This window comes from Actinomadura sp. K4S16 (genome assembly GCF_008327685.1).
Taxonomy (GTDB): Bacteria; Actinomycetota; Actinomycetes; order Streptosporangiales; family Streptosporangiaceae; genus Spirillospora.
This window is the reverse complement of record NZ_BDDE01000018.1, coordinates 222,723-421,311: the sequence shown is the minus strand read 5'-3', so window position 1 is coordinate 421,311 and position 198,589 is coordinate 222,723. Positions and strand designations below refer to the sequence as shown.

The window sequence follows — 198,589 nt, the reverse complement described above, 5'->3', positions numbered from 1 at the left end:
AACCAATCAGGGTCGTGTCCCGTCCGGGCGTAGTACAGCAGGCGCTGGAAGTGCCCACCCGTATTCCATGCCTCGTCCAGCACCTTCATGTGGTCGTCCTGAGGTCTGAGCCGACCAGCCTCCCAATTGGATACGGTGCCGCGCGCCGCCCGGACGATCAAACCCATCTGCGCAAGCGACAGTCCCCGCTGCGTGCGGTGAAACCACAGGTCGAAGGCCAACCAGCCCCAAAGCGACGAGTTCGGATCGATCGTCTCCCGAACGCTCACTCGCACTCCCGCTGTATCCACTGCATCCCGATGCACAGCACCCTAACTCTCGAATATCGATCCTGAGGGCACTTCACGAGAGACGGGAGAGTGGATATGAACGATCAAACACCCGTGGTACAGATTCCCAAATCAGGCGAAATCCGGATGACCATTCAGGGAGAGGAAGCATCGGTCAGGCTGGCCCGGGAACTCGCCCGATATGTGCTGATCAATTGGGGCTACGAGGGCTCTCTGATCGATGACTCGGCGGTCGTCATGAGCGAAATCGTCACGAATGCGGTCGAGGCAGCCGCGGGGCACGCGCTCAGGGTCCGGATCGCCGTCCACGAGGGCGCACCGCTTCTGGAGTGCTGGGACCCGTCGCCGGAACTTCCCCGCCACTGCGAAGCCGGCCTGGACGCCCTGAGCGGCCGAGGACTCGCGATCATCGCCGCCTACGCCAAGGACACCGGCGTCCGCCCGTCCGCCACCGGCCAGGGCAAGATCGTCTGGGCCCTCATGCCCGCCACCGCCTCCGTCCCGCTCGGTCCGTCCCAGCATCACCACCCGGCTTGACGGCGACCGCGGGAATTGAATCGCATCCAATGTGCATCATGCGACGCTAAATTGGCGATTCGGACACCACTTGGCACGTCTGGGTCGCGGTGAGAGCATTTGCTCTATCACCGGCTAGCGAAAGCGAGTGGCAGCATGAGCAGGCCCTGGGAAGCCGATCACGACGCGGGGTTCCAGCGAAGATTAGGGAAGACGGCGGCCGAGGTGGGTGACAGCCGCACGACGCAGGACTGTCCCGAAATCTGGGAGTTGGACAACGGCGACATCGCCGTCATCGGCCGGGATGCCACGGGTGCCTACCGCGACCGTCTGCCGCCGGGAGTGAGCATCGGTTCCGACGAGCGCCTTGTGGTCATCTCCGGTCGGCTGCTCTCGGCCGCCAAGCCGGACATCCGAGATGCTTGACCAGCTCGCCCGTTTCCGGGGGGAAGTGCTGGACCGCGCGGCCTACCACCGGGACTTCGCCCGCCAGACCGACGACCTGCGCGGCACCATCTGGAAACTCGAGCGGTCCCAGGTCTTCCGCGAGTTGGACGACCCCAGCTGGCAGGCGTTCAGTTCCGGAGACTGGCGGCGCTCCCTCGAACTGCTGGAGGAAGACCGCAAGGCCATCCGCACGGAGGCCGACGGCAACCGGCGCCAGGGGCTGGAGATCAAGCGTGTGCGCGTGGTCGAGCGCCCTCTGAGCCCGTACGTCCAATGGGAGCTCCATGCGCTCCGGATGCTGGCGGAGGAAGGCTTCGAACTGAGCGTCGTCCCCGCCGAGGACCTTTCCGACCTGGAGATCCAGGGCCAGCTACCGGAAGTGGTCGTCGTCGGCACGCGCGTCCTCTATGAAGTCCGATACCGGCCGGATTGGACACCGTGCGGCGCCCGCCGCATCAAGGCGCCGGACGTGATCCGCACCGCCGCGTCCGAGATCAGCCGCCTGCACCGCAAAGGCGAGCCCTTGCTTCGCTTCTTTGAACGGGAAGTGGCCCCGCTGCCCGCTCCGGCGGTCTGATCTATCGTTCGTAGATGCCGTCCGCTCGCCTGGGCCGGAGCAGGGTGAGAACGTTCTCCTGGCCGCCCTCGCGCTGATCGGCATCGCGGCCACCCTCATCTTCCAGGCGCACGACACGAAGATCGCCCGCGAGGAGGCCCGGCGCATCGCGATCGCGGAGCTGCTCAAGATGGCCATGGACGACCCGGCCCTCGATGAGGCATGGGGGCCTGTCCCGGCGGACGCGGACCGCAAGGCCAGGCGGCAGCTCATGTACGTCAACATGATCATCTCGGAGTGGCAGATGTCCTTTGAGACGAAGGCCCTTCCCGAGACGCGGCTGCGCGCCATTTCGCATGAGATGTTCTCCGGCCGTCCTGGGCGGGCCTTCTGGGAAGAGGCGCGCCAGGTCCGCTTGAACACGGCCGGGAGCAAGCGAGCGCGCCGTCCGGTGCTGGGGGAAGGCCGGTTCAGGATGAACTTCGGTACTTGATGATCGAGCGGCTGACCGGGACGCGCTGCAGGAACGTCTCACGGTGGGCCGGTGGCAGTGTCGCCGCCTTTCGGAGCAGGATTCGGTGGGCCTCGTCCAGTGCGGCGTCGGCGGCCGGGTCGCCGACTGCGCGGAGGACCTCGTAGTGGACGAGGTGGATCTCCTCGGTGCGCAGTGCGGGCATGGTGCCGGCCTCTCGCAGGCGGGTCGCCGCGCGGTCGCCGGCTGACCTCGCCGCGAGCCGGTCGCCGAGGGCCAGCTCCGTACGGGCGAGCATGGCCTCGGCGTAGATCTCGCTTCGCTGGAAGCCGGTGCGCGCGCACTCGCGGATCGTCTCGGCGAAGAGGAGCTTGGCGCGTTCGGGATCGTGGCCGGGATGCCCGGGCGTCGCCGCGACCTCACCGAGGTAGTTGCGCAGCAGGGGAAGGACCGCCGGGTTGCCTCCCACCAATGCCCTCTTGAAAGCTTCGTCGACGTTGGCCGCGGCGGCGTCGACGCGTCCCCATTCCAGATACAGCTTTCCCAGCAGGCCGAGGTTGTAGGCGTGATGCGTGCTCAGGCCCGCGTCCGTTGAAAGGACGTCGAGCGCCTCGTTGAGGACTCGTTCGGCCGCCTCGAACCGTCCGGTGGCGGTGAGCAGCTGCCCAAGGTAGTTCGAGATCGTGGCGAAATGGTCGACGGCGTTGGCGGCGCGCAGTTCGGCCAGAGAGCGGACCAGATGGCCCTCGGCCGCGCCGAAGTCCCCCGCGTCGAACTCGGCGACGCCGACGAGGCCCGCGAGCCTGGCCCGGAGCACGCGGAACAACGGGAGGTCGTCCGCCCGCACGGGCCGGTCGACCACCCCCTGCGCCTCGCGCAGGATCCGCATTCCGGCGTCGAGGTCCCTGCCGATCATGTGATGGCCGAGGTTCGACAGGGCGTACAGCATGGCCAGGGGGTCGCCCGATGTGCGGGCCTGGTCGGCGGCCGAGGAGAGGACGCCGACCGCCTCGGTGAGGCTCTCGGTGGCGATGAGGTGGGTACCGAGCAGGCAGTCGGCCAGGGCGCGGAGCGCCGGTTCGCCGGCGGCCCCGCGGGCGCGCTCGATCAGACCGCGGACCCGTTCGCCCGGTGCCGGCTGCCACCAGAGCTCTCCCGCGGTGAGCTGGAGATGGATGAGCCTGGTCGTGAGGCCGTCATCGGCCGCGTCCAGCTTCAGCGCCTCCTCGCAGCGATCCGACGCGGCATGGTAGTCGCCCGCCTCATAGGCCTTCAACGCCTGCCGGAACAGTTCCTCACGGCTCATCGGTGGCTCCTTCGCTGAGGGAGCGGATCCGCTCCGCTTCGGCCGTCAGCCACTCGCCCGGGACCAGGTCGGTGTTCCCGGTCGAGAGATCGGCGCAACGCAGCAGGCCGGGGACGGGATCCCGGCCGGCCGCGCTCGCGGCTGCGGCGGAGGCCAGCGCCTCCGCCGCCAGTGCGTCCTGGCCTCCGCAGCGCAGGAACGCCTGGTGGGAGAGGCGCGCGGCGTCGGCCGCGGCCTCGAGGTCGCCGGTCGTCCAGTGCGCCCACGCGAGGTTGAACAGGGCCAGCCCCTCGACGCGGGGAGTCTCCACCTCCTCCCCTTCACGGCGCGCCGTCCGGAAGCTGGCCATCGCCTCCTCGACCTGTCCGAGGCCCAGGTGCCCGAGGCCCTGGACGTTCGTGGCATATCCGAGCGCCTCGGGCACCCCTGCCTCGGCGTAGGCGTCGAGCGACTGGCCCACCGCGGACAGCACGTCGTCCCACCGCTTCACCACGATGCAGGCCAGGCTCTTCGCGTCCGCGGCGCGTGCCCTGGTCATGGGGTCGCCGGTGGCGACGGCGAGGTCGTGCAGGCGTTCCGCGACCGCCAGGGCGTTCGGACCGTCGCCCATGTACGAGTAGGTCAGGCTGAGGCACATCAGGGAGTGGCTCTCGAGGTACTGGTCACCTAACGTCCGCGCGAGCCGGGCCGCCTCGTCCAGCTCACGGGCGGCGGCCTCCAGCTGCCGCTGCGAACGATGCAGGTCACCGAGCGTGAACAGCGCCCTGGCGAGCTGGCGCCGTTCGCCGAGCTCCGCCGCCAGGTCACGTGCCTCGGTCATCAGTTCGAGCGCCTCGTCGGCCGGGCCGCCCACATGCCGCGCCAGCCCGAGGCCCACCAGGTTCGCCAGCCGCGCCGGAGCGCTGGTGGTCCTGCCCAGCAGCGCCAGGTGCATGCCGACGACGGAGCGGGTCGAGCCGTGCCAGACCATGAACTCCTCGATCTCGCCGACGACGAAGGCCGCGTTGTCGAAGTCGCCGGCCCGCACCCTGTGCTCGAACTCCTGGCGGTACTCGGTGAGGTCGGTGACGGACCGCCACGGCGCGGGCCTGCGCTGCCGCGCGTACCAGCTCGCGACCCGGCGTTCCAGGCTCTGCCGGCTCCACGGGCCGCCGTCCCGCAACTGCCCGTACGCGAGGTCGGCGTCGAGAGGCAGCAACCGGAAGCGCCTGCTCGCCCTGTCCACCATCGCCATGTGCAGCTGCACCAGCCGGGCCAGCGCGCGCTGGGCGTCGTCCCTGGGGAAGAAGGGCTCGATGACGAAGGACACCGCCTCGCGGGGGACGGGCTCACCGAAGACCGCGAGCACGTCGAGCGCACGGCGTTCCTCGTCGGTGAGCAGGTCGAGGCTCTTCTGCGCGAGCGAGTCCACGATCTCGCTCTTCGACGGCAGATCGGCCAGCACCTCGAGCAGCGAAGGGATGTTGAGGACGTCCTTCATGATGGTGCTGACGACGAGTTCGAGCGCCCGGGGCACGCCGTGGACCCGCCGCACCGCCCACTCCAGGGTCTCCCGGTCGGCGTTCCGCACTCCGGCCTCGCCCGTCGGATCGAGTTCCAGCAGCAACTGGACGCTGTCGTCGACCGGCAGCCCCTCCACCAGGTGGACATTGCGATGGAACGGCCGCAGCGCCGGGTCGAACAGCACCGGGACCTGGCTGGTCACCAGGAACTGCGGCGCCTCGCGCATCCGGAACGCGATGTCGAACACCGCCTCGAGATCGGACGGGGCGGGATGTCCCTCGGGACTGAGCTGGTCCTCGAGATTGTCCAGGACGAGCAGGTAGCGAGCCCCCCGTAACGCCGCGAACAGCCTGGCCAGCTTCTCGCGGTCGGAGCGCTGCCCCGCCCAGAGCGCCTCCAGTTCGGGACGGTCCCGCGCGGCCACCAGGTCGACGCAGGCGAAGAAGACCCGCTCCAAGGTGATCGTGCCGAAGTCGCGGGTGCTCAGGTTGGCGATCCCCTGGTAAGGGGATCCCGGCGGAGCGCTGAGGGCGTCGACGACCTTGGCGCCGAGGGCGCTCTTCCCGACACCGCGCCGGCCGTGCAGGGTCACCAGGCGCACCTCGGGCCGGGAGAGCAATTCGAGGATCTCGGAAAACGGTTCGGACCGGTCCTTGAAATTGCCCAGTCCAGAGCTGATAGGCGCCCCGACCACCTGGCAGCGAGGGGCCGCGTCCGTGGACATTTTCGATGAAGATCCTTTCTATGGAAGCCTATTATAGAGCGATAGATACTCGCACGGACAGCCCCGAAGGGGCGGCCTATGTCAGGAAATGCAGAGGGCAGCAGGCGCTACGAGCGGTGGTTCCAGGGGCTTCGGGACAGAAGTGCCCTGCTGCTCATCGGTGTGACGATCCTGGGAACGCTGCTGGTCGCCGTCGGCTGGGTCGTCGAGGGCGCGGACTACGTGCCCGAGCTTCTGCTGCAGGCCGGCTCGGCCCTGATGATGCTGGTACCGCTCGCGTTCCTCGGCCTCGTGCTGGAGGGCCGGATGCGGCATACGGAACGCCGCGTCGAGGAGACGGTCGCGCAGATCAACGCGCTGAGCGTGGCGACCCGCGAGCAGCTCGCCGACCACCACCGTCTCCGGTCGGACCTGTTCGCCGGCGCGGAGGCGAACCCGACACAGCAGGTGATCCGGGTTCTTCTCGAAGATGCCGCCGCCATCAACGCGATCGCGCAGGAAGGGGTCCGGGTGCGGGTCCAGGGGACGTCGTTGCGGGCCCGCTTCCGCAACGCGCCTGACCGTTCTGTACAAATACGCCTGGAACGGGGGGACGGCTCCGTCCTCGACACCGTTTCCTGGCCCGCGCAGCAGCCCGCCGAGGCCTTCGCCGCGGAGCTGCGGACCGCGCTGCACACCGTCCAGCCGTCCTTTCCCGCCCAGGGCTTCGACCCTTCGGAACTGCTCACGCGCCTGATCCGCGTCATCCACCTCGCCGTGGACGCCCGGACGGGAGACAGCGTTTCGATCTCGGCTCGGTGATCGAAATTCCCCGGGAGCAGTGGGCGGTGAGCACCGACGGCTTGTACAGCCTGAGCCGCCCGTACCACATCCCCATCGCCCGGATCAGCGGCGCCGAGGACTGGAGAAGCCATATGCGCGGCCTCGGCTGGGTCGACGAAGGAGACTTCGACGAGGCCTACGCTCTGGCGCGCAAGCTGCTGACCGCCCCCCGTTAGCGCTCAGCCGTTTTACCCGGTGGCGTGAAGGGGGGATATTTCTTGAACGATCCCGCACGGTGACGTTGGCATGGGGGCGCGTGACCAGGGCAGATCGAGCGGCGTCGGACGACCGATTCTGGGGCGTCTGATTAGTCCATTTTTCTTGATCTGATGGGATACCTGGATTTATGTCGCGAATAGTTGGGGCGGTCGTGGCCGCTTTGGGGCTGCTTGTCGCTGTGTTGGCCGGGCTCGCGCAGTCGGCGCCGAGTCCGGTCGCGCAACCCGCGCCGCCCGGTGCGGGGAAGAACGGCGAGGCGTGGGCGTGGACGCAGTTGGTGAACGGGACGAGCCACACGACCGAGGTCCGGTTCGCCACCACCGAGAAGCCCGCCGGGCACTGTCCGACCCTGCAGTACTCGCTCGGGGGCCAGGTGCAGACGGCGGTCCTGCGGAAGGTCAGCGATCCCTACGTCACCGGTGGCGGGCTCCAGCAGTTCCCGACGACCTTCTGCCTGGCGCCGGTCCCCGACGGGGCGAGGAACGCGCTGATCGAGCCGACCACGACCAACGCGGCCACCGTGTATCCGGGGAACCTCCAGCTCCCGCTGCCCGAGTGGCCCGTGAACGGGCGCCCCCGCAGGGTCGCGGTCATCGGGGACGCCGGGTGCGAGGTCACCTCGCCGACGGTCGGCGCTCCGCAGAACCAGGACTGCCAGAAGGACTGGCCGCTGGAGCCGCTCTCCGCGCACGCGGCCGCACAGTCCCGGCCGGACCTCGTCGTCCACGTCGGCGACTACGTGTACCGGGAGGCACCGGAAGGGGCGAACGACGCCACCCCGGGTTGCGACACCCAGGGGCAGGCGGCCGACTGGGCCTGCCTCGTCAAGGACTTCCTCCGGCCGTCCCAGGCCCTGCTCGCCGAGGCGCCCTTCATCTTCGCGCGGGGCAACCACGAGGTCTGCACTCCGCCGAAGGTGGGACGGGGCGCCGAGTGGTTCCGCTATTTCGCGACGGTGCCCCGCAAGAACAACGAATGCTTCACGGTGCCGCAGACCCAGGTCGAGCCGATGCAGATCAATGCGGGAACGCTGCATTTCATCCTGTTCGACTCCAGTTCTGCGAGCGAGAGCAGCCAGCCGAACAAGACGCAGGCCGCCCAGTACGCGAAATGGTTCGACGAGGTGAACGCCCTCGCCGCCAACCATCCGACGCACGACTACTTCCTCATCACCCACAAGCCGCTGTGGACGGTCACGCGGGCCTCGTCCCAGGCAGTGACCTGGAAGAATCCGACCCTCGCGGAAGCGGTCAAGCAGACGGCCATGGGGTCCCTGGCCGCCAACATCGACCTCGTGCTGTCCGGGCACGTGCACAGCTACCAGATGCTCGACTTCCTCAACAGCCCGCGTCCTCCGCAGGTGACCGTGGGCTCGTCGGGGGCGACGCTCGACACTCCACCGGACGACACCAAGGTGGTGGGCAAGACCGTCGACGGCGAGACCGTCCAGCACTCGGTCTCCCGGGGCGTCCACGGCTACGCGCTCCTGCGCGACACGGCCGGCCAGTGGAACCTCACCTTCCACGGGGTCTCCGGGCAGGCGTGGCCGCTGGACTGCCTGCTGAGCACCGGCTCCACCAAGGAGTTCACCTGCAAGTGACCTTTCATAAACCCGGAATCCACGTCAGAGGGTGGAGTTAACCCCACTACCTGGGATGGGTTTTACCTCCCATGATCGGGTAGCTGAACCCAGTGTCTCCGTGAATGTCAGACGCAAGGGTTGTCATTGGGCGGGACGACCGGGGCTGGGAGGGCACGATGGTGAGCGGTGCGGCTGTGAGCGGGACGGCAGGGAGCCGGGTACGGCCGCTGCTCACCGAGGTGGGGCTGCTGGCGGTCCTGTTCGCCTTCTACAAGTGGGGGCGGACGCTGATCGAGCAGGGTCCGGGCCAGGCGATGTCGAACGCGCACCTGCTGTGGCGGTTCGAGCGGGAATGGCTGCCGAGCGAGGTCGGATTCCAGCATTGGGCGCTCGGGTGGGACCATGCGGCGTTCCTCGCCAATGTCTATTACGTGAGCGTCCATTTCCCGGGGACGACGCTGCTGCTGGTCTGGCTCTATGTGCGGCACAGGCCGTCCTACGCGCGGGTCCGCAACGAACTGGTGGCGCTGACGGCGGCCGGCCTCGTGGTGCACACGCTGTTCCCGCTGGCGCCGCCCCGGCTGGCGGGGATCGGGGCCGTCGACACGATGCTGGCCGTGGGGCCGTCGGCCTACCCGGCGGCGGCCGACGGGATCGCCAACCAGTACGCGGCCATGCCGTCCCTGCACATCGGCTGGGCGATCCTGGTGGCCGTGGCGGTGCTGCGGGTGTCGCGGAGCCGGTGGCGGTGGGTGGTGGCGCTGCACGCGCCGCTGACGGTCCTCGTGGTGGTCGTGACGGCCAACCACTACTGGACGGACGGGATCGTCGCCGCGCTGCTGCTGGCAGGCGCCATGGCGCTGGTTTCACTGGCGGGGCGGATGCGGCAAGCTGTGGGCCATGTTGCCGACGCACACGAGCTCCGAGGTCCCGGACGTCCCGGTGGCGGTCCTGCCGATCGGGAGCCACGAGCAGCACGGCCCGTTCCTGCCGCTCGCGACGGACACGGTGATCGCGTGCACGATCGCGGCGGAGATCGCGAAGGCGCACCCGGTGCGGCTGCTCCCGCCGGTGACGATCTCGTGCTCGCATGAGCACGCCGACTGGCCCGGGACGGTGAGCATCTCGGCGGCGACCCTGTACGCGGTGGTCAGGGACGTCGCCGAGTCGCTGCGGCGGGCCGGGGTGCCCAAGCTCGTGCTGGTCAACGCGCACGGGGGCAACTACGTGCTCGGCAACGTCGTCCAGGAGGCGCACGGCGACATGGCGCTGTTCCCAACGCTCGAGCACTGGGAGGCGGCGGAGAAGGCGGCGGGCGCCGAGACGCCCGCCCTCAGCGACATGCACGCCGGGGAGCTGGAGACCTCCATCCTGCTGCACGCCCATCCGGAGCTGGTGCGGGACGGCTACCAGAGCGCCGACCACCTGGCCGACGACCGGCGGCACCTCCTGACGACGGGGATGGCGGCCTATACGAAGTCCGGCGTCGTGGGGCGGCCGTCACTGGCCAGCGCCGACAAGGGCCGGGACACGCTGCGGAGCTTCGTCGCGGCGTTCGGGGAGGTCCTCGCGGTGCTTCAGCAGCAGCGCGGCCGCGCCGGGCAGCGACGCGATGAAGGTCAGCACGCCGTACACGACGGAGACGGTCAGGCCCTGCGCTGAGCCGAGCCCGGCCGCGCCGAACGCCAGGGCGAGCACGGCCTCGCGCGGCCCCCAGCCGCCGACGTTCACCGGCAGCACCATCACCAGGAGCGCCAGCAGGAGCAGCGGCAGGAGGGTGCGCAGCGGGGCCGTCGCGCCGACGAGGCGGGCGGCGACGACGAACAGGGCCAGGTGCCCGGCCAGGGCCGCGGCCGACAGGCCGGCGATCGCGGGCCAGGCGCGCAGGGCCGCGCGCACGTCGGTGAGGGCCGGCGCCAGCGCGCGCCGCCGCCACCGGGCGAGGACCAGCACCACCACGAGGACGCCGCCCGCCGGGACGAGCGCGGGCGCCATCGCCGACACCAGCGCGGGATGGGCGAGCAGTGCGGCGACGCCCGCGGCGACCGCGACGGCCTGGCCGGCGACGCGTTCGAGGAACACGGCCCGCACCCCGCGCGCCACGTCGCCCGACCGGTGCCCGTGGCTCACCGCGCGGTGGACGTCCCCGAGCACGCCCGCCGGAAGGACCGCGTTGAGGAACTGGGCCCGGTAGTAGTCCGTGACGGCCCCGCCCAAGGGCAGGTGGAGCCCGAGCCGCCGCGCGACCAGCCGCCAGCGGGCCGCGCTGAGCACCGTGGTCAGCAGGCCCAGGGCGAGCGCGGTGGCCACGGCCCCTGCGTCGACGGCGTGGAGCGCGTCCACGAACGCGTCCGTGCTGTGCCACCACAGGAGCGCGGTGAGGATGCCCAGCCCGACGAGCAGGCGCAGCCAGGGCCAGATCTTCGTCACGATGCGCTCCCGGGGAGGACGAGGAGGTCGACGTGGTGGACCTCGGCGGTGAGGCGCCCGGCGGCGCACTGGGCCAGGCGGCGGCCGAGGTAATCCTCGGTGAAGGGGGCCAGGTTCGGGTCCTGCTCGACGGCGGCGGCGACCCAGCCGCGCAGCCACTCGGCGGTCAGCGCGGCCTGGCCGGGGCCGAGCCGCCACGGGCTCGGACGCGCCTGGACGGACGCGCCGCGCCGGCCGAACGCCCGGGTCGCGGCGGCGACGGCGTCCGGGCCGAGGTGCCCGCCGCGCCGCTGGTGGGCGTCGAAGGCGGCGGCGAACTCGGCGTCGAGCGGCTCGGACGGGGAGAGCCGGACGCGGCCGACGACCGACAGGGTGAGCAGCACCGGGCAGGCGGCCGCGGCGGCGATCGCCTCGACCTCGGCGGCGGTGAGCACGTCCAGCAGCGCGGACGCGGTGACGAGCGACGCGCCCACCAGGTCCGACGCGCGGAGATCGCCGATGCCGCCCACGCGCGTCTCGACCGTCGCGGGCGTCCCGTCGGCGGTGGTGTAGGAGCTCGCGCGGGCCCGTTCGAGCAGGCGCGGGTCGGCGTCGTGCAGGATCCAGTGCTGCGGGCCGCGCAGCCGCCCCGACAGCCAGCGCCCCTGCGAGCCGGTGCCGCAGCCGAGGTCCCAGATGACCAGTGGCCCGTCCGGCGGGAGCGCGGCCCGGAGCGGATCGAGCAGCTCCGTGGCGCGCGCCGCGGCGTCCGCGTCCTCGCGCAGCTCCAGCCAGGTGGGATCGAATCCCGTCACGGCGTCCTCCCTTGCCTGGCCGTCCTCCAGCCGGCCTCCGGCGTCGGCGTCAATCCCGGTCATTCGCGCCTCCTTGCGGGGACGCCCCCACGCGCCCTGGAAAGGACTGGTCTCTTCGAAGCCGCGACAGGACGGCGGCCATGCGGCGGGCGGTGTCGTCCCAGCCGGGCAGCGCGCCGCGACGCAGCCGGGCGGAGGCGCGCAGCCGCTCGCGCAGCTCCGGTTCTACGAGCCAGCGCCTCAGGGCCGCGCCGAGCGCGGCCGGGTCGTCGGGCGGGACGAGGATGCCGGGGACGGCACCGGACGGATCCCAGCCCAGCGTGTCGGGCACCCCGTCCACCGAGGTCGCGATCACCGGGACGCCGCGTGCCAGCGCCTCGGTCACGACCATCCCGTACGTCTCCGCGCGGGACGCCAGGACGAGCAGGTCGGCGCCGGCGTAGGCGTCCTCCAGCCGCTTGCCGGTCAGCGGCCCCGCCAGCTCGACGCGCCCGTCGAGGCGGTGCCCGGCGATCGCCCGGCGGAGCCGCGCGACATGGCCGGCGTCGCGCCCCAGCGGCCCTACGCACTCGCAGTGCCAGGACAGGTGCGCGACGGTGGCGAGCGCCTCGACGAGGACGTCGTGCCCCTTGCGCGGGGTCACCGACGCCACGCACAGCAGGCGCGCCGCCCCGTCGGTGCCGGACGCGAGGGGCGCGGGGTCGGTGCCCGGGGCGACGGCGTGGACGCGGGACGGCTCCAGGCCGTGGTGGGCGATCAGGTGGTCCCTGGCCCACGGGCTGGTCGCGATGACGGCCCCGGCCGCCTCCAGGACCTTGCGTTCGCCCGCGTTCAGGTCGGCCTGTCCGGGTTCGTCCGCCAGCGGGAGGTGGACGAGGACGGCGAGCCGCAGCCGCCCGGCCTCCGGAACGACGACCTCCGGGACGCCGCACGCCACCAGGCCGTCCATCAGGACGACGGAGCCGTCCGGCAGCGCGGCCAGCGCGCGGCCCAGCTCGGCCCGGGCCGCCTCGCCGGGGCGCGGCCACGACCCGTGCACCGCCACTTCCCGGACGGGACGTCCCGACGCCGCGAGCTCCTCGCAGAGCCGCCGGTCGTAGCGGTTCCCCCCGCTCGGGACGCTCGCGTCGTCGACGTCGCCCGGGAGGACCGCGCACACCTCGCGGGACGTCACAGCTCACGCTCGTAGCTGGCCCAGGCGACGTGCGACTCGTGCAGCGTCACCGTGAGGCCCGACAGGCCGGCGGCGTTCGCGCCGAGCGCCCCGGCGCGCACCCGGTCCGCGAGCCGGTCGGCGATGACCTTGGCGAGGAACTCCGTCGAGGTGTTGACCCCGGCGAACTCCGGCTCCTCGTCCAGGTTGCGGTAGTTCAGCCCGCCCAGGACCTCGCCCAGCTCGCTGGTGGCGAGCCCGATGTCGACGACGATGCCGTCCGGGTCGAGGTCGGCCCGGCGGAACGTCGCGTCGACCACGTAGGTGGCGCCGTGCAGCCGCTGCGCGGGCCCGAAGACCTCGCCGCTGAAGCTGTGCGCGATCATGACGTGGTCGCGGACGGTGATGGCGAACAACGAACGTCCTCCTCGGTAGAAGATCCGGCTCGGTGGTCGATCCGGTCGAACGATCCGGCGCCGGGCGATCCGGTGCTGGGTGATCCGGCTCTGGGTGATCCGGCTCTGGGTGATCCGGCTCTGGGTGATCCGGCTCTGGGTGATCCGGCTCTGGGTGATCCGGCTCTGGGTGATCCGGCTCTGGGTGATCCGGCTCAGTAGGCGATCCGGTGGCACAGGGCGGGCAGCTCGCCGCCGGCGAGGCGCGGCATCAGCCGCGGCAGCTCGCCGAACGGGCTCTCCCCGGTGATCAGCTCGCCGAAGGCGGGGTCGGCGAGCAGCCGCAGCGCCAGCGCGATCCGGTCGGCGAAGCCGCGGCTCGCCCGGCGGGACGGCGGGACGGCGCCGACCTGGCTGCCCCGGATCGTCAGCCGCCGCGAGTGGAAGAACTCCCCCAGCGGGACGCGGACCGGCCGGTCGCCGTACCAGCTCAGCTCGACGACCTCCCCTTCGGGCGCGAGCAGCTCCAGCGACCGGGCGAGCCCGGCCTCGGTCGCGCTCGCGTGGACGACCAGGTCGCAGCCGCCCTCGGCCTGGTCGGGATGGGCGAACCCGACGCCGAGCGCCCGCGCGACGTCCGCGCGGGACGGGTCGGTGTCGACCAGCTGGACGCGGCACCCCGGGAACCCCGCGAGGACGCCGGCGACCGAGCAGCCGACCATCCCGGCGCCGACGACGGCGATGCGGTCGCCGACGAGCGGAGCCGCGTCCCACAGCGCGTTCACGGCGGTCTCGACCGTCCCGGCGAGGATCGCCCGCTCCGGCGGCACCCCGTCCGGGACGGCGGTGACCGCGCTCGCCGGGACGACGTAGCGGGTCTGGTGCGGGTAGAGGCAGAACACCGTGCGCCCGGCCAGCTCGGCGGGGCCGTGCTCGACCACGCCGACATTGAGGTACCCGTACTTGACCGGCCCGGGGAACGTCCCGTCCTGGAACGGCGCCCGCATGATCGCGTGCTGGTTCGGCGGGACGCCGCCGCGGAACACGATCGCCTCGGTGCCGCGGCTCACCCCCGAGAACAGCGTCCGGACGACCACCTCCCCCGGTCCCGGCTCCGGCAGGACGACATCGCGGATCTCCCCCTCACCGGGCGACCGGATCCAGAAGGCGCGCGCGTCGCGCTCCATCCGTGCTCCTCCCCCGCGTCCCAGCCGCCTCCTGCGTCTCCACCGTCGCCGAAGCCTCCATAGTCTCCTGCGCCTCCATAGCCTCCAGCGCCTCGCCACGGGCCGCGTGCCGCCGCTTCGCCAGCCACACCACGTCCCGTCCGAACGACCACACCAGCAGCGCCAGCGCCGCCGCCGCGAGCGCGCCCGGATGCGGGACGGCACCCGACGCCGCGACGACCAGCGCCACGCCCTGCACGACGGCGACGGCCTTGCGCGCGACGCTCGGCGGCAGGTCCGCGCGCAGCCACGGCGCCGCCCAGGCCGCCGCGCCGAACGCGTACCGCATCCCCCCGATCGCCAGCACCCACGCCCCCGCCGACGACGCGACCTCGACGCTCAGCACCAGCACCAGGACGGCGTCGGTCTCCATGTCGAACCGCGCCCCGAGCCGGGACACCGTCCCGGTGCGCCGGGCGACCTGCCCGTCCACGCCGTCCAGGACGAGGGCCGCCGACGCGACCGCGACGAGCGGCCAGGCGCGGGCGCCACCCGTGAGATGCCCCGCCACCAGCGCCGCGACACCCCCGGTGAGCACGACGCGCGCCAGCGTCACATGGTCGGCCGGACCCAGCGCCCGCCGCCGGCGGAACGCGGCGGTCAGCACCGCCCACGAGGCCAGCGCGTACCCGATGCCCACGGCCAGGCCCGCGTGGCCGGGGCGGAGCAGCGCCAGCAGTCCGAGCTGCGCGACGACGGCCGCGGCCAGTTCCGGGCCCCGGGTCAGCCGCGGCCGGCGCGGCGCCGGGAGCCTCACCAGGGCCGGGCGCGTGAGCGTCATCGGCCGCGTCATCGGCGGACCTCGCTCACCGTCGCCTCGCCGAGCGCCTCGCCGAGCGGCCCCGCGGAGCCGTCGAGCTGCGGGAGGTCGTGGCCGAGCCGGTCGCGCTTGGCGGTGAGGTAGCGGACGTTGTCGTCGCTGACCGGGACCAGCAGCGGCACGCGCGCCGCGACGGCGATGCCGTAGGACTCCAGCGCGCTGACCTTGACCGGGTTGTTCGACATCAGCCGCACCGACCGGACGCCGAGGTGCCGCAGGATCCGGGCGGCCGCGCCGTAGTCGCGCACGTCCACCGGCAGCCCGATGGCGGTGGCGGAGTCGACGGTGTCGAGGCCCTGGTCGTCCTGCAGGATGTGGGTCCGGACCTTGGCCACCAGCCCGATCCCGCGCCCCTCGTGGCCGCGCAGGTAGACCAGCACGCCGGCGCCCTCCCGGGCGATGGCGTCCAGGGCGGCGCCGAGCTGGTCCCCGCACTCGCAGCGCGTCGCGGCGAAGATGTCGCCCGTCATGCACTCGGAGTGCATCCGGACGAGCACGTCCTCGCGGTCCCGCACCTCCCCCCGCACCAGCGCCATGTGCTCGTGCCCGTCGACCGGGTCCCGGAACGCGACGGCGCGGAAGACGCCCCGCCGGGTCCTGAGGTCCGCCTCCGCGATGTCCTTCTGGTCGATGCCCGCGTCCATCGCTCCCCTTCCCTGGCTACACAACCACCCCTAATACGTGGCGAACGTACGAGGTGGTTGTGTCCCAAAACGGTCCGTACAACCGATGGCACGCAGGGGAGGCGCCCCAGGGTTCAGCCCAGGCGGGTCCGGACCACCAACTCGTGGAGGGCGCGGCGGTTCGCGGGCGCGTCGGGGAGGGCGCTGCGGTCGCGTTCGCCCTCCAGCCGGACGGTGAGCGCGGCGACGTCCTCCCGCAGGCGGTCGATGCCGGGCGCGTCCGCGGGCAGGGCGCCGTGCTCGGCCGCGCGCTTCGCCTCGATCAGGTCGGGCAGGTAGGACGGCCCTTCGCCGGCGAGGCGCGTCAGGTCGGCCTCGACCTCGCCGGTCCGCATCAGGTGGACGCCGGTCAGCAGCACCCGGAACGTGTAGAGAAGCGGTTTGAGCTCCCGTGACCGTTCGAACAGCGTCCATTGGGAGCGCGCGAAACCCAGGTAGTGGTGGGCGTGGTTGGACGTGACCAGACCGGGGACGAGGGCTTTCAATTCGTCGTGCACGGGCGAGGTGGCCACGACGAGCGGCGACATGACCTGCTCCAGGACGTAGCCGTTGCGGCGGAGGAGCAGTGTGCAGAACTTCGCCAGGTCGTGGGTGACCGCGTCGGCCTCCACCCCGGCGTGGTCCCACATCAGCGTGACCGTCTCCTCCCCCGTCTCCAGGCCGACGATCTCCTCGAGCGGCAGCAGGTGGACGCCGCGCAGGTCGACGTCGGAGTCCCGGGACGGGAAGCCGTACAGGTGCGCGCCGCTGACGGTGAGGAACGCGCGGGGGTAGGGGTGGTCGGCGGCGAAGCGGTCGACCATGCCTTCGGGGAGGTTCACCAGGTCACGCTCCTGCGTCGGACGGAGAACAGCAGGTCCTCGACCGCGGCGCGGTCGGGTTCGGGCGGCAGCGGGCTGCGGTCCAGGGCCGCGTCCATCGAGCCGGCGACGGAGGCGCGCCACGCGCCGATCTCGTCCCAGCCGACCTCGCCGCGGCGGACGGCGAGGAGCCGGTCGCGCAGGTCGCCGACCTCGACCCGGGGCTCGCCGTGCCGGACCAGGTGCGCGCCGCTCTCCAGCAGCCGCAGCATGTGCATGACGTGCTTCCAGCGCGGCGCGCCGCCGTTGCGCAAGTCGCCTTCCAGCTTGCGGAACTGGGCCTCGGCGTAGCGGAGGAACGTGCGGTGCGCGTGCCGCGACAGGAACGCCGACCGCACGGCCAGCAGCTCCTCCCCGACCGGCGTGGCGCGCTCGACCAGCGGCGACCACAGGCACTCCAGGACGGTCGGGTTCGCGTCCAGCGCCAGCTCGCAGAAGCGCTCCAGCTCCCAGGAGAACTGCTCGGGCAGCGGGCCGTCCAGATGCGTGGGCGGCTTGGTGAAACGCCAGTACAGGGGGGCCGGGGCCGCGTAGACGCCGCGCCGGTCGACGTCGCTGTCCGCGGTGGCCAGCCCGTAGGCCCGCGACCCGGTCACGACCGACAGGATCGTGTGGTCGCGAACGAGGTCGAGCGCGCCGGAGGGGTCGGTTGTCGTCACGCGGGCAGCCTGGCGCAGGAGCCTCCGCATGTCGACCGGATTGTCCCGCTTGTGCAAGCCGGTTACAGATCGGCCACGGACTTGCAGAAAGTTTCTGCAAGAGCTTTACGGGACTGAAACACGTTGCTAACGTCCCGGTCCAGCCACCCCCATCTCTTGACCTGCGGGACGGCGGCCCGGTGAGGGACGTCCCGCGAAGGAGGACACCATGCGGCGCACCCCCCTGATCGGCGGCACCGTCGTCTGCGCCGCCCTCGCGCTCTCGCTCTCCGCCTGCGGCGGCGATGACGACGGCGGCTCGAAGGGCGGCGCGGGCGCGGCGAGCCTGCAGGGCCGCGGTCCGATCACCTTCGTGACCGGCAAGGACCGCTCGGGCTACCTGCAGAAGCAGATCGACGGCTGGAACGCCGAGCACCCGAAGGAGCAGGTCCGCATCATCGAGCTGCCGGACGAGCCGAACGACCAGCGGCAGCAGATGATCCAGAACGCCACGACCAAGTCCGACGCCTACTCGGTGCTGAACCTCGACGTCGTGTGGACGGCCGAGTTCGCCGCCAACCGCTGGCTGGCCCAGCTGCCCAAGGACCAGGTCGACCTGTCCAAGATGCTGCCCGCGACCATCGCCACGGGGCAGTACCGCGACAAGCTGTACGCCGTGCCCTCCACCTCCGACGCCGGGATGCTCTACTTCCGCAAGGACCTGCTGGAGAAGGCCGGCATCACCGACCCGCCGAAGACCTACACCGAGATGTGGGACGACTGCGCCAAGGTCAAGAAGCTGGCCGAGGCGAAGGACGCCGACTGCTTCTTCACCGAGGTCAACAAGACCGAGAGCATGACGATCAGCGCGGTCGAGGCGATCGAGAGCGCCGGCGGCTCGATCATCGGCCCCGACGGCAAGCCCTCGCTGAGCACCCCGCAGGCCAAGCAGGGCGTCGAGTTCCTCGTCGGCGCCAAGAAGGACCACATGCCGAAGGAGGCCGTCACCCTCGACACCGAGGGCGGCCGCCGCTACTTCCAGTCCGGGAAGCTGGTCTTCCAGCGGCAGTGGCCGTACCAGTACGGGCTGGCGAACTCCAAGGACGGCTCGTCCAAGGTGGCGGGCAAGTTCGCGGTCGCGCCGCTGCCCGGCCCGAACGGCCCCGGCGTCGCCAACCTCGGCGGCCACAACCTCGCGATCTCCGCGTTCGCCAAGAACAAGGCGACCTCGCTCGACTTCATCCGCTACCTGACCGGTGAGCAGGCCCAGCGCGCCAACCTCCTCGCCACCTCCCAGGCGCCCACGGTCGCGGCGCTGTACGACGACCCGGAGATGGTGAAGAAGTTCCCGTACCTGCCCGTACTCAAGCAGGCCATCGCGAACGCCAAGCCGCGCCCGGTCGCGGTCAAGTACGGCGACGTGACCGCCGCGATCCAGGGCGAGATGTACGACGCGGTGACCGGGAAGAAGCCCGTCGACCAGGCCCTGACCGACCTGCAGTCCAAGCTCCAGCCGCTGACCGCGCAGTGAGCGGGATGACCACCACCGAGAGCGCGCCCGCCGCCGGCACCGCCGCGGCGGGCGCGCCCCGCGGCCGCGGGAAGGGCGACGTCCAGGGGACGCGGCGGCTCGCGGCGCTGCTGCTGTCGCCCACCCTGCTCGTGCTCGCGCTCGTCATCGGCTACCCGGTCCTCGCCGGGTTCCGCGAGTCGCTGTACGCGCGGGGCGAGGGGCTGGACGCCGACGGGTTCGTCGTCGAGGGCGACCGGTTCGTCGGGCTCGACAACTACACCGCGATCTTCCAGGGCGACCGCGCCGACGCGTTCTGGAACGCCTTCTCCAACACCACGTTCTTCACCCTCACCACGGTCGTGCTGGAGACGGTGATCGGCGTCGCGATGGCGCTGATCATGCAGCAGGCGTTCCGCGGGCGGGCGCTGGTGCGCGCGAGCATCCTCGTCCCGTGGGCGATCCCGACCGCGATCTCCGGCCTGCTGTGGCGCTGGATCTTCCAGGCCGACGGCGCCGCGAACGCGGTGCTGCGCCAGGAGATCCTGTGGACCGCCGACGGCTTCCCCGCCAAGATGGCCGTCGTCATCGCCGAGGTGTGGAAGACCTCCCCGTTCATCGGGCTGCTCGTCCTCGCCGGCCTCCAGATGATCCCCCGGGACGTCTACGAGGCGGCCAGGGTGGACGGCGCCGGCCCGGTCCAGCAGTTCTTCCGCATCACCCTGCCGCTGGTCAAGCCCGCGCTGCTGGTCGCCGTGCTGTTCCGGATGCTGGACGTGCTGCGGATGTTCGACCTGCCCGCCGTGCTGATCGGCGTGAACCAGAAGTCCGTGGAGACGCTGACGATGATCGCCTGGTTCGAGGCGTCCAACCTGCGGTACGGGTCGGCGGCGGCGTACGCGACCGTCCTGTTCCTGTACATCGCGCTGATCGCGTACCTGTTCGTGAAGCTGCTCGGCGCCGACATCATCGGCGAGGCCCGCCAGAAGACCGGCCACCGGAAGACCGGGCGCGCACGCGCCGTGCGGTCCGCGCGCGGCGGAAGGAGGGCGGCGGCATGACCGGCTCGCCGATGAAGCGCACGCTGTCCTACCTCGGGTTCGCCGCTGTGGCGGCGTACTGCCTGGCGCCGTTCTACTGGATGGTGGTCTCGGCGTTCCGCCGCCCTCAGGACCAGTTCGACAACTCGGTCGTCCCGGCGCGGTGGTCGTCGGAGAACTTCTCCGCGGTGTTCTCCGGCGACAACGGCTTCGGCCGCGCCCTGCTGAACAGCGTCATCGTGGCGGGCACCACCACCGTGCTCACCCTGCTGATCGGCACGTTCACCGCGTACGCGCTGGCCCGGCTGGACTTCCGGTTCAAGAACGCGGTGCTCGGGCTGATCGTCGCGACCACGATGTTCCCGGGAATCTCGCAGCTGGTCCCGCTGCTGAAGCTCTTCACCGACATCAAGTGGATCAACACCTACCAGGCGATGGTGCTGCCCAGCCTCGGGTTCGCGCTGCCGCTGTCGGTGTGGCTGCTCACGGCCTTCTTCCGGCAGCTGCCGTTCGAGCTGGAGCAGGCGGCGATGGTGGACGGCTGCACCCGCGGCCAGGCGTTCCGCAAGATCATCGTCCCGCTGGCGGCGCCCGGGGTGTTCACCACGGCGATCCTCACCTTCATCGCCGCGTGGAACGAGTTCCTCATCGCACTGTCCATGGTCAACAAGAAGGAGATGCAGACCGCCACGGTCGCGATCTCCAAGTTCACCGGCGTCTCCGGGTTCGACCAGCCGTTCGGCACCCAGATGGCGGCCGGGGTGATCGTGACCGTCCCGCTCATCGCCGTGGTGCTGGTCTTCCAGCGCCGGATCGTCGCCGGGCTCACCGCCGGCGGCGTCAAGTAGCTCCCGACAGCTCCCCGACCAGAAGGATGTTCATGACCCAGGACACCCTGCTCGTCCCCGCCTCCGGCGACCGCGGCGGAGGCACCCGCTGGTGGCGCGACGCCGTCATCTACCAGGTGTACGTGCGCAGCTTCGCCGACTCCGACGGGGACGGCGTCGGCGACCTGCCGGGCGTCCGGTCCCGGCTGCCGTACCTGGCCGGCCTCGGCGTCGACGCGCTGTGGCTGACCCCGTTCTACGTCTCCCCGATGGCCGACTTCGGCTACGACGTGGCGGACTACCGCGACGTCGACCCGCTGTTCGGCACGCTCGCCGACGCCCGCGACCTGATCGCGGACGCGCACGCGCACGGGCTGCGGATCATCGTGGACGTGGTGCCGAACCACACCTCCGACCGGCACGCCTGGTTCCAGGCGGCGCTCGCCGCGGCCCCCGGCTCGGTCGAGCGCGCCCGCTACGTCTTCCGCGACGGGCGGGGCCCCGGCGGCGCCGAACCCCCGAACGACTGGGAGTCGGTGTTCGGCGGCCCCGCCTGGACGCGGGTCCCCGACGGCCAGTGGTACCTGCACCTGTTCGCGCCCGAGCAGCCCGACCTGGACTGGGAGAACCCCGAGGTCCACGCCGAGTTCGCCGACATCCTGCGGTTCTGGCTCGACCTCGGGGTGGACGGCTTCCGGGTGGACGTCGCGCACGGCATGGCCAAGGCGCCGGGCCTGCCCGACGTGGGCCACCCGAACCAGGTGGAGATGCTCGGCACGGCCGTCCTGCCGTACTTCGACCAGGACCCCGTCCACGCCATCCACCGCGAGTGGCGCCGCCTGCTCGACTCCTACGACGGGGAGCGGATCGCCGTCGCCGAGGCGTGGGCGCCCACGCCGCAGCGGCTCGCCGACTACACGCGCCCCGACGAACTGCACCAGGCGTTCAACTTCCACTACCTGACCGCGCCGTGGGAGGCGGACGGGATGCGGGCGGTGATCGACGAGTCGCTGCGCACCGCCGGGGCGGTCGGCGCGCCCGCGACCTGGGTACTGTCCAACCACGACGTGAAACGGCACGTCACCCGGTACGGCGACGGCGAGACCGGCCTGCGGCGCGCCCGCGCGGCCGCGCTGCTGACGCTCGCGCTGCCCGGCTCGTCCTACGTCTACCAGGGCGAGGAACTGGGCCTGCCGGAGGTGCTGGACCTGCCCGAGGAGTTCCAGCAGGACCCGCAGCGGCTGCGCGGCGAGGGCGCCGGCCGCGACGGCTGCCGCGTCCCGCTGCCCTGGGAGGGCGAGGAGCCGCCGTTCGGGTTCGGCGCGGGGGCCGCGCCATGGCTCCCGATCCCCACCGAATGGCGGGACCTGACCGTCGCGGCGCAGGACGGCGACCCCGGCTCCATGCTGGCGCTCTACCGTGAGGCGCTGCGCATCCGCCGCGAGCACCCGGCGCTCGGTGACGGCGATTTGTACTGGATCGCGAGCCCACCCGGCACACTGGTCTTCGTGCGTGAGGCCGGGGGCGGGAACGGGCGGCTCGCATGCGCGATCAACATGGGCGACACCACGGCCCGCGTCAGTGTGCGGGGCACCCCGCTCCTCGCGAGCGGACCGGTCCACACGGACCGCACCGCGAGCGGCGGAGACGTCGACCTGCCCCCGGACACCGCGCTGTGGTGGGACGCCGAGGAGGGATAACTTGAAACCCATGACGACGCGCCTGGCGGACATCGCGGCACATGCCGGGGTGAGCGAGGCGACGGTGAGCCGCGTGCTCAACGGCAAGCCGGGCGTGTCCCCGACCACGCGCCAGGCGGTGCTGACCGCCCTGGACGTGCTCGGCTACGAGCGCCCGGCCCGGCTGCGCCAGCAGCGGGCCGGGCTGATCGGGCTGATCATTCCCGAGCTGACCAACCCGATCTTCCCGGCGTTCGCGGAGGTGATCGAGAGCGCCCTGGCCCGGCACGGGTACATGGCGGTGCTGTGCTCGCAGGCGCCGGGCGGCGTCGCCGAGGACGACTACATCGAAATGCTGCTTGAGCGCGGCGTCGCCGGGATCATCTTCGTCAACGGCCTGCACGCCAACGCCAACTCCGACCGCGCCCGGTACGCGCGGCTGATCGAACAGGCCCTCCCGATCGTCCTGGTCAACGGCTACCGGCCCGACATCGACGCGCCGTTTATCTCCAACGACGACGTGGCGTCGATGGAGGCCGTCGTCGCGCATCTGGCCGCAATGGGCCACCGCCGGATCGGCCTCGCGATCGGACAGGACGTCTACGTGCCGACGCGGCGCAAGACCGAGGGGTTCCGGCGCGGGATGGCCGCGCACACCGGGCTCACCGCGGACGAGGTGGACGAGCTGATCGTCAACACCATGTACACGGTCGAGGGCGGGCAGGCGGCCGCCGCGAAACTGCTCGACGCGGGCTGCACGGCGATCTGCGGCGGCAACGACATCATGGCGCTCGGGGCGATCCGGGCCGCCCGGGCGCGCGGCCTCCAGGTCCCCGAGGACGTGTCGGTGACCGGCATGGACGACTCGCTCCTCACCGCCTACCTCGACCCCCCGCTGACCACGGTCCGGCAGTCGGTGCGGGAGATGTCGATGGCCGCGGTGAGCACCGTCCTGGACGAGATCCGCGGCGCCCGCGCGCCCCGCACCGAGCTGCTCTACCGGCCGGAACTGGTCGTCCGGCGGTCCACGGCGCCGGCCCCGGCGGCGGCCCGGCTGTCCCCCGTCAAGGAGGGCTGACCGGGCCCTGACGGGGTGTCGGACCAGGCCTGACCAGGGTGCCGCGGGAGACAGCTTCTTGTAACGGTTGTGTTTCGACACATTGACAGTGAGCCGCGTCACGGTCTTTCATCCGTGGGAGCGCTCCCACACCGATGCACCACGACAACCTGAGAGGGGTCCGCCATGAGGGCCATCATGCGGCGCGGACTGAGTACGGCGATGGCGGCGGTACTCGTCGGCGGCCTCGCCGTCGCGTGCGGCGACGGCGACGACGACAAGGGAGGCTCCGACAGCGGGCCCGTCGAGCTCACCGTCGACGTCTTCGGCGAGCCGGGTTACGACGCGCTCTACAAGCAGTACGAGCAGTCCCACCCGAACGTGAAGATCAAGCAGCGCAAGGTCTCCACGCTGGACGAGTACAAGCCGCGCATCCAGCAGTGGATGGCGACCGGCAGCGGCGCCGGCGACGTCGTCATGCTGGAGGAGGGCATCCTGCCGCTGTACATGCAGCAGAAGGCCAAGTTCCTCAACCTGTTCGACTACGGCGGCAAGGACCTGGAGAAGAACTTCCTGCCGTGGAAGTGGCAGATGGGCCTCAGCCCGGACGGCAAGCAGCTCGTCGGCCTCGGCACCGACGTCGGCCCCCTCGCCATGTGCTACCGCAAGGACCTGTTCAAGAAGGCGGACCTGCCCACCGACCGCGCCGAGGTCGGCAAGCTCTGGCCGACGTGGGACGCGTTCCTGTCCACGGGCCAGAAGTTCCAGCAGAAGGTGCCCGGCACCAAGTGGCTCGACGGCCCCACCGCCGTGTTCCGCGCCACCGTCCTGCAGAACGCCGGCGCCGGACCGGGCTACAGCTTCTTCGACAAGAGCAACAACCTCGTCTTCGACAGCAACCCGGCGGTCAAGCAGGCGTTCGACACGGCGCTGAAGTTCGAGCAGAGCAAGCTCACCTCCGACATGTCGATCTTCACCCCGCCGTGGCAGACCGCCCTCAAGCGGGACACCTTCGCGACCCTGCCGTGCCCGTCCTGGATGCTCGGCGGCATCGAGGAGTTCGCCGGCGACTCGGGCAAGGGCAAGTGGGACGTGGCGACCACGCCCGGCGGCGCCGGCTACTGGGGCGGCTCGTGGCTCGCGGTGCCCAAGCAGACCAAGCACGCCAAGGCGGCCGCCGAACTCGCCAAGTTCCTGACCTCCCCCGAGGGCCAGGTCGGCGCGTACAAGGCCTCGAACGTCTTCCCGTCCTCGCCGCAGGCCGCGCAGGACCCGGCGGTCGCGGGCGCCAAGAGCGCCTACTTCAACGACGCCCCCGTCGGGCAGATCTTCGGCCAGCTGGTGGCCGGGGTGAAGCCGGTCTACCTCGGGCCGAAGCACGAGGACGTGCGGGCCGCGGTGGAGAACGTCCTGGTCTCCGTGGGCCAGGGCCGGCAGAAGCCCGATGAGGCCTGGACGAAGTCCGTCGACGAGGCGAAGAAGGCCGCCCGCTAGCCGGCGGTCCCCCGACCACGGCGGCGGCGCCGGCCGACACCTCCCCGCCGGCGCCGCCGCCGTTCCCACTTCCCGCTTCGTCCCGTCCTCGGAAAGGAGGCGCACGACGTGACCACCGATCTGCGCCCCAACCGGAACGGCCCGCCGTCCGCCTCGCCCGCGGCGGCGCCGCCCGGGCCGCGCAGCGCCTGGCGCGCGCGGCTCACCCGGCTCGACGTGAAGGGCGCACCCTACGCCTTCATCTCGCCGTTCTACCTCGTCTTCCTGGTCTTCGGCGCCTTCCCGCTCGTCTACACGCTCTGGGTCTCCCTGCACGACTGGGAGCTGGCGTCCGGGACGCGCAAGTTCGTCGGGCTCGACAACTACGACTACCTGCTGGGCGACGCCGACTTCTGGCACGCCACGGTCAACACCCTCGGGATCTTCGTCCTGTCGACCGTCCCGCAGCTGCTGCTCGCGCTGCTCATCGCCAACACCCTGAACCGGCGGATGCGGCTGCCGACGCTGTTCCGGATCGGGATGGTCGCCCCGCTGGTCACCTCGACCGCCGCCGTCGCGATCGTGTTCACCCAGATGTTCGACCGGGACTGGGGCATGGTCAACTGGGCGATCGGGCTGATCGGCATCGACCCGATCAGCTGGCAGAGCAGCCGCGGCTGGTCCTGGGCCGCCATCGCGATGATGGTGGACTGGCGCTGGACCGGCTACAACGCGCTCATCTACCTCGCCGCCATGCAGGCGATCCCGAAGGACCTCTACGAGGCCGCCGCGATCGACGGCGCGTCCCGGATCCGGCAGTTCTGGCAGATCACGGTCCCGATGCTGCGCCCCACGATCATCTTCACGGTGATCATCTCGACGATCGGCGGGCTGCAGCTGTTCACCGAGCCCGTCCTGTTCAGCGTCGGCACCCCCAACAAGATGGACGGCGGCGCGGGCCACCAGTTCCAGACGATCACGATGTACATGTACGACAACGCTTTCGGCCATGACCGGTACGGCTACGGCGCGACCGTCGCCTGGGCGCTGTTCGTGATGATCATCGTGTTCTCCCTGATCAACTTCCTGGCCGTGCGGCGCACGGGAGGCTCCAAGTGACCACGCTCCTCGCCGGCCCCGACGGCCGGCCCCAGGGCGGCAGGCGCGCCGCCGCCCACCCCGGCCGCTATCGCGGCCTGTGGAACGCCAGCCCGCTGACCTACCTCACGCTGATCGTGGCACTGGCGCTGTCGATCTTCCCGATCTACTGGATGATCATCGTGGCGACCCGCACGAACAGCGTGGTCGCCGACGTCCCGCCGCCGCTGCTGCCCGGCGCCCACGGCGGCGACAACGTCGGCCGGCTGTTCGACAACCCCGAGGCCTACTTCGCCAAGGGCCTGCTGAACTCGGCGATCGCCTCCGCCGCGGTGACGGTCTCCACGGTCTTCTTCGCCTCGCTGGCCGGGTTCGCGTTCGCCAAACTGCGCTTCCGCGGCAAGAACGGACTGCTGCTCACCATCATCGCGACGATGATGATCCCGGTGCAGATGGGCATCATCCCGCTTTACATGATCATGGTGAAGCTGGGCTGGCAGAACCACCTGCAGGCGGTCATCGTCCCGTTCCTGGTCACCGGGTTCGGGGTGTTCATGATGCGGCAGTACGCCGACCAGGCCGTGCCGGACGAGCTGATCGAGGCGGCCCGCGTCGACGGGTGCACCACGTTCGGCATCTACTGGCGGGTCGTGCTCCCCGCGCTGCGCCCCGCCGCGGGCGTCCTCGGGCTGTTCACGTTCATGCAGACCTGGAACGAGTTCATGTGGCCGCTCGCGGTGCTGAGCCCGGACAACCCGACGGTGCAGCTGTCCATCAACAACCTGGCGAACGCCTACTTCAAGGACTACACGCTCATGTTCGCCGGCACCAGCGTGGCGATCCTGCCGCTGCTCGTCGTGTTCATCATTTTCGGCCGCCAGATCATCGGCGGGATCATGGAAGGTGCTGTGAAGGCGTGACCTCCCTCAAGGACGACACCAGCGCGGCTCCCGCCGCACCTTTCCCGACCGGGTTCCGCTGGGGGGCCGCCACCGCGGCCTACCAGATCGAGGGCGCCGCGGGCGAGGGCGGGCGCGGACCGTCCATCTGGGACACCTTCTCCCGCACGCCGGGCAAGACCCTGGGCGGCGACACCGGCGACGTCGCGGTGGACCACTACCACCGGTTCCCCGAGGACGTGGCGCTCATGGCCGACCTCGGCCTCACCGCGTACCGGTTCTCGATCTCCTGGCCGCGCGTGCAGCCCACCGGGGCCGGGGACTTCAACCCCGAGGGCCTCGACTTCTACCGGCGGCTGGTCGACGCGCTGCTGGAGGCGGGCATCGAGCCGTGGCCGACGCTCTACCACTGGGACCTCCCGCAGCCGCTGGAGGACAAGGGCGGCTGGCCCGAGCGGGACACCGCCCACCGGTTCGCCGAGTACGCCGACCACGTGCACGCGGCGCTCGGCGACCGCGTCACGAACTGGATGACGGTCAACGAGCCGTGGTGCGCGGCTTTCCTCGGCTACGCGTCGGGCGACCACGCGCCCGGGCGCATCGACCCCTCGGCGTCCCTGCTGGCCGCGCACCATCTGATGCTCGGCCACGGCCTGGCCGTGGACGCGATGCGCGCCCGCCGCCCGGACAACCGCTTCGGCGCCGCCGTCAACCTCTACGCGGTCTCCCCCGCCACCGAGGACCCCGCCGACCTGGACGCGGCGCGCCGCATCGACGGGCTGCAGAACCGGCTGTTCCTCGACCCGCTGCTGCTCGGCCGCTACCCCGACGACGTCCTCGCCGACACCTCGGTCTACGGGTTCACCCCGCCGGACGCGGACCTCGCGGTCATCAACCGGCCGATCGACCAGCTCGGCATCAACTACTACTCGCGGCACACCGTCGCGGGCACGCCCGGCGAGGCGGCGCAGACGGCGTCGTCGCCGTTCGCGACGAACTCCCCGTGGCCGGGCAGCGCCCACGTCCGGTTCGTCTCGGCCGGACGCCCGGTCACCGGGATGGGCTGGGAGATCGACGAGAGCGGGCTGCACGAGGTGCTGACCCGGCTGCACCGCGAGTACCCGGCCGTCCCGCTGTACATCACCGAGAACGGCGCCGGCTACGACGAGGTTCCGGACGGCGATGGCACGGTCCAAGACGCCGGCCGCATCGCCTATCTCGACGCCCACCTCCGGGCGTGCCACGACGCCATTTCCGAGGGCGTCCCGCTGCGGGGCTATTTCACATGGTCGCTGCTGGATAATTTCGAATGGGCTTGGGGCTACTCCAAGCGTTTCGGGCTGGTCCACGTCGATTACGCCACGCAGCGCCGGGTGCCCAAGGACAGCGCACGGTGGTACGCCGGAGTGATCCGGCGGGGCGGGCTGCCCGAGCGGGGCTGACTCGGGGGCGACGGTACGGACGGAGGGGGCCACATGACGGGCAGGAGCACGCGCCCGACCCTTGAGGAGGTCGCGGCGCGGGCCGGTGTGGGCCGCGGCACGGTGTCCCGGGTGGTCAACGGCTCGCCGCGGGTCAGCCCGCAGGCCCGCGAGGCGGTGCTGAAGGCGATCGACGAGCTCGGGTACGTGCCGAACCGCGCGGCCCGCACGCTCGTCACCCGCCGCACCGACACCGTGGCGCTGGTGGTCGCCGAGTCGGACCAGCGGCTGTTCGGCGAGCCGTACTTCGCCGGGATCATCCGCGGGATCAGCAACGGCCTCGGCGACACCGGCCTGCAGCTCCTGCTCGCCCTCGCCCGCTCCCCCGACGAGTACGGACGGCTGGAGGAGTACCTCACCACCCAGCACGTGGACGGGGTGCTCCTCACCTCCCTGCACGCCGAGGACCCGCTGCCCGCCAAGCTGGAGGCCAACGGCGTGCCGACCGTCCTCGGCGGCCGCCCGCCGGGCCTGCACCCGGTCAGCTACGTCGACGTCGACAACCGCAGCGGCGCCCGCGAGGCCGTCGGCCACCTCATCGCGGGCGGCCGGCGGCGCATCGCGACCATCGCCGGCCCGCAGGACATGGGGGTCGGCATCGACCGGCTGGCCGGGTACCGGGAGGCGCTCGCCGAGGCGGGGCTGCCCGAGTACGTCGAGTACGGCGACTTCGGCGAGGCCAGCGGCATCACCGCGGCGGAGCGGCTGCTGGCCGCCGAGCCGGCCCTGGACGCGGTGTTCGCCGCCGACGACCCGATGGCGCTCGGCGCGCTGCGCGTCCTGCACCGCAGCGGGCGCCGCATCCCCGAGGACGTGGCGGTGATCGGCTTCGACGACTCGGCCGCCGCGCCGCTGGCCGACCCGCCGCTCAGCAGCGTCCACCAGTCGCCGGAGGAGATGGGCCGGGAGATGTCCCGGCTGCTGATCTCGCGGATCCGCGGCGAGACCGTCGCGGAACCGGTGGTCATCCTGCGCCCCCACCTGGTCCTGCGCGACTCCGCGTGAGGGGCGGGCCGCGCTCCGCTTCGCTGGGCGCCCCGGCCGGGCCGGTCAGCGCCATCCCGGTGCAGGACGTGGCGCCGGGCGTCCCGGTGGACGGCCCGGTCGCCGCCCTCGAGGCGACGATGCGCGAGCTGCACACGCGCGCCTGCGCCTGAGGGCGGCGACTCCCGGGCTCACCGCCGGGTCAGCGCCTCCAGCCGCTCGACGGCCTCGCGCCAGTCGGACGGCAGCAGGCACCGGGTCGCCCGGTGCCCGCGGTAGGTGAGCGTGTAGGTGAAGTGGTCGGCCACCTGGCAGCCGTCCGACGAGGACCAGGTGGTGACGACGCGGCCCAGCGCGTTCCGCAGGCCGCTCATCTCCGCCGCGCCGAGCACGACCTTCTCGTCATTGACGAGGGCCGTTCCCGACATGTCGACGGTCACTTTCCGGTGAATTCCGGCGAATCCCCCGGAACGCTCGTAAGTGACCAGCACATCCGGCCCGGTGAAAGCGAACATGAACGCCTCCTTTACAGCGCGGGCCGCCGGACAGCACCCCGCTCCCCATTCCGGCGGCCCGCAGACCATGGGTTACTAGCCGAAAAGGATTCCGCCGGTGGCGCGCGCGGCGGCGCACCGGTTCGGATACGTCCGGGTGAAGTACCGCGGAACGCCGTGCCAGACGCCGTTCGCGATCACCGTGACGGGCGCGTACTCCAGCGTGCACGGCTCCCGCCGCGCGGGGACGCGTCCGACGTCGCCGCCGGCGGCCTCGAGCTGGTCGCAGGCATGGGACGCGGCGCCGAGCGTCCCGCCGTCGGGGTCGCACCACAGGGTGCGGGTGACGGCGGGGCCGTCCTGCGGCACGACCGTGAGCAGGTAGGCGCCGGCCGGTCCGTCCGCCCGCGCCGGCACCGCCGGGACGAGCATCGCCACTCCGGCCAGGACGGCCGCCCACCGGAAACGGGCACGCGACATGTGCATGTCTTCCTCCCTGGATCGCCCGCCGCGATCTGCGGCATTGGCCGGCAGGGCATCGAATTGTGGTGAATGCCCCGCCGCATCCAGACATTAGGTGCCACAAACTCCACCAAACAAGGCCATTCTCCGTCCCAACCTGGCCACCCGTTCATTCTTAAATCAAGTCTGCCCGAATGTGCAATGCCGATTGGCAGTGAATTGCCCGCGGTTTGTGATATTCACGGCCGTCCCGCGCCCGCGCCCCGTCACCAGGGGTAGGTGCCGCCGTTCTCGTTGAGGAAGACCCCCGTCGCCTCCTCCATGAGCTGCCTGGCGATGTGGGCTCCGCCCTCGTCCGCGCTCAGGACGCCCGTGTGGCCGTTGAGGTCGGTGGCGCAGAAGCCGGGCGACAGCGCGTTGACCCTGATACCGGAGTCCCGTAGGGCGGTGGCGTAGATGAGCGTGACGGCGTTGAGCGCCGCCTTGGACGAGTTGTAGCCCAGCATCGTCGCGTACTGCGCGAACCTCTCGTCCGGATCGCTCAGGAACGCGAAGGTCCCGAGCCCGCTGGAGACGTTCCCGATGTAGCCGGACGGCGACCTGCGCAGCAGCGGAAGCATGGCGTTGGTCACGGCGACGACGCCGAACACGTTGGTCTCGTAGACCGCGCGCAGGGCGTCGACCGACATCTCGGAGGGCGGGCGCGCCCCGCCCTGGGGGATGGCCGCATTGTTCACCAGGACGTCGAGGCACCCGTAGTCGGCGTCGACCAGCTCGGCGGCGGCCGTGATCGTCGCCTGGTCGGTCACGTCCAGCCTGACGAACCGGACGTCGAGCCCCTGCTCGGCCAGTCCCGCGGCGGCGGCCGTCCCGCGGCCCGGGTCCCGCGCGCCGAGCAGCACCGTGTGCCCGGCCCGCGCCATCGCGCCCGCGGTCGCGAGACCGATGCCCTTGTTGGCGCCCGTGATGAGGACGATCAGCTTCGTTGTCATGGGACGGGACTCTGGCCGCCCGGCCGCGCCGGCGGGAGAGCACTGCCGAGGCTGGTACCGGCGGTCCCATGGTGGCGGCGCGGCCGGGCGGCCACACTGGAGCCATGCAGCACGGGGACCGGGCGGAGCTGGCCGCCTTCCTGCGTCGGTGGCGGGCGCGGGTGCAGCCGTCCGAGGTCGGCCTGGAGCGCGGGCGCCGCCGCACGCCCGGCCTCCGCCGGCAGGAGGTCGCGAACCTCGCCGGGATGTCGGTGGACTACTACGTCCGGCTCGAACAGGGCCGGGGGCCGCGGCCGTCGCGGCAGATGCTCGCCGCGCTCGGGCGGGCCCTGCGGCTGACCGACGACGAGCGGTCCCACCTCCACTACCTGGCCGGCGAAGTGCCCGCGCCGCCCGCCGCGCCGGTGCGCGAGGTGCGGCCGGGCCTCCTGCACCTGCTGGAGCGGCTCGTCGACACTCCCGCGCTCGTCTGCGACGCCAAGTACGACGTCCTGGCCTGGAACCCCATGGCAGCCGCCCTGTTCGGGGACTTCTCCGCCGTTCCCGAGGACGAGCGCAACGTCGTCTGGCGCTTCTTCGCAAGGCCGCAGGGCCGGGACCGCCTCGATCCCGGCGACGCCCGCCGGTTCGCCCGCGAGGCCGTGGCCGACCTGCGCGCGGTGGCCGCCCGGTACCCGCGCGACCCCGGCGTGCGCTCCCTGGTCGAGCGGCTGCTGGCCGCCAGCCCGGAGTTCCGGACGCTGTGGGCCGAGGGCGACGTCCGGCTCCGGCGCTCGACGCGCAAGCTCATCCGGCACCCGGTCGCGGGCCTGCTCGACCTCCAGTGCGAGGCCCTGCACGATCCGGCCCGCGACCAGTGGACCGTCTTCTACACCGCGGCCCCCGGCTCCCCCACCTCCGACGCCCTCCAGGCGCTGAGGGGCGCGAACCTGTGAGATCGCGCCCCTCGCGCCGGGACGAGGTCAGCGGGTCAGCGGATCAGCGGGTCAGGGAGAAGGTGCTCAGGCGGGTCTCGCCCTTGAAGACCAGGTACACGTCGTGGTTTCCGCGCGCTCCGGTCAGGGGTGCGGTGATCTCCTTGTAGGTGTAGTCGCCGCCCGTGGACGGGACGGTGAGGGTCCCGGCGCGGGGGCCGTCCGGGCGGTCCAGGCGGACCTCGATCGTGGTCGCGGACGTGCCCGCCACTCGCGCGGTGATCCTGCCGGCGGACGAGCCGAGGTCGGCGTCCGCGAACCGCAGCCAGGAGCCGGCGGCGCCCGCCACCGCGTCACCGGACGCCTTCGTCTCGTCGACCAGCCGGATCGCGTTGTGGTCGTCGAAGTCGGCGGCGCGGGTGGGCCTGGCGAGGTCGCGGGCGGGGATCGCCTCGCCGCGCACCTCGAGGGCCGCGCGGCGCCGGATGTCGGTGGAGGAGGAGCCGATGAGCAGGTCGTGCTTCGACTTCTCCACCGTCCACTTGTCGCGCGTGACGTCCCAGACGGCGAGGTCCGACGCCTTCAGCCGGAGTGTCGCGTTCACCGTCCTGCCTGGAGCCACGTGGACCTTGGCGAAGGCGCGCAGGCTCTTCACCGGCTGCTTCACCCGGGACCTCTGCTGGTGCGTGTAGAGCTGGACGACCTCGTCGCCGGCCCTCTTGCCGGTGTTGGTCACCGGCACCGTCACGGTCACCGTGCCGTCGCGTGCGATGGAGCGGCTGCTGAGGCGCGGCTCGCCGTACCGGAACGACGTGTAGGAGAGGCCGTAGCCGAACGGGTAGAGCGGCTTGCCCTTGAAGTACTGGTACGTGCGGTCCGACTTGATGATGTCGTAGTCGAGGATGTCGGGCAGGTCGCGGTCGGAGCGGTACCAGGTCTGCGGCAGCTTGCCCGAGGGGCTCTCGTCGCCGAACAGGACGGACGCCAGGGCGTTCCCCGTCTCGGCTCCGGCGTGGCTCGTCCACAGGATCGCCGGGACGTTGGCCTGCTCCCAGTCGAGCGTCGTCGGGTAGCTGTTCTCCACCACGACGACCGTGTTCGGGTTCGCCTTGCGGACGGCCCTGATGAGATCCGACTGCCCCTCGGCGAGCGCCATCGTGGTGCGGTCGTGGTCCTCGCGGCCGTTGATGAACGGCATGCTGCCGACCACGACGACCGCGGCGCCGGCGCCGGTCACGGCCTTGACCGCCGAGTCCACGCCGCTGCTGACGACGTCCTTGGCGAAGCGGGACGCCTCGGCCTTCGCGGTGAGGACGAGCGTGCCGTCGTCCTGCGCCTTCATGTAGGTCTTCGCCGGGTCGGCCCAGTCGTAGGCCTTCTCGTACCCGGCGTAGCGGAGCAGGTAGTCGCCGCCGTCCTGCTTCTCCAGCTTGAACATCTGCTGGACGAACCAGCCGTTCGGCTGGTCCTGGTCGTTGGCGAAGGTGTCGCCCCAGTTGTGGCGGCCGACCGTCTTGCCGTTGGCGGCGCTGCGCAGGGTCACGACGCCCTGGCCCCAGTCGAACACGTCGAACTGCGCCGTGGCGTCGGAGGACGAGGCGGGCCCGGTCTTCAGGACCGCGCCGGAGCCCGTCCCGCCGGCGATGTACTTGCCCGTCTTCACGTCCTTGAGGGCGATGCGGTCGACGCCCTCGCTGGAGGCCACCACACCGGCGCGCTTCCTGATGCCCTCCAGCGGCGTGACCCTGTACGGCAGCGCGCCCGAGTACCAGTCGGTGTAGAGCGTGTCCGACAGCGGTCCCACGACCGCGACCTTCTGCGACGAGAGCGGCAGGGCCTTGCCCTGGTTCTTCAGCAGGACCATCTGCTCGGCCGCGGCGGTGCGGGCCAGGGCGCGGTGCGCGGGGCTGTCCACCGCGTCCTTGGCGATCTTGCCGTAGGGGCCGCCGCCCGGGTCGAACTCGCCGAGCCGCACGCGGACGCTCAGGATGTGCTCCGCCGCCCGGTCGATGTCGGACTCGGCGAGCAGCCCCCGCGACAGCGCCGTCTTGACCGCGTTCACGGTGATGGACGAGTTGGTGTCGTCGGTGGTGAAGCTGTCCACGCCCGCCTTGAGGATCGCCGCGTCGCCGGTGGGCAGGTCGGGGTGGTACTTCTGGGAGCCGACGAGGTTGTTCGGGGCGCCCGCGTCGGTGACGTTGAACAGCGTCCGGTCCGACCAGGAGCGGACGAGCCCGCCGGCGTCGGGGCTGACCGTGGCGGGACGGCCGTTGACGAGGTTGTAGGACGTCATGATCCCGGTCGCCGCGTCGCGGGTCAGCGGGATCTTGAACGGGACCTCGTCGTACTCCTTCAGCACCCGGGGCCGCAGGCTGGAGGACGTCTGGTCGCGGCGGACCTCGTTGTTGTTGGCCATGTAGTGCTTGAGGACCGGCGCGGCCTTGAGGTGCTCGGGGTCGTCGCCCTGCATGCCCTGGCCGTACGCGGTGGCGAGAAGGCCGGTGAGCAGCGGGTCCTCGGAGTAGCCCTCCTCGTTGCGGCCCCAGCGCGGGTCTCGGAGCAGGTTCACGACCGGAGCCCACAGCTGGAGGCCCCACACGTCGGGGTTCTCGCTGTTGTAGCCGCGGGCCTCGTCGCCGACGGCCGAGCCGATCCGCTTCAGCAGGGCCGGGTCCCAGGTCGCGCCGAGCCCGACCGACTGCGGGAACACGGTGCCCTTCGCGGTCACGACGGCGCCGTTGTTGTGGACGTCGGTCGACCACGCGACCCCGTGCAGCGCCTCGGTGCCCGTCTTGAACCGGTTGATCCCGAGCCGCGGGATCGCGGGCTGGTACTGGTGCAGCAGGGAGATCTTCTCGTCGAGCGTGAGCCGTCCGACCAGGTCGTCCACCCGGGCCTGGACGGGCAGCCGCGGGTCGCGGAACGGGTAGGCCTCGCGGGCGGCGGCGGGCGCCGTCCACGCGAGGGGGGCCGCCAGCGCGACGGCCGCGACGAGGGGCAGCGACCGGCTGCGCCGGCCGGGGGAACGGGGATTGCGATGGGCTCTGTGCACCGGTTCTCCTTCTGGAAACATCCCCCGAGCGAATGTGTCGAAGCGCTTCGATAACGGCCCGGGAAGGGCCCCTTCCTCCTTCGTCGGTGCGGCGGCGCCCGCTCGGTCAGCGGGGCGCGGGCGCGCTGCTGGCGCGCCTGGTCAGGGTGGGCGGGAGCAGGGTCGCGGCGGGCACGGGCGCGCCGTCGAGCTTGGACATCAGCAGTTCCACGGCGCGGCCGCCGACCTCCTCGGCGGGGATCGCGACCGACGACAGCGGCGGCTCGGCGTGCTCGGCGATCTCGTCCGGGCACAGCGCGACGACGGACACGTCCTCGGGGACGCGCCGCCCGGCCGCCCGCAGCGCCCGCACGACCGGGCCGACGACCGGCTCGTTGTGGACGAGGACGCCGGTGAGGCCGGGGCGCTCGGCGAGCAGCCGGGCGACGAGTTCGCGGGCCGCGTCGGCGGTCGACTCGCACGGGTAAACGTCCCCGGTCAGCCCGTGCTCGCGGACCGCGGCGGCGAACCCGTCGGCGACCCGCTGGGCGTAGCCGGTCTGCCGCGCGTACACCTCGGGCGGCGAGCCGATCAGCGCGATCTCGCGGTGGCCGAGCCCGGCGAGGTGCTCGACGCAGACCGCGCCGGCCGCGTGGAAGTCGAGGTCGATGCAGGTGAGGTCGTCCGCGTCGGCGGGGAAGCCGATGAGCACGCTCGGCCGGTCCAGGGAGCGCAGCAGCGGCAGCCGCGGGTCCTCCATCTGGACGTCCATGACGATCAGCGCGTCGACCAGGGCGCTGTCGGCGACGCGGCGCAGGCCGTCCTCACCCTCCTCCTGGGTGAGCAGCAGGACGTCGTGGTCGTGGCGGCGCGCGGCGGTGACGACGGAGACCGCGAACTGCATGACGACGGGCACCGCGATGCCCGAGCGCAGCGGGATCATCAGCGCCAGCACGTTGGAGCGGCTGCTGGCGAGCGCGCGAGCGCCCGCGTGCGGCCGGTAGCCGAGCTCGCGGATGCTCTCCCGGACGCGCCGCCGGGTCTCCTCGGAGATCGAGCGCTTCCCGCTCAGCACGTAGGAGACCGTGCTCGGCGACACTCCCGCGTGCCGCGCCACGTCAGTGATCTTGACCACGGACCGTCCCGTCGTCCTCGTAGCGGTTCAGAGTGCGAATGATGGTAACCCCGCCCGAACCGGTCGGAGCGCGGACGCGCGCGGGCCGGTCGGCCCCGATCACCGCGAGCGCAGTCCCGGCGACCGCGGCGCCCGCGAGGGCCGTGCCGCGCACGCCGGTCACCGGCAGCAGGACGCCGCCGAACAGGGCTCCGCCGGCGATGCCGACGTTGAAGGCGGCCGACGTCCAGGCCGACGCGACGTCGGTGTCGCCCGGCGCCGACTCCATCACCCGGGCCTGGAAGGCGGTCGCGGCGCACGGCAGCCCGATCCCCAGCAGGACGAGCATGAGGACCGCGGGCACCGCCGCCGCGCCGAAGGCGAAGAGGCCGAGCAGGGCGGCCGCCAGCACCGCGGCGGACCCGGCGAGCAGGGCGCGCGGGCCACGGTCCACCACGATGCCGGCGACGACCACTCCCGCTATGTCGGCGGCGCCGTTCGCCAGCAGGAGCGGGCTGATGGCCGAGTCCGGGAAGCCGCTGACGCGGGTCAGGAACTCGGTGATGTAGGTGAAGGCGGTGAAGACGCCGCCGACCAGCAGCATGATCGTGACGACCAGGAGCCGGAAGCGCCGCGCGTCCGGCGCGGACGCGGGGACGGGGTCGCGGCCGCCCGCCTCGCCCCGGGGCAGCAGGGCGGCGAGCGCGGCGAAGGACACCAGGCAGATGACGCCGAGCGCGGCGAAGGAGGCGCGCCATCCGGCGGCCCGCCCGAGCCAGGCGCCGGCGGGGACGCCGAGCACGATGGCCAGGGACCCGCCCCCGAACACGTAGGCGGCGGCCCTGCCCCGCGCCTCGGGCGGCAGCAGCCCTGCCGCGGCGACCACGGCGACCGGCCAGAACACCGCCTGCGCGAGCGCGGTCACCAGGCGCGCGGCGAACAGGGACCCGTAGCCGGGGGCGGCCGCCGACGCGAACGTCATGACCAGGAAGACCGCCATGACGCCGGTGAGCAGCGGGCGGCGCCCCACCCGGACCGTCAGCCGGACGAGCGGGACCGACACGACCGCGACCACCATCCCGTAGCCGGTGACGAGCAGCCCCACGGTGGAGGCGGAGACGTCCAGGTCGTCCGCCATGAGCGGGAGCAGCCCGATCGGCAGGTTCTCGGTCGTGCCGAAGGCGAACGCGCCCAGGGCCAGCGCCGCCACGGCCGCGCCCGCGCGTCCGGGGTTCACCGCGCGTCCGGCGCTCACGACGGGCCGCGGGCGATGGCGTCGCGGTACCAGGAGGCGCTGTCCTTCCAGGTGCGGTCGCCGGTGGCGTAGTCGACGTGGACGAGGCCGAAGCGCTTGGAGTAGCCGTAGGCCCATTCGAAGTTGTCCAGCAGCGACCAGGCGAAGTAGCCCCGGACGTCGGCTCCCGCCTGGCACGCCCTCTCGACGGCGGCGATGTGGTCGCGCAGGTAGGCGATGCGGCGGTGGTCGCGCACGCGGCCGTCGACGTCCATCACGTCGTCGAACGCGGCGCCGTTCTCGGTGACCATCAGCGGGGTGTCCGGGTACTCGCGGTGCAGCCGCAGCAGGAGCTCTTCCATCCCGGTCGCGTCGATCGGCCACCCCATCGCGGTGTGGGGGCCGGGCTGCTCGGCGAACTCCACGGCGTCGCAGCCGACGAACGGGCTGGCCGCGCCCTGGCGGTGGCCGTCCGCGTGCGCGCGCGGGGTGGTGCCGTCCCAGTCCCGGACGAGGGTGGGCGCGTAGTAGTTGACGCCCAGGACGTCGAGCGGCGCGGCGATGATGTCCTCGTCCCCGTCGCGCAGAAAGCCCCAGTCGGTGAGGGGCGCGGTGTCCTCCAGCAGGTCGGCGGGGTAGCCGTTGCCCAGCATGGGGTCGAGGAACACGCGGTTGGAGACGGCGTCCGCCCGCCGGACCGCCTCCGCGTCGCCGCGCAGGTGGTGCAGGTTGAGCGTGACCGAGTGCCGCGCGTGCGGCGACACCACACCGCGCAGCGCCCGGACCGCCAGGCCGTGCGCGAGGTTCAGGTGGTGCGCGGCGGTGAGCGCGGCCACCGGGTCGGTGCGTCCGGGTGCGTGCACGCCGGACGCGTAGCCGAGGAACGCCGAGCACCACGGCTCGTTCAGCGTCGTCCAGGTCTGGACACGGTCGCCGAGGACGCGCCCGACGCGCTCGGCGTAGTCGGCGAAGCGGCGGGGCGTGTCGCGGTCCGGCCAGCCGCCCGCGTCCTCCAGGGACTGCGGCAGGTCCCAGTGGTAGAGGGTCGCGACCGGGGCGATGCCGTGCTCCAGCAGCGCGTCGACCAGGCGGGAGTAGAAGTCCATGCCCTTGGGGTTGGGCGTCCCGTCCGGCAGGACCCGCGACCAGGAGATCGAGAACCGGTACGCGCCGATGCCGAGTTCGGCCATCGTCGCGATGTCCTCCTCCCACCGGTGGTAGTGGTCCGTGGCGATGTCGCCGGTGTCGCCGTTCAGGACCTTGCCGGGAGTGTGGCTGAACGTGTCCCAGATGGACGGCGCGCGGCCGTCCTCCTGGGCCGCGCCCTCGATCTGGTAGGCGGCGGTGGCCGTGCCCCACAGGAACCCTTCCGGGAACCCCATCAGCTCTCCTCTTCCAGGGTGGCGACCAGTTCGCCACCGGCGGCCTTGATGAGAACACCGTGCGGATGGTGTTCGGGCTCACCGCCCTCGACCCCGGCCACACGTGCGTTGACGAGGAGGACGTTCCAGGTTCCGTCGCCTGTCACGCGCACCTTTCCACCGTTTCTCACCGTCGTGAACGTGGTGTCGCCGACCCGGGTGACGACCGTGGCCCCCTCGGCGGGCTCGTACACGCGCAACGTGACGCCGTCCGCGTGGTCGTAGTCGGGACGGTCGTCCACCGCGCCCTCCGGCAGGACGGCGCCCGGACGGACCAGCAGCGGCACGCTGGCGAACCCGTGCCGCTCGCGGACCCAGCGGCCGCCCTCGACGCGCTCACCGGTGAGGTAGTGCGTCCACACGCCTTCCGGCACGTAGTAGGCGACCTCTCCGCCGGACGAGAACACCGGCGCGACGAGCAGGTCGTCGCCCAGCATGTACTGGCGCTCCAGATGCGTGCAGGCGGGGTCGTCCGGGAAGTCGACGACCATCGCGCGCATCATCGGCAGCCCCTCCCCGTACGCCTGGCGCGCGGCGCCGGCCAGGTAGGGCATGAGCCGCATCTTCAGGCGGGTGAAGTGCCGCAGGACGTCCACGGACTCCTCGTCGAACAGCCACGGCACCCGGTAGGAGTGGCTGCCGTGCAGGCGGCTGTGCGAGGACAGCAGCCCGAACGCGATCCACCTCTTGAACAGCGCCGGATCGGGCGTCCCCTCGAAGCCGCCGATGTCGTGGCTCCAGTAGCCGAACCCCGACATGCCCAGGGAGAGGCCGCCGCGCAGGCTCTCCCCCATCGCCTCGAAGGTCGACTCGGCGTCCCCGCCCCAGTGCACGGGGAAGCGCTGGCCGCCGGTCGTGGCGGACCGGGCGAAGACCACCGCCTCCCCCTCGCCGCGCTTCTTGCGCAGCAGGTCGAAGACGGTCTGGTTGTAGAGGTAGGTGTAGTAGTTGTGCGCCCGCTCCGGGTCGGAGCCGTCGTGGTAGACGACGTCGGTGGGGATGCGCTCGCCGAAGTCGGTCTTGAAGCAGTCCACGCCCATGTCGAGCAGCGCTTCCAGCTTCCCCGCGTACCATTCCCGCGCCTCGGGGTTGGTGAAGTCGACCACGGCCAGGCCGGGCTGCCACTTGTCCCACTGCCACACGTCCCCGTCCGGACGCGTCAGCAGGTGGCCGCGCGAGCGCCCCTCCTCGAACAGCGGCGAGCGCTGCCCGATGTAGGGGTTGATCCAGACGCAGACCCGCAGGCCGCGGTCGCGCAGCCGGCGCAGCATGCCCTCCGGGTCGGGGAACACCCGCGGGTCCCATTCGAAGTCGCACCACTGGAACTCGCGCATCCAGAAGCAGTCGAAATGGAAGACGCTGAGGGGCAGGTCCCGCGACGCCATCCCCTCGATGAAGGAGGTGACGGTCTCCTCGTCGTAGGACGTCGTGAACGAGGTGGACAGCCACAGCCCGAACGACCAGTCGGGCAGCCGCGCGGGCCGTCCGGTGAGCGCCGTGTACTTGCGGAGGATCTCCTTCGGCGACGGCCCGTAGATGACGAAGTACCGCATCGACTGGCCCTCGACGCTGAACTGCGTCCTCGCGACGGCCTCCGACGCAACCTCGAACGAGACCCGCCCGGGATGGTCGACGAAGACGCCGTACCCCGCGTTGGTCAGGTAGAACGGCACGTTCTTGTACGCCTGCTCGCTGGCCGTCCCGCCGTCGGCGTTCCACACCTCCACGGCCTGGCCGTTCTTCACCAGCGGCCCGAACCGCTCACCGAGCCCGTAGACGAAGTGGTCCACGCCGAGGTCGAGCTGCTCCCGCACGTAGTGCCGGCCGCCGTCGGTGTCGATGATCGCCTGCGCCTTGGGCGCGCTGCCGGTCAGGCGGCGCCCGTCCGCGAGGAAGTCGACGCTCCACCGCTCGCCGCGCCCGACCCGGACCGACAGGGCGCCCGAGGTCAGCACCGCCGCCTCGCCGTCCACGGACACCTCCCCGGCCGGGTCGGCGGCCAGCTCGAAGTCGGGTCCGCGGCGCCGCTCCCCCGCGAAGTGGGTGAGGGTCACGCCGATGACGTCCGGCATCGGCGACTCGCACGTCACCGTCACCACCGGGCCCTTGAGCAGGTCGCCCCGGTGCCGGATCCGCTGCACCGGCGCGTGGACCGTGAACGTCCCGGGCCCGGTGTCCACGTCGAGGACCTCCACCGGATGCGACGCCCGCACACCCTCGCGCAGCATCCAGTAGCCGTCGCTGAACTTCATTACTTGATAGCCCCCGCCGTCAGTCCGCGCGCAAGGGTGCGCTGGAAGATGAGGAAGAACACGACGGTCGGGAGGAGGCCGAGGAGCGACGCGGCGCTGGACATGGTGGCGTCCATGAGGCGCTGCCCCTGCAGCACGCCGAGCGCGACCGAGACCGTCTGGTTCTCGTTGGAGATGAGGAAGACCATGGGGATCAGGAACTCGTTCCAGGTCCACACGAAGAAGAAGACGAGCAGCACCGACATGGTCGGCCGGACGACCGGGACGACGACGCGCCACAGCACCTGCCACCGGCCGGCGCCGTCGATCCGCGCCGCCTCCAGCAGCGGGCGCGGGAACGCCGACATCACCGACGACAGCAGGTAGGTGCCGAACGCGCTCTGGATGACCGTGAACACGATGATCACGCTGATCCTGGTGTCGTACAGGCCGATCTGCTTCGACATGTAGTAGAGCGGGTAGACGAGCGCCTCCTGCGGCAGCGTGTTCGCCAGGAGCAGCAGGACGAGCACCCACATCCGCCCCTTGATCCGCCCGATGCCGAGCGCGTAGGCGTTGAGCACCGACAGCAGCACGGCGAGGATCGCGACGGAACCGCTGATGACCACGCTGTTCAGCAGGACGTGCCCGAAGCCGACGCGCTCCCAGAACTGCTGGAGGCCGTCCAGCGAGATGCCGTCCGGCGGCGACAGCGGCCCCGCCGAGGAGTACTCCTCGGGCGTCTTCAGCGCGTTGAAGACCACCACGACGAACGGGATCAGCATCACGCCGGCCAGCGCGAGCAGCGCCACCAGCACCGCGTAGGCGGACGGCCCGCGGCGGCGGGCGCGCCGGGGCGCGCCCCTTCCGCCGCGCGGGGGCGCGCCGGCCTTGCGCGTCAGCGTCGCGGTCATCGTTCCTCCCCGAGCTCACGTCCCTGCATGCGCAGGAAGACGACGGTCAGCGCGACGATCAGCAGCGTCAGCACCGTCGAGATCGCCGAGCCGTAGCCGACGTCGGACTTCTCGAAGAAGTTGACCCAGGAGTAGTAGGACGGCACGTTCGTCGCCCCGCCCGGGCCGCCCTTGGTGAGCACGAAGATCTGCGGGAACGCCTTCAGCGCGGCGATCGTCGTCCACAGCAGCACGACGAAGATCTCCGGCCGGATCTGCGGGACCGTGATGTGCCAGAACCGGCGGCCCCACGAGGCGCCGTCGATTTCGGCCGCCTCGTACAGCGACGGGTCCACCCGCTGCAGCCCCGACATGAAGATCACGAGCGGGAAGCCGATCTGCATCCACACCATGACGCCGACGACGCTCCACAGCGCGGTGGCCGGGTCGCCGAGCCAGTCGTGCGCGAGGGAGCCGAGGCCGGCGGCGTCCAGCAGCGCGTTGACCGCGCCGTTCTCCGGAGCCAGCAGCCAGCTCCACACCACGCCCGCGATGACGACCGGCAGCACCTGCGGCAGGTAGAGGCAGGCGCGCAGGACGCTCGCGGTGCGCGGCCCGAAGTGCCGGTCGACCAGGTCGGTCAGGGCCGAGGCCAGCACCAGCCCGATCATCGTCGGGACGATCGCCATCCCGACGATGATCAGGACGTTGTGCCGGAACGAGGCCCAGAACTCCCCGTCCTCCACGAGCTCGCGGTAGTTGCCGAGCCCGATCCACTTCGGGGTCCCGACGCCCGTCCACTCGGTGAAGCTCGTCCCGATGTTCATCAGGAACGGCACGCCGATGACGGCGGTGAAGAGGAGCAGGCCGGGGAGCAGGTAGGGCAGGTACCCCCACTGCTCCCGCGACCGGCCGCGGCCCGGCGTCGTCACTTCGGCAGGCCGCCGTCGTAGGTCTTCTGGATGCCGCTCAGCACCTCGCCCGGCGCGGTGCCGTTCATCAGCTTCTGCGTCTGCGCCACCCAGGCGTCGTAGAAGCCGGCGACCGGCCAGTCCGGGTAGTAGGCGAGCCCGTCCGACGCCGACAGCCGGTCGAAGTCGGCGATGAGCTTCTTGGCCTTGGCGTCGGTGATCGCGGACGGGTCCGCCGCGACCGGGACGCCGCCCCCGTTGCCGAGGGTGTTCTGCGCCTGCTTCTTCATCGTGATGTCGATGAAGTCGTAGGCGAGCTGCTTGTTCTTCGACCCCTTGGGGACGACCCACAGGTTCCCGCCCGAGCCGAGCGTCATCTTGGCGCCGGGCCAGACGGCGGTCTCCCAGTCGAACTTCGCCTCGGCGGCGACCCGGCCGAACCACCAGCTCCCCGAGAACATCATCGGGAACTTGCCGCTCATGAACGCGACGCCGGCGTCCTCGGCCTTGAGGCTGACGGAGTTCTTGGCGACGTAGCCCTTCTTCACCCAGTCGGCGAAGGTGGTGGCCCCGTAGGTCCAGGCGGCGTCGTTGAAGTTCGCCTTGCCGGTGTAGCGCTGGAAGGCGTCCACCCAGGCGCGGTCGGCCTTGTCGAGGGCGAGCTGGTAGACGAACTGGTGCGCCATGTACTCGGCGCCCGCGTTGGTCAGCGGCGTGACGCCCTTCGCGACGAACTTGTCCATCGCGGCGGTCAGCTCGGCGAACGTCGTCGGGATCTCGACGCCGTTCTTCTTGAACAGGTCCTTGTTGTAGTAGACCTGCACGTACTCCGCATAGTCAGGAACGCCGTACCATTTGTCACCGCCCATGGTGCCCTTGGCGTCGTACTTGGCGGTGACCTGGACGTTCGGCTTGATCAGCTTGTCCCAGCCGCGCTTGGTGACCTCGGGGGTGAGATCGGTGAGCAGGCCCTGCTTGGACAGCAGCCCGGCGGTCGCGTTGCCCTTGTTGTACTCCATGACGTCGGGCGCGTCCTTGGAGTTGAGCACCATGGGCGCGGTCTTCTGGATCTGCTCGAAGCCCTTCTCCTCGAACTTCACCTTCACGCCGGGGTGGGTGGCCTCGAACTCCTTGACGGCCTCGGCCCACGACTTGCCCATGGCGCTGTCGGGGGCCTCGTAGTGCCAGAGCTTCAGCTCCTTGCCGCCCGAGCCGCCGCCGCCGTCGCCGTCGCCGCACGCCGTGAGCGACAGCGCCGCCGCGGCAAGGGCGGCGATCAGCGCCGCGCTCCTGCCTGCCTTGATCATGGGTCTTCCTCCGGGTGGGCCGAGCGCCTGTCGAAGCGCTTCGATTGCCGGGATGTTAAGCCCTGGGTGAGCCGCGACACAATAGGTCGAGCCACATCAATTCGCCTCAAAACCCGCTGACCTGCGGCGATCGATTGGGAGCGCTCCCAGAAGCGGTCAGCCGCGGCACTCCGCGCCGTTCAGGGTGAACCGCGACGGCGCGCCGTTCGCGCCGTCCCGGCTCCCGAGGAACCCGAACTCGGCCGTCCCGTGCGGCGGGATCGACCGGTTCCACTCCGCCGCCGTCACCGTCACCGACGCCCCGTCCTGCACCCGGCTCCCGTTCCACAGCTGGGTGATCGTCTGCCCGTCCGGAAAGGCGAAGGCCAGCGTCCAGCCGTCGATCGCGCCGTCCCCGGCATTGGTGATCCGGACGGTCGCCTGGAAGCCCCGCGGCCACGTCCCGTCGACCCGGTACGCCACCGAGCACGCGGTCGCGGCGGCCGGCGACCTGCCCGCCGACGGGGGCGGCGCCGCCGGTTTCGCATCGGACGAGTCGGACGAGTCGGGCGCGAGGGCCGCCAGGAGCGCGGCCACCGCGCACAGCGCCCCGGCCGCGACCCCGGCGATGAGCAGCGGCCGCCGTCCGGGCCCGTGCCCGGAGGGGGCGGGATCGTCCAGGACGCGGGTCGGGTTCCCCGGCCCTTCCGCAGGCGGAGGGCCTTCACCGGCGGACGCGTCGGCGCCGCCGGGCACGTGGAGTTGGATGCCGGCGGCGCCCGCCAGCACGCGGGCCGCTTCGACGGCGGTGGGCCGAGCGCCGGGGTCCGGGGACAGGCAGTCGCGGCAGAGTGCCGCGACCTCGCCGGGAGTGCCCTTCCGGAACGCCGAGGCGGGTGTGGGCGGCGCGCCGGTCAGGCACTCGTGCAGGACGACGCCCAGCGAGTAGACGTCGGCCGCCGGGGTCGGGGACGCGCCGGTCACCAGTTCGGGCGCCATGTAGGCGGGCGTGCCCATCACCGGTCCGCCCGCCGTGCCGGTGAACGCGATGCCGAAGTCGAGGACCTTCACCTCGACCGGGGTGAGGAACACGTTCCCGGGCTTGATGTCGCGGTGCACGATGCCTGCGTCGTGGGCGGCGGCCAGGGCGTCGGCGACCCGCGCGCAGATCCCGGCCGCCTCGCGCCACGGCAGCGGGCCGCGCGACAGGCGCACGGCCAGGCTCTCGCCGTCCAGCAGTTCCATGACCACGTACGGGATCGGGCGGCTCTCGCGCCGCGAGGTGCCCTCCGGGCCGGCGCGGTGCTCGCCGTAGTCGTACACGCCGGTGATGCCCGGGTGGGTGAGGGCGGCGGCGGCCTGCGCCTCCTGGCGGAGCCGCCGCGAGAACTCCTCGGGCCCGCCGTCCTTGGGGACCTTGACCGCGACGGCCCGGTCGAGGACGGTGTCGACCGCGCGCCAGACGGTCGCCATGCCGCCGGCGCCGAGGGGCCGCTCGATGAGGTAGCGCCCGCCGAGGCGTTCGCCCGCGGCGATGATCTCGGGCATGGACGAAGCCTAGACCGGACTCAGGGCACGAGGTACCGGGTGTCGCGGACGTCCGTGATCGCCATGTGGCCGGGCGCGTGCCCGATGGCGAGCTTCGGCCGGGAGGCCATCACCGCCGCCTGCGGGGTCACTCCGCAGGCCCAGAAAACGGGTATCTCGTCGACCCGGATCTCCACCGGGTCGCCGAAGTCCGGCGCGGAGAGGTCCTCGATGCCGAGCTCGACGGGGTCGCCGACGTGCACGGGCGCGCCGTGGACCGACGGGTACCGGGCCGTCACCCGCACGGCGTCGGCCACCTGCGCGGCCGGGACGGGGCGCATGGAGACGACGAGCGGGCCGCCGAACTCGCCCGCGCGGCGGCACATCCGGTTCGTCCGGTACATCGGGACGTTGCGGTTCTGCTCGATGTGCCGGACGGGGACGCCGGCCTCGCGGAGCGCTTCCTCGAACGTGAAGCTGCACCCGATGAGGAACGAGACGAGGTCGTCGCGCCAGTAGGGGGTCGCGTCGGTCACCTCGGCGACCGGCTCGCCGTGCTCGTAGACGACGTAGCCGGGCAGGTCGGTGCGCAGGTCACCGGCGAACAGCGCGGCCGAGGTCGCGCCGGGCTCGGTCACGTCCAGGACGGGGCACGGCTTGGGGTTGCGCTGCGCGAACAGGAGCAGGTCGTAGGCGTACTCGCACGGCACGGCGATGAGGTTCGCCTGCGTCCAGCCCGCGCACCAGCCGGACGTGGGGACGCGCAGGCCGGCCCGGAACAGGGCCCTCGCCTGGTCCGGCGTGAGCGCGCCCGGGTCGAGGGGTGCGGTCATGATCTCTCCTCCCGGAGGTTCGGTGCGGGATGCGGCCGGAACCGGAGACGCTGGCCGGGCCGGGCCTGGGCGGCGCGTCCGATGTCGGCGGAGGCGACCACCGCGATAACGGGGTAGCCGCCGGTGAGCGGGTGGTCGGCGAGGAACAGCACCGGCCGCCCGGACGGCGGGACCTGCAGCGCCCCGGTGACCGTCCCCTCGCTGGGCAGCTCGCCGCGCCCGGCGTGCTCCAGTCCGGGGCCGTCCAGGCGCATGCCTACCCGGTCGATCTCGCTGGTCACCGTGTAGGCGGAGGAGAAGAGGGCCTTCAGCGCGCCCGGGGCGAACCAGTCGTGGCGGGGGCCGGGCATCGCGCGCAGCTGGATGTCGCCGCCGTGCGGCGGGCGGACGGGCGCGGCGTCCAGCAGCGGCGGGGCGGCGGGCGGCGGGCCTACGGGGAGGAGGTCGCCGGGCTTGAGCGGGGCGGGGCCGAGGCCGGAGAGCGTGTCGGTGGAGCGCGACCCGAGGACGGGCGGGACGGCGACGCCGCCGCGCACGGCCAGGTAGCTGCGCAGGCCCGCGGGCGGGGCGCCCATCCGGAGCTCGGCGCCGTCCGGCACGTGCACGACCGAGTAGGGGGCCTCGGCCCGGCCGTCCACCAGCAGCGGGGCGGGCGCGCCGGTCACCGCGGCGAACACGCCGCCCCGGCAGCGCACGTGCAGGCCGCCGAAGGTGACCTCGATCGCGGCCTCCCTCTCGGCGTTGCCGAGCAGCCGGTTGGCGAGCCGGAGCGAGCCCGGGTCCGCGGCGCCCGACACCCCCACGCCGAGCGCCGCGTGACCCGAGCGGCCGAGGTCCTGGACCGTGGCCAGGAACCCTGTGCGGAGAACGTCCAACCGCCGCTTCATGGTTCCCGCCGGACGAAGCGGACCCGGGTTCCCGGGCGGAGCAGGGCGGGCGGGTCGCGTTCGAGGTCCCATAGGACGGCCTCCGTGCGTCCGATGAGCCGCCAGCCGCCCGGGGACTCGACCGGGTAGACGCCGCTGAACCGCCCGGCGAGGCCGACCGCGCCCGCCGGGACGCGGACGCGGGGCGTCGCGCGGCGCGGGACGTCCAGTCGCGGGTCGCCGCCCTCCAGGTAGCCGAATCCGGGCGCGAACCCGGTGAACGCGACCCGCCACGGGGTCCCGGTGTGCGCGGCGACGACCTCGTCCGGGGCGAGCCCGGTGAGGCGGGCGACCTCGCGGAGGTCGTCGCCGTCGTAGACGACGGGGATCTCGACGTCCCCGGCGGCGCCGCCCGCCGCACCCGGCCGGGTGGCGCGCACCGCGGCGGCGACCGCGGCCGGGTCGGCGGAGGGGGCGAGCAGCAGGGTCAGGGTGCGGGCCGCCGGGACGAGGTCGGCGACGCCGGGCGGCGGGGCCGCCGCGAGCGCGGTGTACAGGCCGAGCATCGCCGGGAGGTCCGGCAGTTCGACCAGCAGCGCCGCGTCGCCGCTCGGGAGGATCCGCACCCCGCCCTCACTTCCACAGGTCGTCGAGCCCGGACAGGCTGTTCCAGCCGAGGTAGAGCGACAGGACCCAGGCCGCCACGCCGATGGCGAGGAGCCAGACCGGGTACCGGTGGCCGCCGAGCAGGTCGCGGCGGCGGGCGGCCGCCCAGAGCAGCACGGCGAGCCCGAACGGCAGGATCAGCCCGTTCAGCGCGCCCGCGAAGACGAGCAGCTTCGCGGGGGTGGTGCCGACCGCGAGGTAGATGGCGGCGGAGACGAGGATGAACGCGACGACCAGCCGGTTGCGGTGCCGCTCGACGAAGGAGGAGAACGACACCAGGAACGACACCGAGGTGTAGGACGCCCCGATGACCGAGGTGATCGCGGCCGACCACATGATCAGGCCGAAGACGCGCAGCCCGGCCTGGCCCGCCGCGTGCTCGAAGGCCGAGGCGGGGGCGTTCTCCTTGGCGAGGGTCACCCCGCCCGCGACGACGCCGAGGACCGCGAGGAACAGCAGCACGCGCATCAGGGCGGTGACGAGGATGCCGGTGACCGCGCTGCGGTTGATCTCCCGGACGTGCTCCGGCCCGGTCAGCCCGGACTCGATCATGCGGTGCGCGCCCGCGTAGGTGATGTAGCCGCCGACCGTCCCGCCGATCAGCGTGGTGATGACCAGGAAGTCGACGGTCTCCGGCGCGATGCTCTGCCGGAGCGCGTCACCGAGGGGCGGTTCGGACACCACCGCCACGTACAGGGTCAACAGGATCATCACGCCGCCGAGCACGACGACGATCCGGTCCATGGCGACGCCGGCCCGCCGGACCAGGAAGATCGCGATCGCGGCCAGCGCGGAGACCGCGCCGCCGATCTTGACGTCCAGGCCGAGCAGCGCGTTCAGGCCGAGCGCGGTACCGGCGACGTTGCCGATGTTGAAGATCAGGCCGCCGAACACGTCGAGCGCGGCGAGGCCGTACCCGGCGCCGGGCAGGACGCGGTTGCCGAGTTCCTGGGCGCGCATGCCGGAGACGCCGACGACGCGCCACACGTTCAGCTGGATCGCGATGTCCACCAGCACGGACACGAGGATCGCGAAAGCGAACGCGGCGCCGAGCTTGGCGGTGAACACGGTGGTCTGGGTGATGAAGCCGGGTCCGATGGCGCTGGTGGCCATCAGGAACATGGCGCCGGTGAGGGCGGCGCGGCGGGAGCGGGAGGTGGGGGCCGTGGTCGTGTCGAGGGTCGCTGGGTCCGTCATGGCGGGGGCCCTTCCGGGGGGTTCGACTTTCCGCAAGCGTAGGGATTGTTCAACAATCCATCAAGAGACCTGTTGATGCATTCTGCGGTCGCCGGGGATAGGCTGGCCTCCCCGGATCTTCGTGCGCGGCGTCCCGCGCCTGCCCCCGGAAGGTGGTCGATGCCCGTGCCGGCGCAGGGCTCGTGGCTGTCCGACATCGCGGCCGCCCGGCACGAACTGTCCCGGAGCAGCACCGCCGCGCGGATCGCCGACCTGCTGCGCGAGCAGATCACCGACGGGCGGCTCGCCCCCGGGGAGCGGCTGCGCGAGGAGGAGCTGGGCGAGGCCCTGAAGGTGTCGCGCAACACCGTGCGCGAGGCGTTCCGGCTGCTCGCCATGGAGCGCCTGCTCGTCCACGAGTTCAACCGCGGCGTGTTCGTGCGCCGGGTCACCGCCGACGGCCTCGCCGACCTCTACCGGGTGCGGCGGATCCTGGAGTGCGAGGGCGTGCGGTGCGCGCGGGAGGCCCCGGCCGGGACGCTCGGCCGCGTGGAGGCGGCCGTCCTGGACGGCGAGAGCGCCGCCGCCGCCGGTCGATGGCCGGACGTCGGCACCGCCGACATCCGCTTCCACCAGGCCATCGCCGCGCTGGTGGGCAGTCCGCGGGTGGACGAGATGATCCAGCACCTGCTGGCCGAGATGCGGCTGGTCTTCCACGAGATGGGCTCGCCGCGCGAGTTCCACGAGCCCTACCTCACCCGCAACCGGCGGATCCACGACCTGATGGCGCGGGGCGAGCTCGCGGTGGCCGAGCGGGAGCTGCGCTCCTACCTCGACGACGCGGAGGCCCAGCTCACCGCGGCCTACCGCGAGAAGGCCCGCTCCGAGGCCCACTGAGAGGCCCGTCGGACGGCCCGTCGGACGGCCCGGCAGAAGGCCTCGCCGGAAGGCGCGGTTACGGGGCGTAGTTCATGACGTGGTCGTGCAGGAGCTGCGGCGCGGCCGGGTCGGCGCGGCGGAACGCCTCGATCAGCTCGGCGTGCTCGGCCGACTTGGAGTAGATCTCCGTGTGGTGCAGCCGCAGGGACAGGGTCGTCCACAGCTCGATGCCGAGGCTCTCCCACACCGAGACGAGCAGCCGGTTCCCGGCCGTCTCGACGATCTCGCGGTGGAAGGCGATGCTGAGCCGCATCTGCTCGTGCAGGTCGCCCTCCCGCGCGGCCTCGCCGAGCCGGCGGTTGTGCTCCTCCAGCGCCTCCAGGCAGCCGGACAGCCGGGGCAGGGCCAGCTCCACGGCCGTCCGCTCCAGCCCGGCGCGGACGGGGAAGATCTCGGCCAGGTCCTGCTCGGTGAAGTCGCGGACCCGGGCGCCCCGGTTCGGCAGCGTCTCGATCAGCCGCTGCGCCTCCAGCTGGCGGAGCGCCTCCCGGACCGGCCCCTGGCTCACGCCCAGCTCGGCGGCGATGCGGCGCTCGACGACGCGCTCGCCCGGTTCCCACCGCCCGGAGCTGATGCCCTCCACGATGAACTCGCGGATCTGGTCGGCGAGCCCGGTGCGGAGCAGCAGCTGGTCGGAGGTCTTCACAGAACTGGATGGTAGCGCCACGGCCGGTAAGTGCCTCTTGACAGGGGGGCGGGTTCCAGCGGGTAGAATATTATCGATCATAGATCAATGATGATCGGGAGCGTTGTGGCGATCCTACGGCGCTGCCCCGGACAGAGGAAGGTCGCCGATGGCTGAGACCGTTCAGTCGGCCGACAGGGCCGCCCCGGCGCGGAGCCGCCGGGCGCGCGCCGCCAAGGCCCCCCGGCCGAGGACCGGCGCGACGCCGGCGGCTCCCCCGGCGGCCGACGCCGCCACGCTCGTCGGCTACTACCGGCAGATGCTGCTGGTCAGGCGGTTCGAGGAGCGGGCCGCCCGCGCCTACACCGAGGCCAAGATCGGCGGCTACTGCCACCTGAACCTCGGCGAGGAGGCGACGGTCGTCGGGCTGATGGCCGCGCTGCGCCCCACCGACTACCTGTTCACCAACTACCGCGAGCACGGCTACGCACTCGCCAAGGGCATCGGCGCGGACCGCGTCATGGCCGAGCTGTACGGGCGCTCAACGGGCGTGTCCAAGGGCTGGGGCGGGTCGATGCACCTGTTCGACGCCGAGGCCCGGCTGCTCGGCGGGTACGGGATCGTCGGCGGGCAGGTGCCCCTCGCGGCCGGCGCGGCGCTCGCCGTCTCCTACAAGGGCGGCGACGAGGTCGTGATGTGCCACATGGGCGACGGGACGACCGCGATCGGCGCGTTCCACGAGTCGCTGAACATCGCCGCCCTCTGGGACCTCCCGGTCGTCTTCGTCGTGATCAACAACGGGCTCGGCATGGGCACCACCGTGGAGAACTCGGCGGCCGAGCCGGAGCTGTACCGGCGCGGCGCCGCGTACCGGATGGAGAGCCTGCGGGTGGACGGCACCGACGTGCTCGCGGTGCGGGACGCCGCGCGCGCCGCCGTCGAGCGCGCCCGCGCCGAGAGCAAGCCCTACCTGCTGGAGACCGTCAGCCCCCGGCTGAAGGGCCACTCGGTCGTCGACCCGGCCCGCTACCGGTCCAAGGAGGAGAAGGAGGCCCTGAAGGCCGCCGACCCCCTCGCCCGGATGGCGCTGGAGCTGGAGGAGGCCGGGGTCCTGTCCGCCGACGAGCGCGACCGGCTCGACGCCGAGGTGAAGGCCGAGGTCGACGCCGCCGCCGCGTTCGCCGACGAGAGCCCGGCGCCCGAGGTGTCCACGCTGTTCGACTACACCTACGCCACCCCCGTCCCGGGCGAGCTGCGCCGGCTCCCCGCCGACCCCGTATTCGGCTCCTGAGAGGCACCCCATGGCAACCGTGACCTACCGCCAGGCCCTCCGGGACACGCTCCGCGCCGAGATGCTCCGCGACGAGAACGTCTTCCTGATGGGCGAGGAGATCGGGCTCTTCGAGGGCTCCTACAAGATCACCGAGGGGCTGCTGAAGGAGTTCGGGCCGCGCCGCGTCCGCGACACCCCGATCGCCGAGGAGGGCTTCGTCGGCGCCGCGATCGGCGCCGCGATGCTCGGCCTGCGCCCGGTCGTGGAGATCATGACGATCAACTTCTCGCTGCTGGCGCTGGACCAGATCGTCAACCACGCCGCGAAGATCTACGGCATGTTCGGCGGGCAGGCCAGCGTGCCGATGGTGATCCGCACGCCGGGCGGCGGCGGGCAGCAGCTCGGCGCCACCCACTCGCAGAACGTCGAGCTGTTCTACTCGTTCATCCCCGGACTGAAGGTCGTCGCGCCGAGCACGCCCGCCGAGGCGTCGGCGATGCTGAAGGCCGCGATCCGCGACGACGACCCGGTGCTGTTCCTGGAGAACCTCGCCCTCTACAACACCAAGGGCGAGCTGCCCGCCGCGGTCGAGGACATCGAGCCCGCCGAGATCGGGCGCGCCGCCGTGACCCGTCCGGGCACCGACATCACGATCATCGGCTACTCCCGGATGGCCCGCGTCGCCTCCGAGGTCGCCGAGACCCTCGCCGCCGAGGGCGTCTCCGCCGAGGTGGTCGACCTGCGCAGCCTGCGCCCGCTCGACCGGCAGACGGTCGTGGACTCCGTCCGCAAGACCGGCTGCGCCGTCGTGGCCGAGGACGACTGGCTCACCTACGGCATCGGCGCCGAGATCGCCGCGACGATCCAGGAGGGCGCGTTCGACTGGCTCGACGCCCCCGTCCGGCGCGTCGCGATGGCCGAGGTGCCCCTCCCCTACGCCAAGTCCCTGGAGACGGCGGCGCTGCCGTCCGCCGAGTCCCTGCTCACCGCCGTCCGCGCCACGCTCCGCGCGACCGGCCGCACCGCGCCGGGGGCGGACGCCACGTCCCCGCGACCCGCTCTGGAGCCCGTGCGATGACCGAGATCCTCATGCCCCGCCTCTCCGACACGATGGAGGAGGGCGTCATCAGCTCCTGGCAGAAGCAGCCGGGAGACGAGGTCGCGGTCGGCGACGTCATCGTCGACATCGAGACCGACAAGGCGGTCATGGAGTACGAGGCCTACGAGGCCGGCGTGCTGGAGAAGATCCTGGTCGCCGAGGGCGAGACCGCCGCGATCGGCGCCCCGATCGCGGTGATCGCCCCGGCCGGCGGCGCCCGCCCCGAGCCCGCGGCGGAACCCGCCGCCGAGCCGGAGCCGGCTCCTGCCGAGGCGAAGCAGGCTCCCGCCGCCGAGGCGGCGCCCGCGCCCGCCCCGGAGGAAGCGCCCGAGCCGGCGCCGGTCGCCACGGCCGCCCCGGCGCGCGCCGTCGGACGCCCGTCCGGCTCCCGCCCGCCGTCGTCGCCGCTGGCGCGCCGGCTGGCCCGCGACCACGGCATCGACCTGGCGACGCTGACCGGCTCCGGCCCCGGTGGCCGCATCGTCCGCGCCGACATCGAGGCCGCCGTCCGCGCCGGCGCCCCGGCCGCGTCCGCCCCGGCCGCCGCCGCTCCGGCTCCCGCCCCGGCGGCCCCCGCCGTCCAGGACCGGGCCGACGACCCGGACGTGGAGGCCGTCCCGCTGAACCGCTTCCGCAAGGTGGCGGCCCGGCGGCTCACCGAGAGCAAGCGCGAGGCGCCGCATTTCTACCTGAACCGCGAGGTGGACGCCGAGGCCCTGCTGGCGTTCCGCGCGACCCTCAACGAGGCGCTCGCCCCGGCGAAGGTCAGCGTGAACGACCTGGTGGTGAAGGCGGTGGCGACCGCGCTGCGCGAGCACCCGGCGGTGAACGTCTCCTACACCGAGGAGAACCTGCTCTTCCACAAGCGGGTGCACGTCGGCGTCGCGGTGGCGGTCGAGGACGGCCTCGTCGTCCCGATCGTCCGGGACGCCGACCGCAAGAGCGTCTCGGAGATCGGCAGGGAGACCCGCGAGCTCGCCGGGAAGGCCCGCGACGGAAAGCTGTCCGCCCGGGAGATGAGCGGCGGCACGTTCAGCGTCAGCAACCTCGGCATGTTCGGGGTGGACTCGTTCTCCGCGGTGATCAACCCGCCGGAGGCCGCCATCCTCGCCGTGGGCGCCGTCCGCGACGAGCCCGCCGTCCGCGACGGGCAGGTCGTCCCCGGCAAGCGCATGGCGGTCACCCTCTCGGTCGACCACCGCGCCACCGACGGCGCGACGGCCGCGAGGTTCCTGGCCCGCCTCGCCGAACTGCTCCAGAACCCGCTGCTCATCGTCGCGTAGCCGAGTCGCGTAGCCGAGCACGCATCGTGGAGGCCCCCCGCCGAGGACGGCGAGGGGCCTTCCGCGTCAGAGCATGACGCGGTGGTTCAGCGGTGGCCGTATCCGGCCAGAGGGCGGGACGGACCAATCAGATCCGGCGCGGGGTGCGAAGTAACCGCGGGCATGGCGAAGAGACCGGTCGATCCGGCGTCGCGGCAACGCAGCCCAGCGCCACGGAAAGGCGCCGCCGCGGCGGGCACCCGGAGACCGGCGAGGGTTCCACGATGCCGACACTCCATCCAGCCGGGGGAACGTCCAGGGCACGGGTCGTCGCGATGGTCGCCGCCGGGGGCCTGCTGTGCGCGGGCGGGTTCGCCGGGCTCGCGCCGAAGCGGGGCACCGCGTCCAGCCACCGCGAGGCGCCGCTCATCTCGGGGCAGCCGCAGTACGACAACACCGACGTCTACGCGTTCGTCAGTCCGGACAAGCCGGACACCACCACCCTGATCGCGAACTTCATCCCGTTCCAGGACCCGGCGGGCGGGCCGAACTTCTACAAGTTTGCGCGGGACGCCCGGTACGACCTGAACGTCGACAACGACGGCGACTCGCTGCCCGACCTGACCTACCGGTTCCGCTTCCACGACCGGCTGAAGAACGCGAACACCTTCCTCTACAACACCGGGCCGGTGACGAGCCTGGACGACCCCGACCTCAACTTCACGCAGACCTACGACCTGACGCTGGTCCGCCGGACCGGCGGCCGGGTGCGCAGCGTGCACACGCTCGCCGAGAACGCGCCCGTCGCGCCGTCCAACGTCGGGAAGGCGTCCATGCCCGACTACGCGAAGCTGCGCGGCCAGGCCGTCAAGCCGCTCGGGGACGGGACGACCTCCTTCGCCGGGCAGGCCGACGACTCGTTCTTCCTCGACCTGCGCGTCTTCGACCTGCTGTACGGCGCGAACCTGAAGGAGGTCGGGAACGACACGCTGAGCGGCTACAACGTCAACACGGTCGCGCTGCAGATCCCGACGCGCCACCTCGTGAAGGGGAAGGACCCGGTGATCGGGGTGAACTCGACCGTGTCGCGGCTCTCCGCGTCCGGCGGGTACGCGCAGGTGTCGCGGCTCGGGAGCCCGCTGGTGAACGAGGTGGTCATCCCGCGCGGCAGGAAGGACGCCTTCAACGCGTCCACCCCCTGGCAGGACGCGCAGTTCGCCGGGTTCGTCACCGATCCCGAGCTGCCGAAGCTCATCGAGAAGATCTACAAGATCCCGGCGCCGCCCGGGCCGCGCAACGACCTCGTCCAGGCGTTCCTCACCGGCGTGCCGGGGCTGAACCAGCCGGCGCACGTGCGCCCGGCCGAGCTGCTGCGGCTGAACACCTCGGTCAGACCGGCCGCGAAGCCGGACCGCCTCGGCGTGCTCGGCGGCGACAAGGCGGGCTTCCCCAACGGGCGGCGGCTCACCGACGACGTGATCGACATCTCGCTCCAGGCCGTCGAGGGCGAGCTGCTCGGCAAGAAGAACGACCTCGGCGATGCGGTCAACGCCAACGACGCCGCCTTCGAGAAGAGCTTCCCGTACGTGGCGCAGCCGCACTCGGGGTCGGACGTGCGCGGCGCGCGCAAGCCCGGGACGAAGGCCGCGGGCTCGGCGCGGAAGGGCGAAGGCGGCCCCGTGAACTTCCTCAACGCGGGCGCCACCGAGAGCACCTCGGACGACGGGAGCGGAGTGGGCCCGCTGCTGCCCGCGGCGGCCGCCGGTGCCGGCGCGTTCGTGCTGACCGGCGGGCTGCTGTGGCTGCGGCGACGGCGCCCCGCCGCGGGACGGCACGAGAGCTGATGCGTCCCGTCCTCACCGGGGCCTCGGCGGCGGGGCTCGTCGCGGCGCTCACCCTCGGATCGGCGGTCGCGTTCGGCCGCCCGTCCGGGGAGGGTGCCGCGGCCGCCCCGGCCGGGGCCCCCGCCTCGGGCATCGCCGGCCTGCAGAAGCGGCTGCGCGAGCAACCGCGCGACGCCGCGGGCTGGGCCTCCCTCGGCCTCGCGTACGTGGAGCAGGCCCGGGTGACCGCCGACCCGACGTACTACCCGAAGGCCGAGGAGGTGCTGCGCCGCTCCCTCCGGGAGGCCCCCGAGAACGACGGCGCGCTGGCGGGGCTCGGCGCGCTCGCCGCGGCGCGCCACGACTTCCACGGTGCCCTGGGGTATGCGGACCGGGCGCTCAAGGCGAACGCCTACGGGCAGCGGGCCGCCGCAGTCCGGGTGGACGCGCTGGTGGAGCTCGGCCGCTACGGCGACGCCCTGGCCGCCGCCCGGCGAGCCGACGCCCTCCGCCCGGGCATCCCGATCTTCACGCGGCTCGCGTACGTGCGGGAGCTGCGCGGGGAGGTCGCGGAGGCGCGCCGGGTGCTGGGGCTCGCGCGGGCCTCCGCCGCCGACCGCGGCGACCTGGCCTACATCGCGGTGCAGCTCGGCGAGCTGGCCTGGAACGACGGCGACCTCGACCGCGCGCGCCGCGAGTACGCCGAGGCGCTGCGCCTCTCCCCCGGCCACCTGCCCGCGATGGACGGCGACGCTCGCGTCAGGGCCGCGCGGGGCGACACGGCCGGAGCGCTCGCCGAACGGGCCGAGATCGTCCGGCGGCTCCCGCTGCCGCAGTACCTCACCGAGTACGGGGAGCTGCTGGAGTCCGCCGGACGCCGCGACGAAGCGGAGCGGCAGTACGCGGTCGCGACGGCGTGGGCGCGGATCGCCAGGGCCAACGGCGTCGACGCCGACCTGGAGACCGCGCTGTCCGAGAGCGACCACGGCGACGCCGGGGACGCGCTGCGGGCGGCGCGGGCCGAGTACCGGCGGCGCTGCCCCGGCCCGAAGGTGCGGCAGTGCAGCGTGCACGCGGCGGACGCGCTGGCCTGGGCGCTGCACGTCAACGGGCGGGACGGCGAAGCCCTCCGCTACGCCCGCCAGGCGACGGCCACCGGGTACCGCCGCGCGTCGTTCCGGTTCCATCTCGGCGTCATCGAGAAGGCCGCCGGCGAGCGCGCCGCCGCGCGGCGCGACCTGGCCGAGGCGCTGCGCCGCAACCCGCGCTTCTCACCGCTGTGGGCGCCGCGTGCCAGGGCCACCCTGGACGACCTGGAGGGGGCGTCGTGATCGTTCTCGCGCTCGCCGCCGGGATGCTCGCCGCGCATCCCCTCGGCAACTTCACCGTCAACCATTACGACGGCCTCGTCGCGGCGCCGCACGAGCTGCGGATCGACCACGTCGAGGACCTGGCCGAGATCCCCGCCGCGCAGGCGATGCCGGAGGTCGACGCCGACCGCGACGGGCGCCCGTCGAGCCGCGAGCTGGCCGCCTGGGCGGGCGGGGCCTGCGCGCGGGCGGCCTCGTCCCTGCGCGTCACCGTGGACGGGCGCGCCGCCACCGCTGCGGTCGCGTCGGCCGCCGCGTCGGCGCCGCGCGGGCAGGCGGGGCTGCCGACGCTGCGGCTCGAATGCCGGATCACCGCGCCCGCCGGGCCCGGGAGAATCGTCTTCCGCGCGGGCGGGGGCGACGGGCGGGTCGGCTGGCGGGAGGTCACCGCGCGGGGCGACCGGATGACGCTCGCCGCGTCCGACGTGCCGGAGTCCTCGCGCAGCAGGCGGCTCGCCGCCTACCCGGCGGACATGCTCGCCTCCCCGCTGGACCGGCGGTCGGCGGTCCTCGACGTGCGCGCGGGCGGGCCGCCGCTCGCGGCCCCCGCCTCCGGCGGCGGTCCCGGGCGGCTGCTGCCGCGCGGCGCCGACGGGCTCACCCAGCGGTTCACGTCGCTGGTCGCACGGCACGACCTGACCCCCGGTTTCGCCGCCCTGGCGTTCCTGCTCGCGCTGCTGCTCGGCGCCCTGCACGCGCTCGCACCCGGCCACGGCAAGACGATCATGGCGGCGCACGCGATCGGGGACGGGCGGCGCCGGACGCGGGACGTCCTCGCGCTGGGCCTGACGGTCACGCTCACCCACACCGCCGGCGTGCTGGCCCTCGGCCTGCTCGTGACGACCGGGACGCTGCTGGCGCCCGAGGCGCTGTTCCCGTGGCTGGGGGCGGCAGGCGGCGTCCTCGTGACGGCGGCGGGGGCGCTGCTTCTGCGGCGCGCCCTGCGCAACCGCCACCACACCCACGGACACGGGCACGGGCACGGGCACGGGCATGACCACGGGCACGGGCAGGCGAGTTCCCGGCGCGGCGGGGTCGTGCTCATGGGGCTGGCGGGCGGCATGGTGCCGAGCCCGTCGGCGGTGGTGGTGCTGGTCGGCGGCGCGGCGATCGGGCGGGCCTGGTTCGGGGTCGTCCTCGTGCTGGCCTACGGGCTCGGACTCGCCGCCGCGCTCATGGCGGTCGGTCTCCTCGTCACCGGGTCCGCGCGCGCCCTGGCGCGGCGCATTCCGGCCATGCGGCCGCGGTTTCCCGGCGCGATGATGCCGATAGGGACGTCCGCGACGGTCGTGGTCCTCGGGCTCGGGCTCACGCTGCGGAGCCTGGTGCCGTGACCTCCGACCCGGAACGGCCGCGGATGCGTAGTGCCGGGTGGACGGCCTACGGAGGGGAGCGCGGCATGCCGGCAGAGACGAGACCGCCGGACGGGGGCACGGTGTCCGGGCATGACGCGGACATGCTGCTCACCCGGACGGCGCGCGGCGACGAGCGCGCCTTCGAGGTGCTGTACGACGCGGTCGCGGCGCCCGTGCACGGGCTGGTGCGGCGGGTGGTCCGCGATCCGGCGATGGCCGAGGAGGTGACGCAGGAGGTGATGATCGAGGTGTGGCGGTCCGCCGCCCGGTACGACCCGGCCCGCGGCGGCGCGATGGCGTGGATCCTGACGATCGCGCACCGCCGGGCCGTGGACCGCGTGCGGCGCGAGCAGGCCGCGGGCGAGCGCGAGGCGAGGACCGTCCACCCCGGGCCGGGCGGCGCGCACGACCCGGTGGGCGAGCGGGTCGAGGCGCGGCTGGAGCACGAGCGGGTGCGGCGCTGCCTGGGGGCGCTCACGCACCTGCAGCGCGAGTCGGTGACGCTCGCCTACTACGGCGGGCACTCCTATCGTGAGGTGGCCGCGCTGGTGGGCGCGCCGCCGAACACCGTGCGGACCCGGATGCGCGACGGCATCATCCGGCTGCGCGACTGCCTGGGGGTGGAACGGTGACGGACGACCTGCACGCCCTCGCCGGCGCGTACGCGCTGGACGCGATCGACGACGCCGAGGAGCGGCGCTCGTTCGAGGAGCACCTCGCCGGATGCGAGACGTGCGCGACCGAGCTGCGCGAGTTCCGGGCGACGGCGGCCCGGCTGGGCATGGCGGTCGCCGAGGCCCCGCCGCCGCGGCTGCGCGCCCGGGTGCTGGCGGACGTCCGGAACGTCCGGCAGCTGCCGCCCGCCTCCCCCCGCCGGACCGCGGGCGTGCGGCCCCTGCGGCCGCGCCGGTGGCGGCGCGCCGCCGTGGCAGGGCTGGCCGCGGCCGCGTGCCTGGTGACGGCCGCCTCCGTCGGGGTGGCGGTCCACGAACGGCAGCGCGTGGAGCGGACGGAGTCCGCCTACCGGGACGTGGCGTCCGTCCTGTCGGCGCCGGACGCGCGGGCGGCGACGGGCCGGGCCGCGGGCGGCGGGACGGTGACGATCGTCGCGTCCGCGTCGCGGGGCGGGGTGGTCGTGGCGTCGTCCGGTTTGCGGGCGCTGCCGTCCTCGAAGGCGTACCAGCTGTGGCTGATCGGCGCGGAAGGCCCGCGCTCGGCGGGCCTGCTGCCCGGCGACCCCGGGCGCCCGGTCGTCGCCGGGACGTGGACTCCGCGGGACAGGCTCGGCGTGACCGTCGAGCCGGCCGGCGGGTCCGCACGGCCGACGACCACGCCGATCGTCCTGCTGGGCATCACCTGATTCCCCCTTGTCGTCTGTCTGACGATATGTGATCATTGCGGGCATGTCGGTGAACGTCCCGCTCGGTCCGCTGCTCGACCCCGCCTTCCACCTCGGGTCGGTCCCCACGACGTGGGCCGAGCTGCTCGGCTTCGCGACCGGCGCGGTCAACGTGTGGCTCGTCGTCCGGCAGAACATCCTCAACTGGCCGATCGGCATCGCCAACGTGATCCTGCTCGGCCTGGTGTTCCTGGACGGCGGCCTCTACGCCGACGCCGGGCTCCAGGTCGTCTACGTCGCGCTCCAGCTCTACGGCTGGTGGGTGTGGCTGTACGGCGGGGACGGCCGCGACCGGCTCCCGGTGCGGCGCACGCGGGGCGCGGAGTGGGCGGCCCTGATCGCCGCGGGCGCCGCGGGCACCGCGTTCCTGACCTGGGCCCTCGCCACCTGGACGGACTCCACCGTGCCGTTCTGGGACGCCCTCACCACCGCGCTCTCCCTCATGGCGACCTACGGGCAGTCGCGCAAGCTGCTGGAGTCGTGGTGGCTGTGGATCACCGCCGACCTCGTCTACATCCCGCTGTACTTCTACAAGGACCTGAAGCTCACCGGCGTCCTCTACATCGTCTTCCTGGCGCTGTGCGTGTCCGGGCTGCTGGCCTGGCGCCGCGACCTGCGCGGGCGGCCCCTCGCCCCGGCGGCCGCCGCGTGACGCACGAGCACGGCCTCGTCATCGGCAAGTTCTACCCGCCGCACGCCGGGCACCACCAACTGATCGACACTGCCGCCGCGGCCTGCGCGCGGGTGAGCGTGGTCGTCGCGGCGTCCACCGTGGAGAGCATCCCGCTGGCGCTGCGGACGGCGTGGCTGCGCGAGGCGCACCGGCAGCCGCACGTGGAGATCGTCCCGGTGGTGGACGACGCGGAGATCGACTACGAGTCCGACGAGGCCTGGTCGGCGCACGTGGCGGCGTTCCGGGCGGGCCTGGCGATGCGGTCGGGGCTCGGCGCGTCCGTCCCCCCGGTGGACGCGGTGTTCAGCTCGGAGGCGTACGGGCCGGAACTGGCGGAGCGCTTCTCGGCCGTCCACGTCCCGGTCGACCCGCCGCGCGAGCGCTTCCCGGTGAGCGGCACCGCCGTGCGGGCCGACCCCGCCGGGAACTGGGAGTTCCTGTCGCCGCCCGTCCGCGCGCACCTGGCGCGCAGGGTCGTGGTGGTGGGCGCCGAGTCGACCGGCACGACGACGCTGGCCCGCGCGCTCGCCGCCCACTACGCCGGGCGGGGCGGGGTCTGGGAGGCGACCCGGTGGGTGCCGGAGTACGGCCGGACCTTCACCGAGGAGAAGCTCGCCGCCGCGCGCCGGCGGGCGGGCGACCCGTCCCTGTGGCTGGACGACCTGGTGTGGGAGTCGGCCGAGTTCACCGAGATCGCCGAGCGCCACGCGGCCATGGAGGACGCGGCGGCCCGGTCGGGCTCGCCGCTGCTGGTCTGCGACACCGACGCGTTCGCGACCGCCCTCTGGCACGAGCGCTACCTCGGCGCCCCGGCCCCCGAGGTAGAGGCCGTCCACGCGCGGACCCCGCACCACCTGTGGATCCTGACCGATCCGGAGGGCGTCCCCTTCGAGCAGGACGGCTGGCGCGACGGCGAGCTGATCAGGTCGTGGATGTCGGGCCGCTTCCGGGAGGAACTGGAGAAGCGGGGCCTTCCCCACATCACCGTGACGGGCCCCCACGAACGGCGCCTGGCCGCCGCCGTCGAGGCGACCGACGCCCTGCTCGCCGACGGCTGGCGGTTCAGCGCCCCGCTGACCCCCTAGGCCCTCGCCGTGGGCTCACCCGAGCCAGATCATGTTCGTGACGCGGAACTCCTTGATGTCGGCGAGGACGAGGTAGTCGAAGAACATCGAGGTGCCGTCGACCACCATCCTGAATTCCAGACGGGCGTCGTCCAACGGCCTTCCGGGGGGACTTCCTCCGGTCTCGGCGGCCAGGCCGCCCGCCACCGCGAAGTCGCAGAAGAACCGGATCACCGAGTCCTTCAGCGCGGGGGGCATGGCCTCGATGACGTCGGAGGCCCCTTTCTCGCAGTAGACCGTCCAGCCTCGGCGGCCGGCGGTCACCTCCCCGGGTCTTCGTCCACCAGGAACCGGCTCTTGAGCTCGTCCAGCGAGACGAGGTCGCTCCGGTCCGCCCTGCGCGCCCTGGCGCGGCGTTCCGCGCGGTCGGGGATCTGGGCCAGGTGGGCCTCGGCCCACCAGTCGTCCATGACGCGCTGGTAGTCGTCCTCCTCCGTGGCGGCCATGACCTCCTTGAGGAACCTGGCGCGCTTCTCCTCCGTCAGCCAGTCGGCGATGCCCCTGATCGTCCGCGGGACCCGGTGGACCTGCCCCGGGAGGAACGGCTCTACCGGTTGTGCGCTCATGTCGCTCCCGTCCGTCCGGCGCGGTCCCCTGTCACCCGCGCAACCGAGACCCTACCGAGCCCCACCGACAGGACAGGGGCTCATTTGACGGCGCGCGGCGTGTCGGTCGGGTCGAGGCGGAACAGGTCCTCGTCGATCCGGTCGAGGGCGAGCCGGACGGCGCCGAGGCCCACCGACTCGTCCCCGAGCTCGGAACCCTCGATGCGGACGGGGCTCAGGCACAGCGGGGCGACCCGGCTCCGCAGCGCCGCGACCAGCGGGGCACCGGCCCCGGCCAGCGGCCCGCCGACCACGATCGTCTCCGGGTCGAGGGCGAGGGCCATCGCCGCGACGCCGCGCGCCATCCGGTCGGCGAGCCGCTCCACGCGCTCCCCCGCCTCGGCGGACCCGCGCCCGGCCGCCTCCAGGACGCGCTCCGCCTCCTCGAAGACGGCGCCGCGGCCGGCGTCCGGGACCAGGGAGGCGGCGGTGTCGCGCAGGCCCAGCTCGTCCAGGATGCCGATCTCGCCCGCGGCGCCCCAGCGCCCCCGGTGCAGCCGGCCGCCGATGATCGCTCCCATGCCGGTGTGCAGGGCGGCGTAGACGCAGACGACGTCGTCGGCGTCGCGAGCGGCGCCGCGCCACCGCTCGGCCATCGCGGCGAGGTTGGCGTCGTTCTCGACGAGGACGGGGCAGGAGAACGAGCGGCCCAGCTCCCGTGCCAGGTGGACGCCCTGCCACCCGGGCACGACCGTGCAGGACGTGACCGTCCCGTCCGGGGCGACGACGCCGGGGGTGCCGACGGCGACCGCCCGCAGCGAGCGCCGGTCGACGCCCGCCTCCGCGAGGCACGCCTTGACCGCGGCGCGCACCGCCGCGATCCGCTCGCCCGGCGGGGCGCCGCCGTCCAGGCGGGCGCGGTGCCCCCCGCCCACGACCTCGCCGGCGAGGTCGGCGACGAGCAGCCGCACCCGGTGCGCGTCGATGTCGATGCCGAGGGCGTGGCCCGCCTCCGCCCGGAAGCGGTAGCGGCGGGCGGGGCGGCCGAGGCCGCTGCCCGGACGCGGCGCGTCCTCGGCGGCCAGGCCGCGGTCGATCAGCTCGCCCAGCACGCCCTCGGTGGTGGGCCGGGACAGCCCGACGCGCCGGGCCAGCTCCGACAGCGTGGCCTCGCCGCCGTCGCGCAGCGCCCGCAGGGTCGCGGCCGAGTTGAGCCGGCGGAGCACCGAGGGGTCGCCACCGTGGAGAGAGTGTTGCGGCACGGGCACCCCTTGACAGCGATCGGCGGACGGACGACATTATTGCCAATCCACTTATGAAAGATACTTGCATAAGTACGGCGACCAGGCCGGGAGGGCGCGCGATGCAGGAGACGGTGCCGGCGATCGCCGTGGCGGGGGCCGGGCTGCGCGGCCGCGCCTACGCCGCGCGGATCCGGGCGACCGGGGCCGGCCGGATCGTCGCGGTCGCCGAGCCCGACCCGGTGCGGCGCGCCCGGTTCGCGGCCGAGCACGGCCTCCCGCCGAAGCGTGCGTTCCCCGGCTGGCGCGAGATGGCCGCGGCGGGCCGCCTCGCCGACGGCGTCATCATCGCGACGCAGGACGCCGAGCACGCCGAGCCCGCGATCCGCTTCGCCGGCCTCGGCTGCCACATCCTGCTGGAGAAGCCGATGGCGACGTCCGAGGCGGACGCGCTGCGGATCGTGGACGCCGTCGAGCGCGCCGGGGTGATGCTCGCCGTCTGCCACGTCCTGCGCTACACCGCCTACACGCGCGCCCTCAGGGCGCTGATCGCGGACGGCCGGATCGGCGCGCCGGTCGGCGTCCAGCATCTCGAACCGGTCGGCTGGTGGCACCACGCCCATTCCTACGTGCGCGGCAACTGGCGGCGCTCGGACGAGTCCGGGCCGATGCTGATGACGAAGTCCTGCCACGACGTCGACTGGCTGATCCATGTGATGGGCGAGGTCCCCGCGCGGGTGTCCTCGTTCGGGCGGCTGTCGCACTTCCGCCCGGAGAACCGGCCGCCCGGCGCCGGCGCGCGCTGCGTCGACTGCGCCGTCGAGGCGCGCTGCCCGTACTCGGCGCCCCGGCTCTACCTGTCGTGCCTCGGCGATCCCGCCCGCGAGGCATGGCCGCTCGGCGCGGTCACCGACGAGCGCACGGAGGCGGGCGTCCTGCGGGCGCTGCGCGAAGGCCCCTACGGCCGCTGCGTCTACGCCTGCGACAACGACGTGGTCGACCACCAGGTCGTGAACATGGAGTTCCCCTCGGGCGCGACCTGCGTGTTCACCATGACCGCGTTCTCCCCTGCCGCCCCGCGCCAGACGCGCGTCTTCGGGACGTCCGGCTGCCTGGAGGGCGACGGCGTCCGCATCACGGTCCGCGACTTCGTCACCGGCGGCACCGAGATCGTCGACCCCGGCGCCGCCCCTGGCGGCGGAGCGTTCGACGGCCGCCACGACCACGCCGACGACGCGCTGGCCGACGCCTTCACCGCCGCGCTCGCCGGCGGCGACCCCGCCCCGCTCAGCTCCGGCCCCCGCGAGAGCCTCGCCTCACACCGCGTCGTGTGGGCCGCCGAACGCGCGCGGCTGAACGGCACGGTCGTCGAAGCGGCCCCGCAGTCACCCGCGCGAAAGGCACGGTGAGTCCATGACCATCAGACCTCTGTGGTGCGCCGCGGCGGCGTTGTCCTTGGCCCTCGCGGCCGCTGCCTGTGGCGGCTCGTCCGGCGAGCCGTCGGCCGCGGGCAACGACGGGCGGGGTCCCATCACCGTCGCCACCGGCAAGGACCTCACCCAGACCGTGCAGCGGCTCGTCGCCGAGTGGAACGACGGCCACTCCAAGGAGAAGGTGCGGCTCGTCGAGCTGCCCGAGGACGGCGACCAGGCGCGGCAGCAGCTCGTCCAGAACATGCAGATCAAGTCGGACGCCTACGACGTCGTCCGGCTGGACGCGGTGTGGACTGCGGAGTTCGCCGCGCGCCGCTGGATCCTGCCGCTGCCCGGCGGGCTGGTCGACGCCTCGTCCTTCGTCCCGGCGGCCCTGGAGACCGGCAAGTACCGCGGGAGGCTGTACGCGGCGCCGTGGCTGACCGGAACCGGCGTCCTCTACTACCGCGAGGACCTCCTCGCCAAGGCCGGCGTGAAGGCCCCGCCGAAGACGTGGGCCGAGCTGCGCGACGACTGCGCGAAGGTCCGCGGGACGGCCGAGGGCAAGGGGGCCGACTGCTACGCGGGCCAGTACGGCAAGTACGAGGGGCTCACGGTCAACTACTCCGAGGCCGTCCAGTCCGCGGGCGGCGAGGTCTTCGACTCCTCGGGCAGGCCGCAGGTGAACACCCCGCAGGCCAAGGCCGGACTCCGGTTCCTCGTGGACGGCTTCAAGAACGGCACCATCCCGCAAAAGGCCATCACCTTCAAGGAGGAGGAAGGCCGCCGCGCCTTCCAGGAGGGCCGCCTCGTCTTCCACCGCAACTGGGCCTATGTGTACGCGCTCGCCTCCGAGAAGGACGGTTCGAAGGTGGCCGGGAAGTTCGGCGTCGCGCCGATCCCCGGCGAGGGCGGGCCGGGCTCCGGCACGCTCGGCGGCAACAACCTGGCCGTGTCGGCGTTCTCCAAGCACCAGGCGACCGCCCGCGACTTCGTCGCCCACATCGTCAGCCCGGCGGTCCAGAAGGAGTACGGCCGCGCCCAGTCGTTCCCGCTGTCCCTCGCCGCCCTCTACACCGATCCCGAGATGCTCAGGCGGTATCCGTACCTGCCGGCGCTGAGGCAGGGCATGGACAAGGCGAGGCCGCGCCCGGTCGTCGTCCGGTACAACGAGGTCAGCGCCGCCGTCCAGGAGCAGGTCACCGCGGCGCTCACCGGGAGGAAACCGGTGGACCAGGCTGCCGAGGACCTCCAGAAGGCACTGACGGCACTGGCCGACTAGCGGCGCGGTAGGCGCTCGGGGTCATGCCGAGCCTGCGGACGAAGTGCTGGCGCAGGGAGTCGGCGCTGCCGAGGCCGCTGCGGTGGGCGACCTGGTCCATCGGGAGCGCGGTGCTCTCCAGCAGCTCCCGGGCCCGGTCGATCCGCTGGTGCAGCAGCCATTGCAGCGGGCTGTGCCCGGTTTCCGCGTGGAACCGGCGCGTGAGCGTGCGGGTGCTGACGCGCGCGTGCCGCGCCAGGTCGGTGAGGGTGAGCGGCTCGCCCATGCGCCGCACGGCCCAGGCGCGGGTCTCCGCGAGCGACACGTCCGGTCCGGCGGGCAGCGGGTCGTCGAGGCGCTGGACCTGGTCGGCGGGACGCGGGGGCGCCGCGACCGTCAGGCGCGCCGCCGCGGCCGCCGCCGCGGCGCCGTGGTCCTCGCGGACCAGGTGCAGGCACAGCTCGATCCCGGCGGCGGCCCCGGCCGAGGTCAGCACCGCTCCGTCCGTGACGTACAGGACGTCGGGGACGACCTCCGCGGCGGGGAAGCGGCGGGCCAGGTCGCCGGTGAGGCCCCAGTGCGTCGTGGCGCGGCGGCCGTCCAGCAGGCCCGCCTCGCCGAGCACGAAGGCGCCCGTGCAGATGGCCGCGACGCGCTTCCCCGTGCCCGCCGCGGCGCGCAAGGCGTCCAGGACGGGCCGCTCGATGCCGGTACGGCCCCCGCTGCCCACGACGATGACGCTGTCCGCGCTCTCCACGGCGTCCAGCCCGTGCGGGGCGACGACGTCCAGGCCGCCGACGGCCTCCAGCGGACGCCCCGGCTCGGCGGCGCAGAGCCGCAGCTCGTAGGCGGGGCCGCCGCCCGCCTCGGCGGCGCCCAGCACCATCTGCGGGATCGTGACGTCGAAGCTCATCACCGGCGGGACGACGACGACCGCGACCGTGTGCATCTGGCCAGAACCTCCGGACGGTTGGCGATCAGGCCCCTGCCGTCCGGGCGCGGCGGACCGCAGAGTGGTTCGCGCAACGGCCGGATGCCCGGCCACTACCTCACTGGAGTGAATTATGCCGTTTCATGTCGTCGTCGGCCGGGGAGCCACCGCCACCGCGACCGCGCTCCTGCTCGCCGGCGCGGGCGACCGCGTCCGGATGGCGTCCCGCAGCGGAGCGGGTCCGGAGCACCCGCTCATCGAGCCGATCGCGCTGGACGCCACCGACACCGGCGCGCTCAGCCGGCTCGCCGAGGGCGCCGAGACCGTGTTCAACGCGGCGGCGCCCGCCTACCACACGTGGCCGGACCTGCTGCCCCCGCTGTTCGGCTCGATCCTGACCGCCGCCGAGCGGTCCGGCGCGGGGTACGTCATGCTGGGCAACCTCTACGGGTACGGACCGGCGGACGGCCCGGTCACCGAGGACCACCCGCTGGAGGCGACCGGCCCCAAGGGGCGGGTGCGCGCAGAGATGTGGCTGCGGGCCAAGGAGGCGCACGACGCCGGAAGGGTGCGGGCCGCTGAGGTGCGCGCCGGCCAGTTCCTCGGCGCCGGCGCCTACTCCGTCTTCACGCTCATGGTGCAGCCGAAGGTGCTCGCCGGACGCCCGGCGCTCGTCCCGGCGGAACTCGACGTCCCGCACGCCTACTCGGCGATCGGCGACACCGCCCGCGCACTCGTCGCCGTCGCCCGCGACGGGCGCGGATGGGGCCGGCCGTGGCACGCCCCGACGATCACCGCGTCGGTGCGCGAGGTCGCCGAGCGCCTCGCCGCGCTCGCCGGCGTCCCCGAACCGCGCCTGGACACCATGACGGACCGCGAACTGACCCTGCTGAGCCTCACCGATCCGTTCTGGGACGAGATGTGGGAGACGCAGCACATGTCGCACCGGCCGTTCACCGTCGACTCCTCACCGATGGAGGAGACGTTCGGGGTCGCCGCGTCGCCGCTGGACGACGTCCTCAAGGAGGCGCTCAGCCATATGTGAGGCCGTACCCGAAGGGGAACAGGGGCTTCTTGCCGTCGCCCCTGTTGATGGGCTGCTGGGAGGCGTCGCGCATCCACGTCACCGGCAGCTTGCCGGTGGGGGCGGTGGCGCCGTACAGGACGTCGGCGACGCCGGCCCCCTCGGTGCCGGGCAGCCACGCCTCGACGAGCGCGTCCCACCCGGGCAGTTCCGAGGCGATGTCCAGCGGGCGCCCCGACACCAGCACCACGACCACCGGGACGCCGGACGCGCGCAGCCGGCCGATCGTCCTCAGGTCGGCGTCGTCGAGGCCCATGCCGTCGCTGAGGTCGCCCTGGTACTCGGCGTACGGCTTCTCCCCGACGACCGCGACCGCCGCGTCGTAGGACCGGTCGATGCCCGTCCCGTCGACGCTGTAGGCGACGGTCGCGGACGGGCCGGCCGCCTCGCGGAGGCCCTGCAGGATCGTCGTCCCCTTCGTGGTCGGGCCCGGCGCTCCCTGCCAGGTGATCGTCCAGCCGCCGGACTGCATGCCGATGTCGTCGGCGCTGCGGCCCGCGACGAAGACCCTGCCGCCCGCGGCCAGCGGCAGGACGCCGCGCGCGTTCTTCAGCAGCACCTGCGACTCGGCGACCGCGCGCCTGGCGAGCGCGCGGTGCTCGGCGCTCCCGACCGTCCGCAGATACGCGCGGTCGGCCATCGGCCGCTCGAACAGGCCCAGCCGGAACTTCTCGGCCAGGATGCGGCGGTTCGCGTCGTCGACCCGGGACAGGGGGACGGCGCCGTCCCGCACCGCGTCCCGCAGGTAGTCGATGAACCTGCGCCACTCGGTCGGCACCATGACCATGTCGATCCCGGCGTTCACCGCGGCCGCGACCTCGGCCCTGGTGAACCCCTCCTCGCCGTCGATCCGGTCGACCCCGTTGTAGTCGGACACGACGAACCCCGTGAAACCGAGCTCCCGCTTGAGGACGTCGGTGATCAGGTACCTGTTCTGGTGCATCTTCAGCCCGTTCCACGAGCTGTAGGAGACCATCACCGAGCCGACGCCGCGCTTCACGGCCTCGCGGAACGGGGGCAGGTGGACCGCCCGCAGCTCCGCCTCCGGGATCCGGGTGTCGCCGCGGTCGTGGCCGCCCTCGGTGCCCCCGTCCCCGAGGTAGTGCTTCGCCGTGGCCAGGACGGACGCGGGCCCGCCCAGCCGCTCGCCCTGCAGGCCCTCGATGATCGTGGTCATGGCGGCGGGCAGTTCGGGCACCTCGCCGAACGACTCGTACGTCCGGCCCCAGCGGTCGTCGCGGGCCACGCACAGGCAGGGCGCGAAGTTCCAGTCCACGCCCGTCCCGGTCATCTCCGCCGCGGTCGCCGCCCCGATCCTTCGGACGAGGGCCGGGTCACGCGTCGCGCCGAGCCCGATGTCGTGCGGGAAGATCGTCGCGCCCACCACGTTGCCGTGGCCGTGCACCGCGTCCGCCCCGTAGATCATCGGGATGCGCAGCGGCGTGGCCAGCGCGCCCCGCTGGAAGCCGTCGTACATGTCCGCCCAGCTCTCCGGTGTGTTCGGGCTGGGAGCCGACCCGCCGCTGGACAGCACCGACCCGATCCGGTAGCGGGTTACGTCCTCCGGAGTCACGTACCGGCGCTCCGGCTGGGTCATCTGGCCGAGCTTGTCGGCGAGGCTCATCCGGCCGAGCAGGTCGGTGACGCGGTCCTCGACCGGCAGCCGGGGGTCGAGGTAGGGGACGGGGCCCGGGGCCGCCCGGACGGGGCCGCCGTGGACGGCGAGGGCCAGCGCGGCGAGCACGCCGAGGACGAGGCCGCGGGACCGGAGCCGCAGGGAGGAAAAGCGCATGCGGAAGGTTTTTCCAGGGCCGATCAAAATCAGCGCAACCGGATACCAGCGCCTGAGCAATATTTGCCGGTCACTTCCGACCGATATGAATAGGGCGATCGGTCGGGATCGAACCGACACCTCCAGGACCACAACCTGGCGTGCAGACCACTACACCACGAACGCCGTATCTCCGGCAGGAATCGAACCTGCGACCTCCGGGTCCGCAACCCGGCGCGCTCTCCACTGCGCCACGGAGACCTGTTCCTTGCGTGCTGAGCGCAGGAATCGAACCTGCCTGCCGCGGCTTATGAGACCGCTGGACGCACCAGCGTCCCTGCTCAGCGCGGAGGGTGCGAGATTCGAACTCGCGCAGGGGCGACCCTGACGACGGCTTAGCAAGCCGCTGCCTTCCCGCTCGGCCAACCCTCCGGAAACGAAAAAGGCCGCCCGTGGTCTTCGGGCGGTCGGCGTCGGGACGTGCGGTTCACGTCCGTCGGCGGCTCCCGAGACCGGAATGGCTGCCGTGCATTCGATGACGTCGCATCGCGGCTCTCCCTTCCGATCCCGTCCGTCGTTCTCCCCTACGACGTCCATGGTGCCGGGGCGGTTCCGCCCCGGCAACCTATTTATCTCCTCATTCCTCGAAATCGGTGCCGCGGGAGAGAGGCTCCCAATCGGTGAACTCCTTGCGCGCCCCGGTCAGGGCGGCGTCGACGGCGTCGGCGGCGTCGTTGCCCAGCGGCAGCCGCAGCGGCGTGTCGTCGGCGTCCAGCGCCTTCAGGATCGCGGCGGCGGCCTTGGCCGGGTCCCCCGGCTGCTTCCCGTCGCTGCCCGGCAGGTTCGCCCGGACCGGTCCGACGGTGCCGTCGTACTCCGGCATCGCGGCCGTCTGGTGCAGGCCGCCGCCGGCGAACGACGTCCGGAACGCGCCCGGCTCGACCACCAGCACCTTGATCCCGAACGGCGCGACCTCCTGGGCCAGCGCCTCCGACATCCCCTCCAGCGCGAACTTGGTCGCCGAGTAGGCACCCACGCCGGGGAAGGAGAACCGGCCGCCCATGCTCGACATCTGCACGACGGCGCCGCTCCCCTGCCGGCGCATGTGCGGCAGCACCGCCCGGACGAGGGCCGCCGGGCCGAAGAAGTGCAGGTCCATCAGCTCGCGCAGCTCGCGGTCGGTGGTCTCCTCCACGGCGCCGACGACGCCTCGCCCGGCGTTGTTGACCAGCACGTCGACGCGGCCGTGCCACAGCACCGCGTCCGCGACCACGTCCGCGATCCGCGCCTGGTCGGTGACGTCCAACTCGACCGCGTTGACCCGGCCCGGGTGGCGCGCGACCAGATCGTCCAGCGCCTCCGGGCGGCGCGCCGCCGCGACCACCGTGTCCCCGGCCGCCAGCGCCGCCTCCGCGATCGCCCGCCCGAAGCCCGAGTTCGCCCCGGTGATCAGCCAGACCCGTCCGCGTCCCGCCGTGTTCGGTTCAGTGGTGTTCGGTTCAGTGGTGTTCGGTTCAGTGGTGTTCGGTTCAGTGGTGTTCGCCATGCCCGCAGTTATCGCAGCGCGACCACCGCCGCGTCCAAGACAGAGATCCGCCGACCCGATAAAGAGCGTTTATGATCCCAGCATGGAGCTGCGCCAGCTGCGCTACCTCGCCGCGATCGCGGACGCGGGCAACCTCGGCCGGGCCGCCGAGGCCCTGTACGTCAGCCAGCCCGCGCTCTCCTACGCGCTGCGGAAGCTGGAGGCCGAGCTCGGCGTCCGGCTGTTCGACCGGCACGCGGGCGGCGTGACCCCCACCGCCGCCGGCCGCGACGTGATCGCCGAGGCGCGCCGCACGGTCCGGCAGGCCGACCGGGTCGCCGCCGCCGCGGAGCGGCACCGGCGCGGGCAGACCGGCGTCCTGCGCGTCGGGTTCGAGGCCAGCGGCGCCGGCGAGCTGACGACCCGGGCCCGCGCCGAGTTCGCCTGCGCCCATCCCGGCGTCCGCGTCGAGCCCAAGCGCTTCGACTGGGGCGGCGAGGCCGCCGCGCTCCGCGCCGGGCAGGTGGACGTGGCGTTCGTGTGGCTGCCCGCCGACCTCTCGGGCCTGCACTCGGAGACCGTCCACACCGAGCACCGCGTCGTGGGCCTCCCGGCCGGCCATCGGCTCGCCGCCGCCGACGGCGTCTCGATCATGGACGTCAAGGACGAGCCCCTCATGTGGACCGAGCGCGCCCCCCGCGAATGGGTGGACTGGTGGGCGGTCAACCCGCGGCCGGACGGGTCCGCGCCGCGCTGGGGCCCCACCAACGACAACGTCGAGGAGATGCTCGAACAGGTCGCCGAGGGCACGGCCATCTGCTTCGCGCCGTCCAGCATGGCGCTGTACTACGCGCGCCCGGGGCTGGTCTGGGTGCCGCTCACGGACGTGGAGCCGCTGCGCGTCGCGCTCGCCTGGGCGGACGGGGGCCCGCTCGTGGAGGCGTTCGCCGCGATCGTCCGCGACCTCGCGGGAGCGGCCGTCAGACGAACGTCCGGGGCGCCTCCACGGCCGCGCTGAGCGCCCGGAGCGCGTGGTAGACGCGGACCTTGACCACGTCGACCGGCACTCCCAGCGAGGCGGCGGCCTCGTTGACCGAGCGGTCCCGGAAGACCGTCTCGGTGAGGATCTCGCGGTGCGCGGGCGGCAGCGCCTGGAAGGCCCGGGCGACCACCGCGGGGCGCATCCGCTCCCCCGGCGTACCGGGGGCGAACGAACCGGTGTCTTTGCCCATTCGCAGTGCCACACCACGAACCTCGCACCGTTCCCCCGCCCCGCCGCCCTCCTTATGGCGCCTTTAAGGAAGCACTGAGGAGGACTTATCCGGCCCCCGTAGGGCACGGCCTCAGGCGGACGTCCAGGGCGCTGTTCACCTGCGGAAACCGATAATGGAGGGCGGCGGCGCCGTCCGGCACGGGCGATCGGCGCCCGCCCGGCCCGACCGTGGGGCGACCGAGGACGCGGGCCCGAGCAAGTGAAGTACCGATTTCGGTTATGCCTTGACAAGGGCGATGAGCGTCAAATCTACTATGGGAGCGCTCCCAAATTCGGCGACGGGCGGCGAATGTACGGCTATGGGAGCGCTCCCACGCCGTTGACCTGTGGTTCGGCCTGACCGGCCGAGGACGACGAAAGGTCTGCGAAGCAGCCATGACGGTACGAGACGAAACCTCGCCTTCGGAGGCGGCCGGCGACCCGGCGGGGACGGGCGCGGCGGGCGCAGCCGACGCGGTCGGCGCGGGCCGCTGGGCCCCGCGTGTCTGGTGGATCGCGCTCGCCGCGGGCGTCGCGGGCGCCGCGTTCGTCTGGCTCGCGCTGCCGCACGGGCGCGACATAGAGTCGCCGTGGGAACTGGTGGCCAAACTGGTCGTCTTCGGCTGCCTGTGCTGCGCGATCGCGCTGTTCCCCTGGGCCCCGCGGCTCCCGCACTGGGTGCTGTACGCGCCATTCGTGTTCTTCACCGGATACGTCGTCCCGCGCATCAGCGGCTTCTACTACACCGATGCCCAGCGGGTCCACGGCGACAGTTTCTACACGCACGTCTACCTGCTTCTCTATCCCGGAATCGTGCTCACCGCGGGCGCCGCCTACCGGATCGGCGGAGGCTCTCCCGGACGCACCCTGAAAGTGCTCGTGACCGGCATCGTCATCGTCTTCTCGGGCTTTCTCGACCTCATGTGGTACGTCGTCAACCCGGTCGGGATCCCGGACCGGATCGACGCCCCGCACATCAACGTGATCACCGGCGGGCCGATCTCGTTCGGCGCGACGGTCCTGTTCGCGCTCGCCCACGTGCCGATCCTCGTCGGCGTCAACCTGCTGCCCCTGGACCGGTGGATCGGGTACCGGACCGGGGCGGCCCCAGCCCCCGCCGCGCGCGGGACGGAACCGTAGTCCAGTGCAGGGAGAGGACATCGTGCCCAGGGCCACCCCCGTGTCCGGCTCCGCGCCCGGCGCCGTCGCGATCTCCGTCGCGGCGCCGGCCTACAACGAGGCGGAGAACATCGCCGCCGTGGTCGCCGAATGGCGGGCCTACCTGGAGGGGAACCCGCGCATCGCCGACTGGGAGATCGTGGTGTGCGACGACGGGAGCACCGATGCGACCGGCGCCGTCCTGGCCGCGCTCCAGGAGGAGTGCCCGCGGCTCGCCGTCACCCGGTTCGACCGCAACCGCGGGGCGGGCGCCGCCATCGCCGCCGCGATCGCCCGCACCCGGCTGGAATGGGTCGTCCTCCTCGACTCCGACGGCCAGTTCCCCATCGCCAACCTCGACCGCTTCCTCGATCCCGTCCTGGCCGGAAAGGCCAGGGCGTTCTCGGGCGCCAGGATCCGCAAGGCCGACAGCCTGCCCCACCGGTGGGGCTCGGCGGCCAGCGGCGCCGTCAGCAACCGGCTGCACCGGACCCGGTACCGGGACTTCAACTCGGTGTTCAAGGTGGTCCACGGCCCGCTGTTCCGGTCCCTGCGGCTGGAGTCGGGCGGGATGAACTGCTCGACCGAGATCACCGCCCGGGTCGCCGAACTCGGCCACACCTGGGTGGAGATCCCGATCGAGCACCGGGAGCGCGCCGCCGGCGCCCGCGGTTGGCGGTTCTGGGGCGGGGCGCGCGATCGGGCGCTGCTGGTCGGCTATCTCGGCTACCGCCACTGGCTGCAGCGCCGCGGTGTCCTGCGCGCCGAGGCCGGGGACGGACGCGACCCGGCGGTCGGCACCGCCGGGCGGGCGTGCGAGAGCGCGGTCCGGGCGGGAGAAGCGCGGTGACCAAGCGGCGCCCGGGCCCGACGCGGGTCGCCATGTTCAGCGGCGGGCGCGGTGGCGCGGGCATCGCGCGGCGGCTCCTGCGGACCCCCGGCGTCCGGCTGACCCTGCTCGTCAACGGGTACGACAACGGCCTGTCCACGGGCGCGCTGCGGCGCTTCCTGCCGGGGATGCTCGGCCCGTCCGACTTCCGCAAGAACCTGCTGCCGCACCTCGACCCGGCGGACCCGGCCCAGGCGGCGCTCTTCGCCGTCCTCGAGCACCGGCTCCCCGCCGGGACGGCGCCGCGCGACCTCGGCGACCTCGCCGGCGCGCTCGCGGCACCGGAGACCTCCCCGCCGGGGTTCGCCGCGCTGCCGCGGCGCGCCCGCGCGGCGATCACCCGGGACCTGACCGCCTTCCTGCGGCGCCTGGAGGAGGACCCGGACGGGCTCGACCTCGCCGGCTGCGCGCTCGGCAACCTCGTGTTCGCCGGCGCCTACCTGCGGGCGGGCGAGGACTTCAACGCGGCGGTCCGGTCCTGCGCGCGGACGTTCGCGACCCCGGCCCGCCTCCTGAACGTGACGGACGGCGGGGACGCCCACCTCGTCGCGCTGAAGGAGAACGGGCGGCTGCTCGCCGACGAGGCCGACATCGTGGCGCCGCAGGACGCGGCCCGCATCACCGACCTGTTCCTGCTCCGCCGCCCGCTCGGGCCGGCGCAGCGGGACGAGCTCGAGACGCTGCCCGTCCAGCGGATCCGCTGGGTCCTCGCCCGCCGGCGGGCGGCGGTGTCGGCCAACCGGGCGGCGCTGGCCGCGCTGGCGGACGCCGACCTCATCGTCTACGGCCCGGGTACCCCGCACTCGTCGCTGCTGCCGAGCTACCTGACGCCCGGCGTGGCCGAGGCGATCGCCGCGAACCGCGCGGCCGCCAAGGCGTTCGTGGTCAACATCCGCGAGGACCACGACGTCCAGGGCATGAGCGCCCCGGCGCACGTCGACCTCGCCCTGTCCTACCTCGGCGACCCGGGCAACGAGCGGCGGACGGTCACCCACGCCGTCTGCCACCGGCCCAGGACCGGACGGCCGGACGTCCCGGCGATGCCCGGTGACATCGCCGAGGCCGGCCTGCGGACGAACACGCAGTGGATCATCGCCGACCTGGCGGACCCCGGACGGCCGGGGGCGCGCGACGGCGCGCGGACCGCCGACCTGCTCACCGGGCTCGCGGCGGGCGCGGCGTCCGACCCGGCGCTGGAGCCGGCCGGATGAGGGCCGTGCCGGCGCCCGCCGGGGCGCTCGCCGGGCGGCGGGTCTGGCTCTGCGACCTCGACGGGACCCTGGTGGACTCCGGCCCGGCCCACGAGGCCGCGTTCCGGGCCGCGCTCGCCGAGGTCGCCCCCGCGCTGGCCGGCGGCTTCCGGTACGGCGACCACGCGGGCGCGGCGACCGAGGACGTCGCGGCGGCCCTGGGCCTGGCGTCCGGCGACGCCGAGCGGTTCGTCCGGCGCAAGCGGCGGATCTACCGCGCCGGCGTGGCGGCGGGCCGGGTGGCCGTGTTCCCCGGCGCCCACCGGTTGCTCGGACGGCTCTCCGAGCGGGGGCGCGCGGTGTACCTCGTGACCGGCGGGAGCAGGGGGTCGGTGGAGCGCGTCCTCGCGGCCGCCTCGCTGCGCCGGTACTTCACGGACGTCCTGACCGGTGACGACGTCCCCTGCGGGAAGCCCGACCCCGCCTTCTACCTGGCGGCCTGCCACCGGTGGGGCGTCGACGCCGCCGACGCGGTCGCCGTGGAGGACTCCGCCCACGGGGTCGCCTCGGCGGTCGGAGCGGGGCTGCCGACGCTCCAGGTGCACGCGGCCGAACCCGCACCGGGCGCGATACCGGTGCGCGGCCTGGAGGACGTTCTCGCCCTCCTCGACCGGAAAGGCGATGGCGATGACCGACGTGCCGGCGACTGACACGGCGAAGAGCGGCGCGACGATGCCCGGCGCGACCGTGCCGACCGCGCCCGGGGCGGGCCGGGTCTGCGCGGTGATCCCCGCGGCCGGCCGGGGGACGCGGCTCGGCCTCGGGGTCCCGAAGATCCTGCTGGAGCTCGGCGGCGGGGTCACCGTGTGGCACCTGCTCCACCGGCGGCTCCGGCCGGTGGCCGGGCACGTCCACGTCGTCGTCTCACCGGAGGGCGAGGCGCCGTTCCGGTGGGCCGCGGCCGAGGAGATCGCGCGCGGGACGGTGTCGGTGAGCATCCAGGAGACGCCGGCCGGCATGGGCGACGCGGTCTTCGGCGCCGCCCCGCACTGGGACGGCCACGACACGCTCCTCGTCGTCTGGGGCGACCAGGCGGGACTGTCCACGCGGACCGCGCGGCGGGTCGTGCGGGCGCACCGCCCGGGCGGGCTCACGATCCCCCTGGTGGCGATGCCGGACCCGTACGTCGAGTACGAGCTGGCGGGCGGCCGGCTCCTCCGGATACGGCAGTCCCGCGAGGGCGACGAGTGCCGGCCCGGCGGGCTCGGCGACGTCGGCGTGTTCTGCCTGGGCACCGCGGGGCTCGTGGACGCCTGGAACCGCTACCTCGCCGACGCCGCACGCGGCGACGTCACCGGCGAGGTGAACTTCCTGCCGTTCCTCACCCACCTGTCCCGGGAGGAGGGCCGGGAGGTCACGGTCGTCCCGGTCGCCGACGCCGACGAGGCGCGCGGCATCAACACCAGGGACGACCTGGAGTTCGCCCGGCGGGCGTACCAGCGGTGCGCGGACTGATCCCCCGGACCGGTGCGCGGCGCGGGCTCGCCGCCCACCGCCGGACCGCCGTGCCCACGCTGCTGAGCACCGCGGCCAGCGGCATCTCGGCGGCGACCACGCTGGTCGTCGCCCGGGGCACGGGCGCCGCGCAGTTCGGCCGGTTCACCGTGGTCCTGTCGATCGCGCTGATCGTCACGGTCGGGATGCTGATGAGCCTGCACTACGTGATGCTGCAGGAACTGCCGCGCCGCGACCCGGCCGGGCATCCGGCCCTGACGACGACCGCGCTGCTGTCCACGCTGGCGCTCGGGGGCGGCGTCGCGGTCGGCGGCGCCGCGGCGTCGCCCGTGCTCGCCCCGGCGCTCGGGGTCGACCCGCGGGCGCTGTGCCTCGGGCTGGCCCTGGCGCTCGCGATGACGCTGAATCAGCTGACCGAGAGCTTCCTGCGCGGCAGGCGCAGGTACGGGTTCGTGGCCGGGCTCAAGCTCGCCGTCGCCGTCGCCTACCTGTCCGGCTCCGCGTTCTCGCTGCTCGTCCTCGGGATCCGGGACGCCGAGTACTACCTCCTCGCGCTGACCGGCAGCTACGCCGCGTTCAGCGTCGCCGCGCTGACCGGCGTCGAGATCGTCCCGCGCGCCTGGTCGCGGGCGGCGGCGCGCGCGCAGTACCGGCACGGGGCCTACGTCACCGCCATCGCGGCGCTGACCGGCCTCCTGTTCGGGCTCGACGTCATCTTCCTCAACCGCTGGGCCGGGCAGGCCGACGTCGGCGTCTACTCCGTCTACAACGGCTTCCCCAAACGCCTGCTCGGTGTCGTCTTCACCGACGGGATCGGCCTCGCGCTGCTGCCCGCCCTTGCGGTCGCGGACAAGCCCGCCGTCATGCGGCGGATCGCGCGGCTGGCGCCGCTCGTCGCGGCCGGCACGGGACTCGTGTCCTTCGCGGCGAGCACGGTGTTCTTCTTCCTGCTCCGCGCCCAGTACCCGTACTCGCTCACCCTCATGGGGCTCTCCTCGGCGGGCATCGGCGCGCACGCCGTCTTCAACCTCTACTCCGTCGCCCTGTCCATGGACGGCGTGCGCGGCGCCCGGCTCCTCATCGCGTGCCTGGCAGCCGGCACCCCCGTCGCTCTCGCCTGCCAGGCCGCCTGCATCGCCTGGTGGGGGCTCTACGGGGGGCTCGCCGGGTTCGCGGTGAGCAACCTCGTCCTCGTCGCCGCCGTGGCCGCCGCCGCGGGCCGCGCGTACCGGCGGCCGAGCGCGGCGGACCGTCCCCTGCCCGTTCTGGAGACCGGACATTGAACCGTGAAGCGGCGCCGGACCGGCGCCTGAAGATCGCCTACGTGGTCAACCAGTACCCGCCGAACGTGACGACGGGCCTCGGCCGGTACGTCGAGCTGATCACCCCGCACCTGGCGCGCGGGCACCGGCTCGCGGTGTTCACCCTCAACGCAGGGCGGCAGCCCGTCCACGAGCGGCACGGCTCCGTCACCGTGCACCGGCCCCTGGGGCGGATCCTCGGCGCGGTGAGCAGGCGGCGCCGGCTCAACCGCACCCGCAGGCTGGACTTCCTGCTGATCACGGCGAACGTGGTGGTGAGCAACTGGCGGTACTTCCTCCGGCTGCGCCGGGCCGCCGAGCGTCCCGACCTGGTCGCGGTGCACGATTCGACCAACTTCCTGTGCGGCCTGCTCTGCCACCACGTCCTGCGGCTGCCGGTCGTGTTCCACGTCCACACCACCGAGTACGGCGTGGCGCCCCGCCGCAGCATCGCCGACCCGCTGAACGCGTTCGCGGCGCTCGAGCGCCACCTGGGCCGGATCGCCCGCCGCGTCGTCGTGCCGACCCCGGAGGTCCGCGACCAGCTCGCCGCGGCCGGCTGGGACCCGGCGAGGATCGACGTCGTGCGGCTCGGCGGGACGTTCGAGCCGCTCGTCGCCGGGCTCGACCGGGAGCGGCTGCGCCGCCGGGCCGGCGACCTGCGCGCGCGGCTCGGGATCCCGGCGGACGCGCCCGTCCTGCTGTTCGTCGGACGCCTCGAACGGCAGAAGGGCGTCCACGAGCTGCTCGAAGCGGTGCCGCGGATGACCGAGGCCGTGCCCGGCCTGCGCCTCGTCCTGCTGGGAGAGGGGGACGAGGCCGCGGCGCGGGCCGCCGGGAACCGGGTCCTGACGCGCGGGTTCGTCTCCGGCCCGGCGCTGACGGAGTACTACGCGATGGCCGACGCCTGCGTCTTCCCGTCGCTCTTCGAGCCGTTCGGCCTGGTCGCCACCGAGTCCATGGCGCTCGGCAGGCCGACGATCCTCGGCGCGGGCTTCTCCCGGATCTTCGCCGGCGACCCGGCGCGCCCGGCGGTGCGGTTCGTCGGCGGCACCGGCCCCGCCGACATCGCCGACGCCGTGATCGACGTCATGACCGACCCCGAGGCGCGCCGCGCGCTCGGCGAGCGCGGGGAGCGGTTCGTCCGGGAGGAGCTGAGCTGGACCCGCGCGGCCCGCGAGACGCTCGCGCTCTACGAGGAGTCGGTGTGGCCTCCGTCTGCGTGATCGTGCCGTGCTACAACGCGGCCAAGACGCTGCGCCTGTGCCTGGAGGCCGTCCTGGCGCAGACCCGCCGCCCCGACGAGATCGTGGTCGTCGACGACGCCGGCTCCGACGGCTCCGCCGGGATCGCGGCCTCGCTGGGCTGCCGCGTCGTGCGGCTGCCGGAGAACCGCGGCGTCTCGGCGGCCAGGAACGCGGGCGCCGCGGCGACCACCGCCGACGTGCTGTTCTTCCTCGACTCGGATGTGGCGCTGCGCCCCGACGCGCTGGCCAACGCCCTGGCCGTCCTCGACGCGGACCCCGGGTGCGGCTGCGTCCAGGGCGTCTACGAGACCGAGCCGCTCATCGACGACGGCCCGGCCGAGTGGTACCGCGTCCTGCACGCCGCGTTCTGGCGCCGCCGCCACCTCGGCGAGGTCACCGGCCTCGTGTTCGCGCTGGCGGCCATCCGCCGCGACGTGTTCCAGGCCGCCGGCGGGTTCGACGAGGCGCTCCGCGACTGCGAGGACGTCGAGTACGCGAGCCGGCTGCACGGGCGCTGCCGCGTCGTGCTCACCGACGCCGTCCAGGGCCGGCACGACGACGGGAGCCGGCTGGCGGGGATCCTCGCCGAGCAGTGGCGCCGGGCCGTCCCGCTCGTCCCGCTGCTGCTCGCCGCGGCCCGGCGGGGCGGCGGGCAGCCCGAGCACGCCAACCGCCCGGCCGGCATCCTCGCCGTGGCGCTGGCGCCGGTGCCGCTGCCGCTCGCCGTCCTGCATCCGGCGTTCCTCGCGCTGAGCGCGGCGTGCGTTCTGGCCTTCACCGTCTCCGACCCGCCGCTCGTCCGGTTCGTCCACCGGCACCGGGGGACCGCGTTCACCGCCTACTTCCTGCTGGTGCACCTGGCCGTGCACGCGGTCCTCGTCTCGGGGATGGCGTTCGGCGCGCTGCGCCTGCTGCGCCGTCCCGCGCGCGCCGGCTGAGCCACCGGCACGCCCGCACCGGCGGTCGGGGTCACAGGGTGGGGCGGAGGGGTTCGCCGGAGGCGAGGAGGGCGAGGGCGGCGGCGCCGTAGAGGCCGGCGTCGCGGTCCAGGGCGGTGGAGGAGACGCGCAGGTCGCGCAGGTGCGGCATGCCGGCCCGGACGCCGATCGCGGTGCGCAGCGGGTCGAGGAGCAGGTCGCCCGCGGCCGCCACGCCGCCGCCGATGACGACGTCGCGGATGTCGAGGACGGAGGCGGTGTTGAGGATCGCGGTGGCGAGGGCGCCGGCGGCGCGGTGGAAGGCCGCGAGCGGGATCGGGGCGCCGGCGCGGGCGGCGGCGGCCAGGGCCCGGGCGTCGGGGCGGCCCGTCGCGGGGGCGAGCGTCCAGCCCTGGGCGAGGGCCCAGCGGACCATGCTGGGGCCGCCGGCGATCGTCTCCAGGCAGCCGCGGGCGCCGCAGACGCAGGGCTCGCCGTCGAGGTCGACGATGACGTGGCCGATGTGGCCCGCGTTGCCGGTGCGTCCCGTCCAGGGGCGGCCGTCGATGACGAGGCCACCGCCGACGCCCGTCGACACGACCATGCCGAGCAGGGAGTCGCACTCGTGCCCGCCGCGCCACCACTCGCCGAGCGCCATGCACTGGGCGTCGCCTGCGAGGGTGACCGGGACGCCGGGGACGAGGCGCCGCACGGCCGCGACGAGCGGGTAGCCGCGCCAGCGGGGGATGTTGATCGGGCTGACCGTGCCGGCCTCGGTGTCGATCGGGCCCGCCGAGCCGATGCCGACGCCGGTCAGCCCCGGGCCGGCGAAGTCGGCGACGAGGCCGCGGAGGGTGGCGGTGGGCGCCTGGCCGACGGGGTGCTCGGCGCGGTCGAGGAGCTTCCCGGCGGCGTCGACGCGGGCCACGGCGAACTTGGTGCCGCCGATGTCGAGGGCGAGGACGGTCATGACCCGATCCCCGGGAGCGCGCGGTAGAGCGTGCCGTGTCCGGTGAGGCGGGTGGCGGGGGCGCCGGCGGGGATGAAGGCGGCCTGGCCGCGGGTGAGGACCAGGGCCGGGTCGGCGGTGAGGCGGGCCTCGCCTTCCAGGCAGAGGAGCGTCTGCGGAAGTCCGGCGGGCAGGGCTTCGGGGGTTTCCGTGAGGTCGTGGCGGACGAGGGTGAACTCCTCGGCGGCCGTCCGGTACCGGCGGTCGGCCGTGGGCTCGACGCGGTGGGGCTTGGACGGCGCGAACTCGACCACGCGCATCAGTTCGGGGACGTCGATGTGCTTGCCGGTGAGTCCGCAGCGCACCACGTTGTCCGAGTTCGCCATGACCTCGATCGCGAGGCCGCCGAGGTAGGAGTGGGGCACTCCGGCGCCCAGGAAGAGGGCCTCGCCGGGCTTGAGCCGGACGTGGTCGAGCAGGAGCGCGGCGAGGACCCCGGGATCGCCGGGGTGGGCGCGGGCGATGTCGGCGTAGACGCCGGTCAGGGCCGGTTCGACCGCGTCCTGGACGGCCCGGGAGCGCTCGTCGAGCATCTGGGTGAGGACGGTCCGGAGCGCCTCGGCGGGCGGCGCGGTGCGGAGCGTTCCGATCCACGGGTCCAGTTCGGGGACCTTCAGGTCTTCGAGCAGGTCGGCGGTCTCGGCGGGGTCGCGGAAGCCGCAGAGGCCGTGGAACTCGGTGAGGGCGCAGACCATCTCGGGCTTGTGGAAGGGGTCCTTGTAGGTGCGGGTGGGGTCGTCGGCGGGGATGCCCTGCGCCTCCTCCTGGGCGAACCCTGCCTCGGCCTGCGCCGCGGTCGGGTGCACCTGGAGCGACAGCGGCCGCTCGACGGCCAGCACCTTGAGCAGGTACGGCAGCGTGGGGCCGAACCGGTCCACGCACGCGGTGCCCAGCATCCCGACCGGGTCGCGGTCGATGAGGGCGCCGAGGGGCGTCCCGTCCACACGGGACGGGGCGGCGGGATGCGCGCCCGCCCACAACTCGGCCTGCGGGCGCCCGGTCGGCTCGACGCCGAGCAGTTCGGGCAGCGCGGTCCGCGACCCCCAGTCGTAGGGACGGATCGCGGTGGTCAGCGGCAATGGCACCAACCTGCGCGATCTCCTTGCTCGGGGCACCGTGACCGGACGACGGCGCGCGTGAGGGACAGCGTACAAGCGCCGGGGGGCAAGGCGAACGCGGCTCGGTCGGCCGCGCCGCCGTTTTCGAGTGAACCTGGAGGGTCCTCTCAGCGAACTCATAAGCGGGCCCGGTGTGCGATCGGGCGAGCCTTTAGGATGAGCCCCAGGGGGTGGTGGACGTGGGTAAGCACAACAAACCGGCGACGCGGTCGTGCCCCGGCTGCAACGGGACCGGCACCAGTACCGCCACCCATGAGCGGTGCAACGTGTGCCGGGGCACCGGCCGCATCTGACGCCGGGTCACCGCCGCCGGGTCACCGCCGCCGGGTCACCGCCGCCGGGTCACCGCCGCCGGGTCACCGCCGTCCGACCTCCGGCTCGACCGGCGCCGGCGCTGACACCGCCTCGGGCGCGCGGCGCCGGGCCTGGCCCAGCGCGACGGCTACCGCCCCGGCGCAGGACGCCCAGGCCAGGACGGCGTACCCGCCCGCCGACAGGACGGCCGTCGACAGCAGGCTCGCGGCCGCTGCGACCATCCAGACGGCCGCGTCGACGGCGCCCTCGACGTGCGGGCGCTCCGGCTCCGGCAGGTCGCGGGCGAGGCGGGCGCTGCCGCCGACGAAGCAGAGGTTCCACCCGTAGCCGAGCAGGAAGAGCGCCGCGACGCGCCCCTGGGATCCGGACGCGACCGCCGCGAGCGCCGTGGACAGGGCCAGGGTGGCCAGGCCCGCGAGGATCACGGGCCGCGCGCCGAACCGGTCGGCCATCCGCCCCGTCACCGGTGAAAGGGCGAACATGCCGAGCGTGTGCGCGGCCAGCGTCATGCCGACCGCGCCGAGGCCGTCGCCGTGCATGTGCATGTCCAGCGGCGCGGCCGTCATGACGGCGACCATCACGACCTGCGCGGTGACCATCACCGCGAGCGCGGAGCGGGCGGCCGGGGTCCGGGCCAGCCTGCGCAGCGGCGGCGGCGAGCCCTGCGCTCCCGCCCGGCCGCCCGGCCCGCCGGTCGCCGCCGCGGCGGCGAGCGCGCAGGTCAGGACGGCCAGCAGGAACGGGCCGGTGAACGGGGGAAGGCCGGCGCCCGCGGCCGCCGCGCCGGTCGGGTCGAGCAGCAGCGGCCCGCCGACCGCCCCGGCCGCCGCGCACCACACCACGAGCCCGATGGCGAAGCCGCGCCGTCCCGCCGGGTGCAGGTCGGCCGCCGCGTACCGGGAGAGCTGGGCCCCCGCGTTGCCGAGGCCGAGCAGCAGCATCCCGAGGCACAGCCCCACGACGTCGCCGTTCGCGACCGCCAGGGCGGCCAGGCAGGCGCCCGCCGCCGCCGCGGCGTAGCCGAGCACGAAGGCGCGCCGCCGGCTCGCCCGCACGAGCCGGGTGAGCGCCAGGGCGCCGATGCCCGTCCCGACGATGCCGATCGTGTTCGGCACGCCTCCCCACGCGGCGCCGAGCCGGTCGGCGGCGACCAGCGTCGCGGTGGCGCTCGCCGCGGCCATGGCCGCGTTCATCAGTGCGGTGCCCGAGCAGAGGGCCGCCATCGGGCGGGATCGCTTCTCCATGCTTTAACGCTAGAAATGCTCATGCCCGGATGGAATGGATGATCACTGGCATTCGACCCATCCTGCTTATAGTTTGCAAAGCAGATCCGGGAAGGGACTTTCAAGATGGATCAGACCGACTGGAGCATCCTCGCCGAGCTGCAGCGGGACGGCCGCCTGTCGTTCAACCGGCTGGCGTCCCTGGTGAACCTGTCGCCCCCCGCGGTCGCCGAGCGGGTGCGGCGCCTCGAGGAGTCCGGGGTGATCACCGGCTACCAGGCGCGCGTCGACCCGGCCAGGGTCGGCCAGCCGCTGACGGCCTTCGTGCAGATGCGCTGCGCCCACGGCCGCTGCCTGCTCAAGACGTCCGCCGCCGAGGACCTGCCCGAGGTCACCGAGGTCCACAAGCTGAGCGGCAGCTGGTGCTCGATGCTGAAGGTGCGCGTCGCGTCGATGCAGCACATGGAGGGGCTCCTGGAGCGCCTCGGCGAGCACGGCGAGATGAACTCGCACATCGTCCTGTCGACCGCCTACGAGGGCCGCGCGGTGGAACCCCCCGCCCCCGAGACCCGGGCGGTCACGCGCTCGGAGGGCTGGACCCGCTGACCCCGGCGGACCCGATCGCCCGCCCGTGTTCACCTCTCTTCGCGGCGCGCACGGGGCCGAAGATGATTCAATCGGGCGTTATGTGGCACTCGTCACTGCGCTCTTCGCCCTGGCGGCAGTGGTATCAGCGGGGCGTCCCCTGGAAGCTCGACATCCCGGACGTCCCCGTCACACGCCTGCTCGACGATGCCGCGGACCGGTACCCGCGCAGGCCCGCGCTGATCTTCTTCGGGCTGCGGATCTCCTACCGCGAACTGCGCGAGGCGGCGGACCGCTTCGCCGACGGGCTGCACCGGCTGGGCGTGCAGCCCGGCGACCGGGTCGCGCTGATCCTGCCGAACTGCCCGCAGCTGGTCATCGCGTTCTACGGCGTGCTGCGCAGGGGGGCCGTCGCGGTCCAGCACAACCCCCTCTACACCGAGGAGGAGATGCTCCGGCAGCTCGCCGACTGCGGCGCGCGCGTCGCGGTCGTGCTGGATCGTTCCTACAAGACGGTGAAGGCCGTGCGGTCCCGGCTGGGGCTGGAGCACGTCGTCGTGACGTCTCTGGTCGACTTCCTTCCGGTCGCGAAGCGGATCGCCCTGCGGCTCCCGCTCGTCCAGGCGCAGCGGCGGCGCGCGGCCATCTCCGCGGACGTGCCGCACGACCCCGGCCTCGTCCCGTTCAAGGAGTTGCAGAGGCCGCCCGCGCGCCGCGTCCGGCAACTGCCCCTGGAGCCGTCGCGGCACCTGGCCGCCATCCAGTACACCGGCGGGACGGAGGGACGCCCCAAGGGCGCGATGCTGACGCACCGGAACCTCGTCGCCAACGCCTGCCAGCAGCACGCGTGGGACCTCGACGGGCGCCCCGGCGAGGACGTGACGCTGGCGGTGCTGCCGCTGTTCCACTCGTTCGGGCTGATGAGCTGCCTCGTCGCGCCCGTGATGACGGCCGGGGCCGTGGTGCTGCTCCCCCGCTACGACGGCGACCGCGTGCTCCGGGCGATCCGCAAGTACCGGCCGACCATCTTCCCCGGGGTGCCGACCCTGTACGCGCAGGTGCTCGACAGCCCGGGGTTCCGGCCCGACGACCTGCGCTCGCTGCGCATCTTCATCTCCGGCGCGATGGGGCTGACGCAGAACACCATCGACCGGCTCGAAAAGGTCGGGGCGAGGGGGCTCATCAACTGCTACGGGCTCACCGAGGCGTCCCCGGCCGTCACCGGCAACCCGCTGGGGGGCGGGGCGCGCAACCTCACGGTCGGGCTGCCGCTGCCCATGACCGACGTCGTCATCGTCGACCAGGACGAGCCGACCAAAGTCCTGCCGCCGGGCGGGACGGGCGAGGTCGTCGTGCGCGGCCCGCAGGTGTTCGCGGGCTACTGGAACGCCCCCCTCGCCACGGCGCAGACCCTGTCGAAGGGCTGGCTCCGCACGGGTGACATCGGGGTGATGGACGAGAAGGGTTTCATCACCATCGTGGACCGCCAGCGGGACATGATCAAGGTGAGCGGCTTCACCGTGTCCCCGTCCGAGGTGGAGAAGGTGCTGCGCCGCCATCCCGCCGTGCACGACTGCGCCGTGGTCGGCGTCCCGGACGCGCGGCGCGGCGAGCGCATCATCGCCCACGTGGTCGAACACCCCGCCTACCCCTTCTCCGAGGACGAGCTGCGCCGGCATTGCGAGCGCTTCCTGTCGCACTACAAGGTGCCCTCCGAGTTCCTCCCCCGGACGGAGCTGCCCCGGAACATGCTGGGCAAAGTCGTCCGGCAGCGGCTGCGGGACGAGTTCGCCGCCTCGGCCGCGGAGCGGATGGGCCCCGCGCGGAGTGGTTGACTGGTCGGGTGCACACCGGGACCGTCCAGTCGGAGCTCTTCACACGGCTCGTTCAGATCGGCCGCCGCCAAGGCGCGGAGGACGGGGAGCCGGAGACCCTCTACGACCGGCACGGTGTCCTCGTGGTGCGCGTCGGTGACGTGGTCGTGAAGGCGCACCAGGCCGACCGGGACCACGGGGACGCGTTCCTCGACCGGGTCCGCTTGGCGGGCGTGCTCCCTGATCTGATCCTCGGGCCCTTGGGGCCCCCGCTGAGCGTGGACGGCCGCACGGTCACGCTCGCCATGTTCGGTGAGCCCGTGGACCCGTCCAGGGAACTCCCCTGGGAGGAAGGCGCTCGGCTCTTGGCGGGCCTCCACTCGGCGCCCGTCCCTGCCGACGCGCCGGCGTGGGGACGTCCGACGCGGGTGGCCCGCCTGGTCTCCCGTCTGGAGGACGGCCCCGCCGAGGACGCGGTGCGCCGGGCGTTCGCCACCCTGCCCGCCTGGATACGCGGCGAGGAGGACGAGCCCCCGGGCCGCGGCCGGCGCCTCATCCACGGCGACTGGCATCTGGGGCAGATGGTCCGCGCGCCGGGCGGGCGATGGCGGCTCATCGACATCGAGGACCTCGGCATGGGCGACCCCGCATGGGACCTCGCGCGTCCTGCGGCGCTCTATTCCGGCGGGGTCCTCTCCCCGGACGAATGGGAGCGCTTCCTGGGCGCGTACAGGGAGGCGGGCGGCCCGGCCGTCCCCCCGCAGGGCGACCCTTGGGCGGCCCTGGACGTTCCCGCCCGAAGTCTTGCGATCCAGATCGCCGCCACGTGCGTCATATCCGCGGGGAGGGAAGATCGGGCACTCGACGGTGCGGAGCAGGCGATGGTCGACGCCTGCGTGAGAATATCCGCGGCGGGGGACGCGGCATGACGTGGCGCGGAACCTGCCCTACATTTAGCCTCTACCTGGGGATCCATACCGGAAGGACGACAAGGCGATGCACTGCCCTAAGTGTCGTGGCGTGATGCGGACCTACACCCGCAGCGGCGTCCACATCGAGCAATGTGACAGCTGCCGGGGCATCTTCCTCGACTACGGCGAGCTGGAGGCCCTGGCCCAGATGGAGTCGCAGTACCGCGCGGCGCCTCCGCCCGCCTCGGCGCCCGGGTGGGGAGCGCCCGCGCCGGCGGTCCACCACCATCACCACGGCGGGCACCACCGTCCGCACCACGGCGGCGTGTTCCACATGCTCTTCTCCACCTGACCGGGCGGCCGCGGCCCGCCCCGGGTGAGGCGGGCCGTGGCTTGCGCACGACCGGTCAGAGGCGCGGGTCCACCGGCTCGGACTCCAGCGCCAGGACGGCGAAGACCGCCTGGTGGACGCGCCACAGCGGCTCCCCGCCCGCGAGCCGGTCGAGGGCCTCGGCGCCGAGCGCGTGCTCCCGCATCGCCAGGGACCGCTTGCGCCCGAGCGACCGGCGGCGCAGCCGGTCGAGGTGCCTCGGCTCGCGGTAGTCGGGCCCGTAGATGATGCGCAGGTACTCCGGGCCGCGGCACTTGATCCCGGGCTGGACCTTGACGCCCTCGGGGAGCGGCCCCAGCGGCTTGACGACCATGCCCTCGCCGCCCGCCGCGGTGAGCTTCTCCCACCACTCGGTGGCCGCGGCCTCCGACTCCGGCGACCCGAGGTCGACGGTCATCGCACCCGTCCGCTGGACGAGCCCGCTCGCGTCGCTCTCCGCGAGCCGCCCGGCCACGGCCATGTGCCACTCGTGGTCGCGCAGGCCCGCCCAGGCGCGGCCTTCCCCGGCGAGGACCTGGAAGGGCGCGAACCGCAGACCGGTCAGCCCGTCCACCGTCCAGCAGTAGCGCGCGTACGCGTCGCGGAACCGGAACGCGTTCGCGGCCCGCCGGTCGATGTGCTCGCGCAGGTCGCCGACGTCGAGGCCGCGCCCGTCCGCCCGTGCCAGCACCTCGGCCGCCACCGGCAGCGCGGCGCGGGCCGCCGCGCCGGTCGCCGCGTACTGCGTGCGGATGAGGTCCATCGCCTTCGCCGACCAGGGCAGCAGCTCGCCGTCGAGGACGAGCCATCCGGTCTCCAGCTCGTCCCACAGCCCCGCGGCGCCGATGGCGGCGCGGAGCCGGTCGAGCACCTCGCCGGTTCGGGACGGGTCGCGGAAGAAGGAGCGCCCGGTGCGGGTGTAGACGGCGCCGGTCGTCCCGTCGTCCACGCCGAAGCGCTCCGCGGCCACCGAGGCGTCGCGGCACACGACCGCCACGGCGCGCGAGCCCATGTGCTTCTCCTCGCACACGGCGCGCAGGACGCCCTTCTCCCGGTACGCGGCGAGGGCCTCGGCCGGGTGCTCCAGGTAGCCCGGCAGGGACGACGTCTCGGCGGGGGCCATGGTGGGCGGCAGATAGACGAGCCAGCGCGGGTCGACCGCGAACCGGCTCATCACCTCCAGCGCGGCCAGCGCGTTCTCCTCCCGGACGGAGACGCGGCCCATCAGGCGGGTCTCGACGCCCTGGTTCCCGAGGACGTCCCCGATGTTGAGGACGTCGTTCTCCCGGTGACCGCCCGCGCTGCCCGCGGCCGGCGCCTCCAGCGGACGCGTCGGCTCGTACCAGACCTGCCGCGCCGGAACCGACACCAGCTCGCGCTCCGGATACCGCAGCGCCGTCAGCTTCCCGCCGAACACAGCGCCGGTGTCCAGGCAGATGGTGTTGTTCACCCATTCCGCCTCCGGGACGGGCGTGTGCCCGTACACGACCATCGCCTTGCCCCTGTAGTCGCGCGCCCACGGGTAGCGCACGGGCAGCCCGTACTCGTCGGTCTCCCCGGTCGTGTCGCCGTAGAGCGCGAACGAGCGGACCCGTCCGGACGCGCGGCCGTGGTAGTCCTCCTTGAGCCCGGCGTGGGCCACGACGAGGCGGCCCTCGTCCAGGACGTAGTGGGCGATGAGGCCGTCCATGAACCGCAGCGCGTCGTCGCGGAAGCCCTCGTCCTCGGCGGCGAGCTGCTCCAGCGACTCGGCGAGCCCGTGCGCGGTGCGCACCTTGCGCCCGCGCAGCGCGCGGACGAGCTTCGCCTCGTGGTTGCCCGAGACGCAGAGGGCGTCGCCGGCGGCCACCATGCCCATCACCAGGCGCAGCACGCCCGGCGTGTCGGGCCCGCGGTCGACCAGGTCGCCGACGAAGACGGCGGACCGTCCGCCGGGGTGGTTCGCCCCCACCGCGCGGCCCTGCGCGTCCCTCAGGATCTCGTAGCCGAGGCCGGCGAGGAGGTCCTCCAGCTCCGCGCGGCAGCCGTGCACGTCGCCGATGACGTCGAACGGGCCGGTCAGCTCGCGCCTGTCGTTCCACGCCTTCTCGTACCGGATCGTCGCGGCGTCGATCTCCTCCGGGCCGGTCAGGACGTGGACGCGGCGGAACTCGCGGCCCAGCGACCGCATGCCGCGCCTCAGCTCGCGCCGCTGGCGCGGGATGACGTGCGGGGCGAGGTCGCGGTCCGGGCGCCCGGCGTTGCGCTCGGCGGCGAGGCTCTCGGGGACGTCCAGCACGATCGCGACCGACAGGACGTCGTGCTCCTTGGCCAGCCGCAGCAGCGACTCGCGCGCCTTGCTCTGCACGTTGGTCGCGTCCACCACGGTCAGCAGGCCGCGCCGCAGCCGCTTGCCCACGATGTAGTGCAGCAGGTCGAACGCGTCGCCGGTGGCCGACTGGTCGTTCTCGTCGTCCGACACGACCCCGCGGCAGAAGTCCGAGGACACCACCTGGGTCGGCTTGAAGTGCTTGCGCGCGAAGTGGGACTTGCCCGACCCGGACACGCCGACGAGCACGACGAGCCCCATCTCGGGAACCTTGATCTCGGTCAACGGGTGAACACTCCCATCTGCGTCGGGGCGCCGACCTCGGGGTCGTCGTCGCCGACGGGCACGTGGCGGACGCGGTAGCCGTGCTCGGCGGCGACCCGGTCCGCCCAGGCGCGGAACTCGGCCCGCGTCCATTCGAAGCGGTGGTCGGGGTGGCGCATCGCCCCGGGCGCCAGCCCCTCGTAGCGGACGTTGTGCTCGGCGTTCGGGGTCGTCACGACCACCACGCGGGGCGCGGCGTGGCCGAACACGACCCGCTCGACGGCGGTGAGGCGCGGCGGGTCGACGTGCTCGATTACCTCCATCAGCACGGCCGCCTCGTAGCCGCGGAACCGTTCGTCCGCGTAGGTCAGCGCGCCCTGGAAGACCTCCCGGACGCGGGCGCTCTCGCTGTGCGGCTGCTTGTCCAGGCGCAGGCGCCGCGAGGCGTGGCCGAGCGCGCGGTACGAGACGTCCGATCCGGAGAGCTCGCTGAAGAACTCGTCCTTGGCCAGCCGGGCCAGCAGCTTCCCGGACCCGCAGCCGAGGTCGATGACCCGGCGGGCGTTCTCATCGCGCAGCGCCTGCTCCACCGACCGGAGGCGCAGTTCCGAGAGCGAGAGGGGCGCGTCCTCCGGCGCCGCCTCTCCCTGGCCCTCCTCGGCGGGGGCCTCCTCCTCGACCTCGATCGGGTCGAGTTCCTCGTCGGGCGCGTCCTCGGCGTCGGCGAGACGCCCGAGCGCGCTCCGCACGAGGGCGCGCCGGTTCGCCAGGTACCGGCGGGTGATGGCGCCGCGGTCGGGATGCGCGGCCAGCCAGCCCTCCCCCGCCCGGATGAGCTTGTCGACCTCGTCGGGCGCCATCCAGTAGTGCTTGGCGTCGTCCAGGACGGGGAGCAGCACGTACAGCTGGTTGAGGGCGTCGGCGAGGCGCAGCGTCCCGGTCAGCGTGAGCGTCACGTAGCGGGAGTCGCCCCAGTCGGGGAAGTCCGGGTCGAGCGGGACCGGCACGGCCGACACGTCCCAGCCGAGCGGGGCGAAGAACCGCTCGGCCTGGCCGGGGCCGCCCCGGCACGGCAGGGCCGGAAGGACGATCTCCAGCGGGATCGGCGTCTCCGCCAGTTCGGGGCGCAGGTCGCAGCGGCCGCGCATGGCGGTGCGGAAGACGTTCGCCATGGCCGACGCCAGGAGGGACGACGCCGCGTACGGGCGGTCGTTCACGTACTGGCCGAGTGAGAAGTCGGGCGTGCCTCTGCCGCGCGTGCGCACGAGCTCGACCGGGTCGACGTCCAGCAGCAGGGCCGCCGTGCAGTGCTGCTCCTCCGCGTCGGGGTAGAAGACGTGCGCCCTGCCGTAGGACTGCTCGAAGCGCTGCACCCGGCCCGGATGCTTGTGCAGGAGGAAGCCCAGGTCGGTCGCCTGGCTCATGGTCGTGGTGATCGTCAGAAGCACGCCCCAAGTGTGGCTGAAAGCACCGAACACCCCCATTGGTTTTCCGGCGGCGCGGGCTCAGGGCACCGAAGGGCCCTTCACGAACCGGCCCTTGGCGTCGTAGGGCCAGCCGTTGATCCGGCAGCCCTTCAGCCCGAAGATCTGCTGCTGCATGACGGGCGCGAGACGGTCGCGTCCCGCGCACGTCATGTGGCCGAACCCGAGCCGGTGACCGACCTCGTGGTTGATGGTCAGCGCGTGGTAGTGCTCCGGCCGGCCGCGGTAGTAGGTGGTGAGCAGCAGCCAGCGCTTCAGGTTGACGACGACCTGCTTGCCCGCGCTGCAGTTCACCTTGCCCTCGGTCGTCATGCCGTAGGCGCCGCAGATCTTGTCGACGGTGCCGGGCGAGGCCAGCTTCACCACGAAGTCGTACGGGCCAGAGCTGACGCGCTGGAAAGCCCACCGTCCGCCGGCGGTCCATCCCTTGGGGTCCGCCAGAATGGCGTCCACGCTTCGCGCGAAGGCCGCAGGGTCCTGTCGTAGACCGCCCTCTACTTCGACCATGTAGCGCATGAGCTTGCCGTGCCCGTGGACCCTGCCGCTTGAAGTGGGACGGGTGAACCTCCCGGTCCCGTTGGCGGGGATATACGGGGGGCGCTTGGGCTTGATGATGGGCGGGGAGGACGGCTCCGTCTCGACCCTGGCCTGGCTTCCCTGCCCCCGCGCCTCCCCTTCGCCGCTCCTGGGGGACGTCGCACCGGACACTCCGGAGCTCGGCCGCAGGTACCAGGCGAGCGCCCCGCCGGCCCCGATCACCAGCACGAGCGCCACGGCCGCCGCGACCAGCCCGTACACTCGGCCCCGGCGCGCCCGCTCGAACTCCGCATCCAGGTCGGGCATCCCCCTGCCGGATCTGCCGGTACGCGCTGTGGTCCGCTGCATCGTCGGCCCAGCATGCCAGAAATGATCTTTAAAGGGTTTGCGCCCGGATTCGCCCGGCCAGCAGAATCCGGAGGGACATGAGCAGACACCCCCGCCGGACGACCGCGCAGGAGACCGTGGCCATCCTCGGACGCGGCGACTACACGGCGCCGTCCGGCCGCACCGTCCCGATCGCCGACCGCCTCGCCGAGGCCGTCCGGCGCACCGTCCTCTACCGGCCCGGCGAGCTCGACACGCTGCTGGAGAACCTCCCTCCGGCCGGCTCGGGCGCGCGGACGCGGATCGAGGTCACCGGCGAGACGACGCTCGCCGCCGCGCGGCGCCTGTGCGCCCCGGGGACGACGCCGTTCGCGCTCAACTTCGCCTCCGCGAAGAACCCGGGCGGCGGGTTCCTGAACGGGGCGCACGCCCAGGAGGAAGGGCTGGCGCGCTCGTCGGGCCTGTACGAGTCGCTGCGCTCGGCCAGGGAGTACTACGACTTCCACCGCGCGCAGGGAGACCTCCTCTACAGCGACCACATGATCTACTCGCCGGACGTGCCGGTGTTCCGGGACGACTCCGGGCGGCTGCTGGAGGAGCCGTACGGCGTGGCGTTCCTGACCTCGCCCGCTCCGAACCGCGGCGCGATCCGCGACGCCGCCAAGGCCGAGCAGGTCCCGGCGGTGCTGCGGCTGCGCGCTCGCAAGGTCCTCGCCGTGGCGCTGGCCAACGGGCACTCCCGGCTCGTCCTCGGCGCGTGGGGCTGCGGCGTGTTCCGCAACGACCCGGCCGAGGTCGCCGAGGTGTTCGCCGAGGCGCTGCGTCCGGACGGGGCGTTCGCCGACCGGTTCGAGCACGTCGTCTTCGCCGTGTGGGACACCGCCGCGGGCGCCCCGAGGCACACGGCCTTCCAGCGCGTCTTCGCCTGACCGTCCTGCTCGCCTAACCGCCCTTCCCGGGGCGGGACGGCTCCTCGATGTAGGAGGCGATCCCCCGGATGAGCAGGTCGAGGCCGAACTCGAAGCGCTCGTCGCCGCCCTCCGAGGTGAGCTCCTCCCCCATCTCGGAGATCGTGGGGTAGCGGTCCTTGGGCAGGGCGGCGAAGTACTCCCGGATCTGCTCGATGTACGCGTGGAAGTGCGCCCACGGGTCCTCCGCCCCCGCGGGGGCCTTGGCGTGGTAGATCGTGTCCTCGATGGCGTCGGCGTCGAGGAACATGCCGAGGGTGTCCACGGCGATGGCGGCGATCCTCTTCGGGACTCCCCCGGCGCGCATGAGAGCGAGCTGCGCTTCGGCGATGTCCAGCAGGTGGGGGCCGGTGGGGATGAGGCCCATCGACACCATCGCGATGTCGCGGTGCGAGGTGTAGACGCGGCGGACCTCGGACGCCAGCTCCTTCAGCTGCTCCTGCCAGCGCGCCGGGTCCGGGACGGGGAGCCGGACCTCGGCCGCCACCCGGTCGAGCATCAGCTCGCGCAGCTCCTCCTTGCCCGAGACGTGCGCGTAGAGGGACGCCGGTCCGGTGCCGAGCTCCTGGGCGACCCGGCGCATGGTCACCGCCTCCAGCCCCTCGGCGTCCAGGACGCGGATCGCCGTGTCGACGATGAGCTCCTGCGTGAGCGGCTGCCTGGCGGGCGCGGGCCTGCGCGGCCGGCGTCCGGGCGGCGTCGGCATGTCCGGGCGTGCGGCTCGGCCGGATCCAGCCACGTCGGGACCTCCCAATCTCGCGATACATCTTGACTATCGCGAATCGCGATATATCTTCTCTATTGCAGAGAGGATTCCTCGAACACGAACATCGTACTTGACACGAACAGCGTTCGCCCATAGAACGTTGTTCGCAGACAACGAACACTGTTCCCCCCGGAGTTCACGATGACCGACACGATCACCTCCCCCTCCCGGGGCACCGCGGACGCCGGCTACCGCTGGCGCTGGGCGGCCCTGTTCGTGATCCTCGCGGGCGAGGTCATGGACATGCTGGACGCCTTGATCACCAACATCGCGGCCCCCACGATCCGCGCCGAGCTCGGCGGGTCGGCCGCCACCATCCAGTGGCTCGCCGCCGGCTACACCCTCGCCATGGCCGTCGGGCTCATCACCGGCGGGCGCCTCGGCGACCTCTACGGCCGCAAGCGGATGTTCCTCGTCGGCGCGGCCGGCTTCACGGTCGGCTCACTGCTGTGCGGCGTCGCCGTCTCGCCCGGGATGCTGATCGCCGCCCGCGGCATGCAGGGCCTGTTCGGCGCGCTGATGCTGCCGCAGGGCATCGGGATGATCAAGCAGATGTTCTCGGAGAAGGAGATGGGCGCGGCGTTCGCCATGTTCGGGCCGGTGATGGGGCTGTCGTCGGTCGGCGGCCCGGTGCTGGCCGGCTGGCTGGTCGACGCCGACCTGTTCGGCACCGGCTGGCGGATGATCTTCCTGATCAACCTGCCGCTGGGCGCCGCCGCCGTGCTGGCCGGGCTGAGGTTCCTGCCCGCCGGGCGCGCCGAGCACGCGTCCCGCCTCGACCTCGCCGGCGCGGCCCTCGCCTCCCTCGGCGCCGGCCTGCTGGTCTACCCGCTCGTCCAGGGCCGCGAGCACGACTGGCCCGCCTGGACGTTCGCCATGATGGCCGCCTCCCTGGTCGTCTGGGGAGTGTTCGCCTGGTACGAGGTCCGCAAGCAGCGCTCGGGCGGCGACCCGCTGATCGTGCCGAGCCTGTTCCGCAAGCGCGGCTTCACCGGCGGCCTCGTCGTCGGCCTCGTGTTCTTCTCCGGCGTCGCCGGCCTCGGCCTGGTGCTGTCGCTGTTCTTCCAGCTGGGGCTCGGCTACTCCCCGCTGAAGGCCGGGCTCGCGCAGATCCCCTGGTCGGTCGGCATCGTCATCGGGTTCGGCGTCATGCAGGCCGTGCAGCGGCTCGGCCGCAAGCTGATCCACGCGGGCGCCGTCATCATGGCCGCCGGGATCGCCGGGCTCTACTTCACGCTCCAGTACGCCGGGACCGACGTCACCCCCTGGCAGCTCGTCCCTTCCCTGACCGTCACCGGGCTCGGCATGGGCCTGCTGATGGGGCCGTTCTTCGACACCGTGCTGGCGGGCGTCGAGCCGGAGGAGACCGGCTCGGCGGGCGGCACGCTCACCGCCGTCCAGCAACTCGGAGCCGCGCTCGGCGCCGCCGTCCTCGGCACGGTCTTCTTCGGGCTGCTCGGCGGGCACGTGGCATCGGCCGCGGACGACGGCGCCGCCGCCCTGCGCCGCGACCTCGCCGCCGCGTCCGTTCCGGCCGCGCAGCAGGAGCGCGTCGTGGACGGCCTGCGCGACTGCGGCCACGACCGGGCGACGGCCAAGGACGCCGCCGCGGTGCCCGCGTCCTGCCACCGGCTCGAAGAGGACGTGAAGGCCGCCGTCGCCGCCGCACCGCAGTCGGCGCCCGCCGTCCAGAAGGCGGTCGCCGAGGCCGGCGGCCACGCGGCCAGGACCGGGTTCGGCGACGCCATGAAGATCACGCTGTGGGTCGAGGTCGGGCTGCTCGCCCTGACGTTCCTGGTGACGTTCCTGCTCCCGATGCACGCGCGGCCGGAGGAGGAGGCCGCCGCCTGACGTGACCGAGCGGGCCCGCGCCGGGAATTCCCCAGCGCGGGCCCTTTCCGTCAGGTACCGCGTGCCGTCAGACCTTGCTCTGGACCTCCGAGGCCAGCAGCTCCAGGTGCTCCAGGTCGTGCATGTCGAGGACCTGCAGGTAGACGCACTCCGCGCCCAGCTCGCCGAACTTCCCGATCTTGTCGACCAGCTCCTGCGGGGTGCCGGCGAGGCCGTTCTCGCGCAGCTCGGGCACCTCGCGCCCGATGGCCTCGGCGCGGCGACGCACCTCCGCCTCGTCCCGTCCACAGCACACGACCTGCGCGGCCGAGTAGACGATCGGCTTGGTCCGGCCCGCCTCGGCGCACGCCGCGCGGACGCGGTCGAACGCGCCGCCGGTGTCCTCGACCCCGTGGAACGGCACGTTGTACTCGTCGGCGTAGGCGGCGGCGAGGCGCGGCGTCCGCTTCGCCCCGAACCCGCCGATGATGATCGGCGGACCGCCGGGGCGCACGGGCTTGGGCAGCGCGGGCGACCCGGTCAGGGTGTAGTGCTCGCCGCTGAAGGAGAAGGTCTCGCCGGCCGGCGTCCCCCACAGGCCGGCGAGGATCTGCAACTGCTCCTCAAGCCGCTCGAACCGCTCCCCCAGGCTCGGGAACGGGATGCCGTACGCGGTGTGCTCCTCCTCGAACCACCCCGTCCCGAGGCCGAGGTCGACCCGTCCGCCGCTCATCTGGTCGACCTGCGCGACCGAGATCGCCAGCGGCCCCGGGTACCGGAACGTCCCGGCCGTCACCAGCGTGCCGAGCCTGATCCGGCTGGTCTCCCGGGCTATCGCGCCCAGGGTGATCCACGAGTCGGTCGGGCCCGGCTCACCGCTCACGTCGCCCATCTTGACGAAGTGGTCCGAGCGGAAGAACGCGTCGAAGCCGAGGTCCTCGGCGGCCTTGGCCACGGCCAGCTGCGTCTCGTAGGTCGCCCCCTGCTGGGGCTCGGTGAAGATTCGAAGTCGCATGCCCCCATCCTCGTACGGATCCGGCCGGGGTCGTGCCGCGGGCGGCGCTCACGGACGGTCAACCTCCGCAAACCCCTGCGCCCTATGAGCAAAGGCTGTTAAATCGCCAGGAACCCGACAACCCCCGACACATGGAGCTGACATGGCTGTCTTCGGCGTCGACTACGCGTGGGGCCGCCCCGGCGCGTCCGCGCTGAAACGCGCCGGGGCGAAGTTCGCGTGCCGCTACCTGTCGCACGACACCACCGGCAAGAACCTGACCCGCAAGGAGGCCGACGAGCTGTCCGCCGCGGGCATCTGGCTGGTGGTCGTCTGGGAGTCGACGGCCAAGCGGCCGCTCGCCGGGCGGTCGGCGGGCGCGACCGACGCCCGCGACGCCGCCGCCCAGGCCAAGGCGCTCGGCATGCCGGACGACCGTCCCATCTACTTCGCCGCCGACTGGGACGCCGCCTCCGGCCAGCAGGACGAGATCAACGCCTACCTGGACGGCGCGGCGAGCGTCCTCGGCCGTGACCGGGTCGGCCTCTACGGCGGCTACGGCCCCGTCAAGCGCGCCTTCGACGCCAAGAAGATCACCTTCGGGTGGCAGACCTACGCGTGGTCGGGCGGCAGGTGGGACGCACGCGCCCAGCTCCAGCAGTACTCCAACGACCACACGATCAACGGCGTCGGCGTCGACTACGACCGCGCCGTCAAGAGCGACTACGGGCAGTGGCGCGTCGACGTCTCGCCCGAGGGAGAGGACGACATGCCCGACTACGTGTCCGTCGGCACCGGTGGCGACCACCAGGAGCTGCCTCCCGGCAAGTGGACCGAGGTCACCTGGAGCAAGGAGTACTCCGACAAGGAGCACCAGCACAACGACCCGGGCGGCCCCAGCCTGCTGACCGGGTCCGCCCGCTACAGCCTGTCGGTGAGCGCGGCCCTGAGCGGCGTCCCCGCGGGCACGCTGATCCAGGCCAGGGTGGTCGAGGTGGCGGACGGCGACGCCTCCGACTACCAGATCGGCCCCGTCCAGGACTACATCTCCGTCGGCGACGTCACCAACCTCGTCTACGGCCTCGCCGCCGACACCGTCGAGGCGGGCAAGCGCGTCCGCTTCCAGCTGCTCCACCAGGGCGCCGCCGCTGCGACGATCTCCAAGGCCAGCGCCAAGGTCTTCTTCTGGCGGTGACTCAGAAGTCGTCGTTGATGTAGGGCGCCAAAGGAACGGCCAGGGCGGCCGCCAGCCGGGCGGCCGCACCGGCCGTGTGCTCGGCTACGGCCCCGATCCGGGCCAGGGTGACCGGACTCTGGCCGCCCAGATAGACGGCCGCGAGGTCGGCCGCGCTGAAACTCAGGTCCGGGGCCTCGGAGGTCGGCTCGCAAACAGGCGCCGCGCCGGTCTTGAGCAGCCAGCGCCCCGCGTTCGCCGGAATCCTCGAATCCTCCACCTCCAGGACGAAGGCGTCCTCGGTGGCCCAGGAACGGGCGTGCAGAGCGGCCGGCACGTCGATCAGCCGCAGCCAGAGGGCGCCGAACTCCTTCTTGACGGTGACCCGGTCGGGGTCGGCGACCATGTGCGGGAGCAGGTCGTCCACCGGACGGCCCAGCGCCTCGACGCGGGACGTCAGGTCGATCGACGCCAGGAACCCCCAGAGCGCGGCCTCCACCTGAGGCGTGTCGGCGACGAGGTCGACCACCCTGACCGTCCCCTCGCGGACCCGGTAGACCGCGTAACCCGCCGGGTGGACGACGATGCGCGGCGCGGTGTACCCGGGCGAGTCCCGGTCGACCGGCCGCAGGATGGCCCGCGCCCACCAGTCGGGATCGCGCACGAGCCCTCCCGGCCGAAGCGAGCGCCGGTGGATGGGATCGAGCACCTCAGGCGCGGACGCGGCATCGACGAGCCGCAGCGGCCGGTCGTCCGGGGTCGTCCGGAACTCCAGCGGACGCGACGTGTCCACCTCCAGGTCGATCGCCCACGTGGCCTGCCCGAACCCGTACCGGCCGTAGATGGCGCCTTGCGACGCCCAGAGCGCCGCCACCGGACGCCCCGCCGCGATGGCGTCGGCGTCCATCCGGTCCATCATGGACGTCAGGATGCCGCGGCGCCGGTGCGTGGGCAGCACCCCGACGAACGTGATCGCCGAGCAGTCGAGCACCGCTCCCGGTACCGCGAGCCCCATCGGCATGGCCGCCAACTGCCCGACCCTAGTGTCGCCGTCATAGGCGCCGATCCGCTCGGCCCGGGTGAGCGGCCACCCGTTCCGATCGCTGTCACCCTCGTCGATGGAGATGTGAAACACCATCCCCGCGAAGTCGACCATGTCGCGAGCATCGGCCTCGGGCACGTCCCTGATCTCGGTCACCCTTCCACGCTAAGCCGCCCCGCAACCGATTTTCCGAGGTCAGCTCCCTGCACACGACCGGGCCGTGAGCAGACCGGTGATGGCGACGGCCGCGCCGACGGTGTCGACGCGCATCGGACCGCCCCACCGTGATCATCGTCGGGCCTCCGGCTTTAGCCCGTGCCCCATGCCGGCGGTGACCCCGTCGGCCGCCTCCAGGAGAGCGCGTAGGCCCGCGCAGGATCCCGCGCCCAACATCACCTGCTCCGCGCCGTCCCGGACTGCCTGGCAGGGGGCGAACGAGCCGACCAGCTTGATCGTCCAGTTCGGGAACTCCTCGCTCAACTCCGCGAGCCGGTCGACTATGTCGTCCGTCGCGCCCCTGAGCTCGGCTGCATGGCTCACTGCTCGCTCCAGATCAGCTCGGCCCACATGGTCTGCCCATCGCTGTCGGCGTCGTGCCCGATCTTGTCGGCGTGGGCGTAGACGATGAACAGGCCGCGGCCGTGGTCATCCTCGTCCGCCGGGATGCCCGGGAGAGGCTGCCAGCGCGTGCCGTCACCGGAGTCTTGGACGGCGATCCGGGCGCGGCCGGGCGCGACCGTCACGGTGACGGTGACCTCGCCGCCGTCGCCGCTCGGGGTGTGGCGCAGCGAGTTGGCGACTAGTTCGGCGGTGACGAGTTCGGCGTCGTGTTGGCGCGGGGAGCCGCTGAGCATCCCGCGCACGAAGGCCCGGGCGGCCGGCACCATGGACGTACAGCCGGGGTAGGTCTGGCTCCACTCCATGGATACCTCCTACGGATTGTGATCACTTGAACACAAGTTCAACCTGTGCGCACAGCTTGCAAGCGGTGCGCACAGGTTGTCAAGCTGTGTCCGAGCATTCACATCCGGCAATCGGAGGCGTCGTGACACAGCCCGCCTACCAGCGCATAGCCGACGATCTACGGCAGCAGATCATCGACGGTCGGCTCGCGCCGGGCGAGCGGGTCCTGTCGCGGGCCCAGATCCGTGAGCGGTACGAGGTGTCCGACCAGGTCGCGATCGGCGCGGTCCGGCTGCTGATCTCAGAGGGCTTCCTCGAAGCGCGCTCCGGCTCGGGGACGTACGTGCGACGCAGGCCGGAACTGAAGCGCCTCGCCCGTTCCTGGTACGGCGCATCGGGCCGGGATACCTCGCCTTTCCGCACGGAGATGGCCAAGCAAGGCCGCGAAGGCACGTGGCGCGTCTCGTCCGAGACAGACTCCGCGAGTCAGGCCGTCGCCGAGCGGCTGGCCATCCAGGCAGGCAACGCAGTCATGACGAGCCGGTACACCTTCCTGGCCGACGGGCGACCCGTGATGCTGTCGACGAGCTGGGAACCGCTCGCCCTCACCGGTGACACGCCGATCATGTTCCCGGAGGAAGGTCCGCACGCCGGCGCTGGAGTGGTCGCGCGGATGCGGACGATCGGGCAGCACATCGAGTCGGTGCAAGAGATCGTGACGGCGCGCCCGGTGCTGCAGTCGGAGGCCGAGCTGCTCGACGAGCCGCTCGGGTCGGTGGTGCTGGTGATCCGGCGGACCTACCGCACGGCGGAGCGGCCGGTGGAGACGGCCGACATCATCGTCCCCACAGACCGCTACGAGGCGGAGTACGTCCTGCCAGTGGAATGATGACCGCCCGCCGACCAGGGGCCGACGGGCGGTGGGCGACGGCGATCAGACCCGGCCGGGCCGTGATCGTGCGCGCCTCATGCGCAGTGATCTTGAAATATCGAAGGTCGCGCTGGCACGCCCCGCACGTAACCCCGAAGAATCAGCGCAGGCCAGCGCCATCGTCAGCCCTTGACCAGGGTGGCGAGGCACTCTACGTGGTGGGTCATGGGGAAGGCGTCGAAGGCTCGGAAGGACTCCAGGGTCCAGCCGCGGTCGCTGAAGTAGGCGAGGTCGCGGGCCAGGGTGGCGGGGTCGCAGGAGACGTAGGCGATCTTGCGGTCGGCGAGGCGGGTGATGTGCTCGACGACCTCGCGGCCCGCGCCGGTGCGGGGCGGGTCGAGGACGACCACGTCGGCGCGGCGGACCTTCGCGCCGCCCTGGTGGCCGGCGCCGCGCTTGTTCTGCGTGCGGGAGCCCGAGGACGCGCGGCCGAACTCCAGGTCGGCGACGACCTCCTCCACGGGGCCGCGCTCGATCGAGACGTTCGGCAGGTCGCGCAGGTTGAAGCGGGCGTCGCGGACGGCCTGGCCGTCGGACTCGATGCCCACGACGAGGCCGTCGTCGCCGACGCGCTCGGCCAGGACGCCGGCGAAGAGGCCGACGCCGCAGTACAGGTCGAGGGCGATGTCGCCGGGCTTGGGTTCGAGGGCGTCGAGCACGGCGTCGGCGAGCAGCTGGGCGGCGCCCGGGTGCACCTGCCAGAAGCCGCTGCCGCTGACCTGGTAGAGCCGTCCGGAGACCTCCTCGCGGACGTACGGGAGGCCGGCGCCCGGTTCGGGCTTGCCGCGCACGAGGCGGACCGGGACGTCCAGGCGCGGGACGCGGATCTTGCGGCGGTCGCGGCCGCGCAGCACGACCAGGCGGTCGCCCGTGGTCGCCGAGACCACGCCCTCGACGCCGGACGCGCCCGGCCAGCGCTTGCGCTCGATGCCCATCAGCTCCACGCCGGGGTGGGCGATCAGGCACTCGTCCACGGGCTCGATGTCGTGCGAGCGGTGCTTGCGCAGGCCGACGACGCCGGAGGAGACGGAGAACTGGACGCGGGTGCGCCAGCCGAGCCCCGGCGGGGGCGTCACCTCGCCGTCGACCGGGTACGGGACCTCCTCGACGACGACCGTGCGGGTGATCCCGGCGAGCCGTTCGAGCTGCTCCTGCACGACCGCGGCCTTGAGCGCCCGCTGGGCGGGCAGGGAGGCGTGCTGCCAGTCGCAGCCGCCGCACCGGCCGGGGCCGGCGAACGGGCAGGGCGGCTGCACCCGGTCCGGAGAGGCCTCGATGATCTCCACTGCGTCGGCGCGGAGGAAGTTCTTCGTGCGGTCGGTGACGCGGGCCCTCACCCGTTCGCCGGGCAGGGCGTGCCGGACGAAGACCACGCGCCCCTCGTGCCGGGCGACGCAGAAACCGCCGTTGGCGACGTTGCCGACCTCCAGTTCGAGGACGTCGGGTTCGAGTTCAGTCACGGTCCGAAACACTACCGGCACCGGGGCGTGCCCCGGTCCGCGGCGGGCGCCGCGACGAGCCGGGCCCCGGCGGCTCCTTGCGTCCCTTGAGGCGGTCGGAGGACTGGAGCTGCCACGCGACGCTCGTCACCATCACGCCGGGCTGGAACAGCAGCCGGCCCTTCAGCCGCAGCGCGCTCTGGTTGTGCAGGAGCTGCTCCCACCAGTGGCCGACGACGTACTCGGGGATGAACACGGTGACGACGTCGCGGGGGCTCTTGCGCCGGATGCCCTTGACGTAGGACAGCACCGGGCGGGTGATCTCCCGGTACGGCGAGTCGAGGATCTTCAGCGGGACGGGGATGTCGAGGGCGTCCCACTCCTCCTGGAGGCGCTGCGACTCCGCGGCGTCCACGGCCACGGTCACCGCCTCCAGCGTGGAGGGGCGGGTGGCGCGGGCGTAGGCCAGCGCCCGCAGCGTCGGCTTGTGGATCTTGGAGACGAGCACGATGCCGTGGTTGCGGGCGGGCAGCGCGACGTCCTCGCCGGAGGGCACCAGCTCGGCGGCGACCCGGTCGTAGTGCCGCCTGATCGCCTTCATCAGCAGGAACAGCAGCGGCATCGCGATGCAGACGATGTAGGCGCCGAGCGCGAACTTGGTGATCAGCACGACGACCAGGACGATGCCGGTGAGGGTGGCGCCGAAGGCGTTGATCCCGCGGGAGGTGCGCATCCGGCGGCGCTGCGCCGGGTCCGGCTCGGTGGCCAGCAGCCGGTTCCAGTGCCGGACCATGCCGACCTGGCTGACGGTGAACGACACGAAGACGCCGACGGTGTAGAGCGGGATCAGCCGGCTCACGGACGCGTCGTATGCGTAGATCAGCAGCCCGGCCATGGTGGCCAGGATGATGATGCCGTTGCTGTAGGCGAGCCGGTCGCCGCGGGTGTGCAGCTGGCGCGGCAGGTAGCGGTTGCGCGCGAGCACTGAGCCGAGCACCGGGAACCCGTTGAACGCGGTGTTGGCGGCGAGGAACAGGATCAGCGCGGTCATCGCGGTGACCAGCGCGAATCCGGGGGTGAAGTTGCTGAACACGGTGTGCGCCACCTGGGCGATCACCGGGTCGGCGTCGGTGACCGGCTTGCCGGTGGACGGGTCGATCAGGTGGCTGCCCTGGTCGGGCTCGGCGAACTTGGCGTCGGTGATGTAGGCGAACGCGGTCACGCCGCCGAACAGCGTCATCGCGACGAGCCCGAGCATCAGCAGGGTCGTGGCGGCGTTCTCGCCCTTGGGCTTGCGGAACGCGGGCACGCCGTTGCTGATCGCCTCGACCCCGGTCAGCGCGGCGCAGCCGGAGGAGAAGGCCCGCAGCAGCAGGAACACGAGGGCGAACCCGGCGAGGCCCATCTCGTCGCCGCGGACCTCGTAGTGCGCCGTCTCCGCCTCCAGGTGGGTGCCGGAGAGCAGCCGGACGATCCCCCACGCCAGCATGCTGAAGATCGCGAACATGAACAGGTACGTCGGGATCGCGAAGGCGACCCCGGCCTCCTTGAGGCCGCGCAGGTTCCCGAGGGTGAGCAGCACGACGATGGCGATCGCGACCAGGACCTCGTGCGGCTGCATGAACTTCAGCAGCGCGCCGAGGTTCTCCACCCCGGACGACACCGACACCGCCACGGTCAGGACGTAGTCGACCAGCAGCGCGCTGGCCACGAGAACGCCCCAGTTGTCGCCGAGGTTGGTGGTGGCGACCTCGAAGTCGCCGCCGCCGCTCTGGTAGGCCCGGACGTTCTGCCGGTAGGAGGCGACCACGGTCAGCAGGATGACCACGACGGCCGCGGCGAGCCACGGGGTGTAGTGGTACATCACCAGGCCTCCCGCGCCGAGCGCGAGGAGGATCTCCTGCGGGGCGTAGGCGACCGACGAGAGCGCGTCGCTCGCGAAGACGGGCAGCGCGATCCGCTTCTTCAGCAGCTGCTCGTGCTGCTGGGCGCTGCTCAGCGCGCGGCCGAGGAGGAGCCGCTTCGCGAGGTCCGGAACCTTTGACACGCAACGAGACTCTAGCCGCTGCGGACCGGAGCGGATCCCCGGGCCGCCGCCTGCTCCGGCGGACGCCGGGGCGGGCGGCGTCGCCGCCCCCGCGGAATGCTGGTTGGGTAGTACTCGCCTGGGCGGATGTGTAGGTTTGCAGCCCGGCAGGGATCATTCACAGGAAACGGTCCTCGGGTGCGGCACGGTGTCGGCGGCGAATGCCGTGCACGGCGCGGGGGGTACAGGGGGAGCGTCCTCCTGGACGGAAGAGGGAACGGCCGTGCATATCGTGATCATGGGATGCGGGCGGGTCGGCTCGACGCTCGCCCACATCCTGGAGGACAAGGGTCACTCGGTGGCCATCATCGACCAGAGCCCGGAGGCGTTCCGCCGGCTGCGCAGCGGGTTCCGGGGCCGCCGCATCACGGGGTTCGGGTTCGACCGCGAGGTGATCGCCGAGGCGGGCATCGAGCGCGCGTCGGCGTTCGTGGCCGTCAGCAGCGGCGACAACTCCAACATCATCTCCGCGCGGGTGGCGCGCGAGACGTTCGGCGTCGACAACGTCGTGGCCCGGATCTACGACCCGCGCCGGGCGGAGGTCTACCAGCGCCTCGGCATCCCCACGGTCGCGACCGTCCGGTGGACGGCCGACCAGATCCTGCGCCGCCTGCTCCCCGAGGGCGCCGAGCCGCTGTGGCGCGACCCGACCGGCGCGGTCGTCCTCGCCGAGCTGGACTCCGGCCACCTGTGGGTGGGCGAGAAGGTCGGCGCGCTGGAGGAGCACGCGCGGACCCGCGTGGCGTTCCTGTCCCGCATGGGCGAGGCGCTCGTCCCCGAGCGGGACACGGTGATCCAGGACGGCGACATCGTGCACATCATGGCCGAGGCCGACGATCTGGAGCGGGTCAACGCCGCCGTCGCGGCGCGAGACGGAGAGGACGCCTGATGCGGGTCGCGATCGCGGGGGCCGGCGCGGTGGGCCGGTCCATCGCCCAGGAGCTGCTGGAGAACGGCCACGAGGTGCTCCTGATCGACAAGAGCCCGAAGGCCATCAAGGTGGAGATGGTGCCGCGCGCCGAGTGGCTGCTCGCCGACGCGTGCGAGATCTCCGCGCTTGACGACGCGGCGCTGGAGCGCTGCCAGGTCGTGGTCGCCTCGTCCGGCGACGACAAGGTCAACCTGGTCGTGTCGCTGCTGGCCAAGACCGAGTACGGGGTCCCCCGGGTGGTCGCGCGGATCAACCACCCGAACAACGAGTGGCTGTTCAACGAGTCGTGGGGCGTGGACGTCGCGGTCTCCACCCCGCGGCTGCTGTCGGCGCTGGTCGAGGAGGCCGTCAGCGTCGGCGACCTCGTCCGGCTGATGACGTTCCGCCAGGGCGAGGCCAACCTGGTGGAGCTGACGCTGCCCGACGACGCCCCGCTCGGCGGCGCGCGGGTCGGCTCCGTGGACTGGCCGCGCGACACCGCCCTGGTGGCGATCCTGCGGGAGGGCCGGGTGCTGGTCCCCTCGTCCGACGACACCCTGGAGCCGGGCGACGAGCTGATGTTCGTGGCCAGCCAGGACGTCGAAGACGAACTCGCCGAACTCCTCGGCGGCAGGTAGGGCTAGGCGGGCTCTTCGCTCTCGGCCGGAGCGCCGCCCCGGATGGGGGTGCGGCCGCGGGTGAGGAGCCAGACCATGGCGGCCAGGGCGGCGACCTGGAGCGGCCAGCCCATCGCGATCTTGGCGGTGCCGAGCAGGCCGCTCTGGTCGCCGTCGGCGAGGTAGATCGGGTACTGGACGGCGACGCGCACGGCGCAGGGCAGGACGAGCAGCCAGGTGAGCCGGGAGCACAGCCTGACGATGCCGGGGTCGGACCGCCAGGCGGTCGGGTCGCCGGTGACCGATCCGATGATGAAGCCGACGATCGGCCAGCGCACCGCGATCGAGAAGATCATCGCGGCGCCGTAGCCCGCGTTGAGCAGGATGCCGGGCAGGAAGGCGTTCTCGGCCTTGCCCGAGCGCAGCGCGAAGAACGCGGCGATCGCGATGCCGAACAGGCTGTTCAGGACGAACTGCGGGCTGGAGCGCTGCGCGAGCCGGACCAGCAGCAGCAGCACCGCGGCGCCGACCCCGGCGCCGACGGCGAGCTTGACATCCTTCGCGGCCATGTAGGTGCCGGTGAAGGCGATCGTCGGCACCGCCGCCTCGACCATGCCGCGCACGCCGCCGAGCGCCTTGTTGAGCTGGGCCCGGACGGCCGCCTCGACGGTGTCGTGGGCGGCGGCCTCCCGCGCGGTGCCCGTTTCCACTTCGCTCACGTCGCTCTCCCGGCGGCTCGCCGCGGCCTCACGCGCCGCCGCGCAGCTCGTATCGCGGATTGAACATGACCTTGCGCCCGTCCTGCTCGCTCACCAGGCCCTCGGCGCGCAGCCGGCGCCCCGGGTCGATCCCGGCGATCTTGCGGCGACCGAGCCAGACCAGGTTGATCACATCGGTGCCGTCGTAGAGCTCGGCCTCCAGGGCGGGGGCGCCGCCCCGGGGACGGAGCGTCACCGTACGCAGCGTACCCGCTACGCAGTGCCGCTTGCGCGTGCCGCACTCCGTGATCGGCGTCGCGCCCTCGTCGCCGGTGGTCTTCTGCAGCTCCTCGGCCTCGAGCTCGGCCTTGCTGGACGCCATGCGCCGCAGGAAGCGCCGCAGCCCGCCCTTGCCGCGCTCCCGCTCGCGGGGCTCCGCCCCCGGCGGCGTGCTGGCCGAAACCTCGTCCATACCTCGAAGCGTATGGCATCCCCGGACGAAGCGGACCCCTTGCCCCGCCGCCGGATCGAAGCCGGTTCAGCTGTGGAATGAAGCATTCCGTTCTGCTATTATCGGAACAGAGCATTCCGCTCCAAGTGGAAGGACGGATCATGACCGCCACCCTCGAAACCCCGGCCGCCGGAACCGGGACCCGCCCCGGCGACGGCGCCGCGCAGGCCCCGCGCCGCTGGCTCGGCCTCTCGGCGATCCTGGCCGCCACCCTGCTGAACCTGCTCGACTCCACCGTGGTGAACGTGGCCGCGCCCGCGATCCGCGCGGACCTCGGCGGGTCGTACTCCGCGCTGCAGTGGACGGCCGCCGGCTACACGCTCGCCCTCGCGGTGGCGCTGCTGACCGGCGGCCGGCTCGGCGACATGTTCGGGCGGCGGCCCGTCCTGCTCGCGGGGGCGGCCGGGTTCATGGCGATGTCGGTGGCGTGCGCGTTCGCCTGGTCGCCGGAGAGCCTGATCGCCGCCCGGGTCGCGCAGGGGCTGTGCGCCGCGGTGATGGTCCCGCAGGGCTTCGGGCTGATCCGGGACCTGTTCGGCCGGGACACCGGGAAGGCGTTCGCGCTGTTCGGGCCGGTGATCGGGCTGGCCACCATCCTCGGGCCGGTGGTCGCGGGGCTGCTGATCGACGCCGACCTCTTCGGCACCGGCTGGCGCGCGATCTTCCTGGTGAACGTGCCGGTCGGCGCCTACGCGCTGGCCGTGGGCGCCCGGGCGCTGCCCGCCCCGGCGGCCGCGGACCGGTCGGGCGGCCTGGACGGCGCCGGGATGCTGCTCGGCGGCCTCGGCATGAGCATGCTGGTATACCCGCTCGTCCAAGGCCGCGAGCTCGGCTGGCCCGCCTGGTCGCTCGCGCTGCTCGCCGGCTCGGTCCCCGTCCTCGCCCTGTTCGCCCTGCACCAGCTGCGCCGCGCCCGCCGGGGCCGGACGCCGCTGGTCCGGCTGAGCGTGTTCGGCAACCGGGCCTACGCCTCCGGGGTCCTGTTCGTCATCGTCTTCTTCGGCGCGATCGCCGGGTTCTCGCTCGCCACCGGCCTCTTCCTCCAGCTCGGCCTCGGCTACACGCCGCTGGCCGCGAGCCTGGCCATGTCGTCCTGGGCGGTCGGGGCGTTCGCCGGGTCGGCGTTCAGCGGCATGACCATGGCCAGGCTCGGCCGCAGGATCCTGCACCTCGGCCTGGCGCTGATGGCCGCGGGCCTGACCGCCCTGTACGCCGTGTTCGAGGCGGTCGGGACGGACGTCGGCGGCTGGCACCTGGCCGCGCCGCTGCTGCTGTTCGGCGCCGGCATGGGCATGATCTTCGTCCCGCTGTTCGACGTCATCGTCGCGGGCATCGCCGACCACGAGGTGGGCTCCGGCTCGGCCGCGCTGGAGTCGGTCCAGCAGCTCGGCGCGTCCCTCGGCATCGCGGTCCTCGGCACGGTCTTCTTCGGGGCGATCGGCGCCCCGGTGGCCGGGCGCTTCCTGGCGCCGGCCGCGCTGGAGGCCGCGGAGCAGGTCACCGCCCTGACCGCCGGGCTCACCGCCGCCGCGTTCCTGATCGCCTTCCTGCTTCCCCGAGGCGCCCGCGCGCACTGATCCCGCCCGCCCCTGGCCCGCCGTCCCCGAGGAACGGCGGGCCAGGGCGTTCGCACCTCCGCTGAGGCCCGCTCGGGGTGCTCAGGCGGTCGCGAAGCGGAAGGCGGAGATCGCGATGACCGCCGCCGCCACCGCCCAGTAGGCGCCGGAGGCGAAGGCGACGGCCCGGACCCGGCGGGGCTCGGGCAGGGCGGTGAAGGTGAGCAGCCAGGCCAGCAGCGGCAGGACGAGGATCGCGTGCATGGTCACGAAGTGCGCCGGCTTCAGCGCGGCGACGACGTGGTAGGCGGCCTGCTGGTCGCCGGACCGCACCGTCGTGACGCCGCGGGCGATCATCGCCGCGCCGGAGGCCAGGGCGAGCACCAGCGCGGCGAAGCCGGAGCGGACGGCCAGCCGCATGCTCGGCGCGACCTCCTCGTTCCGGCGGAAGGACGCGACCGCGAGCGCGACCAGCGTGACCACGAGGACGCCGCCGCCCGCCGCGAGCATCCGGGTGACGACCGTGTCGAACGCCGTCTCCTCGTTGAAGTGGGACGGCACCTTGCGCCACGCCTGGAGGGTGATGAGGGCTACCTCCACGACGCAGTCGGCCGCGAACACGCCGAGGATCGCGGTCCGCGCGCGGTCGCCGAGCCGGACGGACGCGCTGACCCACGCGATCGTCAGCAGCGTCAGGCCGAACGAGAGCCCGAAGGTCACGGGCTTGCGCCACGACACCGGCCCCGTCCACGGACCGCCGTCCACCGCGAACACGGCCAGGTGCAGCAGGCCGGAGGCCATCAGCGCGGCGCCGATCGCGTAGGCGGCCCGCTCGACGCGCCGGCCGTCCGTCCAGAACGCTCCCAGGGCCTGGACGGCGGCCGCCACCGGGAACCCGCCGCGCGAAGCCTCCACCGGTCCCGCCATGGTCCGCTCCTTCAGAAATGAGTGAGTGCTCACCCAGTATGGACGAGCACCCACGGCGGGACAAGGGAGGCGGTCAGCGCAGGGCCGCCTCCACGGCCGGGACGGCGATCGCGCGTCGCGTCGCGGCCCAGCTCGTCACGCCGGTCAGCACCGCGGCGAGGGCGACCACCGCGAGGAACGTCCCGACGTTCCCGGGCGGGACGGCGGAGTCGCGGCGGGCGAGGCCGAACGCCACGATCGTGAAGGCCGAGGCGACCGTCCCGCAGACCACGCCGGTGACCGTCAGCACCGCCGACTCCAGCGCGGCCGCGGTGAGCACCTGGCGCGGGGTCGCGCCCGCGAGCCGGGTCTGGCCGAACTCGCGGCGCCGGTGCGCGGTCGCCGCGATCAGCGTGTTGACCAGCATGATCGCCGTGAACAGCACCACCATGCCGATGACGACGAAGTTGAGCGTCTCGATGCCCTTCTGGTCGAGCGTCTTGGAGAGGCCGGCCGCGTCCATCGCCTCGTTCTCGATGGCCTGGGCGTAGAGCGTGCCGACCGCCGTCCCGACGAACAGGATGATCGGCGTGACCGCGGAGGCAAGGGCGCCCGCCCGGCGGCGCATCGTGGCCGCCGCGAGGTCCCCGGCCGCGCCGCCGAGCGCCCGCATCGGCCCGGCCGCCAGCGCCGTCGCACCGCGCATGATCGCCGGCGCCAGCAGGGCCAGCCCGATCCCGGCGAAGATGTCGGCCTGCCCGGAGGTCGCCATGGCGTCGCTGCCCTTGCCGTCCATCACCGTGAGCGTGGTGACCACCTCGCCGACGGCGACCAGCAGGAACAGCACCGCGAACACGATCCGCTTCCGGCTGAGCCGCGCGTCCCCGATGGCGGCGGCCGTCATCGACTCGGTCACCCGGACGCGCGTGGCGCGGCGCGCGGTGATCAGCGCGGCGGCGACCGCGGACACGAGCGTCACGCCGATCCCGAGTGACAGGGCGACGGCGCCGAAGCGGTAGCCGATGTCCGCGGGAACCTGGTCGGTGCCGTGCAGCAGCCCGAGCAGGGCACGGCCGGCCGGGTAGGCGGGCACGACCGCGAGCAGCGCCGCCGCCACGGCCAGGCCCGCCGCCTCGCCGACGATCATCCGGGCGAGCTGCGCCGGGGTCGCGCCGACGCTCTTGAGCAGTGCGATCTCCGACGCCCGCTGCCGCACCGACAGGGTCAGCGTCGAGGTCACCGCGAACACCACCAGCAGCAGCCCCCAGCCGCCGACGACGGACGCCATCGTCACCAGCGTCTCCCGGGCCTCGCCCGTCGCCCCGCTCGCCTCGGCCGTGTCGAGCATCGAGGCGAACGCCATGATCATTGTCGCGCCGAGGAACATCGCGAGGAAACTCGCCGTGAAGGCGCTCGCGCGGCGGCGCAGGGAGCGCAGAGCCAACTCGACCATGGTCACGCCTCCGCCATCGTGCGCTGGCGCTCGACCTCGTCGGCCAGGCGCGTCATCCGCTCCGCCACGGTCTCCGCGGTCGGCGCGGCCTGGTACCCCACGATCCGCCCGTCCGCCAGGTACAGCACGGAGTCGGCGAAGGACGCGGCGACCGGGTCGTGGGTCACCATCACCACCGTCTGCCCGAACGCCCGCACCGACTCGCGCAGCAGGCCCAGCACGTCGCGGGCGCTCCGGGTGTCGAGCGCGCCGGTCGGCTCGTCGGCGAACAGCACCCGCGGCTCGGTGACCAGCGCCCTTGCGATCGCCACCCGCTGCTGCTGCCCGCCGGACAGCTCCGCGGGCAGGTGGCCGAGCCGGTCGCCGAGGCCCACCCGGTCCAGGACGGCCCGCGCCCGGTCCCTGTCCACCTTGCGGCCGGCGAGCTTCAGGGGGAGCACCGTGTTCTGCAGGACCGACAGCGTGGGCAGCAGGTTGAACTGCTGGAAGACGAAGCCGATCCGCTCCCGCCGGAACCTCGTCAGCGCCGCCTCCCCGTCGCCCGTCAACTCCGCGCCGTCGACGAAGACGCGGCCCTCGGTGGGACGGTCCAGACCGGCCGCGCACTGCAGGAGGGTGCTCTTGCCGGACCCGGACGGGCCCATGACCGCGGTGAACGACCCGGTCGGCAGCGACAGCGACACCCCGTCCAGCGCCACCACCCGGTTGCCCTCGGCGCCGTACACCCTGCGCACGTTCTCCAGCCGGAGCGCCTCCCCCGGCGCCTGGCGCGCCGGCTCCGCTCCCCTGCGTCCGAACATCGTCCTCACCTCCGCCCGGCGCCCCGGGCGGGCGCCTCCGGAACACGAAGCTACGGACGCGCGGGGCCGCCGGGGATGGGTCCAGCACGCCGATGGGGGTAGGCAAAACCCCACCATTGCCGGGCCCGGTTCCGCCCGCGGGGCGCCGGGCGGGTTAGAGTCGCCCGTGGTGCGCCGGGAAGTCTGGTCGGCAGGTCCCGTCATCCGCATGCCGTCCAGGGGGTTGTGTGCAGGCCACCGCCGCGATCGTCATCTTCGTCTGCGCGTACGTGCTGATCGCGTCGGAGCGGGTGCCCCGGACGGCGGTGGCGCTGGGCGGCGCGGGCCTGATGCTCCTGCTGCACGTCACCGACGCCGAGGCCGCGTTCTTCTCCCCCGAGTCCGGGATCGACTGGAACGTCATTTTCCTGCTGCTCGGCATGATGGTCATCGTCTCGGTGCTGCGCCGGACGGGCCTGTTCGAGTACGTGGCGATCTGGGCGGCCAAGCGTGCGCGGGGGCGCCCCTACCGGCTCATGGTGATGCTGATCGTGCTCACCGCGGTGGCGTCCGCGCTGCTGGACAACGTCACCACCGTCCTGCTGATCGCGCCCGTCACCTTCCTCGTCTGCGAGCGGCTCGCGCTGCGCCCCGAGCCGTACCTGATCGCCGAGGTCATGGCGTCCAACATCGGCGGCACCGCGACGCTGGTCGGCGATCCGCCCAACATCATCATCGCCAGCCGGGGCGGCCTGTCGTTCAACGACTTCCTGGTCAACCTGGCGCCGCTGGTGGTCGTGCTGCTGATCGTGTTCTGCCTGCTGGCCCGGTGGCTGTTCCGCTCGGCGTTCCGCTACGACCCGGACCTCGCCGCCGAGGTCATGGAGCTGGAGGAGCGGGAGGCCATCACCGACCGCCGGCTCCTCGCGCAGGGGCTCGCCGTCCTCGCCGTCGTCATCGCTGCGTTCGTGCTGCACCCCGTCCTGCACTACGAGCCGTCCGTGGTCGCGCTGCTCGGCGCCGGGCTGCTCGTCGCCGCGACCAGGGTGACCACCGAGGAGGCCCTCAGCGAGGTCGAGTGGCCCACACTGGTGTTCTTCGCCGGCCTCTTCGTGATGGTCGGCGGGCTGGTCGAGACCGGGGTCATCGGAGAGGTCTCCAGGGCCGCGGCGGACGCCACCGACGGCCGCCTCGGCGTCGCCGCGATGCTGCTGCTGTGGGCGTCCGCCGGGCTGTCGGCGATCGTGGACAACATCCCCTACGTCGCGACGATGAGCCCGATCGTCTCCGACCTCGTCCAGCAGCACCCCGGCGCCCAGGGGCACGTGCTGTGGTGGGCCCTCGCCCTCGGCGCCGACCTCGGCGGCAACGCCACCGCCATCGGGGCCAGCGCCAACGTGGTCGTGCTCGGCATCGCCGCCCGCAACGGCACGCCCATCAGCTTCTGGTACTTCACCCGCTACGGCATCATCGTCACCCTCGTGACGATCGCCCTGTCGACCCCCTACCTCTGGCTCCGCTATCTGTGATCGCCGGCTGCCCGCGAACGCCGGCCCGATCCGGGAGGATGGGGGGATGGACGAGGTGCCTGAGGACTGGGAACGCGCGCTCGCGATCGTGGCGCACCCCGACGACCTGGAGTACGGGACGTCGGCGGCGATCGCCAGGTGGACGGGCCAGGGCAAGAGCGTGACGGAGGTGCTGGCCACCCGCGGGGAGGCCGGGATCGACTCGATGGACCCCGACGAGGTGCGGCGGATCCGCAGCGCCGAGCAGGTCGAGGCGGCGCGGATCGTCGGCGTGGACACCGTCGAGTTCCTCGACCTGCCGGACGGCATGCTGGAGTACGGCCTGCCGCTGCGGCGGATGCTCGCCGCGGCGATCCGGCGGCACCGGCCCGAGGTGGTGCTGTCGCTGAACTTCCGCGAGACGTTCCCCGGCGGCGGCTTCAACATGGCCGACCACCGGGTGCTCGGACTCGCGGTCGCGGACGCGATCCGGGACGCGGCGAACCGGTGGGTGTTCCGCGACCTCGGGCTCGAACCGTGGCAGGGCGTCCGGTTCGCGCTGTTCGGCGGGTCGCCGGAGCCCACCCACTACGTGGACGTCACCGGGCACCTGCGGGCCGGCATCGACTCGCTGCTCGCGCACCGCGTGTACTTCGCGGGCCTCGGCGACGGGTTCGACGCCGAGGCGTTCCTCACCGGCATGGCCGAGGAGGGCGGGAAGGCCGCGGGCGTCGAGCACGCGATGGCCTTCGAGATGATCGGGAGCTAGCGGCGGGCGTTGGGCCGCTTGCCCTTGTTGTGCTTGCTCCGCTTGCGGGCCCGGCGCTTGCGCGTCTTCTTCGACATGTCCCGATTGACCGCCCGCAGGCCGGTCCGAGGCAAGCGATCGGCCGGGCGCCGGCGGCACGAACCCGCCCGGCCGCACGTCCGAAAAGGCGTGCGGCCGGGCGGGTCAGGTGCTCGTCCGGTCAGCGGACCTCGGTGATCTCGGGGCCGCGCTCGAACGGGTCGAAGGTCTCCACGGCCTCTTCCTCGCCGTCCTCGCCGGCCTCGCTGAACTCCTTGGGGATCTGCAGCTCCAGGAGCTCGCGGGGCGGCATCGGGGCGTCGCCGCGGTGCACGACCACGCCGCTCAGCACGTCCTCCAGGACCTGCCACTGCTCCTCGTCCTCGATCGCGGCGCCCTGCACCACGGCCTGGAGGAACCAGCGGGGGCCGTCGACGCCGAGGAAGCGGATGATCTGCGGCGCCCAGCCCTGCTCGACGAACTCCGCCGGGATCTGCTCGCGGACCTCCTGCGGCATCTCGGCGAGGACCTCCTCGGTCAGCGCCGCGGGGACCATCGCCAGCAGTTCGGGGCCGAACGGGCCCTCGCCCTCCTGGGTCTGGCCCTGCGCCTCCTCCTGGATGTCCTTGGCGGTCTCACGGCGCACGTCCTCCCAGATGCCGCTGCGCTTCGGCGCGGCGAACACCTGGAGCTGCATGGCGCTCTCCTCGTACTGCACCAGCACGGCGACGGGCCGCCCGTCGAGCGGGTTGCCCTCCTCGTCGACCTGGGTCGCCTCGAAGTTCACCTGGAAGCCCAGCCCCGGCGCGATCGGCACCTGGAGGGATCCGAAGTCCAGCCGCTGCATCTCGGGGAAGGAGTCCTCGGAATCCCACGGGCCGCCCGCGGACTCCGCCTTGGCCGACCCCGCCTCGGCGGGAGCGTCCTCGGCGTTCTCCGCCTGCTCCTCGGTCACCTCGGGACCCTCCGCGGGCTCCTCGGCCTGCCGGCGACGTCCAAAAGCCACGACTCACACTCCTTCTCGACTGTGCTCATTGTCCCCGGATCGCGGGGCCGGGCCGAATCCGCCGGTGGAGCCGAACCCGCCGGTTCCGCGCGCCGATCCGGGAAGCTCGGTGACCTCGTGGAACACCGCGTGCTCGACCCGCTGGACGACCATCTGCGCAATGCGGTCTCCGCGCCGCAGCCTCACCGTGGCGCGGGGGTCGGTGTTCAGCAGGGTCACCTTGATCTCACCCCGATAGCCGGCGTCGACCGTACCGGGTGCGTTGACGATGGTCACCCCCAACCTAGCGCCCAATCCGGAGCGGGGGTGAATGAAAGCGGCGTAGCCGTCCGGCAGCGCGATCGCCATCCCGGTGGGGACGACGGCGCGCTCGCCCGGCGCCAGTTCCACGTCGGCGGCCGCGACCAGATCGGCGCCCGCGTCGCCCGCGTGGGCGTACCGCGGCAGGGGCAGCTCCGGATCCAGCCGCCGGACCAGCACATCGACCTTGCTCACGGGCTCCACCTCACGCGTACCTGCCGGAGAACCACACGACCCTACCCAGGCGGCGGGCGGCGGCCGCGGCCGAAACGCCGCCGCCGCGCGAGTCCGGCAGTTGACCCTACCCGTTCCCGGCCATGACCACTTCCGGAAGGTTTGGCCCCGAAGTGAAGTATCACGCGTAGCGTCACCATTGTTACCCGCGGTGGCTCTTGGGGACGCGTTTCCCCAGGAAGGGGACGACATGGGCACACGCGAGCGGGCCGTCACCCACCGGTCCCTGGACGGCGTGCGGGTCCGGCTCACGGGCGACCACGATCTGCGGCGGCCGTGCACGTCGGTGGCCCGGATCGCCGGCGGCGGACGGCTCCACGAGATCTCCAGCGGCACCCGCGAGGACGCGCTGGCCTGGGCGTCCGACATCGGGGTCGACCGCTTCGAGCAGGAGTTCCGCATCCAGGGCGGGCGGCTGCGGGTCGGCCGGACGGCGACCCGCGACGCCGAGACGGGGCTGAGCGACCCCGTCCTCGCGGCCGTGTGGGAGGGCCGCCGCCACGCCGTGTTCACGCACCTCTACCACGGGCGCCCGGCGGACGCGGTGGCGTTCTTCGACACGGTGCGCCTGACCGAGCACGAGGACGGGATCACCGCCGTGCCGCGCGGCCGGGCACGCCGGCCCGAGCCCGCCGAGATGGTCAAGGAGGTGCCGGGGATCGGCCTGCTGGAGATCACCGCGCTGACCTCGGTGACGCGCAAGCGGCTGCCGCCCTGGCGCGGCGCCTCGGTCGCGGGCGGCGAGCTGTTCCGGGACGCCGTGGAGGGGCAGGGCCCCTACTTCCTGCTCGCGCTGCGGTCGCTGCTGGTGACCGTCCTGCCCGAGGAGGACCGGGTGCGGGACGTCCCCCGGCGGCTCGCGGGTCTGGCGGTCGAGGCGATCCGGTGACCGGGCTGCTCGCCGGGATCGCGGCGGTCGCGGTCCCGCTCGTCCTGCTGGCGTCGCTGGCCGGGCAGGTCAGGCGCCCGGCGGCGCTGGCCGCCGCGGTGCGGGCGCACCGGGTGCTCCCCGCCGCCCTCGCCGGGGCGGTCGCGGCGGCCGTGATCGCGGCGGAGGCGCTGATCGGCGCCGCGGGAGCGGCGGCGCTCCTGCTCCGGCTGGACGGGACGGCGCGCGCGGCCGGCGGGGCGGCGGCCGCCCTGCTGGCCCTGTACGCGGTCTACGGAGCGCACGTGGCCCGCACCCGGCGCGGCGTCCCCTGCGGATGCGGGGGCGCCGGCACGCCCATGACCGGGTGGGTCGCGGGACGGGCCGCCGCGCTCTGCGCGCTCGCCCTCCCCCTCGCCCTGCACGGGCCGCCCGCCGGGCCCACCGCGTACGAGTGGTCGATCGAGGTCGCGGCGGGCCTGGCGTTCGCCGTCCTCCTCTGGACGCTCCCGCACGCCATGACCGTTGAGAGCCCGGCCGTGGAGAGCACGGCCGCGGAGAGGAGGACGGCCGGATGAGCTTCCAGAACAGCGCGCTCCTGCTGTCGTGGGTGGCGATCCTGCTGCTCGCCCTGGTGGTCGCCGGCCTCGTCCGGCAGGTCCACGCGCTCAGCCCGGGGGCGTCCCGGCCCGCCGCGCTCGGCCCCGCCGCGGGCGCGCCCGCGCCCGCCTTCGACCGGCTCGGGCCCGGCCTGCTGCTCTTCCTGGACCGCGACTGCGGCGTCTGCGCCGATGTCCTCGCCGCCGTCCCGTCCGACCGGCCGCTGCACGCGATCTTCGCCGGTGCGCCGTCCGAGGACGCGTCCCGTCCGGGCGTGACCGTCCTCGCCGGCGAGCAGGACGGCCTGTTCGCCGACTACCGCGTCCCCGCCACCCCGTTCGCCGTGCTGGTCGGCGCGGACGGGCGCGTGCGGGCCGCCGAGCCCGTCGGTTCCCCCGAAGCCCTCCGCGCACTCACCCTGGAGGCCGCACGATGATCGAACTCGAAGACGTCCCGCCGCTGCGCGGCCCGCGCCCGGAAGGGGCGCAGCGCGTCCGGCGGCGCCCGGCGCCCGCGGACGAGCCGCGGTTCCGCCCGGTGCGCCGCAGCGTCCTCACCGGGCTCGCCGCGGCGGGCGCCACCGCCGGGCTGAAGGCCCTCGGCGTGTTCCCGCCCGCGCGGGAGGCGCTCGCTTCGGGTTTCCAGCTGGTCGGCTACTACGACATCTACCCGCGCTGCCCCTCCTACGCGGCCAACCACAACTGCTCTCCGGGCTGCGGGCCCAGCCTGGTGTGCAGCGTGTGCTGCCGGACGAGCGGGAAGTACAAGGGCTTCCACAAGTCGGGCGTGTCGGATCCGGGGCGCTACAAGCTGCGCCCCAACCAGTGCTACGGCGGCGGCTACGACGGCTGGCTCTGGGCCTACGCCAAGAGCTGCGGAAGCTGCAAGAAGGGCGTCACCTGGCGCTGCCACGACGGCTGGAAGAAGTCCAAGAAGGGCAACTGGTACAAGACCATCTGCCGCAAGGCGATGGCGTGCAAGAACTGACCGCGGGGCGGCTGCGGCGAGGCGCGTCCGACCCGCTCCTTCCCGTGGCCGCCCTCGCGCTCCTGGCCGTGTCGGCCGCCGCCCTGGACGCCGCCGTCCTGTGCTGGGCGTCGATCGGCGCGCTCGCCGGGTTCTCCCTGTCGGGGAGCGTTTGAACGCGCAACAGCGAATCCGTGCTGTTCTCGCCAGGTTGGCGGGCCCCCGTACGGCAGGGCGAGGTCCTGGCCGTCTTCATCCTCGGGCTCCTGCTCGGAGGCACGCTCACCGCGGCGGCGGTCTGGCTGCTGTCAGGTCTTTCCGCCCCGCTCCCGGCACCGGCCCGCACCGCCGCGATCCTGGCCCTCGCCGGGCTGGGGGCCGCGCGCGAGGCCGGGCTGGTCAGCGTCCCCCTTCCGCAGAACGCCCGCCAGATCCCCCAGGAGGTCCTGCAAGCGCACCTCCGCCGGGGCGCGCTCCAGTTCGGCTTCGAGCTCGGCACGGGCGTGCGCACCTACGTCCCCGCCACGGCCCCCTACGTCCTGGCCCTGGGCCTGCTCCTCGTACACGAGGACCCGCTCACCACCGTCGTGGCCGGCACATTCTTCGGCGCCGGGCGCGCCCTGAGCGCCCTGCTGACCTACCTGGCCCGCGACGAGCACCGGGACGCCGCGCTGGCCGTCCGGATGCCGGCCGTGAAGACCGCGACGGCGATCGCCTCCCTGGCCGCCCTCGCCCTGCTGCTCCTGTGATCGAGGCCGCCCATGTCGATCAAGTCCCCTCCCCCGTGGGAGACTGGGCCCACCTCGCCGTCACTGGAGAGCCGTCGCCCACCGGGAAGGCACCGTTCGTGCTCTGGTCGCTGCTGATCGCCCTGCTGCTGCGGGGGTTCGCCGTGGCCGAGTGGGCGGGGACGGCGCCCGGGCAGTCGGTCCTGGCCACGCTGGGCGCGCTGACCGTGGCGGGGCTTCTGGTGCTCGCGGCTGTACGGGTCCGCGCGGCCCGGCAGGGGCACGGCGCGGCGCGGGCGCGGGTGCGGACGACCCTGCGCGAGAGGACGCTGCGGACCGCCTTCCTGCCGCAGCGCGATCCGGACGCGGCGGGACGGCCCCGTCCGCGCGCGCCCGGAACGGGGATCGCGGCCGCCTGAGCGCGGCCGGAACGCCATCGATCCCTCTTCCGGAAGGTTCTCCCATGTTCGACGTTCCCGTTTCGATCGCCGCCGCCCTCGTGGGCGGGCTGGCGGACGCCCTGGACCCGGTGGCCGGCGGCCTGGCCACCGCGCTGGCGATCGTGCTGTTCACCGCCGGGGTGCGGCTGGCGCTAGTCCCGCTGGCGGTCTCGGCCGCCAGGGGCGAGCGGGCGCGGGCCCGGCTCATGCCGAAGGTCCAGGCCCTGCAGAAGAAGCACGCGAAGAACCCGCAGCGGCTCCAGCGGGAGACGGCCGCGCTGTACGAGGCGGAGGGCGCCACGCCGGTGGCCGGGTGCCTGCCGATGGTCGCGCAGGTCCCGTTCTTCATGGTCATGTACCGGCTGTTCGTGTCGGCGACGGTCGCCGGGCACCAGAACGCGCTGCTCGCGCACACGCTGCTCGCGGCGCCGCTCGGGCAGAACTGGATCGGCGTCCTCGGCGGGGGCCTGCTCTCGCCGCCCTCGCTCGTCTTCCTCGGGCTGTTCGCGCTGCTCGCGGTCGTGGCCGCGGTCACGTCGCGGCGGGTGACCGCCGAGGGACCGGTCGGCGCCCTCGCGCGGGCGATGCCGTTCGGGACGATCGCCGTGGCGGCGTTCGTGCCCCTCGCGGCGGGGTTGTACCTGCTCACGTCCGGGGCGTGGACGGCCGCCGAGCGCGCCGTCCTGCACCGCCGGGCCGAGGCGGCGGTCTGATCGCCCTTGACGGATGTCCGGATGGCTGGGTTCGATGGCAACCGAACGGCGTTCTGACTTTCGAGGGCGGTGTGCGGTGACGACGACGGCGCGGGCGGGCACCCAGGGCGGCCCGCCGGAGGACGACCTGTCGGACCTGGCCTTCTGGTCGCTGCCGCCGGAGCGGCGGCTGGCGGCGTTCGCGCGGCTGCGCGAGCGCGAGCATCCGGCGTTCTTCCCGGAGCTCAAGCTGCCGTTCATCCGGACCGGGCCCGGCTACTACGCGCTCACCCGGCACGCGGACGTGGTGGAGGCCAGCCGGACGCCGGACGTCTTCAGCAGCGAGCCGTGCTCGAACAGCATCGCCGACCTGCCCCGGTACATGGCCCGCTACTTCGGCTCGATGATCAACATGGACGACCCGCGGCACGCCAAGATCCGCCGGATCGTGTCGCGGGCGTTCACCCCGCGCGTCCTGTCCAAGCTGGAGACCGACCTCCAGGCGACCGCGACGCGGATCGTGGACGACCTGGAGCGCAAGGGGTCGGCCGACTTCGTCACCGACGTCGCGGCGCGGCTGCCCGTGCAGGTCATCTGCGACATGATGGGCATCCCCGAGCATCTGCGCCCGATGGTGTACGACCGGACGAACATCATCCTCGGGCTCGGCGACCCCGAGTACACCGGCGGCAAGGACGTGATCCGGGAGGGCATCACCCGGATCGGCGTCCTGTACGGGCTGCTGATGGCGATGTCGGCGGGCTACGAGCTGAACCACCTGGCGATGAAGCTCGCCCGCAGGCGCCGCCGGCACCCCGGCGACGACCTCGTGTCGAGGCTGGTCTCGGCCAACGTGGACGGGGAGTCGCTGACCGACCAGGAGATCGGCTCGTTCTTCATCCTGCTCGTCGTGGCCGGCAACGAGACGACCCGCAACGCGATGACGCACGGGCTGAAGCTGTTCACCGACAACCCCGAGCAGCGGGCCCTGCTGATGGAGGACTTCGACGCCCGCATCCCCGGCGCGGTCGAGGAGATCGTCCGGATGGCGACGCCGGTCATCCAGTTCCGGCGGACCGTGACCCGCGACCACGAGATGAACGGCCACCGCTACCGGGCGGGCGACAAGGTCCTGCTGTTCTACAACTCCGCGAACCGCGACGCGGAGGTGTTCACGGACCCGGACGTCTTCGACATCACCCGCTCCCCCAACCCGCACGTCGGGTTCGGCGGCCCCGGCCCGCACTTCTGCCTGGGCGCGAACCTGGCCCGGCAGGAGATCACGGTGATGTTCCGGGAGCTGTTCACCCGCGTCCCGGACATCCGGGCGAGCGGCGACCCGCAGATGCTCTACTCCAACTTCATCAACGGCATCAAGCACCTGCCCTGCACGCTGTGAGCGGCGGCCCCGCGCTCCCAGGGCGCGCCGGGGCTCAGGACGCCGGGCGTCCGGCGGCCCGCGCCGCCGGCGACACCGCGAGGTAGTCCAGCGCCCGCTGCGTCGAGCACACGCGGGACGGATGGTAGTCGCGCCGCAGGTACGCGCGGCCGGCGGAGATCATGAACCGGTTGCTGGGGAACAGCCCGCGCCGCACCGCCCGCCGGTAGTCGCGGATCCGCGGGCGGACGCCCTTCAGCGCCGGGTCGGCCCGGCACAGGAACACCGCTCCGGCGTACACCATCAGGGGCAGCGCGAGGACGCCGAGGAAGAACGCGATGAACCGCATCCAGTACCGCCCGGCCACGTGCTGGTAGACGTCGAACGCGACGGACCGGTGCTCGACCTCCTCGGCGCCGTGCCAGCGCAGGAGGTCCATCATCGTGGGGTCGGCGCCTGCCTCGTCCAGTTCGCGGGCGTCCAGGATCCACTGGCCGAGGACCGCCGTGTAGTGCTCGATGCCGGCGATGACGCCGATCCGGACGAACAACCAGCGCTTGCGGGGCAGGAACGGGATCCAGCACCGGTCACCGAGGATCCGCCGGAACACCCACTCGATCCGGGCGGTGAGCGGGCGCGGGTCGAGGCCCTGCTCCAGCATCTGCCGGTCCAGGACGCCCTGGTGGGAGTAGGCGTGCACGGCCTCCTGGCCCATGAAGCCCTTGACCTCGCGGTAGAGGCGCTCGTCGTCCTGGACGAGCGGCAGCGCCTCCTTGTAGACGTGCACGAACCACCGCTCACCGGCGGGCAGCAGCAGATGCAGGACGTTGATGAAGTGGGTGGCGACGGGCTCGCCCGGGATCCAGTGCAGCGGCGTGTCCGCCCAGTCGAACCTCACCCGCCGCGGGGCGATGACGGGGTGCCGCTCGTCGATCTCGCTCATCCCGTCTCCCTCTCCCGCCGCGCCGGGCCGCACCGGGCCGCGCCGCGTGCCCGGCGCGCACCCCAATTAGACTAGTAATCTAATATGTGGACGCGCCGGATCCGCGTCAAGGCCCGGCCGGGGTGATCTACGTCGCGGGAGCGAGCACGACGTCGACGGTGAGCGCGGCGGGTGCGGACTCCAGCGTCAGCTCGGCGATCCGCCCGGCCGCGGCCAGGTCGGGCCGCGCGATGTGCGTCACCTCCGCGCCCCGGACGACCGCGCGGGACACGTCGGCGCGCATCGACGCCCTGGCCTCGGACTTGGCCTTGCGGACCTGCCGGAGCGCCTCGCCGGTGGCCGCGAGGACGGCGGGGTCGCCGCCCGGCGGCAGCTCGGCGGCGGACGGCCACTCGGCCGTGTGCACCGATCCGTGCCGCCACCACGACCAGACCTCCTCGGTCACGAACGGCAGCACGGGTGCGAACAGGCGCAGCAGGACCGACAGCGCCGAGCGCAGCGCGGCCCGCGCCGACAGCGCCTCGGGGCCGTCCCCGTAGGCGCGGGCCTTGACCAGTTCCAGGTAGTCGTCGCAGAACTCCCAGAAGAACCGCTCCGTGCGCTCCAGAGCGCGCGCCCAGTCGTAGCCCTCGAACGCCTCGGTCGCCTCGTGGACGACCCCGGCCAGCGCCGCCAGCATCGCCTTGTCCAGCGGCTCGGTGACCGCCGCGGCCGGGCCCGCCTCGCCGAGCCCGAGCACGAACTTCGAGGCGTTGAGGATCTTGATGGCGAGGCGGCGGCCCACCTTGATCTGGCCGGTGTCGAACGCGGTGTCGGTGCCGGGGCGCCCGCTCGCCGCCCAGTAGCGGACGGCGTCGGAGCCGTACTCGCGCAGCAGGTCGATCGGCGTGACGACGTTGCCCTTGGACTTCGACATCTTCTTGCGGTCGGGGTCGAGGATCCACCCGGACAGGGTGGTGCCCTTCCACGGCAGCGTGCCCTGCTCCAGGTGCGCGCGGACGACCGTGCAGAACAACCACGTCCGGATGATGTCGTGCCCCTGCGGCCGCAGGTCGAAGGGGAAGACGCGGCCGAACAGGTCGGTGTCGCGCTCCCAGCCGCCCGCGATCTGCGGGGTCAGCGAGGAGGTCGCCCAGGTGTCCATGATGTCGGGGTCGCCGGTGAAGCCGCCCGGCCTGCCGCGCTGCTCCTCGGTGAATCCGGGCGGGACGTCGGACGAGGGGTCGACCGGCAGCGCGTCCTCGGCCGGCACGATCGGGTCGGCGTACACCGGCTCGCCGGCGTCGTCCAGCCGGTACCAGACGGGGATCGGCACGCCGAAGAACCGCTGCCGCGAGATCAGCCAGTCGCCGTTCAGCCCCTCGACCCAGTTCTCGTAGCGGGCCCGCATGTAGCCGGGGTGCCACTCCAGCTCCCGGCCGCGGGCGAGCATCTCCGCGCGGACGCCCTCGTCGCGGCCGCCGTTGCGGATGTACCACTGCCGGGTCGTGACGATCTCGAGCGGCCTGCTGCCCTTCTCGTAGAACTTCACCGGCCGGCTGATCTTGCGGGGCTCGCCGTCCAGGTCGCCGGACTCGCGCAGCAGCTCGACGACGCGCTCCTTGGCCGAGAAGACCGTCTTGCCCGCCAGCTCCGCGTACGGCTCCGCGGCGACGCCCTCCGGCGGGTCGGCGGCGAGCCGCCCGTCCCAGCCGATGATCGCGCGGGTCGGCAGGTCCAGCTCGCGCCACCAGGTGACGTCCGTGACGTCGCCGAACGTGCAGATCATCGCGATCCCGGAGCCCTTGTCCGGCTCGGCCAGCCGGTGCGCGACGACCGGGACCTCCACGCCGAACAGCGGCGTGCGCACGGTCGTCCCGAACAGCTCCTGGTACCGCTCGTCGTCGGGGTGCGCGACCAGCGCGACGCAGGCGGGCAGCAGCTCGGGCCGCGTCGTCTCGATGTAGACCGGGCGCTCGTCGCCGTGGAACCGGATCCGGTAGAACGCGCCGGGGTGCTCGCGGTCCTCCAGCTCGGCCTGCGCCACGGCGGTGCGGAAGGTGACGTCCCACAGCGTCGGCGCCTCGGAGAGGTACGCCTCGCCGCGCGCCAGGTTGCGCAGGAACGCGCGCTGGGACGCCGTCCGGGCGGCGCGCCCGATGGTCGTGTAGAGCAGGCTCCAGTCGACCGAGAGGCCGACGCGGCGCCACACCTCCTCGAACGCCTTCTCGTCGACCTCGGTGAGGCGCTCGCAAAGCTCGATGAAATTGCGCCGCGAGACCGGCTGCTGGCGCTTGGCGTCGGGCTTGGCCGGAGGCTCGAAGTCCGGATCGTAGGGAAGGGACGGTTCGCACCGGACGCCGAAGTGGTTCTGCACGCGGCGCTCGGTCGGCAGGCCGTTATCGTCCCAGCCCATCGGGTAGAAGACCGCCCGACCGCGCATGCGGTGGTACCGGGCGATGGTGTCGGTTTGGGTGTAGGAGAAGACGTGGCCGACGTGGAGGGAGCCGCTCACGGTGGGCGGCGGGGTGTCGATCGAGTACACCTCGCCGCGCGGCCTGGTGCGGTCGAAGCGGTAGACGCCGCCCTCCTCCCAGGCGCGTACCCATGTGTCCTCCAGGCCGTCCAGGGAGGGCTTCGGAGGGACGTTCGGAGTACGCGGCTGCTCTGTCATGAGGCCAATCGTATTGACATCGGCCCGGATCGCATGCCGATTACCGGCGCCGACGCGGCGATCACCTGCACCGCCCGGGGCAGGCGGTTCCGGTAGCGTCGGAGACGACAGGACGAGAGAGGACCAACATGGCGGACAAGGGCGACATCGGCTGGCGGGTGATGGCCGGGGCGGCCGCATTCGCGGGCGGCTTCGTCGCGAAGAAAGTGATCACGCTGGCCTGGAAGAAGAGCACCGGCAAGGAGCCGCCGACCAATCCCGAGTCCCCCGATGTGGCGCTGTCCGAGGCGATCGGGTGGGCCGTGGTGATGGGGGTCGGCATGGAGGTCGCGCGGCTGCTCGCCACCCGCGCCGCCGCCCACCAGTATGCCAAGAGCACCGGCCAGAGCCCGTCCCATCTCAAGGCCGAGGTCTGAGACCCCCGGACGGGGGCCCGGCCCCCGTCCGGCGGGTGAACGCGCCGTGGCCGGTCCCTTCGTCGATGGAAGGGACCGGCCACGGCGCGTTCTCGTCCGGTCGGGTCTTCGCGAACGGGCTCGCCGGGTGCGGCGAGCCGCTCCCTCGATGCCCGGTCGTGCCGCCTAGGGGGAGGGCGGCGCACAGGGGGTTTCAGACGGCTTACCAGGGGTTCGGGCTGGGTGCTAGGGGTTCAGGCGGGGCTGGTCGCCGGAGAGCGGGGGCAGGCTGCCGGCGATCTCCCTGAGGTCGCCCCGGACCTTCAGGGCCAGCGCCCTGGTCGCGGAGCGGTTGAGCGCGGCCCCGGCCGCGGCGCCGGTGAGGAGGGGGCCCATGGTGGACAGGCTCCGGCCGAAGACGCGGAGCATGCGCTTGCGCAGCGCGCTCTTGGCGGCCGTGCCGAGAGCGCTGGTCAGGGAACCGCTCTCCAGGGGGTTGACGCCGCGCTGCCGCGCCCAGGACGTCACGAACGCCGCGCCGCGCGCGGTCCCGCTGCCCTGGACGCTGACGCCGTAGACCTCGTGCAGCTCGGCGATCATCTTCACCTCGATGGCCGCGACGACGAGCGTCTCGGCGGCGAGCTGGGCCGGCGCCGTCAGCAGCAGCGGCGGGGCTGCGAACTCCACGGCCGCCAGCGCGCCGCCGGCGGCGCCCACGGCGGTGGTGGCGTTGCCGGCCGCCTTGACGATCCGGTCGGCGAGCTCCTCCCCCATCACCCCGTGGTGGTGGGCCTGGAGGGTCTCCAGATCGCGGATCGGGATGTGCGGGGCCGCCGCCACGAGCAGGTCGGCCAGCCACCTGCCGCGCGCGACGCCCGCGGCGCCCACTCTGCGGGCGCTCTGGCCGAGCAGTCCGGCCAGTCGCCCGAGCAGGCGGCCGCGGGTCTCGCGGTCCATGTCCTCGTCGGAGGTGAGCCTGCCGATCAGCTCACCCAGCTCCGTGGAGCCGTCGCCGCGCACCGGCTCCACCTCGCCGCGACGCGGTTCGTCCTCTCCCGTCACCCGTCCTCTCCCGTCACGCGGCCACTCCCGGTCACCTGGCGGCGACCGCCGGTCAGGCGGCGCATTCGCGGCAGACCGGCTGACCGTTCTTCTCGGTGGCCAGCTGGCTGCGGTGGTGCACCAGGAAGCAGCGCGTGCAGGTGAACTCGTCGGCCTGCCGGGGGACCACCCGGAAGGTGAGCTCCTCGTTCGACAGGTCGGCGCCCGGCAGCTCGGCGACCTCGCCGGCGTCCAGGTCCTCGTCGATGATGCTGGCGGCCTTGTCGGCGCGCCGGGCCTGGAGCTCCTGGAGGCTGTCCTCGCTCAGGTCGTCGTCTGTCTTACGTGGGCTGTCGTAGTCGGTCGCCATCTTCTATCTCCATCCCCCTCAGTGCTTTATGCGCCCCGTCGCGCGGATCTAACGCACGGGGGGCCGTTCTTGTGCCCGATCCGGGCGGGAAATTCTGTCACGTTTGGTGACCTGCGACACACGAGGCGCGACCGTTCCCACGAGTGACTCCCGTCACCCGGCTCATTCCTCGCACTGTGTCTTCGGTCACACACCCGCCGGATGCCACGGCCCCGTAGGGGGCCGGAGCACCTGCCGGGGATCCCGCGGCGGCGGGGATCATATCGGTCCCGGGAGGGTTGTGCGCACCGACCGGCCGGGCGCGGCGGGACGGCCCGATCCGGCTGCCGGAACACCGAACCGGACGCATCAGTGAAACGTCTGAACTAACGCGATATCGTGCCCGCCTGAGGTTGGGGGCGGGCCCCCTGCGGGGGTCAGCCCGGCGATCGCCGGCAGGGGACCCCCGCAAGCGGGTCCGGCGCACAATGTCGCAGACATCACTGCGGGTCAATGGAGGGTCAGATGCCGGATGCCGCTCCGCTGGAGCCGGGCGATCCTAGGGCACTCGGACGGTACGAGGTCATTGGACGACTGGGCGCCGGGGGCCAGGGCGCCGTCTTCCTGGGCAAGGCGCCCAACGGGGAGTACGTCGCCGTCAAGCTGCTGCACGCGCAGATGGCGAACGATCCCGCCGCGCGTGCCCGGTTCACCCGCGAGGTGGCGGCGGCGCAGAAGGTCGAGCCCTTCTGCACGGCGCGGGTCCTGGAGGCCGACGTCCAGGGCGACCAGCCCTACGTCGTCAGCGAGTTCATCGACGGGCCGTCCCTGCACGACGTGGTCGCGCACGACGGCCCGCGGAGCGCGGCGGAGCTGGAGCGGCTCGCGATCGGCACGGTGACCGCGCTCGCGGCCATCCACGAGGCCGGGATCGTGCACCGCGACTTCAAGCCGAACAACGTCATGCTGGCCGCGGACGGCCCGCGCGTCGTCGACTTCGGCATCGCGCGGACGGTCAACTCGCAGGAGAGCGCCGTCACCGCGACGGGCATGGTGGTGGGCACGCCGGGCTACCTCGCGCCCGAGCAGCTCACCGGCGCGCCCCTGACACCGGCGGTCGACATCTTCGCCTGGGGCGCGACCATGGTGTTCGCCGCCACCGGGCAGTCGCCGTTCGAGGCCGAGACGCTGCCGGTCATCATCAACCGGATCCTCAACGAGGAGCCCGACCTGTCGGCGCTTCCCCCGGGCCCGGTGCGCGACCTGGTCGGGCGCTGCCTGTCCAAGGACGCCGGCCTGCGCCCCCCGGCGGCGCAGCTGCTGCTGAACCTGCTCGGCCACGTCGGCGCCGCGCCCGCGAACCAGGGCGCCGGGCAGGAGGACCTGCTCAACCAGGGCACCCGGATCGCCTCGCAGCTTCCGCCGCCGCCCCCGGTGCCGCCGGCGCCGCGGCCCCAGCCGCGGCAGCAGCCGATCACCCCGCCGCCGATGCCGCTGCACCAGGGCGGGATGGGCGGGATGGGCGGCCCGGCCACGCCGCCGCCGCAGCCGATCACGCCGCCGCCGATGGCGATGTACCAGGGCGGGGCGATGCCGCCGCAGACGCCGCCGCCGATGCAGATGCCGCCCGGCCCGCCGGGGCCGCAGTACGGGCCGCCGCCGAAGCAGTCCAGCTCCGCGGGGCCGATCATCGCGATCGGCTGCGGCGCGCTCGCGCTGATCGTGATCCTGGTGGTCGTGGTCCTCGCCATCATCGGCGCCAACAGCGACGACGACCCGCCGACGCCGACCTACTCGCCGCCGAACACCTACACGCCGAGCGAGACGCCGACCACGAGCACCACGGGCGGGCTGCTCGGGAACTTCACCGGCGACGGCAACCAGCCGAACGCCGGGTCGGGCCACACCCGGTTCAACGTCAAGTTCTCCCTGCTCTACTCCAGCGGCGTCGCGACGTACAGCTACCCGTCCGGCGCGCAGGACAACTGCTACACCCGGCTCTCGCTGCTGTCCGGCGACGAGAACAGCTCGAAGATCGAGTACCGGGAGACGCCGATGGCGGGGATGGACCCGAAGGAGTGCGCGTCCGGATACGTCACGTTCATCCCGTCCTCGAGCACCACGATGCGGTGGGAGTGGCGCCAGCTCCAGTCCGAGACGACCGCGACCGCGTACGGGACCGTGTCCAAGTCATGACCGGGACCTCCAGGGCGATGTCCGAGATCTCCAAGGCATGACCGGGGTCGCCCCCCTCCGCGAGGGCGACCCCTCCCGGCTCGGCGCGTACCGGCTGACCGGCCTCCTCGGCGAGGGCGGGCAGGGCGCCGTCTACCTCGGGGAGGACGAACCGGGCCACCGGGTCGCCGTGAAGCTGCTGCACGCGCGCTTCAGCGGCGACCCGAAGGCCCGCTCGCGGTTCGCGGCCGAGGTCGCGGTCGCCAAGCGGGTGTCCGCGTTCTGCACGGCCCGCGTCCTGGACTCCGACGTCGAGGGCGACCGCCCCTACATCGTCAGCGAGTACATCGACGGGCCGGCGCTGTCGCGGGTGCTGGCGCAGGACGGCCCGCGGCGCGGCGCCGACCTGGACCGGCTGGCGATCGGGACGATGACGGCGCTCGCCGCGATCCACCAGGCGGGGGTCGTGCACCGCGACTTCAAGCCCGCCAACGTGCTGCTCGCGCCGGACGGCCCGCGGGTGATCGACTTCGGCATCGCGCGGGCGCTGGACGCCACCGGGACCATGTCGAGCACCGCGGTCGGCACACCCGCCTACATGGCGCCGGAGCAGATCTCCGGGGCGCGGGTCGGACCGGCCGCCGACGTGTTCGCGTGGGGCGCCACGATGGTCTATGCGGCGAGCGGGCGGCCGGCGTTCGGGCAGGACTCGATCCCCGCGGTGATGCACCGCATCCTGAACATGGCGCCCGACCTCGGCGAGCTTCCCGACCCGCTCCGCGGAATCGTGGCCGACTGCCTCAGCAAGGACCCGGCGCTGCGCCCCGCCTCCCAGCAGGTCCTGGCGCACCTGCTGGCGCTGGCCGGAAGCCTGCCCCAGCCCGTCGGTCCGCGCGGCGGCGAGGACGCCGTGATGCTAACCCAGGGCGCCCGGACGGCTGCCGCCGAGTCCGCACGGCTGCGGACGCAGACGCCGCCGCCGGTCCCGACGCCTTTCCAGGCCGGGCCTTCCATGCCGCAGACGCCGCCGCCCATGCCCGGCCCGACGTGGCCCTCCCCCACTCCACCGCTCAACGGGAACACGCCCCCGACGTGGGCGTCCGTCTCCGCGCCAGGGGTCGACTTCACCAAGCCGTCCGGTACCCGCAGGAAGCCCGGCATCGGCGTCCTCGCCGGCGTCGGCGGCGCCGCGCTGGCCGTGCTGACGCTCGCCGCCGCCGTGGCATGGGTCCAGTTCCGCGGAAACGACCGCCCCAGCGCGGAGGACGACGGCGGACGGATCGGCGGGACGCTGCCGGTCATGATGGCGTCGCCGGGCACCGCGAACGGCGAGATCGACCCGTCCCACGCCGTCGCCGGCACCGAGCGGTTCCTCACCAAGCAGCTGTTCACGGGCCTCACCGAGGTCGGCGCCGACGGCGTCGCGCGCAACCGGCTCGCCACGGCGGTCAGGCCGGACGCGCAGTGCCGGACGTGGAGCATCACGATCAAGGGCGGGACGACCTTCAGCGACGGCGAACCGGTCGACGCGGAGGCGTTCGCGCGCGGCTGGGCGCGCAGCGCGGCGGAGAAGACCGGCGCCGGGTCCTACCTGATGAACGACATCGAGGGGTACGCCTCGGTGGCGAGCGCCGGGAGCGGGGAGCTGCCCGGCGTCAAGGCGATCTCGGCGACATCGCTGGTGGTCACGCTCACCACCCCCAACTGCGACTTCGCGGCCCGGCTGTCCGAACCGGCGTTCATGCCCGCTCCGCGGACGGCGGGCAGGCCCGACGACGCGGCGTTCAACACCCGTCCGATCGGCAACGGCCCGTTCAAGGTGCAGGACTACAGCAAGGACGCGTCGGTCTCCCTCGTCCGCAACGACAGATGGGCGTTCGGCAGGACCAGGCTGGACGGCGTGACCGTGACGCTGAACGGCGACACGACCAAGAACCAGGTCTCCTACGCGGCCGGGCGGGCCGACTGGTACGCGGTCGGCACCGAGGAGATGGCATCGGTGCCGAGGACGGGTCTGGCCTCCAGTCCCCTGCCGTTCACCCGGATGCTCGTCCCGATCACCGCCCGGGGTCCGATGGCGTCGAAGGACGCGCGGCAGGCCGTCTCCTACGCCCTCGACCGGAGCAAGCTCAGCACGGCGCTCGGCGGCTTCTCCAAGCCCGCGCACGGCATCGTCCCGGTGTCCGTCCCCGGATTCGGCAAGCGGGGCGTCTGCCCGTCCTGCGACGGGATGGACCCTGAGAAGGCGAAGCTGCTGGCCATCCGGGCAGGGCTGCGGCCCGGGACGACCATCCGGCTCTACCACCGCGAGTCGCCCGTCGACCAGCGGCTCGCCGCGGTCGTGGGGGCACAGCTCGAGTCGCTGCTCGGCCTGCGGGTCGAGGAGAAGCGCTACCCGGTCGCCCAGTTCACGAAGTACCGCGACGACGTCATGGCCAAGGACGCGTCGGGGCTGGCCTTCCTGCCCTACGGCCCCGACTACCCGGGCGCCTACACGATGCTGTGGCCGCTCCTGGGCGGCGCCCAGAGCACCGACACGGGGTTCTACAACCTGGGCAAATGGAGTAACGCCTCCTTTAACAGGACGATCTCCCAAGCGCTCACGACCGCGGCGCCGGCCGAGCGCACGGCCCTGTTCCGGCAGGCCGAGAAGACGGCGCTGGACGACATGGCCCTCATCCCGCTCCTGAACGACGCCCGGGTCGCCGTGGTCCGGCCCGGCAAGTACCTCAAGCTGGGGATGGACTACGACGGCGACCCGACCGTGGCGGCCGCCGCGCTGAAGTAGCCGCGGCCGCCGCGCTCAGGTGGCCGCGCTCACGCGGCGGGCGGGAGCCGGACGGTGACGATCAGCCCGCCGCCCGGCCGCGGCACCGCGTAGACGGCGCCGCGGTGCGCCAGCACCACCGAGCGGACGATCGACAGGCCGAGCCCCGCGCCCTTGGAGGACTCGACGCGGTCGGCGTTCAGCCGCCGGAACGGCTCGAACAGCCGCTCCACCTCGTAGGCGGGCACGACGGGCCCGGTGTTCTCGACCTGGACGGTGGCGTAGCCCTCCAGCATGCCGGTCCGGATCCACAGCTCGCCGCCGGACTCGACGTTGTGCTTGATCGCGTTCTCGACGAGGTTGGACACCAGGTGCTCCAGCAGCACCGGGTCGCCGAGCGCCGTCCCGGACGTCAGCTCGGGGTGGACGGCCACGTCGTTGTCGTGGTCGCGGCGCGCCGACTGCTCCAGCACCGCCGCCGCCACCTCCGCCAGGTCGACCGGCGTGCGGGCGGTCAGCTCCCGCTCGCTGCGGGCGAGCAGCAGCAGCCCCTCGATGAGCCGCTCGTGCCGGGCGTTGGTCGCCAGCAGCGTCCGGCCGACGGCGCGCAGGTCGTCGGAGGCCTCCGGGTCGCCGAGCGCCACCTCCAGCAGCGTCCGGTTGATCGCGAGCGGGGTGCGCAGCTCGTGCGAGGCGTTCGCGACGAACCGGCGCTGGGTGTCGAACGCCTGCCCGAGCCGCTCCAGCATCGCGTCGAACGTGTCGGCCAGCTCCTTGATCTCGTCGTCCGGGCCCTCCAGCGCTATCCGCTCGTGCAGCGTGCTCTCCGACAGCCGGCGCGCGGTGGTGGTGACCCGCTGCAGGGGGCTGAGGGCGCGGTCGGCGACGAACCAGCCGAGCACCAGGGTGATGACGCCCACCCCGCCGAGCGCGAGCAGCGACCGCCCGACGAGCTGCCGCATCGTCTGCTCGACGAACTGGCGCTGCAGCTCGGCCGACTCCTCGGCGGAGATGCCGAGCCCGATCACCTTGACGTTGCCGAGGATGTTGGCCATCAGCACCGACATCACGAACAGCAGCAGCGCGCCCGCCATGAAGAACAGCAGCCCGTAGAGCAGAGTGAGGCGCAGCCGCACGCTCATCCGGCCGGGCAGCACGGGCACCTGGCCGAACGGCCCGGCGCCCTCGCCGCGCCACATGCCCTTCGCGGCCGGGTACGGCTGGGGGACCTGCTGCGGGCCCGGGCGCCTCCACCGGCCGCCGCGCCGGGCCCCCGCGTCACCGGCCTCGCCGGCCACGGCCGTCACGGACGCCGGCTGCGCGGCCCGCGCGCCGTCCCCCGCGGGCGGGTTCGGGCGGGCTCCGTCGTCCTGCGGCCCGCCCGGACGGTTCTGGGGTGCGGTCTCCTCGGTCACAGCCGGTATCCCACTCCCGGCACGGTCTCGATCACCGGGGGGTCGCCGAGCTTCTTTCGCAGCGTCATCATCGTGACCCGGACCACGTTGGTGAACGGGTCGATGTGCTCGTCCCACGCCTTCTCCAGCAGGTGCTCGGAGCTGACGACGGCGCCGTCGGCGCTCAGCAGCACCTCCAGCACCGCGAACTCCTTGCGGGTGAGCTCCACGGGGCGGCCGTCGCGCGAGACCTCGCGGCGGGCCGGGTCGAGGGTGATCCCGGCGCGCTCCAGCACGGGCGGCAGCGGCGCGGCGGCGCGCCGGCCGAGGGCCCGCACCCGGGCGATCAGCTCGGCGAACGCGAACGGCTTGGCCAGGTAGTCGTCGGCGCCGATGGACAGCCCCTCGACCCGGTCGTCCAGCTCCCCCGCCGCCGTCAGCATGATGATCCGCGCCGGGTAGCGCTGCGCCACGAGCTGCTTGCAGACGTCGTCGCCGTGCACCTTGGGCAGGTCGCGGTCCAGCACGATCACGTCGTACTCGTTGACCCCCGCGCGCTCCAGCGCGCCCGCCCCGTCGTAGGCCACGTCCACGGCCAGCGTCTGCCGACGCAGGCCGGTGGCGATCGCGTCGGCGAGCACGCGCTCGTCCTCGACGACTAGAACACGCAAGGGTCCCCCTTCTGGTCGGGGCACGGCCGGCCCCATGCTTCGAGGATGCACGCGCTTCGCGCATGCTCGCTCCACCGCGTCGAGCCGTTCACCGTGCCCGCTTCAGATATGCCATGGAAGCCGTAAGACGCCCGTAAGCAGGTGTTCCTCTTCTGGTACGCCAGATCGTGATCTCACCGACGCAAGAATCCGCGAAAATTGCACCGGCGGACAGGTTTGACTCAAGCCTAGGCCTGGGTAGGCATGGGCACGATCCGGGAGGAGGCCCATGGGCGAGTTGTCACGCATGATCCAGCAGCGGCTCGACGACGCGTACGCGTCGCTGCGGAGCGCCCACGCGGATGGTGACACCTACCTGGCGGACATTCGCCAGGAGGAGATCGACGACCTGCGCCGGATCGCAGCGAACAACGACATCGGCGTCGAACCGCCCCGCTGCGACTGACCCGCCGTCGCAAGGCGCTGTCCGTGACGGGGAGCCCGGGGCCCGGCCCCGCGCTCCCCGTTTCGGTGCCCACTCCTCCTCGCCGGTCCCGGCCCTCGGCGGGCGCCGTCCCGCGTCAGTCCCTGGTCGGGTCGAGGGGGGCCAGCAGGTCGTGCAGCGCCTCGAAGGTGCCCGGTCCGGCGGCGATGGTCAGCTCGGGGCCCGGGGCCGCGCCGTGCAGGCCCTCGACGCGCCCGCCCGCCTCCCGGACGATCAGCCCGCCGGCCGCGATGTCCCAGGCCTGGACGCCGCGCTCGTAGTAGGCGTCCGCCCGCCCTGCGGCGAGGGAGCACAGGTCCACGCAGCACGACCCGCCCCGGCGGATGTCGCGGATGCTCGGCAGCACCCCGGTGAGGACCTCCGCCTGCCGCGCCCGCCGGCCCGCGTCGTAGCCGAACCCGGTGGACACGAGCGCCCTGCCGAGCGGCACGTCCGCGTTGACGCGGAGCTCGCGCGCGCCCGACCTGGTGTGCTGCAGGGCGCCGCCGCCGCGCACCGCCGTGTAGGTCTCGCCGCGGCGCGGGATCTCCACCACCCCGGCGACGGCCTCGCCGTCGACCTCGGCGGCGATGCTCACCGCCCAGTCGGGCAGGTCGTAGAGGTAGTTCACGGTCCCGTCGATCGGGTCGACCACCCAGCGCACGCCGCTCGCGCCGTCCTGGGTGCCGCCCTCCTCGCCGAGGAAGCCGTCGCCGGGCCGCACCGCCCTGATCCGCTCGATGATCAGCCGTTCGGCGGCCCGGTCCATCTGGGTGACGACGTCGGTGGGCGACGACTTGGTCTGGACGACGTCCGGGCCGCCGGCGGGGCGCTTGTCGACCAGCATCCGGCCCGCCTCGCGGGCGGTCGCCGCGGCGAGCTCCAGCAGCTCGTCGGCCAGGCTCATGAGACCTCTTCGAGAAGGTGGCGGGGAAGGGAGGCGAAGCGCGGGTCGCTTCCGGGCGTGGCGGCGCGCACGAACGCGAGCCCGAGCTCGGAGGCCCGTTCCGCGGCCTCGACGTCGAGGTCGTACTTGACCTCCATGTGATCGGAGACGAACCCGATCGGCACCACCGCGACGGCGCGGACACCCTGCCCGTGGAGGTCGTCCAGGTGGTCGGTGATCTGCGGGTCCAGCCACGGCTGGCTCGGAGGCCCGCTGCGGCTCTGGTACACGAGATCCCAGGGCGCGCCGGGGGCCGCCCGCTCCGCGACCGTCTGCGCGGCCGTGTGCAGCTCGGCGGTGTAGAGCTCCTGGTTGGGCTGGGACAGGGGCACGCTGTGGGCGGTGAAGACCAGCCGCGCGCCTTCGGGCAGGCGGCTCAGCGCGTCCTTGGCCGCGTCCACGAACGGGTCGATGAAACCGGGCCGGTCCGCGTAGACGGGGAGCTTGTCGATCTCAGGGGCGCCCGGGACCTCCTCGCGGGCGCGCGCGATGTCGGCGAGGTACTGGTCGTTCGTCGAGTAGCCGCTGTAGGCGGACGTGACGAACGCGGCCGCGCGCCGGATCCCGTCCTCCTTCATCTGCCGGACGGTGTCGGCGAGGTAGGGATTCCAGTTCCGGTTGCCCCAGTACACCGGCAGGTCCACGCCGTGGGCGGCGAAGTCCGCCTCGATCGCGGCCTTGAGGTCGCGGCACTGCTGGTTGATCGGGCTGACCCCGCCGAACAGGAAGTAGTGCTCCCCCACCTCCTCGAGGCGCTCCTTGGGGATGTTGCGGCCCCTGGTGACGTTCTCCAGGAACGGGACGACCTCTTCGGGCCCCTCCGGCCCTCCGAAGGACAGCAGTAGCAATGCGTCGTACGACGTCATGCGTCCATCCAATCAGCCCCGGCCGCGATCACCCGCCAGGGGTGGTCACTCGTAGCGCGCCGAGTAGGCGTTCGCCAGATTGAGGACCTTCTGGACGTACCAGTCGGCGTGGTTGTACTGCCAGACGGCCCGGTAGAGCTGCTTCCCGCCGCGGCCCGCCCCGTTGGCGCACAGGTACTTGGCCGCTCCGGGGATGGCGTCGTAGGGGTTCGTGATGTCGGCCTTGCCGTCGCCGTCGCCGTCCACCCCGTACGCCTTCCAGGTGGAGGGCAGGAACTGCATCGGGCCGAGCGCGCCCGCGCTGGAGCGGCCGGCGTTGCGCCCGTGGTCGCTCTCGACCTGGCCGATCGCGGCGAGGACCGTCCAGGACAGGCCGGGGCAGCTCTTGGCCGCCTGCTTGTAGAGGTCCAGGTAGCTGCCGGGCCGGCCGCCGTCGGCGGGCGCCTGGTACTTGGTGTCGTGCAGGTTCAGGACGCTCGTGCCCGGGCCGAGGATCTTGGTCACGGCCTGGACGACCTTGCCGGGGCTCACCCCCGGCGCGTTGACGAGGACCGCCACGTTCGGGACGAGCCCCATCTCCTCGCCGGACTTCCTGCTGACGAGCATGTCGATGCCGGGCAGGCCGAGCGGCCCGGAGCCGCCCATGGTCAGCCTCGGCATCGTCCGCGCCACCACCGGGTACTGGTAGCCGCGGTTGAGCTGCAACTGCTGGGCGGCGGCGGGCGACACGACGAACTGGTTCCCGGCCAGGGCCGCCCACAGGTCGGTCTTCTTCGCCGTACCGGGCGGCGTCCAGGAGCGGAACGCCGAGGGGTCCACGGCGAACGCGTTCACCTGGCGGCCCTGGAGCTGGACGGCGCCGCCCGCGACCGCCGCCACGTCCCTGACCTTGCCGAGCTTCGCGATCCGGGCGATCTTGGCGGCGGGGATCGAGCCGGTGCCGACGGCGAGCACGTCCGGCGGCACGACGCGGCGCAGGGGCGCGACCTGGCCGCCGGTGGCCACGTTGACCGGGTCGCCCGGCCGCACGCTCGGCGGCGCCGCCTCCTGCGGGTCGGTCTTGCCGGGCTTCTCCGTCTTCGTGGTCAGCGCCGCGTAGACGCCGCCGGAGGTGCTGGCGACGGCCAGGACCGCGATGCCGCCGATGAGGAACGGCAGCGCCCTGCCGCCCCGCCGCTGCGGCGCGTTCCTCCCCCGCGGATCCCGCTTCTTCTTCTCGGGCCGCGGCCTCGGCGGGCGGGCGGCGGGCGCCTCACCGCCGGGCGCGCCGGTGCGCGGAGCTGAAGGAGGAGCCACAACATTTCCCCACGAGTGTCGCTACGGACGGTTGACCTGCTGTGGTTACCGGATCGTACGGTATCGCCGACTCTGTGCCCCCGATCGGGCTTCCGAAAAATGTGAACTTTCCTCACGATCGATTCGTGAGTAGAGTCACCGCATGTCCCCAGCGACCAACCAGAAGTGGCAGAACTGGGCGGGAAACCAGCAGGCCGCGCCGCACCGCGTCGCCACGCCGGGCAGCGCCGACGAGGTGGCCGCCGCCGTCCGCTCGGCCGCCGACGACGGCCTCACCATCCGCATGACCGGCACCGGGCACTCCTTCACCGGAGCGGCCGTCGCCGAGGGCGTCCTGCTCCGCCCCACCGCGCTCACCGCGGTCCGCTCCGTCGACACCGCGACGGGCCTCGTCACCGTCGAGGCGGGCCTGCCGCTGCACGCGCTCAACCGCGTCCTGGAGGAGCACGGTCTCGCGCTGGCCAACATGGGCGACATCCAGGAGCAGACCGTCGCGGGCGCGCTGCAGACCGCCACGCACGGCACCGGGCGCGACGCCGCCGGGCTCGCCTCCCAGGTCGCGGCCCTGGAACTCGTCCTGGCCGACGGCACGCTGGTCACCTGCTCGCGCGAGGAGCGTCCCGACCTGTTCGCCGCGGCCCTCGCCGGGCTCGGCGCGCTCGGCGTCGTCACCGCCATCACCTGGCGGACCGTCCCGGCGTTCCTGCTGCGGGCGCAGGAGGCGCCGATGAAGTGGGACGAGGTGCTCGCGCGCGTGGACGAGTTCGACGCCGCCAACGAGCACTTCGAGTTCTACTGGTTCCCGCACACCGAGGGCTGCCTGACCAAGCGCAACAACCGCGTCGAGGGCCCCGCGCAGCCGCTGTCCAAGTTCAAGCACTGGATGGACGACCAGTTCCTGTCGAACACGGTCTTCGGAGCCGTCAACAGGGTGACGCACCGAGCGCCCGCCACGGCGCCGTTCGTGAACGGCATCTCCGCCAAGGCGCTCGGGGCCCGCACCTACAGCGACACCTCGTACAAGGTCTTCACCAGCCCCCGGACGGTCCGCTTCAAGGAGCAGGAGTACGCGATCCCGCGCGAGGAGCTCGTGCCCGCGCTGCGCGAACTGCGCTCCCTGTTCGCCAAGCGGGACTGGCGGATCAGCTTCCCCATCGAGGTCCGGCTGCTTCCCTCCGAGGACGCCTGGCTGTCGATGGCGCACGGGCGCAGGAGCGCGTTCATCGCCGTGCACGTCTACCACCGCGACCCGCACGAGGACTACTTCCGCGGCGTCGAGGACCTCCTGACCGGGTTCGACGGCCGCCCGCACTGGGGCAAGCTCCACACCCGCGACGCCGCCTACCTGGAGAAGGCGTATCCCAGGTTCGGTGACTTCCGCGCCCTGCGCGACGAGCTGGACCCCGACCGCCGCTTCGCCAACCCCTACACGAGCCAGGTCTTCGGCGACTAGCCGCCGGGGGTGGTGCGGGTCTGCGGGTCGGCACCGCCTTGGCCGCCGTCCTGCGGGGCCTGAGTGGTCGTCGGCGCCTGCGGGGTCGTCGGCGCCGTCGGCGGGGCGGTCGTGGGCGCCTGGGTCGGCTGCTCGCTGGGTGCCGACGTCCCGGGAGACGGGGAGCTCGGTCCGCCGGAGGGCGTCCCGTCCGTCGGCGTGCCGCTCGGCGAGTTGCCGGGCTTCTCCGTGGTGCCGCCGGAGGGCGCCTGCGACGGCGTTTCGGCCGGCTGCCTGCTCCCCCCGCCGTCGAAGACCTTGGTGACGGTCAGGCCCTTGCCGCTCGCGCCGCCGACGGGCTTGCCGGTGCCCGCCTCGTAGATCGTGATCCCGCCGAGGACCACCGCGAACACCGCCGCCGAGGAGACCACCAGCGTCACCCAGTGCGCCTTGGCCCACTCGACCGTGCTCTGCCACGCCGAGCGGCGGACGACCTGGCGCACCGCGTCCTCGCCGGCCTCCTCCGCGAGCGAGGCGGCCACCGTCTGCACCGGGTCCAGGCGCGTGGCGCTCGGATCTCCGCCGGGATCGAGCCGCGTGGCGTTCGGGTCGCCGCCGAGGGCCACCGGGTCGAGCCGCGTCGCGTTCGGGTCGCCGGACCACACCGCGGTGCGGGTCGGGTCGGAGCTCCTCGCCTCGTCCGCGGCCCCCTCGGCCGCGTCCCGGCGCCGGACCGCCGACTGCAGGTGCGTCAGCTCCTTGATCTGCGCCCGGCCCTGGTCGAGGTAGTGCTTGCCCACGGCCGACCCCGCCGTGGAGATGACGCTCATCAGCGCCGCACCGATGATCGTCCCGTACACGCCCAGGTAGGACGCCCCCAGCGCGGCGACCGCCGTCGCCGCCGCACTCGCGATCAGCTGCGTCGTGCTCACATCCGGCAGCTTGCGCGGCATCGCCTGACTCACCCCTTTCCTGTTGTTCCCTCTCGCCACGGACACCCCGAAGAGAAACCGATCGGGAGCACGCGGGTGTTCCTGCCCACGACGTGACGCTCGCAACGTCGGATCCGCGGGGCGTTCGCGAGCCCGTCAGGAACGGTGTGGAAAAGGATGGACAAGAATCGCGCAGAGCGCCCCCTCGCCGGTCGCGGCACCGGCAAGCTTGGGCAGGTGCCCTCTTCGACCTCGTGAAGAGGGCTTCGAGAGCGGCGATGTTCGGACATGCCGGGTACGGTGCTGGCAGCAGGTGTGTCCGAAAGAGAGACTCGGGAACCCGGGGGAAGGGCACGCATGCGCCCTCGGTGGGCATCGGACGGCCGACCGGTGAGAGCACGGTCGCGCGGTCCGGCGTCCTCCGTGCCGTCAGGACAGGGCAGGAAGGACACGCATGCAGGAGCTGCGCCTCGTCGCGGTCAGCGAGGACGGTACGTACCTCGTCCTGGCCACCGCGGGCCGAGGCACCCGGTTCACCCTGCCCGTCGACGACCGGCTCCGCGCCGCGGTCCGTGGGCACTTCTCCCGCCTCGGCCAGTTCGAGATCGAAGTGGAGAGTCCCTTGCGCCCCAAGGAGATCCAGGCCCGCATCCGGTCCGGGGAGACCGCGGAGGAGATCGCCGAGTCGGCGGGCATCCCGGTCGAACGCGTCCGCTGGTTCGAGGGCCCGGTCCTGCAGGAACGCGAATACATGGCCCAGCAGGCGCAGCGCGTCGCCGTCCGCCGTCCCGGCGAGTCGACCCCGGGCCCGCCGCTCGGCGAGACCGTCGAGGAGCGCCTCGGCCGCGGCGGCGTCGACCTGGAAGAGGTCGAGTGGGACTCCTGGAAGTGCGAGGACAACACCTGGCGCGTCCGGCTGTCCTTCTTCGAGGGCGGCCGCCCGCACGCCGCCGAGTGGACGTTCGACCCGCGCCGCCGGCACGTCTCCCCGCTTGACGAGGTCGCCGCCCGGCTCACCTCCGTCGAGTGGGACGACGACGCGCTTTCCGACACCGTCACCCCGCTCGTCCCGCGCCGTCCCGCGATGAAGGTCGTCTCCAGCGACCGCGACACCGCGCCCTACGACCGCGGCATCGCCCCCGGCGGCCGCGAGTTCACCGCCCGGGGCCTGCCCGCCGAGCCGGAGCAGCCCGGCGCCCCCGAGCCGCTGCGCGCCGCGGAGCCCCGCGCGTACATCGTCGAGCGCGGTCGCATGGTCGATCCCCGGCCCGCTTTCCGCGAGGCGTCCGAGACGCCCTCGCTGCGCGAGGCCACGCTGCCCGGCCGGCCCGCGCACGGCCGTGAGGCGTCCCGTCCCGGCCCGCCGGCCGAGGACGCGGGTCAGGCCGCACCCTCCGCCGAGACGCCCGCCGACGAGGCCGTCACGCCCGCCCAGAGCGAGGAGCCGCGCGCCGCCGGGGCCGGGACGGCGGAGCCCGCCGAGGCCCCCGCGTCCGCCGAGGGGCACGACGAGAGCGCGGACGCCCTGGCGCACGAGACCGCCGAGCCCGGCGAGACCGCCGAGACGGTCGCCGAGAGCACCGCCGACGAGGCCGCCGCCGAAGAGGCGCGGCCTGCCGAGGACGTCCAGCAGCGGGAAGACGAGGCCGCCGCCTCCGAGGAGAGCGAAGCGCTCGACGCGGAGGGCCCCGGAGAGGCTCGGGAAGAGGAGCACGCTTCCGCGGAACCGGCGGAGACGGATCTCCCGGAGCAGGCGCCCGAGGCACGCGACGACCACGAGGCCGACGAAGCGCACAAGGCAGACGACACGCCCGAGGCCGACGAAGCACCGGAGGCCGCGGCGTCCGCCGCGCCTGCCGAGCCGGTCGAGGCCGCGCCGGAGCCGCCTGCCCCGGCCGGGCCCGCCGGGGCCCCGCAGGCGCCGCCCGCCGCCCGGCCCCGGGTCGAGGCCGACGCGCCGCGCGCCCCCGAGGAGGAGCGGGAGGCCGCGCCGGTCCGCAAGGCCGCGCCGGTCCGCAAGCCCGCGCCGCCCCGCGAGCCCGCCGCCGAGAGCAAGCCCGCCGCGCCGCAGCGGCAGCCCGCGCGGCCGCCCGCCAAGAAGAAGCCGGCGGGCCGGCCCGCCATGCCCGCCGCTCAGGACAAGCCGGCCACCGGCTCGCCCGCCGCCGCGGCGGCGGCCGGGGAGTCCCCCGCCGCGCAGCGTCCGGCCCGGCGGCGCAAGGCGAAGGGCAAGCGCGCCTCCGTCCCGTCCTGGGACGAGATCATGTTCGGTGCCCGCCGGCCCGAATAGGCTCGGCGTCGGCACCTGGCGTCCCGTCCAGGAACGGGGTCAGCCACTCGGGCGTGATGGCGGCGGCGAGGGCCACGGCGTCGTCCTCGGACATGTCGGTCGCCGAGCAGCCCCCGTCGCCCGCGCCCACGGCGGCGAAGAGGGTGGCGAGGCCCAGCCTGCGCTGGAAGAGCGTCTGGCGCATCCGCCAGCCGATGACGGCCGAGTGCTCGACGACGACCTGGCGGCGGCGCAGTGAGCCCGACCGCACCGTGAGGCGCTCCCCGTCGGTGGCGTGGCCGAGCTGGCGGTAGCGGTCCAGGCCAAGCGGCACCGCGAGGACGGCCAGGACCGCGCACGCGTAGGCGACCCAGGGCTGTCCCGCGAGGACGGCGAGCACGCCGACGCCGACCGGAGCCGCCATGGCGCGGACGACGCGGCGGCTCCGCGCGGCCGGCGGGTGGGCGGTCAGCGGCCCCGGGACGTTCCCGACGACGCGCGCGGCGAGGGCCTCGGCGGCGGACCGCGGCGCGGCGGGCATCAGCCGCCCCCGCTGGGCGGCGTCCCCGAGCCCGGTGATGAGGGCGCCGAGGCGGGTCACGCCCGCCGCCCGCTCGAACGGGTTGTCGGCGAGCTCGACGCCCCGGAGGCGGCGGCGTTCGAGGGAGACGCTGCGGCGGGTGACGAGGCCGCGCTCGGCGACGACCGACCCGTCCCGCTCGTGGACGGTGAAGTCCCAGTTGAAGAGGGTGAAGGCGATCACCGACATGACGGGCATCGCGATCAGCGTCAGGATGATCAGCGCGAGGACCAGGGCGGTGGGGAGGCCCACCACGTCGTGCCCCAGGCTCTCCACGCGCTCCCGCGTGATGAGGCCGAGGTCGTCGCCGAGGTTGTAGACGGTGCCGAGGAGGCTGCCCGCCAGCGCGAAGGGCGTGAGCAGGTAGGCGCCGCTGAGCGGGGCGTACAGGTACCAGCGCCGGCGCATGCGGCCGAGCACGCGCCGCGGCGGCACCTCGACGTCGCGCGCCAGCAGGACGCCGCGCAGCCGCTCCGCCTCGGCGCGGGAGACCGCGTTCAGCTCCCCTTCCCCGCCGTCCGCGCCGGCGTCGATCTGCACGACCGCCAGCCCGAGCAGCCGGTGCGGGAGGGACGCGCTGATGTCCACGCCCCGGATCCGGTCGCGCGGGATGCTCTTGACCGACCGGCCGATGAGCGCGCGCCGGAACTCGATCCGGTCGTCGTGCAGGACGTAGGTGAACGTCACCCAGTTCGCCACGTGGAAGAGAAGGCCGAAGGCCAGCCCCACGAGCGTGAAGTAGAACGCCGTGGACAGCCCGCCCACGAGCAGGCCCGTCGCACCGGCGGCCAGCAGGGCGATGAGCTCGCGGACCGCGCCGACGACGAAGGTGAGCGGGTGCAGGCGTGCGGTCACGTCGCGTCGTCGCGGAGGTCGTGCGCGCGGTGCGCGAGGTCTTCGGCGAGCCGCGTCGCCACGTCCACGGGCAGGCCGGAGACCTCCGAGGAGCCGGCGTGGGAGGCGGTGTTCACCTCGATCGTCGCCAGGCCCAGGATCCGTTCGATCAGGCCCTGCTTGCTGTCGACGGTCTGGATGCGCCCGACGGGCACCAGCAGCCACTCGCGGCTGAACCAGCCGGTGCGGGTGTAGACGACGTCGGCGCTGACCTCCCAGCGGTGGACGCGGTACCGCCACACGGGCGCGACCGCGACCATGAGCAGCCCCGCGCCGCCGACGATGTAGGGCAGCCATCCGATCCGGCCGGTCAGCCAGCCGGGCGGCGCGTCCCAGCCGGCGTCGCCGACCCAGGCGGCCACGCCGAGGGCGAGGCCGAACGCGAGGCCCCACAGCAGCAGGTACTCGATGGCCCAGTGCGCGATCGCGCGGGGCGAGACCCGGTGCTCGGGCGGCCGCAGCCGCGGCGGGTGCGGCCCCCCGCCGTCCCTCCGGCGACCGCGCCGCACCGACGTCACACCGCGAGTCTAGAACCCCGGGGGTGCCCTTTCGCCGTGCCGCGGGCCGGGAACGGCCAAGGAGCGGGCGGCACGATTCCCGGCGCGGCGACGTTTCTGTCAGTAGCGCGTGCGAGATTGTCGGGAGAGCAAGGAGATCCGCTGCGCACGAGATCGTCGGCATCGCGGGTTTGTCAGTGGGGCATGCGAGGTTTGTGGCGTGGTTCACGCCGCCGGCTGTGCTGTGCCCGGGCGGCGTGAAATTCGGATGCACCTGACCCGGACTCCGTCTACTTTTGCTGACTCCCCGGCCGGGGGGCACCGGCGTCCGGCAACCGAGTCCTAGGAGATCCCATGACCTACGCGATCCAGGCCGACGGCCTGGAGAAGCGGTTCGGTGAGACCCGGGCGCTGGACGGCGTCTCCCTCACCGCCGAAGCCGGCACGGTCCTCGGCGTGCTGGGGCCGAACGGCGCCGGCAAGACGACCATGACCCGGATCCTCGCCACGCTGATCGAGCCGAGCGGCGGCACCGCCCAGGTCGGCGGGTACGACGTGGTGAAGGAGGCGCACAAGGTGCGCCAGCTGATCGGGCTGACCGGCCAGTACGCCGGGGTCGACGAGATGCTGACCGGCACCGAGAACCTCGTCCTGATCGGGCGGCTGCTCGGCCTGCCGCGCCGGGAGTCCCGGGCGCGCGCCGCCGAACTGCTCGAGCGCTTCCAGCTCACCGATGCCGCCGAGCGCGCCGCCAAGACGTACTCGGGCGGCATGCGCCGCCGCCTCGACCTGGCGGCGAGCCTCGTCGGGCGCCCGCAGATCCTGTTCCTGGACGAGCCGACCACGGGCCTCGACCCGCGCAGCCGGAACGGCCTGTGGGACATCGTCCGCGGCCTGACCGACGACGGCGTCACCGTGCTGCTCACCACGCAGTACCTGGAGGAGGCCGACCAGCTCGCCGACGACATCATCGTCATCGACCGCGGCCAGGCCATCGCGCACGGCACGTCCGACATGCTGAAGGCCCAGGTCGGCGGGCAGGTGCTGGAGGTCAGGCCGGTCGACGCGGCGGACGTGGCCGCGGTGGAGCGGATCGTCGGGGAGCTGGCCGAGGCCGTCCCGGAGGTCCGAGACGACCTGGTCAGCGCGCCGATCACCGACCCGCAGCTGATGCCGGCCGTGGTCCGCCGCCTCGACGAGGCGGGCGTCGCCGTCGGCGAGCTGTCGCTGCGCAAGTCCAGCCTGGACGAGGTGTTCTTCGCCCTCACCGGCCACCACACCGACGACATCGACGCCGAGGCCGGCGAACTGGAGAAGCAGGCCGACAAGGAAGGTGCCTCCGCATGACCACCGCGACGCTCGCGCCGCAGGAGCTGTCCAAGCGGGTCGCGCCCGCCACGGCCCTGCGCAACACGGTCACGCTGGCCTGGCGCAACCTCGTCCAGATCAAGCACAACCCGATGGAACTGCTCGACCTGTCGATCCAGCCCATCATGTTCGTGCTGCTGTTCGCCTACGTGTTCGGCCCGCCGATGAAGGGCAGCGTCGAGGCGTACCTGCCGATCGTGATCCCCGGCATCATCGCCCAGAACGCCCTGTTCGCCGGGATGAGCACCGGATTCGGGCTGAACACCGACATCACCAAGGGCGTGTTCGACCGGTTCCGGAGCCTGCCGATCGCGCGCAGCGCCCCGCTCGCCGGGCGGATCATCGCCGACACCGTCAAGCAGGCGTGGTCGATGACGATCCTGCTGCTGGTCGGGTTCGCGATCGGCTTCCGGGTGGAGACCAACGTGCTGGCGGTGGGCGGCGCGTTCCTGCTGCTGCTGGCCTTCGCGATCCTGTTCTCCTGGACGTCGGTCTTCATCGCGATGAAGGTCAACGAGCCGGAGAAGGTGCAGATCTTCGGCTTTGTGGTGATCTTCCCGCTGAGCTTCCTCAGCACCGCGTTCATCCCGTCCACGAAGGGCATCCCCGGCTGGCTGGCGTTCTGCATGGACAACAGCCCGGTGACCCAGCTCGTGGAGGCGATGCGCGGCCTGCTGGTCGGCGGCCCCGTCCTGCAGCACGCCTGGATCGCGCTCGCGTGGGGCGTGGGCATCTCGCTGGTGTTCGCCCCCCTGTCCCTGCGCGCCTTCAAGCAGCGCGCCTGAGAACCGGGCCTGGAAACGGGGAACGCCCCGGCGGTCGGGTGACCGCCGGGGCGTTCTTGGCGAACCGAGGTGCGTTCGACCGGGTCAGGCCGCGTTCTGGTCGGCCTTCGCCTTCGCCTTGGCGTCGTCGAGGGCCGCGAGCTGGAAGTCGGCGCGCGGCTGCTCGATGGTCGCGAGCGAGACGGTCTCGCGCTTGAGGAACAGCGCGAGCGTCCAGTCCGCGATGACGCGGATCTTGCGGTTGAAGGTCGGGACCATCGCACCGTGGTAGCTGCGGTGGAAGAACCACGCGGGCCAGCCCTTGAGCTTGATGCCGAGGGGGTTGGCCACGCCCTTGTGCAGGCCGAGGCCCGCGACGGCGCCGAGGTTGCCGTGCACGTACGGCTTGAGGGTCTTGCCGCGCAGCGACCGGACGATGTTGTCGCCGAGCAGCTTGGCCTGCCGGACGGCGTGCTGGGCGTTCGGCGGGCAGAACTGGCCGTCCTCGGTGAGGTCCGGGATCGCGGCGTTGTCGCCCGCGGTGAACGCGCGGACGAGGCCCTCGATGGTGAGGTACTCGGTGCCCTTCACGCGGCCGCGCTCGTCCAGCGGCAGGTCGCCGTGCCGCACGACCGGCGACGGCTTGACGCCCGCGTTCCACACGAGGGTGCCGGCCGGGAAGCTGCTGCCGTCCGACAGCTCGATCTGCCCGTCCACCGCCGACTGCAGGAAGGTGTTCATCTTCACGGCGATGCCGCGCCCGCGCAGCTGCTCGGCGGTCCACTTGCCCATGTCGGGGCCGACCTCCGGCAGGATGCGGCCGGTCGCCTCGACCAGGATGAACCGCAGGTCCTGCGGGGTGACCTTGCGCATGTACTTGGTCGCGTCGCGGGTCATGTCCTCGAGCTCGGCGACCGCCTCGACGCCGGCGAACCCGCCGCCGACGAACACGAAGGTCAGCGCCTTGCGGCGCAGCTCGACGTCGTCGGTCGACTCGGCGATCTCCAGCTGCTCCAGGATGTGGTTGCGCAGGTGGATGGCCTCGCCGACGGTCTTCAGGCTGATGCCGTTCTCGGCGAGCCCGGGGATCGGCAGCAGCCGCGGCACCGCGCCGGCCGCCATGACCAGGTAGTCGTAGGAGATCCGCTCGGGCGGCCCGGCCAGGGGCTGGACGATCGCCCATCGCTCGTCGTGGTTCAGCTCGGTGACGCGCGCCTTGCGGACGGTGCACTTCGGCAGCACCCGGCGCAGCGGGACGACGACGTGCCGCGGGGAGATGTTCCCGGCGGCGGCCTCGGGCAGGAACGGCTGGTACGTCATGTACGAGTTGGGGTCGACGACGGTGACCCTGACCTCGCCCCTCCTCAGCTCCCGCTTCAGCTTCTTCTGCAGGCGAAGAGCGGTGTACATGCCCACATAGCCGCCACCCACGATGAGGATGTGGGGAGCGCCAGGGGTTCCCTCGGCGGTCCTGGCCATTGCGGCCCTCCAATGTCACGGTCGGCTTGTGAAGACATTCACAAACTAGCGGATGGAACGTGCCCTTCACCAACCAGGAACCAGGAAAGAACCGATGAACTTCCCGTGCGGGTAAACGAAGGGCCCGTATCGGGTGTGAAACCCGCCACTCCTTCCCCAAACACGGGATGGAACGGGGCAAAGTACGCATGACGAACGTCACAGGCCGCCCTGCCGGACGGCGCCTCCCCGGGGCGCGGCGAACCGCCCGTCCCACCCCCGGGAAAGCCCTATGGTTGGGGCGGACGAGGAAGGGGGCGCCGGCGGCGGGACGCACGCGGCCGAGAACCGGGGGCCGAGACGACGGCGGCCCGGCGGCGCGCGGCGTACGATCTCGCCCTGGAGCGTATCGATGATGAGCAGAGACCGGCGTTCGATCATGGCCGCGGCGGGCGCCCTCGCACTCGCCGGGGCGCTCAGCGGCTGCGGGCTGATCGGCCAGCCGGAGAACGAGAGCGCCGAGCTGTCGGAGTGGTTCACCGTGACCAGCCCGGTCTTCCGCGATGGGCGGGAGTTGCCCCCGAGATACGGCTGCACGACGTACCCTGGCGGGCAGGGCAAGACCCCGCCGCTCCGGTGGTCGGCGCCCGCCGGGACCAAGTCGTTCGCGATCGTGATGGACGACCCGGACGCCTCCGGCGGCGCCAAGGTCCACTGGGTGATCGCGGGCATCGACGGCACCGTGAACGAGCTGGTCGAAGGCGCCCGGCTGGACGGGACCGTCGTGGGGTTGAACACTGGCAAGAAGGCGGGCTACGCGCCCCCGTGCCCGCCCAAGGGAGAGAAGCATCGGTACCGGTTCAGCATCTACGCGCTGGACGATCCGGCACCGTTCAAGAACGGCGCGGCTTTGAAGGACTCGCTCCCCGCGATCGCCGAGCACACGGTGGGCCGCGGGCGGATCACCGGGAACTTCGGCGGCGAGCAGGCGCGTTGACCGTGGAGCCTGAGAGCACAGGGTCAGGGCGGGGCCCCTCCGGGGGCGGAGCTGTCAGGGGTGTGCGGATCGGCGGAGTTGGCCGATCGGCACGCGCCGTGTGAGGGTAAATGTGCGCGAAGGGTGTGACAACGGTCATAGCGGTCGGACAGAATCGGGGTAAGCCAAGGCGGCGGAAACCCGCGACTATCCGGACGCTGGCGACAATCGGGACGGACCCGCGGTCCGCGCTGGCGACTCTCGCCGGGCCAAGGCATTGGGTGGTGGCATGACTTCTTACATCGTGGTCTTCGGCCTCATTGTGGTCGTCGTCCTCGTGGTCGTCCTCGTGGCCCTCGGCCTGCGAGCCAGCAGAGCGGGAGGCGATGACGACGACGACTGGATGGACGACGAGCCGCAGAAGCAGCCGCGCGGCCGCCGAGGAGTCCCCCCGCCGCAGGAGCCGATGGGCGGCCCGGACGAGTACGGCCCCGGCTACGACGAGGGCTACGACGGCGGCTACGACCGCGCGCCCGAGCCCGTCCCCGACCGCCGCGTCGCCGGCGGCGGAGGCGGCCCGCTCGCCGCTCCCACCTCCGGCCCGCCCCCGTCCGCCCCGCCTCCCCCGCCGCCGGGCCACGCGTCGGACGAGATGGAGGACGACGACTACTGGGCGACGATCACCTTCGACAAGCCCAAGTTCCCCTGGCAGCACGACGAGGGCGGCGCGCGGCAGGAGCCCGACCCGGCCGCCGACCCCCTGAACGCGCCGCAGGCCCCTCCGCCCGAGCAGCCGGCCGTCGAGCCGCCCGGCCTCACCCAGCCCGTCTCGCTGGGCGCCGACGGCACCGTCCTCAACGGCCTCGGCGGCGGGACCGGCCCGCAGCAGGCTCCCCAGGGCCCCGGCGGCTTCCAGGGCGGCTCCCCGTTCCCGGGCAACGACCCGGGCGCGACGTCGCTCGACCCCATCCCGGCCGACCTGGCCGGGCCGGGCGGCTCCGGCGTCCAGGGCCCCTTCGGCGGCCCCGGCGCGCCCGACCAGCCGGTGTACGGCGGCCAGGAGCCCCAGCCCGCGTACGGCGCCGCCGACTACGGCCCCGGCGACTCCTCCTACGGCGGCCAGGACCAGTACGGGAGCCAGGACCAGTACGGCGGGCAGGACCAGTACGGCGGAGGCCAGGACCAGTACGGCGGCGACCAGCCGCAGTACGGCGTCCCCGAGCAGCCGCAGTACGGCACCCAGGAGCCGTCCTACGGCGACTACACCTCCGACCCGCTCGGCGGCGGCCGGCCGGCCGCCGGCCCGCCGCCCGGAGGCCGCCAGGACTACGACATGCCGCTCGGCCCGTCCGGTCCCGGCGGGGCCCTCGGCGGCGACCCGCTCGGGCTGCCCCTCGGCCGTCCCGAGGAGCCGCCGGCGCCGCCCGCGCCGCCGGCCCCTTCCGCGCCCGCACCGGCGTCGCACGGCGGCCCCGGCGGAGGCTCCGACACCGACGGCCACAAGCTCCCGACCGTCGACGAACTGCTCCAGCGCATCCAGTCCGACCGCCAGCGGTCGACGGGCCCGGCGCCGTCGTCCGACCCGGGCGGCTCCTACGGCGGCTCCCTGAACGACCCGCTGAGCGACCCGCTGGGCACCGGCTCGTACGGGACGAGTTCTACCGGCGCGCCGAGCACCGGCAACACCGGCCCGTGGCCGGCGCCGTCCGGCGGTCAGGGCGGCTATGACCCGGGAGCCGGGTCCGGCCAGGGCTACGACTCCGGGATGGGCGCTCCGTCCGGGTACGGGCAGGGCCAGCAGAGCGACGGCTACCCGACCGCCCCGGCCTACGGCGACTCCCAGCGCTACGACGACCCGCTCGGCGGGTTCGGCGGAGGCGGCGGCGAGAGCGGCTCCGGCGGCTCCGGCGCCTACGGCGACTTCAGCGGCAGCAGCTACAACGGCGGAAACGACCCGCTGGCGGCGCCGCACGACCAGGGCACCGGCGGCTACCCCGACCCGAACGCCACGCAGGCGTACGGGTCGGGCTACTACGGCGGCACGCCCCAGCAACAGCAGCAGCAGGGCGGCGGCTACCCGCAGGGCGGCCAGCAGAACGACAACCCCCCGTACGGCTCCCGCCAGCAGGCCGACGACTGGGAGAACTACCGCCGCTGACCACCGCGCGTTCTACCCGCGCATCCGACCCGCACAATCGACCCGCACAGTCGACCGAGGGCCGCCGGATCCGTCCGGCGGCCCTCGTCTTGTCGGGGCCGAGCACCGCCGGTTCTGATTGAATACGTTGTGTGACTAAAAAGCCACCGAGCGTGTCCACCGTGCGGCGCGACCTGCTCGCCTCGTTCGTCGTGTTCCTGGTCGCGATCCCGCTCTCGCTGGGCATCGCCGTCGCCTCCGGCGCGCCCGTCGCGGCCGGGCTGATCGCCGCGGTCGCCGGCGGCATCGTCGCGGGCCTGATCGGCGGCTCGCCGCTCCAGGTCAGCGGCCCGGCCGCCGGGCTGACCGTGCTGGTCGCCGGCCTCGTGCAGACCTACGGCTGGCGCGCCACCTGCACGATCACCATGCTCGCCGGGCTGGTGCAGATCCTGCTCGGCGCGAGCCGGGTCGCGCGCGCCGCCCTCGTCGTCTCCCCCGCCGTCGTGCACGGGATGCTCGCCGGGGTCGGCATCCTGATCGTCCTCGCCCAGGTGCACGTGGTCCTCGGAGGCAGCCCCCAGGAGTCGGCCGTCACGAACCTGCTGGAGTTCCCCGGGCAGCTCGCGCGGCCGCACACCCAGTCCGCACTCGTCGCCGGGCTGACGGTCCTCGTCGTGCTGGGCTGGTCCCGGCTGCCGCGGATCGCGGCGTTCCGCCTCGTTCCGGGCCCGCTGCCCGCCGTCGTCCTGGCCACCGCCGTCGCGTGGGCCCTCGACTGGCGGGTGCCGCGCGTCGACCTGCCGTCCTCGCTGCTGGACGACTGGAGCACGCCCGTCATGCCGCAGGGGACGCTGTTCGGCATCACCGGCGCGGTCCTCTCCGTGGCGCTCGTGGCCGCCGTCGAGTCCCTGTTGTGCAGCGTCGCGGTCGACCGCGCGCGGCCCGCCGGCGTCCCGCCCGCCGACCTCGACCGCGACCTGCTCGGCCAGGGCGCCGCGAACGCCGTCTCCGGCGTGCTGGGCGGCCTGCCGGTCACCGGCGTGATCGTCCGCAGCACCGCCAACGTCGAGGCGGGCGGCCGCACCCGGCTGTCCCCCGTCCTGCACGGCGTCTGGGTCCTCGTCCTCGCCCTGGCCTGCGGGCCGCTCATCGAGCAGGTCCCGCTTGCGGCGCTGGCCGCGCTGCTGGTCGTGCTCGGCGTCCGGCTGGCCGACCTGTCCCGGGTCCGCGACCTGCGCCACCACCGGGAGGCGCCGGCCTACTTCGTCACCCTCGGCGGCGTCGTGCTGTTCGGACTCGGCGAGGGCGTCCTGCTCGGCGTCGGTGTCATGGCGGTGCTGGCCCTGCGCCGGCTGACCCGGCTCTCGGTCCGGACGGAGCAGCTCGTCCCCGACCCCGCGGACGCCCTCGCCCCGCCCCGCTGGCACGTGGTCGTCGAGGGCACGTTCACCTTCCTGGGCGTCCCCCGCGTGGCCCGGGCGCTCCAGCGGATCCCGGCGGACGGCAGCGTCGATCTGGACCTCAACGTCGACTTCATGGATCACGCAGCGTTCGACGCCGTCCACCGCTGGCGGCTGGCGCACGAACGCCAAGGAGGGAGGGTCGACATCGACGAGGTACATGAGGCTTGGTATGAAAGAGCTGTGACAGGCGATATGTCCCAACCGGCAAAGACTCCGCTCCCTGCCCGCTGGTGGGCGCCATGGTCGAATCGGCGGCGGCGCTCCGAGACCGAGCTCGACGCACCCGAGATGTCCCCCGCGGACGTCCTGCTGAACGGCGTCCGCGAGTACCACGGGCGCACGGCCCGGCTGGTCCGGCCGATCATGGCCGAGCTCGCGATGGAGCAGAAACCGCAGCACCTGTTCATCACCTGCGTCGACTCGCGCATCGTGCCCAACATCATCACCGCGAGCGGCCCCGGCGACCTGTTCATCAACAGGAACGTCGGCGCCCTGGTGCCCCGGCACGGCTCCCGCACGCCCGACGACTCCGTCGCGGCCACCGTCGAGTACGCCGTCAACGTCCTGGAGATCAAGACGATCACGGTCTGCGGCCACTCCAACTGCGGTGCGATGGCCGCCCTGCTCGCCGGCGGCGCCGAGGTCGAGCACCTCGAGGGCCTGTCCCGCTGGCTGAAGCACGGCAACCACAGCCTCGCCCGCTTCCTGGCCGAGAAGCCGTCCGGCGACGAGCAGCCCCTCACCCGCCTCTGCAAGATCAACGTGATGCAGCAGCTCGACAACCTGCTGACCTATCCGTGGCTCCGGGAGCGGGTCGAGGCCGGCGAGATCGAGCTCGTGGGCCTCTACCTGGACCTCGGCACCGCCACCGTCGAGGTTTTCGACCAGGCCGGCGGCGGCTTCGCCCCCGTCCTGGACGAGGCCCCGCGGCCCGGGTCCCTCACGTGAAAGCGCGGGTCGTCCCCGGCCGGACGACCCGCGCCCAAGCTTCCTACCAGCGCCCGACGAGCTCCTCGTCGCCGCGCCCGTAATCCCGTACGTACATCCCCGTCACACGGCGCGCCCGGCGCGAACGCCGGTCCGACGCCGGAAGGAACAGCGCGTCGCGCCGGCTGGCGCGCGAGAAGTCCCACAGGTACACCAGGCTGCCCAGCATCCCGGCGACCACGATGGCCACGAACACGATGACGATCACCATCGCTCCTTTCCACGGGGCTCAGCACCCGGCCCCGCCGCCGTCACCGATCAGGGCGATCAGCTCTTACCCGAACGGTAAGCGCCCCGAATGAAACCCTCTGTGTCGTGTGACCCGTTTCAAGAGAGTCTCCGTCCCCACCTCACCACCACGGGAAATCACACACGGGGACGGCCGGCCCGCCTCCGGCCTCAGCCGATCGTCAGGCGGTACGAGCCGCGGGCGCAGCCGGTGACCCGCCAGCCGCCCTCGACCCGCCGGGTCTCGATGCGGTCGACGCCGGATCCCGCGGGGACGGGCCGGTCCTCGCCGGGCACCCAGACGTCCAGGTCGCAGGCGCCGCCCGACGCCCTCCCGGTGAGGGCGAACTCCCGGGGCCCCGCGGCCTTCTCCCCCGGCCTGCCGCCGGGCACGGAACGCAGGGAGATGAGGACGCCCGGGGCCGCGCGCGGGTAGGCGCGCGAGATCTCCTGGACGGCCACCGCGTCGCGTGGCAGGAACCGTCCCGTCGCGCAGTCGAGGTTGTTCAGTCCGTTGCCGGTCGGCTCGACGCCGTTCTGCGGATCGCCGCACGCCTGCTTCCACACCCAGAACGCGCCGCCGAGCCGGTCGTCGTCCTCCTGGCGGGCGTACCGGCGCAGCTTCCCGGCCACCGCGCCGTCGTCCCCCCAGTAGCCCCATTCGCCGCTCCACACCGGCATGTCGCGGGCGGCCCGCCGGGCAAGGACGAACCCGTGCTCGACGGAGGTCATGACGGGCAGGCCGAGCGAGGCGTCCATGGTGATCGACTCGGCGTACAGGTGGGGTGCGAAGACGATGTCGGGATCGGAGGTGAAGGAGCCGCGCGGCAGCGCGTCGAACCCGGTCCCGGACCAGAAGATGCTCGGCTCGACGAACAGCGGATGGGGCCGGGTCTCGGCGGCGCGGACCGCCCGCAGGACGCGGTCGTAGAACCGGCCGAGCAGCAGCGTCGAGGTCAGCGGCGCCTGCTCGCCGAAGCCCGGTTCGTTGAGCGGGTCGAACCCGGCGACCGCGGGATCGGCGCCGACGCGTGCGGCGAGCATCCCCCACGCCTTCACCAGGCGGCTCTGCACGCCGTCGCGGTCGTAGTAGAAGTTGGTGAACGCCCGGTTCCCCGCAGGCGAGATGTCGCGCCCGGTGAACTGGCAGCGGGGCGCGCCGTCGGTCTTGGTGGCCCATGCGGGCGCGCCGTCGTAGCCGTCCATCCTGGACGTGCCGAGGGGGCAGGAGGTTCCGGCCGGGGTGGGCGCCTTGCTCCAGCCGTCCTGATGCATGTCGATCACCGTGTACAGCCCATGCCGCTTCGCCCAGGCCACGGCCTGGTCGATCTGGCGCAGGTAGCCCTCGTCGTACTGGGCGGGGCGCGGTTCGATCCGCGACCACGAGACCCCGAGGCGCACCACGTTCAGGCCGAGCGCGGCCATCTGCGCGAAGTCGTCTTCGCTGAGCGGCAGTACGGCCGGGACGCCCGGGCGCGGCGCGTAGAAGTCGACCAGCTGGTTGACGTTCACCCCGCGCAGGAGAACCTGCCGCCCCGCACCGTCGACGATGCGGGGCCGCTTTCCCCGGACGACCCGGAGCGGCGACAGCTCCGTCCCGCGGGCGGCGGCCGGACCCGCGGCGGCCGGCGTACGGACGGCGGGTGCCGGCCTCGGCCGCGCGAAGGCCACCACTCCCGCGGTACCGGCCAGGACGACCGCCGCGAACAGGGCGAATGCCGGGACCGTCCGCTTCACCGGCCGGCGGAGAGCGCCGCGGGCGGCGAGGAGGGCGAGCAGAGCGGGCAGCCACCCGAAGGCGATGCCGAGCGACGCGCCTTCGGCGAGCCTGACCCACAACGCGGCCGGCGTCTGCAGCGGAGCGCCGGGCCCGTCCAGGATCACGAGCCCGGCGACCTGGACGGCGCCGAGCACGACGCCCGCCCACATCGCGGCCAGCCACCCGCCGAGGAAGGCACCGGCGGCCCCGCGGGAGCGGCGTGCGAAGGTCCGCTGGGTGCGGGCGAGCGCGAGGAGGAGGACCAGCAGGCCGGCGGCGAGCCCGGCCGCTCCGCCCTGCGGGGACGCGGAGGGCAGCCCGTGCGGCAGATCGCGCGACCAGTGCGACGCGATCCATGGTCCGGTCACGGCGACACCCGCCACGCTGACGACCGCCAGCGGCCAGTGCGCCCGGTGCGCGGGCTCCCTGCCGCCGCGCTCCCCCGTCCGCCAGGGCAGGGTCGCCGCCGCGGGGACCAGCCCGTATAGGGCCGCCTTCGGAACGGTGAAGCTCGTCGCCCACAGCACGTCCGCGACGTTCGGCCCGGGTGCGGTCGCCGCCACCGACATGACGGCCTTCGCGACCACGGCGGCCAGGACGAACCCCGCCCAGACCGTCGCGAACCGCGCCCGCCGTCCCAGATGCCCGAAGGCCGCGGTGACCAGCGCCGTGCCAAGGAGCAGCAAGGGAACGTAGACCACCAGGGGTACGGCCTGCCAACGGGTGGCGGGGATCCAGCGGCCGGGCGTCCCCAGCAACGCGAAGTACCCGACCGGGTCGATCAGCGCCCCGCCGAGGACGAGCATCAGGACGGCACCCACGACCGTCGGCACGAGCCGCCGCGAACCCATGCGATCTCCTAGCACCGGGGAACGTCAAAATACATGAACAAAACTCATGTTTGCCAGACCCCCGCTCGGAGAGCGAGCACCCGTCAGCGATCCGGTCGAGCGAGGAACCTCCGGAAGCTCACGCGGACCCGAGGCTGAGCGGATCAATGAAGGATGCGCGGGAGGTGTCGACGCACGGCCCCGACCACCCCCGGCACGGCGGGACTCAAGCACACGGCACCCAAAAATGAAAAGTATTCACTTTCGGTGGCCGGTCTGGTACTGATCTTGTGCAGACCCGAAGGCACTTCTCCCCAAGGTGTGACGAATGCCCCTCCCCCGCCTCCGCGCCGTGCTCGCGGTACTGTCGGTCGCCCTGCTCGTGGCGCCGACGCCGTCCGCGGCCGCGGGCGACACCCCGGTCGTGGACGTCGGCGCGACCGGTGCACCGTTCACGGGCACCACCGCCGGCGGGCAGGTGCGCGGATACCTCGACGCGCACAGCCATCTGATGTCCTACCTGGGCTTCGGCGGGTCGCTGATGTGCGGTGAGACGTTCGATCCGGGCGGTCCGGCCGCCGCCCTCGAGGACTGCCCGGACCACAGCCCGAACGGCGTCCCCGCCTGGTTCGAGAACTTCACCCGCAAGGGCACCCCGATCGGCTCCCACGACACCACCGGGTGGCCGACGTTCAAGGACTGGCCGGCCCGCGACTCGTACACGCACCAGCAGGCCTGGTACAGGTGGGTCGAGCGGTCGTGGCGGGCCGGGCAGCGCGTCCTGGTGAACCAACTCGTCGACAACCGGACGCTGTGCGAGATCTACCCGCTGAAGAAGTACCCGTGTGACGAGATGGAGACCATCCGGCGCCAGGCCGCGGCCACCTACGCCCTCCAGGACTTCGTCGACCGCGAGAACGGCGGCGCGGGCAAGGGCTGGTTCCGCGTGGTGACCAGCCCGCAGCAGGCGCGGCGCGTCATCGAACAGGGCAAGCTCGCCGTCGTGCTGGGCATCGAGACCTCCGAGCCGTTCGGCTGCCGCGAGGTGTACGGCAAGCCCCGGTGCACCAAGGCCGACATCGACAGGGGCCTGGACGAGGTGCAGAAGCTCGGCGTCTCGTCGATGTTCCTGTGCCACAAGTTCGACAACGCGCTGTGCGGCGTCCGGTACGACTCCGACGCCACGGGCGTCATCATGAACCTCGGCCAGTTCGTCGGGTCGGGGCAGTTCTGGCAGGCCGACCGCTGCACGGCGCCCGAGCACGACAATCCGATCATGCCGTCCGGGCAGCTCGGCGACCTGCTCGCCGGGCCGCTCAGCGGGCTGCGCGGGCTCGGCGTGACGGTGCCGGTGTATCCGAGCGCTCCGCTGTGCAACGCCAAGGGGCTCACCGACCTCGGCGCGTACACGCTGCGCAGCATGATCAGGCGAAAGATGATCGTCGAGCTGGACCACATGAGCGCCAAGGCGGCCGGCCGTTCGCTGGACCTGCTGGAGAAGGCGCACTACTCCGGCGTGATCTCCTCGCACAGCTGGTCGGACGAGCACTACCTGAGCCGCGTCTACCGGCTCGGCGGCATGGTCACCTCCTACGCCTCGTCCGCCCCGCAGTTCGTCGCGGGATGGAAGCAGGCCAGGGCACAGGCCGCGCCCGGGTACCTGTTCGGCTACGGGTACGGCCTGGACGCCAACGGGATGGGCCCGCTGCCCGCGCCGCGGACCACCGCCGCCGAGGACCCGCTGGAGTATCCGTTCAGGTCCCCGGTCGACCCCGGTGTCACGCTCACCAAGCAGAAGACCGGCATGCGGACGTGGGACCTCAACACCGACGGCGTCGCCAACTACGGCCTCGTCCCGGACTGGATCGCCGACCTCCGGCACTTCGGCGGCCGCCGGATCACCGACGACATGGCCAAGGGCGCCGAGGCGTACCTGGAAATGTGGCAGCGCGCGAAGAAGTAACCCAATGCGAACGTCGGACGGTTCGGCATGGCCTACAACAACGCCGACCTCATGGTTCCGCCCACTGACCGGGCAACGTCGAACGCAGGCGGCTTATCGTCCTCAAGACCTCGGCGCGGTTCTTGGCCGTCTTGAGCCACGTGGGCAGGCGCTCCACCAGGCTCGCAGGAGCCCAGGCGACAAGATCTCCGCGTTCGCGCAGCTTCGCGGCCACATAGGCCTCCAGCAGATCGAGATGCCGGACGTTGTAGGCCCACAGCACATGTCCACAGCAACTCGCCTGCAACCACACCGGCCGCTGAAAGAAGGGATCGACCGGTCCCCCAACGACAGCGGAGCTGACCGTCTCGTCCTTGAAGTAGCCACACGCCGCACACCGCAACCGCCGACGGAGGCCCATGAACCCACCCGAACCAGCCTCGGCGTTCTCGACCACCTCAGGATGCGGCAGGACGACAGCACATCCCTCACACCTGGGGCACTTCACCAGCACCTCGTCGATGAAGTCGTACCCGTACTTGCGTTCCCGCCGATCTCGAAACCGATCAGGGTCCGCCACACTCCCAGTCACCCGATCAGCCCGGTAGAAGACCACCCCAAGACCACCCACGCTCCGAGGACGGCCCCGACATCCAAGGTATTCGGTGGCCCCCACCGAACTTCCGTGCATTTCGAGCCAAACATTCTGATCACCAGTTTTTGGGACAGCAGGGCCCAGCTTGGCGTTGGAGCACGACACACTTGATGGCGTTTTATTGAACTTGTTGACTGGTCATTTTATATATAGCCAGGTCGTCCCAGTCGCAAATATCGCTGCAACGAAGCCGAGAAATGCTATTGCAGCCCATTTGCGATGGCTCCAAGCGATGCCGTTGAAGTTATGATACAATTCAAGGCCGGCCGGTACACAAAATGCAGCAAATAGACAGACTGATACTAGAATGTTAGCCAGCAGTCGCTCGAAATATGGGATCTTGTATTCTTGTGCCGCCATAAGGGCAACTATTTCTTCTCGGGCAAGAAGAGTCAACAGGGCGCCATAGATCACGACAAAACCGGTGGTGTCGAAATCACTGAGGCCATTCCTTCTAATTGGCGCCGTCGACTCCATTGGCATACGATTCCGGCGCCAAAAATTTGCCAATTTCTTAAGAGGATTTCGAGAAGAAGCCTGGCTTTGCCGATCTTTTCTCATCCTTTCATTATATTCATCAACACGCCTCTTTTCTTCTTTGCCAGCTGCTATGATTGCTCTCAACTCCAAAACTAAAGCAAGTGCAATAACGGGAATTACTTGCGCGAGAAGAGAGCCGTATGCTGACGACATAAATTCATTGTGCCAGGCATTCCAGTGGAAAGAGGAGCGAACAGCGAAGGCAATACCTGGCCGATTTCGGACTTGCGTGGGGGCGGGGCCCCGTAGCCTGGACCGGCGGGCGGGCTGGCGCTGCCGCCCGCCCGCATTGGCCCGTCGTGATGCCCCGCGCGGGGGTCCCCGCGCAAGGCGGGAAGCGGCCAGCGGCACGGGCGCGGCTAGCTCAACCCCGTGACTGGTCTTCGTCTTGGTGCAGCCCGATTGTCGGGACGCCTTGATCGGGCGTTCAAGTCGGTGCTCGATGTGCCCTGAAAGTGCCCTGGGCGATCTTGAGCCCGATTGCGCTCCTGGGCAGGGGTATTGGGGGCGGACGAGTCGGCCTGTAAGCCGGGTTCTGTGCCCGTCGTCCCTTGCGGGGCGGCGGGTGACGGCCATCCATCTCGGGCCGCCGTTGCCGGCGGTCTCCAGCGGTCTACCCGCAGGCTCGGGCGGGCCGCCCTCAGGCACCTGCGCGGGGCCTCTTGCGGGGCCCCTTCTTGACCTTGCTCCGGGTGGGGTTTACCTAGCCGCCCACGTCACCGTGGGCGCTGGTGAGCTCTTACCTCACCGTTTCACCCTTACCACCGGCGGACCGGTGGCGGTCTGCTTTCTGTGGCACTGTCCCGCGGGTCACCCCGGGTCGGCGTTACCGACCACCCTGCCCTGTGGAGCCCGGACTTTCCTCGACGGGGATCGCTCCCCGACGCGGCCGCCCGGCCGGCTCGTCCGCCGTCCACCAAGGTTAGCGGGTGCGTGAGCGACTTGCGCACCCCGGCTGATCAAGGGTGCGCAAGTCGGCTCACGGGCCTAGGGCAGGGTGCTCAGGGCTTCGTCCAGGCGGGTTTCGGGGAGGGTGTGGTCCTCCATCTGGCCGGCGAGGAAGCGGTCGTAGGCGGCCATGTCGAGGTGGCCGTGGCCGCACAGGGCGGTGAGGATGACCTTGGGTTCGCCGGTCTCGGCGCAGCGGCGGGCCTCTTCGACGGCGGCGGCCAGGGCGTGCGTGGGTTCGGGGGCCGGGACGATGCCCTCCGTGCGGGCGAACAGGACGCCGGCCTCGAAGCATTCGCTCTGGGGCTTCGCGGTCGCGTCGAAGATGCCGAGCTCGTACATGTGGGAGAGCAGCGGGGCCATGCCGTGGTAGCGCAGGCCGCCCGCGTGGATGGGGTCGGGGACGAAGTCGTGCCCGAGCGTGTGCATCTTCATCAGGGGCGTGAAGCCGGCGGTGTCGCCGAAGTCGTAGGCGTAGCGGCCGCGGGTGAAGGACGGGCACGCGGCGGGCTCCACGGCGCGGATGACGGGGTCCATGCGGCCCTGGAGCTTCTCGCGGAGGAACGGGAAGAACAGCCCGGCGAAGTTGGAGCCGCCGCCGGTGCAGCCGACGATCAGGTCCGGGGTGTCGCCGACGAGGGCGAGCTGTTCGAGGGCCTCCTCGCCGATGACGGTCTGGTGCAGGAGGACGTGGTTGAGGACGCTGCCGAGCGCGTACCGGGTGTCGTCGGGGGCGGCCGACTCGACGGCCTCGCTGATCGCGATGCCGAGGGAGCCGGGCGAGTCCGGGTCGTCCGCGAGGATCTTCGCGCCGGACGAGGTGAGCGGCGACGGGCTGGCGTGCACCTGCGCGCCGAACAGCTCCATCATCGAGCGGCGGTACGGCTTCTGGTCGTAGGAGGCGCGCACCATCCAGATCTCGCAGTCCAGGGAGAACTGGGCGCAGGCGAACGCGAGGGCGCTCCCCCACTGGCCCGCGCCGGTCTCCGTCGTCAGGCGGCGGACGCCCTGGCGCGCGTTGTAGTAGGCCTGCGGCACGGCCGTGTTCGGCTTGTGCGAGCCGACGGGTGAGACGCCCTCGTACTTGACGTAGATGCGTGCGGGGGTGCCGAGGGCGCGTTCGAGGCGGTGGGCCCGGATGAGCGGGGTCGGCCGCCAGAGCCGGTAGACCTCGCGGACCTCCTCGGGGATGTCGATGTAGCGCTCGCCGCTGACCTCCTGGGCGATGAGGTCCATGGGGAACAGCGGCGCCAGGTCGTCCGGCCCGACCGGCTCGCGCGTCCCCGGGTGCAGCGGCGGGGGCGGCGGCGCGGGCAGGTCCGCGACGACGTTGTACCAGCGGGTCGGAAGCCTCGACTCGTCCAGCAGGATCTTCGTGTTCATAGTCCCCTCCCTGGGTCGCAGGGTAGGGGGCCGGGAACCGTAAAACCAGAGGTCAGGCCGGTAGATGGTGGGTGTCGTTGAAGAACCGAAGAGTCGCGGGGCCGTCGCCGTACCAGTCGATGGACGTCAGCGCCGCCACGTCGAGGTGCATCCGGTACAGGGACGGCATGGGCGCGCCCAGGGCGTCCTTGACCAGGAGCTTGATCGGGGTGACGTGCGAGACGACCAGGACCGTCTGCTCGCGGTAGCGGACCTTCAGCTTGTCCAGGGCCGTGCGGACGCGGCGCGACACCTGGGCGAAGCTCTCCCCGCCGGGCGGGGCGGCCTCGGGGTCGGCGAGCCACGCCTTCAACTCGCCCGGCCAGCCCTTGCCCGCCTCGGCGAACGTGAGGCCCTCCCAGTCGCCGAAGTCGGTCTCGCGGAAGCCGTCCTCGACCCGGACCTCCAGGCCGGTGACGGCGGCGACCTCGGCGGCCGTGTCGCGACAGCGGGACAGAGGCGAGGTGACGATCGCGTCGATCCCGCGGTCCTTGAGGGCGAGGGCGGCGGCGCGCGCCTGGGCGAGGCCGTTCGGGGTGAGCGGGACGTCGCCGATCCCGGCGAAGCGCTTCTCGACCGACAGCGGCGTCTCGCCGTGCCGCAGCAGGAGCGTGGTCGTCGGCGTGGACGAGGCGGGCCGGGGCGGCGGCTCGGGCTCGCCCGGCGTCTCCTCGACCTTGCGGGTCCAGTGCTCGCCGCGGGCGGCGGCGTCCATGGCCTCGTTGGCGAGCCGGTCGGCGTGCGCGTTGCGGTTGCGGGGGATCCAGCCGTAGGACACCGAGCCCAGCGCGGCGGCCAGCTCGCGGGCCTCCAGCGCCAGCGGCACCATGTCCGGGTGCTTGATCTTCCAGCGGCCCGACATCTGCTCCACGACGAGCTTGGAGTCCATCCGGACCTCGACGCGGGCGGACGGGTCGATCCCGGCGGCCGCGGCCAGCCCGGCGATCAGCCCCCGGTACTCGGCGACGTTGTTGGTGGCGTGGCCGATCGACTCGGCGACCTCCGCGAGCACCTCGCCGGTCAGCGCGTCGCGGACGAGCGCCCCGTACCCGGCGGGGCCGGGGTTGCCGCGCGAGCCGCCGTCGGCCTCGACGACCAGCTTCCGGCCGGCGCTCACAGACCCGACTCGGGCGTCCGGACGAGGATGCGGCGGCACTCCTCGCAGCGGATGACCTCGTCCTCGGCGGCGGCCCGGATGCGGTTCAGGTCGACGGTGTTCAGCGCGAGGTGGCAGCCCTGGCAGGCGCCGCGGAACAGCTTGGCCGCGCCGACGCCGCCGAACTGGCCGCGCAGCTTCTCGTAGAGGCCGAGCAGGTCGTCCGGGACGTCCTTGGCGACGGCGGTGCGCGCGGCGCTCGACGCCCCGGCCTCGTCGTCGATCTCGCGCTGGGCGGCGTCGCGGCGCTCGGCGAGCGCGGCCAGCTCCTGCTCGGCGGCGGCCTGCTCGGACCGCAGCGCCGAGACCCGGCCCTCCGCCTCCTCGGTCCGCTCCATGATCTCCAGCACGACCTCCTCCAGGTCGGACTGGCGGCGCTGCAGCGACTCGATCTCGGCCTGCAGGCTGCTGAGGTCCTTCGCCGAGGTCACCTGCCCCGAGTCGAGGCGCTTCTGGTCGCGGTCGGCGCGGGTGCGGACCTGGTCGACGTCCTGCTCGGCCTTCTTCTGCTCTCGCCGCAGGTCGCCGACCTCCGTCTCGGCCGCCACGATCGCGTCGCGCAGCTCGGTCAGGCGGCCCTCCAGCCGCTCGATCTCCGCCAGCTCGGGCAGGGTGCGGCGGCGGTGCGCCAGCCGGTCGAGGGAGCTGTCGAGGTCCTGCAGGTCGATCAGGCGAAGCTGGGCTTGCGGTGCGGCTTTCACTGTGCTCCTTCGTCGTGAAGGGTCCACGCGTCGGTGACGAGCGTGGACACCCGTGTCTCCAACTTGCCCGCTTCCGGGGACGACCTGGCGAGGCTCCGCTCGGCGTCGGCGAGCCAGGGCCACTCGGTCGCCCAGTGCGCCGCGTCCACCAGGGCGGGGCCGCCGTGCTCGGCGAACTCCGACGCGGGGTGGTGGCGCAGGTCGGCGGTGAGGTAGGCGTCGACACCGGCGGCCCGCGCGGTGCCGAGCAGGGAGTCGCCCGCGCCGCCGCAGACGGCGACCGTGCGGATGGGACGGTCCGGATCCCCGGCCGCCCGCACCCCCCAGGCGGTGGACGGCAGCCCGGCGGCGGCGCGCCGGGTGAACTCCCGCAGCGCGACCGGCTCGTCCAGCTCCCCGATCCGGCCGAGGCCGCGGCGCGGATCGTCGTCGGCGGGGACCATCGGGCGCAGCTCGCCGGTGAGGCCGACGGCCCGCGCCAGCGCGTCCGACACCCCGGGGGCGGCCCGGTCGGCGTTGGTGTGCGCGGTGTGCAGCGCGATCCCATTCGTGATCATGCGGTGGACGAGCCGGCCCTTCGGCGTGGTGGCGGCGACCGAGTGCACCCCGCGCAGCAGCAGCGGATGGTGCGTGACCACGAGGTCGGCCTCCCACTCCAGCGCCTCGTCGATCACGGCGGCGACGGGGTCGACCGCGAACAGCACCCGCCGTACCTCCTGGGCGGGATCTCCGCAGACGAGGCCGACGGCGTCCCAGGACTCCGCCCACGCGGGTGGGTAGAGCTCCTCCAAAGCGGAGATGACATGGGATAGGCGCACGTCCCGCAGGCTACCGCGCCTGGGCGCTCCCAACGAGCCACCGAGCGTCACCCCGAGACGCCAAGGTCTGTAACGATATGGGACGGACAGTGCACGACCGAGGGAGGAACGCCATGTCGGCCGCCGGCGCCGCCGCGGAACCGGAGCCCATCCAGCCCATCCGAACCGTCGAGCCCAAGGCGGAACGTCCGTACATGCCGGGTTACGGCATCCAGGGACCGCACGAGGGCAGCGGCCTGCTGCCGTGGTCCTGGGCCGTGGAGCGGCTGCGGGCCGCCCGCAACTTCTGGGTGTGCACGGTGCGGCCGGACGGACGTCCGCACGCCATGCCGGTCTGGGGCGCCTGGTCGGGCGAGGCCCTGCTGTTCAGCAGCGCGGCCCCGTCCCGCAAGATGGTGAACCTGCGGGCGAACCCGCAGGTCGTGGTCACCACGGAGGAGGCCGAGAACCCGGTGGTCATCGAGGGCCGCGCCGAGATCCTCACCGATCCGCGCGATCTACAGCGGTTCATCGACCTGGTCAACTCCAAGTACGCCACGCGCTATCGTGTCGATTTCCTGGACCCGGAGGTGAACGCCACCGTCGCGGTGCGCCCACAGTCGGTGTTCGGGCTCCGCCAGGGAGATTTCACCGGTTCTCCCACCCGGTGGTCGTTCGTAACCTGAATGTCCGCTGGGATCATTCTGGAGACTCATCGCGTTGGAGAGTGTGTGAAGTCACCCTTTCGCCGCCGCAAGCGCGTCAAGGGCCGTCCGATGGGCAACCGCCCGGAGGCGGCCGAGCCGGAGACCATCGAGTGGCCCCGCGAGGGGACGGGCAAGTCGTCCCTGATGGGGGCCATCCGAGGCGACGGCGAGACCGGCGCCGGCTTCGGCGGCGGCATGTTCGAGGACCTCGCCTCCGCCTTCGAGGGCTCCAAGAAGGTCAAGCAGGAGGAGCAGGAGCGGCAGAAGGTGCTCCGCCAGGACGACCACGAGCAGACCGGATCCGGCAACGTCCGCGACGACCTGGACTCCGGCAAGATCCGGATCCGGCGCACGCCGCCGGCACCGTGAGCTCACCGGATCGCTCTCGAACATAGGTTCGAATCCGGGTTATCCTGCCCTCGTGAGCACCTACGTTCCGCCCGGCTGGCCCTCGCAGGTGCATCCACCGGGCACCGACCGTTTCGAGGACACCGCCCTCGCCTGGCTGCTCGAGCTCGTCCCGCCCGAGTACCGGCGCTACGGCGTCCTGCGCCGCTACCCCCTCGCCCTCGCCCGGATGGCCCGCCACCACGTGAACGCGTCCGTGGAGGCGGCCCGGGAGGGCTTCCGCACGGCGCGCGTCGACCTCGGCGCCGTCGTCCCCCCGCACGGTATCGAGTCCGTCCTGGAGGCCTACCGCCGCGAGGGCGCCCGCCTCGTCGCCCTCCTCCACGCGATCGAACTCGTCGAGACGGCCCTGCGCGGCCTCGCCGAGCCGGACGATCCCACCCATCGCCGCCCCTTCACCCCCAAGCTGTGACCGGCGTGTTGACGCTGTGTCGCGCCGTGCGCAAGCCTTGATCTGTTCCTTACGGGAGGCGGGGTTCCGGTGAGCGCACCACCTGGGTGGTACCCAGATCCGGAGTTGATGGGCCGCGAACGCTACTGGGACGGCCAGACGTGGACCGACCAGTCGCGCCCCTACAGCCCCCGCGCCCGCCGCCGCGCCTCCCTGAACGCCGAAGCCGACCCCACCCCGCCCCCGCGCCCACCCGCACCCCGCCCCGAGCCCGCGCCTCCCCCACCAAGCCTCAGCACCCCACCCACACCAGGGCCTCCCGCGCCGTCCCCGCCCCCACCACCGCCCCAATCCGCAACCACTCCCCCACCCCGACCTGCGCAGCCGCCTGCGGTCGAGCCACCGGCTCCTCCCCCGCCACCCCCGGCGGAAGCTCGGCCGCCTACACCTACACCTCCTCCGCCGAGCCTCGGCGGACCCCAGGCGCCGCGTTCTCCGGGCTCTCCGGCGTCGTCGCAGGGGGCGGGGTTCTGGCCTGGGACGTCGCAGTCGGCGGGTGCGTCCTCGTCGTCGACTCCGCCGCGGGCTGCGCAGCCGCCGCCTTTGGAGGAAGCGCGGTTCGAAGCGCCTGCGGCTCCTCCGCCGAGGCTCGGGCGGCCCCGCACGCCGCCGCCGCGGCAGGAAGCTCCGGGTTCGGCGACGGCGCCGCCGCTGCCTGGGGAGACGCCGTTGGAAGAGGCTCGGATGGAGACGTCGGCGCCTCCTTCGGCGGGGCTTCGTAAGCCGCACTCCCCGCAGGTCTCCGTGCCGCGTTCCGCCGGGCCGGTGCGTCGGCTGCCGTCGCAGGTGCCGCGCGCGGCCGCAGGTGGCCGGACGCCGGTGGACGAGCCGGTCCAGCGCTACCTCCCGCCGGGGCGGCCGCAGGGCACGCCGTCCGGACGGGCCGGTGTCGCGATCGGGCTGGTCGTGGCAATCGAGGGGGTCGTGGTCGCGGCCGTGGCCTTCGGGTTGCGTTCCGTCTGGCCTGGTTGGGGCGCCCTTGCGCTGATCGTTTTCTGGGGGATCCTGCTTCTGGCGCCCCTGACGGCCCGGCGCTCGTACGGGTACCGGGAGCCGGACGAGGCCGAGCGCGCCAGGCTGGAGCACGCGTGGCGCTACGTGCAGCAGCACGCCGGCGTCAGCGGCTACCGGCTCGTGGTCGTCGAGTCGGACGGGCTGAACGCGTGCAGGCCCTCGGTTCGCACGGTGGCGGTCACGTCGCATTCGGCGCGCGAGCTGCCGCCCGGGGGCCTGGCCGCCGTCCTCGCCCACGAACTGGGGCATCTCCAGGGGTGGCGGGCGGTGCCTGCGTTCGTGCACGCGCAGGTGACGCTTCCGCACCGCGTGCTGCAGTGGGCGCTGCGCACGGTGTGGTCCCCGATCGGCCCGATGTGGAAGCGGGCCGTCGAGTGGCACCGGCCGATCGGCTTCCTGGGAGTATTCCTGCTGGCCGCGGTCGCCGTGGTCATGACGGTCGTGGTCGCGCTACCGGCGGCGTTCGCCTACGCCGCCTCGCTGGGGGCGCGCCTGCTGAGCGCCGCGGGCGAGGCGCGGGCGGACGCGGCGGCGGTGCGGATGGGGTTCGGCGCCGACCTGGTCGCGGCCGTGGAGCACCGCATCGAGCATCAGCCGGACGGCCTGCCGCTCCCCCTCGTCCGGCGGGCCCAGGCGCTGCGCCGCCGGCTCGGCTGAGCCGGTCAGCCTTTCCCGCCGAACAGCGGCGGCGGCCCCTGCCGGGGATCGCCGGGCGTCCGCGGGCCGGTCTGCTGCCCGGGCGGCGGACCGGGCTGGGACGTGAGGGGCGCCCGCGGCGGGGGCGGCGCGGGCGGGGTGGCCCACTGCGGAGCGGACGGCGTCCCCCACTGCTGAACCTGGGGCTGGGCCTGCGTAAGCGGGCCTGGCGCGGTCAGGGCCGCGCCAGGGGCGGGGAGCGCCTGCTGCGGGGCGGGCGGGTCCGGGAGGGGGCCGGTGGTGACGCGGTCGAGCGTGATGATGGCCGGGTCGCATTCGACGGGTGTGACCGTGCGGCCGCCGCCGGGCGCCGACTCGACGAGCAGCAGGGCGTGGTCGGGCAGGTGCTGGAGCGTGACGGGTTCGACGACGTACTCGTACACGCGCTGCGTGGTGTCGGCGTCGCTCCAGTTGGTGCCCTCCGCGTAGGAGTAGGCCGCCGACCAGTTCCGCGACGTGGAGGTGGAGGTGCCCTCGGTGTCGCTGCGGCTGGTGGAGCCGCCCCGGTTGCTGCCGCGCTGGTAGGACGTCGAGCGGTCCGGGAAGAGCCCGAACATCTCGCCGCCCGAGTAGGTGGTGCCGGACGAGCGGCTCGTCCCCCAGCTGCGGGACGTCCCCGTCGTGCGGCTGGTGCTGTGGGTCTCGGAGTCGCCCGCGCCCTCGGTGTCGGTGGTGGTGTGGGACTCGTTCCCGCCGACGTTCTTGGTGATCTGCGACAGGACGAACCGGTGGTCGCGCCCGATGAAGTCGGCCGCGCGGGCCGCGTCCTCGTGGTTGCCGAGCCGCATGAACGCGACGGCGCCCCCGCCGATCATCTCCGCGGACGTCTCCCGCAGCCGCCGGAACAGCAGGGTCAGCGGGACGCCGCGCCGCTCGCAGGCGTCCGACAGCCGTTCCAGGTGGCGGCGGGCCAGCTCGTCCGCGCCGGCGACGACCAGGGCGGGGGTGGAGTCCTGCGACGCGGTGATGCGGTGCGTCACCCACTGGACGATGAGGTCGGTGAGCAGCTCGGAGCGGACGTTGCGGGCCTGGCTGTCCAGCGCGACGCAGGTCAGGTAGCCGGCCCCCTCCTTCTCGGCGGGCTCGGTCCCGAGGTCCTCCAGCGGGTGGACGTAGGACTCGATCCGCGACAGGTTCGCGTGGGCCTGCCGCCGGTACTCGACGGTGAACAGCTCGTTGGCGATGTGCCGCCGCTCCTCGCGGGTCAGCGCGTCGCCGTCGTCGGGCTCGCCCATCAGGGCGCGCAGGGCCGCCGCGATCCGGCCGAGCGTGACGTTCCCGCCGAGCGCGCCGCACACCTTGGTCAGGATCCGGTCGTCCATGCTGCGGTCGGCCCGCGCGGCGTCGGGCGTCCCGCCGTGCATGGACTCGACGATCGCGTCCACCAGGTCGCGGGGCGGCATGTCGGCCAGCAGGCCGGACGAGGCCTGGCGGCTGGGCAGCAGCTGCGCGTCGACGCCCACCCACGCGGCCTGGGCCAGCTCGACGAGTTCGCGGCTGACGACCTCGCGGGACAGGTCGAGGACCAGCAGCGGCTGGACGGCGAGGGTGGACGTCCCGTACGTGGTGAGCAGGGCCTCCCACGCCCAGAGCGTCCCGCCGAACACGTCCAGGCGGCGGCCGGGGCGCGGGGCCGCGCCCCACTCGGGCAGCCCGTCCAGCCGCGCGCGCTCGGCGGCGTCGTGCGCCTGCTTGCGCGCGTGCCACTGCCGCGCCTGGTCCTGGTAGCCGCCGATGATCTGCTGCTGGGCCAGCTCGTGGGCCTGCCGGGCGCTCTGCCGCTGCCGCACGGCCCACCACGTCAGCGCCGCGCCGGGGGCCAGTGCGATGAGGGCCAGCAGGAGCGAGCCGATGGAGAGGGGCGACTGCACCGTCTGGGTGCCGCTGGCCGAGCAGGCGGCGAACAGCACGAGGACCATCGCGATCGCCGCGCTCACCGGGAGCGTCCGGTGCAGCCTTCGCTGGGCGAGCTGCTCGGTCTGCGCGACCCGGCGCGCCAGGTACTCCGGCAGCACCTGCTGCTGGGGCGGCGCCTCCGGGAACGGGCGCAGGAACCACCACCGGTCGCGGAACACCCAGCCGAGACGGGGGTCGGGGGTGAAGAGCCTCTCGCGGCGCGACAGCAATCCTCCGTGGTCGACCGGACCGCCCCTCACGATCTGAACCCCGTCCTCTCCCCGGTGCCGGCGCGCGGGCCACGCCTGTCCCGGCCCGCTCGTGATGCCGCAAACAACCCAAGCAGATTGACACGGAACTTGTCAGGCCCAACGTCAGGAATCGGCCTTCCCAAAGGTGACCTTGCTCAATAGCCTGACTGCCCATGACGTTGGACCGAGACGGGATCGCGGAAAACGCCGGCCGTTCACCCCTCCGCCGCGCGGCCGGACCACGCCGGGGCCGCTGACCATGTGGGACGTCGTGCGCGGCCTTCCGGTGTGCCGGCTGACGGAGGTCCCCCGCCCGGACGAGACGGACGGACGGGACGAGTGGCGCGACCAGCGGCTCGCGGCGCTGGTGTCGGCCTACCACGCGGGCAAGGAGCCGGTCCTCGTCGGCTGGCGGCGCGCGGAGGCGTTCGGCCCCACGGAGGTGTTCGTCGGCGGGGACGGGCTCGTCGCCGACCGCGACGGGAGCACCGCGACCCTCAGCCTCCCCGCGGGCGGGCGCGGGACGCTGCTGGCCGAGGGCCTCGCCGAGGACTCGATGGCGCACTGGGTGAGCATCGGCGGCATCGCCGACGGCCTGCTCGTGGACGACCCGCCGCCGGAGGAGCCCGCGAGGCCGTCCCTGGAGGACGGCCTGCTCTCGGTGTGGATGCAGCCGTTCGCCTGGATGCTGGTCGCCGAGCCCGTCGACCCGGGCGAGGCGCAGCGCCTCGCCGACGACCTCGCGGACCGGCAGCAGCGCGCCCGGGCGATGGCGGAGATGTCGCCGGAGGACTCGGTCGCGGCCGACCGGCTGGAGAAGCGGCACCGCGAGCTGCGCCAGGCCGCCACGTCCGGCCTCTGGCGGGTGCACCTGGCGGCCGGGGCGGCCACGCCCCGGGCCGCCGCCCGGGTCGCGGCGCTCGTGTGCGCGTCGGCGGACCTCGGCCGCCTGCCGTACGCGCTGGTCCCGGGGGCGGCGGGGCCGTTCGAGGCGAGCACGCAGCTCGTCGCGGCGCTGGCCCGTCCGCCCGTCCGGGAGGTGGCCGGGGTGCGGTTCGTGATGCGGCCGGATTTCGACGTCACGCCCGAGTCGCCCGACACCGGGGTCCGGCTGGGACGGGTCCTGGACCGCAACCGCCGCGACGTGGGCCCGATGTCGCTGCCGCTGTCCAGCCTGAACCGGCACACGTTCGTGTGCGGCGCGACCGGCGCCGGGAAGTCGCAGACCGTCCGGTCGCTGCTCACGGCCGCGTCGGCGGCGGGCCTGCCGTGGCTGGTGGTCGAGCCCGCGAAGGCCGAGTACCGGCTGATGGCGGCGCGCCTCCCGGACGCGGAGGTCGTCACGATCCGCCCCGGGGACGCGGAGGCGATCGCGGCCGGCATCAACCCGCTCGAACCCTCGACCGGGCCCGACGGGCGGCCGTTCCCGCTCCAGACGCACGCCGACCTCGTCCGCGCCCTGTTCCTCGCGGCGTTCGAGGCCGACGAGCCGTTCCCGCAGGTGCTCGCGGGGGCGCTGACCCGCTGCTACGAGCGGCTCGGCTGGGACCTCGCGCTCGGCGAGCCGGCCGTCCCGGGCACGTCGCCGCGCTACCCGACGCTCGCCGACCTGCAGGCCACCGCCGAGCAGGTCGTCGACGAGATCGGCTACGGGCAGGAGATCACCGACAACGTGCGGGGCTTCATCCGGGTCCGGCTGTCCAGCCTGCGGCTCGGCACCACCGGGCGGTTCTTCGAGGGCGGCCACCCGATCGACTTCGACGCGCTGCTCGCCCGCAACGTCGTCCTGGAGATCGAGGACGTCGGGGACGACCGCGACAAGGCGTTCCTGATGGGCACCGTGCTGGTCCGGCTGGTCGAGCACCTGCGGCTCCGGCAGCGCCAGGGCGCCCCGACCGGGCTGCGGCACCTCAGCGTGTTCGAGGAGGCGCACCGGCTGCTGCGCCGCAGCGAGCAGGCGGGGCCCGCGTCCCACGCCGTGGAGACGTTCGCGAGCCTGCTGGCGGAGATCCGCGCGTACGGCGAGGGGCTGATCGTGGCGGAGCAGATCCCCTCCAAGCTCGTCCCGGACGTCATCAAGAACACCGCCGTCAAGATCGTCCACCGGCTGCCGGCGCAGGACGACCGGGACGCGGTCGGCGCCACCATGAACATCACCGACGCGCAGTCGCAGTTCCTCGTCACGCTCACGCCGGGTGAGGGCGCGGTGTTCACCGACGGCATGGACTACCCGCACCTGGTCCGGATGCCGGACGGCTCGCACCTGGAGGAGGCCGCGCCGCCGACGGCCTCGCCCCGCGTGCTGGTGGCCCCCCGCAGCGGCACGTGCGGGCAGGACTGCCGCGACTCGCCCTGCACGCTGCGGGACATGCGCGCCGCCCAGCGCGCCCTTGCCGACCGCCCGGAGCTCGTGGTGTGGGCGGAGCTCGCGGCCGCCGCCCACCTGACCGGCTGGGGCGCCCCGCACCCGCCGTCCTCCGTGCTGGACGGCCTGCCGCCCCGGCTCCGCGACTGCGCCGCCTCCCACGCGGTGGACGCGGCCGTCGCGTCCCGGGCCGCGCCCGCCGGGCTGGCCGCCCACCTGTCCGCGATGCTGCGGGGCGCGCCGTGCGCCGGGGACGAGACGGGGTTCTTCGCCGCCCCCTACCGCTGGTGCCTCGTCCTGGAGCAGCTCGGCGAGGCCCACAAGGCGGACCCCGACGGAGGGCGCCATCGGATGAGCGGGGAATGGGAGGCCCGCCACGGACGCGCGATCCCCGGCGGCACGCTCACCGAGCAGTTCCGCGCCGTCAACGCCTGGTGGACCCGCGACCAGCGCGACCTCTCCGCCCGCGACCTGGCGGTCTGGGGCACCGCCCGGACGCTGGAGACGGTGGTGGGCGCCCAGCGCGACGACCCCGACTGGCCCGACCGCCTCCGCGACGCGACGTCCGGCTTCGGCGACCTCGGCGGCCTGCTCGACGCCTACCTGTCCACCGGGTAGCCGCCCGCCGCTACTCCTTCGCCCGCCGCGCGTCGACCTCGATCTCGATCTTCATGCGGGGGTCGGCGAGCCCGCACACCTGCATCGTCGCGGCCGGCCGCACCTCGCCGAAGCGGCGCCGCAGCACCGGCCAGCAGGGCTCGAAGTCCGCGCGGTCGGGCAGCAGGTACCGGACGCGCACGACGTCGGCGAACGTGCAGCCCGCCTCCGCGAGCGCGGCCTCGATGTTGCGGAGGCACTGCTCGGCCTGCTCCACCACGTCGTCGGAGATCGTCATGGTGGCGTAGTCGAACCCGGTCGTGCCCGAGACGTGCACCCGGTCGCCGTCCACAACGGCGCGGGCGTAGCCGATCTGCTCCTCGAACGTCGAACCGCTGAGGATCACGCGTCGTTCCGTCATGGTCGAGATTATGGAGCCCCGGCCCTCCGGGCCCCTCCGCCGGGTCAGGCGGCGTAGTTGCGGAGCACGCGCAGGGCGTCGGCGCCGTGCGGGCCCTCGGCGGTGAGGCCGGTCTGCGCGGGCGTGAGGCGGCGTGCGCCGAGCCGGCAGAAGTCCGAGGCCGGACCGGTGATCCGGGACGGGGCGGAGGGGTCGCCGAGCGGCCACCGCGTTCCGTCCGGGGCGGTGAGCTCGCAGAAGACGGGCGCGTCCGGCAGTCCCTCGACGGCGAAGGCGTAGGGCAGCGTGCGGTGGGCCAGCCAGGCGATGTGGCGGAGCCGCTCGGTGTCGGGGTAGGGGACGCCCAGCGGGACGGTGATGTCCAGTGCGTGCGCCCAGTGCTCGGCGAGCCGGGTCGTGGCGAGGGTGCGCGGGGACAGCGACGTCCGCACCCACGGCAGGCGCGTGCCCGGCGGGTGGGCGCGCAGGGCGCCCGGGGTGGCGAAGGCGGCCGCGCGCCAGCGCGCCAGCAGGTCGGCGGCGGGGGCGCCGCGCTCGGCGGCGACCAGGTCCGCGGCCATCCCGTCCACGGAGGTCTCGGCGGACGGCAGGAAGGCCTCCTGCCCCTCGGACGGCCCGCTGATCATCTCCTCGGTCTGGGCGAGGTGCAGGACGACGTCGGAGACGCTCCAGCCCTCGGCGTCGGACGGCCGGTCCCACTGCTCGGCCGTCAGGGACGCCAGCACCGCGTCCAGCCGACGGTACTCCGCGGCCAGGTCGTCGAAGATGTCCGCCATGGCGGCACGCTACCGACTTATGTTCGGGTTCGCCTGCCTTCGGCGGCCGGGCCGGTCACGCGAGCTTCTCCAAGCGGTCGGCTGCCTCGGCGGCGCCGCCCGCCTCGGCGAACGACTCCCGGACGCGCCCGGCGGCGGCCCGGTGCGGGCCGTCGGCCAGGATGGCGGCCAGCGCGTCCCGCAACTCGTCCGGCCGGACCTGGTCGAACGGGACGGAGATCCCCGCCCCGGCGCGCTCCACCAGCCCCGCGACGACCGGCTGGTCGTCCCTGATCGGCGCCGCCACCAGCGGGACGGCGTGGGACAGCGACTCGCACACGGTGCCGTAGCCGCCGTCGCAGACGACCGCCGACATCCGTTCGAGCAGCTTGGGCCGCGGGACGTGCTCGCGGACGATGACGTTCGGCGGCGCCTCGCCCACCGCCCCGGGCGGCGCCGCGAGGACCGCCTGGACGGCCAGGTCGCGGACGGCCTCGGCGGCGACCCGGAGGAACCGCTCGCCGAACGAATCGTCGCCGGTGACCAGCACGGCGGGACGGCCGTCCAGCCGGTCCCACGGGAACGCGCAGGGCGCGGGACGGCCGAGGACGGGCCCCACGAAGGCGAAGTGGTCGGGGAAGAACGAGACGTCGCCGAGCAGCGCGCCGGTGGCGAAGACCAGCACGAGGTGGTCGGAGAAGCGCAGGTCGAGCAGGTCGTCGATGCCGTGGTCGAGCTGGAACCCGCCGATCCGCTCGCGCACCCGCTCCTCGTCCTCCGGCCGGTCGGCGAGCGGCCGGGTGAACTCGACCGGCGTCGCCGCGCAGGTGGCCCAGGGGATCTCGCGGCGCCGGGCGGCCACGGGCGCGGCGAGCACGAGCTGGTCACTGACGACCACGTCCGGGCGGAACCGGTCGATCGCCGTCTCGACGCCGGGCATCATCGCGTGGCCGAGCGGGACGGCGAACTCCTCCCAGAGCGAGCGCAGTGCGTCGGGGCCCTCCGGCCGGAGCCGCGCCGTGGCGTCGTCGCCTGCGCTGAAGATCCGCGCACCGGAGCGCAGCAGGGGTTCGAGCGACGGGCGGTGGCCCGTCCAAGCGATCTTGTGGCCGCGGCGGGCGAGCTCGGCGGCGACCGCGGCGGCCGGAGCGACCCGCCCGGCCCCGCCCCGGGCCGGCGGCGGCACCGCGAACAGGAAGCGGCGCGACGGGGTGCGCGCCCGCGCGACCCCCGGGTCGCCGAGCAGGGACGGGACGCGGACCCGGCGCCCGCTCACCGCCCGGCCCCCGCGGTCGTCTGGCCGCCGGTGTGCTCGACGTCGTTCATGCTCGCGTCTCCTCCATGTCGGCCGTGCCGGACGCGGCGGTCCAGGCCACGACGTGTCCTTCGAGTTCGCGGGTCTCCACCGTGGTGACCGTGCCGCCGGCGGCGATCAGGAGCCGTTCGGCGTCGGCGACGGTCACGACCAGTTCCGGACGTTCCGCTCCGGGGCCCGCTCCCCGCAGCAGCGCCTGCAGCACCGCCTGCTTGGCCGCGCGGATCCGGGCGTCCTCGCCCTCGGGGGCGAGCCCGATGCCGGCCTCCTCGCGGCCGGGTCTGACCAGGGCCGCGCCCAGGTCGGCGTCCGAGGCGATCGCGAGGGTGAGCGGCTCGTCGAACGGCCCCGTGACGACCGGCCCGTCCCGGATGGTGAGCTCGGCCGGGAACAGCGGCCCGTGCCCCTCGCGCCAGAGGTGGTGGCGGACGGCGTCCTTGGCCGCGATCCGTCCGAGCAGCCACGGCCCCTGCTCGAACGGCGGGAGCGCCTCGTACTCGGCGCGCTCGCCGGCGCAGAGGTACTGGCGCATCAGCAGGTCGCGGGACGCGGTGCCGTCCCACCGCCTGCGGGCCAGGCACCAGCCGCCGGGTTGCGGTTCCGCCGTTCCGGAGACCTCCGGGGTGAACTTCATCCGCCAGAGCGCCTCGTCGGTGTAGAAGCGGTGGGCGGTCCAACCGTCGATGCGGCACCACACCGTCCCGGTCTCCGCGACCCCGCTCTCTCTGACCAGCTCCGCCGAGCAGCGCATGGTGGTGTCGGTCAGGGACTGGTTCCAGATGGTCGTGTCCAAGTGCTCCCCGGGGGAGGGTGGAGGCCCGTAGAAGGCGACCCGTTCGATCCCGACGGGGAACACGGTCTGGTTGGTGTCGCCGTACACCTGGAGCCAGTGGGCGCAGAGCTGCCCTGCGCCGTCCAGGAGCGCACCGGGCGTGGGCAGGGAGGTAAGGACGGCTCGCACACCGTCCTCCGCGAGGGCCGTGATCTCGGCGACGCCGCGGAAGAGCGGCCCCTGGAACATCCACCGCTCCTCGTAGAGCCGTTCGGCGGTGACGATGGGCGGCCCCTCGATGGTCAGCGGCGTGCGGTCCGGCGGGGGCGGCGCGGGGTGGCGCTCGGCGAGCAGGACCGTCCCGTCCGCGTGGCCGTGGACGACGACCTTCACCTTGCGCGGGCGTCCGGCCGCCTGGATGAGGTAGGCGCGGATGTCGGCGGCGGTCGGCGGCGCCGCGACGAGCCAGCGGACCGCGCGGACGTTCTCGAACCCGACGACCACCAGGCCGGGCAGCAGCTCGCGCGCCGCCTCGGCCATGACCTCCAGCAGCACGGCCAGCGGCACGGTCGGGAACCGGTCCGACATGTCCGGCCAGTCGGGAGGCAGCGGGACGAGGCAGTGGTCCCTCAGCCACGGCATAGTCTCCACCGAGAAGACGCGCGAGGTGTTCAGCTCCGCGGCCACCGGCGACACGTCCTCCCCCTGCGCGGACTCGCCGGGCGCGTCCTCGCCCTGCGCGTTCTCGCCCGGCACGGCCGGGGGCGCCGGTCCCCCGCCGAGCGCCTCCAGCACCGACTGCGCCCCGCTCGTCGCGTCGTCGAACAGGGCCTCCAGCTCGGCCAGCACGGGATCGTCGGCCGGCAGCCGCGGCAGGTCCCGGGCGAGCCGGAGGGGCTCCACCGCCCCGTCCAGCCTCACCAGCGGGGTCCCGAGGTCCAGGCGCATGCCCGCGGCGGGCGGCGGGGACGGCGGGGACGCGCCGTATCCCTCGGCCCACAGCGCGGCGACGACGCGGCGGAGCTGGGCCATCCCGTCGCGCTTCGGCACGTTGACGGCCATCGCGAGGTGCTCGCGGGTGCCGAGGCGGTCGGCGACGAAGCCGGTGAGGCCGCCCGGCCCGACCTGGACGAACGCCCGCACGTGCGCCGTGCCGTACAGCTCCTCGACCAGCTCGCTGAACCGGACGGGTTCGCGCAGGTGGCGCCCGACCAGCTCGCGCACGTCGGCCGGGCGGCGCGGGAACGGCGCGACCGTCGTCGCCGACCACAGCGGGACGCGGGGCTCGCGGATGTCCAGCGCCTCGAACGCGCGCCGCACCCGCTTCTCGTAGGCCTCGGCGTACGGGGTGTGGAGAGCCCACCGGAACGGGAGCTCCTGCCCGAGCACCCCTTCGGAGGCGAGCCGTCCCAGCAGCTCGCGGACGTCCCCGGACGGCCCGCAGACCACCGACTGGTGCGGGCAGTCGTCGTGGCTGACCACGACGCCGGACCGCCCGCCCGCGGCCTCCCGCGCGCGGTCCGCGCCGCAGCCGAGCGCCGCGTACACGAGGCCCGGGACTTCGAGGGCCTCGCCGTCGAGGGCGCCGAGGAGCGCCTCGACCGCGTCCGCGCCGCAGACCCCGGCGGCGGCCATCGCCGCCCACTCGCCGAGGCCGTGGCCCGCCGCGGCGTCCGGCTCGACACCGAGCTCCGCGAGCGCCGCGGTCAGCAGCCGGCCGACGCGGATCACGTCGGCCGCGTGCCCGGCCAGGTCGGTGCGGCCGGTCAGCTCGGGCTCGGGCAGGCCGAAGTGCGCGGCGACGTCGGCCACGCGCGGGTCGAAGGCGGGCTCGAAGCCGGGATAGAGGAACGCGAGGCGTCCGCCGTCCGCGAGGAGGGGGCGGGGCGAGAACCACACGTCGCTGCGGCCGCGCCAGGCGGTCCCGCGCTGGACGACGGCCCGCGCCAGGTCGAGCCTGCGCGCCGTGGGGCCGACGATGGCGAGCCGGCACGGAAGGTCGGGGGCGTCGTCGCCGACCCTGGCGAGAAGCTCCTCGTCGGAGGCGGACAGGGCCTCGGCCAGTTCCTCGGTCGTGCGCGCGGCCAGCCGCAGGGCGCCCTCCTCCGACCGCGGCGCGTCGAGCCGGCGCCGCCGGGGCCTGCGCGCGGCGGGCGGCTCCTCCAGCACCACGTGCGCGTTGGCGCCGCCGAACCCGAACGCGTTGACCGCCGCCCTGCGGGGGCCGCCGTCCCGGGCCCACTCCGCTGCCTCCCGGACGAGCCGCAGCCGGCCGCCCTCCAGCGCCGGATGCGGGTCGTCCGCGTGCAGCGTCGGCGGCAGGACGCCGTCGCGCAGCGCGAACGCCGCCTTGAGCAGCCCGGCGATCCCGGCGGCCGGCATCGCGTGCCCGATCATCGACTTGACCGTGCCGAGCCCGATCGGCGGGCCGTCGGTCCCGAAGACCCGGCGCAGCGTCGCCAGCTCGGCCGCGTCGCCCGCCGGGGCCGCGGTGCCGTGCGCCTCGATCAGCCCCACCGCGCCAGGGGCGGCCGGGGCGAGGCCCGCGTCCCGCCACGCCCGCTCGACCGCCAGGACCTGCCCGTCCACCGGCGGGCTCAGGACGCTCGCGGCGCGGCCGTCGCTGGACGACCCCGCACCGAGGACCACCGCGTGGATCCGGTCCCCGGCCCGCACGGCGTCCGCCAGCCGCTTCAGCAGGACGACGCCCGTCCCCTCGGCCAGGAGCGTCCCGTCGGCGCCCCGGTCGAACGGCCGGATCGTCTCGCTCGGGCTCAGCGCGCGGAGCCGGCTGAAGACGCTCCACACGGTCGGGTGGTGGGCATGGTGGACGCCGCCTGCGAGCATCGCGTCGGTCTGCCCGGTACGCAGCGCCCGAACCGCGTGCTCGACCGCGAGCAGCGACGACGCGCACGCCGCGTCCAGCGTGTAGGCGGGTCCGCGCAGGTCGAACCGGTCGGCGATGAGGGCCGCGGCGAAGCCCGGCGGCGGCCCGGCGGCGTCCGGCCCGTCCGGGCCCAGCCGCTCGCAGAACGCCCGGCGGATCTCCGCCAGCCGCCGCGGCCCGAGTTCGGGCACCAGCTCGCCGAGGATGCCGGCGACCTGGTGGGACGTCCTGACCCGCTGGTCGGACCGCGCCGCGCCCGGGGTGATGTAGCCGCCGCGCCCGAGGACCACGCCGATCCGGGACCGGTCGGGCAGCCGCTCGTCGCCGCCCGCGTCCGCGATCGCGTCCCCCGCCGCGCGCAGCGCCAGCAGGTGGTCGGGCTCCATGCCCCGCACCGCCGCGGGCTGGATGCCGAACCGGGCCGGGTCGACGACCGCCAGGTCGTCGACGAACCCGCCGCGCCGGCAGTAGAACCTGTCGCTCTCCGGCTCCCGCCCGTAGGCGTCCGGGTCGTAGTAGAGCGCGGGGTCCCAGCGTCCGGGCGGCACGTCGCCGATCGCGTCGAACCCGTCGAGGACGTTGCGCCACAGCTCGGCCGCCGACCCCGCGCCCGGGAACACCGCCCCGGCCCCGACGATCGCGATCGGCTCGCCCGCGTCGCTCACCGGACGGCCCCCGTCAGCACGACACGCGTCCCGTCCCCATGCGCGATCTCCCTGAGCAGGGCGGCCGCCCCGGCGCCCGGGTCGATCAGCCCGATGCCGCGCCGGGCGTACTCGCGCACCAGCTCGGGCGACGCCGCGCCGCCCGCGCCGCCGCCCATGCCGTCGCCCGCCCACGGCCCCCAGTCGGCCACGAGCACCCGCCCGCGCAGCCGTGCTCGCCACACATGCGCGAGCGTGCCGCACGCGTCGCCCGCCGCCGCCCGGTCGGCCTGCCCGGGGTGGCCGTGCACGCCGGCGAGGCCGCCGAAGACGACGAAGAACCCGAGACCGGGGTGGACGGCCTGGACGAGCGCGGCGGCGCCGTCCACCTTCGTCCGGTACACCCGCGCGAACGACTCGGGCGTCTTGTCGCGGATGAGCCGGTCCTCCGCGACCCCGGCGCCGTGGACCACCCCGTCCAGCCGGCGGTGCCGCCGGTAGACGTCGTCCACCACGGCCCGCACGGCGGCCGGGTCCCGAACGTCCGCCGCGTGGTACCGGACGGACGCGGCGTGCTCGCGCAGGGCGGCCAGGGTCCGGCGGATCCCGCGTTCGGCGAGGATCCTGCGGACCGTCGCCTCGATCTCGGCGGGGCGCTCCTCCCCGCGCGCGACGAGCGCCCGGCGCAGCCCGGCCTCGTCCTCGGCGACGGGGAACTCCGGGGCGCCCGCCGGCTCCGGGGTGCGGCCCACCAGTTCGATGTGGCAGCCGCTCGTCCGGGCGAACTCCAGGGCGACCCGCGCGGTGATGCCCCGCGCGCCCCCGGTCAGCAGGACGACGCCGTCCGGGCCGAGGTCCGGCGCGTCCCCGGCGGGCGGTTCGGCGGGGACCAGGTCCAGGCCGCGGCGCAGGCCGCCCTCGTACCCGACGACGACCGGCGCCTCGGCGGCCAGCAGCTCGGCGAGGATCCGCTGCGCGATCACGCGGGGGGTGGCCTCGGTGTCGACGTCCAGCGCGCGGACGAGCGTCTCCGGATACTCCAGCGCGGCGGTCCGGGCCAGCCCGCGAAGGCCCGCGCCCGGTCCCGGGTCGCCGATGGCGCCGCCGCCGGACCGGCGCCCGGACGCCTCCCCGGCGCCGCTCGCGAGCACCAGCCACCGCAGCCCGCCGACCAGCGCCTGCCGGACGCCCCCGAACGCCCGCGGCAGCGCGCGCGTCGCTCCGGGCCGCAGCGCCGCCAGATGGACGAGCCCGTCGCAGGGCCCGTCGACGTCCGGCGCGACGCGCACCCGCGCGCCGTGCCGCTCCAGCAGGTCGGCCAGTTCGAGCGCGACGCCGCACCCGTCGTCCACGACCAGGAACCGCCTGCCCGCGAACACCGTCCCCGACTCGGGCGGGACCGGCAGGGCGTCCAGCTCCACGACCCGCGGGACCTGACGCACCACCCGCGGCGCGGTCGGGACCTTGGGCAGGTGCGCGGTCCCCGCATGGCCCCCGGGACGCGCGGGACGCGCAACGGAAGGCTCCAGGGCGGCGGCTTCCGGAACGGCGGACTCCCGAACGGCGGACTCCGTAACGGCAGGCTCCGAAGCGGCAGGCTCCGCGACGGCGGGCTCTGGAATGGCGGGCTCTGGAACAGCGGATTCCGCAACGGCAGACTCCGGAACGGCGGGCTCCAGAGCGGAGGGCTCTGGGACGGCGGGGCGCGGCGGCTCCGCGGGCGCGTCCTCGCGGTCGCTCCCGGTGCGGGCGCTGATCACGGCGCGGGCGGCGGCGGGCACGTCCCGCGCGGCCTCGGCCCGCTCCCCGGCGCCCGGCCGTTCCGCGGGCTGCTCCCCGTCCGGCTCCTCCGCCTGCGCCGCCTCCCTCGGCAGCGTCTCCCCCGGCAGGACGGGCCGCGGCGCGGGGACGGGATGCGGTGCCGTGTCCCGTCCCGCCGTGTCCCGGCCCTCCGTGTCTCTTCCTGCCCGAGCCGGGCCCGCGGCCGCCAGGTGCCGCAGGACCACCTCGCGCTGCGCCGCGATCACCTCGCGGCTCGTGCGCAGGTACTCCAGGACGGCGGCCTCCGAGGCACTCGGGCCGGGACCCGGGATGCGCTCGGCGGGGCGGAGCGCGCCCGCCGGGTACCCGCCGTCGGCGGTGCGGACGCGACGGCCGCCGACGACCCACCCCGGCGCCGGGACGGGTCCGGAGAGCGGGCGGGCGTCGCGCCCGGCGAACAGGGGCAGCGGGTCGACCGGGACGCCGGCGGCGGCCAGCCGGGCGAGCGCGCGGAGCAGCGCCGCCAGGCCGTTCTCGCCGGGCACGTCGCAGCTCACGGCGGTGTGCGGCCGGTCGCCGAGGATCCTGCCGACGAGGCCGGTGAGGACCCGCCCGGGGCCCGCCTCGACGAAGGTGCGGGCGCCCGCGGCGTACATCGCCTCGATCTGCTCGACGAAGCGGACGGGCGCGGCGAGCTGCCCCGCGAGGATCCCGGCCAGTTCGGACGGGTCGCTCTCGTACGGCGCCGCCGTCGCGTTCGACCAGACCGGGAACGCGGGCGAGCGCAGGTCGCGGCCGAGCAGCTCGGTGTGCAGGCCCGCCGAGGCGGCGGCGACGAGCGGGCTGTGGAAGGCGCACGCGACCGGGAGCCGCTCGGCCTGCAGGCCCGCGTCCGCCAGGGCGCCCAACGCCAGGTCGACTCCCGCGGAGGTCCCGGAGATCACGACCTGGCGGGGCGCGTTGTGCTGGGCGACGACGACGCCCGCGTCCGGCAGCGCCGCGCGCACCTGGGCGGGCGTCGCGCTCACCGCCGCCATCGCGCCCGCCTCCGCCCCGGCGGCGGACAGGATCGCCTCGGCCCGCGCGGCGCTCAGGCCGATCATGTCGGCGTCCTCGAACACGCCGGCGGCGCACAGCGCGACGAGTTCGCCGCAGCCGTGCCCTGCGGCGAGGTCGGGATGCACGCCGACCGCGGTCAGCAGCCGGTGCACGGCCAGCCCGGCGATGCAGAGGGCGGGCTGCGCGACGCGCGGGTCGGCGAACTCCGCCCGAAGGCGGCGGCCTTCGGGCCGGGTGAACGCCCTCGGCGGGAACATCGCGGCCGCGTACCGCCCGCCGGCGTGCCGCAGGAGGCGCTGGAGGCGGGGGAAGGCGACGAAGAGGTCGGCGAGCATGCCGGGCCGCCGGCTGCCCTGCCCGGGGAAGAGGAACGCGACCTGCCCGGGGAAGAGGAACGCGACCTGCCCGGCCCCGCCCTGCTCGCCGGATCCGATGAACACGCCCGGCGCCGGACGGAACTCGGCCGCGTGCGCCAGCTTCTCCCGGAGGTCATCCAGGTCCGAGGCGACCAGCGCCACCTGCACCGGTCCGTCGAGCGAGGCGGCGGTCCTGGCGAGGTCGCGCAGCCGGGGCCCGCCGGTCAGCAGTTCCGAGAGCCGGCCGATCGCGGCGCGGGCGGCCGGGCGGTCGGCCCCGCGGATCAGGAACAGCTCGGCCGGCCACTCGGCGAGCCCGGACACCGGCTCGGGAGCGCCGTCATAGCCGGACAGGACGGCGTGGAAGCTCGCGCCGCCGACGCCGGAGCCGCTCACCCCCGCGTACCGCTCCCCCGGTTCGGCGGCCCACGGCCGGGCGCCGCCGCCGAACGCGAACGGGCCGTCCGGCGTCCACTCCGGGTTCGGGCGGACGAGGTGCAGGGTGCCCGGCAGCACGCCCGTGTGCAGCGCGTATGCGGTCTTGACGAGCCCGGCGAGGCCCGCCGCGCGCCCGGTGTGCCCGATCTGCGACTTCACCGACCCGAGCGTCACGCTCCCCGGCGCGGCCGCGCGGAACACCGAGGCGAGGGCCGCCAGCTCCGTCCTGTCGCCCACCTCGGTGCCGTTGCCGTCCGCCTCGACGAGGCCCACGGCGGCGGGTGGCACGCCCGCGCGCTCGTACGCGCGTTCCAGGGCGCGGCGCCGCCCCTCGGGCCGGGGCGCGGCGAGGTCGGGGGAACGGCCGTCGCTCGCCCCGGCGACCGCCTTGACCACCGCGTAGATCCGGTCGCCGTCGCGCTCGGCGTCCGCGAGGCGCTTGAGGACCACGCACGCGACGCCCTCACCGGGCGCGACGCCGTCGGCCGCCGAGTCGAACGCGGCGCAGCGCCCGGACGGCGACAGCGCCCCCTCCGAGGCGCGGAGCAGGTAGTCGTGGACGCCGTCGCGCAGATCGGCGCCACCGCACAGCACCATGTCGCTCGTCCCGGAGGCGAGTTCCTTGCAGGCCGCGTCGAGCGCGGCCAGCGACGCGGCGCCGCCTGAGTCCACAGTGTGGGTCGTGCCGCCGAGGTCGAGCCGGTTCGCGATCCGCGCGGCGATCATGCTGGTGAGGGCGCCGGGGAGGGAGTCCGCGGTCGGCCGCGGGAGCTGCTCGTCAAGGCCGGGAGGCACCTCGCCGTAGTAGGACGGGAGCGCCGCGCGCATCCCGTAGGCGGTGCCGAGGTCGCCGCCCGCTCCCGCACCGAAGACCACCGACGTCCGGGACCGGTCGAACGGGCGGTCGGCGTACCCGGCGTCCGCCAGCGCGCGGGACGCGACCTCCAGAGACAGGAGCTGGATCGGGTCGACACGGCCGAGCGCGCCGGGCGGGATCTCGTGGGCGAGCGCGTCGAACGGAACGTCGGGGATGAATCCGCCGCACTTCGACGAGGTCCTGTCTTGGGACGGCGAGTCGACGCCGCCGACAGTGACGGAGTCGACGCCGACGACAGTGACCGAGTCGACGCCGACGACAGTGACCGAGTCGACGCCGACGACAGTGACCGAGTCGACGCCGCCGACGATGTTCGCCCAGTACCGCGCGGCGTCGGAGGCCCCCGGCAGGACGCAGTCCATCCCGATGATCGCGATGTCGGCCGGACTGCCGCCGCCCGCGGGCGCCGCGGGCCCGGCGACGCCCAGCTCAGCAGCGCGGGCTGCCAGGAAGGCGGTCGCGCCGGAGGTGACCTGCTCGTGCAGGACGGCGATACGGGTCGTGGCCGACCGCAGCGCGGCGACCTGCCCCATCGGGTAGAGGCCGTCGGAGCGCTGGACGTCCGCGTCCACCGGGGTGTCGCGGCGCAGCCCCCTGCTCGCGACGCGCAGGCGGCCGAGGTTCAGCTTCTCCAGGCGGCGCCACACCTCATCGCGCGGCGTGCCGACCTGCTCCAGCTCGCGGCGGGTCTCCTCGAACACCTGGACGTAGGGGGTGCGGGCGCAGCGGGTCGCGTGGCCGGGCGCGGACTCCAGCAGGGCCGTCCCGCCGCAGCCGAGCGCGACCTCCTGGTAGCCGGGCGGGATCGCGCCGGCCGCGACCGCCTCGGTGGTGAACAGGTACGCGGTGCCCATCAGGACGCGGACGTCGGCGCCGCGCTCGGCAAGCGGCCCGGCGAGCACGGCGACCATGGCGGCGGACCGCTCGTCGTGGACGCCGCCCGCGAACATCACCGAGAGCTCGCGCGGGTCGCCGTCGAAGGCCATCAGCCGCTCGACCTGCGCGTCCCAGAGCGGGAGGCTCGCGCGCGGCCCGACGCGGCCCCCGCATTCACCGCCCTCGAACACGAACCTGCGCGCGCCCTCGGCCAGGAACCGGTCCAGCAGTTCCGGGGACGGCGCGTGCAGGTACGTCCTGGTCCCGGCGGCCTCCAGCGGCGCGGCCTCCGCCGGGCCGCCGCCCGCGATGACCGCGTACGGCGGGGCTGCCTCGCGGATCGCGGCGAGCTGCGCCTCCCGCAGCTCCGGCGGCGCGATCCCGAGCACGCTGGCGCCCCAGGGCCGTTCGCCGAGCCGGTCCGCGGTCTCGCGCAGCAGCGCCCGCACCCGGCCGGGATCGGTCAGGCCGAGCGCGAGGAACGGCAGGCCGCCGTCCTGCGCGACCGCGCCCGCGAACGCGGAGCCGTCGGTGACCAGCGTCATGGGGCCCTGCGCGACGACCGGTTCGCCGCGCGGCGCGAGCGGCTCGGCCCGCACGGCGGCCCGCAGGTGCAGGTCGATCTGCTCCCGGACGGCCCCCACCACTCCCCCGGCGGTCTTGAACCGGCCGGCGAGCGCGGCGGCGAGCGGCGCGTCGACCGCGGCCCCGGTCCCGTCCATCGCCACCGGGGCGGACGCGGCGGTGGACGGCTCCGCCTCCCGGACCCGCGCGAGCTGGACGTCCAGGACGACCCCGGCCGCGCCCCCGGCGACCGCCGCGGCGGCGGAGTGCGGCCCGATCCCGCCCGCCGCGTACACCGGCACCTCGGGCTCGGCCAGCAGGTGCTGCAGCAGGACGAACGTGGTCAGGTCGCCGGCGCGCCCGCCCGCCTCGCGGCCCCGCGCGACGAGCCCCGCGTCGTGGGCGAGGTCCTGCGCGACGGCGGTCGCGGCGGCGGCCTCGTCCGGGCTCACGACCTCGACCAGGAGGCGGCGCCCGCGGGCGAACCCGGCGACGTCCGGCGCGCCGTCCGTCCACAGCAGGGGCCCGTCGACCAGGACGGTGCCGGCGGCCTCGGGGATCTCCTCCGGCCGGATCCGGCACCCGGCGGGCACGCGGACGCCGAACGGGCCCTCCCACCAGCGGGTGACGTCGGCCAGGGCGGCGAGCGCGGACGCCCGGTCGGCGCCGAGGTCGAGCACCCCCGTGCCGCCGGCCCGGCAGACGGCGACGGCGAGCCGGGCCGCGGGCCGACCGGACGGGGCGACCCCGATGATCTCGGGCCGGGGCCGCTCGCCCCGGCCCCCGTCGTGCCCGGCCCTGTCCGTCATGCACTGCCCCCCGACGTCCCGCGCGGCCCGGCGCGTGACCGGCGCGGCTCGCAACAACGGTCCGCAACACTACGGTCGGCGACCCGCCGATCACGGAGGCGACACACCCGGGAACGGTCGTATGGCGGCGCGGCAAAGGAGATTGGAACGTCCCTTGACACGGCATGGGCCGGAGATGGCCCTGCGCGGGTCTCGCCCCCGCGCCGCCACATACCGCATAATGGCGATCACAGTCCGTGGCGGTGTGCCGCGGACGGGCCAGGCGGGGGCGCGATGGCGACGCTGAATCCGGCGACGGGACGGTTCCGCCTCCCGGCGCGGCGACGAGCGGCGGCGGGCGGCGGCCCGGACCCCGTGCGGGCCGCCCTCGCGCCCCTGCTCGCCGCCCACCGCACCGCCCACAGGGCCGGGCCCGGCCGACCGGGCGGCCTGCCCGCGCGGTCCGCCGAGGCCGAGCTGCTGCGCGGCTACGCGGTGGCCGAGCGCATGCACCGCGGCCAGCTCCGCAAGTCCGGCGCCCCGTACATCACCCATCCGCTGGCCGTCGCGCTGATCCTCGCCGGCATGGGCCTGGACACCACGACCCTGGTCGCCGCGCTCCTGCACGACACCGTCGAGGACACCCCGTACACGCTCGGGGAGCTCCGCGCCGACTTCGGCGACGAGATCGCGGTGCTGGTGGACGGGGTCACCAAGCTGGACGGCAGCCGCTGGGGCGACCGCGCCGAGGCCGAGACGTTCCGCAAGATCGTGCTGGCCGCGGCGGCCGACCTGCGGGTCCTGGTGATCAAGCTGGCCGACCGGCTGCACAACCTGCGGACGCTGCGCCACCAGCCCGAGCACAAGCGCGCCCGCTACGCCCAGGCGTCCCACGAGCTGCTGGTCCCGTTCGCGGACCGGCTCGGCATCCACGTGCTCAAGCGGGAGATGGACGACCTCGCCTTCGCCGCCCGGCATCCGGAGGAGCACGAGGCGACGCGGCTCGCCGTCCGGGCGGCGCTGAGCCGGGCGGGCCCGACGTTCGGACCCGCGACGGCGCTGCTGCGCCCCTCGCTCGCCGAGCACGGCGTCAAGGCGCGGGTGGGGGTCAGGCCGTCCCACCTGTACGCGGTGCACCAGGCGTTCGGCGGCGGCCTGGCCGGGCTGCGGCCGTGCGAGGCGGCGCGGCTCCTGCTGCTGGTGGACGGCTCCACTGCCGACTGCTACATCGCGCTCGGCGCCGTCCACGCCGCGCTGCATCCGGTGGCCGGGCAGGTCCGCGACTTCATCGCGACGCCGAAGGACAACCTCTACCGCTCGCTGCACACCCGGGTGATCAGCCCGGACGGCGACCCGTTCGAAGTGATCATCCGCACCGAGGCGATGCACCCGGTCGCCGAGTACGGCATCGTCGCGCACATCAGGGACGCGGGCGGCGACACGGGCCCCACCGTCGCCGAGCGCCGCGACCTGGTGTGGCTGAGCCGGCTGCTGGCCTGGCAGTCGGGCGCGCCGTCCGCGGAGTTCCTGGACCGGCTGCGCGCCGACCTCGCCGCCGGCCATGTCGCCGCGTTCACCACCCGGGGCGACATCGTCCCGCTCCCCGCGGGCGCCACCGCGCTCGACTTCGCCTACGCGCTCGGCCCCGGCACCGGCGACCGCTGCATCGGCGCCCTGGTCAACGGCCGGCTTGCGCCCATGTCGGTGCAGATCCGCAGCGGCAACGTCGTGCAGATCCTCACCGACCCGGCGGGCGCCCCCTCCGAGGACTGGCTCGGCTTCGCCGTCTCGGTGCCCGCGCGCCTCCACATCCAGCGGCGCCTCGCCCTGCGCCGCGCCGAGCAGGAGGCCGAGGCCGGACGGCGCCGCCTCGTCCGGGCGCTGGCGGGACGCGACGTCGACCTGCTCGCCGCCGAGGCGCGCGGAGACTCCCTCGCCGTCGCCCGCGACCTCGGCTACTCCGACGCCGACGCGATGTACGCGGCGCTCGGCACCGGCGCCCTCGGCCTCGACGACCTGTTGGCCCGCTTCGTCCGCCCCTGAACCCCCGATTACGCTGGTGCCGTGGTGATCACATGAAGGCGTTCGAGTACGGCGTCGACGGGCCGAAAGTGATCGTGGCGGGGGTGGACGGCTCCGAGACGTCGCTGCGCGCCGGGGCGTACGCGTGGGGGCTCGCGCGCCGCGGCGGCGCCCGGCTCGTCGTCGTGCACGTCGCGCACGTCGCCTCGATGGGCAGCCTCACCCCGGGCGGGGCCGCCGCGCTGCGCGAGACCGCCGACGAGATCTCCGCGCAGATCCAGCGGGAGCTGGAGGCCGCCGCGGGACGCGGGGAGGTCCGCTACGACTTCGTCACCGAGATGGGCGACCCCTACACCGTGCTCGCCCGCGTCGCCGACGAGTCCCGCGCGGACGCCGTGATCGTCGGCGCGTCGGCGCAGGCCGGGCACCGGCTGATCGGGTCCGTCGCCGTCCGGCTGGTCAAGGCGGGGCGGTGGCCGGTGACCGTCGTGCCCTGAGGTCCTCCCGCGCGAGCTTCGGCTGACGGCCCCGGACGAGCCGGTGGACGTGCAGGTGCGGCGGCGGCTCCGGCACGTCCGGGTCGTCTCCTCGGCGGCCCCCGACCCGCTGACGATCATGGTCGGGCGCGTCTGAACGGGCCGTCCCACGGAAACTGCCGGGTGGATGCCGCGACCACGGCGCACAGCAGCGCCACCACGGCCGACCCGCCGGCCAGGTTGATCCCGGACGTCGCGAGCGCCGCGTCGAGCCTGCCGTGCAGCGTCAGCGGCAGGATCGTCAGCAGCGCCACCGCGATCCCGCCGATCCAGGCGAACGCCCGGACCGGGCGCGCCGCCGACGACAGCAGCAGGTGCATCAGCGCGGTGGCCTGGATGGTCGCCGCCGAGGCGCACAGCGCGTAGCTGGTCGCGGCGGGCGCGGCGGCGGTGTGGCCGCCCGCGAACACCGGCACCTCGACGCCGAACGCCGACCGCAGCCCGATCACCACGGCGAACGAGAGGCCCCCGCCGACCAGCGCGGCGGAGATCCCCGTCCACCACAGCGGGCGCAGCGGCGGTCCGGCCCCTTCCCTGGAGACCTCCTCGTGGAGCGCGATGAAGTCCTCGTACCGTTTGGGCGGCGCTTCCATCGGGCGCCGCCGCGCCGCGGAGGGGCAGCGGAACGAGCGTTCCCACGGCCGCGGCGCTGGGCGGCCGGCGTGCCTGCCCGGCAGGCCACCGGAGTCCCGCCCGAAGGATGAGTCGGGCATGGTGCCTCCCCCGGTGCGAACGTAGGAGTGCTACCCGGGGCCCTAGGGAGGAATTCGCGCAACGTCACCATTTTGCAGATGTTTGGCCGCGTTCCCCCGTATGGCAGAACACGGCGGAGCCCCGGGGAGCGCGTCCGGGGCTCCGAAGCCGCTCGGACCAGGCCCGTTCAGTCCGTTCCGGCAGGCCGAACCCGCGGGCCCGTCAGACCAGGCCGGCCTTCTCCAGCGCCGCGCAGCAGGTGCCCGTGATCAGGCGGGCCACCACGTACGGGTCGACGTTGGCGTTCGGACGGCGGTCCTCGATGTAGCCCTTCTTCTCCACCTCGACCTGCCACGGGATGCGCACCGAGGCGCCGCGGTTCGACACGCCGTAGCTGAACTCGCTCCACGGGGCCGTCTCGTGCATGCCGGTCAGCCGCCGCTCGATGTCGGCGCCGTACCCGGCGACGTGCTCCTGCGCCTTCTCGGCGAGCGCCTCGCACGCCGCGATGATCGCGTCGTAGCCCTCGCGCATGGCCTTGGTGGAGAAGTTGGTGTGCGCGCCGGCGCCGTTCCAGTCGCCCTCGACCGGCTTCGGGTCGAGCGTCGCGGACACGTCGTGGTTCTCGGCGATGCGGTAGAGCAGCCACCGGGCGACCCACAGGTGGTCGCCGACCTCGAGCGTGCCCGCCGGGCCGATCTGGAACTCCCACTGGCCGGGCATGACCTCGGCGTTGATGCCGGAGATCTTCAGGCCCGCGGCCAGGCAGGCGTCCAGGTGCTCCTCGACGATGTCGCGGCCGAACACCTCGTCCGCGCCCACGCCGCAGTAGTAGAAGCCCTGCGGGGCCGGGTAGCCGCGCTCCGGGAAGCCGAGCGGGCGGCCGTCCTTGTAGAAGGTGTACTCCTGCTCGATGCCGTACCAGGAGTCCTGGGCCGCGTACTGCTCGGCCACGGGCCGCAGCTTGGCCCGGGTGTTGGTCTCGTGGGGCGTGCCGTCGACGAGGTAGACCTCGCACAGCACCAGCTTGTTGTCCCCGCCCCTGATCGGGTCGGGGCAGGAGAAGACCGGCTTCAGCACGCAGTCCGAGTGGTCGCCGGGCGCCTGGTTCGTGCTGGACCCGTCGAACCCCCAGTCCGGCAGGTCGGCCCCGTCGGCGAGGATCCTCGTCTTCGACCGCAGCCGGGCGGTCGGCTCGGTGCCGTCGATCCAGATGTACTCGGCCTTGTAGCTCAACATCGGTCCCTTCGTCGCTGCCGGGCCTTGCGGGTTCGGCCTCACAGAACGTGCCAACTGGGCATTTCGCACCTGTTGCCCTTTTGTGAACGGCATGTAACACGCAACGCGACCTGCTGAGACGTTCCTCACACGCCGTGCCCGCACGCCGGCCCGGGCGTCCGAGAACGCCTCGCACACCCCACCGAAGCGCCCTCAAGCATCCGATACGAGACAATAAGGCAATTTTCCGCCATTTACTAAACCTTATCTCCCGCCCAGGCTGAACCCTCGCATGTTTCTTTAACTCCTCCACACCGGCCGCATGATCAGTTCGGTTCATGATGAGCGAGGATCCGTAGCAAAGGTCCCGATCAAGGAGCCGTAGAACGGGGGAAGAGAATGAAGCGAGTATTCGCGGCCTCAGTGGGCACGGCCGTCGCAGTGACGGGGTTCGCCTCCATGGCGCCGGCGAGCCAGGCGGCCGACGGCGGCAGGCACCGCGTCCACGTGGTGAAGCCCGGCCATTCGATCCAGCGGGCGGTCGACCGCGCCCGGCCCGGCGACACCATCCTGCTCAAGGCGGGCCGCTACAAGGGCGGCGTCCTCGTCCGCAAGCGCCTCACCATCCGCGGCGAGGGGAACCGGACCATCCTGCGCCCGGGCCGCCACGACCACTGCGCGAAGGCCAAGGCGCCCGGCATGGGGATCTGCGTGGTCGGCACGCCGCGGCACAAGGTCCACGGCGTGACGATCCGGAACCTGACCGTGTGGGGTTTCAAGAACACCGGCGTCTACGGCATGCACACCGACCGCCTCAGCGTCCTGGCCGTCCTGGCCAAGAACAACGGTGAGTACGGCATCACCGAGTTCCGCTCCACGCGCGGCCGGTTCCTCTGGAACTGGACCATCGACAACCGCGAGGACGCCGGCCTGTACGTCGGCGACACCCCCGACGCGCGCGGGACCGTCGTCGCCGGCAACCACAGCCTCGGCAACACCCTCGGCGTCCTCGTCCGTCACGCCCACCACGTCGTGGTCCGCGACAACGAGGTCGCCGGCAACTGCGTCGGCATCGCCCTGGTGGACGACGGCCAGGTGGGCGGCCAGGGCCACAACGCGGTCTGGAAGAACAAGGTCGTCAAGAACAACCGGACCTGCGAAGCGCACGAGGAGGTCCCCGCGCTCGGCGGCACGGGCATCCTGCTCATCGGCGGCGAGCACAACACGATCGCGAAGAACGTCGTGAAGTTCAACCGCGGGGCGCTGCCCTCGTCCGGCGGGATCGTCCTCCTTCCGGGCGAGCCCCAGAGGAACGGCCACGCCCGCCCTGCCCGGTACAACCTGATCGAGGACAACGTCGCCCTGCGGAACGCTCCGTTCGACCTGGTCGACAGGAGCGGCAGCAGGACCAACCGCTTCCGCGACAACAAGTGCCGGACCTCGGACCCGCGCCACCTCTGCAGGCACCACCACTGAGCGGAGACGCCACTGGCAGGACCCCGCTCCCGTACCCGGGAGCGGGGTCCTCTCACTCCGGCGGGCCTCCGCCGCGCAGGAACCGCTCCCCGAGCGGCGTCAGCGCGTGGTGCACCGTCTTGCCCCGGCGCTCGCTGGTGAGGAGCCCGGCGCCGCGCAGGGCGGTGGCGTGCTGGGAGGCGGACGCCGCGCTGACCCCAAGCCGGGCCGCCAGCGTCCCGGTCGTGAGCTCCCCGTCCGCGCCCACCAGCCGGATCACGGCGGCCCTGGTCCGCCCGAACACCTGCGGCAGGGTGTCGCCCGTTCCGGTGAGCGGCCGGGACGAGGGGACCACCACGGTCGCGGGGCCGGCGCCGGCGACCATGACGCGCGGCCCGGTCACGAACACCGAGGGGATGAGCAGGAGCCCGCGCCCGCCGAGGCGGACGTCCCCGTCGCGCAACGTCTCGACCTCAAGCACCGGGGCCGTCCAGCGGATGGCGGGATGCAGGCTCCCGAGCAGGCCGCCGATCCCGTCGCGGGCCATCGTCCGGGCGTGCCGGGACGCCTCGGCGCACAGGTGGTCGCTGAGGTCGGACCACGAGTCGGCCAGCGCGGCGCTGTGGAAGTCGCGGAGCCCGCGGACCAGCGCCCGCATGGTCTCTCCGTCCCCGCCGGCGAGGCGGGGCAGCCACGAGGCCGGCGGCCGCGGGCCGTGCGAGCGCTCCAGCTCGTCGCGGATCCGCCGGACGGGCGTCGAGGCGACGGCATCCAGCTCCGATTCGAACCCCGGCACCACCGTGTACGGCGTCAGGAAGTCGGGGAACCAGCGTCCGGGCGGCACCAGGTCGAGCAGCAGGCGGGACGGGCCGGTGAGCCCGGCGCGCGTCCGCGACCGCCAGCCGCCGGGAATCGGCTCCGGCCCGACGGCGCGCAGGGCCTGGGCCCCGAGAACGGTCTGGGCGATCGGCGAGAGGCCGGGGGTGATGCGAATCCGGGTGAGGTCCTCATAGTCGAGCCAGAGCCGGAGCATGGGTCGGAGAATACGACATTTAACCTATTTCTGAAATCATTGCACCCGGCGCGGAACGTGCTGGAAGGTGCGGGCATGAATCGACTCCGCCTGTTCTGCCGTGCCGTTCCGCTGATGGTGTTCGCCGCCGTGGCCGCGGTCGCCCTCCCCGTCCGCGCCGACGACGGCACGAGCGTCCGCGAGGGCGACATCAACGGGGTCCCCTACCGCGTCGAGGTCCCCGCCCGCTGGAACGGGACACTGCTGCTGTGGAGCCACGGCGCGTACAGCCTGGAGTTCCCGGCGCCCTCGGAGATCTCGCTGACGAACCACCCGGCCACCCGGCAGTGGCTGCTCGACCACGGGTACGCGCTCGCGGCCTCGCAGTTCCGCGTCGCGCAGGGCTGGGGGGTGGTCGAGTCCGGGCTGAAGGACCAGATCGACCTGCTCGACTGGTTCACCGCGAACGTCGGAAAGCCCCGGCGCACCGTGTCGGCGGGCTCGTCCGCCGGCGGCCTGACCTCGGTGCTCCTGGCGGAACGCAACCCTGGCCGCTTCGCCGGCGTCGCCTCCCTCTGCGGAGTGCTCGGCGGCACGACGGGCCACTTCAACAGCGCCCTCGACACCAACTTCGCGGTCAAGACGCTCCTGGCGCCCGACCTGGAGCTGGTGCGCATCAAGGACCCGCAGGCCAACACATCCAGCGCCCGGCGCGCGCTCGGGACCGCCCTGGGCGACCCCGGCGGCCGCGCCCGCCTCGCCCTCGCCGCCGCCCTCGCGGACATCCCCGGCCGCTACACCTCGCGGGCACCGGCGCCGGACACGGTCGCCGGCCAGGTGGAGCAGCAGGTCTACTACGCCGCCTACGACCGCGGCGCCTTCTGGGGCGCCAACCGCGCCGACATCGAGAAGCGCGCGGGCGGCAACCCGTCCTGGAACACCGGTGTGGACTACCGGGCGCTCCTCGCCCGCTCCAGCCAGAAGGCCCTGGTCAAGCGCGCCTACCGCGAGGCCGGCCTGAGCCTCCGCGACGACCTCGCCCGCCTGAACGCGGCACCGCGCGTCAAGGCGGACCCCGCCGCCGTCCGCTACCTCGACCGGTACGGCACCCCCACCGGCCGGACCCCCTCGCCGGTCGTCACCCTGCACTCGACGGGCGACGGCAACGTCCCGCCGGAGAACCAGCGGTGGTACGCCGAACACGTGCGCAACCCGGCGAACCTGAGGCAGCTCTACGTCGACCGCGGCTACCACTGCTCCTTCACCGCCTCCGAAGAGATCGCGACGCTGCGGACGCTGCTCACCCGGATGAACACCCACCGCTGGCCGGACACGCGACCGGCGACCCTCAACCGCTTCGCGGGGTCGCTTGCGCCTGACTACCAGACGGTGTTCGACATGGACCCCGAGCCCGGCATGCACCCCACGACCCCGTCCTTCACCTACCACCACCCAGGCCGCTACCTGCGCCCGTAAGAGGCACCATCCACAGAGGCCATGGTCCGCGGGGGCGAACCATGGCCTCTGTGCGATGAGTTCGGCGGTCGAGCGGAGTCCACACGTACAGACCCTGCCGCAACCCTGGAGGAGCGATGACCGCCAAGGCCCTGCCACCCGTCGTCGACGCCGAGACCTGGCGTCGCCAGCTCGACGACCTGCGCGCCCGCGAGAAGGCCGCGACCCGCGAACTCGACGCGATCGCCGCCCAGCGCCGCCGCCTGCCGATGGTCGAGATGCCCGAGTACACCCTGGAAGGCGAAGAGGGCCCGGTCAGCCTGGCCGAGATCTTCGACGGGAGGTCCCAGCTGATCGTCTACAACCACATGTGGTTCCCTGGCGAGAAGTGGCAGTGCCCGGGCTGCACAGGCTTCACGTCCCAGTTCACCCGCTTGGAGTTCCTGGACGCCTACGACGCGCGCTTCGTCATCGTCACCCAGGGCCCGATCGACGAGGCCCTCGCCTACAAGAAGCGCGTCGGCAACAAGATGACCTGGTACTCCACCGCGAACAGCTCGTTCGGCACCGACGTGGGCGCCCCTCCCGGCGGCGGCTTCGCGGTCAACGTCTTCCTACGCGACGGCGACACCGTCTACCGCACCTGGCACACCAACGGCCGGGGCACCGAGCAGCTCAGCCACACCTTCCCCCTGATCGACCTGCTCCCCTACGGCCGCCAGGAAGAATGGCAGGACGCCCCCGAAGGCTGGCCCCAGTCCCCCACCTACACCCGCTGGGCAGGCTCCGAAGAAATAGCAGCCAACTACGGCCAGGACGCCTGACACGCCGCGGCCTCCTGGAAAAGGCTTCGACGTGAAGCGCGAGGCCGGGCATGCTTCCCACCGTGCATGAGAACGGCGACCATCGCGGGCGGTACACGCTGACCGACGAGAACGGCCACGTGTGGGGAGCATGCCCGACGGTGGAGGGTTTCTTCGGAAACCACCAACGCGGGACTTACGAACTCTTCGGCTGGATCCCGGAATGCGCTGAGATTCCAGACCGGCCTGGCAACGGGGTGTGGCTGGTGCCCGACGACAAGGCGCTTGACCCCTGGCGCCTGGATGACGTGGAGAACCTAGGGCGGTGTCGGGGAGCCGACAGCCTCGTGATGAGGGGCCTGGACGAATTCGAAGGCCCACCCGAGGGATACAGAGGCCCGGTCCGAGTACACAACGGTCACCGCTGGCTGGGCTCCTGCCGAGAATTCACCCGGATCCTGCCCGCCGAGGAGGTGCCCGCGCTCGTCCTGCGGCGCCTCGTTCCAAGCGACCGGCTTCTGACGGCGCTGGCGACGGGCACCCGCCGAGCACTGAACCTGGGAGAGGCCACCCTGGAGGTAAGGGCTGACCACGGAGCCCTACTCCTCAAAGAAGTGCTGTGGCCCAAGATCAGTGCCTGGGCGCCCTCGTTCCCCGGATCCGGCCTGATCGACCTCCATCTCGCCGAAGGGACCTTCACGCCCGTGCACGAACGCGCCCGGCCCCTCTGGGACCAATGGTTCACCGGCCCGCCGGCCTCCAAGGGCGCCTGGACCGGCCTCGACACCGGGCCCCGAGGAGACTGGCTCACCCTCGTCCGCCAACGCGGCTGCCAGATCACCCATCGTGCCCGGCCGGCCGGCCACACCTACGAACTCGACGGTCGGCACGTCACCGACGAACCCGGCCTCTACCTCGCGCTCGGCGAGGCCGTGAACGGCCCGGGCGGCTACTTCGGCGGTTGCCTGCCCGCCCTGGCCGACTGCCTGTACGGCGGCTTCGGCTACACCGCCCCCTCGACCCTGCTCTGGCGCGACGCTGCGACCGCCCGGGAGCATCTGTCCCGCACCCTGAGTCCTGAGGGCGAGGAGTACAGCCTCTTCTCGGTAGTCCTCGATGTCCTGGCCGAGCGTGGGATGAGCGTCACCCTGGCATGATGCGGACCTCCTGTGCTTCCGCGTGTGAGACCTGAGGACCATGGGCAAATGGATGTGGCTGACCAGGTACGACGGTGCCGAGGCCGCGGCTGTGCTAGATCATCCGCACGGCCTGCACGCGGGCCTCGAGCGGCTGTTCAACGTCTGGGAGGACCTGCCCGTCGGCCTCGGATACGACCCGTCCGGCTCCTTGAGGAAGCTCGAGGCGGTGGACACCCACAGGGCTTGGGACGCCCTGCACGTCCTGCTGACCGGCCACCCGAACGAGGATTACGAGCAAGCCTCAGGGGCCCCACCCGCATGCGACGTGGTGATGGGCGGCCTAGTCATGAACGAAACCGGGAAAGGCTCCCTCCTACACGTCCCGCGCCTCCTACGCCCCGACCGGGTACGAGCGGTAGACGCCTTCCTATGCGACCTAGACCGCGACACCCTGATCCGTGAACGCCACGCGCACCTGAAGGAACTCCAGCCCTACTCCTTCGAAGGCTGGGGCCGCCTCCCAAGCGGCGAGGACGGCGACATGGTGCAACAAGGCGTCCTGGCAAAGGCCTTCGACACCGTCCGCGACTTCTACACCCGCGCCGCCACCGCC

175 protein-coding genes, 4 tRNA genes, 1 other RNA gene and 2 pseudogenes (1 of these 182 running past the window's edge) are annotated in these 198,589 nt (G+C 73.2%); 91 read left to right on the top strand and 91 right to left on the bottom strand.

Translation table 11 applies throughout. From position 1 onward, the window contains the following. A partial coding sequence (locus tag K4S16_RS30075) for a helix-turn-helix transcriptional regulator (protein WP_149262401.1) occupies positions 1-269 on the bottom strand: 269 nt, incomplete at its 3' end. Positions 270-365: 96 nt separating this feature from the next. Between K4S16_RS30075 and K4S16_RS30070 the strand changes: the two genes are divergently transcribed. From K4S16_RS30070 to K4S16_RS30055, 4 genes are all read left to right on the top strand, one after another. Then, positions 366-827 carry an ATP-binding protein gene (locus K4S16_RS30070; RefSeq protein WP_149262400.1) on the top strand — a complete coding sequence of 154 codons (462 nt, stop codon included), beginning with the start codon at positions 366-368 and terminating at the stop codon, positions 825-827. A gap of 135 nt (positions 828-962) precedes the next feature. Beyond that, entirely contained in the window at positions 963-1,232 is a 270-nt protein-coding gene (locus K4S16_RS30065) for a hypothetical protein (RefSeq protein ID WP_149262399.1), read from the top strand. Further along, positions 1,225-1,830 (top strand): DUF6879 family protein, encoded by a 606-nt coding sequence (locus K4S16_RS30060; protein WP_149262398.1) that lies wholly within the window; start codon positions 1,225-1,227, stop codon positions 1,828-1,830. The genes K4S16_RS30065 and K4S16_RS30060 overlap by 8 nt, the downstream gene beginning before the upstream one ends. Beyond that, positions 1,790-2,302, top strand: a complete 513-nt coding sequence (locus K4S16_RS30055) for a DUF6082 family protein (protein WP_149262397.1) — start codon at positions 1,790-1,792, stop codon at positions 2,300-2,302. Before K4S16_RS30060 ends, K4S16_RS30055 begins: the two co-directional genes overlap by 41 nt. On the opposite strand, the gene K4S16_RS30050 is transcribed toward K4S16_RS30055, so the two are convergent. Continuing rightward, positions 2,280-3,587 (bottom strand): tetratricopeptide repeat protein, encoded by a 1,308-nt coding sequence (locus K4S16_RS30050; protein ID WP_149262396.1) that lies wholly within the window; start codon positions 3,585-3,587, stop codon positions 2,280-2,282. The genes K4S16_RS30055 and K4S16_RS30050 overlap by 23 nt on opposite strands. After that, a complete protein-coding gene (locus K4S16_RS30045; RefSeq protein WP_160161075.1) occupies positions 3,577-5,682 on the bottom strand; it encodes a hypothetical protein in 2,106 nt (701 codons plus the stop codon). Before K4S16_RS30045 ends, K4S16_RS30050 begins: the two co-directional genes overlap by 11 nt. Positions 5,683-5,892: 210 nt before the next feature. On the opposite strand from K4S16_RS30045, the gene K4S16_RS30040 reads away from it, so the two are divergent. From K4S16_RS30040 to K4S16_RS30020, 5 genes and pseudogenes are all read left to right on the top strand, one after another. After that, positions 5,893-6,615 carry a hypothetical protein gene (locus tag K4S16_RS30040; protein WP_149262394.1) on the top strand — a complete coding sequence of 241 codons (723 nt, stop codon included), beginning with the start codon at positions 5,893-5,895 and terminating at the stop codon, positions 6,613-6,615. Further along, a complete protein-coding gene (locus tag K4S16_RS30035; RefSeq protein WP_149262393.1) occupies positions 6,612-6,812 on the top strand; it encodes a hypothetical protein in 201 nt (66 codons plus the stop codon). The genes K4S16_RS30040 and K4S16_RS30035 overlap by 4 nt, the downstream gene beginning before the upstream one ends. Positions 6,813-7,033: 221 nt before the next feature. Next, a complete protein-coding gene (locus K4S16_RS30030) occupies positions 7,034-8,455 on the top strand; it encodes a metallophosphoesterase (protein WP_160161074.1) in 1,422 nt (473 codons plus the stop codon). Positions 8,456-8,613: 158 nt separating this feature from the next. Further along, positions 8,614-9,531, top strand: a complete 918-nt coding sequence (locus tag K4S16_RS45965; protein WP_160161073.1) for a phosphatase PAP2 family protein — start codon at positions 8,614-8,616, stop codon at positions 9,529-9,531. Next, positions 9,425-9,943, top strand: a pseudogene (locus tag K4S16_RS30020) (creatininase family protein); the annotation flags it as partial. The gene K4S16_RS45965 and the pseudogene K4S16_RS30020, both read left to right, overlap by 107 nt. Here the strand turns inward: K4S16_RS30020 and K4S16_RS30015 are convergent. From K4S16_RS30015 to K4S16_RS29970, 9 genes are all read right to left on the bottom strand, one after another. Next, on the bottom strand, positions 9,938-10,867 hold the full coding sequence (locus K4S16_RS30015; protein WP_149262390.1) for a lysylphosphatidylglycerol synthase transmembrane domain-containing protein: 930 nt from the start codon (positions 10,865-10,867) through the stop codon (positions 9,938-9,940). The pseudogene K4S16_RS30020 and the gene K4S16_RS30015 sit on opposite strands and share 6 nt — an antisense overlap. Then, on the bottom strand, positions 10,864-11,724 hold the full coding sequence (locus K4S16_RS30010; RefSeq protein WP_235037161.1) for an SAM-dependent methyltransferase: 861 nt from the start codon (positions 11,722-11,724) through the stop codon (positions 10,864-10,866). Before K4S16_RS30010 ends, K4S16_RS30015 begins: the two co-directional genes overlap by 4 nt. Next, positions 11,711-12,835: a glycosyltransferase family 4 protein gene (locus K4S16_RS30005; RefSeq protein WP_149262389.1), complete on the bottom strand. Its 1,125-nt coding sequence runs from the start codon at positions 12,833-12,835 to the stop codon at positions 11,711-11,713. The genes K4S16_RS30010 and K4S16_RS30005 overlap by 14 nt, the downstream gene beginning before the upstream one ends. Beyond that, positions 12,832-13,230: a 6-carboxytetrahydropterin synthase gene (locus K4S16_RS30000; protein WP_149262388.1), complete on the bottom strand. Its 399-nt coding sequence runs from the start codon at positions 13,228-13,230 to the stop codon at positions 12,832-12,834. Before K4S16_RS30000 ends, K4S16_RS30005 begins: the two co-directional genes overlap by 4 nt. 194 nt (positions 13,231-13,424) lie before the next feature. Beyond that, positions 13,425-14,396 (bottom strand): zinc-binding alcohol dehydrogenase, encoded by a 972-nt coding sequence (locus tag K4S16_RS29990; protein ID WP_149262386.1) that lies wholly within the window; start codon positions 14,394-14,396, stop codon positions 13,425-13,427. Continuing rightward, positions 14,353-15,228 (bottom strand): CDP-alcohol phosphatidyltransferase family protein, encoded by an 876-nt coding sequence (locus tag K4S16_RS29985; protein WP_308800871.1) that lies wholly within the window; start codon positions 15,226-15,228, stop codon positions 14,353-14,355. Before K4S16_RS29985 ends, K4S16_RS29990 begins: the two co-directional genes overlap by 44 nt. Continuing rightward, positions 15,225-15,899 carry a GTP cyclohydrolase II gene (gene ribA / locus K4S16_RS29980; RefSeq protein WP_149262385.1) on the bottom strand — a complete coding sequence of 225 codons (675 nt, stop codon included), beginning with the start codon at positions 15,897-15,899 and terminating at the stop codon, positions 15,225-15,227. The genes K4S16_RS29985 and ribA overlap by 4 nt, the downstream gene beginning before the upstream one ends. Before the next feature lie 113 nt (positions 15,900-16,012). Then, the gene (locus K4S16_RS29975) at positions 16,013-16,759 is read right to left on the bottom strand and encodes a DNA polymerase beta superfamily protein (protein ID WP_235037160.1); all 747 of its coding nucleotides are present in this window, start codon (positions 16,757-16,759) and stop codon (positions 16,013-16,015) included. Further along, positions 16,756-17,457, bottom strand: a complete 702-nt coding sequence (locus K4S16_RS29970) for a DNA polymerase beta superfamily protein (protein WP_235037159.1) — start codon at positions 17,455-17,457, stop codon at positions 16,756-16,758. The genes K4S16_RS29975 and K4S16_RS29970 overlap by 4 nt, the downstream gene beginning before the upstream one ends. 208 nt (positions 17,458-17,665) lie before the next feature. Between K4S16_RS29970 and K4S16_RS29965 the strand changes: the two genes are divergently transcribed. From K4S16_RS29965 to K4S16_RS44550, 11 genes are all read left to right on the top strand, one after another. Further along, the gene (locus tag K4S16_RS29965) at positions 17,666-18,967 is read left to right on the top strand and encodes an ABC transporter substrate-binding protein (protein WP_149262383.1); all 1,302 of its coding nucleotides are present in this window, start codon (positions 17,666-17,668) and stop codon (positions 18,965-18,967) included. A 5-nt stretch (positions 18,968-18,972) separates the two neighbouring features. Then, complete coding sequence (locus tag K4S16_RS29960; RefSeq protein WP_149262382.1) at positions 18,973-20,007, top strand: carbohydrate ABC transporter permease; 1,035 nt, start codon at positions 18,973-18,975, stop codon at positions 20,005-20,007. Beyond that, positions 20,004-20,834: a carbohydrate ABC transporter permease gene (locus K4S16_RS29955; protein WP_149262381.1), complete on the top strand. Its 831-nt coding sequence runs from the start codon at positions 20,004-20,006 to the stop codon at positions 20,832-20,834. The genes K4S16_RS29960 and K4S16_RS29955 overlap by 4 nt, the downstream gene beginning before the upstream one ends. Positions 20,835-20,866: 32 nt before the next feature. Further along, positions 20,867-22,513: a glycoside hydrolase family 13 protein gene (locus K4S16_RS29950; protein WP_149262380.1), complete on the top strand. Its 1,647-nt coding sequence runs from the start codon at positions 20,867-20,869 to the stop codon at positions 22,511-22,513. Positions 22,514-22,523: 10 nt separating this feature from the next. After that, entirely contained in the window at positions 22,524-23,570 is a 1,047-nt protein-coding gene (locus K4S16_RS29945) for a LacI family DNA-binding transcriptional regulator (RefSeq protein ID WP_149262379.1), read from the top strand. A gap of 165 nt (positions 23,571-23,735) precedes the next feature. After that, entirely contained in the window at positions 23,736-25,043 is a 1,308-nt protein-coding gene (locus K4S16_RS29940) for an ABC transporter substrate-binding protein (RefSeq protein ID WP_235037158.1), read from the top strand. A 108-nt stretch (positions 25,044-25,151) separates the two neighbouring features. After that, the gene (locus tag K4S16_RS29935; protein WP_235037157.1) at positions 25,152-26,141 is read left to right on the top strand and encodes a carbohydrate ABC transporter permease; all 990 of its coding nucleotides are present in this window, start codon (positions 25,152-25,154) and stop codon (positions 26,139-26,141) included. After that, complete coding sequence (locus K4S16_RS29930) at positions 26,138-27,040, top strand: carbohydrate ABC transporter permease (RefSeq protein ID WP_149262378.1); 903 nt, start codon at positions 26,138-26,140, stop codon at positions 27,038-27,040. The genes K4S16_RS29935 and K4S16_RS29930 overlap by 4 nt, the downstream gene beginning before the upstream one ends. Continuing rightward, a complete protein-coding gene (locus K4S16_RS29925) occupies positions 27,037-28,461 on the top strand; it encodes a GH1 family beta-glucosidase (RefSeq protein WP_149262377.1) in 1,425 nt (474 codons plus the stop codon). The genes K4S16_RS29930 and K4S16_RS29925 overlap by 4 nt, the downstream gene beginning before the upstream one ends. 33 nt (positions 28,462-28,494) lie before the next feature. Next, the gene (locus tag K4S16_RS29920) at positions 28,495-29,505 is read left to right on the top strand and encodes a LacI family DNA-binding transcriptional regulator (RefSeq protein ID WP_149262376.1); all 1,011 of its coding nucleotides are present in this window, start codon (positions 28,495-28,497) and stop codon (positions 29,503-29,505) included. Further along, positions 29,502-29,657: a hypothetical protein gene (locus K4S16_RS44550; RefSeq protein ID WP_160161072.1), complete on the top strand. Its 156-nt coding sequence runs from the start codon at positions 29,502-29,504 to the stop codon at positions 29,655-29,657. Before K4S16_RS29920 ends, K4S16_RS44550 begins: the two co-directional genes overlap by 4 nt. An 18-nt stretch (positions 29,658-29,675) precedes the next feature. On the opposite strand, the gene K4S16_RS29915 is transcribed toward K4S16_RS44550, so the two are convergent. From K4S16_RS29915 to K4S16_RS29905, 3 genes are all read right to left on the bottom strand, one after another. Continuing rightward, positions 29,676-29,999, bottom strand: coding sequence for a protealysin inhibitor emfourin (locus tag K4S16_RS29915; protein ID WP_149262375.1), 324 nt, complete (start codon positions 29,997-29,999; stop codon positions 29,676-29,678). 75 nt (positions 30,000-30,074) lie between these two features. After that, positions 30,075-30,464 (bottom strand): SSI family serine proteinase inhibitor, encoded by a 390-nt coding sequence (locus tag K4S16_RS29910; RefSeq protein ID WP_149262374.1) that lies wholly within the window; start codon positions 30,462-30,464, stop codon positions 30,075-30,077. A 242-nt stretch (positions 30,465-30,706) separates the two neighbouring features. Next, positions 30,707-31,432, bottom strand: a complete 726-nt coding sequence (locus K4S16_RS29905; protein WP_149262373.1) for an SDR family NAD(P)-dependent oxidoreductase — start codon at positions 31,430-31,432, stop codon at positions 30,707-30,709. A 104-nt stretch (positions 31,433-31,536) separates the two neighbouring features. On the opposite strand from K4S16_RS29905, the gene K4S16_RS29900 reads away from it, so the two are divergent. After that, entirely contained in the window at positions 31,537-32,367 is an 831-nt protein-coding gene (locus tag K4S16_RS29900; RefSeq protein ID WP_149262372.1) for a helix-turn-helix transcriptional regulator, read from the top strand. A gap of 43 nt (positions 32,368-32,410) precedes the next feature. On the opposite strand, the gene K4S16_RS29895 is transcribed toward K4S16_RS29900, so the two are convergent. From K4S16_RS29895 to K4S16_RS29835, 13 genes are all read right to left on the bottom strand, one after another. Further along, on the bottom strand, positions 32,411-35,398 hold the full coding sequence (locus K4S16_RS29895) for a glycoside hydrolase family 3 protein (protein WP_235037156.1): 2,988 nt from the start codon (positions 35,396-35,398) through the stop codon (positions 32,411-32,413). A 106-nt stretch (positions 35,399-35,504) separates the two neighbouring features. Beyond that, positions 35,505-36,512: a LacI family DNA-binding transcriptional regulator gene (locus K4S16_RS29890; RefSeq protein WP_149262370.1), complete on the bottom strand. Its 1,008-nt coding sequence runs from the start codon at positions 36,510-36,512 to the stop codon at positions 35,505-35,507. Beyond that, a complete protein-coding gene (locus K4S16_RS29885; protein ID WP_200842191.1) occupies positions 36,496-37,728 on the bottom strand; it encodes an MFS transporter in 1,233 nt (410 codons plus the stop codon). Before K4S16_RS29885 ends, K4S16_RS29890 begins: the two co-directional genes overlap by 17 nt. Before the next feature lie 14 nt (positions 37,729-37,742). Then, positions 37,743-39,107, bottom strand: coding sequence for a GH1 family beta-glucosidase (locus K4S16_RS29880; RefSeq protein WP_149262368.1), 1,365 nt, complete (start codon positions 39,105-39,107; stop codon positions 37,743-37,745). After that, positions 39,107-41,398, bottom strand: a complete 2,292-nt coding sequence (gene yicI / locus K4S16_RS29875) for an alpha-xylosidase (protein ID WP_149262367.1) — start codon at positions 41,396-41,398, stop codon at positions 39,107-39,109. The genes K4S16_RS29880 and yicI overlap by 1 nt, the downstream gene beginning before the upstream one ends. Next, the gene (locus tag K4S16_RS29870) at positions 41,398-42,291 is read right to left on the bottom strand and encodes a carbohydrate ABC transporter permease (protein ID WP_149262366.1); all 894 of its coding nucleotides are present in this window, start codon (positions 42,289-42,291) and stop codon (positions 41,398-41,400) included. Before K4S16_RS29870 ends, yicI begins: the two co-directional genes overlap by 1 nt. After that, positions 42,288-43,202 carry a carbohydrate ABC transporter permease gene (locus K4S16_RS29865; RefSeq protein ID WP_149262365.1) on the bottom strand — a complete coding sequence of 305 codons (915 nt, stop codon included), beginning with the start codon at positions 43,200-43,202 and terminating at the stop codon, positions 42,288-42,290. Before K4S16_RS29865 ends, K4S16_RS29870 begins: the two co-directional genes overlap by 4 nt. After that, positions 43,199-44,488 (bottom strand): ABC transporter substrate-binding protein, encoded by a 1,290-nt coding sequence (locus tag K4S16_RS29860; RefSeq protein WP_149262364.1) that lies wholly within the window; start codon positions 44,486-44,488, stop codon positions 43,199-43,201. Before K4S16_RS29860 ends, K4S16_RS29865 begins: the two co-directional genes overlap by 4 nt. 156 nt (positions 44,489-44,644) lie before the next feature. Beyond that, a complete protein-coding gene (locus K4S16_RS29855) occupies positions 44,645-46,015 on the bottom strand; it encodes a cellulose binding domain-containing protein (RefSeq protein WP_149262363.1) in 1,371 nt (456 codons plus the stop codon). 20 nt (positions 46,016-46,035) lie between these two features. After that, positions 46,036-46,827: a putative hydro-lyase gene (locus K4S16_RS29850; RefSeq protein ID WP_149262362.1), complete on the bottom strand. Its 792-nt coding sequence runs from the start codon at positions 46,825-46,827 to the stop codon at positions 46,036-46,038. Then, positions 46,824-47,714, bottom strand: coding sequence for a biotin-dependent carboxyltransferase family protein (locus tag K4S16_RS29845; RefSeq protein ID WP_149262361.1), 891 nt, complete (start codon positions 47,712-47,714; stop codon positions 46,824-46,826). Before K4S16_RS29845 ends, K4S16_RS29850 begins: the two co-directional genes overlap by 4 nt. After that, positions 47,711-48,319, bottom strand: a complete 609-nt coding sequence (locus tag K4S16_RS29840; protein WP_149262360.1) for an allophanate hydrolase subunit 1 — start codon at positions 48,317-48,319, stop codon at positions 47,711-47,713. The genes K4S16_RS29845 and K4S16_RS29840 overlap by 4 nt, the downstream gene beginning before the upstream one ends. Positions 48,320-48,326: 7 nt before the next feature. Further along, entirely contained in the window at positions 48,327-49,556 is a 1,230-nt protein-coding gene (locus K4S16_RS29835) for an NRAMP family divalent metal transporter (protein WP_149262359.1), read from the bottom strand. A gap of 159 nt (positions 49,557-49,715) precedes the next feature. On the opposite strand from K4S16_RS29835, the gene K4S16_RS29830 reads away from it, so the two are divergent. After that, the gene (locus K4S16_RS29830) at positions 49,716-50,432 is read left to right on the top strand and encodes a GntR family transcriptional regulator (RefSeq protein ID WP_149262358.1); all 717 of its coding nucleotides are present in this window, start codon (positions 49,716-49,718) and stop codon (positions 50,430-50,432) included. A gap of 58 nt (positions 50,433-50,490) precedes the next feature. On the opposite strand, the gene K4S16_RS29825 is transcribed toward K4S16_RS29830, so the two are convergent. Then, positions 50,491-51,120: a GntR family transcriptional regulator gene (locus K4S16_RS29825; RefSeq protein WP_235037155.1), complete on the bottom strand. Its 630-nt coding sequence runs from the start codon at positions 51,118-51,120 to the stop codon at positions 50,491-50,493. Positions 51,121-51,268: 148 nt separating this feature from the next. Here K4S16_RS29825 and pdhA point away from each other — a divergent pair, with 148 nt between their 5' ends. From pdhA to K4S16_RS29775, 10 genes are all read left to right on the top strand, one after another. Further along, the gene (pdhA, locus tag K4S16_RS29820) at positions 51,269-52,390 is read left to right on the top strand and encodes a pyruvate dehydrogenase (acetyl-transferring) E1 component subunit alpha (RefSeq protein WP_149262356.1); all 1,122 of its coding nucleotides are present in this window, start codon (positions 51,269-51,271) and stop codon (positions 52,388-52,390) included. A gap of 10 nt (positions 52,391-52,400) precedes the next feature. Beyond that, positions 52,401-53,450, top strand: coding sequence for an alpha-ketoacid dehydrogenase subunit beta (locus K4S16_RS29815; protein ID WP_149262355.1), 1,050 nt, complete (start codon positions 52,401-52,403; stop codon positions 53,448-53,450). After that, positions 53,447-54,754 carry a dihydrolipoamide acetyltransferase family protein gene (locus K4S16_RS29810; protein WP_149262354.1) on the top strand — a complete coding sequence of 436 codons (1,308 nt, stop codon included), beginning with the start codon at positions 53,447-53,449 and terminating at the stop codon, positions 54,752-54,754. The genes K4S16_RS29815 and K4S16_RS29810 overlap by 4 nt, the downstream gene beginning before the upstream one ends. A 263-nt stretch (positions 54,755-55,017) precedes the next feature. Next, positions 55,018-56,577, top strand: coding sequence for a DUF4331 domain-containing protein (locus K4S16_RS29805; protein WP_149262353.1), 1,560 nt, complete (start codon positions 55,018-55,020; stop codon positions 56,575-56,577). Then, positions 56,577-57,887 carry a hypothetical protein gene (locus tag K4S16_RS29800; RefSeq protein ID WP_149262352.1) on the top strand — a complete coding sequence of 437 codons (1,311 nt, stop codon included), beginning with the start codon at positions 56,577-56,579 and terminating at the stop codon, positions 57,885-57,887. Before K4S16_RS29805 ends, K4S16_RS29800 begins: the two co-directional genes overlap by 1 nt. Next, the gene (locus tag K4S16_RS46565) at positions 57,884-59,260 is read left to right on the top strand and encodes a High-affinity nickel-transporter (RefSeq protein WP_200842190.1); all 1,377 of its coding nucleotides are present in this window, start codon (positions 57,884-57,886) and stop codon (positions 59,258-59,260) included. Before K4S16_RS29800 ends, K4S16_RS46565 begins: the two co-directional genes overlap by 4 nt. Positions 59,261-59,325: 65 nt before the next feature. Then, complete coding sequence (gene sigK / locus K4S16_RS29790) at positions 59,326-59,913, top strand: ECF RNA polymerase sigma factor SigK (protein WP_149262351.1); 588 nt, start codon at positions 59,326-59,328, stop codon at positions 59,911-59,913. Continuing rightward, on the top strand, positions 59,910-60,641 hold the full coding sequence (locus tag K4S16_RS29785) for an anti-sigma factor domain-containing protein (protein ID WP_149262350.1): 732 nt from the start codon (positions 59,910-59,912) through the stop codon (positions 60,639-60,641). Before sigK ends, K4S16_RS29785 begins: the two co-directional genes overlap by 4 nt. A gap of 43 nt (positions 60,642-60,684) precedes the next feature. Next, complete coding sequence (gene pnuC / locus K4S16_RS29780; protein WP_149262349.1) at positions 60,685-61,332, top strand: nicotinamide riboside transporter PnuC; 648 nt, start codon at positions 60,685-60,687, stop codon at positions 61,330-61,332. Further along, complete coding sequence (locus K4S16_RS29775; protein WP_149262348.1) at positions 61,329-62,438, top strand: AAA family ATPase; 1,110 nt, start codon at positions 61,329-61,331, stop codon at positions 62,436-62,438. The genes pnuC and K4S16_RS29775 overlap by 4 nt, the downstream gene beginning before the upstream one ends. Positions 62,439-62,453: 15 nt before the next feature. Here K4S16_RS29775 and K4S16_RS29770 read toward each other — a convergent pair whose 3' ends face one another. The 3 genes from K4S16_RS29770 to K4S16_RS29760 all read right to left on the bottom strand — a co-directional run bounded on the left by K4S16_RS29770 (position 62,454) and on the right by K4S16_RS29760 (position 64,284). Next, positions 62,454-62,741: a hypothetical protein gene (locus tag K4S16_RS29770; protein WP_149262347.1), complete on the bottom strand. Its 288-nt coding sequence runs from the start codon at positions 62,739-62,741 to the stop codon at positions 62,454-62,456. Continuing rightward, the gene (locus tag K4S16_RS29765; protein ID WP_149262346.1) at positions 62,738-63,043 is read right to left on the bottom strand and encodes a hypothetical protein; all 306 of its coding nucleotides are present in this window, start codon (positions 63,041-63,043) and stop codon (positions 62,738-62,740) included. The genes K4S16_RS29770 and K4S16_RS29765 overlap by 4 nt, the downstream gene beginning before the upstream one ends. Positions 63,044-63,123: 80 nt before the next feature. Beyond that, entirely contained in the window at positions 63,124-64,284 is a 1,161-nt protein-coding gene (locus K4S16_RS29760) for an ROK family transcriptional regulator (protein ID WP_149262345.1), read from the bottom strand. A gap of 101 nt (positions 64,285-64,385) precedes the next feature. Between K4S16_RS29760 and K4S16_RS29755 the strand changes: the two genes are divergently transcribed. Both K4S16_RS29755 and K4S16_RS29750 read left to right on the top strand, forming a co-directional pair. Continuing rightward, positions 64,386-65,672: a Gfo/Idh/MocA family protein gene (locus K4S16_RS29755; protein ID WP_149262344.1), complete on the top strand. Its 1,287-nt coding sequence runs from the start codon at positions 64,386-64,388 to the stop codon at positions 65,670-65,672. A 4-nt stretch (positions 65,673-65,676) separates the two neighbouring features. Further along, entirely contained in the window at positions 65,677-66,957 is a 1,281-nt protein-coding gene (locus K4S16_RS29750) for an ABC transporter substrate-binding protein (RefSeq protein WP_149262343.1), read from the top strand. Here the strand turns inward: K4S16_RS29750 and K4S16_RS29745 are convergent. Then, the gene (locus tag K4S16_RS29745) at positions 66,887-67,885 is read right to left on the bottom strand and encodes a GlxA family transcriptional regulator (RefSeq protein ID WP_149262342.1); all 999 of its coding nucleotides are present in this window, start codon (positions 67,883-67,885) and stop codon (positions 66,887-66,889) included. The genes K4S16_RS29750 and K4S16_RS29745 overlap by 71 nt on opposite strands. Before the next feature lie 115 nt (positions 67,886-68,000). Between K4S16_RS29745 and K4S16_RS29740 the strand changes: the two genes are divergently transcribed. Continuing rightward, positions 68,001-68,912 carry an NAD-dependent epimerase gene (locus K4S16_RS29740; RefSeq protein WP_149262341.1) on the top strand — a complete coding sequence of 304 codons (912 nt, stop codon included), beginning with the start codon at positions 68,001-68,003 and terminating at the stop codon, positions 68,910-68,912. On the opposite strand, the gene K4S16_RS29735 is transcribed toward K4S16_RS29740, so the two are convergent. The 6 genes from K4S16_RS29735 to K4S16_RS29710 all read right to left on the bottom strand — a co-directional run bounded on the left by K4S16_RS29735 (position 68,899) and on the right by K4S16_RS29710 (position 72,268). After that, positions 68,899-70,743, bottom strand: a complete 1,845-nt coding sequence (locus K4S16_RS29735; RefSeq protein ID WP_149262340.1) for a glycoside hydrolase family 3 protein — start codon at positions 70,741-70,743, stop codon at positions 68,899-68,901. The two genes, K4S16_RS29740 and K4S16_RS29735, sit on opposite strands and share 14 nt — an antisense overlap. A gap of 92 nt (positions 70,744-70,835) precedes the next feature. Beyond that, positions 70,836-70,909, bottom strand: a tRNA-His gene (locus K4S16_RS29730). Between the two features lies 1 nt (position 70,910). After that, a tRNA-Arg gene (locus K4S16_RS29725) sits at positions 70,911-70,983 on the bottom strand. Positions 70,984-70,995: 12 nt separating this feature from the next. Then, positions 70,996-71,068: transfer RNA gene (locus tag K4S16_RS29720), tRNA-Met, on the bottom strand. Position 71,069: 1 nt separating this feature from the next. Beyond that, positions 71,070-71,154: transfer RNA gene (locus K4S16_RS29715), tRNA-Ser, on the bottom strand. Positions 71,155-71,359: 205 nt separating this feature from the next. Beyond that, a complete protein-coding gene (locus tag K4S16_RS29710; protein WP_149262339.1) occupies positions 71,360-72,268 on the bottom strand; it encodes an oxidoreductase in 909 nt (302 codons plus the stop codon). 82 nt (positions 72,269-72,350) lie between these two features. Between K4S16_RS29710 and K4S16_RS29705 the strand changes: the two genes are divergently transcribed. Next, a complete protein-coding gene (locus K4S16_RS29705) occupies positions 72,351-73,265 on the top strand; it encodes a LysR family transcriptional regulator (protein WP_149262338.1) in 915 nt (304 codons plus the stop codon). On the opposite strand, the gene K4S16_RS29700 is transcribed toward K4S16_RS29705, so the two are convergent. Continuing rightward, positions 73,228-73,491 carry a sigma factor-like helix-turn-helix DNA-binding protein gene (locus K4S16_RS29700; RefSeq protein WP_235037154.1) on the bottom strand — a complete coding sequence of 88 codons (264 nt, stop codon included), beginning with the start codon at positions 73,489-73,491 and terminating at the stop codon, positions 73,228-73,230. The two genes, K4S16_RS29705 and K4S16_RS29700, sit on opposite strands and share 38 nt — an antisense overlap. Before the next feature lie 404 nt (positions 73,492-73,895). On the opposite strand from K4S16_RS29700, the gene K4S16_RS29695 reads away from it, so the two are divergent. Genes K4S16_RS29695 through K4S16_RS29660 form a run of 8 tightly spaced genes read left to right on the top strand, consistent with a single transcriptional unit; the run spans position 73,896 to position 81,737 of the window. Further along, positions 73,896-74,639 (top strand): hypothetical protein, encoded by a 744-nt coding sequence (locus K4S16_RS29695; protein WP_235037153.1) that lies wholly within the window; start codon positions 73,896-73,898, stop codon positions 74,637-74,639. 22 nt (positions 74,640-74,661) lie between these two features. Beyond that, the gene (locus K4S16_RS29690) at positions 74,662-75,507 is read left to right on the top strand and encodes a glycosyltransferase family 2 protein (protein ID WP_235037152.1); all 846 of its coding nucleotides are present in this window, start codon (positions 74,662-74,664) and stop codon (positions 75,505-75,507) included. Next, positions 75,504-76,757, top strand: a complete 1,254-nt coding sequence (locus K4S16_RS29685) for a 2-phospho-L-lactate transferase CofD family protein (protein WP_235037151.1) — start codon at positions 75,504-75,506, stop codon at positions 76,755-76,757. Before K4S16_RS29690 ends, K4S16_RS29685 begins: the two co-directional genes overlap by 4 nt. After that, entirely contained in the window at positions 76,754-77,446 is a 693-nt protein-coding gene (locus K4S16_RS29680; RefSeq protein ID WP_149262337.1) for an HAD family phosphatase, read from the top strand. The genes K4S16_RS29685 and K4S16_RS29680 overlap by 4 nt, the downstream gene beginning before the upstream one ends. Further along, the gene (locus K4S16_RS29675) at positions 77,424-78,251 is read left to right on the top strand and encodes an NTP transferase domain-containing protein (RefSeq protein ID WP_235037150.1); all 828 of its coding nucleotides are present in this window, start codon (positions 77,424-77,426) and stop codon (positions 78,249-78,251) included. Before K4S16_RS29680 ends, K4S16_RS29675 begins: the two co-directional genes overlap by 23 nt. After that, positions 78,239-79,534 carry a lipopolysaccharide biosynthesis protein gene (locus K4S16_RS29670; protein WP_149262336.1) on the top strand — a complete coding sequence of 432 codons (1,296 nt, stop codon included), beginning with the start codon at positions 78,239-78,241 and terminating at the stop codon, positions 79,532-79,534. The genes K4S16_RS29675 and K4S16_RS29670 overlap by 13 nt, the downstream gene beginning before the upstream one ends. After that, the gene (locus K4S16_RS29665; RefSeq protein WP_235037149.1) at positions 79,531-80,778 is read left to right on the top strand and encodes a glycosyltransferase family 4 protein; all 1,248 of its coding nucleotides are present in this window, start codon (positions 79,531-79,533) and stop codon (positions 80,776-80,778) included. The genes K4S16_RS29670 and K4S16_RS29665 overlap by 4 nt, the downstream gene beginning before the upstream one ends. Next, positions 80,760-81,737, top strand: a complete 978-nt coding sequence (locus tag K4S16_RS29660) for a glycosyltransferase (RefSeq protein ID WP_235037148.1) — start codon at positions 80,760-80,762, stop codon at positions 81,735-81,737. The genes K4S16_RS29665 and K4S16_RS29660 overlap by 19 nt, the downstream gene beginning before the upstream one ends. 31 nt (positions 81,738-81,768) lie before the next feature. Here K4S16_RS29660 and K4S16_RS29655 read toward each other — a convergent pair whose 3' ends face one another. The 3 genes from K4S16_RS29655 to K4S16_RS29645 all read right to left on the bottom strand — a co-directional run bounded on the left by K4S16_RS29655 (position 81,769) and on the right by K4S16_RS29645 (position 85,402). Continuing rightward, positions 81,769-82,686 (bottom strand): ROK family protein, encoded by a 918-nt coding sequence (locus tag K4S16_RS29655; protein WP_149262335.1) that lies wholly within the window; start codon positions 82,684-82,686, stop codon positions 81,769-81,771. Beyond that, entirely contained in the window at positions 82,683-83,810 is a 1,128-nt protein-coding gene (manA, locus tag K4S16_RS29650) for a mannose-6-phosphate isomerase, class I (RefSeq protein WP_235037147.1), read from the bottom strand. Before manA ends, K4S16_RS29655 begins: the two co-directional genes overlap by 4 nt. Before the next feature lie 389 nt (positions 83,811-84,199). Further along, positions 84,200-85,402, bottom strand: coding sequence for an MFS transporter (locus K4S16_RS29645; RefSeq protein ID WP_149262333.1), 1,203 nt, complete (start codon positions 85,400-85,402; stop codon positions 84,200-84,202). Between the two features lie 105 nt (positions 85,403-85,507). Between K4S16_RS29645 and K4S16_RS29640 the strand changes: the two genes are divergently transcribed. The 4 genes from K4S16_RS29640 to K4S16_RS29625 all read left to right on the top strand — a co-directional run bounded on the left by K4S16_RS29640 (position 85,508) and on the right by K4S16_RS29625 (position 89,043). Then, on the top strand, positions 85,508-85,987 hold the full coding sequence (locus tag K4S16_RS29640) for an Lrp/AsnC family transcriptional regulator (protein WP_149262332.1): 480 nt from the start codon (positions 85,508-85,510) through the stop codon (positions 85,985-85,987). 80 nt (positions 85,988-86,067) lie between these two features. Next, a complete protein-coding gene (locus K4S16_RS29635; protein WP_149262331.1) occupies positions 86,068-87,801 on the top strand; it encodes an AMP-binding protein in 1,734 nt (577 codons plus the stop codon). Between the two features lie 8 nt (positions 87,802-87,809). Further along, positions 87,810-88,709 (top strand): phosphotransferase family protein, encoded by a 900-nt coding sequence (locus tag K4S16_RS29630; protein WP_149262330.1) that lies wholly within the window; start codon positions 87,810-87,812, stop codon positions 88,707-88,709. 67 nt (positions 88,710-88,776) lie between these two features. Then, positions 88,777-89,043: a zf-TFIIB domain-containing protein gene (locus K4S16_RS29625; RefSeq protein WP_149262329.1), complete on the top strand. Its 267-nt coding sequence runs from the start codon at positions 88,777-88,779 to the stop codon at positions 89,041-89,043. A gap of 55 nt (positions 89,044-89,098) precedes the next feature. Here the strand turns inward: K4S16_RS29625 and K4S16_RS29620 are convergent, their stop codons facing one another. Genes K4S16_RS29620 through K4S16_RS29610 form a run of 3 tightly spaced genes read right to left on the bottom strand, consistent with a single transcriptional unit; the run spans position 89,099 to position 93,960 of the window. Beyond that, the gene (locus K4S16_RS29620; RefSeq protein ID WP_149262328.1) at positions 89,099-91,654 is read right to left on the bottom strand and encodes a polynucleotide kinase-phosphatase; all 2,556 of its coding nucleotides are present in this window, start codon (positions 91,652-91,654) and stop codon (positions 89,099-89,101) included. After that, on the bottom strand, positions 91,651-93,081 hold the full coding sequence (locus tag K4S16_RS45955) for a 3' terminal RNA ribose 2'-O-methyltransferase Hen1 (RefSeq protein WP_149262327.1): 1,431 nt from the start codon (positions 93,079-93,081) through the stop codon (positions 91,651-91,653). The genes K4S16_RS29620 and K4S16_RS45955 overlap by 4 nt, the downstream gene beginning before the upstream one ends. A gap of 57 nt (positions 93,082-93,138) precedes the next feature. Continuing rightward, on the bottom strand, positions 93,139-93,960 hold the full coding sequence (locus tag K4S16_RS29610) for a DUF3152 domain-containing protein (RefSeq protein WP_200842188.1): 822 nt from the start codon (positions 93,958-93,960) through the stop codon (positions 93,139-93,141). A 119-nt stretch (positions 93,961-94,079) separates the two neighbouring features. Between K4S16_RS29610 and K4S16_RS29605 the strand changes: the two genes are divergently transcribed. Further along, on the top strand, positions 94,080-94,910 hold the full coding sequence (locus K4S16_RS29605; RefSeq protein WP_149262325.1) for a TIGR02452 family protein: 831 nt from the start codon (positions 94,080-94,082) through the stop codon (positions 94,908-94,910). A gap of 13 nt (positions 94,911-94,923) precedes the next feature. Here the strand turns inward: K4S16_RS29605 and K4S16_RS29600 are convergent, their stop codons facing one another. After that, positions 94,924-95,688, bottom strand: coding sequence for a TetR/AcrR family transcriptional regulator C-terminal domain-containing protein (locus K4S16_RS29600; RefSeq protein ID WP_235037145.1), 765 nt, complete (start codon positions 95,686-95,688; stop codon positions 94,924-94,926). 168 nt (positions 95,689-95,856) lie between these two features. Here K4S16_RS29600 and K4S16_RS29595 point away from each other — a divergent pair, with 168 nt between their 5' ends. Continuing rightward, positions 95,857-97,566: an MFS transporter gene (locus K4S16_RS29595; RefSeq protein ID WP_149262324.1), complete on the top strand. Its 1,710-nt coding sequence runs from the start codon at positions 95,857-95,859 to the stop codon at positions 97,564-97,566. Positions 97,567-97,633: 67 nt separating this feature from the next. Here K4S16_RS29595 and K4S16_RS29590 read toward each other — a convergent pair whose 3' ends face one another. Continuing rightward, on the bottom strand, positions 97,634-98,560 hold the full coding sequence (locus tag K4S16_RS29590) for an LLM class F420-dependent oxidoreductase (protein ID WP_149262323.1): 927 nt from the start codon (positions 98,558-98,560) through the stop codon (positions 97,634-97,636). Positions 98,561-98,702: 142 nt separating this feature from the next. Here K4S16_RS29590 and K4S16_RS29585 point away from each other — a divergent pair, with 142 nt between their 5' ends. Continuing rightward, entirely contained in the window at positions 98,703-99,734 is a 1,032-nt protein-coding gene (locus tag K4S16_RS29585; protein WP_149262322.1) for a glycoside hydrolase domain-containing protein, read from the top strand. Position 99,735: 1 nt separating this feature from the next. Here the strand turns inward: K4S16_RS29585 and K4S16_RS29580 are convergent, their stop codons facing one another. From K4S16_RS29580 to K4S16_RS29570, 3 genes are all read right to left on the bottom strand, one after another. Then, positions 99,736-100,911: a GNAT family N-acetyltransferase gene (locus K4S16_RS29580; RefSeq protein WP_149262321.1), complete on the bottom strand. Its 1,176-nt coding sequence runs from the start codon at positions 100,909-100,911 to the stop codon at positions 99,736-99,738. Positions 100,912-101,043: 132 nt separating this feature from the next. Continuing rightward, positions 101,044-101,295: a hypothetical protein gene (locus K4S16_RS29575; RefSeq protein WP_149262320.1), complete on the bottom strand. Its 252-nt coding sequence runs from the start codon at positions 101,293-101,295 to the stop codon at positions 101,044-101,046. Further along, the gene (locus tag K4S16_RS29570) at positions 101,292-101,678 is read right to left on the bottom strand and encodes an ATP-binding protein (RefSeq protein ID WP_149262319.1); all 387 of its coding nucleotides are present in this window, start codon (positions 101,676-101,678) and stop codon (positions 101,292-101,294) included. Before K4S16_RS29570 ends, K4S16_RS29575 begins: the two co-directional genes overlap by 4 nt. 122 nt (positions 101,679-101,800) lie before the next feature. On the opposite strand from K4S16_RS29570, the gene K4S16_RS29565 reads away from it, so the two are divergent. After that, complete coding sequence (locus K4S16_RS29565) at positions 101,801-102,547, top strand: GntR family transcriptional regulator (protein ID WP_149262318.1); 747 nt, start codon at positions 101,801-101,803, stop codon at positions 102,545-102,547. A gap of 164 nt (positions 102,548-102,711) precedes the next feature. Here the strand turns inward: K4S16_RS29565 and K4S16_RS29560 are convergent, their stop codons facing one another. Continuing rightward, entirely contained in the window at positions 102,712-104,049 is a 1,338-nt protein-coding gene (locus K4S16_RS29560; RefSeq protein ID WP_149262317.1) for a class I SAM-dependent RNA methyltransferase, read from the bottom strand. Beyond that, complete coding sequence (locus tag K4S16_RS29555; RefSeq protein ID WP_149262316.1) at positions 104,042-106,075, bottom strand: APC family permease; 2,034 nt, start codon at positions 106,073-106,075, stop codon at positions 104,042-104,044. Before K4S16_RS29555 ends, K4S16_RS29560 begins: the two co-directional genes overlap by 8 nt. Positions 106,076-106,337: 262 nt before the next feature. Between K4S16_RS29555 and K4S16_RS29550 the strand changes: the two genes are divergently transcribed. Together K4S16_RS29550 and K4S16_RS29545 are read left to right on the top strand one after the other, a co-directional pair. Next, positions 106,338-107,003 (top strand): TrkA family potassium uptake protein, encoded by a 666-nt coding sequence (locus K4S16_RS29550; protein WP_149262315.1) that lies wholly within the window; start codon positions 106,338-106,340, stop codon positions 107,001-107,003. Then, a complete protein-coding gene (locus K4S16_RS29545) occupies positions 107,003-107,662 on the top strand; it encodes a TrkA family potassium uptake protein (protein ID WP_149262314.1) in 660 nt (219 codons plus the stop codon). Before K4S16_RS29550 ends, K4S16_RS29545 begins: the two co-directional genes overlap by 1 nt. Positions 107,663-107,664: 2 nt before the next feature. Here the strand turns inward: K4S16_RS29545 and K4S16_RS29540 are convergent, their stop codons facing one another. Next, positions 107,665-108,360, bottom strand: coding sequence for a DUF3159 domain-containing protein (locus K4S16_RS29540; RefSeq protein ID WP_235037144.1), 696 nt, complete (start codon positions 108,358-108,360; stop codon positions 107,665-107,667). Between the two features lie 28 nt (positions 108,361-108,388). Then, the gene (locus K4S16_RS29535) at positions 108,389-108,811 is read right to left on the bottom strand and encodes an OB-fold nucleic acid binding domain-containing protein (RefSeq protein ID WP_149262312.1); all 423 of its coding nucleotides are present in this window, start codon (positions 108,809-108,811) and stop codon (positions 108,389-108,391) included. A gap of 140 nt (positions 108,812-108,951) precedes the next feature. On the opposite strand from K4S16_RS29535, the gene K4S16_RS29530 reads away from it, so the two are divergent. Then, a complete protein-coding gene (locus K4S16_RS29530) occupies positions 108,952-110,427 on the top strand; it encodes an MFS transporter (RefSeq protein ID WP_149262311.1) in 1,476 nt (491 codons plus the stop codon). An 81-nt stretch (positions 110,428-110,508) separates the two neighbouring features. On the opposite strand, the gene K4S16_RS29525 is transcribed toward K4S16_RS29530, so the two are convergent. The 3 genes from K4S16_RS29525 to K4S16_RS29515 all read right to left on the bottom strand — a co-directional run bounded on the left by K4S16_RS29525 (position 110,509) and on the right by K4S16_RS29515 (position 113,565). After that, positions 110,509-111,333, bottom strand: coding sequence for a hypothetical protein (locus tag K4S16_RS29525; RefSeq protein WP_200842187.1), 825 nt, complete (start codon positions 111,331-111,333; stop codon positions 110,509-110,511). Positions 111,334-111,406: 73 nt separating this feature from the next. Beyond that, positions 111,407-112,765 carry an FtsX-like permease family protein gene (locus tag K4S16_RS29520; protein ID WP_149262310.1) on the bottom strand — a complete coding sequence of 453 codons (1,359 nt, stop codon included), beginning with the start codon at positions 112,763-112,765 and terminating at the stop codon, positions 111,407-111,409. 2 nt (positions 112,766-112,767) lie between these two features. Beyond that, positions 112,768-113,565, bottom strand: coding sequence for an ABC transporter ATP-binding protein (locus K4S16_RS29515; protein WP_149262309.1), 798 nt, complete (start codon positions 113,563-113,565; stop codon positions 112,768-112,770). 227 nt (positions 113,566-113,792) lie between these two features. Between K4S16_RS29515 and K4S16_RS29510 the strand changes: the two genes are divergently transcribed. Beyond that, on the top strand, positions 113,793-115,073 hold the full coding sequence (locus K4S16_RS29510; protein WP_149262308.1) for an ArsB/NhaD family transporter: 1,281 nt from the start codon (positions 113,793-113,795) through the stop codon (positions 115,071-115,073). 88 nt (positions 115,074-115,161) lie between these two features. Further along, positions 115,162-115,821: a PIG-L deacetylase family protein gene (locus tag K4S16_RS29505; protein ID WP_375708352.1), complete on the top strand. Its 660-nt coding sequence runs from the start codon at positions 115,162-115,164 to the stop codon at positions 115,819-115,821. A gap of 199 nt (positions 115,822-116,020) precedes the next feature. On the opposite strand, the gene K4S16_RS29500 is transcribed toward K4S16_RS29505, so the two are convergent. Further along, a complete protein-coding gene (locus tag K4S16_RS29500; RefSeq protein ID WP_149262306.1) occupies positions 116,021-116,845 on the bottom strand; it encodes a DUF3710 domain-containing protein in 825 nt (274 codons plus the stop codon). A gap of 3 nt (positions 116,846-116,848) precedes the next feature. Continuing rightward, the gene (dut, locus tag K4S16_RS29495; protein ID WP_149262305.1) at positions 116,849-117,349 is read right to left on the bottom strand and encodes a dUTP diphosphatase; all 501 of its coding nucleotides are present in this window, start codon (positions 117,347-117,349) and stop codon (positions 116,849-116,851) included. Between the two features lie 220 nt (positions 117,350-117,569). Between dut and K4S16_RS29490 the strand changes: the two genes are divergently transcribed. The 9 genes from K4S16_RS29490 to K4S16_RS29455 all read left to right on the top strand — a co-directional run bounded on the left by K4S16_RS29490 (position 117,570) and on the right by K4S16_RS29455 (position 123,072). Next, positions 117,570-118,268, top strand: coding sequence for a hypothetical protein (locus tag K4S16_RS29490; protein WP_149262304.1), 699 nt, complete (start codon positions 117,570-117,572; stop codon positions 118,266-118,268). After that, entirely contained in the window at positions 118,265-118,825 is a 561-nt protein-coding gene (locus K4S16_RS29485; protein ID WP_149262303.1) for a MauE/DoxX family redox-associated membrane protein, read from the top strand. The genes K4S16_RS29490 and K4S16_RS29485 overlap by 4 nt, the downstream gene beginning before the upstream one ends. Continuing rightward, positions 118,822-119,283 (top strand): hypothetical protein, encoded by a 462-nt coding sequence (locus K4S16_RS29480; protein WP_149262302.1) that lies wholly within the window; start codon positions 118,822-118,824, stop codon positions 119,281-119,283. Before K4S16_RS29485 ends, K4S16_RS29480 begins: the two co-directional genes overlap by 4 nt. Next, a complete protein-coding gene (locus tag K4S16_RS29475; protein ID WP_149262301.1) occupies positions 119,280-119,834 on the top strand; it encodes a hypothetical protein in 555 nt (184 codons plus the stop codon). Before K4S16_RS29480 ends, K4S16_RS29475 begins: the two co-directional genes overlap by 4 nt. Then, positions 119,822-119,989, top strand: coding sequence for a hypothetical protein (locus tag K4S16_RS44545; protein ID WP_160161071.1), 168 nt, complete (start codon positions 119,822-119,824; stop codon positions 119,987-119,989). The genes K4S16_RS29475 and K4S16_RS44545 overlap by 13 nt, the downstream gene beginning before the upstream one ends. 18 nt (positions 119,990-120,007) lie before the next feature. Next, on the top strand, positions 120,008-120,562 hold the full coding sequence (locus K4S16_RS29470; RefSeq protein WP_149262300.1) for a hypothetical protein: 555 nt from the start codon (positions 120,008-120,010) through the stop codon (positions 120,560-120,562). Positions 120,563-120,597: 35 nt separating this feature from the next. Further along, the gene (locus K4S16_RS29465) at positions 120,598-120,960 is read left to right on the top strand and encodes a DUF6412 domain-containing protein (RefSeq protein ID WP_149262299.1); all 363 of its coding nucleotides are present in this window, start codon (positions 120,598-120,600) and stop codon (positions 120,958-120,960) included. Between the two features lie 44 nt (positions 120,961-121,004). Further along, positions 121,005-121,694, top strand: a complete 690-nt coding sequence (locus tag K4S16_RS29460) for a membrane protein insertase YidC (protein WP_149262298.1) — start codon at positions 121,005-121,007, stop codon at positions 121,692-121,694. Positions 121,695-121,770: 76 nt separating this feature from the next. Next, on the top strand, positions 121,771-123,072 hold the full coding sequence (locus K4S16_RS29455) for a cytochrome P450 (protein WP_235037143.1): 1,302 nt from the start codon (positions 121,771-121,773) through the stop codon (positions 123,070-123,072). 34 nt (positions 123,073-123,106) lie between these two features. Here the strand turns inward: K4S16_RS29455 and K4S16_RS29450 are convergent, their stop codons facing one another. Beyond that, positions 123,107-123,994 carry a metal-dependent hydrolase gene (locus K4S16_RS29450; protein WP_149262296.1) on the bottom strand — a complete coding sequence of 296 codons (888 nt, stop codon included), beginning with the start codon at positions 123,992-123,994 and terminating at the stop codon, positions 123,107-123,109. A gap of 127 nt (positions 123,995-124,121) precedes the next feature. Beyond that, positions 124,122-126,647, bottom strand: a complete 2,526-nt coding sequence (gene valS / locus K4S16_RS29445; protein WP_149262295.1) for a valine--tRNA ligase — start codon at positions 126,645-126,647, stop codon at positions 124,122-124,124. Positions 126,648-126,775: 128 nt separating this feature from the next. On the opposite strand from valS, the gene K4S16_RS29440 reads away from it, so the two are divergent. Next, a complete protein-coding gene (locus K4S16_RS29440; RefSeq protein ID WP_149262294.1) occupies positions 126,776-127,063 on the top strand; it encodes a DUF4235 domain-containing protein in 288 nt (95 codons plus the stop codon). A 225-nt stretch (positions 127,064-127,288) separates the two neighbouring features. Here the strand turns inward: K4S16_RS29440 and K4S16_RS29435 are convergent, their stop codons facing one another. Both K4S16_RS29435 and K4S16_RS29430 read right to left on the bottom strand, forming a co-directional pair. Then, on the bottom strand, positions 127,289-128,104 hold the full coding sequence (locus K4S16_RS29435) for a hypothetical protein (protein ID WP_235037142.1): 816 nt from the start codon (positions 128,102-128,104) through the stop codon (positions 127,289-127,291). Positions 128,105-128,156: 52 nt separating this feature from the next. Continuing rightward, entirely contained in the window at positions 128,157-128,453 is a 297-nt protein-coding gene (locus K4S16_RS29430; protein WP_117404125.1) for a DUF4193 domain-containing protein, read from the bottom strand. A 504-nt stretch (positions 128,454-128,957) separates the two neighbouring features. Here K4S16_RS29430 and K4S16_RS29425 point away from each other — a divergent pair. Together K4S16_RS29425 and K4S16_RS29420 are read left to right on the top strand one after the other, a co-directional pair. After that, positions 128,958-130,628 (top strand): serine/threonine-protein kinase, encoded by a 1,671-nt coding sequence (locus tag K4S16_RS29425; protein ID WP_149262293.1) that lies wholly within the window; start codon positions 128,958-128,960, stop codon positions 130,626-130,628. A gap of 37 nt (positions 130,629-130,665) precedes the next feature. Further along, positions 130,666-133,395 carry an ABC transporter substrate-binding protein gene (locus K4S16_RS29420; RefSeq protein WP_149262292.1) on the top strand — a complete coding sequence of 910 codons (2,730 nt, stop codon included), beginning with the start codon at positions 130,666-130,668 and terminating at the stop codon, positions 133,393-133,395. Positions 133,396-133,424: 29 nt separating this feature from the next. On the opposite strand, the gene K4S16_RS29415 is transcribed toward K4S16_RS29420, so the two are convergent. Both K4S16_RS29415 and K4S16_RS29410 read right to left on the bottom strand, forming a co-directional pair. Further along, entirely contained in the window at positions 133,425-134,681 is a 1,257-nt protein-coding gene (locus K4S16_RS29415) for a sensor histidine kinase (RefSeq protein WP_375708351.1), read from the bottom strand. Between the two features lie 104 nt (positions 134,682-134,785). Then, positions 134,786-135,439: a response regulator transcription factor gene (locus tag K4S16_RS29410; protein ID WP_149262291.1), complete on the bottom strand. Its 654-nt coding sequence runs from the start codon at positions 135,437-135,439 to the stop codon at positions 134,786-134,788. 268 nt (positions 135,440-135,707) lie between these two features. On the opposite strand from K4S16_RS29410, the gene K4S16_RS45245 reads away from it, so the two are divergent. Further along, the gene (locus K4S16_RS45245) at positions 135,708-135,884 is read left to right on the top strand and encodes a hypothetical protein (protein WP_200842186.1); all 177 of its coding nucleotides are present in this window, start codon (positions 135,708-135,710) and stop codon (positions 135,882-135,884) included. 115 nt (positions 135,885-135,999) lie between these two features. Here K4S16_RS45245 and K4S16_RS29405 read toward each other — a convergent pair whose 3' ends face one another. Genes K4S16_RS29405 through K4S16_RS46730 form a run of 3 tightly spaced genes read right to left on the bottom strand, consistent with a single transcriptional unit; the run spans position 136,000 to position 139,010 of the window. Further along, positions 136,000-136,809 carry an inositol monophosphatase family protein gene (locus K4S16_RS29405; protein ID WP_149262290.1) on the bottom strand — a complete coding sequence of 270 codons (810 nt, stop codon included), beginning with the start codon at positions 136,807-136,809 and terminating at the stop codon, positions 136,000-136,002. Further along, positions 136,806-137,714 (bottom strand): ferrochelatase, encoded by a 909-nt coding sequence (locus K4S16_RS29400; RefSeq protein ID WP_149262289.1) that lies wholly within the window; start codon positions 137,712-137,714, stop codon positions 136,806-136,808. Before K4S16_RS29400 ends, K4S16_RS29405 begins: the two co-directional genes overlap by 4 nt. Before the next feature lie 45 nt (positions 137,715-137,759). Continuing rightward, entirely contained in the window at positions 137,760-139,010 is a 1,251-nt protein-coding gene (locus K4S16_RS46730; RefSeq protein WP_149262288.1) for a lytic transglycosylase domain-containing protein, read from the bottom strand. Between the two features lie 142 nt (positions 139,011-139,152). Here K4S16_RS46730 and K4S16_RS29390 point away from each other — a divergent pair, with 142 nt between their 5' ends. After that, positions 139,153-140,463, top strand: coding sequence for a D-arabinono-1,4-lactone oxidase (locus K4S16_RS29390; protein ID WP_149262287.1), 1,311 nt, complete (start codon positions 139,153-139,155; stop codon positions 140,461-140,463). Here the strand turns inward: K4S16_RS29390 and K4S16_RS29385 are convergent. Next, complete coding sequence (locus K4S16_RS29385) at positions 140,460-141,374, bottom strand: hypothetical protein (protein ID WP_149262286.1); 915 nt, start codon at positions 141,372-141,374, stop codon at positions 140,460-140,462. The genes K4S16_RS29390 and K4S16_RS29385 overlap by 4 nt on opposite strands. 454 nt (positions 141,375-141,828) lie before the next feature. Here K4S16_RS29385 and sepH point away from each other — a divergent pair, with 454 nt between their 5' ends. Next, positions 141,829-143,664, top strand: coding sequence for a septation protein SepH (gene sepH, locus K4S16_RS45950; protein ID WP_235037140.1), 1,836 nt, complete (start codon positions 141,829-141,831; stop codon positions 143,662-143,664). Here the strand turns inward: sepH and K4S16_RS29375 are convergent. Beyond that, positions 143,636-145,078: a PH domain-containing protein gene (locus tag K4S16_RS29375; protein ID WP_149262285.1), complete on the bottom strand. Its 1,443-nt coding sequence runs from the start codon at positions 145,076-145,078 to the stop codon at positions 143,636-143,638. The genes sepH and K4S16_RS29375 overlap by 29 nt on opposite strands. Further along, positions 145,075-145,635 (bottom strand): PH domain-containing protein, encoded by a 561-nt coding sequence (locus tag K4S16_RS29370; protein ID WP_235037139.1) that lies wholly within the window; start codon positions 145,633-145,635, stop codon positions 145,075-145,077. The genes K4S16_RS29375 and K4S16_RS29370 overlap by 4 nt, the downstream gene beginning before the upstream one ends. 333 nt (positions 145,636-145,968) lie before the next feature. Between K4S16_RS29370 and K4S16_RS29365 the strand changes: the two genes are divergently transcribed. Next, the gene (locus K4S16_RS29365) at positions 145,969-146,961 is read left to right on the top strand and encodes an ATP-binding cassette domain-containing protein (protein WP_149262284.1); all 993 of its coding nucleotides are present in this window, start codon (positions 145,969-145,971) and stop codon (positions 146,959-146,961) included. Beyond that, on the top strand, positions 146,958-147,767 hold the full coding sequence (locus tag K4S16_RS29360) for an ABC transporter permease (RefSeq protein WP_149262283.1): 810 nt from the start codon (positions 146,958-146,960) through the stop codon (positions 147,765-147,767). The genes K4S16_RS29365 and K4S16_RS29360 overlap by 4 nt, the downstream gene beginning before the upstream one ends. A gap of 84 nt (positions 147,768-147,851) precedes the next feature. On the opposite strand, the gene K4S16_RS29355 is transcribed toward K4S16_RS29360, so the two are convergent. Beyond that, positions 147,852-149,225 carry an NAD(P)/FAD-dependent oxidoreductase gene (locus K4S16_RS29355; protein WP_149262282.1) on the bottom strand — a complete coding sequence of 458 codons (1,374 nt, stop codon included), beginning with the start codon at positions 149,223-149,225 and terminating at the stop codon, positions 147,852-147,854. 391 nt (positions 149,226-149,616) lie between these two features. Here K4S16_RS29355 and K4S16_RS29350 point away from each other — a divergent pair, with 391 nt between their 5' ends. The 3 genes from K4S16_RS29350 (at position 149,617) to K4S16_RS29340 (ending at position 154,728) form a co-directional block, all read left to right on the top strand. Beyond that, entirely contained in the window at positions 149,617-150,201 is a 585-nt protein-coding gene (locus K4S16_RS29350; RefSeq protein WP_235037138.1) for a YbhB/YbcL family Raf kinase inhibitor-like protein, read from the top strand. Positions 150,202-150,469: 268 nt separating this feature from the next. Then, positions 150,470-152,338 carry a hypothetical protein gene (locus K4S16_RS29345; protein ID WP_149262281.1) on the top strand — a complete coding sequence of 623 codons (1,869 nt, stop codon included), beginning with the start codon at positions 150,470-150,472 and terminating at the stop codon, positions 152,336-152,338. A 131-nt stretch (positions 152,339-152,469) separates the two neighbouring features. Then, complete coding sequence (locus K4S16_RS29340) at positions 152,470-154,728, top strand: bifunctional SulP family inorganic anion transporter/carbonic anhydrase (protein ID WP_149262280.1); 2,259 nt, start codon at positions 152,470-152,472, stop codon at positions 154,726-154,728. A gap of 43 nt (positions 154,729-154,771) precedes the next feature. Here K4S16_RS29340 and K4S16_RS29335 read toward each other — a convergent pair whose 3' ends face one another. Together K4S16_RS29335 and K4S16_RS29330 are read right to left on the bottom strand one after the other, a co-directional pair. Continuing rightward, entirely contained in the window at positions 154,772-154,978 is a 207-nt protein-coding gene (locus K4S16_RS29335; RefSeq protein WP_149262279.1) for a hypothetical protein, read from the bottom strand. A 188-nt stretch (positions 154,979-155,166) separates the two neighbouring features. Next, entirely contained in the window at positions 155,167-157,605 is a 2,439-nt protein-coding gene (locus tag K4S16_RS29330; RefSeq protein WP_149262278.1) for a glycoside hydrolase family 5 protein, read from the bottom strand. A 307-nt stretch (positions 157,606-157,912) separates the two neighbouring features. Here K4S16_RS29330 and K4S16_RS29325 point away from each other — a divergent pair, with 307 nt between their 5' ends. Further along, entirely contained in the window at positions 157,913-159,547 is a 1,635-nt protein-coding gene (locus K4S16_RS29325) for a Coagulation factor 5/8 type domain-containing protein (protein ID WP_149262277.1), read from the top strand. Between the two features lie 49 nt (positions 159,548-159,596). Here K4S16_RS29325 and K4S16_RS29320 read toward each other — a convergent pair whose 3' ends face one another. The 7 genes from K4S16_RS29320 to K4S16_RS29290 form a co-directional block, all read right to left on the bottom strand. Next, positions 159,597-160,106, bottom strand: a complete 510-nt coding sequence (locus K4S16_RS29320) for a hypothetical protein (RefSeq protein WP_200842185.1) — start codon at positions 160,104-160,106, stop codon at positions 159,597-159,599. Between the two features lie 213 nt (positions 160,107-160,319). Then, entirely contained in the window at positions 160,320-160,874 is a 555-nt protein-coding gene (locus tag K4S16_RS29315) for a hypothetical protein (RefSeq protein WP_149262276.1), read from the bottom strand. A gap of 355 nt (positions 160,875-161,229) precedes the next feature. Beyond that, positions 161,230-161,626, bottom strand: an RNA gene (gene rnpB, locus K4S16_RS29310) — RNase P RNA component class A. Between the two features lie 82 nt (positions 161,627-161,708). Next, positions 161,709-163,052: a TrpB-like pyridoxal phosphate-dependent enzyme gene (locus tag K4S16_RS29305; RefSeq protein ID WP_149262275.1), complete on the bottom strand. Its 1,344-nt coding sequence runs from the start codon at positions 163,050-163,052 to the stop codon at positions 161,709-161,711. Positions 163,053-163,104: 52 nt separating this feature from the next. Next, positions 163,105-164,208, bottom strand: coding sequence for a bifunctional RNase H/acid phosphatase (locus K4S16_RS29300; RefSeq protein ID WP_149262274.1), 1,104 nt, complete (start codon positions 164,206-164,208; stop codon positions 163,105-163,107). Then, entirely contained in the window at positions 164,205-164,948 is a 744-nt protein-coding gene (locus tag K4S16_RS29295; protein WP_149262273.1) for a zinc ribbon domain-containing protein, read from the bottom strand. Before K4S16_RS29295 ends, K4S16_RS29300 begins: the two co-directional genes overlap by 4 nt. After that, a complete protein-coding gene (locus K4S16_RS29290) occupies positions 164,945-165,766 on the bottom strand; it encodes a Nif3-like dinuclear metal center hexameric protein (protein WP_149262272.1) in 822 nt (273 codons plus the stop codon). Before K4S16_RS29290 ends, K4S16_RS29295 begins: the two co-directional genes overlap by 4 nt. A gap of 113 nt (positions 165,767-165,879) precedes the next feature. On the opposite strand from K4S16_RS29290, the gene K4S16_RS29285 reads away from it, so the two are divergent. The 5 genes and pseudogenes from K4S16_RS29285 to K4S16_RS45235 all read left to right on the top strand — a co-directional run bounded on the left by K4S16_RS29285 (position 165,880) and on the right by K4S16_RS45235 (position 168,982). Beyond that, the gene (locus K4S16_RS29285; RefSeq protein WP_149262271.1) at positions 165,880-166,431 is read left to right on the top strand and encodes a pyridoxamine 5'-phosphate oxidase family protein; all 552 of its coding nucleotides are present in this window, start codon (positions 165,880-165,882) and stop codon (positions 166,429-166,431) included. A 45-nt stretch (positions 166,432-166,476) separates the two neighbouring features. Further along, complete coding sequence (locus K4S16_RS29280) at positions 166,477-166,821, top strand: DUF6191 domain-containing protein (protein ID WP_149262270.1); 345 nt, start codon at positions 166,477-166,479, stop codon at positions 166,819-166,821. A 52-nt stretch (positions 166,822-166,873) separates the two neighbouring features. Further along, entirely contained in the window at positions 166,874-167,272 is a 399-nt protein-coding gene (locus tag K4S16_RS29275; RefSeq protein ID WP_149262269.1) for a hypothetical protein, read from the top strand. A 69-nt stretch (positions 167,273-167,341) separates the two neighbouring features. Beyond that, positions 167,342-167,437: pseudogene (locus K4S16_RS46990) on the top strand (DUF2510 domain-containing protein); the annotation flags it as partial. A 693-nt stretch (positions 167,438-168,130) separates the two neighbouring features. Then, positions 168,131-168,982 carry a M48 family metalloprotease gene (locus tag K4S16_RS45235; RefSeq protein ID WP_200842208.1) on the top strand — a complete coding sequence of 284 codons (852 nt, stop codon included), beginning with the start codon at positions 168,131-168,133 and terminating at the stop codon, positions 168,980-168,982. 5 nt (positions 168,983-168,987) lie between these two features. Here the strand turns inward: K4S16_RS45235 and K4S16_RS29265 are convergent, their stop codons facing one another. Next, positions 168,988-171,177, bottom strand: a complete 2,190-nt coding sequence (locus K4S16_RS29265; protein ID WP_149262267.1) for a hypothetical protein — start codon at positions 171,175-171,177, stop codon at positions 168,988-168,990. A 262-nt stretch (positions 171,178-171,439) separates the two neighbouring features. Here K4S16_RS29265 and K4S16_RS29260 point away from each other — a divergent pair, with 262 nt between their 5' ends. Continuing rightward, a complete protein-coding gene (locus K4S16_RS29260; protein WP_200842184.1) occupies positions 171,440-174,151 on the top strand; it encodes an ATP-binding protein in 2,712 nt (903 codons plus the stop codon). 10 nt (positions 174,152-174,161) lie between these two features. Here K4S16_RS29260 and K4S16_RS29255 read toward each other — a convergent pair whose 3' ends face one another. Genes K4S16_RS29255 through K4S16_RS29235 form a run of 5 tightly spaced genes read right to left on the bottom strand, consistent with a single transcriptional unit; the run spans position 174,162 to position 187,664 of the window. Then, positions 174,162-174,551 carry a RidA family protein gene (locus tag K4S16_RS29255; RefSeq protein ID WP_149262265.1) on the bottom strand — a complete coding sequence of 130 codons (390 nt, stop codon included), beginning with the start codon at positions 174,549-174,551 and terminating at the stop codon, positions 174,162-174,164. A 44-nt stretch (positions 174,552-174,595) separates the two neighbouring features. After that, complete coding sequence (locus tag K4S16_RS29250; RefSeq protein ID WP_149262264.1) at positions 174,596-175,327, bottom strand: maleylpyruvate isomerase family mycothiol-dependent enzyme; 732 nt, start codon at positions 175,325-175,327, stop codon at positions 174,596-174,598. A 55-nt stretch (positions 175,328-175,382) separates the two neighbouring features. Further along, a complete protein-coding gene (locus K4S16_RS29245; protein WP_235037137.1) occupies positions 175,383-176,582 on the bottom strand; it encodes a glycosyltransferase in 1,200 nt (399 codons plus the stop codon). A 46-nt stretch (positions 176,583-176,628) separates the two neighbouring features. Continuing rightward, positions 176,629-180,945, bottom strand: a complete 4,317-nt coding sequence (locus tag K4S16_RS29240) for a beta-ketoacyl synthase N-terminal-like domain-containing protein (RefSeq protein WP_149262263.1) — start codon at positions 180,943-180,945, stop codon at positions 176,629-176,631. Beyond that, positions 180,942-187,664 carry a type I polyketide synthase gene (locus K4S16_RS29235; RefSeq protein WP_149262262.1) on the bottom strand — a complete coding sequence of 2,241 codons (6,723 nt, stop codon included), beginning with the start codon at positions 187,662-187,664 and terminating at the stop codon, positions 180,942-180,944. Before K4S16_RS29235 ends, K4S16_RS29240 begins: the two co-directional genes overlap by 4 nt. A 273-nt stretch (positions 187,665-187,937) precedes the next feature. On the opposite strand from K4S16_RS29235, the gene K4S16_RS29230 reads away from it, so the two are divergent. Together K4S16_RS29230 and K4S16_RS29225 are read left to right on the top strand one after the other, a co-directional pair. Beyond that, a complete protein-coding gene (locus K4S16_RS29230) occupies positions 187,938-189,686 on the top strand; it encodes a bifunctional (p)ppGpp synthetase/guanosine-3',5'-bis(diphosphate) 3'-pyrophosphohydrolase (protein WP_149262261.1) in 1,749 nt (582 codons plus the stop codon). Positions 189,687-189,718: 32 nt separating this feature from the next. Then, positions 189,719-190,162, top strand: a complete 444-nt coding sequence (locus K4S16_RS29225) for a universal stress protein (protein WP_149262260.1) — start codon at positions 189,719-189,721, stop codon at positions 190,160-190,162. A 116-nt stretch (positions 190,163-190,278) separates the two neighbouring features. Here the strand turns inward: K4S16_RS29225 and K4S16_RS29220 are convergent, their stop codons facing one another. Both K4S16_RS29220 and glnII read right to left on the bottom strand, forming a co-directional pair. Next, on the bottom strand, positions 190,279-190,914 hold the full coding sequence (locus tag K4S16_RS29220) for a hypothetical protein (RefSeq protein ID WP_149262259.1): 636 nt from the start codon (positions 190,912-190,914) through the stop codon (positions 190,279-190,281). Between the two features lie 202 nt (positions 190,915-191,116). Beyond that, entirely contained in the window at positions 191,117-192,133 is a 1,017-nt protein-coding gene (glnII, locus tag K4S16_RS29215) for a glutamine synthetase GlnII (protein ID WP_235037136.1), read from the bottom strand. A 378-nt stretch (positions 192,134-192,511) separates the two neighbouring features. On the opposite strand from glnII, the gene K4S16_RS29210 reads away from it, so the two are divergent. Beyond that, complete coding sequence (locus K4S16_RS29210) at positions 192,512-193,588, top strand: nitrous oxide reductase family maturation protein NosD (RefSeq protein WP_149262258.1); 1,077 nt, start codon at positions 192,512-192,514, stop codon at positions 193,586-193,588. Positions 193,589-193,640: 52 nt separating this feature from the next. On the opposite strand, the gene K4S16_RS29205 is transcribed toward K4S16_RS29210, so the two are convergent. Continuing rightward, positions 193,641-194,600 carry a DUF5937 family protein gene (locus K4S16_RS29205; RefSeq protein ID WP_149262257.1) on the bottom strand — a complete coding sequence of 320 codons (960 nt, stop codon included), beginning with the start codon at positions 194,598-194,600 and terminating at the stop codon, positions 193,641-193,643. A 75-nt stretch (positions 194,601-194,675) separates the two neighbouring features. Between K4S16_RS29205 and K4S16_RS29200 the strand changes: the two genes are divergently transcribed. From K4S16_RS29200 to K4S16_RS29185, 4 genes are all read left to right on the top strand, one after another. After that, positions 194,676-196,055, top strand: a complete 1,380-nt coding sequence (locus K4S16_RS29200; protein ID WP_149262256.1) for a S9 family peptidase — start codon at positions 194,676-194,678, stop codon at positions 196,053-196,055. A 116-nt stretch (positions 196,056-196,171) separates the two neighbouring features. Beyond that, positions 196,172-196,858 (top strand): DUF899 family protein, encoded by a 687-nt coding sequence (locus tag K4S16_RS29195; RefSeq protein WP_149262255.1) that lies wholly within the window; start codon positions 196,172-196,174, stop codon positions 196,856-196,858. A 50-nt stretch (positions 196,859-196,908) separates the two neighbouring features. Beyond that, complete coding sequence (locus K4S16_RS29190; protein ID WP_149262254.1) at positions 196,909-197,994, top strand: barstar family protein; 1,086 nt, start codon at positions 196,909-196,911, stop codon at positions 197,992-197,994. 52 nt (positions 197,995-198,046) lie between these two features. Further along, positions 198,047-198,589 carry the 5' portion of a DUF1877 family protein gene (locus K4S16_RS29185; RefSeq protein ID WP_160161070.1) on the top strand. It continues 30 nt past the right edge of the window, so the window shows 543 of its 573 coding nt (coding positions 1-543); it begins with the start codon at positions 198,047-198,049; its stop codon lies beyond the right edge, outside the window.

Excerpts from the sequence above, each read along its gene's own strand:
- K4S16_RS30070 (WP_149262400.1), top strand. The coding sequence starts at position 366 with ATGAACGATCAAACACCCGTGGTACAGATTCCCAAATCAGGCGAAATC.
- K4S16_RS30065 (WP_149262399.1), top strand. The coding sequence starts at position 963 with ATGAGCAGGCCCTGGGAAGCCGATCACGACGCGGGGTTCCAGCGAAGA.
- K4S16_RS30060 (WP_149262398.1), top strand. The coding sequence starts at position 1,225 with ATGCTTGACCAGCTCGCCCGTTTCCGGGGGGAAGTGCTGGACCGCGCG.
- K4S16_RS30050 (WP_149262396.1), bottom strand. The coding sequence starts at position 3,587 with ATGAGCCGTGAGGAACTGTTCCGGCAGGCGTTGAAGGCCTATGAGGCG.
- K4S16_RS30040 (WP_149262394.1), top strand. The coding sequence starts at position 5,893 with ATGTCAGGAAATGCAGAGGGCAGCAGGCGCTACGAGCGGTGGTTCCAG.
- K4S16_RS45965 (WP_160161073.1), top strand. The coding sequence starts at position 8,614 with ATGGTGAGCGGTGCGGCTGTGAGCGGGACGGCAGGGAGCCGGGTACGG.
- K4S16_RS30010 (WP_235037161.1), bottom strand. The coding sequence starts at position 11,724 with ATGACCGGGATTGACGCCGACGCCGGAGGCCGGCTGGAGGACGGCCAG.
- K4S16_RS29990 (WP_149262386.1), bottom strand. The coding sequence starts at position 14,396 with ATGGAGCGCGACGCGCGCGCCTTCTGGATCCGGTCGCCCGGTGAGGGG.
- K4S16_RS29985 (WP_308800871.1), bottom strand. The coding sequence starts at position 15,228 with ATGACGCGGCCGATGACGCTCACGCGCCCGGCCCTGGTGAGGCTCCCG.
- ribA (WP_149262385.1), bottom strand. The coding sequence starts at position 15,899 with ATGGACGCGGGCATCGACCAGAAGGACATCGCGGAGGCGGACCTCAGG.
- K4S16_RS29965 (WP_149262383.1), top strand. The coding sequence starts at position 17,666 with ATGCGGCGCACCCCCCTGATCGGCGGCACCGTCGTCTGCGCCGCCCTC.
- K4S16_RS29960 (WP_149262382.1), top strand. The coding sequence starts at position 18,973 with ATGACCACCACCGAGAGCGCGCCCGCCGCCGGCACCGCCGCGGCGGGC.
- K4S16_RS29955 (WP_149262381.1), top strand. The coding sequence starts at position 20,004 with ATGACCGGCTCGCCGATGAAGCGCACGCTGTCCTACCTCGGGTTCGCC.
- K4S16_RS29950 (WP_149262380.1), top strand. The coding sequence starts at position 20,867 with ATGACCCAGGACACCCTGCTCGTCCCCGCCTCCGGCGACCGCGGCGGA.
- K4S16_RS29945 (WP_149262379.1), top strand. The coding sequence starts at position 22,524 with ATGACGACGCGCCTGGCGGACATCGCGGCACATGCCGGGGTGAGCGAG.
- K4S16_RS29940 (WP_235037158.1), top strand. The coding sequence starts at position 23,736 with ATGAGGGCCATCATGCGGCGCGGACTGAGTACGGCGATGGCGGCGGTA.
- K4S16_RS29920 (WP_149262376.1), top strand. The coding sequence starts at position 28,495 with ATGACGGGCAGGAGCACGCGCCCGACCCTTGAGGAGGTCGCGGCGCGG.
- K4S16_RS29915 (WP_149262375.1), bottom strand. The coding sequence starts at position 29,999 with ATGTTCGCTTTCACCGGGCCGGATGTGCTGGTCACTTACGAGCGTTCC.
- K4S16_RS29910 (WP_149262374.1), bottom strand. The coding sequence starts at position 30,464 with ATGCACATGTCGCGTGCCCGTTTCCGGTGGGCGGCCGTCCTGGCCGGA.
- K4S16_RS29905 (WP_149262373.1), bottom strand. The coding sequence starts at position 31,432 with ATGACAACGAAGCTGATCGTCCTCATCACGGGCGCCAACAAGGGCATC.
- K4S16_RS29900 (WP_149262372.1), top strand. The coding sequence starts at position 31,537 with ATGCAGCACGGGGACCGGGCGGAGCTGGCCGCCTTCCTGCGTCGGTGG.
- K4S16_RS29880 (WP_149262368.1), bottom strand. The coding sequence starts at position 39,107 with ATGGGGTTCCCGGAAGGGTTCCTGTGGGGCACGGCCACCGCCGCCTAC.
- yicI (WP_149262367.1), bottom strand. The coding sequence starts at position 41,398 with ATGAAGTTCAGCGACGGCTACTGGATGCTGCGCGAGGGTGTGCGGGCG.
- K4S16_RS29870 (WP_149262366.1), bottom strand. The coding sequence starts at position 42,291 with ATGACCGCGACGCTGACGCGCAAGGCCGGCGCGCCCCCGCGCGGCGGA.
- K4S16_RS29860 (WP_149262364.1), bottom strand. The coding sequence starts at position 44,488 with ATGATCAAGGCAGGCAGGAGCGCGGCGCTGATCGCCGCCCTTGCCGCG.
- K4S16_RS29855 (WP_149262363.1), bottom strand. The coding sequence starts at position 46,015 with ATGCCCGAGATCATCGCCGCGGGCGAACGCCTCGGCGGGCGCTACCTC.
- K4S16_RS29850 (WP_149262362.1), bottom strand. The coding sequence starts at position 46,827 with ATGACCGCACCCCTCGACCCGGGCGCGCTCACGCCGGACCAGGCGAGG.
- K4S16_RS29845 (WP_149262361.1), bottom strand. The coding sequence starts at position 47,714 with ATGAAGCGGCGGTTGGACGTTCTCCGCACAGGGTTCCTGGCCACGGTC.
- K4S16_RS29835 (WP_149262359.1), bottom strand. The coding sequence starts at position 49,556 with ATGACGGACCCAGCGACCCTCGACACGACCACGGCCCCCACCTCCCGC.
- K4S16_RS29830 (WP_149262358.1), top strand. The coding sequence starts at position 49,716 with ATGCCCGTGCCGGCGCAGGGCTCGTGGCTGTCCGACATCGCGGCCGCC.
- pdhA (WP_149262356.1), top strand. The coding sequence starts at position 51,269 with ATGGCTGAGACCGTTCAGTCGGCCGACAGGGCCGCCCCGGCGCGGAGC.
- K4S16_RS29815 (WP_149262355.1), top strand. The coding sequence starts at position 52,401 with ATGGCAACCGTGACCTACCGCCAGGCCCTCCGGGACACGCTCCGCGCC.
- K4S16_RS29810 (WP_149262354.1), top strand. The coding sequence starts at position 53,447 with ATGACCGAGATCCTCATGCCCCGCCTCTCCGACACGATGGAGGAGGGC.
- K4S16_RS29805 (WP_149262353.1), top strand. The coding sequence starts at position 55,018 with ATGCCGACACTCCATCCAGCCGGGGGAACGTCCAGGGCACGGGTCGTC.
- K4S16_RS29800 (WP_149262352.1), top strand. The coding sequence starts at position 56,577 with ATGCGTCCCGTCCTCACCGGGGCCTCGGCGGCGGGGCTCGTCGCGGCG.
- sigK (WP_149262351.1), top strand. The coding sequence starts at position 59,326 with ATGCCGGCAGAGACGAGACCGCCGGACGGGGGCACGGTGTCCGGGCAT.
- pnuC (WP_149262349.1), top strand. The coding sequence starts at position 60,685 with ATGTCGGTGAACGTCCCGCTCGGTCCGCTGCTCGACCCCGCCTTCCAC.
- K4S16_RS29765 (WP_149262346.1), bottom strand. The coding sequence starts at position 63,043 with ATGAGCGCACAACCGGTAGAGCCGTTCCTCCCGGGGCAGGTCCACCGG.
- K4S16_RS29755 (WP_149262344.1), top strand. The coding sequence starts at position 64,386 with ATGCAGGAGACGGTGCCGGCGATCGCCGTGGCGGGGGCCGGGCTGCGC.
- K4S16_RS29750 (WP_149262343.1), top strand. The coding sequence starts at position 65,677 with ATGACCATCAGACCTCTGTGGTGCGCCGCGGCGGCGTTGTCCTTGGCC.
- K4S16_RS29745 (WP_149262342.1), bottom strand. The coding sequence starts at position 67,885 with ATGCACACGGTCGCGGTCGTCGTCGTCCCGCCGGTGATGAGCTTCGAC.
- K4S16_RS29740 (WP_149262341.1), top strand. The coding sequence starts at position 68,001 with ATGCCGTTTCATGTCGTCGTCGGCCGGGGAGCCACCGCCACCGCGACC.
- K4S16_RS29735 (WP_149262340.1), bottom strand. The coding sequence starts at position 70,743 with ATGCGCTTTTCCTCCCTGCGGCTCCGGTCCCGCGGCCTCGTCCTCGGC.
- K4S16_RS29710 (WP_149262339.1), bottom strand. The coding sequence starts at position 72,268 with ATGGCGAACACCACTGAACCGAACACCACTGAACCGAACACCACTGAA.
- K4S16_RS29705 (WP_149262338.1), top strand. The coding sequence starts at position 72,351 with ATGGAGCTGCGCCAGCTGCGCTACCTCGCCGCGATCGCGGACGCGGGC.
- K4S16_RS29695 (WP_235037153.1), top strand. The coding sequence starts at position 73,896 with ATGACGGTACGAGACGAAACCTCGCCTTCGGAGGCGGCCGGCGACCCG.
- K4S16_RS29680 (WP_149262337.1), top strand. The coding sequence starts at position 76,754 with ATGAGGGCCGTGCCGGCGCCCGCCGGGGCGCTCGCCGGGCGGCGGGTC.
- K4S16_RS29675 (WP_235037150.1), top strand. The coding sequence starts at position 77,424 with ATGACCGACGTGCCGGCGACTGACACGGCGAAGAGCGGCGCGACGATG.
- K4S16_RS29655 (WP_149262335.1), bottom strand. The coding sequence starts at position 82,686 with ATGACCGTCCTCGCCCTCGACATCGGCGGCACCAAGTTCGCCGTGGCC.
- K4S16_RS29645 (WP_149262333.1), bottom strand. The coding sequence starts at position 85,402 with ATGGAGAAGCGATCCCGCCCGATGGCGGCCCTCTGCTCGGGCACCGCA.
- K4S16_RS29640 (WP_149262332.1), top strand. The coding sequence starts at position 85,508 with ATGGATCAGACCGACTGGAGCATCCTCGCCGAGCTGCAGCGGGACGGC.
- K4S16_RS29635 (WP_149262331.1), top strand. The coding sequence starts at position 86,068 with ATGTGGCACTCGTCACTGCGCTCTTCGCCCTGGCGGCAGTGGTATCAG.
- K4S16_RS29625 (WP_149262329.1), top strand. The coding sequence starts at position 88,777 with ATGCACTGCCCTAAGTGTCGTGGCGTGATGCGGACCTACACCCGCAGC.
- K4S16_RS29610 (WP_200842188.1), bottom strand. The coding sequence starts at position 93,960 with ATGCCCGACCTGGATGCGGAGTTCGAGCGGGCGCGCCGGGGCCGAGTG.
- K4S16_RS29605 (WP_149262325.1), top strand. The coding sequence starts at position 94,080 with ATGAGCAGACACCCCCGCCGGACGACCGCGCAGGAGACCGTGGCCATC.
- K4S16_RS29595 (WP_149262324.1), top strand. The coding sequence starts at position 95,857 with ATGACCGACACGATCACCTCCCCCTCCCGGGGCACCGCGGACGCCGGC.
- K4S16_RS29590 (WP_149262323.1), bottom strand. The coding sequence starts at position 98,560 with ATGCGACTTCGAATCTTCACCGAGCCCCAGCAGGGGGCGACCTACGAG.
- K4S16_RS29585 (WP_149262322.1), top strand. The coding sequence starts at position 98,703 with ATGGCTGTCTTCGGCGTCGACTACGCGTGGGGCCGCCCCGGCGCGTCC.
- K4S16_RS29570 (WP_149262319.1), bottom strand. The coding sequence starts at position 101,678 with ATGGAGTGGAGCCAGACCTACCCCGGCTGTACGTCCATGGTGCCGGCC.
- K4S16_RS29545 (WP_149262314.1), top strand. The coding sequence starts at position 107,003 with ATGCGGGTCGCGATCGCGGGGGCCGGCGCGGTGGGCCGGTCCATCGCC.
- K4S16_RS29535 (WP_149262312.1), bottom strand. The coding sequence starts at position 108,811 with ATGGACGAGGTTTCGGCCAGCACGCCGCCGGGGGCGGAGCCCCGCGAG.
- K4S16_RS29530 (WP_149262311.1), top strand. The coding sequence starts at position 108,952 with ATGACCGCCACCCTCGAAACCCCGGCCGCCGGAACCGGGACCCGCCCC.
- K4S16_RS29525 (WP_200842187.1), bottom strand. The coding sequence starts at position 111,333 with ATGGCGGGACCGGTGGAGGCTTCGCGCGGCGGGTTCCCGGTGGCGGCC.
- K4S16_RS29520 (WP_149262310.1), bottom strand. The coding sequence starts at position 112,765 with ATGGTCGAGTTGGCTCTGCGCTCCCTGCGCCGCCGCGCGAGCGCCTTC.
- K4S16_RS29515 (WP_149262309.1), bottom strand. The coding sequence starts at position 113,565 with ATGTTCGGACGCAGGGGAGCGGAGCCGGCGCGCCAGGCGCCGGGGGAG.
- K4S16_RS29490 (WP_149262304.1), top strand. The coding sequence starts at position 117,570 with ATGGGCACACGCGAGCGGGCCGTCACCCACCGGTCCCTGGACGGCGTG.
- K4S16_RS29480 (WP_149262302.1), top strand. The coding sequence starts at position 118,822 with ATGAGCTTCCAGAACAGCGCGCTCCTGCTGTCGTGGGTGGCGATCCTG.
- K4S16_RS29475 (WP_149262301.1), top strand. The coding sequence starts at position 119,280 with ATGATCGAACTCGAAGACGTCCCGCCGCTGCGCGGCCCGCGCCCGGAA.
- K4S16_RS29460 (WP_149262298.1), top strand. The coding sequence starts at position 121,005 with ATGTTCGACGTTCCCGTTTCGATCGCCGCCGCCCTCGTGGGCGGGCTG.
- K4S16_RS29450 (WP_149262296.1), bottom strand. The coding sequence starts at position 123,994 with ATGAGCGAGATCGACGAGCGGCACCCCGTCATCGCCCCGCGGCGGGTG.
- valS (WP_149262295.1), bottom strand. The coding sequence starts at position 126,647 with ATGACAGAGCAGCCGCGTACTCCGAACGTCCCTCCGAAGCCCTCCCTG.
- K4S16_RS29440 (WP_149262294.1), top strand. The coding sequence starts at position 126,776 with ATGGCGGACAAGGGCGACATCGGCTGGCGGGTGATGGCCGGGGCGGCC.
- K4S16_RS29430 (WP_117404125.1), bottom strand. The coding sequence starts at position 128,453 with ATGGCGACCGACTACGACAGCCCACGTAAGACAGACGACGACCTGAGC.
- K4S16_RS29425 (WP_149262293.1), top strand. The coding sequence starts at position 128,958 with ATGCCGGATGCCGCTCCGCTGGAGCCGGGCGATCCTAGGGCACTCGGA.
- K4S16_RS29420 (WP_149262292.1), top strand. The coding sequence starts at position 130,666 with ATGACCGGGGTCGCCCCCCTCCGCGAGGGCGACCCCTCCCGGCTCGGC.
- K4S16_RS45245 (WP_200842186.1), top strand. The coding sequence starts at position 135,708 with ATGGGCGAGTTGTCACGCATGATCCAGCAGCGGCTCGACGACGCGTAC.
- K4S16_RS29405 (WP_149262290.1), bottom strand. The coding sequence starts at position 136,809 with ATGAGCCTGGCCGACGAGCTGCTGGAGCTCGCCGCGGCGACCGCCCGC.
- K4S16_RS29400 (WP_149262289.1), bottom strand. The coding sequence starts at position 137,714 with ATGACGTCGTACGACGCATTGCTACTGCTGTCCTTCGGAGGGCCGGAG.
- K4S16_RS29390 (WP_149262287.1), top strand. The coding sequence starts at position 139,153 with ATGTCCCCAGCGACCAACCAGAAGTGGCAGAACTGGGCGGGAAACCAG.
- sepH (WP_235037140.1), top strand. The coding sequence starts at position 141,829 with ATGCAGGAGCTGCGCCTCGTCGCGGTCAGCGAGGACGGTACGTACCTC.
- K4S16_RS29365 (WP_149262284.1), top strand. The coding sequence starts at position 145,969 with ATGACCTACGCGATCCAGGCCGACGGCCTGGAGAAGCGGTTCGGTGAG.
- K4S16_RS29360 (WP_149262283.1), top strand. The coding sequence starts at position 146,958 with ATGACCACCGCGACGCTCGCGCCGCAGGAGCTGTCCAAGCGGGTCGCG.
- K4S16_RS29355 (WP_149262282.1), bottom strand. The coding sequence starts at position 149,225 with ATGGCCAGGACCGCCGAGGGAACCCCTGGCGCTCCCCACATCCTCATC.
- K4S16_RS29350 (WP_235037138.1), top strand. The coding sequence starts at position 149,617 with ATGATGAGCAGAGACCGGCGTTCGATCATGGCCGCGGCGGGCGCCCTC.
- K4S16_RS29345 (WP_149262281.1), top strand. The coding sequence starts at position 150,470 with ATGACTTCTTACATCGTGGTCTTCGGCCTCATTGTGGTCGTCGTCCTC.
- K4S16_RS29335 (WP_149262279.1), bottom strand. The coding sequence starts at position 154,978 with ATGGTGATCGTCATCGTGTTCGTGGCCATCGTGGTCGCCGGGATGCTG.
- K4S16_RS29330 (WP_149262278.1), bottom strand. The coding sequence starts at position 157,605 with ATGGGTTCGCGGCGGCTCGTGCCGACGGTCGTGGGTGCCGTCCTGATG.
- K4S16_RS29325 (WP_149262277.1), top strand. The coding sequence starts at position 157,913 with ATGCCCCTCCCCCGCCTCCGCGCCGTGCTCGCGGTACTGTCGGTCGCC.
- K4S16_RS29315 (WP_149262276.1), bottom strand. The coding sequence starts at position 160,874 with ATGTCGTCAGCATACGGCTCTCTTCTCGCGCAAGTAATTCCCGTTATT.
- K4S16_RS29305 (WP_149262275.1), bottom strand. The coding sequence starts at position 163,052 with ATGAACACGAAGATCCTGCTGGACGAGTCGAGGCTTCCGACCCGCTGG.
- K4S16_RS29285 (WP_149262271.1), top strand. The coding sequence starts at position 165,880 with ATGTCGGCCGCCGGCGCCGCCGCGGAACCGGAGCCCATCCAGCCCATC.
- K4S16_RS29255 (WP_149262265.1), bottom strand. The coding sequence starts at position 174,551 with ATGACGGAACGACGCGTGATCCTCAGCGGTTCGACGTTCGAGGAGCAG.
- K4S16_RS29250 (WP_149262264.1), bottom strand. The coding sequence starts at position 175,327 with ATGGCGGACATCTTCGACGACCTGGCCGCGGAGTACCGTCGGCTGGAC.
- K4S16_RS29235 (WP_149262262.1), bottom strand. The coding sequence starts at position 187,664 with ATGACGGACAGGGCCGGGCACGACGGGGGCCGGGGCGAGCGGCCCCGG.
- K4S16_RS29230 (WP_149262261.1), top strand. The coding sequence starts at position 187,938 with ATGGCGACGCTGAATCCGGCGACGGGACGGTTCCGCCTCCCGGCGCGG.
- K4S16_RS29225 (WP_149262260.1), top strand. The coding sequence starts at position 189,719 with ATGAAGGCGTTCGAGTACGGCGTCGACGGGCCGAAAGTGATCGTGGCG.
- K4S16_RS29220 (WP_149262259.1), bottom strand. The coding sequence starts at position 190,914 with ATGCCCGACTCATCCTTCGGGCGGGACTCCGGTGGCCTGCCGGGCAGG.
- glnII (WP_235037136.1), bottom strand. The coding sequence starts at position 192,133 with ATGTTGAGCTACAAGGCCGAGTACATCTGGATCGACGGCACCGAGCCG.
- K4S16_RS29210 (WP_149262258.1), top strand. The coding sequence starts at position 192,512 with ATGAAGCGAGTATTCGCGGCCTCAGTGGGCACGGCCGTCGCAGTGACG.
- K4S16_RS29205 (WP_149262257.1), bottom strand. The coding sequence starts at position 194,600 with ATGCTCCGGCTCTGGCTCGACTATGAGGACCTCACCCGGATTCGCATC.
- K4S16_RS29200 (WP_149262256.1), top strand. The coding sequence starts at position 194,676 with ATGAATCGACTCCGCCTGTTCTGCCGTGCCGTTCCGCTGATGGTGTTC.
- K4S16_RS29195 (WP_149262255.1), top strand. The coding sequence starts at position 196,172 with ATGACCGCCAAGGCCCTGCCACCCGTCGTCGACGCCGAGACCTGGCGT.
- K4S16_RS29190 (WP_149262254.1), top strand. The coding sequence starts at position 196,909 with ATGCTTCCCACCGTGCATGAGAACGGCGACCATCGCGGGCGGTACACG.